The 207,943-nt window shown below is 35.4% G+C and carries 188 protein-coding genes, 2 tRNA genes and 1 pseudogene; 109 read left to right on the plus strand and 82 right to left on the minus strand.

Features of this window, described 5'->3' with window-relative positions; genetic code table 11:
• Positions 1-56 precede the first annotated feature (56 nt).
• From EV142_RS18080 to EV142_RS18105, 6 genes are all read left to right on the plus strand, one after another.
• Entirely contained in the window at positions 57-272 is a 216-nt protein-coding gene (locus EV142_RS18080; protein ID WP_132037251.1) for a hypothetical protein, read from the plus strand.
• Between the two features lie 122 nt (positions 273-394).
• Positions 395-994, plus strand: a complete 600-nt coding sequence (locus tag EV142_RS18085; RefSeq protein ID WP_132037252.1) for a lipoprotein signal peptidase — start codon at positions 395-397, stop codon at positions 992-994.
• A 152-nt stretch (positions 995-1,146) separates the two neighbouring features.
• Entirely contained in the window at positions 1,147-4,305 is a 3,159-nt protein-coding gene (locus EV142_RS18090) for a UvrD-helicase domain-containing protein (RefSeq protein ID WP_132037253.1), read from the plus strand.
• Positions 4,306-4,375: 70 nt separating this feature from the next.
• Positions 4,376-5,569 carry a glycine C-acetyltransferase gene (gene kbl, locus EV142_RS18095; protein ID WP_132037254.1) on the plus strand — a complete coding sequence of 398 codons (1,194 nt, stop codon included), beginning with the start codon at positions 4,376-4,378 and terminating at the stop codon, positions 5,567-5,569.
• 112 nt (positions 5,570-5,681) lie between these two features.
• Positions 5,682-7,148 carry an OmpA family protein gene (locus tag EV142_RS18100; RefSeq protein WP_132037255.1) on the plus strand — a complete coding sequence of 489 codons (1,467 nt, stop codon included), beginning with the start codon at positions 5,682-5,684 and terminating at the stop codon, positions 7,146-7,148.
• Between the two features lie 63 nt (positions 7,149-7,211).
• A complete protein-coding gene (locus EV142_RS18105; RefSeq protein ID WP_132037256.1) occupies positions 7,212-9,977 on the plus strand; it encodes a PD-(D/E)XK nuclease family protein in 2,766 nt (921 codons plus the stop codon).
• A gap of 404 nt (positions 9,978-10,381) precedes the next feature.
• On the opposite strand, the gene EV142_RS24080 is transcribed toward EV142_RS18105, so the two are convergent.
• Positions 10,382-10,525 (minus strand): hypothetical protein, encoded by a 144-nt coding sequence (locus EV142_RS24080; protein ID WP_158286340.1) that lies wholly within the window; start codon positions 10,523-10,525, stop codon positions 10,382-10,384.
• Between the two features lie 288 nt (positions 10,526-10,813).
• Here EV142_RS24080 and EV142_RS18110 point away from each other — a divergent pair, with 288 nt between their 5' ends.
• Positions 10,814-11,134, plus strand: a complete 321-nt coding sequence (locus tag EV142_RS18110) for a roadblock/LC7 domain-containing protein (protein WP_132037257.1) — start codon at positions 10,814-10,816, stop codon at positions 11,132-11,134.
• Positions 11,135-11,151: 17 nt separating this feature from the next.
• Entirely contained in the window at positions 11,152-11,526 is a 375-nt protein-coding gene (locus EV142_RS18115) for a hypothetical protein (RefSeq protein WP_132037258.1), read from the plus strand.
• Positions 11,527-11,606: 80 nt separating this feature from the next.
• Here EV142_RS18115 and EV142_RS18120 read toward each other — a convergent pair whose 3' ends face one another.
• From EV142_RS18120 to EV142_RS18130, 3 genes are all read right to left on the minus strand, one after another.
• On the minus strand, positions 11,607-12,383 hold the full coding sequence (locus EV142_RS18120; protein ID WP_132037259.1) for an alpha/beta fold hydrolase: 777 nt from the start codon (positions 12,381-12,383) through the stop codon (positions 11,607-11,609).
• Between the two features lie 88 nt (positions 12,384-12,471).
• The gene (locus EV142_RS18125) at positions 12,472-13,371 is read right to left on the minus strand and encodes an alpha/beta fold hydrolase (protein ID WP_132037260.1); all 900 of its coding nucleotides are present in this window, start codon (positions 13,369-13,371) and stop codon (positions 12,472-12,474) included.
• 8 nt (positions 13,372-13,379) lie between these two features.
• The gene (locus EV142_RS18130) at positions 13,380-14,672 is read right to left on the minus strand and encodes an aminopeptidase P family protein (protein ID WP_132037261.1); all 1,293 of its coding nucleotides are present in this window, start codon (positions 14,670-14,672) and stop codon (positions 13,380-13,382) included.
• 487 nt (positions 14,673-15,159) lie between these two features.
• Here EV142_RS18130 and EV142_RS18135 point away from each other — a divergent pair, with 487 nt between their 5' ends.
• On the plus strand, positions 15,160-16,101 hold the full coding sequence (locus EV142_RS18135; protein ID WP_132037262.1) for a DUF4238 domain-containing protein: 942 nt from the start codon (positions 15,160-15,162) through the stop codon (positions 16,099-16,101).
• Positions 16,102-16,194: 93 nt separating this feature from the next.
• On the opposite strand, the gene EV142_RS18140 is transcribed toward EV142_RS18135, so the two are convergent.
• Entirely contained in the window at positions 16,195-16,614 is a 420-nt protein-coding gene (locus tag EV142_RS18140) for a helix-turn-helix domain-containing protein (RefSeq protein WP_132037263.1), read from the minus strand.
• A 249-nt stretch (positions 16,615-16,863) separates the two neighbouring features.
• On the opposite strand from EV142_RS18140, the gene EV142_RS18145 reads away from it, so the two are divergent.
• From EV142_RS18145 to EV142_RS18170, 5 genes are all read left to right on the plus strand, one after another.
• Entirely contained in the window at positions 16,864-18,210 is a 1,347-nt protein-coding gene (locus EV142_RS18145; protein ID WP_132037264.1) for a polymer-forming cytoskeletal protein, read from the plus strand.
• A gap of 8 nt (positions 18,211-18,218) precedes the next feature.
• The gene (locus EV142_RS18150) at positions 18,219-18,665 is read left to right on the plus strand and encodes a GNAT family N-acetyltransferase (protein WP_132037265.1); all 447 of its coding nucleotides are present in this window, start codon (positions 18,219-18,221) and stop codon (positions 18,663-18,665) included.
• 18 nt (positions 18,666-18,683) lie between these two features.
• Positions 18,684-19,061: a nuclear transport factor 2 family protein gene (locus tag EV142_RS18155; protein ID WP_132037266.1), complete on the plus strand. Its 378-nt coding sequence runs from the start codon at positions 18,684-18,686 to the stop codon at positions 19,059-19,061.
• Between the two features lie 51 nt (positions 19,062-19,112).
• The gene (locus EV142_RS18160; RefSeq protein WP_132037267.1) at positions 19,113-19,484 is read left to right on the plus strand and encodes a hypothetical protein; all 372 of its coding nucleotides are present in this window, start codon (positions 19,113-19,115) and stop codon (positions 19,482-19,484) included.
• A gap of 350 nt (positions 19,485-19,834) precedes the next feature.
• The gene (locus EV142_RS18170) at positions 19,835-21,007 is read left to right on the plus strand and encodes a DUF5018 domain-containing protein (RefSeq protein ID WP_132037269.1); all 1,173 of its coding nucleotides are present in this window, start codon (positions 19,835-19,837) and stop codon (positions 21,005-21,007) included.
• Between the two features lie 78 nt (positions 21,008-21,085).
• Here the strand turns inward: EV142_RS18170 and EV142_RS18175 are convergent, their stop codons facing one another.
• A complete protein-coding gene (locus tag EV142_RS18175) occupies positions 21,086-22,447 on the minus strand; it encodes a hydroxymethylglutaryl-CoA synthase family protein (RefSeq protein WP_132037270.1) in 1,362 nt (453 codons plus the stop codon).
• Positions 22,448-22,768: 321 nt separating this feature from the next.
• On the opposite strand from EV142_RS18175, the gene EV142_RS18180 reads away from it, so the two are divergent.
• Genes EV142_RS18180 through EV142_RS18190 form a run of 3 tightly spaced genes read left to right on the plus strand, consistent with a single transcriptional unit; the run spans position 22,769 to position 26,242 of the window.
• Positions 22,769-23,434, plus strand: a complete 666-nt coding sequence (locus EV142_RS18180) for a succinate dehydrogenase cytochrome b subunit (protein ID WP_132037271.1) — start codon at positions 22,769-22,771, stop codon at positions 23,432-23,434.
• An 11-nt stretch (positions 23,435-23,445) separates the two neighbouring features.
• Positions 23,446-25,446: a fumarate reductase/succinate dehydrogenase flavoprotein subunit gene (locus EV142_RS18185; RefSeq protein ID WP_132037272.1), complete on the plus strand. Its 2,001-nt coding sequence runs from the start codon at positions 23,446-23,448 to the stop codon at positions 25,444-25,446.
• 49 nt (positions 25,447-25,495) lie between these two features.
• On the plus strand, positions 25,496-26,242 hold the full coding sequence (locus EV142_RS18190) for a succinate dehydrogenase/fumarate reductase iron-sulfur subunit (RefSeq protein WP_132037273.1): 747 nt from the start codon (positions 25,496-25,498) through the stop codon (positions 26,240-26,242).
• A gap of 359 nt (positions 26,243-26,601) precedes the next feature.
• Here the strand turns inward: EV142_RS18190 and EV142_RS18195 are convergent, their stop codons facing one another.
• Complete coding sequence (locus EV142_RS18195) at positions 26,602-28,905, minus strand: family 20 glycosylhydrolase (RefSeq protein ID WP_132037274.1); 2,304 nt, start codon at positions 28,903-28,905, stop codon at positions 26,602-26,604.
• A gap of 190 nt (positions 28,906-29,095) precedes the next feature.
• Here EV142_RS18195 and EV142_RS18200 point away from each other — a divergent pair, with 190 nt between their 5' ends.
• A complete protein-coding gene (locus tag EV142_RS18200; RefSeq protein ID WP_132037275.1) occupies positions 29,096-29,872 on the plus strand; it encodes a DeoR/GlpR family DNA-binding transcription regulator in 777 nt (258 codons plus the stop codon).
• Here the strand turns inward: EV142_RS18200 and EV142_RS18205 are convergent.
• The 8 genes from EV142_RS18205 to EV142_RS18240 form a co-directional block, all read right to left on the minus strand.
• Positions 29,869-30,939, minus strand: a complete 1,071-nt coding sequence (locus tag EV142_RS18205; protein WP_132037276.1) for a dipeptidase — start codon at positions 30,937-30,939, stop codon at positions 29,869-29,871. The two genes, EV142_RS18200 and EV142_RS18205, sit on opposite strands and share 4 nt — an antisense overlap.
• 129 nt (positions 30,940-31,068) lie before the next feature.
• Entirely contained in the window at positions 31,069-32,184 is a 1,116-nt protein-coding gene (locus tag EV142_RS18210; protein WP_132037277.1) for a D-TA family PLP-dependent enzyme, read from the minus strand.
• 3 nt (positions 32,185-32,187) lie between these two features.
• A complete protein-coding gene (locus EV142_RS18215) occupies positions 32,188-32,835 on the minus strand; it encodes a bifunctional 4-hydroxy-2-oxoglutarate aldolase/2-dehydro-3-deoxy-phosphogluconate aldolase (protein ID WP_132037278.1) in 648 nt (215 codons plus the stop codon).
• A gap of 12 nt (positions 32,836-32,847) precedes the next feature.
• Entirely contained in the window at positions 32,848-33,879 is a 1,032-nt protein-coding gene (locus tag EV142_RS18220; RefSeq protein ID WP_132037279.1) for a sugar kinase, read from the minus strand.
• A gap of 284 nt (positions 33,880-34,163) precedes the next feature.
• On the minus strand, positions 34,164-34,631 hold the full coding sequence (locus tag EV142_RS18225; protein ID WP_132037280.1) for a RidA family protein: 468 nt from the start codon (positions 34,629-34,631) through the stop codon (positions 34,164-34,166).
• 4 nt (positions 34,632-34,635) lie between these two features.
• Positions 34,636-35,955: a GntP family permease gene (locus tag EV142_RS18230; protein ID WP_132037281.1), complete on the minus strand. Its 1,320-nt coding sequence runs from the start codon at positions 35,953-35,955 to the stop codon at positions 34,636-34,638.
• A 14-nt stretch (positions 35,956-35,969) separates the two neighbouring features.
• Complete coding sequence (locus EV142_RS18235) at positions 35,970-37,499, minus strand: SusD/RagB family nutrient-binding outer membrane lipoprotein (protein ID WP_132037282.1); 1,530 nt, start codon at positions 37,497-37,499, stop codon at positions 35,970-35,972.
• A gap of 10 nt (positions 37,500-37,509) precedes the next feature.
• Positions 37,510-40,665 carry a SusC/RagA family TonB-linked outer membrane protein gene (locus tag EV142_RS18240; RefSeq protein WP_132037283.1) on the minus strand — a complete coding sequence of 1,052 codons (3,156 nt, stop codon included), beginning with the start codon at positions 40,663-40,665 and terminating at the stop codon, positions 37,510-37,512.
• Positions 40,666-40,898: 233 nt separating this feature from the next.
• Here EV142_RS18240 and EV142_RS18245 point away from each other — a divergent pair, with 233 nt between their 5' ends.
• Positions 40,899-41,669 (plus strand): nitrilase family protein, encoded by a 771-nt coding sequence (locus tag EV142_RS18245; RefSeq protein ID WP_132037284.1) that lies wholly within the window; start codon positions 40,899-40,901, stop codon positions 41,667-41,669.
• On the opposite strand, the gene EV142_RS18250 is transcribed toward EV142_RS18245, so the two are convergent.
• Both EV142_RS18250 and EV142_RS18255 read right to left on the minus strand, forming a co-directional pair.
• Positions 41,664-42,098 (minus strand): cytochrome c oxidase assembly factor Coa1 family protein, encoded by a 435-nt coding sequence (locus tag EV142_RS18250; protein ID WP_132037285.1) that lies wholly within the window; start codon positions 42,096-42,098, stop codon positions 41,664-41,666. The genes EV142_RS18245 and EV142_RS18250 overlap by 6 nt on opposite strands.
• Before the next feature lie 9 nt (positions 42,099-42,107).
• Positions 42,108-43,796, minus strand: coding sequence for an Ig-like domain-containing protein (locus EV142_RS18255; RefSeq protein ID WP_132037286.1), 1,689 nt, complete (start codon positions 43,794-43,796; stop codon positions 42,108-42,110).
• Positions 43,797-43,966: 170 nt separating this feature from the next.
• Here EV142_RS18255 and EV142_RS18260 point away from each other — a divergent pair, with 170 nt between their 5' ends.
• The 15 genes and pseudogenes from EV142_RS18260 to EV142_RS18330 all read left to right on the plus strand — a co-directional run bounded on the left by EV142_RS18260 (position 43,967) and on the right by EV142_RS18330 (position 56,963).
• Positions 43,967-44,971, plus strand: a complete 1,005-nt coding sequence (locus EV142_RS18260; protein WP_238698759.1) for a hypothetical protein — start codon at positions 43,967-43,969, stop codon at positions 44,969-44,971.
• The gene (locus tag EV142_RS18265; protein ID WP_132037287.1) at positions 44,931-47,288 is read left to right on the plus strand and encodes a hypothetical protein; all 2,358 of its coding nucleotides are present in this window, start codon (positions 44,931-44,933) and stop codon (positions 47,286-47,288) included. The genes EV142_RS18260 and EV142_RS18265 overlap by 41 nt, the downstream gene beginning before the upstream one ends.
• 20 nt (positions 47,289-47,308) lie before the next feature.
• Positions 47,309-47,713 carry a methylmalonyl-CoA epimerase gene (gene mce, locus EV142_RS18270; RefSeq protein WP_132037288.1) on the plus strand — a complete coding sequence of 135 codons (405 nt, stop codon included), beginning with the start codon at positions 47,309-47,311 and terminating at the stop codon, positions 47,711-47,713.
• Between the two features lie 146 nt (positions 47,714-47,859).
• A tRNA-Ile gene (locus EV142_RS18275) sits at positions 47,860-47,933 on the plus strand.
• A 150-nt stretch (positions 47,934-48,083) separates the two neighbouring features.
• Entirely contained in the window at positions 48,084-48,902 is an 819-nt protein-coding gene (locus EV142_RS18280) for a hypothetical protein (protein ID WP_132037289.1), read from the plus strand.
• A gap of 177 nt (positions 48,903-49,079) precedes the next feature.
• Positions 49,080-49,415 (plus strand): helix-turn-helix domain-containing protein, encoded by a 336-nt coding sequence (locus EV142_RS18285; RefSeq protein ID WP_158286341.1) that lies wholly within the window; start codon positions 49,080-49,082, stop codon positions 49,413-49,415.
• A gap of 93 nt (positions 49,416-49,508) precedes the next feature.
• Positions 49,509-50,741, plus strand: a complete 1,233-nt coding sequence (locus EV142_RS18290; RefSeq protein WP_132037291.1) for a primase-helicase family protein — start codon at positions 49,509-49,511, stop codon at positions 50,739-50,741.
• A gap of 112 nt (positions 50,742-50,853) precedes the next feature.
• Entirely contained in the window at positions 50,854-51,945 is a 1,092-nt protein-coding gene (locus EV142_RS18295) for a toprim domain-containing protein (RefSeq protein ID WP_238698758.1), read from the plus strand.
• Between the two features lie 122 nt (positions 51,946-52,067).
• A complete protein-coding gene (locus EV142_RS18300; protein ID WP_132037292.1) occupies positions 52,068-52,448 on the plus strand; it encodes a plasmid mobilization protein in 381 nt (126 codons plus the stop codon).
• Entirely contained in the window at positions 52,445-53,464 is a 1,020-nt protein-coding gene (locus tag EV142_RS18305; RefSeq protein WP_132037293.1) for a relaxase/mobilization nuclease domain-containing protein, read from the plus strand. The genes EV142_RS18300 and EV142_RS18305 overlap by 4 nt, the downstream gene beginning before the upstream one ends.
• Positions 53,465-53,482: 18 nt before the next feature.
• Positions 53,483-54,040, plus strand: a complete 558-nt coding sequence (locus EV142_RS18310; protein WP_132037294.1) for a hypothetical protein — start codon at positions 53,483-53,485, stop codon at positions 54,038-54,040.
• Between the two features lie 192 nt (positions 54,041-54,232).
• Positions 54,233-55,192: pseudogene (locus EV142_RS18315) on the plus strand (RHS repeat domain-containing protein); the annotation flags it as partial.
• Positions 55,158-55,661 (plus strand): hypothetical protein, encoded by a 504-nt coding sequence (locus EV142_RS18320; RefSeq protein ID WP_132037296.1) that lies wholly within the window; start codon positions 55,158-55,160, stop codon positions 55,659-55,661. The pseudogene EV142_RS18315 and the gene EV142_RS18320, both read left to right, overlap by 35 nt.
• 256 nt (positions 55,662-55,917) lie before the next feature.
• On the plus strand, positions 55,918-56,778 hold the full coding sequence (locus tag EV142_RS18325) for a site-specific integrase (RefSeq protein ID WP_132037297.1): 861 nt from the start codon (positions 55,918-55,920) through the stop codon (positions 56,776-56,778).
• Positions 56,779-56,786: 8 nt separating this feature from the next.
• Positions 56,787-56,963: a hypothetical protein gene (locus EV142_RS18330; protein WP_158286342.1), complete on the plus strand. Its 177-nt coding sequence runs from the start codon at positions 56,787-56,789 to the stop codon at positions 56,961-56,963.
• A gap of 473 nt (positions 56,964-57,436) precedes the next feature.
• Here the strand turns inward: EV142_RS18330 and EV142_RS18335 are convergent, their stop codons facing one another.
• The 3 genes from EV142_RS18335 to EV142_RS18345 form a co-directional block, all read right to left on the minus strand.
• A complete protein-coding gene (locus EV142_RS18335; RefSeq protein WP_132037299.1) occupies positions 57,437-57,985 on the minus strand; it encodes a hypothetical protein in 549 nt (182 codons plus the stop codon).
• Positions 57,986-57,991: 6 nt separating this feature from the next.
• Complete coding sequence (locus EV142_RS18340) at positions 57,992-59,026, minus strand: RHS repeat-associated core domain-containing protein (protein WP_132037300.1); 1,035 nt, start codon at positions 59,024-59,026, stop codon at positions 57,992-57,994.
• A gap of 220 nt (positions 59,027-59,246) precedes the next feature.
• Positions 59,247-60,458, minus strand: coding sequence for a site-specific integrase (locus tag EV142_RS18345; protein WP_132037301.1), 1,212 nt, complete (start codon positions 60,456-60,458; stop codon positions 59,247-59,249).
• A gap of 657 nt (positions 60,459-61,115) precedes the next feature.
• On the opposite strand from EV142_RS18345, the gene EV142_RS18350 reads away from it, so the two are divergent.
• Positions 61,116-61,349: a hypothetical protein gene (locus EV142_RS18350; RefSeq protein ID WP_132037302.1), complete on the plus strand. Its 234-nt coding sequence runs from the start codon at positions 61,116-61,118 to the stop codon at positions 61,347-61,349.
• A gap of 33 nt (positions 61,350-61,382) precedes the next feature.
• On the opposite strand, the gene EV142_RS18355 is transcribed toward EV142_RS18350, so the two are convergent.
• The gene (locus EV142_RS18355) at positions 61,383-61,973 is read right to left on the minus strand and encodes a riboflavin synthase (protein WP_132037303.1); all 591 of its coding nucleotides are present in this window, start codon (positions 61,971-61,973) and stop codon (positions 61,383-61,385) included.
• A gap of 57 nt (positions 61,974-62,030) precedes the next feature.
• On the opposite strand from EV142_RS18355, the gene pdxA reads away from it, so the two are divergent.
• The 12 genes from pdxA (at position 62,031) to EV142_RS18415 (ending at position 70,463) form a co-directional block, all read left to right on the plus strand.
• Positions 62,031-63,080: a 4-hydroxythreonine-4-phosphate dehydrogenase PdxA gene (gene pdxA / locus EV142_RS18360; protein ID WP_132037304.1), complete on the plus strand. Its 1,050-nt coding sequence runs from the start codon at positions 62,031-62,033 to the stop codon at positions 63,078-63,080.
• A gap of 106 nt (positions 63,081-63,186) precedes the next feature.
• The gene (locus tag EV142_RS18365; RefSeq protein WP_132037305.1) at positions 63,187-63,729 is read left to right on the plus strand and encodes a YceD family protein; all 543 of its coding nucleotides are present in this window, start codon (positions 63,187-63,189) and stop codon (positions 63,727-63,729) included.
• A 9-nt stretch (positions 63,730-63,738) separates the two neighbouring features.
• On the plus strand, positions 63,739-63,933 hold the full coding sequence (gene rpmF, locus EV142_RS18370) for a 50S ribosomal protein L32 (protein ID WP_007137315.1): 195 nt from the start codon (positions 63,739-63,741) through the stop codon (positions 63,931-63,933).
• A 172-nt stretch (positions 63,934-64,105) separates the two neighbouring features.
• Positions 64,106-65,104 (plus strand): beta-ketoacyl-ACP synthase III, encoded by a 999-nt coding sequence (locus EV142_RS18375; RefSeq protein WP_132037306.1) that lies wholly within the window; start codon positions 64,106-64,108, stop codon positions 65,102-65,104.
• 22 nt (positions 65,105-65,126) lie between these two features.
• Positions 65,127-65,615, plus strand: coding sequence for an acetyl-CoA carboxylase biotin carboxyl carrier protein (gene accB / locus EV142_RS18380; protein ID WP_132037307.1), 489 nt, complete (start codon positions 65,127-65,129; stop codon positions 65,613-65,615).
• 110 nt (positions 65,616-65,725) lie between these two features.
• Complete coding sequence (accC, locus tag EV142_RS18385; RefSeq protein WP_132037308.1) at positions 65,726-67,072, plus strand: acetyl-CoA carboxylase biotin carboxylase subunit; 1,347 nt, start codon at positions 65,726-65,728, stop codon at positions 67,070-67,072.
• Between the two features lie 303 nt (positions 67,073-67,375).
• Positions 67,376-67,672 (plus strand): hypothetical protein, encoded by a 297-nt coding sequence (locus EV142_RS18390; protein ID WP_132037309.1) that lies wholly within the window; start codon positions 67,376-67,378, stop codon positions 67,670-67,672.
• Between the two features lie 70 nt (positions 67,673-67,742).
• Positions 67,743-68,039 carry a hypothetical protein gene (locus tag EV142_RS18395; RefSeq protein WP_132037310.1) on the plus strand — a complete coding sequence of 99 codons (297 nt, stop codon included), beginning with the start codon at positions 67,743-67,745 and terminating at the stop codon, positions 68,037-68,039.
• A 26-nt stretch (positions 68,040-68,065) separates the two neighbouring features.
• Positions 68,066-68,356: a hypothetical protein gene (locus tag EV142_RS18400; protein ID WP_132037311.1), complete on the plus strand. Its 291-nt coding sequence runs from the start codon at positions 68,066-68,068 to the stop codon at positions 68,354-68,356.
• Positions 68,357-68,388: 32 nt separating this feature from the next.
• Positions 68,389-68,688 (plus strand): PepSY-like domain-containing protein, encoded by a 300-nt coding sequence (locus tag EV142_RS18405; protein ID WP_132037312.1) that lies wholly within the window; start codon positions 68,389-68,391, stop codon positions 68,686-68,688.
• A gap of 5 nt (positions 68,689-68,693) precedes the next feature.
• Positions 68,694-68,990 (plus strand): hypothetical protein, encoded by a 297-nt coding sequence (locus tag EV142_RS18410; protein WP_132037313.1) that lies wholly within the window; start codon positions 68,694-68,696, stop codon positions 68,988-68,990.
• A gap of 129 nt (positions 68,991-69,119) precedes the next feature.
• Complete coding sequence (locus EV142_RS18415; protein WP_132037314.1) at positions 69,120-70,463, plus strand: sigma-54-dependent transcriptional regulator; 1,344 nt, start codon at positions 69,120-69,122, stop codon at positions 70,461-70,463.
• Here EV142_RS18415 and EV142_RS18420 read toward each other — a convergent pair.
• Both EV142_RS18420 and EV142_RS18425 read right to left on the minus strand, forming a co-directional pair.
• Complete coding sequence (locus EV142_RS18420; protein WP_238698757.1) at positions 70,460-72,880, minus strand: ATP-binding protein; 2,421 nt, start codon at positions 72,878-72,880, stop codon at positions 70,460-70,462. The genes EV142_RS18415 and EV142_RS18420 overlap by 4 nt on opposite strands.
• A 253-nt stretch (positions 72,881-73,133) precedes the next feature.
• Positions 73,134-75,035 carry a S9 family peptidase gene (locus tag EV142_RS18425; RefSeq protein WP_132037316.1) on the minus strand — a complete coding sequence of 634 codons (1,902 nt, stop codon included), beginning with the start codon at positions 75,033-75,035 and terminating at the stop codon, positions 73,134-73,136.
• A 399-nt stretch (positions 75,036-75,434) separates the two neighbouring features.
• Here EV142_RS18425 and EV142_RS18430 point away from each other — a divergent pair, with 399 nt between their 5' ends.
• From EV142_RS18430 to EV142_RS18440, 3 genes are read left to right on the plus strand one after another with little or no spacing between them, the layout of a single operon-like run.
• Positions 75,435-76,547: an NAD(P)/FAD-dependent oxidoreductase gene (locus tag EV142_RS18430; protein ID WP_132037317.1), complete on the plus strand. Its 1,113-nt coding sequence runs from the start codon at positions 75,435-75,437 to the stop codon at positions 76,545-76,547.
• On the plus strand, positions 76,547-77,320 hold the full coding sequence (gene mtgA / locus EV142_RS18435) for a monofunctional biosynthetic peptidoglycan transglycosylase (RefSeq protein WP_164502540.1): 774 nt from the start codon (positions 76,547-76,549) through the stop codon (positions 77,318-77,320). Before EV142_RS18430 ends, mtgA begins: the two co-directional genes overlap by 1 nt.
• Complete coding sequence (locus tag EV142_RS18440) at positions 77,310-78,257, plus strand: lipid A deacylase LpxR family protein (protein ID WP_132037318.1); 948 nt, start codon at positions 77,310-77,312, stop codon at positions 78,255-78,257. The genes mtgA and EV142_RS18440 overlap by 11 nt, the downstream gene beginning before the upstream one ends.
• A gap of 27 nt (positions 78,258-78,284) precedes the next feature.
• Here EV142_RS18440 and EV142_RS18445 read toward each other — a convergent pair whose 3' ends face one another.
• Genes EV142_RS18445 through EV142_RS18470 form a run of 7 tightly spaced genes read right to left on the minus strand, consistent with a single transcriptional unit; the run spans position 78,285 to position 83,529 of the window.
• On the minus strand, positions 78,285-78,800 hold the full coding sequence (locus tag EV142_RS18445) for a hypothetical protein (protein WP_132037319.1): 516 nt from the start codon (positions 78,798-78,800) through the stop codon (positions 78,285-78,287).
• A gap of 7 nt (positions 78,801-78,807) precedes the next feature.
• Complete coding sequence (locus tag EV142_RS18450; protein WP_132037320.1) at positions 78,808-79,764, minus strand: hypothetical protein; 957 nt, start codon at positions 79,762-79,764, stop codon at positions 78,808-78,810.
• Positions 79,748-80,272 carry a hypothetical protein gene (locus tag EV142_RS18455; RefSeq protein WP_132037321.1) on the minus strand — a complete coding sequence of 175 codons (525 nt, stop codon included), beginning with the start codon at positions 80,270-80,272 and terminating at the stop codon, positions 79,748-79,750. Before EV142_RS18455 ends, EV142_RS18450 begins: the two co-directional genes overlap by 17 nt.
• Positions 80,265-81,452: a PilN domain-containing protein gene (locus EV142_RS18460; protein WP_132037322.1), complete on the minus strand. Its 1,188-nt coding sequence runs from the start codon at positions 81,450-81,452 to the stop codon at positions 80,265-80,267. The genes EV142_RS18455 and EV142_RS18460 overlap by 8 nt, the downstream gene beginning before the upstream one ends.
• Complete coding sequence (locus EV142_RS24445; protein ID WP_238698756.1) at positions 81,452-82,471, minus strand: type II secretion system protein GspD; 1,020 nt, start codon at positions 82,469-82,471, stop codon at positions 81,452-81,454. The genes EV142_RS18460 and EV142_RS24445 overlap by 1 nt, the downstream gene beginning before the upstream one ends.
• 43 nt (positions 82,472-82,514) lie before the next feature.
• Positions 82,515-83,357, minus strand: coding sequence for a hypothetical protein (locus tag EV142_RS24450; protein ID WP_238698755.1), 843 nt, complete (start codon positions 83,355-83,357; stop codon positions 82,515-82,517).
• 4 nt (positions 83,358-83,361) lie between these two features.
• Positions 83,362-83,529, minus strand: coding sequence for a hypothetical protein (locus EV142_RS18470; protein ID WP_194100252.1), 168 nt, complete (start codon positions 83,527-83,529; stop codon positions 83,362-83,364).
• 33 nt (positions 83,530-83,562) lie between these two features.
• On the opposite strand from EV142_RS18470, the gene EV142_RS18475 reads away from it, so the two are divergent.
• Positions 83,563-84,084, plus strand: a complete 522-nt coding sequence (locus EV142_RS18475) for a hypothetical protein (RefSeq protein WP_162304651.1) — start codon at positions 83,563-83,565, stop codon at positions 84,082-84,084.
• 1,029 nt (positions 84,085-85,113) lie between these two features.
• On the plus strand, positions 85,114-85,290 hold the full coding sequence (locus EV142_RS24170; RefSeq protein ID WP_164502541.1) for a FeoB-associated Cys-rich membrane protein: 177 nt from the start codon (positions 85,114-85,116) through the stop codon (positions 85,288-85,290).
• A gap of 66 nt (positions 85,291-85,356) precedes the next feature.
• On the opposite strand, the gene EV142_RS18480 is transcribed toward EV142_RS24170, so the two are convergent.
• Positions 85,357-85,430 (minus strand) — tRNA-Ala (locus EV142_RS18480).
• Positions 85,431-85,536: 106 nt separating this feature from the next.
• Here EV142_RS18480 and EV142_RS18485 point away from each other — a divergent pair.
• The 3 genes from EV142_RS18485 (at position 85,537) to EV142_RS18495 (ending at position 87,760) form a co-directional block, all read left to right on the plus strand.
• Entirely contained in the window at positions 85,537-86,301 is a 765-nt protein-coding gene (locus EV142_RS18485; protein WP_132037324.1) for an enoyl-CoA hydratase/isomerase family protein, read from the plus strand.
• Positions 86,302-86,493: 192 nt separating this feature from the next.
• A complete protein-coding gene (locus tag EV142_RS18490; protein ID WP_132037325.1) occupies positions 86,494-86,946 on the plus strand; it encodes a 6-pyruvoyl trahydropterin synthase family protein in 453 nt (150 codons plus the stop codon).
• A gap of 70 nt (positions 86,947-87,016) precedes the next feature.
• The gene (locus EV142_RS18495) at positions 87,017-87,760 is read left to right on the plus strand and encodes a UDP-2,3-diacylglucosamine diphosphatase (RefSeq protein WP_162304653.1); all 744 of its coding nucleotides are present in this window, start codon (positions 87,017-87,019) and stop codon (positions 87,758-87,760) included.
• On the opposite strand, the gene EV142_RS18500 is transcribed toward EV142_RS18495, so the two are convergent.
• The 9 genes from EV142_RS18500 to EV142_RS18540 all read right to left on the minus strand — a co-directional run bounded on the left by EV142_RS18500 (position 87,761) and on the right by EV142_RS18540 (position 96,260).
• Positions 87,761-88,972 (minus strand): cytochrome c3 family protein, encoded by a 1,212-nt coding sequence (locus tag EV142_RS18500; protein ID WP_132037327.1) that lies wholly within the window; start codon positions 88,970-88,972, stop codon positions 87,761-87,763.
• An 83-nt stretch (positions 88,973-89,055) separates the two neighbouring features.
• A complete protein-coding gene (locus tag EV142_RS18505; protein WP_132037328.1) occupies positions 89,056-89,412 on the minus strand; it encodes a hypothetical protein in 357 nt (118 codons plus the stop codon).
• A gap of 105 nt (positions 89,413-89,517) precedes the next feature.
• Entirely contained in the window at positions 89,518-90,417 is a 900-nt protein-coding gene (locus tag EV142_RS18510; RefSeq protein WP_238698754.1) for an alpha/beta hydrolase, read from the minus strand.
• A gap of 14 nt (positions 90,418-90,431) precedes the next feature.
• Positions 90,432-91,712, minus strand: a complete 1,281-nt coding sequence (locus EV142_RS18515; RefSeq protein WP_132037329.1) for an MFS transporter — start codon at positions 91,710-91,712, stop codon at positions 90,432-90,434.
• Positions 91,702-93,405 (minus strand): single-stranded-DNA-specific exonuclease RecJ, encoded by a 1,704-nt coding sequence (gene recJ / locus EV142_RS18520; protein ID WP_132037330.1) that lies wholly within the window; start codon positions 93,403-93,405, stop codon positions 91,702-91,704. The genes EV142_RS18515 and recJ overlap by 11 nt, the downstream gene beginning before the upstream one ends.
• A 16-nt stretch (positions 93,406-93,421) precedes the next feature.
• Positions 93,422-93,916: a hypothetical protein gene (locus tag EV142_RS18525; RefSeq protein ID WP_132037331.1), complete on the minus strand. Its 495-nt coding sequence runs from the start codon at positions 93,914-93,916 to the stop codon at positions 93,422-93,424.
• 27 nt (positions 93,917-93,943) lie between these two features.
• The gene (locus EV142_RS18530; protein WP_132037332.1) at positions 93,944-94,288 is read right to left on the minus strand and encodes a HopJ type III effector protein; all 345 of its coding nucleotides are present in this window, start codon (positions 94,286-94,288) and stop codon (positions 93,944-93,946) included.
• Between the two features lie 147 nt (positions 94,289-94,435).
• A complete protein-coding gene (rsmI, locus tag EV142_RS18535; protein WP_132037333.1) occupies positions 94,436-95,185 on the minus strand; it encodes a 16S rRNA (cytidine(1402)-2'-O)-methyltransferase in 750 nt (249 codons plus the stop codon).
• A 61-nt stretch (positions 95,186-95,246) separates the two neighbouring features.
• Complete coding sequence (locus EV142_RS18540; protein ID WP_132037334.1) at positions 95,247-96,260, minus strand: hypothetical protein; 1,014 nt, start codon at positions 96,258-96,260, stop codon at positions 95,247-95,249.
• 244 nt (positions 96,261-96,504) lie between these two features.
• Here EV142_RS18540 and EV142_RS18545 point away from each other — a divergent pair, with 244 nt between their 5' ends.
• Positions 96,505-97,095, plus strand: a complete 591-nt coding sequence (locus tag EV142_RS18545) for a thymidine kinase (protein WP_042565610.1) — start codon at positions 96,505-96,507, stop codon at positions 97,093-97,095.
• A 45-nt stretch (positions 97,096-97,140) separates the two neighbouring features.
• The gene (locus EV142_RS18550; RefSeq protein ID WP_132037335.1) at positions 97,141-97,578 is read left to right on the plus strand and encodes a hypothetical protein; all 438 of its coding nucleotides are present in this window, start codon (positions 97,141-97,143) and stop codon (positions 97,576-97,578) included.
• An 89-nt stretch (positions 97,579-97,667) separates the two neighbouring features.
• Here EV142_RS18550 and rpoN read toward each other — a convergent pair whose 3' ends face one another.
• The 3 genes from rpoN to EV142_RS18565 form a co-directional block, all read right to left on the minus strand.
• Positions 97,668-99,128 carry an RNA polymerase factor sigma-54 gene (gene rpoN / locus EV142_RS18555; RefSeq protein WP_132037336.1) on the minus strand — a complete coding sequence of 487 codons (1,461 nt, stop codon included), beginning with the start codon at positions 99,126-99,128 and terminating at the stop codon, positions 97,668-97,670.
• A 96-nt stretch (positions 99,129-99,224) separates the two neighbouring features.
• Positions 99,225-100,658 (minus strand): asparagine--tRNA ligase, encoded by a 1,434-nt coding sequence (gene asnS / locus EV142_RS18560; RefSeq protein ID WP_132037337.1) that lies wholly within the window; start codon positions 100,656-100,658, stop codon positions 99,225-99,227.
• Between the two features lie 315 nt (positions 100,659-100,973).
• The gene (locus tag EV142_RS18565) at positions 100,974-103,340 is read right to left on the minus strand and encodes an efflux RND transporter permease subunit (protein ID WP_132037338.1); all 2,367 of its coding nucleotides are present in this window, start codon (positions 103,338-103,340) and stop codon (positions 100,974-100,976) included.
• A gap of 182 nt (positions 103,341-103,522) precedes the next feature.
• On the opposite strand from EV142_RS18565, the gene EV142_RS18570 reads away from it, so the two are divergent.
• From EV142_RS18570 to EV142_RS18585, 4 genes are all read left to right on the plus strand, one after another.
• The gene (locus EV142_RS18570) at positions 103,523-103,852 is read left to right on the plus strand and encodes a DMT family transporter (protein ID WP_132037339.1); all 330 of its coding nucleotides are present in this window, start codon (positions 103,523-103,525) and stop codon (positions 103,850-103,852) included.
• Between the two features lie 211 nt (positions 103,853-104,063).
• Positions 104,064-104,825, plus strand: coding sequence for a histidine kinase (locus EV142_RS18575; RefSeq protein ID WP_132037340.1), 762 nt, complete (start codon positions 104,064-104,066; stop codon positions 104,823-104,825).
• Positions 104,788-105,507 carry a LytR/AlgR family response regulator transcription factor gene (locus EV142_RS18580; RefSeq protein ID WP_132037341.1) on the plus strand — a complete coding sequence of 240 codons (720 nt, stop codon included), beginning with the start codon at positions 104,788-104,790 and terminating at the stop codon, positions 105,505-105,507. The genes EV142_RS18575 and EV142_RS18580 overlap by 38 nt, the downstream gene beginning before the upstream one ends.
• A gap of 239 nt (positions 105,508-105,746) precedes the next feature.
• A complete protein-coding gene (locus EV142_RS18585) occupies positions 105,747-108,017 on the plus strand; it encodes a cation:proton antiporter (protein WP_132037342.1) in 2,271 nt (756 codons plus the stop codon).
• A gap of 190 nt (positions 108,018-108,207) precedes the next feature.
• Here the strand turns inward: EV142_RS18585 and EV142_RS18590 are convergent, their stop codons facing one another.
• The 3 genes from EV142_RS18590 to pyrH form a co-directional block, all read right to left on the minus strand.
• Complete coding sequence (locus EV142_RS18590; RefSeq protein WP_132037343.1) at positions 108,208-110,703, minus strand: DUF5686 family protein; 2,496 nt, start codon at positions 110,701-110,703, stop codon at positions 108,208-108,210.
• Between the two features lie 118 nt (positions 110,704-110,821).
• The gene (frr, locus tag EV142_RS18595) at positions 110,822-111,385 is read right to left on the minus strand and encodes a ribosome recycling factor (protein ID WP_132037344.1); all 564 of its coding nucleotides are present in this window, start codon (positions 111,383-111,385) and stop codon (positions 110,822-110,824) included.
• A 151-nt stretch (positions 111,386-111,536) separates the two neighbouring features.
• Positions 111,537-112,244, minus strand: coding sequence for a UMP kinase (gene pyrH / locus EV142_RS18600; protein ID WP_127340530.1), 708 nt, complete (start codon positions 112,242-112,244; stop codon positions 111,537-111,539).
• Between the two features lie 193 nt (positions 112,245-112,437).
• On the opposite strand from pyrH, the gene EV142_RS18605 reads away from it, so the two are divergent.
• Positions 112,438-113,055 (plus strand): thioredoxin family protein, encoded by a 618-nt coding sequence (locus EV142_RS18605; protein WP_132037345.1) that lies wholly within the window; start codon positions 112,438-112,440, stop codon positions 113,053-113,055.
• A gap of 474 nt (positions 113,056-113,529) precedes the next feature.
• Here the strand turns inward: EV142_RS18605 and truB are convergent, their stop codons facing one another.
• The 4 genes from truB to EV142_RS18625 form a co-directional block, all read right to left on the minus strand.
• On the minus strand, positions 113,530-114,219 hold the full coding sequence (gene truB / locus EV142_RS18610) for a tRNA pseudouridine(55) synthase TruB (RefSeq protein ID WP_132037346.1): 690 nt from the start codon (positions 114,217-114,219) through the stop codon (positions 113,530-113,532).
• Positions 114,219-115,016 (minus strand): undecaprenyl-diphosphate phosphatase, encoded by a 798-nt coding sequence (locus EV142_RS18615; RefSeq protein WP_132037347.1) that lies wholly within the window; start codon positions 115,014-115,016, stop codon positions 114,219-114,221. The genes truB and EV142_RS18615 overlap by 1 nt, the downstream gene beginning before the upstream one ends.
• Positions 115,017-115,116: 100 nt before the next feature.
• A complete protein-coding gene (locus EV142_RS18620; protein WP_132037348.1) occupies positions 115,117-115,359 on the minus strand; it encodes a DUF3098 domain-containing protein in 243 nt (80 codons plus the stop codon).
• A gap of 61 nt (positions 115,360-115,420) precedes the next feature.
• Complete coding sequence (locus tag EV142_RS18625; RefSeq protein WP_132037349.1) at positions 115,421-116,296, minus strand: cell division protein FtsX; 876 nt, start codon at positions 116,294-116,296, stop codon at positions 115,421-115,423.
• A gap of 674 nt (positions 116,297-116,970) precedes the next feature.
• On the opposite strand from EV142_RS18625, the gene EV142_RS18630 reads away from it, so the two are divergent.
• From EV142_RS18630 to EV142_RS18640, 3 genes are all read left to right on the plus strand, one after another.
• Positions 116,971-120,123: a leucine--tRNA ligase gene (locus EV142_RS18630; RefSeq protein ID WP_132037350.1), complete on the plus strand. Its 3,153-nt coding sequence runs from the start codon at positions 116,971-116,973 to the stop codon at positions 120,121-120,123.
• A 268-nt stretch (positions 120,124-120,391) separates the two neighbouring features.
• Positions 120,392-121,243, plus strand: coding sequence for an alpha/beta fold hydrolase (locus EV142_RS18635; protein WP_132037351.1), 852 nt, complete (start codon positions 120,392-120,394; stop codon positions 121,241-121,243).
• Positions 121,244-121,372: 129 nt separating this feature from the next.
• Positions 121,373-122,059 (plus strand): zinc metallopeptidase, encoded by a 687-nt coding sequence (locus tag EV142_RS18640; RefSeq protein WP_132037352.1) that lies wholly within the window; start codon positions 121,373-121,375, stop codon positions 122,057-122,059.
• Between the two features lie 163 nt (positions 122,060-122,222).
• Here the strand turns inward: EV142_RS18640 and EV142_RS18645 are convergent, their stop codons facing one another.
• The 3 genes from EV142_RS18645 to EV142_RS18655 form a co-directional block, all read right to left on the minus strand.
• Positions 122,223-122,693 carry an Lrp/AsnC family transcriptional regulator gene (locus tag EV142_RS18645; RefSeq protein ID WP_007811264.1) on the minus strand — a complete coding sequence of 157 codons (471 nt, stop codon included), beginning with the start codon at positions 122,691-122,693 and terminating at the stop codon, positions 122,223-122,225.
• Between the two features lie 246 nt (positions 122,694-122,939).
• A complete protein-coding gene (locus EV142_RS18650) occupies positions 122,940-123,689 on the minus strand; it encodes a uroporphyrinogen-III synthase (RefSeq protein ID WP_132037353.1) in 750 nt (249 codons plus the stop codon).
• Between the two features lie 15 nt (positions 123,690-123,704).
• Positions 123,705-124,373 (minus strand): DUF4271 domain-containing protein, encoded by a 669-nt coding sequence (locus EV142_RS18655; RefSeq protein ID WP_132037354.1) that lies wholly within the window; start codon positions 124,371-124,373, stop codon positions 123,705-123,707.
• A 105-nt stretch (positions 124,374-124,478) separates the two neighbouring features.
• Between EV142_RS18655 and EV142_RS18660 the strand changes: the two genes are divergently transcribed.
• The 3 genes from EV142_RS18660 to EV142_RS18670 are packed head-to-tail and all read left to right on the plus strand — an operon-like array spanning position 124,479 to position 127,059.
• Positions 124,479-125,204 (plus strand): polyprenol monophosphomannose synthase, encoded by a 726-nt coding sequence (locus EV142_RS18660; protein WP_132037355.1) that lies wholly within the window; start codon positions 124,479-124,481, stop codon positions 125,202-125,204.
• Between the two features lie 13 nt (positions 125,205-125,217).
• Positions 125,218-126,558 (plus strand): dihydroorotase, encoded by a 1,341-nt coding sequence (locus EV142_RS18665; RefSeq protein WP_132037356.1) that lies wholly within the window; start codon positions 125,218-125,220, stop codon positions 126,556-126,558.
• A gap of 12 nt (positions 126,559-126,570) precedes the next feature.
• Positions 126,571-127,059 (plus strand): DUF4296 domain-containing protein, encoded by a 489-nt coding sequence (locus EV142_RS18670; RefSeq protein ID WP_132037357.1) that lies wholly within the window; start codon positions 126,571-126,573, stop codon positions 127,057-127,059.
• A 4-nt stretch (positions 127,060-127,063) separates the two neighbouring features.
• Here the strand turns inward: EV142_RS18670 and EV142_RS18675 are convergent, their stop codons facing one another.
• Positions 127,064-128,065: an NAD-dependent epimerase/dehydratase family protein gene (locus tag EV142_RS18675; RefSeq protein ID WP_132037358.1), complete on the minus strand. Its 1,002-nt coding sequence runs from the start codon at positions 128,063-128,065 to the stop codon at positions 127,064-127,066.
• A 204-nt stretch (positions 128,066-128,269) separates the two neighbouring features.
• Here EV142_RS18675 and tyrS point away from each other — a divergent pair, with 204 nt between their 5' ends.
• Both tyrS and EV142_RS18685 read left to right on the plus strand, forming a co-directional pair.
• The gene (gene tyrS, locus EV142_RS18680; protein ID WP_132037359.1) at positions 128,270-129,565 is read left to right on the plus strand and encodes a tyrosine--tRNA ligase; all 1,296 of its coding nucleotides are present in this window, start codon (positions 128,270-128,272) and stop codon (positions 129,563-129,565) included.
• A gap of 190 nt (positions 129,566-129,755) precedes the next feature.
• Entirely contained in the window at positions 129,756-130,103 is a 348-nt protein-coding gene (locus EV142_RS18685) for a hypothetical protein (protein ID WP_132037360.1), read from the plus strand.
• A 61-nt stretch (positions 130,104-130,164) separates the two neighbouring features.
• Here EV142_RS18685 and EV142_RS18690 read toward each other — a convergent pair whose 3' ends face one another.
• From EV142_RS18690 to EV142_RS18705, 4 genes are all read right to left on the minus strand, one after another.
• Positions 130,165-131,145: a LuxE/PaaK family acyltransferase gene (locus EV142_RS18690; RefSeq protein ID WP_132037361.1), complete on the minus strand. Its 981-nt coding sequence runs from the start codon at positions 131,143-131,145 to the stop codon at positions 130,165-130,167.
• 194 nt (positions 131,146-131,339) lie between these two features.
• A complete protein-coding gene (locus EV142_RS18695) occupies positions 131,340-131,678 on the minus strand; it encodes a T9SS type A sorting domain-containing protein (RefSeq protein ID WP_132037362.1) in 339 nt (112 codons plus the stop codon).
• A gap of 286 nt (positions 131,679-131,964) precedes the next feature.
• Complete coding sequence (locus EV142_RS18700; protein ID WP_132037363.1) at positions 131,965-133,173, minus strand: hypothetical protein; 1,209 nt, start codon at positions 133,171-133,173, stop codon at positions 131,965-131,967.
• 232 nt (positions 133,174-133,405) lie between these two features.
• Positions 133,406-136,177 carry a TonB-dependent receptor gene (locus tag EV142_RS18705; RefSeq protein ID WP_132037364.1) on the minus strand — a complete coding sequence of 924 codons (2,772 nt, stop codon included), beginning with the start codon at positions 136,175-136,177 and terminating at the stop codon, positions 133,406-133,408.
• Between the two features lie 230 nt (positions 136,178-136,407).
• Between EV142_RS18705 and EV142_RS18710 the strand changes: the two genes are divergently transcribed.
• From EV142_RS18710 to EV142_RS18720, 3 genes are all read left to right on the plus strand, one after another.
• Positions 136,408-137,091, plus strand: coding sequence for a response regulator transcription factor (locus EV142_RS18710; RefSeq protein ID WP_026983516.1), 684 nt, complete (start codon positions 136,408-136,410; stop codon positions 137,089-137,091).
• A 188-nt stretch (positions 137,092-137,279) separates the two neighbouring features.
• On the plus strand, positions 137,280-138,365 hold the full coding sequence (locus EV142_RS18715) for a sensor histidine kinase (RefSeq protein ID WP_132037365.1): 1,086 nt from the start codon (positions 137,280-137,282) through the stop codon (positions 138,363-138,365).
• Positions 138,366-138,528: 163 nt separating this feature from the next.
• Positions 138,529-139,824, plus strand: coding sequence for a porin (locus EV142_RS18720; RefSeq protein ID WP_132037366.1), 1,296 nt, complete (start codon positions 138,529-138,531; stop codon positions 139,822-139,824).
• On the opposite strand, the gene EV142_RS18725 is transcribed toward EV142_RS18720, so the two are convergent.
• From EV142_RS18725 to EV142_RS18750, 6 genes are all read right to left on the minus strand, one after another.
• Positions 139,821-140,897, minus strand: coding sequence for a glycosyltransferase (locus EV142_RS18725; RefSeq protein ID WP_132037367.1), 1,077 nt, complete (start codon positions 140,895-140,897; stop codon positions 139,821-139,823). The genes EV142_RS18720 and EV142_RS18725 overlap by 4 nt on opposite strands.
• 244 nt (positions 140,898-141,141) lie before the next feature.
• A complete protein-coding gene (locus EV142_RS18730; RefSeq protein ID WP_132037368.1) occupies positions 141,142-141,711 on the minus strand; it encodes a hypothetical protein in 570 nt (189 codons plus the stop codon).
• Positions 141,712-141,774: 63 nt separating this feature from the next.
• Entirely contained in the window at positions 141,775-145,203 is a 3,429-nt protein-coding gene (locus tag EV142_RS18735; protein WP_132037369.1) for a porin family protein, read from the minus strand.
• Between the two features lie 782 nt (positions 145,204-145,985).
• Positions 145,986-146,099: a DUF5808 domain-containing protein gene (locus tag EV142_RS24725; RefSeq protein ID WP_371311647.1), complete on the minus strand. Its 114-nt coding sequence runs from the start codon at positions 146,097-146,099 to the stop codon at positions 145,986-145,988.
• Positions 146,100-146,336: 237 nt separating this feature from the next.
• A complete protein-coding gene (locus EV142_RS18745) occupies positions 146,337-146,690 on the minus strand; it encodes a hypothetical protein (protein WP_132037370.1) in 354 nt (117 codons plus the stop codon).
• Between the two features lie 11 nt (positions 146,691-146,701).
• Positions 146,702-147,193, minus strand: coding sequence for a hypothetical protein (locus tag EV142_RS18750; RefSeq protein ID WP_132037371.1), 492 nt, complete (start codon positions 147,191-147,193; stop codon positions 146,702-146,704).
• Between the two features lie 155 nt (positions 147,194-147,348).
• On the opposite strand from EV142_RS18750, the gene EV142_RS18755 reads away from it, so the two are divergent.
• Positions 147,349-147,702, plus strand: coding sequence for a helix-turn-helix domain-containing protein (locus tag EV142_RS18755; RefSeq protein WP_132037372.1), 354 nt, complete (start codon positions 147,349-147,351; stop codon positions 147,700-147,702).
• A gap of 81 nt (positions 147,703-147,783) precedes the next feature.
• Here the strand turns inward: EV142_RS18755 and EV142_RS18760 are convergent, their stop codons facing one another.
• Together EV142_RS18760 and EV142_RS18765 are read right to left on the minus strand one after the other, a co-directional pair.
• The gene (locus EV142_RS18760; protein WP_132037373.1) at positions 147,784-149,043 is read right to left on the minus strand and encodes an aspartate kinase; all 1,260 of its coding nucleotides are present in this window, start codon (positions 149,041-149,043) and stop codon (positions 147,784-147,786) included.
• Positions 149,044-149,393: 350 nt separating this feature from the next.
• Complete coding sequence (locus tag EV142_RS18765; protein ID WP_132037374.1) at positions 149,394-149,867, minus strand: GNAT family N-acetyltransferase; 474 nt, start codon at positions 149,865-149,867, stop codon at positions 149,394-149,396.
• Positions 149,868-150,038: 171 nt separating this feature from the next.
• Here EV142_RS18765 and fbp point away from each other — a divergent pair, with 171 nt between their 5' ends.
• Positions 150,039-151,046 (plus strand): class 1 fructose-bisphosphatase, encoded by a 1,008-nt coding sequence (gene fbp / locus EV142_RS18770; protein ID WP_132037375.1) that lies wholly within the window; start codon positions 150,039-150,041, stop codon positions 151,044-151,046.
• A gap of 176 nt (positions 151,047-151,222) precedes the next feature.
• Here the strand turns inward: fbp and EV142_RS18775 are convergent, their stop codons facing one another.
• Entirely contained in the window at positions 151,223-151,654 is a 432-nt protein-coding gene (locus EV142_RS18775) for a tellurite resistance TerB family protein (RefSeq protein ID WP_132037376.1), read from the minus strand.
• Between the two features lie 169 nt (positions 151,655-151,823).
• On the opposite strand from EV142_RS18775, the gene EV142_RS18780 reads away from it, so the two are divergent.
• The 5 genes from EV142_RS18780 to EV142_RS18800 all read left to right on the plus strand — a co-directional run bounded on the left by EV142_RS18780 (position 151,824) and on the right by EV142_RS18800 (position 155,220).
• Positions 151,824-152,417 carry a HupE/UreJ family protein gene (locus EV142_RS18780; protein WP_132037377.1) on the plus strand — a complete coding sequence of 198 codons (594 nt, stop codon included), beginning with the start codon at positions 151,824-151,826 and terminating at the stop codon, positions 152,415-152,417.
• A 5-nt stretch (positions 152,418-152,422) separates the two neighbouring features.
• A complete protein-coding gene (locus tag EV142_RS18785) occupies positions 152,423-152,854 on the plus strand; it encodes a deoxycytidylate deaminase (RefSeq protein ID WP_132037378.1) in 432 nt (143 codons plus the stop codon).
• Positions 152,855-154,432 (plus strand): S41 family peptidase, encoded by a 1,578-nt coding sequence (locus tag EV142_RS18790; protein WP_132037379.1) that lies wholly within the window; start codon positions 152,855-152,857, stop codon positions 154,430-154,432.
• Between the two features lie 16 nt (positions 154,433-154,448).
• Positions 154,449-154,814, plus strand: coding sequence for a nuclear transport factor 2 family protein (locus EV142_RS18795; RefSeq protein ID WP_132037380.1), 366 nt, complete (start codon positions 154,449-154,451; stop codon positions 154,812-154,814).
• Between the two features lie 94 nt (positions 154,815-154,908).
• Positions 154,909-155,220 (plus strand): hypothetical protein, encoded by a 312-nt coding sequence (locus tag EV142_RS18800; protein WP_132037381.1) that lies wholly within the window; start codon positions 154,909-154,911, stop codon positions 155,218-155,220.
• A 99-nt stretch (positions 155,221-155,319) separates the two neighbouring features.
• Here the strand turns inward: EV142_RS18800 and EV142_RS18805 are convergent, their stop codons facing one another.
• The 3 genes from EV142_RS18805 to EV142_RS18815 form a co-directional block, all read right to left on the minus strand.
• Positions 155,320-155,925, minus strand: a complete 606-nt coding sequence (locus tag EV142_RS18805) for an FAD-dependent oxidoreductase (protein WP_132037382.1) — start codon at positions 155,923-155,925, stop codon at positions 155,320-155,322.
• 1 nt (position 155,926) lies between these two features.
• The gene (locus tag EV142_RS18810) at positions 155,927-156,127 is read right to left on the minus strand and encodes a hypothetical protein (protein ID WP_047778985.1); all 201 of its coding nucleotides are present in this window, start codon (positions 156,125-156,127) and stop codon (positions 155,927-155,929) included.
• Between the two features lie 104 nt (positions 156,128-156,231).
• Complete coding sequence (locus EV142_RS18815) at positions 156,232-156,810, minus strand: MarC family protein (RefSeq protein WP_132037383.1); 579 nt, start codon at positions 156,808-156,810, stop codon at positions 156,232-156,234.
• Between the two features lie 400 nt (positions 156,811-157,210).
• Here EV142_RS18815 and EV142_RS18820 point away from each other — a divergent pair, with 400 nt between their 5' ends.
• The 17 genes from EV142_RS18820 (at position 157,211) to EV142_RS18900 (ending at position 181,194) form a co-directional block, all read left to right on the plus strand.
• Complete coding sequence (locus EV142_RS18820; RefSeq protein WP_132037384.1) at positions 157,211-157,780, plus strand: DUF3109 family protein; 570 nt, start codon at positions 157,211-157,213, stop codon at positions 157,778-157,780.
• Positions 157,781-158,126: 346 nt separating this feature from the next.
• Positions 158,127-159,116 (plus strand): ribonucleotide-diphosphate reductase subunit beta, encoded by a 990-nt coding sequence (locus tag EV142_RS18825; RefSeq protein ID WP_132037385.1) that lies wholly within the window; start codon positions 158,127-158,129, stop codon positions 159,114-159,116.
• A 266-nt stretch (positions 159,117-159,382) separates the two neighbouring features.
• On the plus strand, positions 159,383-161,785 hold the full coding sequence (locus EV142_RS18830; protein WP_132037386.1) for a ribonucleoside-diphosphate reductase subunit alpha: 2,403 nt from the start codon (positions 159,383-159,385) through the stop codon (positions 161,783-161,785).
• A gap of 469 nt (positions 161,786-162,254) precedes the next feature.
• The gene (locus tag EV142_RS18835; RefSeq protein ID WP_132037387.1) at positions 162,255-163,082 is read left to right on the plus strand and encodes a prephenate dehydratase; all 828 of its coding nucleotides are present in this window, start codon (positions 162,255-162,257) and stop codon (positions 163,080-163,082) included.
• Between the two features lie 196 nt (positions 163,083-163,278).
• Positions 163,279-164,424, plus strand: a complete 1,146-nt coding sequence (locus EV142_RS18840; RefSeq protein ID WP_132037388.1) for a pyridoxal phosphate-dependent aminotransferase — start codon at positions 163,279-163,281, stop codon at positions 164,422-164,424.
• Positions 164,425-164,664: 240 nt separating this feature from the next.
• Positions 164,665-165,522 carry a prephenate dehydrogenase gene (locus EV142_RS18845; RefSeq protein ID WP_132037389.1) on the plus strand — a complete coding sequence of 286 codons (858 nt, stop codon included), beginning with the start codon at positions 164,665-164,667 and terminating at the stop codon, positions 165,520-165,522.
• 25 nt (positions 165,523-165,547) lie between these two features.
• Positions 165,548-166,630, plus strand: a complete 1,083-nt coding sequence (locus EV142_RS18850; protein ID WP_132037390.1) for a bifunctional 3-deoxy-7-phosphoheptulonate synthase/chorismate mutase type II — start codon at positions 165,548-165,550, stop codon at positions 166,628-166,630.
• 454 nt (positions 166,631-167,084) lie between these two features.
• Complete coding sequence (locus tag EV142_RS18855; RefSeq protein WP_132037391.1) at positions 167,085-170,390, plus strand: VIT domain-containing protein; 3,306 nt, start codon at positions 167,085-167,087, stop codon at positions 170,388-170,390.
• 139 nt (positions 170,391-170,529) lie between these two features.
• On the plus strand, positions 170,530-171,507 hold the full coding sequence (gene rsgA / locus EV142_RS18860; protein ID WP_132037392.1) for a ribosome small subunit-dependent GTPase A: 978 nt from the start codon (positions 170,530-170,532) through the stop codon (positions 171,505-171,507).
• A 130-nt stretch (positions 171,508-171,637) separates the two neighbouring features.
• Positions 171,638-172,090: a D-aminoacyl-tRNA deacylase gene (dtd, locus tag EV142_RS18865; RefSeq protein ID WP_132037393.1), complete on the plus strand. Its 453-nt coding sequence runs from the start codon at positions 171,638-171,640 to the stop codon at positions 172,088-172,090.
• Between the two features lie 63 nt (positions 172,091-172,153).
• Positions 172,154-174,061: a DUF3857 domain-containing protein gene (locus EV142_RS18870; RefSeq protein WP_132037394.1), complete on the plus strand. Its 1,908-nt coding sequence runs from the start codon at positions 172,154-172,156 to the stop codon at positions 174,059-174,061.
• Positions 174,062-174,069: 8 nt separating this feature from the next.
• Complete coding sequence (locus tag EV142_RS18875) at positions 174,070-176,085, plus strand: DUF3857 domain-containing protein (RefSeq protein WP_132037395.1); 2,016 nt, start codon at positions 174,070-174,072, stop codon at positions 176,083-176,085.
• A 1-nt stretch (position 176,086) separates the two neighbouring features.
• Entirely contained in the window at positions 176,087-176,413 is a 327-nt protein-coding gene (locus tag EV142_RS18880; RefSeq protein WP_012022600.1) for a nucleotide pyrophosphohydrolase, read from the plus strand.
• 134 nt (positions 176,414-176,547) lie between these two features.
• On the plus strand, positions 176,548-177,771 hold the full coding sequence (gene aroA, locus EV142_RS18885; RefSeq protein ID WP_132037396.1) for a 3-phosphoshikimate 1-carboxyvinyltransferase: 1,224 nt from the start codon (positions 176,548-176,550) through the stop codon (positions 177,769-177,771).
• 344 nt (positions 177,772-178,115) lie between these two features.
• Complete coding sequence (gene queA, locus EV142_RS18890) at positions 178,116-179,165, plus strand: tRNA preQ1(34) S-adenosylmethionine ribosyltransferase-isomerase QueA (protein WP_132037397.1); 1,050 nt, start codon at positions 178,116-178,118, stop codon at positions 179,163-179,165.
• Positions 179,166-179,387: 222 nt separating this feature from the next.
• Positions 179,388-180,665: a kynureninase gene (kynU, locus tag EV142_RS18895; protein WP_132037398.1), complete on the plus strand. Its 1,278-nt coding sequence runs from the start codon at positions 179,388-179,390 to the stop codon at positions 180,663-180,665.
• Between the two features lie 100 nt (positions 180,666-180,765).
• The gene (locus tag EV142_RS18900) at positions 180,766-181,194 is read left to right on the plus strand and encodes a glycine zipper family protein (protein WP_132037399.1); all 429 of its coding nucleotides are present in this window, start codon (positions 180,766-180,768) and stop codon (positions 181,192-181,194) included.
• Between the two features lie 64 nt (positions 181,195-181,258).
• Here the strand turns inward: EV142_RS18900 and EV142_RS18905 are convergent, their stop codons facing one another.
• Positions 181,259-183,064 carry a hypothetical protein gene (locus tag EV142_RS18905; protein WP_132037400.1) on the minus strand — a complete coding sequence of 602 codons (1,806 nt, stop codon included), beginning with the start codon at positions 183,062-183,064 and terminating at the stop codon, positions 181,259-181,261.
• An 84-nt stretch (positions 183,065-183,148) separates the two neighbouring features.
• A complete protein-coding gene (locus EV142_RS18910; protein WP_132037401.1) occupies positions 183,149-184,705 on the minus strand; it encodes a hypothetical protein in 1,557 nt (518 codons plus the stop codon).
• 117 nt (positions 184,706-184,822) lie between these two features.
• Between EV142_RS18910 and EV142_RS18915 the strand changes: the two genes are divergently transcribed.
• Complete coding sequence (locus tag EV142_RS18915) at positions 184,823-187,207, plus strand: penicillin acylase family protein (protein ID WP_132037402.1); 2,385 nt, start codon at positions 184,823-184,825, stop codon at positions 187,205-187,207.
• 99 nt (positions 187,208-187,306) lie between these two features.
• Here the strand turns inward: EV142_RS18915 and EV142_RS18920 are convergent, their stop codons facing one another.
• From EV142_RS18920 to EV142_RS18950, 7 genes are all read right to left on the minus strand, one after another.
• Entirely contained in the window at positions 187,307-187,759 is a 453-nt protein-coding gene (locus tag EV142_RS18920; protein WP_132037403.1) for a hypothetical protein, read from the minus strand.
• A gap of 223 nt (positions 187,760-187,982) precedes the next feature.
• Positions 187,983-188,399, minus strand: a complete 417-nt coding sequence (locus EV142_RS18925; RefSeq protein WP_132037404.1) for a DUF6157 family protein — start codon at positions 188,397-188,399, stop codon at positions 187,983-187,985.
• 121 nt (positions 188,400-188,520) lie between these two features.
• A complete protein-coding gene (locus EV142_RS18930) occupies positions 188,521-189,987 on the minus strand; it encodes a serine hydrolase (RefSeq protein ID WP_132037405.1) in 1,467 nt (488 codons plus the stop codon).
• 130 nt (positions 189,988-190,117) lie between these two features.
• Positions 190,118-190,594 carry a nuclear transport factor 2 family protein gene (locus EV142_RS18935; protein ID WP_238698753.1) on the minus strand — a complete coding sequence of 159 codons (477 nt, stop codon included), beginning with the start codon at positions 190,592-190,594 and terminating at the stop codon, positions 190,118-190,120.
• 31 nt (positions 190,595-190,625) lie between these two features.
• On the minus strand, positions 190,626-192,155 hold the full coding sequence (locus tag EV142_RS18940; RefSeq protein ID WP_132037407.1) for a serine hydrolase: 1,530 nt from the start codon (positions 192,153-192,155) through the stop codon (positions 190,626-190,628).
• A gap of 75 nt (positions 192,156-192,230) precedes the next feature.
• Positions 192,231-193,037, minus strand: a complete 807-nt coding sequence (locus tag EV142_RS18945) for a helix-turn-helix domain-containing protein (RefSeq protein ID WP_132037408.1) — start codon at positions 193,035-193,037, stop codon at positions 192,231-192,233.
• A 106-nt stretch (positions 193,038-193,143) separates the two neighbouring features.
• Positions 193,144-193,737, minus strand: a complete 594-nt coding sequence (locus EV142_RS18950; RefSeq protein WP_132037409.1) for a GNAT family N-acetyltransferase — start codon at positions 193,735-193,737, stop codon at positions 193,144-193,146.
• A 507-nt stretch (positions 193,738-194,244) separates the two neighbouring features.
• Here EV142_RS18950 and EV142_RS18955 point away from each other — a divergent pair.
• Positions 194,245-195,588: an FAD-dependent oxidoreductase gene (locus tag EV142_RS18955; protein ID WP_132037410.1), complete on the plus strand. Its 1,344-nt coding sequence runs from the start codon at positions 194,245-194,247 to the stop codon at positions 195,586-195,588.
• 88 nt (positions 195,589-195,676) lie between these two features.
• Here EV142_RS18955 and EV142_RS18960 read toward each other — a convergent pair whose 3' ends face one another.
• Complete coding sequence (locus EV142_RS18960) at positions 195,677-197,191, minus strand: helicase HerA-like domain-containing protein (RefSeq protein WP_132037411.1); 1,515 nt, start codon at positions 197,189-197,191, stop codon at positions 195,677-195,679.
• Positions 197,192-197,571: 380 nt separating this feature from the next.
• Here EV142_RS18960 and EV142_RS18965 point away from each other — a divergent pair, with 380 nt between their 5' ends.
• The 8 genes from EV142_RS18965 to EV142_RS19000 all read left to right on the plus strand — a co-directional run bounded on the left by EV142_RS18965 (position 197,572) and on the right by EV142_RS19000 (position 204,066).
• Positions 197,572-198,396 (plus strand): MotA/TolQ/ExbB proton channel family protein, encoded by an 825-nt coding sequence (locus EV142_RS18965; protein WP_056187425.1) that lies wholly within the window; start codon positions 197,572-197,574, stop codon positions 198,394-198,396.
• Between the two features lie 43 nt (positions 198,397-198,439).
• Positions 198,440-199,066, plus strand: coding sequence for an ExbD/TolR family protein (locus EV142_RS18970; RefSeq protein ID WP_132037412.1), 627 nt, complete (start codon positions 198,440-198,442; stop codon positions 199,064-199,066).
• A gap of 19 nt (positions 199,067-199,085) precedes the next feature.
• Positions 199,086-199,643, plus strand: a complete 558-nt coding sequence (locus EV142_RS18975) for an ExbD/TolR family protein (RefSeq protein ID WP_132037413.1) — start codon at positions 199,086-199,088, stop codon at positions 199,641-199,643.
• A gap of 40 nt (positions 199,644-199,683) precedes the next feature.
• Positions 199,684-200,484: an energy transducer TonB gene (locus EV142_RS18980; RefSeq protein WP_132037414.1), complete on the plus strand. Its 801-nt coding sequence runs from the start codon at positions 199,684-199,686 to the stop codon at positions 200,482-200,484.
• The gene (locus EV142_RS18985) at positions 200,484-200,714 is read left to right on the plus strand and encodes a hypothetical protein (protein WP_089480182.1); all 231 of its coding nucleotides are present in this window, start codon (positions 200,484-200,486) and stop codon (positions 200,712-200,714) included. The genes EV142_RS18980 and EV142_RS18985 overlap by 1 nt, the downstream gene beginning before the upstream one ends.
• Before the next feature lie 2 nt (positions 200,715-200,716).
• Positions 200,717-201,640 (plus strand): PstS family phosphate ABC transporter substrate-binding protein, encoded by a 924-nt coding sequence (locus tag EV142_RS18990; protein ID WP_132037415.1) that lies wholly within the window; start codon positions 200,717-200,719, stop codon positions 201,638-201,640.
• Between the two features lie 16 nt (positions 201,641-201,656).
• Positions 201,657-203,327, plus strand: a complete 1,671-nt coding sequence (locus EV142_RS18995; RefSeq protein WP_132037416.1) for a tetratricopeptide repeat protein — start codon at positions 201,657-201,659, stop codon at positions 203,325-203,327.
• Between the two features lie 106 nt (positions 203,328-203,433).
• Positions 203,434-204,066 carry a 7-carboxy-7-deazaguanine synthase QueE gene (locus EV142_RS19000; protein WP_132037417.1) on the plus strand — a complete coding sequence of 211 codons (633 nt, stop codon included), beginning with the start codon at positions 203,434-203,436 and terminating at the stop codon, positions 204,064-204,066.
• A gap of 85 nt (positions 204,067-204,151) precedes the next feature.
• Here the strand turns inward: EV142_RS19000 and EV142_RS19005 are convergent, their stop codons facing one another.
• Both EV142_RS19005 and EV142_RS19010 read right to left on the minus strand, forming a co-directional pair.
• Positions 204,152-204,697, minus strand: coding sequence for a YfiT family bacillithiol transferase (locus EV142_RS19005; RefSeq protein ID WP_132037418.1), 546 nt, complete (start codon positions 204,695-204,697; stop codon positions 204,152-204,154).
• 17 nt (positions 204,698-204,714) lie between these two features.
• The gene (locus EV142_RS19010) at positions 204,715-205,422 is read right to left on the minus strand and encodes a class I SAM-dependent methyltransferase (protein WP_132037419.1); all 708 of its coding nucleotides are present in this window, start codon (positions 205,420-205,422) and stop codon (positions 204,715-204,717) included.
• A gap of 74 nt (positions 205,423-205,496) precedes the next feature.
• Between EV142_RS19010 and EV142_RS19015 the strand changes: the two genes are divergently transcribed.
• Positions 205,497-205,991, plus strand: coding sequence for a YkgJ family cysteine cluster protein (locus EV142_RS19015; RefSeq protein ID WP_132037420.1), 495 nt, complete (start codon positions 205,497-205,499; stop codon positions 205,989-205,991).
• A 119-nt stretch (positions 205,992-206,110) separates the two neighbouring features.
• On the plus strand, positions 206,111-207,346 hold the full coding sequence (locus EV142_RS19020) for an ABC transporter permease (RefSeq protein ID WP_132037421.1): 1,236 nt from the start codon (positions 206,111-206,113) through the stop codon (positions 207,344-207,346).
• The last annotated feature ends 597 nt before the right edge of the window (positions 207,347-207,943 follow it).

The following is a 207,943-nucleotide window of genomic DNA, read 5'->3' on the forward strand; positions in this document are numbered from 1 at the left end:
TATTGTATTGCCGAATCAAAATAATTTTATTTTTTTTACTATAAAAAACTTACATTATGAATAAAGTGTTGAAATTTAAAGATGTGAACTCGGATGTTGAAAATAGAATGAAAGAATTCGAGAAAATGCGAATTAAATTAAAGTCCCAGATCGCAAAGGATGCCGCTAAAAAAAACGCTGCAGGAAAAGAGGGAAAAGGTTTGTTTAAATCTATTTCCGAATTTTTTACCGATGCCCCTAAAACACCAACAAATTCAAGTGTTAAGAAATAGCTTTTACGAAGCGGGTCAAAAGTTATTTTAGACCTGTTTATTTTATTATAAAACAATTAACGCTCCTTAAGGGGCGTTCTTTTTGATTAAATTATTACTTTTGCCCATCAAAATTTTATAAAATGTCATTACGAAAATCGTACTTCCTCATATTTTTAGTTTTACTTATCGATCAGCTTTCTAAAATCTATGTAAAAACAAACTTTGTCTTAGGTGAAGAAGTGGTTATTGCGGATTGGTTCAGAATTCATTTTATAGAAAATGAAGGAATGGCCTGGGGAACAAAAATTCCCGGCGAATATGGAAAATTAATTCTGACCGTTTTTAGAATTTTTGCTGTATTCGGAATCGGATATTGGCTGGCTGATGCGATTAAAAAACGTCATTCTACTTATTTGATCGTTTCCATTGCCTTAATTTTTGCCGGAGCTGCCGGAAATATACTGGATTCTGTTTTTTACGGAGTAATTTTTGACGACAGTACCCATAATCTTGCGACACTCTTTTCACCAACTCCATACGGAACGTGGTTTCATGGTTTGGTAGTAGATATGTTTTATTTTCCAATCTGGGATGGTAATTTGCCAAGCTGGCTGCCTTTCTTTGGAGGTAAACATTTTATGTTTTTTAATGCTATTTTCAATGTTGCCGATATGGCGATTTCTACAGGTGTTGGTATCCTGTTGGTGTTTAATAAAAGAGCATTCCCGAAACATACCTAAAAATTAGAAAAAACACCAATAAAAAAATTCCAAATTTCAATAGCTGCATGTTATAGCATGTTAATTGGAATTTGGATTTTTTTTTATTGAAAATTTTACATTTTTGGGATTAATATTTATTGTGCTATTTTTACGATACAAAAATCAAACCTATGCAAAGTCCGTCTTTTTCTATCTATGATGCATCTGCGGGTTCGGGAAAGACCTACACTTTGGTTAAGGAATATCTTAAAATTATTCTTTCATCACCCAAAAATGATGCCTACCGCAATATTCTGGCAATAACGTTTACCAATAAAGCGGTTCATGAAATGAAAAGCCGTATTGTGGGAAGTCTTTCTGAATTTACAAAAGACGAACCTTCTGCAAAAGCTATGGATTTAATGGAAGATTTGTCCCGTGAAACAGGTCTTTCGATAATAAAAATCAAGACAAAATCTCAAAGTATAATTAAGCATCTTATTCATAATTATGCTGCTTTTGATATTTCTACCATTGATAAATTCACACATAAGGTAATTCGTGCTTTTGCACATGACCTGAATTTACCCATGACCTTTGAAGTTACGCTGGATACCGAGAATTTATTGGTAGAAGCCGTTGATGCTATTATTGCTCAGGCGGGACAGGACGAAACGCTGACCAAATTACTGATTGATTTTACGATGGAAAAAACCGACGACGATAAAAGTTGGGATGTTTCGCGTGAGATTCTTGAAACCGGAAGATTGGTTCTGAATGAAAATAATAGGAATGAAATTTCTCATTTTCAGGATAAATCCATTGAGGAATTTGTGGCGATAAAAAAGAAAATGTCGGTTTTGTGTGCCGATTTAGAAAAAGAAAATACCGGATTTGCTATACAGACTCTGGAGCTAATCGATAAAAACGGTATCGATTTAAAATCATTTTCAAGGGGAACTTTTCCGAATCATCTCGAAAGTATTCGTGATGGAAAATTCAATCCAAGAAATAAAACGTTTCATGAATTTGAGGATATTGCAATCAATAAAACCGCAAGCGACAGGGCTTTAATTGAAAATCTTATTCCCGAATTGCTTCTTACCCTGGCTAAAATTTATAAAAACTTTGAAAAAAGGGATTTTTATAAAGCCTTTCTGAAAAATATAACACCGCTTTCTCTACTCAATACGGTTAGTAATGAACTGGCAAAAATTCAATCGGAACAAAATATCTTATCGATTTCAGAATTCAATGCCATTATTCATCGTGAAATTCAAAATCAGCCGGCGCCCTTTATTTATGAGCGCTTGGGAGAACGTTACCGTCACTTTTTTATTGATGAATTTCAGGATACGTCAGAAATGCAATGGCAAAACCTGATTCCTCTAATTGATAATGCGCTTTCGGGTCAGGATGATTTTGGAAATAAAGGAACTCTTATGATTGTTGGTGATCCCAAACAATCCATTTATCGCTGGAGAGGAGGAAAGGCCGAGCAATTTATTGAATTAAGTAAAGAAGCAAATCCTTTTGCTAATCCGGATAAAAAACTGGAGCATTTAAATACAAATTACAGAAGCTATAGCGAAGTAATTGATTTTAATAATGCTTTTTTTAAGCTGATTTCTACAGAATTTTCAAATGAAGATTATAAGGATTTATATGAAAATCATAGCTTTCAGAATCCAAATTCTAAAAAAGGCGGGTATGTCAATATTTCTTTTCTTCCCATAATAGAAAAAAATGATTTCGCAGATGAAGAAGAGGTGGCAGAGAAATCAGATTTGTATGTTCTGGCGACTTTAAATACGATTCTAAAAGTAGTTCGGGAAGGTTTTGAGTATAAGGATATTGTAATTTTGACCCGTAAAAGAGGTCAGGGAATCGATATTGCCAATTATTTAACCGAACAAAATATCCCGCTTCTTTCTTCAGAAACGCTTATGATTCAGAATGCTACAGAAGTTCGGTTGATTGTTCATTTGCTGAAATATCTGAATAACAGTGCCGATTTGGAGTCGAAAGCTAATTTTTTGCATTTTTTAGGAACAACTTTAGAAACTGAAATTCCGATTCATGATTTTATCGCAAACGGAATGGCCCAAAGGTTCGAAAGTGATTTCGAGAATTGGCTTTTAACGTTTGATGTATCGCTTTCTTTTGAAGATATCAGAAAGAAGTCTTTGTATGAAGCTGTTGAAATAATCATTGCAAAATTCATTCTTCCGTCAGAAGGAAATGCTTATGTGCAGTTTTTTCTGGATATCGTTTTGGAGCGTGACATCAGAAATCAGGCAGGTATTGCGGATTTTCTCGGTTATTGGGATAAAAACGCAGAGAAATTCAGCATCCCGTCTCCGGAAGGAAATAATGCAGTTCGCATTATGACCATTCATAAATCGAAAGGGCTCGAGTTTCCTGTAGTTATTATGCCCTTCGCTGAAGAAGATTACAACAGGAAACCAAAAGATAAACTCTGGCTGGATACGGAAGAAGCTGATTTGGGTGTTCCGAAAGCTCTAATTGATAATAGTAGTGCAGTTGAGGGTTTCGGTGAAAGTGCATCGGCAGTTTTTAATTTGAAAAAACAAGAAGAACTGCTCGATAATATTAATGTTCTATATGTAGCGCTAACGCGTGCTGAAGAACAATTGTATGTTATTTCACAATCTTTGAAAGAGCGAAAAGACGGAGAATTTCCGAATAATATGGCTTCTTTCTTTATTAAATATTTGATACATAAAGGAATTTATGATCCGGAAAAGACAGAATATGATTTTGGAAACAAAAGGAAGCTCTCTCCGCCGACAAAAAAGACAGATTTAGTTAAAGTAATTCCAATGGTTGCGGAAGTTTTAAATCCGAAAAATATAAAAATTGCACAGCGGGAAGCTTTAATGTGGGGTACTCATCAACAGGAAGCGATTTCGTACGGAAATGTAATTCATGAAATCTTAGCCCTCGTGAAAGATAAAACGGATGTGGATTTGGCTGTTACAAAAGCACTTGAAAATGGACTGATTACTTTTGATCAGACAGAAAAGGTTTTGGCAACACTTCATGAAATTGTAAATCATCCGGAATTAAGTATGTGTTTTAATGGAAATGATAAAATTCTGAATGAGCAAACCATTGTTCAGAAAGAAGGCAAAATCTTAAAACCGGATCGCATTGTTCTGACCAAAAATAAAGAAGCGTATCTGCTGGATTATAAAACGGGTGTCAGTAATGCAAAATACACGAAACAAATTCAGGAATATCAGGATGCTATTGAAGATTTAGGGTACAAAGTGTTAAAAAGAGCTTTAGTGTATATAGGAACAGATGTCGATGTGGTAAATTTGTGATGAAATTAATCAGATGTTAAGAGGTTGACTTCTGTAAGTTGTTAATTTTTAACATATTAAATAAATAAAAATGTACGGTAAAATTAAAGATCATTTGCAAAGTGAGTTGCAAACTATTGAAGAAAACGGAATTTTTAAAAAAGAACGTATTATAACGTCGGCACAAGATGCTGAAATTACGATTTCAACCGGAGAGAAAGTTTTAAATTTCTGTGCCAATAATTATTTAGGACTTTCATCGCATCCCGAAGTAGTTCAGGCTGCTAAAGACGCTATGGATACACATGGTTTTGGAATGTCGTCTGTTCGTTTTATTTGTGGTACACAGGATATTCATAAAACATTAGAAAAAAAGATTGCGGACTTTTATGGTACAGAGGATACTATTTTATATGCAGCCGCTTTTGATGCTAATGGAGGTGTTTTTGAGCCATTGCTGGGCGAAAATGACGCTATCATTTCTGATAGTTTAAATCATGCTTCTATTATTGATGGTGTGCGTTTGTGTAAAGCAGCCCGTTATCGTTATGAGAATAGTAACATGGAGGATCTGGAACAGCAGTTAATTAAGGCTACTGAAGCAGGTGTTCGTTTTAAATTAATTGTGACCGATGGTGTTTTCTCTATGGACGGTGTTGTTGCTCCACTAGATAAAATCTGTGATCTGGCTGATAAATACGATGCTTTGGTGATGGTCGATGAATGTCATGCTGCCGGATTTATTGGTGCAACCGGTAAAGGGACACTTGAAGCAAAAGGGGTTATGGGGAGAGTTGATATTATCACAGGTACACTTGGTAAAGCATTAGGTGGCGCTATGGGTGGTTACACAACAGCAAAGAAAGAAATTATTGAATTGTTGCGTCAAAGATCAAGACCTTATTTGTTTTCGAACTCGCTGGCACCGGCAATTGTTGGCGCTTCTATTAAGGTTTTTGAATTATTGGAAAAAGACACTTCTTTAAGGGATAAATTAGAATGGAATACGAACTACTTTAAAGAAGGTATGAAAAATGCCGGATTTGATATTATAGACGGTGATTCTGCAATTGTTCCGGTTATGTTGTACGATGCAAAATTATCACAAACAATGGCAAATGAACTTTTGAAAGAAGGGATTTATGTGATCGGTTTCTTTTTTCCTGTTGTGCCGAAAGAGAAGGCAAGAATTCGCGTACAGCTGTCAGCAGCGCATACAAAAGAACATTTGGACAAGGCGATAAGTGCTTTTGTATCAGTTGGTAAAATGTTAAAAGTTATATAATTCCCATTTTATTGAATTTTTGTAGGTTTTTTTTAACATTTCATTTTGTATTTAAAAAATTTGGTGTTACTTTTGCTTGTAATTAACTAAATTGTAATTAAAAAAATTAAGTATGAAACATCTTAACAAACTTTTAGTTGCTGTAATGATGGTGATGGGGTTAGCTTCTCACGCGCAAGACAGTAACAATCCATGGGCTATCTCTTTTGGAGTTAATGCCGTTGACACTAGAACTAGTGCAAGTCCAGAACATGTTGACTTTTTTCCGGCGCATTTCTCTCAGCCATTCGCTGTAAAAGACAACTGGAATATCCTTCCATCTTTATCTTACATTGGAGTGTCTAGATATGTAGGTTCAGGATTTTCTGTTGGTTTACAAGGGTCTGTGAATAAAATTGACAAATATGTTCGTTTTGCTCCAAATGCTCCAGGGCATGATGCAAGAGGAATGATTGTTGAAAATCCAGGTGATTTGATGTATTACGGGATTGATGCTACTATCAAGTACAGCTTCCAGGAATTAATCAAATCTAAAGTAATCGATCCTTCGTTATCTGTTGGTGGTGGTTATGTTTTCTTCGGAGACAGCAGCTACGGAACAGTTAACCCAGGTGCTGGAATAACTTTCTGGTTTACTGATGCTATCGGTTTAGAGCTTGCTACTAAATACAAATGGTCTGTTTCTGGAGACAGAGAAGATGCAGCTGGTGTTCCAGATGCTCCATCTCACTTCCAACACACTGCTGGTTTAGTTTTCAAATTCGGAGGTAAAGATACTGACGGAGACGGAATTTATGACAAAGACGATGCTTGTCCAGATGTTGCTGGTTTAAAACAATTCAACGGATGTCCTGATACTGACGGAGACGGAATCGTTGACGCTAGTGATGCTTGTCCAGATGTTTTTGGTTTAGCTGCATTAAACGGTTGTCCTGATACTGACGGAGACGGAATTGCTGATAAAGATGATGCTTGTCCAGATGTTGCTGGTTTAGCTGCTTTAAGAGGTTGTCCAGATGCTGACGGTGATGGTATTGCTGATAAAGATGACAAATGTCCTACAGTTGCTGGTCCAAAAGAAAATGGTGGTTGTCCTTTCTTAGACGCTGATAAAGATGGTGTTTTAGATAAAGATGATGATTGTCCTACAGTTGCTGGTCCTGCTAGTAACAGAGGATGTCCAGAAGTTACTTCTGAGGCGTTAGAAGACCTTAAAGTTCAAGCTAGAGCAATCTACTTTAACTCAGGTAAAGCTACTTTCAAATCAGGAGACAAAGAAACTCCAGCTAGATTAGATGCTATTAAAGAAATCCTTAAAAACTATCCAAACGCGAAATTCAGCATTGAAGGTCACACAGATAGCGATGGTTCTGACAAATTGAACCAAAAACTTTCTGAAGACAGAGCTGCTGCTGTAATGAACGCTTTGATCGAAAGAGGAGTAAATGTTGATAACTTAGTATCTAAAGGTTTTGGTGAGTCTCAACCAGTAGCGAGTAACAAAACTCCTGCAGGTAAAGCACAAAACAGAAGAACTGAAATCAAACACATCGGTTCTAAATACGAAGGTAAATTGTAATTTACTTTCTAAATAAATTCTAAAAGCCATTCTTAATTGAATGGCTTTTTTTATTTTTATAAAATGATAAATACTTCTTTTCTCGGAAAAATAGCAACTGTTATAATTCAGGATTATTCAGGTAAACTTGCTGAAACAACTATTATCCTGCCAAATAAAAGAGCAAAGGTTTTTTTAATTGAAGCTTTAAAAAAAGAAACGACTCACACGATTCTTTCTCCTGATATAATTAGTATAGAGGATTTTGTACAGGATGTCGCGTCCATTCGTGCTGTTGATTCAATTGAACTTCTATTTGAATTTTACGAAGTATATCTCTCTGTTACAGAAAAACAAAACCAACAATCATTCGAATTATTTGCCAATTGGGCAAAAACGCTTCTACAGGATTTTAATGAAATTGATCGCTACTTATTAGAACCTTCCCACGTTTTGTCTTATCTGAAAGATATCGAAGACATTAAAAAATGGGGAATAGAGGTTGAAAATAAAACAAAACTTTTAGAAAATTATATTGAGTTCTGGAAACTTCTCCCTTTGTATTATGAGTCTTTATACAATCATTTGCTTCATAAAGGAATAGGGTATCAGGGTTTGATTTATCGGGAAGCGGTTCATAATTTAAATCATTTTTCGAATACAATCTCAGGACGTACCTTTGTTTTTGCAGGTTTCAATGCCTTGAATGCCGCTGAAGAAAAAATCGTGCAGCATCTTTTGGCCTTAGATCAGGCTAAAATTTATTGGGATGTGGATCAGACTTTTCTTAATGACCCTTATCATGATGCAGGTCTTTTTGTGCGTCGCTTTAAAGAAAACTGGAAACACTATAAAACAAATCCTTTTGAGTGGATTGTTGATGACTTTTCACAATCAAAAAACATTCAGGTAATCGGAACTCCAAAAACGATTGGCCAGGCTAAACTAGCCGGAAGTATTATCGAAAAAATAGTAGCTGAAAACCCTTTAACCTCCCTGGATAAAGTAGCCATTGTTTTGGGTGAAGAGAATTTACTAATGCCTGTTTTATATGCTTTGCCTTCTTCGGTTGGAGCTTTGAATATTACTATGGGATATTCCAGTAAAAATAATCCATCGCAAATATTGATTGCGAAATTATTTAAAATGCATACCAATGCGCTCTCCAGAAAAGGCGAAAGCTATGTTTTCTATTATAAAGACGTACTGGATATTTTAACGCATCCGTTAGTGGAACCTTATGCAGGTGCCGGTAATCTGGTTAAGATTATAAAAGAGAATAATTATACTTTTATTACCCACAACAGATTGTTCGAACTCAATTCGAATGTATCGGATCTTTTTAAGTTGCTTTTTCAAAAGTGGGAGAACGGATCGGTGGCAGTTCTCGAAAATATTTCAACTCTTTTGCTAGTCATAAAAGAAAATTTCAGCAACGACAATGAAGAGGAAAAAATTGCCAAAGCTTTTGTCTTTGCCATTTTCAAAGTAATCAATAAGCTGATAAATTATTATTCCAAACATAAACATATCGACAATATTGATACGCTGTATGCAATTTACAAACAGGTTATTGATGTCGCTGAAGTTTCTTTTGAAGGTGAGCCTCTGAAAGGACTGCAAATTATGGGAGTCCTCGAAAGTCGTGTTCTGGATTTTGATACTATAATCGTAACTTCTATGAACGAAGGGAAATTTCCTGCCGGGAAGTCCCAAAATTCATTTATTCCGTATGATGTAAAAAGAGAATTAGATTTGCCGACTTTTAAAGAAAAAGATGCTATTTATACGTATCACTTTTATCATCTGCTGCAAAGGGCAAAAAATATTTACCTGATTTATAATACCGAAAATGATGGTTTAGATGCCGGAGAGCGCAGTCGTTTTATTACGCAGCTGGAAGTCGAAAAGCAAGTAAAACATAACCTTACTTTTGATATCTATAATCCTGTTTTGCCAACAACGGCTTACCAGCCAATGGTGATTCCAAAATCTGAAGCGGTTATGGAGCGATTAAAAGAAATTGCCGTAACTGGTTTTTCTCCGTCAGCTTTAACAAGTTATATACGGAATCCGATTGAATTTTATTTTCAGAAAATCCTTCGAATCCGCGAAGTGGAAGAGGTCGAAGAAAATATTGCCTTAAATACGCTGGGAACTATTATTCATGAAACTTTAAAAGCCTTATACGATCCTTTTGTGGACAAATTTATTTCTGAATCGGATATAAAAAATTGCTTTAAGCTGTTGGATGACGAAGTATTAAGGCAATTTAAACTGGTGTATAAAGAAGGGGAAATTAAAAAAGGACGAAATCTTCTGGCTTTTGAAGTAGCCAAACGAAATGTTTCTAACTTCCTGAAAATGGAACTGGAGTCGATTGTAAACGGAGACGCCATTAAAATCATTGCTTTGGAAAAAACATTTGAGCGTCACTTCAACCATCCTGATTTGCCATTTCCTGTCTTAATTAAGGGAAATGTGGACAGAATCGAGATGCGAAACGGGAAAGTAAGAATTATCGATTATAAGACCGGAAAAGTAGAAAAAACAAATGTAGTACTGAAGTCGTGGAATGGATTGACTCAGGAGCTTAAAAACGATAAAATCATTCAGGTTCTGGCTTATGCGTTTATGTTTGAGGAAGAAGCTGGTGCTATTCCTATGGAAGCCGGCATTATTTCCTTCAAAAATTTAAAATCAGGATTTCTTCCGTTTGGGTTTAAAGAAGAGAAAGAATTGGATATTACGGTTACAAAAGAAATTCTGAACAGTTATTTAGAAGAAGTGGCTTTACTGCTAAAGGAAATTTTTGATGCCGCTATTCCATTCGAGGAAAAAATAAATTAGATCACTAAGCTGTAAAAAGACGATTTTATTACCGGTTGAAAAGTAAAGGATAAACAGTTTTTGTAAAGAAAAGCATATTCAATTCGTTTTCAACAAAAAAATAAAAGAGGTGTGCGATGGTAAATTATGCCACTTTGAAATTAAAACAGTTCTTTTTAATCATTCAAAATTTGTTTCATCAGAAGAAACTTGCGACTCATTATCACTTGCCAGGATTGACTGGTTCAATGAACGGGTCACGGAAAATTCAAAATTTCAGGGCCTGATTATTATCAATTCAAATTGTGAAAATGTAATCATGATTTCAACCCGGTTAATTTTATGCAAAAATGGTAAGTTGCATGCTGTAAGTAAAAAAGCGGAAATTGTTAGAGAACAATTTCCGCTTTTTTTGTAAGTAGTTTTTAGCTGAATATTTTTTTAAAGAAGCCTTTCTTTTTCTGTTCCTCCGTTATAGTATTGTTTATACTTCCGTTCTCAAAACGAAATCTTCTAAACTTCATCAGTTTTACATTTAGGTCAAAGCGTAATTCGTCTACCGTTTTCATCTGGATAATTTTTTTGCAAATTTATGAAAAACTTCCCGTAAACCCGCTTACACCAAAGGTTAATCACGTCATTTGAATTTTATTGAACAGATTGTTGTAATTATAGTTAAATTTCTTTTTTCTGTTAATTTTTTTTGCAGAATTTATTTTAAAAATAGTTAAAAATTAAAGGATAAATAAAAGTAACTCAGGTAATTAGAAGGGCTGTTTTTTTAACAAGTGTTTAGCGCACAATTCTGTTTATTGAAAATATCTTTGAAGATTCTTAAATTTTTTTACAACAGCAATATGATTGATTTAAATACACTGGTGGAGGAAACCGGAGCGGAATCCGGATTGGTTTTTAATATAGATGGAATTTTGATGGAGTCTGTTAATCTTGAATATGACGGGAATGTAGCGGCAATGATAGGGATGATATTGAAGATGTGTTTGGAAATGACGGAAGATGTGAATAATGGAGATTTGAAACAAGTAATGATTAAGAATAACGACGGTATCGTGGTAGCGAATAAGAATTCGGACGATAATTGTGTTGCGCTGCTTTCTAAAGATATTAGTAAAATGGGACTTCTGTTACGCAGAATGGATACCGTTTTCAACAATTAATTAAATACAATTAAAACATGTCAGATTTTTTACAGAATTTTCAAAACGATTTAAAAGAGAATATTAATGGATTTATTGCCGTTTCAGTAACTGAGGTTGAAACAGGAATGTCTTATTGTTCACTTTCTTTAAATCCAAATTTTGACCCTGAATTAGCATCCGCTTATAATTTAGAAGTCGTAAAAGCAAAATTGAATGCCATCAAAGCTTTAGGATTAGATCAAAAAATCAATGATATCTTAATTACACTAACAGATCAGATACACATTATAGATGTTTCTGAAGATGGTAAATATTTTATTTACCTTGCGGTTGATGCTACCAAAGCAAATCTTGGATTAACAAGAGCAACTTTGGCGAAATTCAAAAAGGATATTATCTCAAAATTATAATGTAATTTTGCCCCCAATAATGAGAAAAAGGCTGTTTCAAAATTTTTTGAACAGCCTTTTTTGCTTTTGCAGGTTGTGATTTATTTAAAGAAATCAGCTAATATTACTTTCAATTCTTCTTTGTTTTCAATCTGACTCATATGTCCATCGTCAAAAGAAACAAGTTCTGCAGTTGTATCTTCTATTTGTGTTATGTTTTCTTCGTAGTTTAAAACCGGATCTTTCCTGCCTAAAACCAATAAAACCGGAAAAAGATTTCCGCGTAATAGTGCCTCCCTGTCTTTTCTGATTTTCATTCCTTCTAAAGAAGCTACAATTCCCTGTAATGGAGTCTTTAAGGCCTGAATTTTAACTTTCTCAATTTCTGCTGCTAATTTTGTTCTGTTGTTTTCACTAAACAAATTCGCTATAGCGAGGCTTACAAAGGCTACATAATTTTGTTTCACCGCTTTAATGGCGCGGGTTCTGTTTAATTTTTTCTCGGCGCTGTCTTCTTTGGCAGTAGAATTTAATAAAACTAATTTCTTAATGCTGGCCGGATATAATTCAGCCAGAGCCAAAGCAACATAACCTCCCATAGAATGTCCTGCAACAATTGCTTTTCCGATTTTTAAATGTTCTAAAACTTCCTGGACAACATGGGCATTATCTTCCATAGAATGTACATAGCCCAAAGAATCCGATTCTCCGTGGCCTAATAAATCGATTGTGACAACTCGGTATTCTTCAGAAAAAAGAGCAACATATTCCTGCCACATTGTTTTGTTTTCCAGAAAACCGTGCAGCAACACAATTGCTGTTCCTTGGCCGGAATCGGTATAAGATATTTTGGTGTTTTTGTATAATAGCGTTTTCAAGACGTTTGATTTAAGTATAAAATTAAGGTATTATTTTAAAACGGCAGTAAAATTAAAACGGCTCGCATTTCTGAAAGCCGTTTGTTTTTTATGATTTCAAAAAGGAATTTATTTCTAGGAAAAACTTTTCCCGAGCATCCAGCCATCCATAATGTTTGGAATGTTCGAGGAAAACCAGTTTTGAATTGGGAAGTGTCTGATGTGCCAGTTCTCCAATTTCGTTACTGATAATATCTTCTTTTCCCTGAATGATCAGCACCGGATTTCTGAATTGTTTCAATTTCGTTTTGCAGTCAAAATTCATTTTCTGCATATCACCCCATAACAGCCCGTTTATAGTCGAATTGCCTTGTGTTAATCTTTCGGCGATTATTGGGGCATATTGCTGATCGTAAACATAGGCAGGTGCCATAGCTCTTCCTCTTCCGATTCTTGCTGTGTATGAAGTATCGCCTTTTTCGATTTTAGTATTCCAGTAATTCAGGGAATCTTTTTGAGACTGATTCAGGCCCGCTTCTATAAGGTTGGCGCTTTTCAGCAAAGTCAGATCAACACCTCCGGAAGACGATAAAATTAATTTGTCGATACTTTCCGGATAAAGGGTCGCATAATAAGAAGCCAGCATTCCTCCAAAAGAATGCCCGAGAATGTTCCATTTTTTGATTTTAAGATGTTTTCTCAATGACTCGATATCACCAGCCATTAATTGCATCGAAATAGTCTTAGCGTTTAAATTTGTCAATTTTGATTTTCCCGTTCCCCTTTGGTCGTAAATAATGGTTTCCTGATTTTCAGACAGCTTTTTGGCCATGTCTTCAAAACCATTACTGTTCATTCCCGGTCCGCCATTAATAATTAAAAGCGGTTCACCTTTTCCGAATGTTTTATAGTACGTCAGGCTGGAATCACTGTTCTTAGCATAGCCTTCCGTTTGAGCGAAAGCCTTACCAAGAAAGATCAGACAGGTAATTAGAAAAAGCTTTTTCATTGCAATGCTTATGAATTCATTAAACTCTCGATTTCATCTGCTTCAATCGGAATATTGCGCATCAGGTTAAATGGCTCTCCTTTTTCCTGCACCACAACGTTGTCTTCCAAACGGATTCCGAAACCTTCTGCCGGAATGTAGATTCCTGGTTCAACCGTAAAAACCATATTGGCTTTCATGGGTTCGTGCAGCAATCCGTAATCGTGCGTGTCCAGTCCCATGTGGTGGGAAGTTCCGTGCATGAAATATTTTTTGTAGGCTGGCCATTCCGGATTTTCGTTCTGAACATCGGCTTTGTCAATTAAGCCCAGACCCAGTAATTCAGAAGTCATGATTTTACCTACTTCAATATGGTATTGTTTCCAAAGTGTTCCCGGAGTCAGCATTTTGGTGGCTTCGTTTTTTACTTTTAGAACCGCATTGTAAACTGCTTTTTGTCTTTCGGAATATCTCCCTGAAACCGGAATTGTTCTGGTCATATCGCTAGAATAGTTAGCATATTCAGCCGCTACATCCAGTAAAATCAAATCACCGGCTTTACATTGCTGGTTGTTTTCGATATAATGCAAAACGTTTGCACTGTTTCCTGATGCAATAATTGGGGTGTAAGCAAAACCTTTAGAACGGTTGCGAATGAATTCGTGAATCAGTTCAGCTTCGATTTCATATTCGGTCACATTTGGTTTTACAAACGATAATAATCTTCGGAAACCTTTCTCGGTAATATCACATGCCTGCTGAATCAAATCGATTTCTTCGCTTTCTTTTACAGAACGTATGCGTTGCAAGATTGGGTTGCTTTTCGATACGTTGTGTGCCGGATAACGTTCTTTCCACCATTTTACGAAACGGGCTTCACGGGTTTCTGTTTCCACGGTAGCACGGTAATGTTCGTTGGTGTTGATGTACATCGTGTCGGCATACGTCATCATTTCGTTCAAAATTTTATGAAAATCCTGTAACCAATACACCGTTCTGATTCCTGAAACCTGAAAAGCGCGTTCTTTACTTAGCTTTTCACCTTCCCAAACTGCAATATGATCGTTGGTTTCTTTCAGGAAAAGAATCTCTTTTTGGTTCTCGTAAGGCGCATCCGGAAACAAAAGCAAAATACTTTCTTCCTGATCGACACCGCTCAGATAAAAAATGTCTCTGTGTTGTGCAAACGGCAAAGTACTGTCGGCACTAACGGGGTAAATGTCATTGGAATTGAAAACGGCAACACTGTTAGGTTTCATTTCTGCCGTGAATTTTCTGCGGTTTTTTACAAAAAGAGCGCTGTTTATTTGATGATATTTCATAATAATTTCGTTTTTGAACTTCGAATTTCAAAATTACATTTTTTTACAGAAGTGGCGTATAATTGATTTATTAAAGTTTTCTTATTTGTTTGGGATTTTTTCTCTCGCAGATTTGGCGGATTAAGCAGATTTTTTCTTTTGATCTTAATAATGTTTTTTAGCCCTAAAGAACACTAGGGTTTACGCAAGTACACAAAGCTTTTACACAATCTTGTCATTTCGACGAAGGAGACTCGAGCGATAGCGAACAGACGAAGTAAATCTCAGCAAGTAGCTCTACAAAGATTGATAAGTTTTGGGGCGTATCCCTCTGGCTTTTCGCGATAGCTATCGGGATTCGGCTATATTTTTTATTCAGTTTCACTTCACAAAAGGATATCGCCTCTATGCCTCACGCGAAACTCGTTTTTGTGAGAAATGAAGTTTTGTGAAAATAATAAATATCTTTGAGACGAGCCTTTTTAAAAATGCTTTTTAAAATTTATAAATGGAGAAAAAAAAACATCATTATGTTTGGCGGGATTATTTACGTTCTTGGAGTTCAGGTGAATATGTTTTTACATATTCAAAAAGGCAAAATAAAATATTTACTTCTAATTTAATGGGAGTTGCTATGGAAAAATATTTTTATGCCCTTGAAGAATTTACTCTTGAAGAAGAAATAAAGTTAAAAGAAATCGTTAAAGCTTGTAGCAATGAAGCTGTGGTTGACCTTAATTTAGAATTATATGAATCCTTTATTATTTACTCTAAAATTCTTAGGTTTCAAAAAGAGAATGCATTTGTAATTGATTCAGAAACTCAACAAGAAAAACTTGATAAAATAACAAAATTAATTAAGTCAAATCTATTTGAAGAATTTCATACAATAATTGAAAACTACGGTAGTAGAATAATTAAAATAAAAAGTTTTGAAGAGATTAGGATGTTTGACGATGGGGATAATCTATTTTTTTTCTTCATTTTTTTATGTTCTCAATTTTTAAGAACAAAAAAAATGAAGAAAAAATTAGAGTTATTGTGTGAAAAAAATGAATTAATAATCCCAAAATTTATAAATATAATTTCTTTAGTTTTTGCAAATTCACTTGCGGTTTCACTTGCAGACAATAAAGATGTGAGATATGTTTTTTATGAAAATAAAACAGATCTTAATTTTATAACTTCTGATCAACCACTAATGAACTTAAAATTTAATGATAAAGATAAGAATGGAAAGACTCTAGAATTTGAATTTTATTATCCTATTAATGCTAGAATTGCTATTCTTATACATTTAAAAAATCAAGAAAATAAATATGAGCATATTTTTATTGACAAAAAAAACGTGAAAGAACTAAATGATCATATATATCATTATGCTGATGATCATGTTTTTGCAAAAACTAAAAGCCAACTAGAAGAATATATGAGTAAAGAAAAGTCATAATTTTTCAGTTTAATCAATCACTTTTATATAAAAAAACCGAAGTTTCCAATTTGAAAACTTCGGTTTTTTCTATAAATATATCTTTCGTATAATTTATTTTTTCTCACTCAACAACTTCTCCAAAAGAGCAACTTTTTCTCTTTCAGCTTCAACCAATCGTTCGTAAAGTTTTTCATTCTTATCAAAAGCTTCAAACATTTTATCAAACGGATTAAAAGTACAGCCATAACTAATAACTGAAGAACCATTGTTGTTGTCAATGTCGAAAGTGTTCCCAATAATATTAAAAACAGCATCTTCAGAAAAGTTTTTTATTACGTCAGATGTTACTCCTAAAGCCTCTGCGATTGCTTTTAGTTTTTCATCATCAACATTTTCACTTCCTTCAATGCTTGAAACAGTTTGCTGGCTAACGCCAATCGCAATAGCAAGTGCTTCCTGCTTCATGTCGCGAAGCTCTCTGATTCGGCTTATGTTTCGCCCGATGTGTCTTGGTTTTGGTGCTGTGCTCATAGTTCAAAGATATTTAAAATTCTTTTATGTTTTTTGGTTTTGATTAAAAACGGATCTTTGTTTGTGGGGTGGATTTTGTAAATTGGTTTCTTAATTTTGTAAACATACAATTTTTCTTACTATTTTTAATTCTGATTGTAGATTTTTATAATCATGATAATAGAAGACAACCATTTCGTTCCCGCAATTAGACGAAATCCACTTTAGTGTCTGTGGCAAAAAGCAGTTCGATTCAATAAAAAAATAAAAATGCATAATTCAGTTTTTAAATTAATTACAATCAAAGAAGTTAAAAATCAATATTCTTTTTTAATCGATCGCGAAGGTTTCGATTATTTTGAAGAGTGGGAAGAGGAGGATTTCTTTTTGGTTGCAGCAGAAAATGTGAGTTTTGAAGGTAATTTTTACCTGGATCTTTATGAAGATAAAGAGAAAAAATGGCTTTCCACGGTCTTGAATCTTCCACTAAAAGAAATGGAAGATATAAGAATCGTCGGGATTTTAATTAATGGAAATCTCTCTGTAAGCGGAACCATCATAAATGCCGAAGGCGATTACGGGCCTTATGTTTTTATTAAAGGAAATGTAAGCTGCCAAAGTATGTTGTTGGGAGGTTCGTATGTTGAAATAGAAGGCAATGTGCGGGCGCAGGAAGTGGTGATGACCTATTACAATCATGGTAATTTTAAATGTTCCGGATGTGTGGAAGCGCCGGTTTTTATTATTAATGATCATAATACAGTATTTTCAGAAAGAAAAAATGATTTGTTTTATTATAATGATAATGGTGATGATGTTGATCCGAAAAATGAATGTGAATATGATGATGAAACTGGCGACGAAATTATATCAAACGAACTTCGAAAATTACTTGATAATCCGCTAATTGAGACTTTTGAAGAATTAGAGCGTGATTTGGCAAGAGGCGAGTTAGTTTTAAAACAAAACCATCCACCGGCAAAAACTTATGAATATTGGCGCGGTCGTGTTTTAGGAAATTATAGAGATCTTAAATTGGTTCCGAAAGAATTTAAAACCGAAGAGCTTTGTAATCTGGCGTTAGATATTACATATTATGCCCTGCCATTTGTGAACAAGGATTTTATTACGCCTGAACTCTGTAGAAAGTTAGTGGAGAAAGATGGTTTTGCAATTCGCGAAATTCCCGATCAGTTTATAACAGAAGAACTTTGCTGGAAAGCAGCTCAAAGCGGAACATTGATTTCATGCATTCCCACTGAGTTTTATTCTGAAGAATTAATCATAACGACTTTTAAAAATGGCAAACATGAACCTAATATTACCGACGTTCCTGCTATATTTATTACGGATATCTTATTGGTAGAATATGTGAAAATAGGCAAAGGGTTATGGCTGGATAAGGTTTGCAAAGAAAATGGAAAAGATAAATTATTGATTTTAAAACGAGTAATTGATTCGGGAATAGAATATTTGGATAACATTTTTGGAAATCATTTCAGTAAAGAAACAGCCGAATATGCTTTTTCTGTTTATAAAAGTCAGGAGGAGTGGAATAAATATGTTCAAAAATATAAGGTTAAATTTGAACGTCTTGGGTTGAATGAATATTTTTAAAGTGAATTATGCAATCAAAAATAAAAATTAGAAAAGTCGAAAAGCAGGATTTAGATTTTGTGTACAAGTCAATTTGTGAACTTGAAAATGAAGAATTAGATTTTGAAGTCTTTGCGGCGATATTCAATGAAAATATTGCTAACCCTAAGAATGTTTATTTGATCGCTGAAAACGAAAACGAAAAAGAAGGTGCAGGTTTTATTAGTTTTCATACGCAGAATCTTCTGCATCATTGTGGTTTGGTTGGTGAAATTCAGGAGTTTTTTATGCATCAAAAGTACCGGGGTCAGGGCGTGGGTCGTTTACTAATTAATGAAATAAAATTTTTTTCAGAGCAGAATAATTTGAAAAGCATAGAAGTAACCACCAACCGAAGAAGAGTAGAAAATGTCCTGATTTATGAAAATCTTGGTTTTACCTTAAGCCATAATAAGTTTACGATTTATAAAGAATAAATATCTATTTTTGACAGTATGATTGACAGAGAAAAAATAATAGAAAACTATATTGCCGGTTACAATCAATTTGATATTGATAAAATGATGGCTGATTTTGATGACAAAATTGTTTTTGAGAATATTCAAAATGCCGAAGTAAACATGACTTTGTCAGGACTGAAGGAATTTAGAAATCAGGCAGAGGAAGCGAAAAAGTACTTCTCGGAAAGAGAACAAACAATTACATTATTCAGCCATTCAGAAAACCAAAGCGAAATTGCTATTGATTACCGCGCCGTTCTGGCAATGGACTTTCCCAACGGAATGCAAAAAGGACAAGAATTAAATTTGAAAGGAAAGTCTGTTTTTGAATTTTCGAATAATAAAATTATTAGATTAGCAGATATAAGTTAAGGTATTTTTTAGCTTAATGACTTTGCTATAATCAACTTTAAATAATCAGGATTGAATAAACATTTAAAATACCTAATCGCACTCTTTCTGGCTTTTGTCGTGATTGCGGGCGACTGTACTTTAGATTCTCAATCCAAATCGGCAGCTTATTATCAGTCTTCGTTTGTTGTTTTAAGGAGAGAATTAAATCTTAAAAGTTCTTTTTTTTACAAATTTGGTGAAGTCGCCTCTTTCAGTAAAACAAGATTTTCAATTGTTTTAAGTTTTCTTAAAATAGAAAATATTTTTACTTTTCAAGTTAAGAAACTGCTTAAACAGCAAGATTTGCTGTACCAAAAACTAACTTCATTTATAAATCAATCTGTTTTTGTAAATGAAATAATTACTTCAAACAATTTCTACAAAAGTTTATACAGCGCTTAGAGATTTTTCTAAGCATTTATGCGTTTCAACGCATTCTATGATAAAATAATGTCTAATCATTTATTATTTTCAAAATGTATAAACACAAAAATAAAACACGTTTAGAGCGATCTAAACGACCACTTCATTGGATAAAAAGAAAAATAGTTGTAATAATCACGGCTTTCATGTTAGGAATGGCAAACGGAATGAACGTGGAAGATCAAACCATTAAAATAAAACAAAATTATACGGAGCAACAAAAAAAGGATTGATTTGGTTGTTTTTTATTTTTTTTAAATAAGATATCGATTTTTAAATTTCTTACATTCGTCCACTCAAAAAAAAACACCAAAAACCAAGATTTATCTATGAAAACAAAAAAATACCTTTTTCCAACGTTATTATTTTTTTCTCTTTTAATGTTCTCCTGTGTCTCTGAGGAAAAGTTGAGTGCTGAAAACACTATTCAATCTTTTAGTATAAGTAAAGGAGGCGTTACTAAAGATTTTACAGTTGTCGATAATTCAATTACTGGTAAAGTAGAAAGTACCTTTGAATTAAATGATCTAAGCTTATCAGTCTTAATTCCTACAGGTGCAACAATAAGCCCTGAACCAAATACAATTAAATCCATTAATGGTTCATTTACTTTGGTAGTTACAGCCGAAAATGGTGATAAGAAAACTTATAATGTAAATATAAATAGAGAGCCAAGTGTTGATAATTTTATTTTAGAATTCAATATTAAAACTCCAGACTTAATGAATGCGAGTATTAATAAAGAAACTGGACTAGTAACAAGGAGGCTACCTGAATTCGTTGATTTAAAAAATTTAAGTGTTGACTTGAAATATTCAAAGTATGCTTCTATTTCACCAGATCCTGCAAGTATTAAGGATTATTCATCTCCTGTAAATTTTACTGTTAAATCTGAATCGGGAATAGAAAAAATTTATCAGGTAAAATTAGAGCGTATGGATGTCAACAGAACAAGATCCTGTACAGAAGCCAATGCATGGAAATGGTTTGGTGGAGATGACAGAACTGATGCACCGGATCTTTTGCCGTATGATAGAAATGTATCGACTGGTCAGACAATTATCCTTGATAAAGATTTAGTTCCATCTGTTTTTAGTGTGAACCTTCGTGAAGGTTTTTATTATTATGAAAATAGTAAAGATTATAATCAGCCTGTAGTTCTGAAATTAATTATAAGAGATGCAAGTCTTAATGTATTAGCAACTACTACTACAGGTGTCTCAGGAGGGTTTAGTGGAGGATTTATTCCTTTTGATTTGCAAAAATTGAACCTTCTTTTAGAGGCTAATAAAACATATGTTTTTTATTGGTATCTAGTGGATGGAGAAAAATTAGGAATTACCGCGAGTAGTCCAGGTAATAATAAAAGCGGATCTGGATTCTGTTTTAACTCTGGCTACTCCGGTGAATCTAAAGTTAGTGAAAATACAAATATTGAAGATTCAAAAGTCATGTTTGAGCACCCTTGGCATTTTAGCATAGAGTTAGAAGGCAAGGAATAATCAGAGGTAAAAAAACCGAAGCAGAAATGCTTCGGTTTTTTTATTTAATTTGGAATTTTTTTATTGGAATTTAAAATTTTATTCCACCCATTTATAATATCTCGCCCCAATCAAATTAGGGATTTCTTTTTCGATTCGGTCTAAAACCCATTCGTTTTTAGGCGTTCGGATGCTTTCTTTTTGTTCTTTTTTGTGAAGGCTTTCGTAAGTTTTAAAATCAATTTCAACACTTTCTTTCAGGTTTTCAAAAAGTTTGGTTTTGGCTAAAGCCGATTGCCATTCGGCTTGAATGGTTCCTTCAAAAACTTTCGATTTCGATCCGCTTCCGTAGGCCAAAAATCCGAATGTAGTTCCGGAAATTTCTTGCTTAGTGTCGTAATAATGAGCCAAAGTCGATAATAATCCCATGAAAATGGATCCGGTGTAAAGATTTCCAATTAAAGAGGAAGCCAGTTCTGCAGGCTGCAATTTTTCGGTTACAAACTTTTTATATTCGTCTGATTTACCAACTTCTTTAATTTTAGATTGATAATCTGCCGATTCGATATTTTCTGAAATAATTTTATCGGCATGGTCTAAAGCATAAATCTCAGACAACATTCTGCGTCCCTGAAAAGAGTATGGAAGGTGCATGATAATGCTGTTCCAGGAATTGTATAAAGTTTCGGTTGTGTTTTTTAATTTTTTGAAAGAGAAGTAAGCATTTCGAGTACGATCCATATAACACTGGTTCGAATACTGACCGTCAAAAACCGGCTGATCCTTATGAATTTCGATTTCGGCTTCTAAGTTGTCAAACCACGGATCATTGTTTTCGTTTTGTGTAATGGCTTCTTTCGTGATAGTTCTGTAAGGTTTAAAAAAGTCGAAAACACCTTTGGTACTGGTAGCCCAATTTTCATCAAAAGCAATAATTCTTGGGTTGGAAGTTACTAACATTGCCAAAGCTCCGGCACCTTGTGTATATTCTCCGGTGGAGTTTAAGTCGTATTTCGCAAAATCGGTGGTCACCACAATTGCTTTTTTGGCAGGATTCAGTTTTACAAAATCAATACAGTTTTGCAAAGCATCAACACCGCCAATGCAGGCAAACGTAAAATCGACAACGTCACATTCCGCCAGGGTATCTTCGCCAAATTTTTGTTCCATCAAACTGATTAGGAAAGAACTAATCGGTTTTGAACTGTCGATGCCGCTTTCGGTTCCGACATAAATCCGGCTGATTTCGTTTAGGTTTATTTGATTCTCAGTAATCAGTTTGGTTAAAGCGTTGGCTCCAAAAACGACTGCGTCCTGATGTACATCGGGCAGAGTCATTTTAATTAATCCAAGACCTTTTTCCAATTTTTCGGGTTCTATGTTTCTGGCAGTTGCCAAAGTTTTTATGGGTAAATGTATGTTGGCCACGTCAAAAGAAATAGCGTCAATTCCTGTTTTCATTCTGATTTTTTTTGAAGCCGATAAAGGTAAAATTATGCTGTTAAAATTCACTTGTTTTCGGTCAATAAAATTCATGATGTCTTTACTTTTGAGGAAAACAACTCAAAAAGTCCTAAAAAATAGCAATTTGGTAATTATATAAAAGTCAGGATTACGTTAAAATCGCTTGTGAAAAATTTCTATTTTCTTGTTTTTAAATAATTTGCAATAAAGTCACGGAAAGCTCTTTAAAATGATTATAAATAACAACGAAATGGTTGTAGTTCATTTGTAATTGCTTTATTTTTGTATAATTTTTTAAAACAAACTACTTAAACTCTTATGGCACAATCTGCACTATTGAATGCTTCCATCTTAAAGAAAGTGGCTATGGCCCTTTCGGGAATATTCTTAATCACGTTTTTAGCGCTGCATGTTTCCTTAAATTTTATTTCTATAATTAGTGAAGATGTCTTTAATGAGGCTTCTCACTTTATGGGATACAATCCGCTAATACAATATGTAATGCAGCCTGTTTTGGCAATTGGTGTAATTTTCCACTTTATAATGGGATTTATACTAACAGCTCAGAATAGCGCGGCAAGACCAATTGCATACGCAAAATACAACGGAGCAGCTAACGCTTCCTGGTCGTCAAGAAATATGATTATTTCTGGATTGGTTATTTTGGCATTCTTAGGATTGCATTTTTATGATTTTTGGTTTCCTGAAGTAAACTATAAATACATAGTTGGTGAGGCACCAAATGCCACAAGATATTATGGAGAGTTAGTTCATAAATTTCACGATCCAATTCGTACCGGAATTTATTGTGTAGCTTTCGTTCTTTTAGGTTTCCACCTTTGGCACGGATTTGCGTCTTCTCTGCAATCAGTTGGGATGCACAATAAATACTCTCGATTCTTAAGTAAAATCGGTTATGGATTTGCGGTTGTAGTACCGGCACTTTTCATCCTAATCGCTTTAGTTCATCATTTCAATAATTAATATCAATTATAATGGCATTAGATTCAAAAATCCCAAAAGGTCCAATCTCGGACAAATGGACAGATTATAAAGATCACATTAATTTAGTAAACCCTGCTAATAAACGTAATTTAGATATTATTATCGTTGGAACAGGTTTAGCTGGAGGTTCTGCTGCGGCTACTTTGGCTGAATTAGGATATAACGTAAAAGCATTTTGTTTTCAGGATTCACCAAGACGTGCACACTCTATCGCGGCACAAGGTGGTATCAATGCTGCAAAAAATTATAAAGGAGACGGTGACTCGGTTTACAGATTGTTTTATGATACTGTAAAAGGTGGAGATTACCGCGCCCGTGAGGCAAACGTTCACCGTTTGGCTGAAGTTTCGGCTAATATTATCGACCAGTGTGTGGCTCAGGGAGTTCCATTGGCTCGTGAATATGGCGGACTTTTAGATAACCGTTCTTTTGGAGGAACTTTGGTTTCCCGTACTTTTTATGCACAAGGACAAACCGGACAACAATTATTGCTGGGAGCTTATTCTGCAATGAACCGTCAGATTGGCCGTGGTAAAATAAAAATGTACAACCGTCACGAAATGCTTGATTTAGTAATCGTTAACGGAAAAGCAAGAGGTATTATCGCCCGTAATCTAGTTACCGGAGAAATAGAAAGACACTCTGCTCATGCTGTAGTTATTGGTTCAGGAGGATACGGAAACGTATTTTTCCTTTCTACAAATGCTATGGGAAGTAACGCAACAGCAGCCTGGAAAATTCATAAAAAAGGAGCGTTTTTCGCCAATCCTTGTTATACACAAATTCACCCAACCTGTATTCCGGTTTCAGGAGATCACCAGTCAAAACTGACTTTGATGTCTGAGTCGTTACGTAACGACGGTCGTATCTGGGTTCCTGCCAAACTGGAAGATGCTCAGGCAATTCGTGAAGGAAAGAAAAAAGCAACTGATTTATCGGAAGCGGAAAGAGATTATTTCTTAGAAAGAAGATATCCTGCTTTTGGTAACTTAGTACCTCGTGACGTCGCTTCACGTGCTGCAAAAGAAAGATGTGATGCCGGTTTTGGTGTTAATAAAACAGGTGAAGCCGTTTATTTGGATTTCGCAGCTGCAATTAAACGTTACGGAACGGAAGAAGCTTATGTAAAAGGTCTGGATGCAAATGATACTGCTTTAGTAACTAAATTAGGAACTGATATCGTAAAAAGTAAATACGGAAACTTATTCCAAATGTACTTGAAAATCGTTGATGAAGATCCTTATGTAACACCAATGATGATTTATCCTGCGGTTCACTACACTATGGGTGGAACATGGGTAGATTATAACTTAATGACTACCATCCCGGGATGTTTCTCAATCGGAGAATCTAACTTCTCTGATCACGGAGCAAACAGACTAGGAGCTTCTGCTTTGATGCAAGGTTTAGCTGATGGATATTTCGTATTACCTTACACTATCGGAGATTATTTAGCTCCGGATATTAAAATGGGTGAAATTTCTACAGACTTACCGGAATTCGTGGAAGCAGAGAAAAATGTAAAAGATCAAATCGACAGATTTATCAATAATAAAGGAACTCATTCTGTAGATTATTTCCATAAGAAATTAGGGAAAATCATGTGGGATAAAGTAGGTATGGCTCGTAATGCTAAAGGTTTAAATGAGGCTATCGAAGAAATTGCTGCTTTACGTGAAGAGTTTTACAGAGATGTAAAAGTGCCGGGAAGTGCTAACGAATTTAATCAGGAATTAGAGAAAGCGACACGTGTTGCCGATTTCTTAGAGTTAGGAGAGTTGTTCGCGAAAGATGCATTACACCGTAATGAGTCTTGTGGAGGTCACTTCCGTGAAGAATACCAAACAGAAGAAGGAGAAGCACTTCGTGATGACGAAAACTTTGCTTACGTTGCAGCCTGGGAATACAAAGGAAAACCAAGTGATGCCGTATTACACAAAGAACCTCTGGTTTACGAAAACATTAAATTAGTTCAAAGAAGCTACAAATAGTATTTAAAGAAGTCTTGATACTTGCTTTAATGCTTAAAACTTATACAAAATGAAACTTACATTAAAAATATGGCGTCAGAAAAACGCCCAGGATAAAGGAGGAATCGTTGATTACCCAATTGACGGAATCGAACCAGATATGTCTTTCCTTGAAATGCTTGATGTTCTTAACGAACAATTGATCAATAAAGGAGAAGAGCCTGTAGCATTTGACCACGATTGTCGTGAAGGAATCTGCGGAATGTGTTCATTATTCATCAACGGAGAAGCACACGGACCGGACAGAGGAGTTACTACTTGTCAGTTACACATGCGTATGTTTAAAGATGGTGATACGATTTTTATCGAGCCATTCAGAGCTAAAGCTTTCCCGGTAATTAAAGATTTAGTGGTTGATAGAAGTTCTTTCGACAGAATTCAGCATGCAGGAGGATTTGTTTCTGTAAATACTTCAGGAAATACCATTGATGCCAATACCATTCCGATTAACAAACATGATGCAGATAAATCTTTTGATGCTGCTGCGTGTATTGGTTGCGGAGCTTGTGTAGCAACTTGTAAAAACTCATCGGCTATGTTGTTCGTTGGGGCTAAAGTATCTCAATATGCATTATTGCCTCAGGGTAAAGTTGAAGCTGTTGATCGTGTTTTAAACATGGTGCACCAAATGGATTTAGAAGGCTTTGGTAACTGTACCAACACCGGAGCTTGTGAAATAGAATGTCCTAAAGGAATTTCTCTTGAAAATATCGCACGTATGAACCGTGAGTATTTAGCGGCAAGCTTAAAAGGATAATTTTAAGAAAATAGTTTTAAATAGAAAAATGGGGTTTTAGGACCCCATTTTTTTTGTTTATACCGTTTCGAGATACTGCCTTTGGCAAGGAAATCTCACAAATTAAACTTAAGAAAGATAAAATTGTAAAGGCCTAAGATTTTCTTTTGATAAAAAGGTTTTAATTCTGCAATGTGGCAAAATTGAAATTAAATTAAATTTGCCACACTTTCCGTGGCAAAAAGAAAATTTTAAAAAAAATGCCACGCTTTTTGTGGCAAAAAAAAAGAAAAATCACATTTGCCACAAAACTATATTATACAAGCGCTGTAAATTCTCGCGAGGATCAATGTCATAGAAATGCTTTTTATTCCGGGCGTTTACTCGTAATACAATTGAGAAGCCTTTATTTCCTGTTTCCCTTTTCCTTCCTGTTGTATAAAACAACTTAAAGTAGTACCGCCAATCTGATCAAAATAGTTAATGTTGATTTTATGAAAACCTTTTTCAAGTTTTGCAACACCATACGCTTCGTTAAGCCAATGAATGCCGTCATTATTGACGATTAATTCATTATCGATAAAAAGCTTCGATCCGTCATCTGAAAGCGTCGAAATGGTATAGTTTCCCGTTTCCGGAATATAGAGGTATCCGTCGAATTTTAAGCCAATATAACGCTCTGTTTTCGATTTCCATTTTTCACTGCTGACCGCTCCTTCAAAAATTCCTGAATTCACAGGTTTTGCCAGTTCTAAATCCTGAACCTGCTGAAATAATTTTCCAGTGAAATACTCATATTTTAAACCTTGTTTGGTTGGGTTTACTGCTAATGCTGCTTTTAAATCCGGATTTTTAACCAATATTTTATTGATAGAACTTTTTCTTCCGCTTGGGCTAATCTGAACCGTTTTGATAGTTCGGTATTCTCCTTTCGGAATATTTATAGTTACTGGCTTTTCATAAAGTTCTGCCGTTTCATCCGGATTGTAACCATCGATGGTATAAAAAATCTGTCCGTTTTTGATCGTTGGTTTTAAATCTAAAACATATTTTGAGGCAATCAAAGCGGTTTCATCAGAACCAAAAGGAGTTGGAACTTTATACAATCTTTTTTGTGCTTCCAGTTTTTCCAAATGATGCGGCATTCTGTTAAGGACAAAATTGTTGTAATTTTTATTTTGAGGCTGCGTCCAGGCAATTTCTGCCAAAGCAAATACCCTTGGATACAGTTGATAATTCAATTTAGCGGGGCTTGTGAGGTATTCCGACCAAAGATTAGATTGAACGCCCATGATATATTTTTGCTCGTCAACCGTTAAACTGTCAACAGGAGTTGGATTGTAATGGTATATTTTGTCTACTGTAATTAACCTTCCAACGGTTAAAGGTTCATTTGGCGAATAGCCCTGATTGTAATCTAAATATAAAACCTGTTCCGGATTCATGATCACAAAATGCTTTTGTTTCGCGGCACTAATTCCTCCGGCTTCTCCGCGCCAGGACATTACAGCAGCATTTGGAGCGAGTCCGCCTTCCAGCATTTCATCCCAGCCCAGAATTTGCCTTCCATTGGCATTCAGGAATTTCTCTATTCGAGTGGTGAGGTAGCTTTGTAGTTGGTGCTCGTCTTTTAAGCCTAAAGCTGCAATTCTTTTCTGGCAATTCGGGCAGGCTTTCCATCTTGCTTTCGGACATTCATCGCCTCCGATATGAATATATTTACTGGGGAATAAAGCGATAACTTCTGTTAAAACATCTTCCAGAAAAGTAAAAGTCTCTTCTTTTCCGGCACAGAAAATATCTTCAAAAACACCCCATGATTCAATAACCTTATACGGACGATCCGGAAAACAGGATAAATTGGGGTAAGCAGTAACGGCTGCCGTTGCATGGCCGGGCATTTCAATTTCAGGAATGATATTTACGTAATGTTCCTCGGCAAATCTTACAACGTCCTTAATTTCTTCCTGTGTATAAAAACCTCCGTACGGATTTCCATCAAAGAACATTGGCGATCGTTCAAATTTATTTCCAACTAAAGTCTGCGCTCTTTTAGAACCGACTTCAGTTAATTTTGGATATTTTTTGATTTCAATTCTCCAGCCCTGATCGTCTGTCAGGTGCCAGTGAAAGTTGTTTAGCTTATAACTGGACATTTGTGTGATAAAATCTTTTATAACATCAACCGGAAAAAAATGACGGCAAACATCCAGATGAAGCCCGCGGTAGCTGTATCTGGGCTCGTCTTCGATGGTTACGCAAGGCATTTTTATTTCCTGATATTTTGTTTTATTCGGCAGCAGCTGCAGCAGACTCTGAACAGCATAAAATAATCCTTCTTCAGTACCTGTAACGGTGATTTTTTTGAAAGTAATATTGATTTTGTACGCTTCTTTATTGAATGAGGCTGAAGGATTTTTAGCAATAAACACCACTTCAACAGTTCCTTTTTTTGAAGGTAGATTTCCATTAACGGCAGCTTCAAAAATTTGTGCCGTTTTAAGTTCTTGCGCACTGAATTTATTATTTTCAAAAACAACTTTTATCCTTCCGTTGAAACGAATGCTGTCTCCTGTTGCTTTGTAGGAGTTTGGAGCAGGAATGATCGAATTGTTTTCAGAAAAAGTTTGGGCATTTCCGAAAGAAAAACAAAATATTAAAAAGAGGAATAGACTTTTTTGCATGGTTGTTTTTTTGGTTTGTTGAACAAATTTAGGATTTGTAAATTACTTTGCATTTTTTTTGCAAAAGAGTTTGGTGTTTAAATGTCTTTAAAATAGATGAATTAACTTTTTTATTACTTTGTGTTATAATTTGTTTCGCAATAATATTGCATTTATTGTTTACATTTGCTCCTAACAAAATTGAACTTGCATGAGTAATGATAATGAAGTGGTTAATTACACTAAGGAAGAACGTAAAAATCTTATTTTAAAAGAGATTAACTTGCACACCCGTGTAAGTTTTGAAACGCTTTCGGCCAAATTGTTTGTTTCAGAAGATACGGTCAGACGTGATATTAATGAACTTGAATCAGAATCTTTATTGATTAAAGTAAAGGGTGGTGCGATGACAAAAGCCTATCACCATTCTTCATCAAATCAGACTTATGCAGGCGAAGCGAAACAGGTTATTGCACAAAAAACGTTAGGTTTACTTCATGATGGCATGGTTTTGTTAATTGGCGGCGGAACGACCATCAGAGAGTTCATACGCTTGATTCCAAATGATTTAAATCTTACTATTTTTACGGTTACCGTTCTTTCCGCAGTAGAACTTCTGGACAAACCCAATGTTAAAATTATCATGATTGGCGGCAGCATTTCTTCTTACAGCCAAATGTGCGTGAGCGGCGATGTTTACAATCAACTGGCCAACATTAAAGTTGACTTACTGATTTTAGGAACCAATGCTTTAGATATCGAAGGTGGCTTCTCTGATTCTGACTGGGAAACCGTTCAGGTAAAAAAAGCAATGATTCAGGCTTCCGAAAAAACAGCCATTCTGACTATTTCCGAAAAACTGGATACCGTTTTGAAAATGAAAATTGCCAGCTTATCCGAGGTTGATTATGTGGTTACCGAAGTTAATCCCGATCACGAAAAATTACAATCGTATAAGAAGGCAGTTCCAAGTTTAGTTTTTATTTAATGCCAGTTTTTCATTAAAAAATTAATCCAGTTCTGATGAAAGATACTTTTTAAATCTTCATCCGAATAACCGTTGTTTTTAAAAATCAACACCAATTTTTGTAAATCTGCAATCGTATCTAAATCATACGGACCTTGTTCTGTGCCAAAAGCACCATCCAGATCGGAACCTATACCAATATGACTGGCATTTCCGGCCAACTGGCAAATGTGATCCATGTGTTTGAAAACCGTTTCCAGATTACATTGTGTCCCCAAAGGTGTCGAAACGCCTCTTTCCCAGTTCGGAACCAGCATCCAGGCATCTAAAGCACCACCAATGACAGCTCCTCTCGAAATTAAGGCCTTAATCATTTCGTCGCTGTACTGTCTGTTATGATCGACAAGACTTCTGCAATTGTTATGGCTCGCCCAAACGGGGCCGTTATAGTGATCTAAAGCCTGCCAAAAAGCATCGTCGCATAAATGTGTGGCATCCAGAATAATATTCAGGCGCTCCATTTCTTTCAATAAATCAAGACCATTCTGATTCATTTTTCCGGTGGCATCTGTTCCGTTTGCGTAACGTCCGGGACCATAGTGGGCAGGGCCGATCGCTCGTAAACCGTAATTATAGGCTTTTTCTAAATAGGAAATATCAACTATCGAATCGGCGCCTTCTAAACTTAAAATATAACCAATTGGCTTTTTATCGTTTGGAGTTCCGTCATTCAATACCTCAATTTGTTTTTGGAGTGATTTTTTATCGGTAATCGCCACTATTTCTCCGGCTTCTTCCATGGTTTTGTACCATGTCAGTTGTCCCTGCGTTTGTGCCCAGGCCTGTTCGGGAGAATTCCAGCCCGGAATGATACTGCCCGGTTTTACAAAACGCGCGATCTGAGTCGCTACCACAATACCAATATTGCCTCTTCGCAAATCAGGAAACGAAACCGTGGCGCGCTCGCGGTCTGGTTTGTCAGTCATTCCTTTTTCTAAATGGCGCAATGTTTTTACATCATTTCTTAAATCTCTGTTCCATTCCATCGCATTCATGCTCAGGTCTAAATGGGCGTCTATTATAAACATAGTATTTTTTTTTAAGGCACAAAGGTCAAAGGCTCAGAGGTTCTCTAGACAAGTGTTATTATGAGGTCTATTCTCTTTCTTCTTCGCTCTTTTTTCTATTCTTTTTTCTTTATTCTCCTTTTTCTGCTGCTAGATATTAATTTTTCTGCTGCGGGCCGCCACCTGCCATTGATCGCAAATTTCATGGGCTGCATTTACAACCTGAACCGAATCGTAAAGCGCGCAGGTGGGGCAGACATGATAGGGCTGGGCGTAAATCGTATCGCCGATAGCATACTCGTTTTTTCCTCTGTTTTCTATAATTAAGTGCTCTTCTGAATGTGCCGTCGGGATTAGGTTTTCATCATTTAAAAGCACTAATCTTTTGTCGATCGGGTTTTCGGAAGCTACGGCTTTGTATCCGATATCAATACAAAATGTGGTACTTGTAGGTTTTGAAATAATAGTTCCGACAATAACCAGAGCAGGCTCAAAATTTTGTTCGGGTAAATGAATCTGGTAATTCGAATCCCAAAAAACAAAAGTTCCGGGACTGCATTCTAAGTTGTTCTGAGTGGCATAAAACGGAAATGTATTCGATCCGCCGGCAACAATTTTTAGTGCGTAACCCAGCTTTTCCTGAAGGGTTTCGACTGCTTCATTGATACTGAAAAACAAGTTGGAAGCGGCAGCAACGCGGTGTTCTAAATCACCTTTCAAATGACCATCGTAAATATGAATTCCGGCGAAATGAATGTTTTTTAAGGTAACAATTTCTTCTATTAAAGCTATCCAGTTTTTAGAAATGGAGACTCCCGTTCGATTCATTCCGGTATTCAGGTCCAGATAAACCGTAAGTTGTAAACTGTTTTGCTGCGCAATTTCATTCAAAGCTTTTGCTGATTCGATATTGTCAACAATCGTCGAAAAAGCAGTGCTGGGATATTTTTTTAGTAATGAAATCCATCTCTCTTTTTTAACTCCGACAGGCTGATAGGCGAGAAGTACATCTGAAATTTCGTGTATCGCTGCCAATTCCGCTTCGGCAATAGTGGCGCATTTTATTTTTTGGATGCCGTAGGTTTTAAATAAATCGAGGATCTCACCAATTTTATGTGTCTTGATATGGGGTCTTAATTTTTGAACATCACCATTTACGAATTCAATCAGACGCTCAATATTCGACTGGATACGATCTTCGTAAACAGCTAAAAAAGGAGTGTCAATAAGGGTTTCGGAATTAATTTTCCACCAATCTTTTTGCATACTCTAGTTTTTGGTTTTTTCAACAACTTCAATTAAATTCTGAAAAGCTTCAACTGATTTTTCAAACGTCAGTTGGGCCAACAGTTCCTTTGAAAATAAATTAGATCCGATTCCGACACAAACCACACCAACTTTAAACCAGGATCTTAAGTTGCTTTCTTCTAGAGTCACGCCTCCGGTTGGCATTAATTTTAAATTCGGAAAAGGGGCTTTGATCGCTTTTACATATCCGGGTCCGCCAATTTTATCGGCAGGGAACAATTTGACAACTTCTGCGCCTAATTTATTGGCATGCAGCACCTCGTTTAGAGTAGCTGCTCCGGGAATCCAGTACACATTATTCTTAAAACAATAATTGCCTATTTCTAAATCGGTATGCGGACAAACGATGCAGTCGGCTCCCAATTGATGGTAAGCTTCCGCATCAGTAACGGTTAAAATAGAGCCAACCGCAATTTTTATATCTAATTTATTAGCATTTCTAAACGCAATCATCTGGCTGAAAACTTCCTTTGCATCATTGGAGCGCGCTGCAAACTCAATGATTTTAATACCAGTTGCCGCAGCTGATTTCAATATGATTTCGGCAGTTTGAATGTTGATTTGAGTGACTAACGGAAGTACGCCTTGTGCTTTTAAAATGCTGTACATATTTGGGGAAATTTATCTGTTAATTCTGTTACTGGAGCCATTTTTGATAAAATGACTTATTTCTGCTGGATTGCTGATCGCAAAGTCTCCGGGAATACTCTGTTTGATCACCCCGCAGGCTGTGGCCCAATCGATACATTCCTGGCCTGAAAAGGTATGGGCCAATCCGTAAAGCAAACCTGCTGTAAAAGCATCACCGGAACCAATCTGATCCGTTACCAGATGTATTTTTTGTTCTTTTGTTTCATGAAAATTGCCTTCATGCAAAAGCAATCCTTTGTATAAATGTGCCGGTCCGTCTGATTTTCTAAAACTCATGGCCAGTGTTTTTAGAGAAGGCATTTTTATTTTTAATAATTCGAATGTTTGCTGAAAACGATTGGTATCGGATTCTTTTGCATCAGTCGTGATTCCGAAATAAATGGCTACGGCATCTAAATCCGCGACCGTGATGGTGCTGTACTGAAGCAAATCGGGCATGATTTCGGAAGGATGTTTTCCGTATTGCCATAATTTAGATCTGAAATTAAAATCAGAAGAAATAGGAATTCCTTTTTTGTGTGCGGAAAGGATTGCTTCTTTACAAGCTAAACCTGCTTCAAGTGATACGCCCGGGCTTATTCCTGACCAGTGAAAATGCGTGACATCGGCCAAAGCCAAATCCCAGTTAATCTGATCTTTTTGTATGGTGGCGAAAGAAGAATTACTTCGGTCGTAAATCACCTGCGACTGCCTGATCTGATTTCCGGCTTCGACAAAATACAATCCCAGACGTTCTCCGCCATACACACATTTTGAGGTACTTACTTTGTATTTCTGAAGTTCGTTTAACGCCAGTTGCGCCAGATCATTTTCCGGTAATCTCGTAATATAATCAGTCTGAATGCCAAGTTGGGAAAGTAATACACAAACATTGGCTTCGGCTCCGCCTACATGAACGCGCATTTCACTGGCTTGCGTAAAGCGATAGCCATCGATAACATTCATTCGAAGTAATAATTCGCCAAAAGTTGCAATTCTGGTTTTTGAGGTTTTTGTATTCATTGTTGTGTTTTTTTTTGCCACAGATTATAGAGATTTATAAACGTTGTGTTTTTTGCCACGACTCGAGCGATAGCGAATAGGCGAAGCAATTACACGAATTTTCACGAATTTCTTTACGCACTGATTCGCATAAATTCGTGGCTAAAAAAATCATTTTAATCTGTGCAATCTGTGGCAGAACTTTTTTAAATAATTCCAAAACGGTTAAGCGAGCTGATTCGTGTAAATTCGTGCAATTTATCGCAAGAAAATCATTTCAATCCTGTAATCCGTGGCATAACTTTTTAATATAATTCAAAAACGGCTTCTACTTCAACAGGAATATTGTCCGGTAGTGAGCCCATTCCAACGGCGCTTCGTACGCCGATTCCGTTTTCCTGTCCCCAAACTTCGGCAAACAATTCACTGCAGCCGTTGATTACGTAGGGATGTCTCAGGAAATCACCATTACAATTTACCATTCCCAGTACTTTTACAACTCTTTTTACTTTGTCCAGGCTTCCAAAATTGGTTACGATGGTAGAAAGCATGGTCAGTCCAACTTGTCTTGCGGCTAGTTTTCCTTCTTCAATATCCATGTCATCACCGATTCTTCCGATGATTAAGGATTTGTCATCCCGAACAGGGCCGTGTCCCGACAGGTATAAATATTTACCATCAACTAAATAAGGTTTGTAGATACCAAGCGGTTGGGGTGCCGGAGGTAGTGATAAACCTAATGTTTCAAATTTTTCCTGTGGTAATAAATTCATGATATTAATGTATAATTGAGTTTAAAATAAAAACGAAAATGATTCCTAAAACCGATACTAAAGATTCCATGACGGTCCATGATTTAAAAGTATCTTTCAGGCTGATATTAAAATATTCTTTAAACATCCAGAAACTCGGATCGTTTACGTGGGAGCACATCAGACTTCCGGCTCCTACAGCTAAAACTAACAGATTGGGGTCGAGTCCGTTAGTTTGTAGTAAAGGTAGTAAAACGCTGGCAGTCATTAATCCGGCAGCGGTTGCAGAGCCCACACAAACCCGAATTATCGCGGCCATTATCCAGGCCAGCAAATAAGGGTGAATGTTCGTCTGTGTTAAAGTCGCTACGATAGTTTCGTTTACACCGCTTACAATCATCACTTCTTTCAGGCTTCCCGCTCCGCCGACAATCAAAACAATCAGTGCCACGTCTTTAATCGCGATCGCATAATCATCCATAACAGAAGTCAGGCTTCGGTTCATTCGTATGCCTAAAGTGTAGGTACAAATAAGCAACGAAATGAGCATAATCATACTGGGTTCACCAACTGTTTTACAGAGCTTTAGTAACGTTTCATTTGTTGAAATCAGGGGCAATAAGGATGTTAGGGTTAAACCAAAAACAGGAAATAAGGCAGAGAATAAGCTAATCGAAAAACTTGGAAGTGTGCCCGGATTAGCGATTTCTTCTACATTTAAAATTTCATGATTCGATTCGGTTTTGATATTTTTAAGCAAATTCGAAAATAATAAACCCGCGATAAAAATAGTCGGTATGGCGATGATAATTCCATAAACCAGCACCAGTCCGATATCGGCATTTAAAATACTGCTCAATGCCATTGGAGACGGATGCGGGGGCAAAAAACCGTGTGCCACTGAAAGCGACGCCAGCATAGGAATTCCCAAATATACCTTTGACAGTTTAAATTGATGGGCTACTGAAAAGATCAGCGGTACTAACAAAACAAATCCAACACTGTAAAACAGTGGTATCCCAACAATAAACCCGGTAATCATAAGGCCTAAGCGAACGTATTTTTTGCCCGTCCATCCCATCACTGTTTTCGCAATAACATTTGCTGCTCCGGACGAAACGGTAAGTTTACCAATGCAGGTTCCAAAAACAATAATCAGTGTAATAGAACCCAGCATTTCGCCCAGCCCTTTTTGCACGGTTTGTGACAAAGTGTTTATCGGCAGGCCTAAAAAAAGACCTGCTAATAAAGCTGTTATGATGAATGCAATAAAAGGATTGATTTTAAACCAGGCTATTTGCAGGATTAAAAAAGCAATGCATGCAGTAAGAATTAAAATGCTCATTTATCTCTTGTGTTTTATTTATCCCACCAGATTTTTGTGGTGAAAGTATCCTGGCCTTGGCGTTTGATCGCTTCAGCTAAGTTAGCGGAATTCACTGAATATTCGCTTGTCGGATATTTGAAACGTCTTGGAATTGTGCCGTTTGTAACATTCCCAGGGAAGTTTACAGGAATCAAAACCGGATAACCTGTTCTTCTCCAGTTGGCATACACTTCCTGCTCGTCTACAAATAAAGCAATCCAAATCTGCGTGTGTATCTGATTCATTTTTTGGTCTAATGATCCGGCAGCATTAAAAGGATTTGCCGTTAAATAAGGCGTAGCATCGGCAATGGTGTAACCTGCTCCGTAAATTCCCATATTCAGGAAGGATGCTTTTACGCCTTTCTCATATAAATCTTTATCGGTTTCCGTTGTATACCATCTTCTTGCTGCAGCTTCCGCCAGGTACAGATTGGTTTCTGCGTTGCTAATCAGTACCAGTGGCGCATCGTATTTAAAAACGGTACTTTGGTTGGGTTCCGAATACTTAGCCTGCTCCGTTGGAGTAGGTGCTGTTTTAAGTCCGTTCGGGAAACCTTTTTGTACCGCCAGTGTTGTGTTTTGGGCTGTTCCCTGCCAAACTCCGGCATAAACACTAATTCTTGGATCTGCGGTGGCTTGCAATAAATCAATGAACGTTTTAGCCAGTTTTCCGCCTTCCACATTTTTCTGACCAAATGATCCCTGGGTAAAGTCTTGTCTTCTGGAATCAAGTCCAACCGGATTTCTGTTGAAATCATTCGGACCGTCTGTGTATTTCATGATCGCATTATCGGTGCCGTTTAGGATTACTCCACCGGCAATCGCTTTGGTTACCCATGTTTTGGAAAGATTAGCGTCTACTTTTGATAATCTTAATCCAAGACGAAGCATTAACGAATACGAGAATTTTTTCCATTTTGTGATATCGCCGTCATAAATGAAATCGGCTTTGCCAAAACTTGGTTTAGAAGCATCAAGTGCAGTTGCAGCTTCATCCAGTTCTTTTAACAGGTCTTTATAAATCGCTTCCTGAGAATCATATTTCGGAAGAAAAACCTGCGTACTATTTGCTTTCGCAGCTTCAAAATAAGGAATGTCTCCGTACAAATCAGTAATTCGGTGGTACAAGTACGCTTTCCAGATTCGGGCAATATTAAATTTGTTGCTTTCATTAGGACTATTTTTCAGGGTCTCAATTACAATTTCAACTTCATTTACACCGGTTGGATAGGCCTGGTTAAAATAAGCGGAATAATACACTTCATTGCTCAGGTATTTATCACCGGCACCCGAAGCTTCTTTGTAGGTTGCATAATGTTGCAGCATTCCGCCGCATTCCAGAATATTGGTGGCAAAATAATTATTGTTTAAACCGTCTAATTGCGATTTGCTGAAAATAAAATTCGGAGTGGGTTTCTCAACAACATTCGGATTCGTATTTATTTCTTCGAAATCCTTGGTACAGGCGGTCATACTTGCTAAAAGTATTCCTGTGATATATAATATGGTTCTCTTTTTCATGTCTTTTAATTTAAAATTTAACGTTTAAACTTAAACCAAAACTTCTTGTTTTTGGCACTCCGAATTGTTCTACACCCTGAGCATTTCCGGCACTAAATACAGATTCCGGATCTACGTTTGGTGTTTTCTTGTAAAGAATGAATAAGTTTCTTGCCACAAATGAAACAGAAGCTCCCTGAAGTTTAGATAATCCTCTTATTTTTTCGATTGGCAGCTGATAACCAAAAATTACCTGTCTTAGTTTTACAAAACTCGCATCATAAACAAACGTTGACGATATGTTTCTTAATCCGTCATAGTAGGTTCTCAGGTTTTCCGGGGCAATAACCATGTTAACCGGATTTCCGTTGGTATCTACACCTGAAATCGGTAATCCGTTTTCACGACCTTCCAGGGTAAGTTTTGTTAATCCCATACGCGTTCCGTACAAATCGGTTCCGGAATATAAGCTTCCGCCAAATTTTCCGTCAATTAAAAAGCTGAAGGATAAAGCTTTGTATTTAAATTCATTGCTAATACCCGCTGACCATGGGTGAACTCCCTGACCCAATTCCTCAAGAGGACCTTGTGCGATAGTGGCCGATCCGCCGCTTACGTTGTAAACCGTATTGCCATTGGCATCTTTACGGGGTTTGTATCCTTTTATAATGCTGTACGGACGACCAACATCACTGGTAATCGTAACGTAACCATTTACAGAAGTTGCCATTGTAATCGAGTTTAGCTGATCGGTAAGGGCTTCAACTGTATTTTCATTGTAGGATCCGTTGAAGCTGGCTTCCCAGGAGAAATTTTCATTGTTGATTATTTTTCCGCTAAGCAAAAGCTCAATTCCTTTATTTCTCATCTTTCCAAGATTCAGTAAAGCCGTGTTTGCTCCTGAAGCGTTAGAGATTGTAGTTTCAACAATATCATTGGTGGTAGCGCGGTTGTACCAGGCCACATCAAGATTCAGGCGATTGTTGAAAAAGCCTAAATCGGTACCAATTTCAAATGTAGTGGAAGTTAACGGACTTAAAGTCGCATTTGGTACTCTTGAACTTGTGGGTCCCTGTAATTGTTGTCCGTTATGTCCGCCCTGAATCATGGAATAAGACGGGTTCAGGGCATACGGATCCGGAGTGGCTCCACCTACCTGAGCCCATGAAGTTCTTAGTTTGGTGAAAGAAACCCATTCCGGCATTTTTATGATATCCGAAAGGATGATACTGGTTCCGATCGAAGGATAAAATACGGTGTTGTTTTCTTTAGATAAGGTAGAAAACCAATCCTGACGTCCCGTTAAGTTTAAGAAAATAATGTTTTTGTAATCTAAATCTACTGCACCGTAAACGGAGTTTGTTTTGGTTTTTCCGTAGGGATACGTATACGTCAGGGTAGATAAATTGCTTAAGGCATAGAAATCATCTAACACAAAATTCGATCCTTCCACTTTGGTTTCGTCTCTTAAAGTCGTGCGGGAATTGACTCCAACCAGAGCATTTAAAGAGAAATCCTGGAAAATGTTTTTCTTGGTATAATTCAGAATTGCTTCCGAATTCAGGTTTTGTAATTTTACTTTAGAACCTTGTGCGTATCCAACCGGATTGTTTAAAGTTGTTTTTGGAATATATCCGAAGAAATCATAATTCGTATAATCTTGTCCGATTCGTCCCTGAAGGAACAAGTCCGGTGTGAAGTTCAATTTTACGTTCAACATTCCGATGAAACGGTTTTTGGTATCGCTGTTTTTAATTTTATTGATCACATAATAAGGATTTGTAGCCACTGCAACAGGATTCCATGCTTGTTCAATGCCGTTGGCATCATAACCCGGAGCAAGATTTCTAATATCGACCGTATTACCAATCATATAAGTTCCCCAGTTTGGATTGGCTTCTGCATCAGAAACGGTTACCCTGTTGTTTGCTTTGTCAATGTTGTACTGCGCGACTACATCAAATTTTAACCAGTTGGTTAAGTTGACGTTTGTTGCAATGTTTACACTTTTACGATTAAAATCTGAATTCGGTACAACACCTTCGTTATCCATGTTCATGAAAGAAAGACGCCCTGTTGCTTTTTCTGTTCCTCCGGATAAAGCGATAGAGTTAATGTAAGTGGTTCCGGTCTGATAAAAGTTTTTAATGTTGTTTTTTTGAGGAGAGTACGGTCTTGCCACTCCGTCAAACTGAATCACATCTGTACCATCCATTTTGGCTCCCCAGGACCAACGTCCGGCGGCTATAGCTTCGGCTTGTGTGGTTGGTTTTTTGCCTAGTGAGCCTGAACCGTATTCGTACTGCCAGTCCGGTGTAATAGACGGAGTTTCGAAAGTAAAGGAGGAGTTGTAATCTACCCCAATACCTTTTTGGGCGGCACCTCTTTTGGTCTGAATCAGAATAACTCCATTGGCAGCACTTGCACCGTAAAGCGCGGCTGCTGTTCCTCCTTTAAGAACGGTAATGGTTTTAATATCATCAGGGTTGATGACAGAAGTTCCGTCACCTCGGTCTACATTGATTCTGGTGGATCCCGCTCCGTTACCAATTCCCGGTAAATTAAGCTGGGTATTGTCTATTGGTAAATCATTTACCACATACATCGGCTGGTTGTTTCCATTAAGGGAGCCATTACCACGAATCACGACGCGGGTTGATCCGTTTGGACCCGTTGAGGTACTGCTTACATTTACACCGGCAATTTTACCTACCAGCGCATTGGCGATATTGGTTTCTTTCGCCTTTGTAAATTCTGTTCCTTTAAGTTCCGTTACTGCGTATGCAATTGATTTACTGCTTTTTTTAACACCAAGTGCCGTTACTACAACCTGATCCAGAACATTTTCTGCCGGTTTTAGTCTAATCGTTAAACTTGTAGTTTTAATTAAAGCAAATGATAAAGTTTCGTAGCCCATATAGGTTACAATAATGTGGACTTCGTTTTCAGGAACATTTAATTTAAATTTTCCGTTTTCGTCAGAAATTGTTACTAATTTATTATTGCTTTCCGCATAAATAGTAGCTCCGGCAATTGGCATTCCGTCATCCTGGCCTAATACCTGACCTGAAATTTCGACCTGATTGCTTGTTTGTTCAAAAAGAGGCTTTTTAATTGCAGTCTCTTTTGCGCTTGCGGAAAGGATTATCCCTCCCATAAGCACGAATGAAATTAGCTTTGTTTTCATAATTCTTTGGTTTTCATGTTTTTTTGGTTTTTGTTGGCGATCAAATATAAATATTTATTTTTCACGTTTGCATTTTTTTTGCACAAAATGCATATTTTTTGCAATATTTTTTGCTGAAGTATTTTTAAATTCTAAAAGAAGTACTGTTTTTGAAGGTATTTTGAGATTTTTTTGCATAAAGTGTTTTAGTATTGCAAAAATAAATTTTGGCTGAAAATTCGTATTTTTGAAGTATGAAAATTGCACTTATTCAATCCGATCTTTATTGGGAAGACGCTTCTAAGAATAGAAATAACTTCGAATCGAAAATAAATCAACTCGATTCAGAAGTGAATTTAGTGGTGCTTCCTGAAATGTTTTCCACTGGTTTTACCATGAATGCCAGCGAAGTAGCCGAAACCATGCAGGGAGAAACGGTGCTTTGGATGCAGTCTTTGGCAAGGCAGAAAAAAATGGCCATTGCGGGCAGTGTCATTATTTCAGAAGAGGAGAAGTATTACAACCGCATGCTGTTTGTTTTTCCGAATGGACAAATACAACAGTATAATAAACGCCATTTGTTTTCACTGGCCGGAGAAGATAAGTACTACGAGGCCGGAACTCAGAAAGTAATCGTGGAGTATTTAGACTGGAAAATCTGTCTTCAGATTTGTTATGATTTAAGATTTCCTGTTTTTGCAAGAAATGTAGAAAATTATGACTTGCTTTTATACGTAGCCAATTGGCCGAAAGTTCGCACGAATGCCTGGGATGCTTTGCTGAAAGCGCGTGCCATTGAAAACCTGAGTTATGTAGTCGCCGTAAACAGGGTCGGACTGGATGCGAATGCGTATGAGCATATTGGTCATTCGCAGGTTGTTGATTTTCTTGGAAATCCAGTTTTGGATCCCCAGGAAAACGAAGGTGTTTTTATAGTTGAAATCGATAAAAAACCAATGCTGGAAACGCGTAAAAAGCTGGATTTTTTAAGTGACAGGGATCAGTTTGAAATTAAAATACTATAAATTAGATTTTAAAACTGTAATTTCTTCTTTTGAGTTTTTGGTACGAACGGTAATTTTTTTGTACTCCCATTCAGTCCCTTTTTTGATAGCGGAAATATTTAATTTCCCTCTGCCTTTTGAACCCTCTATTCTAACAGATAAATCAACAGAATTATTATTGTTGGAATAGGAAGCATTTCCTTCTATAATGGCTAATTTATCAATTTGCTTGATTTCGCCCATAACTTCAAGGATTCTGGTATTTGAGTTTGCCTGATGTATTGCATTTTTATAAAGTGAGTTTTCTGTATAGGCCTGAGCCATATCACTAATCCCTTTTCCGGAATTTACAGATATTGAAACTATAAACAGTACAAAAAGGCATCCCGCTGAAAACCATTTCCAGTTTTTCTTTATCCAGCTTTCTTTTTGAACTACATCATTATCCATTTTTACGGTTTAAAAAGCTTTCCTTTTCTTGGCGTCCTCTTTTTTCTTTTTGTCTTCCAGTTTTTTCTCCACTTCAGGGCTGAAAGGAATGCTTAAATCTACTGTTTCATTTCGGTCCCAATTGGCTCGGACATCAAATTCCTGCTGATAATAGTAAACTTCCTCGGCAAGTCTTTTTTCCAGAAAACTTCCGGGATCGTATATTTTGTTTTTGTTATCATCGTAAATAACGCGAATTGTAAACGCATTAGGCTCTATCAGATTGAATTCAATTTTGGTCTCGCCTTCAGAATAAGCCTCCGCCAATATGATGTCTCCTTTTTTATTGGTCAATTGTACAATTATAGGAAAACGTTTTACATTTTTCAGATTCAATATTAAATTTCCGTAATCCGCCAGTTCTTTTGTAGTTAGCTTATACGATAACGTATCGTTTGCCTTTTCGTAAAAATCCGTTAAAGCGCCCGGAAAAAAGGTAAAATGATATTTTTCTAAAGGCTCTTTCTTGAAATCAACATACATTTTTTGGTCAAATTCATCGTACTCTGTTGTGAAATCTACGGCTACGGAATCTTTATTGACTAATTTGATTTTAGATTTATCAAATTTCACCAAAGGCGTTTCGGTCTCTAAAGTGAAACGGTCCCTGAAATTGATAATTCCGTTTTGTACGGCCTTTATGTTTAAGGTGTCTTTTTTCTGGTCTTTAATTTTAACAGTAAACCTCTTTTTATAACTTTCTCTTTCTACTTCTAAAGATAAGGAGTCGGCTTTTAGGGGTTTATACCAAACCTGTAACGAATCTTTTTTTGGAAATTGGGTTACGATAGTCTCGAGAACTTCAGTATTGTTCTTCAGGACAATTTTTGGTTTCGAATTCTTAAAGTTTTGTTTGCCTTCATACGGAAGCAACAATCTGTTACCGGAAGCCTGTATGGGTTTGAAGGTTTTTAACGGAAGGGTTTCCTTAAATAATTCTACCTCAAAAACCGAGTCGTTGGGCACAGTGATGTAACTTTTAAGAAATCCGATTTTATCATCCTTCGGATTAAATTTATTGTTGCTCCCCTTGTCCTTTAAGGCAAGCAAAAGATATTTTCCGGCTTTTAAATTTTCAAATTTAAAAGTTCTCATACTGTCTAATGTATTCGTAATATATCTTGGGTTTTCTTTGTAAATAACCGAATCTTTAAATTTGTCATTCACCTCATAAAGCATTACCGAAACAAAATTGTCTACATTTTTTTCGTAAGCATCTTTGATTTTTCCGTTAAGGCTAAGCGAGTCGATGTAAGATCCTGTCGAGAAAACATATTTGAACTGGTTATAAGCATTTCCTTCATTATTATCTGTGATGCCCTGGCCAAAGTTCAGACTGTAGGTCGTGTTCGGCTGTAAAGTATCTCTCAGTTTAATTGTGATAAATCTGCTGACATTTGTTGGAGTAATCAGCGGCTCATGTTTCATTGGAGGTGAAATAATCAGCTGCTTATTTATGTTTTTAAGCTTTATATATTCATCAAATGTCAAAGTGATTTCATCTCCTTTAAAATCAGTACTAAGGTTTTTAGGGGAACTGGAGATCAGAACCGGAGCAAGAGTATCTTTTAATCCACCAGTAATACTGCCCCTCTTGGCGCAGCTCATCATTAGTAACAACAATAAAAATGAAATATATTTCAGTGTGTTTTTCAACATAACAGGTTTTGAATTTTATTCCACAAAATAACAATTATATTTGCTTTAATAGAAATTTTTTATGCCTTTATTAGTATTTACAGTTTTTATCTTTCACGGTTTCTTTGCCTGCAGATCCGAAAATGCGTTATAATTTCTTACTTTTGGTTTTGTTTTTAATTTAACTGGTTTTGAAAAAGAATATTATAGTGGGTTTCGTGTTTTTTTTGCTGCTGTCCTGTAGTAAAAAAGAAGCGCCGGTTGTCTCTTTTTATTATTGGAAAACCATTTTTAAATTATCCGAAACAGAAAAAGAAGTTTTAAAGGACAATGATGTCCGTAAACTTTATATTCGTTATTTCGATATTGGTTTACATCCTCAGAATCAGGAGCCCATTCCGATTTCCCCCATTCGTTTTCAGGAAAATGCGAGCCGTTTTACGGTCGTTCCGGTCGTTTTTATCAAAAATAAAGTCCTGTTAAAACAGAATCTCGATATTGATGATCTGGTTGAAAAAACATTTCGACTGATTGCCGAAATCAATAAAAAAAACAAAATGGATTGTCAGGAAATCCAGATCGATTGTGACTGGACACTTTCGAGTAAAGACAATTATCTGAAATTTATTGAAAAATTTAAAAAGCGTTCACAAAAGAAACTTTCGGCTACGATTCGGCTGCATCAGGTGAAATATTTTAAAAAGACAAAAATTCCAAACGTCGATTCCGGAGTTTTGATGTATTACAACATGGGTTCAATTGCACCTGATTCGCTAAACTCGGTATACGATTCCAAAATCGCAGCACGATATTTGAAGAGTCTGAAAAACTATCCGCTCCCTCTTGATTTTGCTTTGCCGGTCTATTCCTGGGGCGTTCATATCAGGAATCAAAAGGTAATTGGCCTGCGTTCGAAAATGAATGTGAATGGACTGAAGAACGATAAAAATTTTGAACAAACGAGTGCTGTATTTTTTAAGGCCAAACATTCCAATTATAAAAACGGGATCTTTTACGAAGAAAATGACCTGCTGAAAATTGAGGCAATCAGGGCAGAAGATTTAAAACAAATGGGCAAAGAGCTGCAGGAGAACATAGTGCAACAGCCAAAAGAAATTATATTTTACGATTTAGACGAATTCAATTTAAAAAACTATGAAAAGAATATTTTTGAACAAGTTATTTCTTGTTTCTAGTGCCTCTTTACTTTTTGTATACGGAATAATTTACGCCTGTGGAGGCGGAGACGATTGGGATTATTTTGGTTACAATTCGAATTTTACGCCGGAAACATTTGCAGATAAATCCTATACGCCACTTTTTTTATCAGGCGGAATATTTTACGGAATTGATTATGATACACAACATAATTCCCGTTTTAATGAAGATATAAAAACAGACTGGCAAACTTATCTGAAAGGAAAAGCAGCTGCGGCAACGGTAAATTATTTCCTGATTGGTCCGGATCAGCCAGCTTCTTATGAAGACAGAGGTAAAACCCCGGAAAATAAACCCGAAATAGAACAGCTTCATGTTTTTTATAAAACTAAAAAAGAAAATAAGACTTCGTTGAAATGGGGTAAAAAAATCAGCCTGAAAGACGATAAAATCAAAAATTTCATTGAATTTCTATACCTGGCGCAAAAAATAGAAACCGTTTCTATCGGTGATGATTACTGGAGTTATGATCCTGTGGTCGCAAAAACATTCGATGATCCAAAGCTGATTCAGTCTATTGAAAATGTTTATAATACAACCTCAGATCCCTTCCTGAAAAACAGATATTGGTTCCTGACCGTAAAAGCGCGTTTTTACAGTAATGACAAGCAAAAGGCAGTTTTGTTTTTTAATAAAACCGAGGCTTCAGTTCCTAAAAACACCTTGTATTACAGGGCACTTTCGTATGTGGCCGGAATCAATTACAAGCAAAAAAAATATGCAGTTTCCAATTATTTATACGCTCAGGTGTTTGATAAATGCCCTGCAATGCGAGTGGTGACTGCGTATAGTTTTCATCCGCAAAACGATGCAGACTGGAATAAATCTCTGGCAATGGCCAAAAACAATAAAGAAAAAGCCGCGCTTTGGGCCATTCACGGCTATTATAAGGATGAGAAACAAGCGATCGAGAAGATTTACGAATTAGATCCGAAAAGCGAACATCTGAATTATCTGGTCACACGATTGGTAAACAAACAAGAGCAGGAAATCAATAATTCTTTTCAGCAAAAGGCAGAAGAGAATGTTCCGTTGAAACAGCAGACCATTGCAGAGAACAAATCGGAGAACCAGGCTAAGCTGAATAAAAGTGCTTTTGACTTAATTTCGAAAATTTCGGCTGCAGGAAATACAGAGCGTCCGTACGTGTGGGATTTAGTGCTGGGATATTTACAGACTTTAAAAGGTGATTATGCAAACGCTGACAAGAATTTTGACAAAGCCGAAAAAATCCTGCCAAAAACAGAATTGGCAGGGTATCAGTTGAGGTTGCTTCGTTTTGTAAATAACATGAGTAAAATTGACAAACTCACCGATAAAAACGAAAAGACAATCCTGGCCGATCTGAACTGGCTGTATTACGAACTTCCAAAAACCTATAAAGGACAGGAATTTCGATACCAAAATGCAGTCTCGTGGAGCAGAAGTTATTTGTCGACCCTTTACAAGGAAAAAGGAAATCCGGTCATGGCTGAGATATTTGGCGAATCCCGCTATAGTTATTGGAACGAAGGAAATGCTTTTTATGATAATGAAAAGGTTTTGTTGGATATGAAAGCATTTTTAGTCAAACCTAATAAAACGGAAATTGAGAATATTGGCGCAGGAGTCTATAGTCTGAAATTAAAAGATATTAATAATTTTCAGGCGGTTCAGGCGACTTTCAAAAATAAAATTCCGGAAGCAATTGCTTTTTTACAGCAAACAGATTCTGTTCAGTATAGTCAATTCTTGGGAAATCCGTTTAACGGAAGTATAAAAGATTGTCACGATTGTGATCATGTGGCGTATCAGAAAAAGAAATATTCTCAAATTGATTTTCTAACTACCGTAAAGTCCATGCAGGATAAACTCGCTCAGAAAGAGGATGTTTACACCAATAGTTTGCTGCTTGGGAATGCCTTCTATAATATCACTCATTTTGGGAACGGCAGGACTTTTTACGAAACAAGTATTGTAGGTTCTGGTTCCAGTCCGTATACGTTCAGGGACTCCATGAAAAAGATGATCACCAATTGTGATATTCCAAAAATGTATTATCAAAAAGCATTCGAGGCTGCCACAACAAAAGAACAAAAGGCGAAATGTATTTACATGATAGCGAAATGCGAACGCAATGCCTATTATAATAACAAGTACAACAATTTGAAAAATTGGTGGGAAGCTGATGACGATAAAATCAATTTTATTGCCTGGAACGGTTTTAAAACCCTGAAAAAAGAATATTCGGATACCAAATACTATCAGGACGTAATTGCTGAATGTGGTTATTTCAATACGTATGTGAGTCAATAATTATAATTGAATTAAGAGAAATGGTAAATAAAATAGAACATATCGGAATTGCAGTTAAAAACATGGAGGACGCCAATGTGCTGTTCGAAAAATTATTAGGCGTTCCGTCTTACAAAATGGAATCGGTCGAAAGTGAAGGAGTCCTGACTTCGTTTTTTCAAACCGGAACCAATAAAATCGAGCTGCTGATGGCAACTAATCCGGAAAGTCCGATTGCAAAATTTTTAGAGAAAAAAGGAGAAGGAATTCATCACATCGCTTTTGATGTCGAAGATATTCGGGCGGAGATTACCCGCCTGAAAAATGAGGGTTTTGTATTGATAAACGAAGTTCCGAAAAGGGGCGCAGACAACAAACTGGTTGTTTTTTTGCATCCAAAGAATACAAATGGAGTTTTAGTGGAGCTTTGTCAGGAAATTAAATAAAAAAAACCTTTTTCCCACATTAAATAAGGTGTTGAAAATCAATTGTGTTCTTGAAAATACGCCGGCCTATTTGAAATTAAATAAAAATCATACTGTAAAATATTTGCAGTGAATAAAAAATAGTAGTAATATTGCATCCTCAAACCGGTCCTATAGCTCAGCTGGTTAGAGCACCTGACTCATAATCAGGTGGTCCCTGGTTCGAGCCCAGGTGGGACCACTAGTAAAATCAAGCCTTCGCAAATATGTGAAGGCTTTTTTGTTTTAATCGACGAACATTTGACGAACATTTTTAAAAAATGATGTAAAAAAAGACTTGCTTTATTTTTAATTAGTTTTGCTTATTTTTATCGAAGCTAACTAATTGAACATGGAAATTTATATCTACATCATAACGTTTGTGTTATTTTTTGCAAAGATTGGTTTTCCCGTGTTCTTACTTTTTAGATTATTTTTCATTGTCAAACCTCTTTTGATAAATTTATACGCTGAAGAAAAATTTACTTATTATATCGGAATTAATAAAAGTAGATTGATAATCTTGTGTTCACTTTTCCTGTTATCTTGTTTTTTAGGAATCGTCTTTGGAAATGAAATTTCGAAGAATTCAGATATTTATAATCAAACATTTTATACCTTTCTACTTGTTTTGATTCAATTCATTTTGCTTTATCTGTTTGAAATAAAAACTCCAGTACATATTTTAAAAATTTTAAATGAGTATATTCTAAACCCTAAAGAAATATTTAAAGAAAGGAAAGTAGTTTTTGAAGAAAGCAAAGCTATTTCGTCAATTCAAAATGGTGTCAGTTTTAAAGATGTGATAAATTTATCTAATGGAGATATTATTAAACAGATTGACTCAAGAGAATTTGAATTGATTATAGAAAAACATAAGGATGTTTTTCAAGACCAATTTTCGATTGATAATCTTTATAAACTTTGTAATGGAATAAAAATAAAAGAAGGATCAATTGCTATAAAAATTGACAACAAAAGAAATTCCAAACAGAATATAGTTGAAATATTAGCTTCACTTTTCAATATTCAGAAGAACTGGAATTCTCAAATAAAAGATAGATCCAATACCAAAATCATTGATTTTCTGAATATGTTTATCATAATAAACCAAAAAGAGAAAATATTACACAGTAATGATTTTACCCGATTATTTGAAAAATTAGACTAACCTAATTGTAAAATTTTATTACTGCAATCTGATTTTTCAAATAAAGTAAGTTATAATGATTTACCCTACTTGGGTATTAATCAGTATGGTTTATTTTAGATGTGTAAAATGTTTTTACACGATTTTTTACTTCATCAAACCTCTGTACACTTGTCTCTTAATTCAAAAAATAGAATCATGGACACAAGTAATTTTACTTCAAAAATTGATCGATTAGAATTGATCGTACAGGAACTAGCGAACAAACAAGATGCTTTTATTAAGAAAGCATTAATGAAATTATCTTTAAATAGTAAAGATGTTTATTCCTCTGAAGAAGCTGCCGAGTTTTTATCGATTGAGGTCAAATACATTTATCAACTCACCCACCAACGAAAAATTAGATATTCCAAGAAAAAAGGTCAGAAGAAAATCTATTTTAGAAAAGAGGATCTTCTGGATTATTTAAACGGAGAAATCATAAATACTACCGAAGATCTTGAAAATAAAAATGCTGCTTTTTGGAAAAAATAATGCGTTTAACTCTCACAAATAAAACGCATAAAAATTTGTTGTCTTTTAATCAAATCCTTACGACAAAACTGGAAGGATTGTAATTTGAATCTTATGAACCTAGATATTCCTTATATCCGAGTAGGGACTTCCTACTTCAAAATTATAGACAAGCCTTTGATTTCAGGTGATAAAGTAAAAGTAATGGTTCGATGGAATCGGGAAACAATCATTACCGATCACGGAAAATCATTTTTAAACGATATATCCAAATTAGATGGCTTTTGTTGTATCCCTAACCATTTTGGATACGAACAAATCGTAGCTGATTTTTATAATACCTATCATGAACTGCCAAATCAACCAATAGATAAAGATTTTTCAATAGATGAATTGGAAAAATTAATTCCGAATTCTTTGAAGTTTATCCACCATATTTTTGGAGAACAAAGTGAATTGGGCTTAGACTATGTAAAGCTTTTATATGAAAAACCTACGCAAACGTTACCAATTCTCTGTTTAGTAAGCAAAGAGCGATCGACTGGAAAAAGTTCTTTCATAAAGTGGTTAAAATCAATTTTTGGAATGAATATGACTTACATAAAAGGGGATTCATTTGGCTCGCAGTTTAATTCTGATTGGGCAAGTATGTTACTTGTGGCAATTGATGAAGTCTTTTTTGATAAAAAAGAAATTACAGAACGTTTAAAATATCTTTCAACAACCGACAAAGATAAAGTAGAAGCAAAAGGAAAGGATCGGCAAGAAATCGAATTCTTTGCAAAATTTATCCTTTGTTCTAATAATGAAGACAATTTTATCCAAATCGACGAAGAAGAAATCCGTTTTTGGATTCGTAAGATTCGCACTATAAATACAGAAGATGTATTCTTTCTTAAAAAACTGAACAAAGAAATTCCGTATTTCTTAAAGTATCTGCAAATGAGAAATTATTTTTCCGAGCAAAAAACTAGAATGTGGTTTAAACCCGAGCAGATTATGACACCCTCTCTATTAAAGCTTGTAAATCGAAATAAAGAAGAAATACTAATGCTTGAATTGATTCATGAATGTTTTGAAAAAATGGAAGATGATGAGTTGAAATTAGCTCCTAATGATCTTTTTATTCTACTGAGAAAGCAAAATAACAGAATGGATATTTCTGCTAATGAAATAAGAAATATTCTCAAACGATGGGGTTTTACGCCTGAAGACAATACGAAGTCTTATTGTGGAATTGAATTATTGTCGCATGGTGAGTATATAAAAATAGATCGAAGAGGGCGCTTTTATACCATTAAAAAGATTTTGTTTTATAAAATATTTGATGCTTTGATGCGAAATTAGTGTAAAGTCTTGTAATTGAGCTAAACAGATCTGCATCAAAGCTTGCATCAAACTAAAAAACAATCTTTTTTGATGCAAAACTGATGCAGGACAAAAATAAAGTGATGCACTGATGCAGTTATTGATGCGATTTAATGTTAACGTAGTCAGTCAGTTAGATGATATTTGCATCAAAATATCAAAAAAAGCAAAAATTATAGTTATTTTTTTTCATCAGCAAATGAACAAACTTGTTCGAAATCAAATAGAAGATTTATTAAAAAAAGCAATTATGGAAAAGTTCAATTGTAAAATTGCAAATCAAATTGATTTGGTCAATTATCTTGAAACATTAGGACATGAGCCATCAAAAATAAAAAATCAGGATCATTGGTATCTATCGCCATTTCGAAATGAAAATACACCCTCTTTCAAAGTGAATCAAAAACTTAATTTATGGTATGACCATGGATTAGGCAAGGGAGGAAATGTAGTTGATTTTGGAATTGAATATTTTAGATGTACAGTTTCTGAATTTTTACAGCTTTTAAATGGCAGTAGTATTTCCTCAGGGATAAGTTTATCTTCTAAGAATGAGAATCGACAATCTTCAAATCAAAGAATTGTAAATGACAAAAAAGCTAATGTCCATGACAAAATTGTTATTGTTGATGTACGCACATTAGAAAATAAGTTCCTTATGGCTTATTTAAATAGCCGAAGCATTTCGCATGAGATAGCAAGACAACATTGTAAAGAAGTTGATTTTTGTTTAAATAATCGAAAGTATACTGCTATTGGATTTCAGAATATTTCAGGAGGATACGAACTCAGAAATGAATATTTTAAAGGCAGCAGCTCACCAAAAGATATCACTTTCATAGATAGGCAAGCAAAATCAGTAGCCGTTTTCGAGGGCTTTTTTGACTACCTCTCTTATAAAATGATGAATCAAAAATCGGTTAACCTACAAACAAATTTCCTGATACTAAATTCTCTATCTTTTTTTAAGAAGTCTCTAGAATTAATGGAAAAACATGAGACAGTTGATCTCTATTTAGACAGAGATACGGGAGGTATAAAATGTACTTGCGAAGCCCTACAAAGAGATTCTGCAAAATATATCGACCAAAGTTTATTATATGAGAAAAAGAAAGATTTAAACGAATGGTTAAACCAGAAACAGCAAGTTAAACGAGGTCATAGTTTTAGGCGATCTATATGACGTTCGAGTGGTAGCCAGCTATGTTTTGGTAAAACCAAAACGCTGGCTCCCCTCATGCTATCGCATTCGTTGAGAGGATTTTTTTCATGCTGCCGCATTCAAAAAATAAATGATGAAAGATTATGGAACAACAGAATGAAACTAAAAAAAATACAGGAGGCAGACCGAAAAAGGCGATAAAAAGAGACCAACTTATGGCAATTAAATGTACACTCTACGAGCGTAAAATAATTGAATCTAAAGCTAAAAAAGTAAATCTAACCGTTTCCGAATACCTTCGTGAAATTGGACTCACGGGAAAGATTGATTATAAAAATAAAGCCCTTCCAAAAGAAATTCTAAGTTTTACAGGAATGCTCAACCACATGGCTGCCAACCTGAACCAAATCGCTAAAAAGAGAAACAGTAACGATGAATTAAACCCCCTTGAACGGGCAGAATTAAAAGTACAGTCAGGTCAGGTTAAAGATCTTGCTGTCCAAATTAAAAACTTTATATCATGATAGGTCATGTAAGCATAGGCAGCTCTTTTTATCATTGCATTAGCTACTGTCTGGAAGATAAAAAAGAATTGTCTGAGGAGAAAAAACTTGGACTTGCAATGCAAGACCATTTGCAGCATAAAGAACGAGCAGAAGTATTAGAATATAATAAATGCTTTGGCAACAAGTATGAGCTTACAGAGCAGTTTAAAGATGTTAGGAGATTAAGCAGGCGTGTTGAAAAACCAATGTTGCATCTCACCTTACGTCTAGCCCCGGAAGATATATTGACCAAAGAACAATTAAGAGAAGTTGGAAGAGAATGCGCCAAGGAGTTTGGTATAGCAGACAACCAATATATTTGTGTGCTACATAAGGATACCAAAGAACAGCATATTCACATTGCAGCCAATCGAGTTGGCTTTGATGGTAAGGTTGCCAATGATAGCAATAGCTATAAACGCATGGCTGAACTTTGTCGTCGGCTTGAAAAAAAATACGATCTTCAAGAAGTATTGAGTCCAAGAGCATTCCTTTCTCCTAAAGATAGACTACTGCCTCGCCATGACAGCAGGAAAGAAAAACTTAAAGAAAATATTCAACAGACATTAAAATATGCCAGTTCCTATTTAGAATTTGAAATACATATGAGGGAGTTGGGTTATAAAGTTCTTAAGGGCAGGGGAATTTCTTTTATAGATGATAAAAAAGTAAAAATAAAAGGAAGCGAAGTTGGTTTTTCATTGATGAAAATTGAAAAGATATTACATCAGAAACAACATTATGCCATCAGAAATGCTGGTGAAGAAAAAAATTATGATAGAGATAGTCAGTCAATATCTAATTCTTTTAACACTGAAAAACAAAACAAAGAAAAGCAAAGCTATAGTTTAGATAGACCAGGAGAAACAGTTGTTAAAGAGGTTTTAGGAGCTATAGGACAATTAATGAATTCTGAATATGAGCCGGATTATATCGATCCTGAATTACAGAGAATTCCTCAAAAGAAAAAGAAGAAATCAGCATTAAGGAGATGATATTAAAAGATAAAAAATATGGAAACAAATTCAAATACAGACAAAGGACATATAGAAAGAGAGACCTTACAATTAGTACTGGAGGAATTTACACTGGAACAGAAAACAAACAATCAGCATATTGAGGCGCTTATTACTGCAGTTAAGAATGTAGAGGATAAAATCGATGTGTTTAAAAAGGAACATAGAATAGAAAAAAATGTTTCAGAACAATTGGATATTAAGCAAATTGAAGCTATTCTTCAAAAAGGTTTTCTAGACATAAAATATATGATTGGCAGGCAGCCAAAAAATATCGTTAAGAAATTCCAGATTTTGTTATTTCCGGAACAGGATGCGAAATTGTTTTATAAAATTGTTTTCAGCAGGTGGTTTTTATGGCTTGCTATAATGGTAGCCCTAAGCAATCTTTATAACTGGGGAATACATTATAGCGACAATAACAAAGAAATTGAAATACAACAAATTCAAAATGATAGGTTAAGAAAAGCTTGGGAGTATATGTATGATAATAACAATAAAGAAACTAAAAAACTTATGAAAAAAGCTTATATAAACTCATTAGAAAATAAATAATAGTCAATAAGTGATTTTTTTAATGATTATTAATATAACTTATTAAGATTTTAGTCTTAATGAATAGGAAAGAACTTTTTTTATTAAGTTAATATCTCATAAAATGCTTAAAAGATGCATTTTTAAGTTATATTTATTTCGTAAAAGTTCTTATGTTTGTTGGGTAGAGGCTGATTAGTTTATTATCCTTTTGGAATGCTGGTACCCAATCGTCATGCCGACACCGAAGAATACCGTTATGGGTTCCAGGGGCAGGAGAAAGACAAGGAACTAAAAGGGGAAGGGAATTCAATTAATTATACTTTTAGAATGCATGATCCAAGGATTGGACGTTTCTTTGCAGTGGACCCTTTGTTTAAAAAATATCCTCATAATTCGCCATACGCATTTAGTGAAAATAGTGTTATAGCATTTATTGAATTAGAAGGTTTAGAGAAATATAGTGTTGTTGGTCGTAGTTTTGCTCCTCGGGGATCATTTGAAGGATCAATACTTTTTGAAGGTAAAGCGGATGATAGAACCAAATTTCAAATAGCAAATTATAAAAAAATCTCTGCAAGAATTCATGTTAAATTAGATATTGATTTAGATAAATTTACATTAGGAAAGGAAATTAGTTCACAAGCCTCCACTGCTTCTATTGGTGGTAGTAAATGGGAAATAACTAATCAAAGTATTGAAGCTAAGGGGTATGGCAATAAGAAATCTAAAAACATGATGGTTCAAGGATCTTATAAAGCTAAAAATGGGATGAATGTTGGACCTCCTATTGATATCCAATTTAAAATTGAAATTAATAAAATTGATAATTCGAATAATGTTAAAATTGATGCCACCATCACAGGCAACGTGTTTCCAGCTCAAGAAACTATTATTTTTGATTCAGTTGGAAATGGTCTTTTCTTAGGAACTTCGACTGCAAATGGAGGTCCATTAACAGATGTTTATGGTGATGGAAAGGATAATATTTTAAGTAAAAGATCATTGCTTATTTCAACAGATAAAGATGGTAATTTTTTAGGAGTTTTCACTCAAGATAAAAATGGTCAACAAAAATTACAATCATTAGACGATTGGAATAAGCAATTCGAGGATAAAAAAGTATGGAATAAACAAGATGATAGAGAGGATTATAAAGAGAAAAAAAAATAATGTTTTAGGAGTTATAATATTACTACTCCTGAGTTCGTGTAACTCTGAAATACTTGTATATTCTATTAATAAAGATTTTACGGGTGTATGTGCGGTCTTTATATTTGACGATTTAACAAATACTGAACTTGTTAAAATTAATAATGATGGTCTTTCTCATATATCAGAAACAGACATGAATAAGAATTTTATTTTTATACAAAATAAGGTAGAAATTGAATGTGTGCCCATTGGTTCAAAAACAGATTTGAGGGATTCACATCGTTATATTTTTCAATTAACAAATAATACTATTAGTTCTAAATGTGTAGATTCTGACATAAAAGTCATTACTTTTTTTATTGGAACAAATAAGGATTTTTTGGAATGGAGTAATATGAATAAAGGTGAACTTGAATACTTAAGTGATCTAGGAATAGATTGGTGTTCATATTATAAAGAATTACTCGATGTCCGAAGAGTTAAATAACAAATCTTGTCTTGTGTGTGGTAAATGTCACCCCAATGTTTGAAGAGTTCTTTAAAAATAATAAATTTATCGTGTGGCTGTGCGAATGTCTCCTGACTTCGCACCCGCAACGATAATACTCAAAAGGCATTGATTAAAACAAGAAAACAATAAAAACTACAACCCTAAAAAAGTTGTAGTTTTTTTATTTATGCGTATCCATAGTTTCACTTTCACCTAAAATTGTATTTTTGGCACAAACCACAAAACCACAACCATGAAAAAAACGAGTCCCATTATTCCGCTTTTCAAACAGTTCATCAGAGAAACGGAAACGGGTAAGCCACTCAAAAAAAATGGTGAAAAAATAAAATCCAGTTCGATAGATAATTATAAATATGTCTTACAAAATTTAATTCAGTTTTCGAGTGACACTAAGTTTGAACTGCGTATTTGTGATGCCGCAAAACTGGATAAAAGGGAACTAACTTCCGAGAAAAGCTATTGGAAAAAATTCTATCAGAAGTTTACTGATTTCCTTTATAAAAAGGGCTGTCACGACAATTATGTGGGGGCTAATATAAAAGTGATCCGGGTCTTTTTTAATTACCTGAAAAACGACAAGGATTTAAATACGGGTGATTTTCAGCGTCTGTTTTATGTAAGAAAAGAAGAAATCGAAATCTTTGTTTTATCACCGGAACAACTTAAGTTTTTAATTCACGACAAAGAATTTGAACAAACCCTTATTCCGAGTTACAAACGAATCAAAGACATCTTTGTGTTTGGTTGTACCACTGGTTTACGGTATTCCGATATTTTTTTACTGACCAATAAAAACTTCGAAAAAATGGAAGACGATTGGTACCTGAAGCTTAAATCCAAGAAAACCAAAACCTTTAGTTTTATCAAACTTTCTGCTTATGCCGTAACTATTTTTCAGCATTATGCAACGACCAACAATAAAACGCCGCTTTTTGGAAATACCAGTTTATTCAATTTTAATAAAAGCCTAAAACAAATTGGGGAACTAGCCGGCTTTACAGCGCCAATAGAAGTTTCCCGCGAAAAACAAGGTAAAACACAACGTATTACAAAAAAACAGATCTGGTTAAAAATAGGTTTTGCGATAAAATGAGTTCCCACATGATGCGGCGAACTGCCATTACCACTTTATTAATTTTAGGGATGCCGGAACATTTGGTGCGAAAAATTAGCGGACACAGTCATGCCAGCACTTCTTTTAATAGATACGTACATTATGCGCAGGCTTATATGGACAAAGAGATTGAAAAAGTGCATAGTAAACTGGAAAGTTATTAATTGGACCTAATACTGCTAATAAAGAAAATGACGATTTAACCGGTGATAAAATCACAATTCAGGCTACTGATTTGACTGACAATCTGACTGAAAAAGAGCAAATGCTCTAAAAATCTCAAAAAAAGTTTGGACGGAGGAGTGACGGAAGAGTGACGGTACGGTGACGGAGAAATGACGGGTTCGAAAATAATGTCAAACTGCCAGAATTAAGGTTAAAAATCATGATTTGTCGTTCCCCCCTCTCTATAACTTTTAGTATGAGTTTTCTTTTGGTTAAGGTTTAAGGAGTTATAAAGAGTTAAAAAAGAAAAACCTGGTGCCAGAATCATATCTGATACCAGGTTTTTTTATTAGGATCGATGCTGTCTTCGGATCAGTGTTGCGTGTGCGAAGTCAAGAGACATTCACAGCGCATGCGATAAATTTAATATTTGTAAAGACCTTTCGGAAAATTGCTGTTTTTAGCTAGTAAATCATAATCTTATATTAGCTCCATTAGGATTGAAAAAACATACAATTGCTTTCATTTCATTATCGTTAAAAATGGGAATATTTTTGTATTTAGATCTAAGAAAATCAATTTTTATTTTCAGATCACTTAAACTTTCTTTTTTTATTTTCCCAAATTCACTATTAAAATAAGGATCCAAATATTTGTTAAATAAATATCTTCCATTATCATAATTTATTTTTTCAAAATCAGCACACTTTTTTTCTTCTAACAGTTTTCCGTTTATGTAATATGCATCATAAATTATCTTACCATTCCTGCTATATTGTTTAATTGACAAGTTATTGGAATCGTTAAACTCTAACTCTAAAATTAATTTTTCCTTATCATTATAGAACGTCCACAGCCCGTATGGTAATGTATCGTTTTTCATTTGACCAGATAGCAATAGTACACCGCTATTATTTTTAATTTTAACTTTTTCAATAGGTGACTTTAATTTTTCCTCACTGTTTGAACAGCTAATTAAAAACAAAACAAAAAACAAATTTAAATAAAATAAAATTTTCATAAATATTTATAGTTTAGGAGTTGCTATACTATTTGAGCTTAACTTGGCTGTTGTTGATGTTTTCGCACTTTCAGATGAGTGGTAAGTATTGTCTATGTTATATTTATCAGCAAATCTAAATAGGAAAGCGAGAAATTGATTTTTTTGACCAAAATTTATACTTTTATAATTGGAATTTCCCATGGTATTCTTTTCAAATCCTTTATTAGGAATGCCAGTACCTGTATACTGATCTTCTAAACTGAATTGATGACCTAACTCATGATTAATGACATTACTTATTCTTCTGACAGCCTCTCCTCCACCGTTAAAATCGTATCTTCCATTACTGTTCAATTTAGCACCCAAATTTTTAATGTCTAGTATCATCACTTGGCCTTCCAAATCAGTATAAGCTGGTGGGTTAATATTAGTCCCCTTATATGTTACAGCTTTTAATCTATCGTCCCCAAGTATTATAACGTAATCATTTGCTTTTATTTGCCCTAATGATGTAATCATTTCATAGGAAGTTTTTACTTTACTAGTTACTGTATAATTATAAAAAATCCCTCCTTTATTTACATTAACTTTTTTGCCTTTGAAATTCGTCAATCCTAATTGTGTTCCTGTTCCTGTGAGATCAGAATATGTTTTCATAATGTTGAGCTGAGCTTGTTCTATTACTTTTTCAAAGCCTTCTACCTTAACACCTGTTGCATTCAGAACCTTAAAATGAATATCTGTGTTAAAAACCATCGTTATTTTTGATGAAGTGCTATTTATTTTTTCAGAACTTGATACAGTAGTTGATATTTTCATCTCTAGTCCATCCAAGTCTATAGCCATAATTGGAGAGTTTCCGGCAAATTGATAAGGACTATAAAATGGATAATCTTTAGTTAGAGGATCTTGTGACAAGAATTTTCCAATTCTAGGATCATAAACTCTGAATCCGTAGTCATACTGTAATCCTCCCCCTTTAATTTCATCATCTTTTTCCTTTCCATTAAAACCATAGCGATACTCTTTCGAGCTTTCATGACGGTTTGGTACCAGCATTCCAAAAGAAGGGTGATATTTTTGCTGGAATAGTTAATATATGAAAGAACATAATGTAATTAATAAAAGATGTAAAGAAAGTCTTCAATTTCTTTATTGTAAAAATATACAAAATAACTTAACATTTGTAAATTAATGAAATTTGAAGTTTTGAATAATGTTATCATTTATGATTTTAATAATCGATTTTTTAAAAAAAAATAAAAAACAAGACATTTATTTAAAAAATAATATCATCAATCATTTTATCTAAAGTGTTACTTGGAAGTGTATTTAAGTAAGACATAGTGGATTTAATATCTTTATGACCCAAAGCTTCTTTAATAATATCTACAGAGATATTATTAAATTTCAGTATTGTAGCAAATGTATGTCTTGCACAATAGTAAGTGATGTTTTTGTGAATACCCAAGTCGTTGATGATTTTTTTAATAGGCTTGTTTATATAAAGTTTTAGGAATTTTTCCTTTCTGTTATTTATATAGGTTTTAGAATCTTGATTATTGTGAATGATATTGAATATATATAAAGAGTCAACAGGAGAGGCATATTCTCTAATTTTTTGTTTCCAGAAATCATTTAATTTAAAATTTACAATTACTCCTGTTTTACTTCTTTTATAAGTAATAGTCTCTTTATACAAGTCCCTTTTCTTTAATTGTATAAGGTCAATGAAATTAATGCCTCTTCCATAATAGCTTAGTAAAAACATATCTCTAGCAATAATATCATTGTTTTCAGATAAATTTGCTTTTTTCAGTAAATCGAGTTCTTCTTCAGACAAGTATTCTTTTTTACCACTTTCCTTAATCTTTGATACTTTGAATTTAGTAAAAGGATACATAGAAGCAGGAATGATTTCCCTCTTAATTGCTTTATTAAAAACCGATCTTAGAGTTCGAATTCTTATACCAATGGTGCTCTGGCTATTTTTATTGGCATTTAAAAAGGATTGGTATTTATAGATTGTATCTACAGATAAATCTCTAAAAGTGATCTCGGTTCTGCCCAAAAAGCGTTGTATTGATTTTAGTGTATCCTTTTCAATGCTACTAGTTGACAGCTTTCCTTCATTTTTAATTTCTTCAATTAAATTCTCATGAAAATAAGTATAACTCAAAGCTTTCTGTTTACCTGATTTCTTTTTGAATTCAGTTATGATATCTTTTATTGTAAATGGAGTTTCGTCCGATTCAAAATCATAAATTATTTCGTTAATTCGATTGGAATACTTCTCTATTAGTTCATTAATCTGTTTGTATTCTTTGTGCGTTTTTTTTAGTCGTTGGGTGTCAAAAGACCAATCTTCATATTTACATTTTTTATTAATTGATAAAGTAGAGTTTACCCGATCTTTAACAAAGGCGAGATTAATTGAGTATTCTGCTTGTGTATTTGTAGTAGCTTTTATTATAAATTTGTAAGAAATCATCTTGTTTTAAGGTTTAATTTATAAATTTGACGAATATTTGAAGATAAATTGCCTTATAATACTAGAAAAACATGTAAAAAATCGACGAACAATCGACGAACAAATCTACAAATATTATCATTTATAATGATATATTTTATAATTTAATTTTCATAAAACACTGATTTACAGATATAATAAGCAAAAATAAATTATTCTAAAATAACTTAAAACTGACTCATAATCAGGTGGTCCCTGGTTCGAGCCCAGGTGGGACCACAGTCAATTCTTCAGAAGCCTTATAAACATTTTGTTTGTAAGGCTTTTTTATTTTCAAGACGAAAATTTTGGTATCAAGTTATCTTATACTTTTTAAATTCTGCTGATTTTATTTCTTTCAATGGACGCTTTTCAACCATATTAAATTTTTATTAAATTTGCTAAAACTGTATTTTTTTCTGAAACCAAATAAGTAAAATTGCCGTATGTTTAACTAATACGATTTCGTTAAAGTGTTTTGTTTTAAAACTTTATTTTTTTTGTTTTAAAACTTGCATTTGAATGAAAATCTTATACATTTGTCAAGAATTTGAGCATAAAGCGTTGTTTTTGTGAGAATTGTAATAAGGAAAATGATTTTAATAATATATTATGCTGTTTTTCAGCAAATTAAAAATTATGAAGATATCAAAAACTATTTTTTTTGTGTTTTTTATAACCTTGATTAGTGTTTCAAGTGTTACTGCAGGTACTAATGCCCCTCCTAAGCCAGTAATGGCTAAATCGGCAGCTACACCAAAACCGCCTGGTGTTCCTATTGATCAGAGTTTAACATTTCTGATAATGGCTGCATTATTATTCGGAACCTATACTTTATACCAATATAATTTAAAAAGAAAAGCTTCAGTTTAAACTGAAGCTTTTCTTTTTAATAGAATTTTGTAACTATTTGTTTATAGAATAGAGTCTGGAAATGTATTTTCCTACGACATCAAATTCTAAATTAATTTTAGTTCCGATTTTAAAATCTTTGAAGTTGGTATTTTCAAAAGTGTAAGGAATTATGGACACGCTAAATTCATTTGTTTTTGAATTTACGACCGTAAGACTTACTCCGTTTACCGTTATAGATCCTTTTTCTATAGTGATGTTATTTAAGTTTTTGTCGTATTCGAAAGTGTAATTCCAGCTTCCGTTGGCTTCCTGGATGTTACTACAGGTTCCTGTCTGGTCTACGTGGCCTTGTACAATATGTCCGTCAAGACGATCTCCGAGTTTCATTCCTCTTTCCAGATTTACAATATCATTGACTTTCCAGTCGCCTATATTGGTTTTCAGGATCGTTTCATCAATTGCCGTTACGGTATAAAAGTTGTCTTTTATAGCAACAACTGTAAGGCAGATTCCGTTATGTGATACGCTTTGATCAATTTTTAATTCATTAGTGAAAGAAGATTCAACGGTGACATGAAGGTTGCTTTGTTCTTTTTGTATTTCGTGAATCCTTCCTAGGGTTTCTATAATTCCTGTAAACATTGTTGTTTTATTTTACTAAATTTGCACATCAAAATTAGTAATAAATAAACTGAGCACATGAATAAAAAAGCAGAAAATATTATTGTTGGAATTTCAATAGGAGATTTAAACGGTATTGGAAGCGAAGTTATACTGAAAACATTCGAAGATTCCCGCATGTTAGAACTGTGTACTCCGGTTATTTTTGCAAATGCCAAAATACTTTCGTTCGTAAAAAAAAGTGTTACCTCTGCCATTCAGTTTCACGGAGTGGATAAATTAGATCAGGTTGTGCCCGGAAAAGTCAATGTCTTTAATCTTTGGAAAGAAGGTGTTGATGTTAACTTTGGAGTCAATGATGTGAAAACGGGGGAATATGCGATAAAATCTTTTGTGGCGGCAACCAAAGCCTTAAAAGAGGGACAGATTGATGTTTTGGTTACGGCTCCTGTAAATAAGTATAATATTCAGTCTGAAGAATTTAAATTTCCGGGGCATACTGATTATCTGGATCAGGAACTGGAAGGAAATGCGCTGATGATGATGGTTCAGGATAATCTTAGGGTGGGTCTGCTTACGGATCATGTGCCTCTGAATGAAGTTTCATCACATTTGACAGAAGAATTGATTACGCGAAAAATAGAAACGGTAAGAAAGTCCCTAATAGAGGATTTTAGTATTGTAAAGCCAAAAATCGCTGTTTTGGGATTAAATCCACATGCAGGAGATGGTGGTGTAATCGGTAAAGAAGATGATTTGATTCTAAAGCCTGTCCTGAAAAAAATATTTGAAAAAGGAACCATGGTTTTTGGTCCATTTCCGGCAGATGGCTTTTTTGGAAGCGGCCAATATGAAAAATATGATGCTGTCGTGGCAGCTTATCATGATCAGGGACTTATTCCTTTTAAAACATTATCATTCGGAAAAGGGGTGAATTATACAGCAGGTTTAAACAAGATCAGAACTTCGCCGGATCACGGTACAGCCTATGATATTGCTGGGAAAGACATCGCAGATTATAATTCATTTAAGGAGGCCGTTTATCTGGCAATTGATATTTTTCGCTCTCGTAATCTGTATGAGGAGATTAGTCAAAAACCTCTTAAAATAAAAGAAAAACAGTTATAAACAAAAAAAGGTGAATAAGATTATTAGTTTTATAATAATTTTATATCTTTGCACCCCAATTCAGGTATCTGAGTTTTAGATAGCGATTGGACAAATTGATGTTGAAATGAGCAAAACAAAAGAATTTTTAATTCCTTTCGCAGGATTAAAGCTGGGAAAACACCATTTTGAGTATCAAATAAGTAATGCGTTCTTTGAGAACTTTGATTACGACGAATTTCAAAGTTCGGATATCAAAGTAAATTTAGTTTTAGATAAGAAAAGCAACATGATGGAGTTGGATTTCAAACACAAAGGAACAGTAAATGTGCCTTGTGATCTGACAAGCGAAGATTTTGATTTGCCCTTAAAAGGAAAAATGAAATTGATTGTTCGCTTTGGAGATGAGTTCAACAATGATAATGAAGAGTTGTTGATTTTGCCACACGGAGAGCATGAAATAGATGTAGTACAATACATTTATGAAATGATTGCACTTTCGGTGCCGCTAAAACGGGTTCATCCAGGAGTAAAAGACGGAAGTTTACAAACCGAAGCCTTGACAAAACTGAACGAACTAACAGTAAAAGAACAAAAACAAGAGAGTAAACAAGAAGAAGATATTGACCCGCGTTGGGACAAATTAAAAAAACTATTAACGGATAAATAATATAGTAAAATGGCACATCCTAAGAGAAAAATCTCGAAAACAAGAAGAGATAAGAGAAGAACACATTATAAAGCTACTGTAGCTCAAATCGCTACATGTCCAATTACTGGAGAAGCACATTTATACCACAGAGCTTACTGGCATGAAGGTAAAATGTATTACAGAGGGCAAGTTGTTATCGATAAATCTGTAGCGGTTGCTTAATACGTTTTTGTAAATAATACTGGAACTCTCACATAGTGAGAGTTTTTTTTGTTGGTTATAACTTTCGTTTTTTAAGAAAACAGATACAAATTCGCTTTGTTTTTTTTTGTAATTTTCAAGTCTTTTAAAAATTTTTCAAATAGAAATATTTGAAAGGAAATAATAGAATATAATGAATACAATCACAGCCGCAATTACCGCTGTTGGAGCTTATGTTCCTGACTTTGTGCTTTCAAACAAAGTATTGGAAACAATGGTTGATACCAATGACGAATGGATTACCACTCGTACCGGAATAAAAGAAAGAAGAATTCTTAAAGATGCTGATAAAGGAACATCTTTTCTTGCCATAAAAGCAGCACAGGATTTAATAGCGAAAGCTAACATTGATCCGTTAGAGATTGATATGGTTATAATGGCAACAGCCACAGCAGATATGCCGGTAGCCTCTACAGGAGTTTTTGTTGCAACAGAAATTGGCGCTACAAATGCATTTGCATACGATTTACAGGCTGCATGTTCCAGTTTTTTATACGGTATGTCTACCGCTGCAGCTTATATACAATCAGGACGTTATAAAAAAGTACTGTTAATTGGTGCTGATAAAATGTCGTCAATTGTAGATTATACAGACAGGGCAACTTGTATTATCTTTGGTGATGGAGGCGGAGCCGTTTTATTCGAACCAAATTATGAAGGTTTAGGTTTACAGGATGAATATTTAAGAAGTGATGGTGTAGGACGCGATTTTCTGAAAATCTCTGCCGGAGGTTCTCTGATCCCGACTACATTAGAAACAGTTCAGAACAAACAGCACAATATCATTCAGGACGGAAAAACTGTTTTTAAATACGCAGTGACTAATATGGCAGATGCCAGCGAATTGATTCTGAAAAGAAACAATTTGACTAATGAAGATGTAAATTGGCTAGTGCCGCATCAGGCTAACAAACGTATTATTGATGCGACGGCAAGCAGAATGGAATTGGAAGATTCTAAAGTATTAATGAATATCGAAAGATATGGTAATACAACTTCAGCTACATTGCCATTAGTATTAAGCGACTTTGAACACTTGTTTAAAAAAGGAGATAATATTATTTTCGCCGCTTTTGGTGGTGGATTCACTTGGGGATCTATTTACCTAAAATGGGCTTACGATAAAAAATAAATTAAACTAAAATCGAATCATTATGGATTTAAAAGAAATTCAAAACCTAATCAAATTTGTTGCAAATTCGGGAGTTGCAGAAGTGAAGTTGGAAATGGATGATGTAAAAATCACTATCAGAACAACATTGGAAACAAATGTAACAGAAGCTACTTACGTGCAACAATTACCTGCTCAGCCTGCATTGCAGCAAGCAGTTGCCCCTCAGCAAACAGCTCCGGTTGTTGTAAATGTTAACACTGAAGCACCAGCTGTGTCAGAGGATTCTAAATATATAACTATAAAATCTCCAATAATTGGAACTTTTTATAGAAAACCTTCTCCGGACAAATCCGTTTTCACTGAAGTGGGAAGTACTATTGCAAAAGGTGATGTTCTATGTGTAATTGAAGCAATGAAATTATTCAACGAAATCGAATCAGAAGTTTCAGGTAAAATTGTAAAAATTCTGGTAGACGATATGTCTCCTGTAGAATTTGACCAACCTTTATTTTTAGTTGATCCATCATAAATAAATTTAGATTTTAGATTTTAGGTTTTAGAAGGATTCACAATCAAAAATTTGTTAATCATCTAGAATTATCTAATTATCAAATTGTCTAATTATCTAATTAAAATAAGATGTTTAAAAAAATATTAATTGCGAATAGAGGAGAAATTGCACTTCGTGTAATTCGTACATGTAAAGAGATGGGAATTAAAACTGTAGCAATTTACTCTACAGCCGATGCTGAAAGTCTACATGTTAAGTTTGCTGACGAAGCGGTTTGTATTGGACCTCCTCCAAGTAACTTATCGTATTTGAAAATGTCAAATATCATTGCTGCTGCAGAAATTACCAATGCAGACGCAATACACCCGGGTTATGGATTTCTTTCTGAGAATGCTAAATTCTCAAAAATTTGTCAGGAACACGGAATCAAATTTATTGGTGCTGCACCGGAAATGATTGATAAAATGGGTGATAAAGCTTCTGCCAAGGCTACGATGAAAGCTGCAGGAGTTCCATGTGTACCAGGTTCCGAAGGATTATTAGAATCTTTCGAACAGACACAAAAATTAGCTAAAGAATTCGGTTACCCGGTGATGCTTAAAGCTACTGCAGGTGGTGGTGGAAAAGGAATGCGTGCTGTCTGGAAAGAAGAAGAGCTTTTGAAAGCCTGGGAAAGTGCACGTCAGGAAGCTTCCGCAGCATTTGGAAATGACGGAATGTACATGGAGAAACTTATTGAAGAACCACGTCATATCGAAATTCAGGTGGTTGGAGATTCATACGGAAAAGCATGTCACCTTTCAGAAAGAGACTGCTCGGTACAACGTCGTCACCAAAAACTTACTGAAGAAACTCCTTCCCCTTTCATGACCGATGAATTGCGTAATGCAATGGGAGCAGCAGCCGTAAAAGCAGCTGAGTTCATTAAATACGAAGGAGCCGGAACAGTAGAATTTTTGGTTGACAAACACAGAAACTTCTATTTCATGGAAATGAATACCCGTATTCAGGTAGAGCATCCGATTACAGAACAAGTTATTGATTATGATTTGATCCGTGAGCAGATTATGGTAGCAGCCGGAATTCCAATTTCAGGAAAAAACTACTTACCGGAACTACACGCTATCGAATGTCGTATTAATGCTGAGGATCCTTATAACGATTTTCGCCCTTCACCGGGAAAAATTACTACGCTTCATATGCCGGGAGGTCATGGAGTACGTTTAGATACACACGTTTATTCAGGTTATACGATTCCGCCAAATTACGATTCGATGATTGCGAAGTTAATTACAACAGCACAATCACGTGAAGAAGCCATTAGCAAAATGCGAAGAGCTTTAGATGAATTCGTTATCGAAGGGGTGAAAACTACAATACCTTTCCATAGACAATTAATGGATGATCCGAGATATATTGCAGGAGATTATACCACTGCATTTATGGATACTTTTAAAATGAATCCAATAGAATAAAGATAAAGGCTGTCGATTTCGACAGCCTTTTTTCGTTTACAGCCTTTTTTTTAAACCCGACAGGTTTTAAAACCTGTCGGGTTTCTGATCGTAAATACCGAAGTAAACACTTTTTGTGTATACTTTTTACACACTATTTCGTAATAGTATACAGTTTTTTACAGTTCTAAATTTTGGCACATTTAGCTTAATGCTTTGTTTTAAAGGGCTTAAGGGGTTTGTTGGGCGATTTTGAAGTTGCGGCACAATAATTTCATTATCTAAAGCGTAAAACAACTATTAAATAATTTAAATATATACATTATGAAAAATTTATTTTTATCAGCCGCAATCGTTTTGGGAGGTTTAACTTCATTTGCTTCAACTTCTCCGATAACTACTACAATCGTAAAAACAATCTCAGTTCAGGATGAATATACTGAAATCAAATTAGAAGAATTGCCAGCTGCAGTTACAGAAGCTTTGAAAAAAGCATACCCGGATGCAGTACTTTCTAAAGCATACAAAAATGCAAAATCAGAATACAAACTGGACGTTACCGTAGGAGACAAAACAGGTAATCTTTTCGCTAACGCAGACGGAACCTGGATTAAAAAATAATTTAGTGTTCCCGTGAAAATTCAAATCAAGAATACTAAGATCAAATTAACAATATTAAAATATAACTACCATGAAAAATTTATTTTTATCAGCCGCAATCGTTTTGGGAGGTTTAACATCATTTGCCTCAACCTCGCCAATCACAAATACAATCGTAAAAACAATCTCGATTCAGGAAGAATATACTGAAATCAAATTAGAGGAAGTTCCGGCAGCAATTACTGATGCTCTTAAAAAAGCATATCCGGATGCAGTACTTTCCAAAGCATATAAAAATGCAAGTTCGCAATACAAACTAGACGTTACAGTTGGTGATAAAGTAGGATCTCTTTTTGCAAATGCAGACGGATCCTGGATCAAAAAATAACCAACTTAACTAAAAAACTATAGATTATGAAAAAATTAATTTTATCTGCGGCAATAGTTCTGGGAACTATGTCAATGCAGGCTGGAAACACTTATGTTAAAAGTGCTGTTATTCAGTCAGAAATCACACAGGACGAATATAAAGAAATTGATGCTGTTCCGGCAGCTATTAAAACAGCTTTAGATAATGCTTACCCTGGAGTAAAGCTGGAGAAAGCTTATGTTAACGAAAAGAAAGAATACAAAATTGACATTATTGTAAGAGAAGAAAAATCTACTGTTTACACGGATGCCAAAGGAAATATTCTTAAAAAATAAACTAATTATCAATAACCCACAAAACAATCATTATGAAAAAGTTACTAGTATCAACAGCAATCGTTTTAGGAAGTTTAACTGTTAACGCAGCTACAGCTCCGGTAATAAAAACTTCAGTGAATCAATCGGTAACAATTCAGGATGAGTTTACTGAGGTTAGTGCAGATGCTGTTCCGGCAGCCGTAAAGTCAACAGTTGAAAAATCTTTTCCGGGTACAAAACTTGAAAAAGCGTATGTAAACGAGAAGAAAGAGTATAAACTTGAAATCTCTAAAGGAGATAAAAAATACACCGTATTCACAGATGCTGCAGGAAACATCATTAAAAAATAAATAAGATGAAAAAGATAGTTTTATCAGCAGCAATCGTTTTAGGAAGTTTGTCTATTTACGCCACATCAATGGTACATTCAGAAGAAGTAAAAATTGAGGCAGAGTACCAGACTGAATATACGGAGATCGGAGCAGATACTGTTCCGGTGCCAGTCAAAAAAGCACTGGAGACTGCTTACCCGGGTGCTAAATTGGTTAAAGCTTACGTAAACGATAAAAAAGAATACAAATTAGATATAGCAGTTGGTGACCAAAAGGCTACTGTTTACTCAGATGTCAATGGCAATTGGTTGAAAATATAATTAGGTGAATTAGATTTATGTTTTTGGTGAAAAAGAGATTGTTTAAATAACAATCTCTTTTTTTTTGCAAAATTTTGTGAAAATACAAGTTTAATAGTATTATTTTAGCAAAAAAGTACCAAAAAGCAAATGCCAAAGATATTACTAATAGAAGATGATATTTCATTCTGCAAATTATTAGAGAAGTTTCTGATAAAAAAAGAGTATGAAGTTATTGTTGCTTTTTCAGCAGCAGAAGCCCGGTTAGCAATTAAAAATCAATCTTTTGATTTGATTTTGACGGATCTTCGTTTGCCTGATTCTGATGGCATTGGACTGATGGCTGAATTTAAGGCCTCCAACCCTGAAACACCTGTAATATTGATGACAGGCTATTCGGATGTAAATACGGCGGTAAAAGCGATCAAAAACGGTGCTGCCGACTATATTTCCAAACCGTTTAATCCGGATGAGGTTTTGCTGGTAATTACAAATGCGTTACAGACTCCGCAGACAGAAGCTCCCGCCAAAGAAAAGAAACCAATTAGGAAACCAAATAATACAAGCGAAAACGAATTTGTAAAAGGAATTTCTATTGCTTCCAAAAAACTATTGGACCACATTCAATTGGTCAGCCCTACCGATATGTCGGTTTTGATTATTGGAGAAAGTGGGACAGGTAAAGAAATCATCGCGAAAAGTATTCATGAGCAAAGTAACAGAAAAAACAATAATTTTATTGCTGTTGATTGTGGTGCCATTCCGAAAGAACTGGCGGCAAGCGAATTTTTCGGACACCTGAAAGGATCTTTTACCGGAGCAATCAGCGATAAAATGGGCTATTTTGAAGCCGCTAACGGAGGAACTCTTTTCCTGGATGAAATAGGGAATCTTTCTTATGAAAATCAGATACAGCTGCTAAGAGCACTTCAGGAAAGAAAGATTAAACCCGTTGGAAGTAATAAAGAAATAAACGTCGATATCAGAATCATTACGGCAACTAATGAAGATTTACGCGAAGCAGTCAAAAATGGTGATTTCCGTGAAGATTTATACCACAGGATTAATGAGTTTTCGATTCAGTCTCCTTCACTGACCGACAGAGGAGAAGATTTGATGGTTTTCGCCGATTATTTTCTGGAGAAAGCCAATCAGCAATTAAATAAGGAAATTATCGGTTTTGCACCGGAAGTAGTCCAGATTTTTCAGAACTACAGCTGGCCCGGAAATTTACGTGAACTTCAGAATTGCGTAAAACGTGCCACTTTATTGTCTCGAGGCGATTTTATTGAAAGTGACGTATTGCCGGCCGAATTTTTTCAGATTCAGAAGCAGCAAACTGCGACAGGGAATTTCTCCTTGTCCGATAACGAGAAAGAAACTATCATTCATGCGTTATCAAAAGCACAGAACAATAAATCCGAAGCCGCAAAAATGCTTAAAATTACCAGAAAAACACTTTACAATAAATTAAAGCAGTACAATATAGATTAAACGATTTCCTGTTTTAAAGAGGTGAACAGGATCTCCGTTTTGGTTTTTAATTTTTCCAAAACACCTTTCAGATCCTCCTTTTTATATTCCTCTTTCTCTAACGCTTTTAGAATATTCGCAATTTCATTCGACTGAATCTGCTTAAACATGGGCGCAATTCTGTGGGCAATAGCACCAATTTGCGCGGTGTTGTTTTCAATAATAGCAGTGTCTAAATAAACCAGATTTTCTTCTGTACTCTCAATAAAGGAGTTTATAACATCCTTTAAGGATTCATTGTCATTTCCTAAAAACTCTTTCAGGGTTTCTAAGGAATAAAGTTGTGTATAGGAAATTTCTTCAATAGGTTTAATTGCATCCATTGGAAGAGGATTGTGCGCTAAAATTTGATGAATTGTTTCCAATAACACTTTTGGCGAATAGGGTTTTTTAATAACACTTGTAAACCCGGCATTGCTGTAAACAGAAAAATCCAGATCGGTTCGTCCCGTCAGTGCAATAACCGGTTGGTTTTTGAATGTAGTAGTATTGGTGCTTTTTAATTTTTCAATAAACATAAAGCCATCCATTTCCGGCATCTGAATATCGGTAATGATAAAATCGAAATTGGTAGTAGCAATAGTGTCTAATGCTTTCGATGCCCTGTTGAAAGATAAAACATGATGTTTTTCCTGTTTTAAAACCCCGCTCGTTAAATTCAGTAGATTAATATCATCATCAATTACAATAAAAGTCTGTTTTTTCATCTTAGTGAAAACGGGCTGCTTTTTAATTTCTGGAGGAGTATAGGGACTATTGTCAAATAATAAGGGAAGTCTGATTTCAAAAGTACTTCCTTCTCCAAAAGTACTTTCAAGGGTTAGATTTCCTCCCAGAATTGTTATTATTTTTTGACAGATCGAAAGACCAAGACCGGTTCCTCCATATTTTTTTTCGATGTTTTCGTTGGCCTGGGCAAATTCCTCAAAGACCAGTTGTTGATTTGCTTTTTCAATTCCGATTCCGGTGTCTTCTATGGTAATCACAAAAAAAGCATCATCACTCACATAAGAACTGATTTTTATAAAACCTTCTTCTGTAAATTTATATGCATTTCCCACAAGGTTGGTCAGGATCTGTTTCAGACGAAACGGATCTCCGACAATCTTGCTGTTCAGTTTTTCATCAACATTAATAATAAGATCGATGTTTTTGTTTTTATAAACAGTCTGTATATTTCTGGCTGCATCCTCAATCACTTCCGGTAACACGAAAGGTACTTTTTCGATGCTGATTTTTCCGGCTTCGATTTGAGAAAAATCCAGTAAATCCTGAACTAACTGTGAAATATATTCAGAGGAGTTTTTTATGTTTTTAACGAAATACGATTGTTTGGTATTGACATCCGAATTGCCCAAAAGTTCGGTGTAACCTACAATGGTGCTCAAAGGTGTTTTTAAATCATGGCTCACGGTCGAAATTAGCTGTTCCCGGCTTTTAAGCAGGTTTTTGGTTTTGAAGTTCGCAATTTCCAGCTGTTTTTTGTAAAGCTGTGATTTGGAGTAATCACTCACAATTAAGATAGAGAAGAATACCGTTAAAAACAGCCCGATAATAGCAGAAACCGTTACAATTTCGTTGACTTTTTTAAGTGATTTTTCTTTTAGTAAATTGTTTTTTATCGAGTTAATGATAATTTCTCTTTCAATAATACGAAGTACTTTCCGGAGTTGTTCCGATATGGCAATTTCATTTTTAAGCAGTTTGTTTTCTTCGAAATTCAGGGATTCCTTTTTCTTTTCTGCCTTTAGTTTTACGTTGCTCAACAGCTTTTTCGAATTGGCCAGAATAGAGTCAGAGGCTTGTTTGCTCAGCGTATTAGTGCTGTCGTCCGGAATATTCTGATTCAGGTAATCGACATATTTCTGGAGCACATTTCGTTGGTAACTGCCTAAATCATTCGGATTTTTGTTAAAATCCCGTAGTTCTAATTTACGCAGTTTAAACTCCATTTTAGTAATTTCGTTAATAGCCGTATTCACCGAAACTTCATCCTCGGCTTTGCTTTTTATGGCTTTTAACTGTTTTATATTATCTGTTTTTTCAGATAAGAAATACGTGACACTATCTAATAATACTTTCTGATATTCGGTAGTGACAATTTGTTTTAAGGTATCTATTCTGGATTTTAAGGAATCCGTTTCGATCAGGTAACTTTTAAAATCATTTTCAGAGTTGGTCTGAATCGTTTTTCGGGCCAGACTTTCCGTTTTGTATACATTCGAAAAAAGCTTACTCACTCGTAGGATTTTCGTTTTTTCCAAGGCGATTTTATCTTCCAGTTTATTGTAAACAGCATTTTCAGAATATAAAAACCATCCAACAGTAACTACTAGTCCCAGCAATGCAATATAACTGAAGAGTACTTTGAACGGCATGTAACTTTTTTTACTCTCCATAAATGATAGCGCGTAGGTGTTGAATGTTTTATGTAATTGAAACTCTCGCAATTTATTTAAATTTTTCCCTTTTTAGAAATATATTTTAGACTAATATTTTATATAATTAAAAGTTGTGGAAAACAAAATAGCTGCAGATTATATAAATCTACAGCTATTTGGATGAAAATACATCTAAATTGTATTATCGTTTAGAAATCACTTAAAATTCAGGGTTTCAATTGAAATCTGACTAAAGGGTTTCTTTTAACCATTTAAAGAATTCACCTTGCCAAACCTGAGCATTCTGAGGTTTTAAAACCCAGTGATTTTCTTCCGGGAAATAAAGCAAACGACTTTTAATTCCTCTTAACTGGGCTGCCTGAAAAGCTTCTTGTCCCTGTCCGATTGGTACACGGAAATCTTTTCCTCCCTGAACAATTAAAATGGGCGTATTCCAGTTTTGTGCCAGACTTGCAGGGTTGAAAGTAGTATATGTTTTTTGTGCCACAGCATTGTCTTTTTCCCAGTAAGCACCACCGAAATCCCAGTTGTTAAAGAAAACTTCTTCTGTCGTTCCGAACATACTTTGTGTATTGAAAACACCATCATGCGCGATAAAAGTCTTGAAACGTTTGTTGTGAATTCCGGCTAAATAAAACACAGAATATCCTCCGTAACTCGCCCCGACACAACCTAAACGGCTTTTGTCAACATAGCTTTCTTTGGCAACATCATCAATGGCAGACAAATAATCGTCCATCACCTGTCCACCCCAGTCTTTACTGATTTGCTCGTTCCATTCTACTCCGTGTCCCGGCATTCCGCGACGGTTGGGAGCCACGACCACATATCCTTTAGCTGCCATTAAGGAGAAATTCCAACGGTACGAATACGATTGTGTCAATGCAGACTGTGGCCCACCCTGACAATACAATAGGGTTGGATATTTTTTGGTGGCATCAAAATTGGGTGGTAAAATTACCCAAACCAACATTTTCTTGCCGTCCGTAGTCGTTACATAACGTTTCTCTGTTTTGCTTAAAGTAAGTGTTTTATAAGTTTCTGTATTGACGTTCGACAATTGTTTCCAGGTATTTTTCTTTAAATTATAAGAAAAAATCTCAGCCGCATGATTCATATCCGTTCTGGTCACAATAATATCATCACCGGAAAAACCAACCAAATCATTCACGTCAAAATCACCATTCGTTAACTGACGCACCGTAATGGCAATTCTTGTCAAACCAGGGAAATTAACCGTAAAAAGCTGTTTGGTACCATCAACCGGTGCCACAAAAAATACATTTTTCCCATCTTTACTCCAGATGAAATGGTCTACAGTGCCATCCCAGTTTGCCGTCAGGTTTGTTTTGATTCCTTTAAAATCGACAATAATATCGTTTTTGTCTGCTTCATAACCATCGCGTTTCATTTGCAGCCAGGTCAGATTTCCCGTTGGGGAAAATTGCGGAGCCATATCGTAACCTAAGTTGTCCTCGGTTCTGTTGACTGTTTTCTGAGTCTCTAAATTGTACTCGTAAATGTTGGTGTTGGTAGAAATGGCGTAGGCAGTTCCCGCTTTTTTCTTGCACACATACAAAATGCTTTTCCCATCAGGAGACCAGATATAATCTTCGTCGCCGCCAAATGGTTTCTGCGGACTGTCAAAAGTCTCTTCTCTTAAAATATCAATTCCGGCCGCGCCTTCTTTGTTTTCCTTGTAAAAAACGTGATTGAATTTACCTTCATTCCAGGTATCCCAGTGGCGGTAATCCAAACCATCGTAAATCTGAGCATCAGATTTGTCAAGGTTTGGATAAAAATCTTTTCCTAAAACTTTATCAATTTTCACCTCTTCATTGTACACCAAAAATTTTCCGTCAGGCGAAACATTTTTGTCTTTCAACACGTCTTTAGTGTCTTTGATTTCAGTTGCATTTCCGCCATTTACGGGTAAAGTGTAAAATTTAGAATGCGATTTGTTTTCCTCGATCGAAGGGGTAGTAACCTTAAAAACAACATTTTTTTCGTCTTTCGAAAGGCCAAGCGGTGTCACTCTTCCTAATTTCCATAACAATTCCGGTGACATTACATTCTGTCCGATAGCGTTTAAACTCATCATTATTAAGGTTGTGAATAATACTTTTTTCATAATTGATAATCTAATTTTTGAGGAGCTAAAAGTACGAATTTTAAATTCCAATCCCGAAGCCTCGGGATAAATTCCAAATTCCAATTATTGTTAAAACTTTTAATTGTTCTGTCACCCTGAGCGGAGTCAAAGGCTTCTGGAAATAAAAGGGGCTTCTACTTCGCTTAGCCTGACATGTGTTTAAAACCATATAAGTGATGTAAGTTTCATTTAAGCATGAGGTTTGTTTGTTTTGATAGTTATTGAGATTGTGACCCTGAGCGGAGTCGAAAGCTTGTGGAAATAAAAGGGGCTTCGACTCCGCTCAGCCTGACATCTGTTTTAAAAAAAACTCTTAAATGAACTTCCATTACTTATATGGTAAAACAAAAAATCTGTATTTTTATAAAAAATTGATTCATGGAATTAAGTTACTGGGAGCTTAAAAATTGGTTCACGGATGTGGATTATACGATCGTGGGCAGCGGCATAGTGGGTTTGCATGCAGGCCTGCGCTTACGCGAAAGATTCCCAACAGCAAAAATCCTGGTTTTAGAAAGAGGCATGCTGCCGCAGGGTGCCAGTACAAAAAATGCGGGTTTCGCCTGTTTCGGAAGCCTTTCTGAAATTATGGAGGATCTGAAAACGCATTCAGAAGAAGATGTGGTCCAGCTGGTTGAAAAACGCTGGCAGGGTTTGCAGCTGCTTCGAAAAAGATTGGGAGATGCTGCAATGGATTTTAAGCCACATGGCGGATATGAAATTTTTCTGAAGGAAGATGAAAGAGGTTTCACAGATTGTCTGAGTAAATTGCCCTTTATAAACGAGATACTAAAACCACTTTTTAAAGCGGATGTTTTTAGCAAGGAAGTAGATCGTTTTGGTTTTGAAAACATTCAGGACTATTTGGTTTTTAATCCGTTTGAAGCGCAGCTCGATACCGGAAACATGATGCAGGAATTGCTGAAACAGGCTGTTGCCGCCAATATTCTGATTTTGAATCAGCAAACGGTAACCTCTTATCTGGATACAGGTAATGATGTCGAAGTGGTATTGGGTGATTTTAGTTTTACGTCCAAAAAGATACTTTTTGCAACAAATGGGTTCGCCAATACGTTAACAAAAGGAGCCGTGCAACCGGCAAGGGCTCAGGTTTTAATTACAGAGCCTATTCCGAACTTAGATATCAGGGGGACTTTTCATCTGGATCGGGGGTATTATTATTTCAGGAACATCGGCGATCGTATTTTACTGGGAGGAGGGCGCAACCTTGATTTTGAGACCGAAACCACAACCGAATTTGGTCAGACCAAAATTGTGCAAAATAAATTGGAGGATTTACTTAAAAATGTAATTTTACCAAATCAGGAATTTCAGATTGCCCACCGTTGGAGCGGTATTATGGGCGTCGGAAACAGTAAAACGCCTGTGGTTACACAACTGACTGAAAACGTGTTTTGTGGAGTGCGTTTAGGCGGGATGGGGGTAGCAATAGGAAGTTTAATAGGAACAGAATTAGCAGATTTAATATAATGGCAGTCAAAAAACCAGCACCAAAAAAAACAACCGCAAGTAAACCGAAGCCTAGAACAGCTTCAAAGAAATCAAATCGTTCTTTAGGAGAAAAAGTGAAATGGTTTTTTATCAAATTATTTCTATGGTTCTTCGGACTCTCCATTGGGTCGGTCATCTTTTTTAAATATGTACCCGTACCTTTTACGCCATTGATGGTAATTCGGGCAATCGAAAATAAAATGGGTGGGAAAGAAGTATACTTTGATCATGACTGGGAACCGATTGACAAGATTTCGATGAATTTGCAGAAAGCGGTTATTGCCAGTGAAGACGGCACTTTTTTATACCACAATGGTTTTGATTTTAAGGCACTTCAAAAAGCCTATAAAAGCAATGAGCGTGGCCGCAGGATTCGCGGTGGAAGCACCATCTCACAACAAACGGCCAAAAATGTGTTTTTATGGCAGGGAAAAAGTTATTTCCGTAAAGGTTTAGAAGCTTATTTTACCGTTTTAATAGAAGTCATCTGGGGCAAAGAACGGATCATGGAAGTGTACCTGAACAGTATCGAAATGGGTGATGGGGTTTATGGCGCCTATGCCGCTACGGAACATTGGTACCGACGTGATGCTTCGAGTTTAACAGCCATGCAGGCTGCCGGAATTGCAGCTATATTGCCCAATCCAAGAAAATTTAAAGCAACAGGATCGTCCAGTTATATCAACAGACGTAAAGAAAGAATAGTTCGTGAAATGCGCGCCGTTGGAAAAATAAATTACAATGGGAAATAAAAAAGCGCTTTTTGTACTGCTGCTATTGACATCGGTATTCACTTTTGGACAGGGAAAAACGAGTGAAATCGGTTTTATCACAGACAATGATTTATATACATCTTCTAAAAATGATATGTATTATACCAATGGTTTAGAGCTGTTTTATCGCTTTTTGTCAAAAAATGGGAATTCGAAAATCAATAAGAAAATAACGGAGTTTCGGGTGGGTCAGTATATTTACAATCCGAGATACATTAATATTGAAGCCCGGAATAATAACAATCGCCCTTTTGCCGGTTATCTTTTTGCCGAGGCCGGCCGGAGTTTTTTCTATAACAGTGAGTCGGTTTTAAAAACAGATTTTCAGTTGGGTTTTGTGGGACAAAATTCTTTGGGGAAGGAAATGCAGGAAGCTTTCCACCATGTCATTGGATATAAAAATGTGTATGGTTGGGAAAATCAGATTCATAATGCTTTGGGTGTCCAGGCACATGCGCTGTATTCGAAGAAATTATTTCCAAGACGCCATAACGATTTTATTGATCTCCATTTTCAGTCGGAAGGAAATCTGGGGACTATTTTTACAGGTGTTTCCACCGGTTTTCTGACCCGGATTGGTTTTAAGAAATTGCTTCCGCTGTATGATTCTAATTTACATGACGCGTCAGTGAGTGCTGTACTGCCGTATACGGTGAGAGAATTTTATTTTTATGCGATACCGAGTGTTAATTATCAGTTTTACGATGCTACAATCGAAGGAAGCTTATTCAATAACGAAAGTCCTGTGACTTTTGATTTGGAGCCGCTTCGTTTCAATGCTGAGTTTGGCCTGAAATACCGTCACGATAACTTCAATTTTTCGTACGCTTTTATTTACCACGGAAGAGAATTGGACAGCCATGAAATAACAGGCTCTTTTTATGGCTCGATCCGTCTTTCGTATCTGTTGAACTAGCCCTTTTTTTAATATGGGAAAGAGGGATTAAATTTTAAATCGTTTAATTATTTTCTTCTCCTTGTTAAAATCTACCTCCAGAGAATCACTGGATATTTTTTTGATCATCAGTCCGTCCACAAGATCGTTTTTTCTCAGGCGAAACATTTTCGAATCAATTTTCAGGATGACCATTTCTCCACGCGAATCTTTTATATAGCCGTGATAAGAGATAGCAGGCCATACAATCAAATGTTTCATTGTTGGTGCGGCTGTCGCTTTTTTAACTACAGCCCCCGAATGGTTAGGATTCGGGACATATTGTCTTTGCGGACGGGCAACCACTTCCTGAACCTGCTTGTTCAGGAAAGGGTCTCTGGATACGTTTTCTAAGGCAAAAGTATCTTTATTAATCTGGTTGAATTTTACTGTAGCGGATCCCGCGGAATTGTTAACCGCTAATTCTTTAGAAGTAAAAAAACGGTTGATCGTTTTGTAAAAAACAGAACCCCATAGCCCTAGGACAACGACGATTAAAATTATATTTATTTTTTTCTTGACCATCTCTGTACTAAATTACGGTGAACTTAAAGGGTACGCTATAGGCACTTACATTTCCGGCCGCATCTGTCGTTTTAATTCTCCAGTAATAATCTCCTAATGTGGTAAAAATACGCTGATAGGATGTACTCGCATTATTAGTCGGGAAAAGAATGGTCGTAAAAGTACTGGTGTTGGAAAATTCTATCGTGTACAAAAGAGGAGACTGGATTGTTCCGGTATCCGTAGGAGAAATCCAGGTAAAAGTAGTCGACACATTATTGGTAATAATAGCATTAACAGCCGGAAGGGAATTGACAGGCACAGCCGGTACAACGGTATCGATGAAGAAATTCCTCGAAGAGAACTGAGCAGTCTGACTCGTGCTGTTAATTCCTCGTACCTTCCATTGGTAATTGGCGTCTTTGGTTAAATTGGTGCTGTTTAAAACAACGGATGTTTCGGTAGTGCTTTCGGCTTTATAGACTGATTCGCTGGTGGTCGTGTTAATGACTTCAACAGAATAGCTGGTAGCAGCTGCCAGGTTTTGCCATTTGATCGTCAGGTCTGTACTGTTTTTATACACATTGTTGTCCGGACTTGTTAATACAACCTGCTGATTGCTTAAGTCATCGGTTGTGACCATAGAAAAGTTGGAAAGTGCGGAATAGTTGGATTCGTACGCAAAGTTTTCCCCTCTTACTTTCCATTGATAACTTCCGGTTAACAAAGGAATATTCAGGCTGGTTTTGGCTACTAAAGAGTCTACAACAATAGTTTCATTGAGGTCCAATACCTGCAAGCGGTATTTTTTGGCTCCGTCAAGTTCATTCCATTGAAAATTAACGACATTACTTTCAATCGTAGTGTCGTCTTTTGGAGATACCACTTCAATGATATCATCTGAAATGTCTTCTTCAAAAACATCTTCGCAGGACACTAGAAGGAGAACGAAAAGGAACGGTATAATTTTATTTAGTGTTTTCATAATTTTGAAAAATCATTTTTAAATGTAAAACTTCAGAAGTATTGTTTTTTTTAACGGTGTAAAAATTCATGCTGACCATTCTCGAAAAATCAAATTTTTTCTCAAAATCATAGCCTAAGGCCAGCAGCTGGTTGCAATTTCCGGTAACGTCAAGCTGGTTGCTGATGATCCGGTAATTTTCATCAGAAAAAACATGTGTCGGCTGCAAATCATTGATAGAGACCTTAGGGTTTTCGGTAGAAGCAAAACTTATGATGCCCTGCTGTACCATCTCTTTTGTGATCCCTTCTTTTCCGATGACACGATCCAGATACTTGATTTCTTTGGTTAAACCCTCTGTGTTATTGGCTTTTTTGTTGATCTCATTCGTTTTTTCAGACAGAGTCCTGTATTCGGTGATGACCTGAAATAAAGTATGAAATGATCTTTTGTAGGCCGTTATCAGGAGCATCACAAAGACCAGTGCCAGTGCCGTAAATTTCTTTTTATAGGAATATTTCTCAAACATCTTTTATCGTGATTTTTATTTCAAATTGAGATTTATTTTTCTTGTCTTTTTTGAAACTGATGATTTCAAAATTTTTAAGCCAGCTCATCTTTTTTAATTTTTCCATCCAGTTGTTGAACGAAGTTTCATTAAAAGTCTCGCCTTTGATGACAATTGATTTGGCTTCAAAACTAATTTTCTGAGTGGCTTTTACTTCTTTGCTGACCGGAATAATATTCAGACCCGTCAAAGAAATGTCACCCGGAATTCCTTTTATAATTTCATAACTGTAAAAAGACAGAAACTTCGAGGATAAAAATCCCGACTCATTTAACAGCTGTTGTTTGTTTTCTTTTTGTTTTTCCAGATCCAGGATCAGTTGATACGATTGACTGGAATATACGTTCTGAAGATTGAGCTCCGCATTTTTGGAACCGTAATATTGGATCAGCAGATAACTCAAAAGAAGACTCGATAAAAAACCGACTAGCATGGTAATCCCCAGGATATGGAATGCTTTTTTATAAATAATTTCCTCTGTGCTTAAAGTTTCGTTAGTTGTTTTCGAAACTTCTTTCTGCTGAATAAAAAAGTGAACGATAATTCCGTAGAGCGGAAGAAATTGATTTGAAATAACTTCTTTCCCAATCGTATAGTTCTGTTTTTGTACCGGTTCTGCCTGTTTGGTAAATTGAACAAGCTTGCCATTGTCAAATTCTAACAGTAAATCGTTTGACGTTAGCGTCTCTTTTTTTACCGCATCATATAACAATGCCGCTAAAAAAGAACCGATGTAAATATCCGCTACCTGAAAACCTTTTTTAAGGAATTTATCCGTAATTTCATTGACGATGTTTTTCCTGCAAAAACTCATGAAATTACTGTCCGAGCCAATGATGCTGGTATGGTAAATCGATTCAAAATCAATGTTTTTGTACCAGTTAACATCACTTTCCGTATTGAAATCTATTTCTTTATTTAAAATACCTTTTCCGTCAAGAGCCAGAAGCACCGGAATCTTAAGATCGATATTTTGGGCAACTTTTTCAAAAGTATCGAAAGAAGTACTGCTTACAATATCTATTTTGTTTCCTTTTTTCTTCACAGTAAGTACATTATAACTTTCCTCATCCTCTTTTTTGATGATTCCAATTACATGTAAGTTGTTTAGCTTTATTATTTTAGATAAAAATGTAATCATTAATATACCACTGTTGGTTTAATAAAAATGTGCAATTTCGAATTGGTTTTTGCTTTTTTCCTGCTGCTGAAAAACCATTTAATAATCGGTATTCTCGATAATAAAGGAGTTCCTGATCCGGCATCTTCTTTTTTCAGTTCATCCAGACCGCCCAATAATATCATTTCGCCATTTTTGACACGAACCAGAGATTCAAATTTCTGTGTTGCTTTTCCGGGAGGTGCTGTTTCTCCGGCTCTTCCAAGGAAAGAACTTTTTTCGACCACAATGGTAAGCGTTACATTTTCGTCTATTGAAACAAAAGGTTTTATGGAAAGACTTAAATTGGCATCTGTAGATTTCCACGTACCTGAATTTAAGATGTCATTCCCAATGTTGCTGTTTATTAATCGGTTGCTTTGTTCGAAATAATAACTGGTTTCCCCAATAGATAATTTTGCCTCATGACCACTGATGGTCGCAATTTTCGGAGTTGATTCTACCTTTACAATTGAGTTGTTTTCCAGTAATTTCAGATTCAGGTAAAAAGCCTCTGTTACTTTTCCGAGTTTGAAGATTCCGAAACCATTAAAGGCCTCGATCAGACTGTTTACCGAAGTTGAATTGACCGTTACATCTGTCGAAGGAAATAAGGTTCCGCCCGTCACTTGTTTGTTGATTTTATCGAGTCCGGCTTTCATTCCGGTCTGCACATCATGCGATTTATTGTATTGTACAATGATCACTTCAATCTGTACCATCGGTACCACTTTGTCAATCTGTTTGATGTAGATCTTTAATTCTTCGAGTATCGATTTCGATCCCGAAGCCACCAGACCATTCAATTCGACAAATTCCTTGATTTCCAGTTTCTCCGAAAATACTTTTGGCAGCGAAGCCAGTACCAGTTCGATCGATCTGTTTTCCAGTTGAATGATTTCGGTAGCTCTCAATCCTTCGGCACCTTCATCTCCGATTAAATATAAATTATCCTGTTTTTTAAAGGTGTATTTTTTCCCTTTGAAAATATGAAATAACAATTCGTCAAAGGTGATGTTGTCGGCAGAAAGCGTTGTTTTTTCGTTATCCGGTTTTGTTGTACAGGAAATAATTAACGTGTAGTTTCTCGGCTGCTTCTGTTAGTAAATCGGAAGCGTCAGCGATATAGGCCTTTACAGACAACAAGCCGTTTTTATTTACAGTTACTTCATAATAACCGGGAACTCCGGCACTCGATTTAGCCTGTTTTGCTTTTTGTGTAGCACCGTTCACGGTAACGGCTCCGTCTTTGTTTTTTTCGATGAAGTAAAATCCGTTTTCGTCTTTGGTCGCAATCAGATCATTCGATTTAGACATCATTTCGATCACCTGATCAAAAGGACGGTTCAGGATATAGGAAGAAACGCGAAGACTTTTTACGTCAGGAGATAAAACTAAATTTTTACCTGATTTGTCAATAATCGCTTTTGCAACAGCCGACAAGGTGTCGTTCTCTAATTTAACCGATAAGAAATCGTTTTGGGAGTTGTAGCTGACATCAATAACCTTCGGTACTTTTTTCTCTACGATGGTTACCGTTTTCCTTTTTTTGAAAATAATGATATTGTTCGTAAATGTAACTTCCAGATCGTATTTCTGTACCAGGTGAATGAATACATCTTTTACGGTTACATCAAAAAAGTTGTTGGATACCGGCTGATTTAATTCGGTATCCACATCAATGTTCAGCTGGTGTTCTTCGGCTATAGAAGAAATGAAATCATGAAGTGTTAATCCTGAAACGTCTATTTTAATGGATTCATTAAGTCCCTTTTTCTGGATGGAAAGGTCGTCCAGTTTCTTGCTTAGTTCGTTGATGTCTTGTTGTGCAATAATACTATTTGTAAAAAACAGTACCATAATTATGTAACCTAATTTTTTAAACATTTATTTATAAGTTAATTAAAATAGAATATATTTCTTCTAAAGCCGTTTCTCCTTCGGCCAAAATATCAAAAGCTTTTTCTGATAGTGATTTATAATTTTCATCGTTACTGAATAACTTCGTAACGGTATTGTTTTTTATGGCTTCGGTAATAACGGAATCAATGGTCAGCACTTCATAAATAGCCGTTCTTCCTTTGTATCCGGTATGAAAACACTGATTGCTGTTAATTTTGCACTGGGAAATAAAATTATTCCACAAGAAATTCAGAAAGACGAAAACTCCGGTATCGAAGGAAATTACAAAACTAAATCTTACGGTTTGCTCACGCTGTTACTGGCCCAATCATCAGTAGGAAATGACACCGTAACCTCAGCCCATTTTGTTGGAAGTTACGTTACGGACAAAACCGCTATTTATTTAACCAGCATTTCCAAATCGCTTACCTATTCGGGAACCGTTACATTAACGGGAAACAGCGAATTACCTTCCACTTTTATCGACGCGGCTTATATTAACAATAGTCCAAACAAACTTACCAATAACGGAAAAATTACCATTTCGGATATTCGATTGCCGGAAATAAATCCTGATTTTGAAAAAATATTTGAGCAGACACAAGGTTTAAAAACAGCGTTAAAAGATGTAGAAAAACCGAAAGATTCACTTTTCTACAATTCCTTTTTTTTTATCACAGAAAGACTTGTTAATTTTTTCGTAAAAATATAATTTTATTTTTCTTATCAAAGAAAATTCCCATTTTACTTTTGTTAAATCATGAAATATTTGAACTTTCTTGTGAAATTTATTGTGTTTAATTCAATAAATTAATAAAAAATGGCATTATATTGTAACGTTTTACCTACATGGTTTTTTATAACACAATAATTATGAATGTGTTGCGTTGTAAGTGGCTCATGCAATAAATATTTCGGTTTGACGTTGTCTGAAAATTGAAAGGCAAAAGACAACTGATGCGGATAATTCTAAAAGGGAAGGAATGCAAAATAAAATATGTTTTAAGTCCGTTTTATTTTGTGTGATCTGAAGTTTAAATTGAAATAGTCTCGTAACGCTCTTAACCTATATACCTTTTATTAAGGAAACAGGATTGTGAAAAGACAATGTACTATCTTTTTAGGATATATCCATAGTTTACATTTAGGTAAATAAAAAAAGCCGTAATCCTGAGATTACGGCTTTTAGTACGTGTTTTATGTTTGAATGTTGTATGCTTTAATTTCAGTGTACTAATTCAGAAATATTTAAAAATGATACTAAAATTCAGAAAACAAATACTTATTACTTTTTTGATGACGAATGGATTGTTTCCATTTACGTCTGTTATATTTTTAGATTAATTGATACTGCAATAATTAATTACTACAGGAGTTAAACTTTAAGTGCCTAAACAGAATTGTATGGATTTAAGCAACAATATGCTGTTATGTGCCTTAAATTTTTTGCAAAAGTACGAAGAGATGTTTTAATAAATTGTCAATTACAGGTTAAATTTATAAGTTATAATGTAAATTTTTATCTAAAAACAATATTCAAATTAAGTAATAGTAACTTTGTGAAGAAAAATCTCAATAAATTTATAATAGAAAACACACAACTCTTGCAGATGTTTTAAAATGGAACAATAATGAATTTTTCAAAACCATGATCACTTCTGATTTTAGAATCACAGGCTTAATCTTTTGATAATATTCCCGGACACATAAAAACTTTACTTTTAATGAAAACACTATAGTTATGGAAATCAACTGGACAATATTAGGAATTGTGGCTGCGGTTTTAATTGTTTTAATCGTATTCGTGATTAGAAAGAATCAAAAGGAGAAAAAGAAATTGACGGAATTTTTAAACAATGATTTTAAGAAAGCAGAAAAAGATGAACCGGATGTTGATAACACGGCAAATGAACGCTAGCTGCTCCTAAAGGAAGAAAAAAAGAAACCCTTGTAAAACTAGTTTTACAAGGGTTTTTAAATGATGTGGAGAATACCGGATTCGAACCGGTCACCTCTTGCCTGCCAGGCAAGCACTCTAGCCAAATGAGCTAATCCCCCAATGCGAGAGCAAATAAAGTCAATTATTTTTCAAAAAGCAAATTTCAAAACAGGTTCGGACGAAAATAATTACCAAAACCGTAACTTTACAATCAAATTTATATTTATGAGTTCAGAATATCAAAGCGGATCTTTGCAGACTACTATTCAAAATGCCGTTGCAACGGTACAATTTGGTCATCCGGCCAGTAATTCTTTTCCAAGACAATTATTGGATCGGCTTACTTCCGAAATTAATTGGTTAAGTAATAATGAAACAATCTCCGTAATCGTTCTTCAAAGTGAGGGAAATAAGGTTTTTTGTTCAGGCGCGTCTTTTGATGAACTTCTTGCAGTGGAAAATGAGGAGCAGGGCAAAGCATTTTTCTCTGGTTTTGCTCATTTATTAAATGCGATGAGGAAATGTTCGAAAATCATTATGGGCCGTGTTCAGGGAAAAGCCGTTGGCGGAGGTGTCGGTATTATAGCCGCTTGCGATTATACTTTGGCAACGCCGGAAAGTGCCGTAAAACTTTCTGAACTTGCCATTGGTATCGGACCTTTTGTAATTGAACCCGCTGTTTCGCGTAAAATTGGAAAAATGGCGATGGCCGAAATGACACTGGCTGCCCACGAATGGAAATCGGCAGACTGGGCGTTACAAAACGGACTTTTTTCGGCGATTCATGGGGCTAATGAACTTGATGCAGCTGTCGAGGATTTTGCACAAAAATTAAGTTCCTATAATCCGCAGGCTTTATTCGAAATGAAAAAGATCATTTGGGAAGGAACTGAAAACTGGGAAACATTACTCGTGGAACGTGCTGCGATTACCGGAAAACTGGTTTTGTCTGATTTTACCAGAAAGGCTTTGACACAGTTTAAGAAATAAATGTGTTAGTCTCAGTCTCATTCTTCATCAGAAAAATGGATGTTTTTGTAAGTTTATTTTTTTGCCGCAGATTTTAAAATTATTAAGGATTGATCCTTTAAATCCGGGAAATCTGTGGCAGATAGAACAAAGCTAAAAAAACACCCAAAAACGGTTATTAATTTGTAAATTTGCAACCTAAAATTCAAATCGATGAGTAATATCAGAATTACAAAACAATTTAGTTTCGAAACCGGTCACGCTTTGTACGGTTACGACGGAAAATGTAAAAACGTTCACGGGCACAGTTATAAATTATCGGTAACAGTTATTGGTTCACCAATCACAGACCGGTCTAATGTGAAATACGGAATGGTTATCGATTTTTCGGATCTAAAGAAAATTGTAAAAGAAGAAATCGTCGATCAGTTTGATCATGCGACTGTTTTTAATGAAACTACACCACATATCGAATTGGCAAATGAATTGAAAAATCGCGGTCATCACGTTATTCTAGTGGATTATCAGCCGACAAGCGAAAACATGGTAGTCGATTTTTCAGATAGAATTATTGCGCGTCTGCCTGCCGGAATTTCTCTTTTTTCCCTTAAACTTCAGGAAACCGAATCTTCATTCGCCGAATGGTTTGCGAGTGATAATGTTTAAATTCCAATAATAAAATTCCAAATTCCAAACGTTCGCAACTCATAACTCATAATTAATAACTCACAACTTAATGAAGAAAGTATATTTCGCTTCTGATCAGCATTTTGGTGCTCCGACTCCGGAGCTGAGTCTTCCCCGCGAACAAAAATTTGTGGCGTGGTTAGATGAAGTAAAACAGGATGCCGAAGCAATCTTTTTATTAGGGGATTTGTTTGATTTTTGGTTTGAATATAAAACGGTTGTACCAAAAGGTTTTGTGCGTGTTTTAGGAAAACTGGCTGAAATTCGGGATAGCGGAATTCCAATCTATTTCTTTGTTGGGAATCACGATTTATGGATGCATGATTACTTTCAAACGGAATTAAATATTCCAGTTTATCACGACAATAAAGAATTCACTTTTAACGGAAAAACATTCTTAATTGGCCACGGAGACGGGAAAGGTCCGGGAGACAAAGGCTATAAAAGAATGAAAAAGGTGTTTACAAATCCTTTTTCCAAATGGCTTTTCCGTTGGTTACATCCTGATGTTGGAGTAAGTTTAGCCCAATATTTATCGGTTAAAAACAAACTTATTTCGGGTGATGAAGATGTGAAATTTTTAGGGGAAGAAAACGAATGGCTGGTTTTGTATGCCAAACGTAAACTAGAAACGAAACATTATAATTACTTTATTTTTGGTCATCGCCATTTGCCAATGATTATTCCGGTTGGGGAAAACTCCAATTATGTAAATCTGGGTGACTGGATCGGATATTTTACCTATGGTGTTTTTGATGGTGAAACTTTTGAACTTCAGAAATTCGAAAAATAATTACTTTTTGCCTGGCGGATAAATCCCAATTTTATGAGTTCGTAAAGAATAACTGGTAATCGGAGCTTTATTGGATTGTTGAAAATGAATGGCTTTCGAATCCTGCTTCGGCATATGGCATTCCACACATTTATTCTCCAGCATAGATTTTGAAAGTGTTTTTATGGTTGTTGCCTTATGTTTGGTTTGCTGATGACAGCTCATGCAAATTTTGGAATAAGAGGCAAGATTCTGCGAGGCATCCTGATGCGGATTGTGACAGGACATGCAATCCATTGTCGGACTTTTCCTGAAACACTTACTCTGCGAAAGCAAACCAAGCTGATTTCCATGCACATCATAATTTAGGGTGTCCGGTGTACCCGGTCTCTCCCTGAAATAGTCCGTAAGGCTTTCTCCGGGCCTGAATTGAAATCTGGATTTTAGTTTCATTTTGTCATTCCCGGAATGGCATAAAGCGCAGGCGTCTATTTTTTGCTGCCTGTTCAGGTTTTTGAAGCCTGTAATATTCTGGGCGATTTTTAAATCCGGAAACTTTAAATGGGTCTGAACGTGTTTTTTGGCGGGGCCGTGGCAGCGTTCGCAATCTATTCCATAAATTAATGTTTTTTTGCTCATAAATTCTTCCACTTCCATTGTCATAAAAGTAATGCTGTCTGAGCTGGTAGTGATATATCTGCTTCCAATGTTGGAGCTATGACAGGCAAAACATTCTTTGTCTATTTTCCGCTCAAAATTAGGATTCACGGCCGAATATCCCGGACTTGTTGCCCAGCTGTTTATAGATTTATAATAGGAAATTGGTAATTCGTAAGTAAAATGATTTTTCCAATAGGCACTTGTCTGCGCATGTTTGGTTCCAAAAAGAATCTCAAAGGGATACGCTTTTGCTTCTTTTCCATTTTTATACAAAACCTGATAAAGAGTGTCGTTGCGTTCTTCCATGACCAGTTTGGTGTTTTTGTCATACACAAAAGTGTTTTTGCCATTGGTAAAATGACCCAGAATATTTTCTTTGGTTGCGGGTGCGGAAGCTTTGAAATGGGAACTGTGAAAAGCAGATTCATATTGCGTCTGATGACATTGTATGCAGTTTTCTGAACCTGCATAGTCGGTTCCGCGCGGATCAATGTATTCGTCAGATTTGTTGGTGCAGTTTGTGAGTAATACTGCCAGAACAACAATGGCAAAAAGAAACCTTATTTTTTTCATTGTAGTAAATATACTTTTTTTAGTTTAAATCTAAAATATATTTTTATAATGAAAAATAAGTGTTAAATAATTTCGAATGCGTCTTAATTTAAGCCAGCGCCGTAAACGTATTCTTCCAGTTCAATTTTGAATAAAGAGCCTTCCACCAGATCTTTAATGGAATTTAATTCTTTCATTGAAACCGCTAAATCAATTTGTGCGCAGGGTGTTTTGAGCAAAAATTTATGACAGGAGTTTTTTAGTTCGCAAGATTCACAACACGCATTTTCAATCAGACTGTCCTCAATCAATTCACAAAACTGATTCAATTCTGCAACCGTAAAATAGAAACCGGTTTCTTTAAAAACCAATTGTATTTTCTCTGATATCACTTCTTTTCCGTTCTTCCAGTAAAAAGCTATTCCAAAATTGTTGTGGTAAATTTGTTCAATTTCTCTCATTGTAAATCTTTTATTTCAACAAATATAAATATTATTTATATTAATTCTAAATAAAAAAATCATAAAATAAGACAAATTTTATTTAACAATTTACTGAAGTATAATTTATTGAAGCCATTTTTTTATATAAGATAGAAATTGTTTCTGCTGATCTGCAAATAAATAATGCGAACAATTATCTAAAAGAGCAAAGTGATTTTTACCCGCCAAATTTTTAATCGAACTGATTTGGGAGCTGGAAAAAATACCATCTTCTTTTCCGTAGATGGCGTAAATGGGAATTCCTTCGGCTTTTATCTTTTTTAAAGATAATCGGGTGTCTATGTTCCTGCGCTTTTCGTTTTGATAAAAAAGCAACGGAGCGTTCTTATTTCGGATATTGGTTTTGTTAAAAATACCCTCTTCGTAATCGGCATATAGTTTTTTAGAAGCTTTGGTAGGATTTGGTATTTTGAAATAATCATTATCACCCGCCAGGTCAAAACAATGCTTTCGGTACCCTGCGGAATTTTTATCCAGTTTTTCTACGTAAGCTATTTTATTAAGAGTTTTAGAATCACCTTTGTGACTTATTTTTAGAGAATTTAAAATATGATCGTAAGTTTCCTGCTGCGAAAACAGAGCACCAGCCAATACCAGTGCACTAACATTCTGAGGATATTTTTCAGTGTAAAGAGTCGCGACCAAACCGCCAAAACTATGGGAAAGAAGCACCGCTTTTTTTAAATTATATTTTTTGTAAATAGTATTTAAATCCTGAAAAGCTTCTTCGTAAGTAAATTTTGCATCAGGATCAGCAGATCTTCCTTCGCCTCTTCGGTCATAAGCAATTACATAAAAACCTAAGTTAGCCAGTTTTTGAGCCGTTGTAGCTTCAAATAAAGTTGCATTTCCACTTGGACCTCCATGAATAAAAATCAGGGCTTTCTTTGTTTTATCACCGTATGTTTTGATGTAAAGCTTTTGCCCGTTTACAAAACAGGAAATTACAAAACAGAAAGCCAACAAGATATGTTTCGTTATTCCATGTTTTGATGTTCTTCCATATCTTTTCGAAGGTCTAAGTTTCTGAAAGTGGGAGATTTTATTCCAAATCCAAGAACCGTTAAAAGGGTCATACTTCCTCCGAAAACAACAGAAGTTACAGTTCCCATCAGTTTGGCTGTTAAACCGCTTTCAAAAGCCCCTAATTCGTTTGATGAACCAACAAACATAGAATTTACAGCCGCAACTCTTCCGCGCATGTGATCGGGCGTTTTAAGCTGTAAAATGGTCTGGCGGATTACAACTGAAATTCCGTCGGCAACGCCACTCAGAAATAAAGCAACAACAGAGAGCCAGAAAAGGGTGGAAACGCCAAATAAGATGATGCACAATCCAAAAACAAAAATGGCAACTAAAAGTTTCATTCCGGCTTTTTTGTATAACGGAACGTAAGCAGAAATTAGCATCGTGATAAAAGCACCAATGGCAGGAGCAGCTCGTAATACGCCAAAACCTTCCGGTCCGACTTTTAAAATATCCTGTGCAAATACGGGTAATAAAGCTACCGCTCCTCCAAAAAGAACCGCAACCATATCAAGGGAAAGTACGCCTAAGATGGTTTTATTGTTGAATACAAATTTGATTCCTTCTTTTAAACTTTCCATAACCGGCTCCCCAATTTTTGGATTCATAATTGGTTTTTTCTCGATTTGTGATAAAGCCATTAATGAAAAAACAGAAAACCCGACCACGAGACACATGGACCAGTGAACCCCCATCCAGTTAATTGAAAAACCGGCTACGGCAGGTCCTAAAACCGAACCAATCTGCCACACCGAACTGCTCCAGGTAGCAGCATTCGGATATACTTTCTTCGGAACAATTAAGGATAAAAGCGAGAAGATAGTTGGCCCAAGAAATGCGCGAACCAAGCCGCCTAAAAAGACCAAAGCGTAAATAGAATACAAAATAACAGTGGGTGACCATTCGCCAACAATTTTGGGCCATGTCAATAAAAATAACCCAAAACTAATTACTGAAAATCCTAAAATACATTTTACCAGTAAGCCTTTTTTCTCTCGCTGATCGACAATGTGTCCCGCAAACAAAGCCATCGAAACGGCAGGAATAACTTCCATCAAACCAATAATTCCCAAAGAAAGCGGGTTTTTGGTTAAACTGTACACTTCCCATTCAATTACAATAAACTGCATCGACCAGGCAAAAACCATGGCAAAACGCAATAACAAAAACACATTAAATTCTCTGTAACGAAGCGCCTGATACGGATCGGCTTTTTTTAGTTTATCTGTCATTTGTTCTGATGTCTTTTAGCATAAGCTGAGTAGAAACGGTATTGTTCCACTCATTTTCAGCAATACAGTAGGCGAGCTGAAAGGGTTTTTGATTTTTTGTAAGTTCTATTTTTTTTCCGAGTCCAAAACCAATGGCGGCAATTCCGTCTGTGCTTCCGGGTTGTTTGACGAACAGTCTCAGATGTTCTTCGTCTGCTCCCAGAGTTTTGGCGTAACCGGTGTCTGTTACCTCTGATGTCATAAAAACGGGCGTCATATTCAGCGGGCCAAAAGGCTCGAATTGCTTTAAAATCCGGATCAGTTTTGGCGTAATGTCCGTGAAGTCTATTTCGGCATCAATCTCAATTTCCGGAGTTCGCATTTCCGGTAAGATGGTTGCTGAAACCTGTTTTTCAAAGGCATCTTTAAAGATGTTATAGTTTTCTGCTTTTAAGGTCATTCCCGCTGCATACATATGGCCTCCAAATTGCTCGAGATGATGGGCGCAGGCATCAAGTGCATTGTAAACGTCAAAGCCTTTTACAGATCGTGCAGAAGCGGCATATTTGTCACCGCTTTTGGTAAACACCAAGGTTGGGCGATAATACGTTTCGATTAACCTTGAAGCTACAATTCCGATCACGCCTTTGTGCCAGTCTTCCTGAAAAACAACGGTAGAAAATCGTTCTTCTTCGTTGTTTGCTATAATTTGCTGAAAAGCTTCTTTAGTGATTTTTTTGTCTAAATCTTTACGATCCGCATTGTATTGCTCAATTTCTGATGCAAATTGCTGTGCCTGCTCAAAATCAAATTCGGTCAGTAATTCAACCGCATGATTCCCGTGTTTGATTCTTCCGGCTGCATTTATTCTAGGTGAAATAATAAAAACAACATCGCTAATATCTAAAACTTTCTTTTTTATCTGGTGTACCAAAGCTTTAATTCCCGGTCTAGGATCACTGTTGATGACCTTTAATCCAAAATACGCCAAAACCCTGTTTTCCCCTGTAATCGGAACAATATCTGCCGCAATTGCCGTAGCGACCAAATCAAGATACGGAACTAAATCTGCTGTAGTTTCATTTCTGTTTTTTCCTAAAGCCTGAATCAGTTTAAAACCAACTCCGCAACCGCATAACTCGTCATACGGATACGAGCAGTCTTCTCTTTTCGGATCTAAAATCGCAACAGCATCGGGAAGAAATTCTCCGGGTCTGTGGTGATCGCAAATGATAAAGTCGATGTTTTTTTCTTTCGCGTAAGCGATGTGGTCAATTGATTTTATACCACAATCGAGTGCAATAATTAACGAAAAACCGTTATCGTCAGCGAAGTCAATTCCTTTAAAAGAAATTCCGTAACCTTCTTCATAACGATCCGGAATATAAGTCGCAATATTCGGATAATGTGATTTTAAATAAGAAGAAACCAGCGAAACAGCTGTTGTTCCGTCGACATCGTAATCACCGAAAACCAATATGTTTTCCTGATTTTCGATTGCCGATTCAATTCGGGCAACTGCTTTATCCATATCTTTCATTAAGAACGGATCATGCAGATGTTCTAATGAAGGGCGAAAGAAATTCTTCGCATCCTCAAAAGTTTCAATGCCACGCTGAATCAAAAGCGTTGCTACAAAATCTTCTACATTTAAGGCCTGAGCCAAATGTTTGACTTTATCTTCGGAAGGTTTTGGTTTTAATGTCCAACGCATTTTTTTATTGTAGATTTTAGAGTGATGATTTTAGATTATCAAAACTGCTGTTTATTAAAATTAGTAAATCTTCAGGATTTTTATTTTGACTTTTGAAGTGGTGAAATTCATGGTTCATTGATCTGTCTAACGCTTTTCCATCGTTAATTTTGATTAGATGTGGGAATCCTTTTCGATCAGAAACGTTTAATAGCATATGTAAAATAAATTCTCGATTCTCTTCATCTTTAATACGTTTACCTTCAAGAAAAACAGGTTTAATATCATTTGTAAGATTTGGAATAATATTCTTTTGAATATAATGATGATTGTTTTTTCGATTCGTATAGCAAAAGAATTTTTTTCCTTCAATAGATATTAAATAATTACTATATCTTTTTTTGAATCGTTTTCTTTGAAAAAAATCAAAGATTAAATAAATAAAAATTAGAGGAAGAAATAATATAGATAAAGGAATTACAACTATAATTAGAAATAGTATCACCGGGATTTCTTTTAATCTTTCCTCCATCTCTCCTTAATCAAATTAAAAATATATTTATTTCAATTCCAAAGCGTTTCCTTCAAACTGAATTCCGTCCCAGCCTGTGTTGATGAAATTTCGAATGTTTTGATGATTGGTTCCGTTTGGATCTCCCAAAACTTCATCAAAATAAATAGCACCAAAACAAGCCAAAGTTTCGTCTTTGGTTAAGTTTTGCAATTTGGCGAAAGAAAATAATTTGCAGGAACCGGAGTTTTCTCCTGCTGCATTGTGTTGTGTTCCGTTCTGAAAAGCGGTTGGAGTGAAGTTGTAATTTTCTTCTACAGTTGCAATTGTTTCGGCGAAAGCTACGTCATTTGGAGTCTGCTTTACTTTTTCTAAAAAGGCTTGTATATTCATAAGTATTGGCTTTGTTTTTTTGCCACGAATTACACAAATTATCGCGAATTTAATTAGTGGGAATTTGTGTAATTAGTGGCAGACTATTTTATTAATCTGCAAGAATTCTTTTTATCCCGATAGCTATCGGGAGTGGCTTGAATAATTTTAATCTTCTTCTTCTTCTTCTTCTTCTTCTTCTTCTTTTTCATCCTTAGAAAACTTGCTTTTCTTAGGTTCTTTTGTTATGGTTTTTCCGGCAACCACTACGACAATTTCACCGCGTGGGGCTGTTTTTTCAAAGTGCGTTAAAACTTCTTTGGCGGTTCCGCGGACATTTTCTTCGTGTAATTTTGATAATTCCCTGCAAACACAAATCTGTCTGTCTTCGCCGAAATAGGTCACAAATTCCACTAAAGTTTTTAGCAACTTGTGCGGGGAAACATACAGGATCATCGTTCTGGTTTCTTCGGCAAGGGCTAAAAATCGGGTTTGACGCCCTTTTTTTTCCGGAAGGAAACCTTCAAAAATAAAGCGGTCATTGGGTAGTCCGCTGTTGACCAAAGCGGGAACAAATGCGGTTGCGCCGGGTAAACATTCTACTTCTATCTTATTTTCGACGCAGGCACGCGTCAGTAAAAAGCCCGGATCTGAAATGGCAGGTGTTCCGGCATCAGAAATTAGTGCGATGGTTTCACCGGCTTTTAAACGGGCAATCAGATTCTCGGTCGTCTTGTGCTCATTGTGCATGTGATGGCTGTACATGTGGGTGCCAATTTCAAAATGCTTTAAAAGCTTTCCACTCGTTCGGGTATCTTCGGCTAAGATCAAGTCGACTTCTTTCAGAATGCGAATGGCACGAAAAGTCATGTCTTCAAGGTTGCCTATTGGTGTTGGAACGATATATAATTTCGACATAGTTTTTTATATTATAACACGAATTTCAAAAATTCACAGAGATTGCAGCTGTTTTTACTTTTTAGGAGAATTTCTTTTCTACAATTTCCAGAAAACGTTGTGCGTAATCGTCTTTTCCTTCCCAATTGTTGTAATCCGGTTTTACCATGTTTTCGATAAAATTAACAGCTTCACCGTAAGAATCAAAAGTCAGTAATTGATTTAAAACACGACTGTAATCTTCGGTACTGCCTGCGAAAAGATTTTTGGTGAATGCAATTCGATCATTCAGATCAATATGAAAACCTTTTCCTAATTTCTCGTTTAACGGAACGGCTTTCGGTTTTGCCGATTCCAGAATGGCAGTTTTTACTTCCTCTTCTTTCAATTCGTTTATGGTTGGAGTTGGAGCGGAGGCTATATTTTCGAAACTGTCCACTTTTACAAATTGGGCATCAGCATAATTAACGCCCAATATATCTTCAAACGAAATATGAACCGCATCTGACCTGGCAGGAACTTCAATTTTCGGTTGTTCGTCTTCTATTTTTTCTTCTGTTTCTAATTCAAACGAGGGTTTGAAGTCAGGAATTGGTTTTAAATCATTAACCGTTCTAAAAGAGAATTCTTCAGTGGTTTCAGGTTCTTTTTCATTTTCAATTACTGTTTCTTCAACTGCTTCAACAGGTTCCGCTGCGGCGACAGGTTCTTCAACAGTTTCCGCTACTGGTTCCGGAAGTATTTCTTCGGGAATTTCAGCAACAATTTCTTCTTTTATTTCTTCCGTAACTTCAGGTTCAGGTGTTGTTTCAGTTACAATTTCTTCAACAGGAGGGGGAGTTTCTTCTTCAGCTTTACTCGTATCCGGAATATTTATTTCTTCTTTTTCAAAAACAGTTTCGATTGTAGATTCGATTTCGCTGCGTCCGATTGTTGGTTTTAACGTATCAAAATTTTCATCTACAAATTTCAAAACCGCCAGTTTTTCATATAATTTCTGTGTTTCAAGATACAATTGATTGATATCGGATTTATTTTTTAGTTTTAAAATTCGATGTGCAATGCTGATTAAATCGGCTTCCAATTTTTTTTTCATAACTGTTGAAATTATAGTGAATACGGTATTTTAAGATATTTTGTAATTTTTTTGAATGTCTTTAATTCCTGATGGAATTTCGCGTGGTATTATTTTTATTTCTGTTAATAAGGCTTTGCGAATCTTCAATTTCGATAAAAATTTTCTACTTTTGAAAAAATGTAAAACATCAAATTTTTACATTAATTTATTACCAGTACAAAGTAATAAAAACTATTCATTTTAAAAGGCAGAAAAATACAAAATGTTTCTCGAAAATACAGTAAATCACAAAGAACAGTTTGGTTGGATTGAAGTTATTTGTGGATCAATGTTTTCGGGTAAAACCGAGGAGTTAATCCGCAGATTAAAACGCGCTCAATTTGCCAAACAAAAAGTCGAAATTTTTAAACCCGCTATTGATACCCGCTATCATGATGAAATGGTGGTATCTCACGATGCCAACGAAATTCGTTCCACTCCGGTACCTGCCGCTGCCAATATTGCTATTCTGGCACAAGGCTGTGATGTAATCGGTATTGATGAAGCACAGTTTTTTGATGATGAAATTGTTACTGTTTGTAATGATTTGGCCAATCAGGGAATTCGTGTAATTGTAGCCGGACTGGATATGGATTTTAAAGGAAATCCCTTTGGCCCGATGCCGGCACTTATGGCAACTGCTGAGTATGTGACCAAAGTTCATGCGGTTTGTACCAGAACCGGAAATTTAGCGAACTACAGTTTTAGGAAAACCGATAATGATAAATTGGTTATGCTTGGTGAAACGGAAGAATATGAACCGCTTAGCCGTGCAGCGTATTATAATGCCATGAAAAAAAATCAGGAAAAATAGATTTCTCTTTTGATTTTCTAAAGAATATTTAAGCCAAAATTAACCATGCAGGAAAAAGAAAATAAAAGAAAACAGAATATACGTTTATTGATTGCAATTGCAATTGCATTGATTTTAGTGGTTTTAAGTCAGTTTTATTTCTATCAGGGTACCAACGCATTAGATAGTGAAATAACGGAATTGGTAGCGAAGTATAATAAAAATTGCCCCTTAATAATCCAGGAAGGGATTCGTCTGGACAGTGTAAGTTTACCCGATAACAAAGCTGCTCAGTATAACTTAACCCTGCTGCATGTAGAAAAGAAAACTGCAGATATAAGTCTGATACAAAAAGAAATTGAAAAAAGTCTGGTCAGTACTGCGAAAGCAAATCCGGGTCTTCAGGCTTTCAGGGATAATGATTTTGCATTGTTTTACAGTTACAGTGACCAAAACAAAGTCTTTTTGTTTAAAATTACCATAGCACCGGATCAATATAAATAATTGGAACGTTTTATACTCGTAAAAATATTAAACCCGACCGGTTTTTAAAAATCGGTCGGGTTTAATATTTTAAAAAGTTAAAAGAAAAGTTAAATTTTCTTTCGCATCCTTGCCACCGGAATATCAAGCTGTTCGCGATATTTGGCGATTGTTCTTCTCGCAATCGGATAGCCTTTTTCTTTTAGTATATCAGCCAGTTGATCGTCCGGAAGAGGTTTCTTTTTGTCTTCTTCTTCAATCGTATTCTGAAGTATTTTTTTGATCTCTAAAGTTGAAACATCTTCACCCTGATCATTTTTCATGGCCTCAGAGAAGAATTCCTTAATCAGTTTTGTTCCGTAAGGTGTTTCTACATATTTGCTGTTGGCCACACGGGAAATCGTTGAAATGTCCAATCCAACCATATCTGCAATGTCTTTTAAGATCATTGGTTTTAGCTTCGTTTCGTCGCCATCCAGGAAGTATTCCTCCTGATAATGCATAATGGCATTCATGGTCACAAAAAGCGTCTCCTGACGCTGTCTTATCGCGTCTATAAACCATTTGGCAGAATCCAGCTTTTGTTTGATAAACTGAACGGCATCTTTTTGAGCACTCGATTTATCACGGGAATCTTTATACGTCTGCATCATTTCCTGATAATCCTTGGAAACGTGCAGGGAAGGGGCATTTCTTCCGTTTAAGGTCAGTTCCAGCTCGCCGTCTGTAATTCGGATCGCAAAATCCGGAACTACGTTTTCTGTCACTTTATTGTTTCCGGTGTAAGATCCTCCCGGTTTTGGGTTTAGTCTTTCAATTTCGTGAATCGCTTTTTTAAGCTGTTCGTTAGAAACACTGTATTTCTGCAATAGTTTATCGTAATGTTTCTTGGTAAAAGCATCAAACTGATTTTCGATAATATCAATGGCCAAATCAACATATTCGGTTGGTGTTTTGTGCTTTAACTGCAATAATAAACATTCCTGTAAATCACGTGCCCCGACTCCCGAAGGTTCCAGTTCGTGAATTACATGCAGCATTTTTTCAACCATCACATCATCGGTATAAATACCCTGTGTAAAAGCCATGTCGTCTACAATGTCGGCAACACTTCTGCGGATGTATCCCATGTCATCAATACTTCCTACGAGGAATTCAGCGATTTCGCGCTCTTCATCATTCAGAATAAAAGTATTCAGCTGATTGATTAAATCCTGATGAAAACTAATCGGAGAAGCAAAAGGAGTTTCGCGTTCTTCTTCGTCTCCGTAATTGTTAACCTGCGTTTTGTAATCCGGGGTATCGTCGTCGCTTAAGTATTCGTCTATGTTAATGTCGTCTGCTTCAATTCTGTCCGATTCTGCATCGTCATAATCGTCGTATTCTTCATTCGCAAATTCGTCTGCTTCGTATTCGTCTTCTTTTCCGGCTTCTAAAGCCGGATTTTCGTTCATTTCTTCTAATAAACGTTGTTCAAAAGCTTGCGTAGGCAATTGAATTAACTTCATCAGCTGAATTTGCTGTGGAGATAATTTTTGGGATAATTTTAAATTTAAAAATTGCTTTAGCATTGATATTTGTTAAAAGTTTCAAGTTTCAGGTTTCAGGTTTGCTGAACGTACAACAACCTGAAACTTGAAACCTGAAACAAATTTTATAACTTTTTTTTAAAACTCTGCATTCCCCGGAGTTCTCGGGAAAGGAATTACGTCTCTGATGTTTGTCATTCCTGTTACAAACAATACCAGACGCTCAAATCCAAGGCCGAAACCTGCGTGCGTTGCCGATCCGAATCTTCTGGTGTCTAAATACCAGGATAATTCTTCTTCGTCGATTTCCAGGGCTTTCATTTTTTCAATTAAAACATCGTAACGCTCTTCTCTTTCAGAACCACCTACGATTTCTCCAATTCCCGGGAAAAGGATGTCCATGGCGCGAACTGTTTTTCCGTCTTCATTCAGACGCATGTAAAATGCTTTGATGTTGGCCGGGTAATCAAATAAAATTACCGGACATTTAAAGTGTTTTTCTACTAAATAACGCTCGTGCTCTGACTGTAAATCAGCGCCCCATTCGTTAATGATATAGTTGAATTTTTTCTTTTTGTTCGGAGTGGAATCTCTCAGAATGTCAATGGCTTCCGTATAAGAAACACGTTTGAAGTTATTCTCCAAAACGAAATTCAGTTTTTCCAGCAATGGCATTTCGCTTCTGTCAGCCTGTGGTTTTGATTTTTCTTCTTCTAAAAGTCTTCCTTCCAGAAATTTCAAATCATCACCGCAATTGTCCAAAGCATATTTGATTACGTACTGAATAAAATCTTCAGCCAAATCCATGTTGTCATCCAGATCATTGAACGCCACTTCAGGCTCGATCATCCAGAACTCTGCCAGGTGACGGGAAGTGTTGGAGTTTTCAGCTCTGAAAGTTGGTCCAAACGTATAAATCTGTCCCAAAGCCATAGCGAAAGTTTCCCCTTCTAATTGCCCTGAAACCGTTAAGTTTGTTTCTTTCCCGAAGAAATCTTCTTTATAATTTACTTTTCCGTCTTCTGTTCTTGGAGTGTTGTCAAATGGCAAAGCGGTCACTTTAAACATTTCTCCTGCACCTTCCGCATCAGAACCGGTAATGATTGGCGTATTTACATACACAAAACCTTTTTCCTGGAAATATTTGTGCACCGCAAATGACAATACCGAACGCACACGCATAATAGCGCCAAAAGCATTCGTACGTACACGTAAATGCGCATTTTCACGTAAAAATTCAAGGGAATGTTTTTTAGGCTGCATTGGGAATTTCTCCGCATCTGAATCTCCAAGAATTTCCAGAGTTTTAACCTGAATTTCATATTTCTGACCAGCGCCTTTGCTCTCCACCAAAGTTCCGGTTACAGAAACTGCAGCTCCGGTTGTAACTCTTTTCAGGGTTTCCTCCGGTGTATTTTCAAAATCAACAACACATTGTATATTATTAATGGTAGAACCGTCGTTTAGCGCGATGAACTGATTATTTCTAAAAGTTCTCACCCATCCTTTTGCATTAACTTCCTGAAGCGTCGTAGTACTGTTTAATAAGTCTTTAACTTTTGTGTGTTTCATTTTATATATAAGGTTGAAATTAAATTATTTGTTGTGTAATACTGCAAATATAAACGATAATAATTAAAATTAGAAGCTATTTCCCGCTATCCGCTTGTATCTTTTTCTGTCTAAAGGAGCCAGAAAAAGGATACCGCTGCTATCGGGGCTAGGGCTCCGGTTTTCATAAGAGCTCTACTATGTCATTTCGACGAAGGAGAAATCACATTCCGAGAGCAACGATCGTGGATGCACTAGTGTGATTTCTCCTTCGTCGAAATGACAAGCAGTGTTTTATCAATTCGTGCTAATTCGTGCAATTCGTGGCAAAAAAAACTAACCCTCCAAATTCTCCAAATCCTCCTTCTTCGCTTTTTTCTTCTCAAAAGTCAGAACTAAAGCAGGTAAAACCAATAAATTGGCAAACATAGCAAAGGCAAGTGTGCAGGAAATTAATCCGCCAAGCGCAATTGTTCCGCTAAAGCTCGAAAGCGTGAAAGTAGCAAAACCTAAAATCAAAACTACCGAAGTATAAAAAGTACTGATTCCGGTTTCTCTTAAGGCACTAAAAACAGATTTTTTTACTTTACCGTTGTTCTGCAATAAATCATGTTTGTATTTTGCCATAAACTGAATCGCGTTATCAACCGAAATTCCAAACGCAATACTAAATACTAAAATCGTCGATGGTTTCAACGGAATCCCGAAATAACCCATTAACCCGGATGTAATACACAGCGGCAAAATATTCGTAATAACAGAAGCAAAAACCATTTTAAACGAACGGAATAAATACAACATCAAAGCTGCAATTACCAAAATAGCAAAAATCAAAGATTCAATTAAGTTGTCTACCAGATACGATGTTCCTTTCTGGAAAACCAAAGCTTTTCCGGTAATGGTCACTTCATAACGATCGCCTGGGAAAATCTCATCGATTTTGGCGTGCAGTTTTTTCTCCACTTTCGCCATTTCATCCGTACCAATATCTCTCATGAAAGTCGTGATTCGGGCATATTGTCCTGTCGAATCCACATAACTTTTCATTAAATTATCTTTGCTGTTTTTTGTTGCATTTTTAGCATACGACAAAATAAAAGTCTGTTCCTGCGAAGTCGGCAATTGGTAATATTCCGGATTTCCGTTATAAAAAGCCTGTTTCGAATATTTAACCAGATTCACTACCGAAACCGGTTTTGATAATTCCGGCATTGCTGCAATCGTATTTTGCAATTCATCCATTTTGCGCATGGTCGATAATTTCATAACCCCTTTTTTGTGTTTGGTGTCAATCATTATTTCGAGTGGCATTACGCCGTTGAATTCTTTTTCGTAGAATAAAATATCTTTAAAAAAGGAAGCGCTTTTAGGCATTTCACCAATCAGACTACCGGAAACTTTCATTTGCGAAACTCCGATAACACTAAAAACCAAAAGCAATCCGTAAAGGGTATAAATGACTTTTCGTTTGTTTTTTACCACATTTTCAACAAAGTCAAGTAAAGTTGAAATGTATGTTTTGGTCAAATGATACAAATGTTTTTCATTCGGCATTGACATAAAACTGTACACAATTGGCACAATCAAAAGGGTCAGTAAATAAACCGAAATTACATTGATGGAAGTCACAAGTCCAAATTCAAAAAGTAAATCGTTACCTGTGATCATAAAAGTCGCAAAACCAATCGCAGTGGTTAAATTCGTCATTAAAGTCGAAACGCCAATTTTAGAAATAATCCGTTGCAAAGCTTTTGCCTGATTGCTGTGGAGTTTGATTTCCTGCTGGTATTTATTGATCAGGAAAATACAGTTTGTAATTCCGATTACGATAATCAATGGCGGAATAATAGCCGTTAAAACCGTGATTTTATAATGAAACAATCCTAGCGTTCCAAACGACCAGATGACACCCACTATTAAAATACAGATGGAAATAAATGTAGCCCTGAAGGAACGGAAAAAGAAAAAGAAAATTAAAGAAACGGTAAACAAGGCTGCTCCGATAAAAAGCCCAATCTCGCCTTTCATGTTATCTGCATTGATGGTTCGGATGTATGGCATTCCTGAAACACGAAGATCAACTCCCGTAGTTTTTTCGAATTTATCGATTTTCGGGACTAGATTTTCAAGGATGAAAGTTTTTCTTTCGGCGGTGTTTACCAGTGCTTTATTGATGTAAACCGCAGATCTCACACTACCGCTTTCTTTGTTAAACAACAATCCTTCGTAAAAAGGTAAATTGTGAAACAAGTCGTACTGAACGCTTTTTAAATAAGCAGGATCATGCGTTTTACTTTGATTGATAAAAGGCGACAAAACGAATTTTTCGTTAACCGTATCCTTTTCTAATTTCTTTAAATCATTTAATGAAACAACCAAATCAACTTCTTTCGAATTTTTTAAGCCTGTCATTAATTCATTCCAGGCAGCGTAATTTTTGGGTGTAAAAAAGTTGGGATCTTTAAAACCAATAACAACAAGATTTCCTTCTTCACCAAACTTATCTAAAAACTTCTGATACTCTTTATTTGCAATATGATCCTTAGGAAGTAAATTGGCTTCGGTATAAGTCATAGCCAGATTTTTCCATTGGAAAGCAAGGAATACTGTTAAAGCAGTAAGAATAATCAGAATTGTTATTCTGTTTTTAAGTATGAGTCGGGCTATTTTTTCCCAAAATCCAACTTGAATTGTGTTTTTCATAAAATCTTTAAAATGGTTGCAAATGTAGTGAAAAGCGCTCTAAATCATAATTAATCGACCTCGTTTTTACTTTTTGTTAACACAAATGGCGATATTGCTTTTGCAATAATATTGGGTTCTTTTGATGGTTTCTCCACAGCCTTTTCTCATATTTGTATTCAAATTTAAAAAAGGAAACGAAAATGAACTGGATTTTATTGATTATCGCCGGACTTTTTGAAGTTGGATTCGCATCCTGCTTAGGAAAAGCCAAAGAAACCACCGGAATGATCTCAACTTATTGGATGGCAGGTTTTTTTGTCTGCCTTTCGATCAGTATGATTTTATTGTACAAAGCGACTCAGGTTTTGCCTATTGGTACAGCTTACGCCGTCTGGACAGGAATTGGCGCTGTTGGAACTGTTTTGGTAGGCATTCTGGTTTTTAAGGAACCGGCAACTTTCTGGAGAATCTTTTTTCTTTCTACTTTAATAGCTTCTATTATCGGGTTGAAGTTTGTTTCCAGTCATTAAAAAATAAATGCCACAGATTAAAAAGATTTTAATGATTTTTTTTTTAAATTTTAATCTGTGAAAATCTTTTTAATCTGTGGCAAAAAAGTTCCCGCAGATTGTGCGGATTAAGCAGACAGCAGGATTTTAAATTTGTGTAATTAGTGAAATTGCTTCGCCTGTTCGCTATCGCTCGGGTCGTGGCAAAAAATCTTTTAAACGTTAAATAAAAATGCAGGAAAACAACACCATCACTTTTATATTTCTCGCAATTCTTTTATTGCTGATTGGCATTATCTGCTTTTTGATGTATCAACTGCTGCAATTCAAAAAAGCAAAAGATGATGCCGAAAAAAGTTTTTATGCACTCGAAATGAAAGTGAATGATTTGCAGCTGGAAACGCTGGAGTCAAAACTGAATCCGCATTTGTTTAAAAACATCCTGAATTCAATTCAGTCCCACGCGTATCAAACCTATTTTGCTCTGGATAAACTGGCGAATGTGCTGGATTATATTTTATACGAAAGCAAAAAGAAATTCGTCACGGCAAAAGAAGAAATTGATTTTGCTTTGAATTTAATCGAAATCAATAAAATCAAGATCAGCCCGCTTTTTGAGCTGAAGATCAAAACCAATATCAATAAAGAAGATAAATTGTATGAACAGCCGTTGTTAGCACCGCTAATTTCTATTGATTTAATTGAAAATGCCTTTAAACATGCTGATTTGCAAAGTGCTGATGCTTTTATCTCGGTTGTTTTTGAGTTTAGGGATAATGCTTTTTTTATGACTGTTTCGAATAAAATCTCCGATAAAAAAGTATTAAAAAAAGAACGCAGCGGTTTTGGCCATGCGACTTTGGAACACCGTTTGCGAATTATTTATAAAAACAACTTCAAACTGGAAAGGTTTGTAGAAAACGATATTTATATAGCCCATCTAAAAATTGACTTACTTGAATACAAAACTGAAATGCTTGCTGCTGGACGATGAGTTGCCGGGATTAACGTACCTGAAAATGCTTTGCGAACAAATTTCCGAAGTAGAAATCGTAAAAACGTTTAATAATCCGGAGAAACTCCTTGCTGATATTCCAAATCTCGATTTTGATTTGCTGATATCAGATATCGAAATGCCCGGAATTGATGGTTTGCATCTGGCCGAAATGCTCGATAATAAATTGGTGATTTTCTGTACAGCGTATAAAGAATATGCGGCGGATGCTTTTAATATTGATGCGGTAGATTATATTACAAAACCGGTAAAACTCGACCGTCTGCAAAAAGCGATCTCAAAAGCTTTTGAACGTTTTCACAAACCGGATGCGGCTAAAAAGTTCATTCAGCTCAATACAGACAAAGGAAAAACTTTGTTGTATTTTAATCAGATTCAGTATATCAAAACCGCAATTAGTGACAGTCGCGATAAAACAGTTCTTCTGACTGACGGAAGTTTTCTGAATTTGAAAAACGTTAAATTCGATACGCTTTTAAACGAATTGCCGGAAGCTGATTTCTGCCGTGTAAACAAGAAAGAAATTGTGGCGGTAAAAGCGATTAAGTTTTTTAATCACAACGAAATTGTTTTGCATCATTTAGAAAAAAAGGACAAAAACAGCACCTTGATTTTGAGCGAAACCTACCGTTCTGACTTTTTGAAAAAGGTAAAAATCTAATATAAACTATTTTTCTGTCTGAGGTGAAACCAAATATAAGGCTGAGCGGAGTCGAAGCCCTTTTTACGTAATGTAAGCCTTCGACTTCGCTCATGATGACAGCGTTTTAATGCGAGATAGTATAACTTATTACAAAGTTTTTCAGACTTGTTACATACATTTGAAATTAAGTAAAAAAAACCTTTTTCACTTCCTGTTCAGTGTTGATATTTGCACCATTAAAATCAAAAAAAAGAGTTATGAATAATATTAAAAACTCCTTATTTTACATTACGGTTATTGGTGGTTTTACAACTCTGATATATTGGGTAATTTCAAAAGGTGCCTCGCTCGAAGTAGGGCGCGGAATCGTTCAGAAAAAAATAGAAAGCAATCACTGGAATGATTTTTTACATTCCATGGTAGAAAATCTGCAGCATCCTCTGGCTATTTTACTGGCGCAGATCGTGACTATTATTTTGGTAGCGCGTTTGTTTGGATGGGTTTTCAGAAAAATAGGGCAGCCATCTGTAATTGGAGAAATGATTGCAGGTATTGTTTTAGGACCCTCTTTGGTCGGTATGTATTTTCCTGAATTTTCAGCCGCTTTATTTCCAAAAGAATCATTAGGGAACTTACAGTTTTTAAGTCAGATTGGTCTGATTCTTTTTATGTTTGTAATCGGAATGGAACTGGATTTGAAAGTGCTTAAAAATAAAGCACATGACGCTGTTGTCATCAGTCACGCCAGTATTGTGATTCCGTTTGCATTAGGGTTGTCATTGGCTTATTTTATTTATCATACGTTTGCTCCGGTTGGAGTGGAGTTTGCCTCTTTTGGATTATTCATGGGAATTGCGATGAGTATTACGGCATTTCCGGTATTGGCCAGAATTGTGCAGGAGCGAGGCATGCAGAAAACGAAACTCGGAACCATTGCCATAACTTGTGCCGCAGCCGATGATATTACGGCCTGGTGTATTCTTGCAGTTGTAATTGCTATTGTAAAAGCAGGTTCGTTTACGAGTGCTTTGTACGTAATCGGTTTGGCTATTTTGTATGTAATTGTCATGCTGAAAATAGTTCGTCCGTTCCTGAAACGTGTCGGAGACTTAAATTCAACCCGCGAAAGTCTGAATAAACCTGTGGTGGCTATTTTCTTCCTGACACTTTTATTCTCTGCGTATGCGGCTGAATTAATTGGAATTCACGCTTTGTTTGGAGCTTTCTTAGCAGGAGCCATTATGCCGGAAAATAACAAATTCAGAAATATTTTTATTGAAAAAGTAGAAGACGTTTCCATTATCGTTTTACTGCCGCTATTCTTCGTATTCACAGGTTTACGTACGCAAATTGGTTTGCTGAACGATCCTTATTTATGGAAAGTTACCGCGGTAATTATCGCAGTAGCCGTAGCCGGAAAATTCTTAGGAAGTGCTTTTGCTGCCAAATTTGTCGGACAAAGCTGGAAAGACAGCTTGGCTATTGGAGCCTTAATGAATACGCGTGGTTTAATGGAGCTGGTGGTTTTAAATATTGGTTACGATTTAGGCGTTCTTTCTACCGAGATTTTTACCATGATGGTCATTATGGCTCTGCTTACGACTTTTATGACGGGTCCGGCCTTAGACTTTATCGGTTTTATTTTTAAAGATAAGATAACCGCCATTCCGCAGGAAATTGGAAATAAAAGTAAATACAAGATTTTACTTTCGTTTGCAACCCCGGAAAGAGGTAAAAAATTATTGAGAATCGCGAACAGTCTGGTTAAAAAACAAGGTGATAATTCTATCGTTACCGCAATGCATTTATCATTAAGTACCGAGATACATTCGTTTGATGTAAAAGATCACGAGCGAAAAATGTTAGTCCCTGTTATTCAGGAATCAGAACGTTTGGAACAAAACATGATAAGTGTTTTTAAAGTGACGAATGATATCGATACCGATATTATCGACACGGCCAACCAAGGCGAATATGACTTATTGTTAGTGGGATTGGGACAATCTATTTTTGACGGGACTTTATTAGGAAAAATTCTTGGTTTCACCACCCGGATCGTAAATCCGGATCGTTTGATCGATAAGTTTACCGGAAAAGAAGGTCTGTTCGAAAATTCTCCTTTTGATGAAAGAACACGTCATATTATTGCCAAAAGCAAAATGCCTGTCGGAATTTTTATCGATAAAGACTTAGAAGAAGTAAATCAGGTTTTTATGCCAATTTTCAGTAAAGAAGATTCTTTTTTAATTGAATACGCTAAAAAATTAATCAATAATAATGGTTCTCAGATTACGGTTCTGGACGCAAGCGGTGAAGTGAAAAACACACGTGATATTCAGGAAACAATTCGTTCGATAGAACAGATTGCTCCCAACCATATTATGATCATGCACGACAGGACTATTAAGAAAGAATTTCTGGAAAATCAGAATCTGATGATCATTAGCTTAGACAGCTGGAAAAAACTGATAGAATCGCAAAGTACATGGTTAAATAACACTCCATCGGTTTTGATTTTGAAGCCATAAACGGAAAGAAATTCCAATAATTTAAAATCCCAAATCCCAATTTTACGATTGGGATTTGGGATTTTTGTTTGGTGTATAATGTTGTTCCTCTTTAAACTTTGTCATTTCGACGTGAGGAGAAATCACATTTGCTGAATCCACACCGTTAAAGTTGGAATTTGGAATTTAATTTTTTTTTTTAAATTTAAACTCAGAGTCCCAAATCAAGTACATAAGAAATCTTAACGGCAATATTATCGTCAAATCGCGGTAACTGATTAGGGCCATATCTGTAAAATCCGCCTAAGCCAATCCCTTTGTAGATTTTGTTTAATTCAATTCCGGATTCAAAAAAACCTTTGTCCAGTGTTTTGTAGGCAGGACCGACATGTTGCTGCGGATTTTCCATATTTCCCCAGGCCATTCTGGTAACCAATACCAGTGAAGGACGAACTTTTCTCATGATTTTGATTCGGTCGAAACCATGTTTGATCTGAAACATCACATATTCACTGGAGAAAAACTCATTAAAAAACATCGTTTCAAAACTGTTTCGTCCCGAAAAAGTAACACGCTGAACGATGGTCTCTTTGGTTAAGTTATTTGGAGCCGTATTGTAGAGATGCGTGATAGGAACATCTCCAAAAGCATACCCTCCCTGCAGCAGTAAACTTGTTTTCTGGCGATTTAAATATTGTTTTTCATATTCGGCCTTAAAATCGATTTTACCAAAGTTAAAATCGTTTTCCAGAACATTGGGCAGCGATTGCGTATACTGGAAAGTGAATCTCGGAAACCTTTTATCCGATTCAAGTCTTCCGGTTGGGGTTTGCATAAATTCACTAAATGGTGCCCAAACAATAGATAACATTGCTGTTGTCATAATGTAACTCGAATACAATTTTCCGTTCAGATTAAAAAGATAATCAAATTTTGGTTCGATTAAGTTTCTTGATACTTCTAAAACAGCTTCCGTTTTCGGGATAATTTTAGATTGAACATTGGCTCTCCATCCGGTATACTGATAAAAGGTACTAATGTTTATCGGACGTGGATCGTAAATTTTAAAAACCCGCTTGTCAACGGCAAAAACGGTACTTGCAATTTCCCGTACATCATCCATATAATAACCATTAACCCACGTATTGGTACTTTTGTCAAGCAGAACTCCCGTACCGATACTGTATTTAAAAGCACCATCTTTAGTTCCGTATGCCGTATATCCTTCAATGCGGAAATTTTTAGAGAAACGATCATTGGTAATGCCGCCAAGACCCAATCTGAAACCTTCGTAATTATTGTAGCTTATAATTTTCTTCAGGTCAAGATCAACAGGCCCGACCGGGTAGAAACCATTAATGATTTTACGGCCGATTCCCAGGCGCTTTTCTACCCTCTTTTTGATCGAAAGGCTGTCCAGTAACAAATAGGTTTTCTGGCTTCTTAGATCCAGATTTTCTTTTCGGTAACCTTCCCAGAAAGTTTCCGGTTTTTTGCTGGCATCGTCTTTAATTTCGATATAAAGAGACGGGTTTTTTATCGGAGGATTGGTGTTGTAATGAATGTCGAAGTTGTTGCTTTCGGAAAGTAAATAAGTGAAGTCTGAAGCTACCTTTTTTCTCGGCTCGAAATTTTCTTCCGCATCTGCATCAAACTGAATGGTTCCGCCCAAAATCTTAATATCCTCCTCGTTTTTACCTTTTACAATTTTGAAAGTGGTATTGCTTTGAAACCATATTTTTTCGCTTGGAGCATATTCAAACTCATGAATTCCGCTAATATCCAAAACGCCTTTTATACGCATGACTGCTTTGGCGACGGCAAAATTCTCCTGATCGATATACAAAACACCTTCCAATCCTGAAGTTTTTCTTTTGTGTTTGTTTTTAAAATAAATCATATAGGTATCGCGACCTTTTATGTTTACCGTATCAAGCAGTTTGTAATTGTAATCTTTAAGGGCGTTATTTGAAATTGGACTTTCGTATTTGGTTTCCAATAATTCATATTTGGGATCGTAAATAGAAATAGATTGTAAGTTGAAAGCGATAATCTCATAAACAGGTTGTTTGAAACCTGCCATTTTTGTACCTAAAACCGTTTCCTTAAGTTTATTATTGCCAAATTGATATTGCGACACTTTTTCAGTCTGAAACAAATGCTGCCTGCTGATGATTTCCTTGAATTTATAATCGGAAGAATCAATATTGATTTTCTTTTTGTCTAAATCTTTATAAGAGGCTAAGGAGTCAATACGGCCGTCAATAGAATCAGGATTGGCGGTGACAATAAGCTTGTTGTACGTTTTATACTCAAAACTGCTGAGTTTTTTCTGCGGATTGTTTGTGTTTTTATTTGAAATTACTTTTCTTAAAATCGCTAAAGCCGGATTTTCATTTGAAACCACCACTTCTTTTAAATCGTCTGTTTTCTGGGAAAGGGAAACTGTATAGAATTTTTTGTTTTGTATTACCGTTATGGTTTTAGTTTCAAAACCAACATAAGAGACCGTATAAAAAGGAATGTCAGATGAAGCTGTAAACGTAAATTTTCCATCAATATCTGTTATGGCACTAAAGTTCTCTGATGATTTAATGGTAGCAAACGGAAGTGGTTTGTTGCTGGAGTCATTTACAATTCCGCTTATTTGAAATTGCGCCTGAATGGTAAGTGTAAAAAACAAAGTCAGAAAACAAAATAGCTTCATACAGAGGATTCTAGTTTCAAAAATGAAAACAATTAATTTTTGGTACACAAAAATAACAATAAAAAAATCCGTCCAGTACAATTTAACTAAACGGATTTTTATTTTGTGTGGAATAAGATTACACTTTCATGATTTCAGCTTCTTTTGCAGCCAATAATTCATCAATTTTTTTAATGTATGTATTCGTTAAGTTCTGAACTTCTTCTTCAGCAGATTTGCAGACATCTTCAGAAGTTCCTTCTTTTTCTAATTTTTTGATATCAGAATTGGCATCCTTACGTACGTTACGCACACCGATTTTAGCATCTTCTGCCTCAGATTTTGCCTGTTTGGCCAAATCTCGACGGCGCTCTTCTGTCAAAGGCGGAACACTGATAATGATAACGTCTCCGTTATTCATTGGGTTGAAACCAATATTGGCAATCATAATGGCTTTTTCAATGGTTTGCAGCATGTTTTTTTCAAACGGCTGTAAAGTAATTGTTCTTGCATCAGGAACACTGATTTTTGATACCTGGGAAAGCGGTGTTGCAGATCCGTAATAATCTACAAAAACACTTCCAAGCATAGCCGGAGAAGCTTTTCCTGCGCGAATGTTAAGAAATTCTTTCTCTAAATGCGCTATCGAACCATTCATGGATTCTTCAGTACTATCTAATATAAATTCTATTTCTTCAGTCATTTTTTTTAGATTTTTAGATTTTCAGATGGTTCGATTTTTAGAGTTCTAAAAATTTTGGCACCTAATTTACTAACTAATATGTTTTTTTGTTTTTTGAATATTAAGCGATTATTGAAATCTGATAATCTAAAATTCCAACAATCTAAGTAGTCTAAATATTTACTACGGTTCCTATGTTGTCTCCTTCACAGATTTTCAATAAATTTCCAATTTTGTTCATATCAAAAACAACGATTGGTAATTTATTTTCCTGGCTTAGGGTGAAAGCGGTTGTGTCCATTACATTTAATCCTTTTTTCAGTACATCATCAAAAGAGATGAAGTCGAATTTTACTGCCGAAGCATTTTTCTCCGGATCGGAATCGTAAACACCATCAACGCGGGTTCCTTTCAGGATTACGTCAGCATTGATTTCGATTCCTCTTAAAACAGCTGCTGTATCAGTGGTGAAATAAGGATTTCCGGTTCCTGCACCAAAAATTACAATTCTTCCTTTCTCAAGGTGGCGATCTGCTCTTCTTTTGATGTAGGGCTCAGCAATAGATTCCATTTTCAAAGCAGTCTGCAAACGCGTTTTCATTCCCTTGTCTTCCAGCGCACCCTGTAATGCCATTCCGTTAATTACGGTTGCCAGCATTCCCATATAATCGCCTTGTACTCTATCCATACCGGCACTTGCACCTGCAACGCCCCTAAAAATATTTCCTCCTCCAATAACAATAGCAATTTCGACTCCTTTGCTGTGAATTTGCTTAATTTCCTCGGCATATTCGGCTAATCTTTTTGGGTCAATTCCGTATTGTAAATCACCCATTAAGGCCTCGCCACTTAGTTTTAGAAGAATTCTTTTATATTTCATTTGTGTGTTGCGTTAATTGGTGCAAATATAGACATATTCTGATTTTTAAAAATAATGTTTTGAAAAAATAATTTTGCGCTCTGTTTTTTAATTCAACATACTTTTTTAGATTCATTTTCTTCTTAATGTGACAAAAGTCATTCCCGCGTCTTTCTAAAATTTGTATTTTTATCGCATCCTAAAAAATTCAAATATGAAAAGTATTGTAGCCAAAGCATTATTCAACAGTTACTCTTATTCTGAATATCGAAAATTAGTTACCGATTTATTGTCCGAAGGAAAATCTACAGGTGATGTGCAATCCGAAAGCCTCACGCATTATACAAGTCTGAATGAAGCGCGAATGAACCGCCTCGAGAAAACCATAAAAATCGCTGAAGACACGATCGAAAAGCTGCAAAAACTGGAGAACCACTATATCTGGCTCGTGATTTCTGAAGGCTGGTGCGGCGATGCGGCACAAATACTTCCCATTATCAATAAAATGGCTCAGGGTTCTGATAAAAAAGTAGACCTGCGAATTGTTTTGCGTGATGCAAACGAGGAATTAATGAGTCAATATTTAACAAACGGCGGAAGAGCTATTCCTAAAGTTATCGTTATTTGCAAGGAAGCGGGAATTGTCCGTACCGATTGGGGGTCAAGACCAAAAGGCGCAACCGAACTTATGGCTAATTATAAAAAGGAGTTTGGAGTAATTGATGAAAAAATCAAAACCGATTTGCAATTGTGGTATCTCGCCGATAAAGGGGTTTCGGTTCAGGAAGAATTGCTTGAAATCATGGAAAACATTCAGTACAACCGTTTGTAATTTTTGAACTGGATAATTTAAAAAATGTTATATTTTTGTTAAAACGTTTAAAATAAGCTAATTGCAATTTTAATATGTGTTTTTTATTTAAATTTTTTATATCTTAGTAAAAGAATCCCACTTCTATTATCTACTTTTTGATTTACTCTATTATTGGTGTTTATTTAATGTTAACTATTAAAAACTGCACTATTATGAAAAAGTTATTCGAAAGGTTTTACGACTATTTTTCATCATTCTTGTTTGGAGGGAAAAGCGTTTCTCACTATTAATCACAGGAAAACAAGTATGAAGTAACATTACTTAGGAGTTGGCACATTACAATACCCCATTGTGTAATGTGCTTATTTATTGTCAATAATTTCAATAAAGTTTTTTTTAAAGAACTACTCTTAAAAATTAAATCACAGAAATGTCAAGACCTACAGCTAACGCTATACTTTAAAAAAGTAAGAGGGAAATGCGAATTATTCTTTATTGGAGACTTTGCTCAAACAAAGTAATATCAATTGCATTTTTCACATCATAATCACCAATTTTAGTCCGGCGTAAAACGGTTAAGTGAGATCCTGAATGCATTGCTTTTCCAAAATCAAAAGCCAAAGAGCGAATATAAGTGCCTTTGCTGCAAACTACTCTGAAATCAATTTCAGGTAATGCAATCCGGGTGATTTCAAATTCATGAATGGTCGTTTTTCTGCTGGCAATTTCAACCGTTTCTCCGGCGCGCGCATGTTCATAAAGGCGTACACCGTCTTTTTTAATGGCCGAAAAAATAGGCGGTCTCTGATCGATTTCCCCTAAAAACTGTTTTACGGTTTCGTGAATTAAAGCTTCATCGATATGTTCCGTTGGGAATGTCTCGTCGATTTCAGTCTCTAAATCATAAGATGGAGTAGTAGCACCAATATAAAAAGTTCCGGTATATTCTTTAGCCTGACCCTGCAATTCGGAAATTGTTTTGGTGAATTTTCCGGTGCAGATCAATAATAATCCAGTCGCCAATGGATCTAAAGTTCCTGCATGACCAATTTTGAACTTCTTGGGAAGTCCGACTTTATTGATTAAAAGATACTTTAATTTGTTGACTGCTTGAAACGAACTCCATTTTAGTGGTTTGTCTATCAGTAAAACTTGTCCGTTTAAATATTCTTCAGTCGTCATTATATAATGGTAAGCGGGTGAATGAAAAAGTGAATTAATAACAGGATAATCCCTGCTATTATTCGGTAATAACCAAAAACCTTGAATCCGTTTTTAGTCAAAAAACCGATGAAAGTTTTTATAGCCAAAAGCGCTACAATAAAAGCAACGACATTTCCAATAATCAAAAAGTTGATTTGATCGTGAGATAATTCGAAGCCGTCTTTATAATAATCGTAACATTTTTTTACCGTTGCACCCAACATAGTCGGAACGGCCAAAAAGAAGGAGAATTCAGCTGCAGTAGTTCTGGAAAGCTTTTGGGACATACCGCCAACAATACTGGCACCGCTTCTTGAAACTCCCGGAATCATGGCAATACATTGAAATAATCCGATTTTAAAAGCCTGTAAATAGGTAATCTCCTGAGCAATTTCGCCCGTTTCCGGCTGGTTGAACCACTCATCAACTTTCAATAAAATTAAACCGCCAATCAAAAGAGAAACCGCAACTGTAACGGGATTTTCCAATAATCCGTCTATAATATCACTTAGCAATAGTCCTAAAACTACAGCAGGAATAAAAGCAACCAGAAGTTTAAAGTAAAAATCAAGTGTCTGAAAAAAACGTCTGAAATATAAAACAACCACAGAAAGTATGGCACCAAGCTGGATCACAATGGTAAAAAGCTTTGTAAAGTTGTCGTGGGCAATTCCAAAAAAAGAAGAGGCAATAATCATATGTCCAGTTGAAGAAACAGGTAAAAATTCTGTAATTCCTTCAATTATCGCAAGGATAATGGCTTGTAATGTATTCATTTATTTAGATTATTGGATTTTTAGACTTTTGGATTTTTAGATTTCTCAGATTTTTTTAGAAAGAATCTAACCAATCTAATATTCTAATAATCTAAGTAGTCTATTTGGATTTTTTGAATATAGAATAAATCGTGATTCCAAAACCTATCAAAACAGTCGTTGGAGCCAATCGGATACGTCTGAAGCTAAAAACATCTTCGTTGAAAACATTCGGATTATCACTTCCGCCACCAGACATTAAAATAAATCCCAAAGCAATAACCGCAATTCCGATTAAAAGAATTTTATAATTGATGCCGTCAAAAAGGAATTGTTGTTTTTGTTCTTCGTTATTATTTTTCATTGCTAATTAAATTCTTTTATAAGGTTTGCTGTAAACTAAAAACTGTGAATGTTTACTTTTATTAATAAAGATCGTCGGTTCTTAAATTCAGGAAACGTTGTGTTGCAAAGTGCGTACTTAACCAGGTAATCAAAATCCCTAATCCTAAAACGGCCAGTAGTACCAATGCGATTAAGATTTTGTCTTCTAAAATTCCCAATCCGGGGAAATTCGTATCTACGTAAAGTAAAAGTGCAATAAGGGCAATTATAGCCAATCCAGATCCTAACAGACCTAATTTTACACTTCGCGTTACAAATGGTTTACGGATAAACGATTTTGTAGCACCAACCATTTGCATGGTTTTGATAATAAAACGATTGGAATGTATGGATAAACGCAGTGAACTATTGATCAGCAAAACGGCTATTACTGTTAGAAAACCACTGATAATAAGGATCCACATACTAACTTTCTTGATATTGTCATTTACCAGATTTACCAGTTGTTTGTCGTAAACAATGTCTGAAATCATGGCATTTTTACGCAAATTACTTTCAATTTGTAAAATACTGTCCCTTTCAACATAATCTGCTTTTAGGTGAATGTCATAAGAGTTCAGTAAAGGATTTTCTCCTAAAAAAGTAAGGAAATCTTCTCCGATAATATCGGTATGTTCCTTGGCTGCTTTTTCTTTGGTAACGTAAACAAACGATCTCGCATAAGGAGCTCTTTTTAATTCGGTATTGAACGCTTTTATCACGCTGTCATTGGCTTCATTTTTAAAGAAAACCGTCATGGCGATTTTTTCTTTAAAATCATCAGCCAGTTTTTTAGAATTTATAATGAATAATCCCAGTACTCCCAAAAGGAATAGCACCAGAAAAACACTTAATACAACCGAAAAATAAGAGGAAATTAACCTGCGCTTTTGAAATTTATCAAAGTTAGAACTCATAGTTTGCTTAAATTATGTGGTAAAAATAATAAAGAATTTCTTTATTTAAAGTTAATAACGAACTTTTATCTATAAATGTACAATTTGATATTGAATAGTAATGGTAATTTAACCGCAAAGTTCGCTAAGGCTTTCGCAAGGTTCACAAAGTAAAAAGAGAATAACCACAGATTAATGGATTTACACAGATTTTAAAAATCATTTTAACCTCTTTAATCTGTTACTAAAAATATTGAACAAAGTTCGCAAAATTTTGTGCAGATAAAGCTTTGCGGACTTCAGGTTTTGAGCGCACTACTTAAATAAAAAATCGTAGCGAGCCTTGCGGTTAAATTCTCCGGCAGAGTCCTCTTTTTGTTTTTCGGAGCATCACACATTGTACACGAAAATGCAATTATTAAAATGAGAATGTAGTTTTTGATTTTCATAAAATCGGGTGTTAATTAAAGATTCAATACAGTTGTTTTTACTTAATTTGAATACCGATTTCATTATTTTATTTGTTTGCCAACGAAATACCTTTGGTACAATCTGTAATAAATGTAAATTTGCACTCAATTGATTGAAGTGATAAACCTTAGAACCTTTGTCACTTTGCAACTTTGTACCTTTAAAAAAAATGACTTGAGGAAGCGAAAGCGTGACTCCGTAAAAAATAAAAATATAAACAAGGAATGAAATACAATCCGAACGAAATAGAAGCCAAATGGCAAAAATATTGGGCAGATCATCAAACTTTTGCAGCCGAAAACAATTCTGAAAAACCAAAACACTACGTACTGGATATGTTTCCGTATCCGTCTGGTGCGGGATTACACGTTGGGCATCCACTTGGGTATATTGCTTCAGACGTATATTCACGTTTCAAAAGACATCAGGGTTTCAATGTTTTGCACCCAATGGGTTACGACAGTTTCGGATTGCCGGCAGAACAATATGCCATCCAGACCGGACAGCGTCCCGAGGATACTACACGCGTAAATATTGACGGAGGAACAGATAAAGAAGGAAAAGAAATTGCCGGATACAGAAAGCAATTGGATAAAATTGGATTTTCATTTGACTGGAGCCGTGAAGTACGTACTTCAAATCCGGATTATTACAAACATACACAATGGATTTTTATCCAGTTATTTAATTCATGGTATTGCAAGAAACAAGGAAAAGCTTTTAATATTGAGACTTTAATCCAGGTTTTTTCAGAAGAAGGAAACGTTCTGGTTGAAGCAGTCTGCGACGACAATGTTGCGGTTTTTACGGCAGAAGAATGGAATTCTTATTCCGAGGATCAAAAAGAAAAAATACTATTGCAATACAGAATGACGTATCTGGCAGAAACAGAAGTAAACTGGTGTCCCGGTTTAGGAACTGTTTTGGCAAATGACGAAATCGTAAACGGCGTTTCCGAGCGCGGCGGTTATCCTGTAATTCGTAAAAAAATGACCCAATGGAGCATGCGTATTTCTGCCTATGCAGAACGTTTGCTGCAAGGTCTTAATGATATTGACTGGAGTGAATCTATAAAAGAATCTCAAAGAAACTGGATTGGAAAATCGGTTGGCGCAATGGTTAAGTTTAAACTTAGCGATTCGGAACTTTTTATAGAAGTATTCACCACGCGTCCTGATACAATTTTTGGCGTAACTTTTATGACTTTGGCACCGGAACACGATCTGGTAGCTAAAATTACAACTCCGGCACAAAAAGCGGCTGTAGAAGCCTATATCGAAAAAACAGCAAAACGTTCAGAGCGTGAGCGTATGGCTGATGTAAAAACAATTTCAGGTGTATTTACGGGAGCGTATGCCGAACATCCTTTTACGAAAGAACCAATTCCGGTTTGGATTGGCGATTACGTTTTGGCAGGTTACGGGACTGGAGCTGTAATGGCAGTTCCTTGCGGAGACGAAAGAGATTATGCTTTTGCTAATTTCTTTAAAAGTCATCCCGAGACTTCGGGAGGAATGCCGGAAATCAAAAATATCTTCGCCAATGTTGATATTTCTGAAGCGGCTTATGGTTCTAAAGATAATCTAGAAATTGCCAATTCGGATTTCTTAAACGGTCTAAACTATAAAACGGCTACTAAAGCTGTTATTCAGGAATTAGAAAAAATAGGGCAGGGAGCCGGAAAAACCAATTACCGTTTGCGTGATGCGGTATTTTCACGTCAGCGTTATTGGGGAGAACCTTTCCCGGTGTATTATGTAAACGGTCTTCCAAAAATGATCGATGCAAAACATTTACCGATTATTTTACCGGAAGTAGAAAAATATTTGCCAACCGAAGACGGTCTGCCTCCTTTAGGAAATGCAACTGTCTGGGCATGGGACAGTGTTCAGTGTTCAGTTGTTAGTACTCAGTTGATCGACAATGTCACTATTTTTCCACTTGAATTGAATACAATGCCAGGTTGGGCGGGAAGCTCGTGGTACTGGATGCGTTATATGGATGCGCACAACGAAAACGAATTTGCAAGCAAAGAAGCGCTAGCCTATTGGGAAAGCGTCGATTTGTATATTGGAGGAAGCGAACACGCGACCGGACATTTATTGTATTCCCGTTTCTGGAATAAATTCTTAAAAGACAAAGGTTTTGCCCCAACCGAAGAACCCTTCAAAAAACTGATCAATCAGGGAATGATTTTGGGTACGAGTGCTTTTGTTTATAGGTTAAATATCACAAGTGTTTCGGGAGGAAGAGATAATTTTGGACAAGATACTGTTGGAGATGATCTTTATGGTAAATCTGTTTATGTTAGTTTGAAGTATTATAAGGAGTTTGTAAAATACAGAGATTTATATTATAACTCTAAGGAGTATTCTGAACTTATAAAAAATTATGGTAATTCTAATTCTGAATTTAAAGTATATCTAGAAAGAGGTAGTAAAGTTGTTATGTTTAACGAAGAAAGTGAAATTCTAAAAGAATTGTCAAATTTATTATTTGCTAAAACTACTGCAAATACTACAAGAATTACGATTGATGAACAATCATTCAATAAATTGCACACAGATGTTTCTTTTGTGAATTCTTCAGATGAATTAGATATCGAGAAATTTAGAGTTTGGAGAGAAGATTATGCTGATGCAGTTTTTATTACAGAAGAAAACGGAAAATATATTGTAGGCCGTGAGGTCGAAAAAATGTCGAAATCAAAATACAATGTGGTCACTCCGGATGATATTTGTAATGAATACGGAGCCGATACATTGCGTTTGTACGAAATGTTCTTAGGGCCATTAGAACAAGCTAAACCCTGGAATACAGCCGGAATTTCCGGAGTTTTTGGTTTCCTGAAAAAGTTGTGGCGTTTGTATGTGGATGAGAATAAAGGTTTGATCGTAAACAACGACGAGCCTACAAAAGACAACTTAAAATCATTACACAAAACCATCAAAAAAGTGGCGGAAGATATTGAGAGTTTTTCTTTCAATACCTCAGTGTCCCAGTTTATGATTTGTGTAAATGAATTGTCGGCTCAAAACTGTCATTCAAAAGCGATCTTAGAACCATTGGTGATTTTGGTTTCTCCTTATGCACCTCATATTGCAGAAGAATTATGGTCACAATTGGGACATACAACTTCAATTGCTACGGTTGATTTTCCAGTTTTTGAAGCGAAACATTTAGTAGAAACCAATAAAGAATATCCGGTTTCTTTCAACGGAAAAATGCGTTTCACCATCGAATTGCCTTTGGATTTAACCGCGGCACAAATCGAGGAAATCATTATGAAAGATGAAAGAACGTTACGTCAGTTAGATGGAAAAACACCGAACAAAGTGATTATCGTTCCCGGAAAAATCATCAATTTAGTAGGGTAACCGAATACAGTTCAAATAAAAAAATCCAAATTCCAATTCTTGTTGGGATTTGGATTTTTTTTGTTTATAATTTTTACACTTCGAATACCCGAACTTTACGGGTTATTTGTTAAATCTATGTTTAATTGTATGCCTGAATTCAATGTATTTGAAAGACGCGCTATATATTTACGCACTTAATTGAAAAAGAGTTGAAATTTGTAATATTTTGATTCTTCCGGCATCCAAAAGGCGAATTTGATTCAGTAACCATTTAAAATTATCAAAAATGAAAAAGCATATCTTCTTAGTTGTCGCATTATTATTTTCAGCGCTGTGTTTAAATGTTTTTGCGCAGACAAAATCATATCCGTTTGAGGTTGTTAAATCAGGAAAAGGAAAACAATCTATTTTATTTATTCCTGGTTTTGCCTCTTCTGGGGAGGTCTGGAATGATACAAAAGCCAATTTCGAAAAAAGTTTTACCTGTTATACTTTAACAATGGCTGGTTTTGCCGGAGTACCTCCACAAGCCAATGCTTCTTTTAAAAATTGGGAAGAGGCGATTGTTAGCTATATTCAGGATCATAAAATCGTAAAACCAATTATTATCGGACATAGTATGGGTGGCGGACTGGCCCTGGCAATTGCTGCAGATTATCCGGATTTGGCTGATCGAATTGTTGTAGTAGATGCGGTGCCGTGCCTGGCTGCGCTGATGGATTCTTCTTTCAAAGCAAAAGAAAATAATGATTGTGCACCGATGATTGCTGCAATGATGAGTCTGACCGATCAGGAATTTCATGACAATCAAAAGAAATATCTCCCTAAACTGACCGCAGATGCTACTAAGCATGAATTATTGCTGGGATGGAGTACAAAATCAGACCGAAAAACTTTTGGTGAAATGTACTGCGATTTCTCCAATACCGATTTAAGGGATAAGATCGCAACGGTAAAATGTCCGGCCTTGGTTTTGCTGGAATCTTATTTTGTAAACCTTAAACCTGCCATCGAAGAGCAGTATAAAAAATTAAAACCTGCCAATCTTCAATACGCGACTAAAGGATTGCATTTTATTATGTATGATGATAAAGATTTTTATTTTAAACATCTGAACAACTTTATAAAAGTTAAATAATGGAGTTTTAAAACCAGTCTTTTAGCTTCAAGTTACCTGGATCTGAAATGTCATTTTGGCATTTTGTTAAAGTGGTTCAGAAATTGCTGTTTGTTTCGTAACTTTAAATTCAATCAAAAAAATAAAGATATGGGAGGTGAATATTTAATTCTTGCCGGAGCTATTATGTTATTCAGCTGGATGGTAAGTTCAAAGCTAAAAAGTAAATTCGAATTATATTCTAAATTGCAATTGAAAAACGGTATGAGCGGTGCCGAAATTGCAGAAAAAATGCTCGCTGATAACGGAATTACGGATGTGCGTGTTATTTCGACTCCGGGACAGTTAACGGATCATTATAATCCGGGAGATAAAACGGTAAATTTAAGTGAGGCAGTTTATAATCATCGTAATGCCGCTGCGGCTGCGGTCGCCGCACACGAATGTGGTCATGCCGTACAGCATTCGATAGGGTATGAATGGCTGACAATGCGTTCTAAATTAGTGCCAATTGTAAATGTAGCCTCCAGCTACATGCAATGGATTTTATTAGCAGGAATTCTGATGATCCGTACTTTTCCACAATTGCTGCTTATCGGGATCGTTATTTTTGCGGCAACGACTTTGTTTTCTATAATTACTTTACCCGTAGAGTACGATGCCAGTAATCGTGCGCTCGCCTGGCTCGAAAATAAACACATGCTGACACAGGAAGAACAGGCAGGAGCAAAAGATGCTTTAAAATGGGCTGCAAGGACGTATGTTGTGGCTGCCATCGGATCGATTGCCACGTTGTTGTACTATATTTCGATTTATTCAGGAAGCAGGAGGAATTAATTAGATAATTAGATAATGTGTCAATTAGATAATTAGATATTTTGATAATTTTAATCCGACAGGTTTTGCAGCCTGTCGGATTTTTTTGTTTAAGGACTATCTAATGGACTCATTGTCTAAATTATCTCATTGACACATTATCTAATTATCCCATTATCAAATTTTAAAGCTGAATCTGCCTGTCAATCTGCTGATCCAGCGAGATAAAGGTTTCTGTTCGTGAAACGCCTTCTATAGCTTGTATTTTGGTGTTTAAAAGCTGCATTAAGTGTTCGTTGTCGCGACAGATAATTTTTATCAGAACAGACCAGTTTCCTGTGGTGTAATGACATTCTAAAACCTCGGGGATTTTTTTCAGGTCTTTTACGGCTTCAGAGTTTCGGGAAGCTTTGTCCAGGTAAACGCCAATGAAAGCCATGGTGTTGTATCCTAAAACTTTTGGGTTAACCGTAAATTTAGAACCTGAAATTACACCTGATTGTTCCAGTTTCTTCAGACGCTGATGAATCGCGGCTCCTGAAATGCCTATTTTATTGGCAATTTGTAAAATAGGTTTTCGGGCATCATCCATTAAATAACGAAGGATTTCCTTATCGATACCGTCAATTTCGATCAGAAGAGAGTTGATTTTCATAAGAGTTGATATTTGAAACTAATTCTGGTAATTTGGTTTAGAATAGAAATCAAATTTAAGGATAAAACTTTTAATTGAATAGGAAGTTGCCTCTTTTAAATCTTTGTCAAAGTTTTAAACTTTGACAAAGATGGAGAACGGTATACAGAGGAATTGCTTTAAATCAAAAATTCCAAATCCCAACAGTTAAAGTTGGAATTTGGAATTTTAATCCCGATAGCTATCGGGATGTATTTTCTAAAAGGATTATTTTCCTTTATTGGCTTCACTGATGTATTTTTCCAAAGCCATGGTCATGGAAGGAGTTTCAGGAGTTGGAGCAAGAATATCTATTCTTAATCCATAATCTAAAGCTTCTTTTTGAGTGGTGCTTCCAAAAACAGCAATTCGGGTTTCGTTTTGTTTGAAATCCGGGAAATTCTTAAACAAAGATTTTATTCCTGTTGGACTAAAAAAGGCTAAGACATCATAATAAACATCTGCCAAATCTGATAAGTCACTCATTACGGTTTTGTAAAAAATGGCCTGAGTCCAGTCTACTTTCAAATTATTTAAAGTAATAGGAGCATCTGCATTTAACTGATCAGAAGCGGGAAGCAAGAACTTTTCGTCTTTGTATTTTTTAATTAATGGAGATAAATCTGCAAAATCTTTTGCACCTACATAAATTTTACGCTTTCTGTACACTACATATTTCTGCAGGTAAAAGGCAACTGCTTCAGATTGGCAAAAATATTTCAATCCTTCAGGTACTTTATAGCGCATTTCATCCGCCACTCTGAAAAAATGATCTACTGCATTTCTGCTTGTCAAAATAATCGCAGTGTAATGATTAATATCGATTTTTTGTAATCGAATCTCTTTTGCGTTAACCCCCTCCACATGAATAAATGGTCTGAAATCAATTTTTATTTTGTGTTTTTGTTGGAGCTCAAAGTAAGGAGAATTTTCCACTTTAGGTTCAGGCTGTGACACCAAAATTGTTTTCACTTTCATATTATAAAACTTTTACTAAGCCGCCTCTTTTGTAATCCAATAATACATGAAATAATAAGGGGCTATTTCAAGAGCGCAAAGATATAAAATAAAATAAAATAACTTACTGATTATTACATTTTGATACGTTTTAATCGAAATAAAGTATGAGAATAGACTTATACATAGTGAAACACCGATGATTGCTAGCGGTACACTTTTCGGAATATTGTCATAATAAAACAAAACAGCATTAAAAGGAAGGATTAAAACGCCAATATAGGTTCTGTATGTTGCTTTTTGTAAGTTAAGAAGGTCTATAAATTCTTCAATGTTGAATGAAGTTGCAACGATTTTTTCGATTAAATATTTTGCTAGAATAAAATAAAGTAAAAATGTGGCAATCTGAATAAACAAAATCCAGTCTGTTTTTGAGGCATATCCAAAAATATGCATCGTAAGCTGAATGAAAAAGGAAAACGAAATAATTTGTACAAAAAACAAACCTACGATGAAACTGCCTTTCAGATTACTGGTGTCACGATAGATTTTAGCGTATTTATCTGAAAAAATAAGCTTGCTAAATTCGCTAAATCTAGCTTCGTATGCTGATTTAGTAACGGCAACAAGGCCAAAGGCCAACACAAATAAAAGTGTCGCCCAATCTTTGTTTTCGAAAATACGGGGATGAAGTTGTTCAATCATAACGCTGCAAAATTAGTAATTTTTTATATCAATACTTTTATTATAAATTTATTATGAATCAAATGCCATAAAAAGTTTACTTTTGCGGTGAAATTACCCAGCAAAATGAATGATTGTATTGTCATAATTCCCACTTATAACGAAATAGAAAACATAGAAAGTATAGTTAGAGCTGTACTTTCTCAACATAAACCTTTTCATCTTTTAATAATTGATGATAATTCTCCGGATCACACTGCTAATAAAGTAATTGCATTACAGGAGGAATTTCCGGAAAGATTGTTTTTAGAAATAAGAGCTAAAAAATCCGGTTTGGGAACAGCTTATGTTCATGGTTTTAAATGGGCTTTAGAACGAAAATACGATTTCATTTTTGAGATGGATGCCGATTTTTCCCATAATCCAAATGATCTTGAAAAATTGTTCGATGCCTGTCACTTCGGAGGTGCCGATTTAGCAATCGGATCACGTTATGTAACCGGCGTAAATGTTGTAAATTGGCCATTAAGCCGCGTTCTGATGTCTTATTTTGCTTCGGTTTACGTAAAATTCATTACCGGAATGAAAATTCATGATGCGACCGCAGGTTTCGTCTGTTATAAAAGAGAAGTCCTGGAGAAGATCAACCTCAATAAAATTAAATTTGTTGGCTATGCTTTTCAAATCGAAATGAAATACAGAACGTATTGCGGTAAATTTGAAATCTCCGAGGTTCCGATTATTTTTACGGATCGCACCAAAGGAGTTTCGAAAATGAGTAATGCTATTATTAAAGAAGCGATTCTGGGTGTAATAGCACTTCGATTGAAAAAATTATTCAATACCTTATAAAAAAGCTACCGTCATGAATAGAATTTTAATAAAGAACGCTAAAATTGTAAACGAAGGATCAATTTTTGAAGGCGATGTATTGATTGAAAATGACTTAATTGTTGAAATTTCAGATAGTATCAGCTTAAAAACATCCGATTGTAAAGTAATTGATGCCGAAGGGAATTACTTAATCCCTGGTGCTATTGATGATCAGGTGCATTTCAGGGAGCCGGGATTAACGCATAAGGGTGATATTGAATCAGAATCCAGAGCAGCTGTTGCCGGAGGAATCACTTCTTTTATCGAGCAGCCTAATACGGTGCCTAATGCCGTTACCCAGGAAATTTTAGAAGATAAATACCAAATTGCAGCCGTAAAATCATTTGCGAATTATTCGTTTATGATGGGGGCAACCAATGATAATTTAGAAGAAGTTCTAAAAACGAATCCCAGGAATGTTGCGGGAATCAAAATCTTTTTAGGTTCTTCAACCGGAAATATGCTGGTGGATAACGAAGCGACTTTAGAAAAAATATTTTCAAGTACGCCTATGTTAATTGCGGTACACTGCGAAGACGAAACGACTATCCGTAATAATCTGGCTTTGTTTAAAGAGCAATATGGTGATGATGTTCCTGTAACGGCACATCATTTAATCAGAAGCACGGAAGCGTGTTATATTTCATCTTCCAAAGCAGTGGCGCTGGCTAAAAAGACGGGTGCCCGTCTGCATATTTTTCATCTTTCTACTGCGAAAGAAATGGAGTTGTTTACGAATAAAATTCCATTAGAGGATAAAAAAATTACCGCTGAGGTTTGTGTGCATCATCTTTGGTTTACGGATGAAGATTACAAGACCAAAGGAAATTTCATTAAATGGAATCCGGCCGTTAAAACGGCAAGTGACAGAAAAGCACTTTGGGACGCTTTGAATGATGGCCGTATTGATGTAATTGCTACAGATCACGCGCCGCATACCAAAGAAGAAAAGAAACAATCTTACCTAAATGCTCCGTCCGGCGGGCCATTGGTGCAGCATGCTGTTGTAGCCATGTTTGAAGCGCATCACCAGGGTAAAATTTCAATTGAAAAAATCGTGGAGAAAATGTGCCATAATCCGGCTAAGATTTTCAAAATCGAAAAGCGAGGTTTTATTAAAGAAGGTTATTTTGCTGATTTGGTTATCGTAAATCCAAGCTTACCGTGGAGTGTTAATCCGGATAATATTTTATCAAAATGCGGATGGTCTCCATTTGAAGGTTTTGCTTTCAGATCCAGAATCACGCATACTTTTGTAAATGGAGAATTGGTTTACAATAACTTTAAGGTAAAAGATATTCGTAACGGAAAGAGATTATTGTTCGATAGATAAAAAAAAGCACAGATGAAGAATTTTGTATGTATAGTATTGGTTTTGTTTCTTTCTGTAAGTTGTAAAAAAGAGTTGGTAAAACAGCCCAAACGACTTATTGAGAAAGGAAAGATGATTGATATCATGTATGATTTGTCTCTTCTGGATGCTATTAAATATCAAAATCCGTTATCATTGGATTCAAGTGATACAAGTCAAAAAAGATTTGTTTTGCAGAAATACAAAGTCGACAGTCTGCAGTTTGCACAAAGCAATATTTATTATGCCGCTGATTACGAAGGTTATAAAGATATGTTTGATGAAATTGCCAAACGATTGGAGAAAAATCAAAGAGCGGCAGATTCATTATCTAAAATCGATGAGAAAAAAGCGGCCAAAGCTAAAAAAGAGAAGGAAAAAATCTCAGGGCAAGCTCCTCAAATAGACAGAACAAAATTGGTGAAGGTCAATGTTGATTCGATCAGAAGGACAATGCAAATGAAAAAGGCAATTCAAAAGTAATAGCTTATAATTTTGAAACGTCTCTTACATACTGATGTACATCTAAAAAAACCGTTCCCAGAGCGGTTTTTATTTTTTGGTTAGAATACAAATTTTTAGAATAAGAAGCTTTTGCAGTGGCTTTGGTAATTCTTCTCTTTTGAAAGAACAAAGTCGAAAAAATTCCATCAGCAATCCACGCAAAATTTAATAGAAAAGGCTTGGCATGAATGCCTGGTCTTTTTACTTTCAGGGTATCGGCGATTGTATTGAGGATATCGCGGAATACTATATTTTCTGCAATCAGTGTAAAACGTTCATTTTTTATATCACTTTTCATTAATTCAAAAGCAATTTTCACGACGTCATTTACGCTTATGAATCCGGTACTTCCAAGTGTGTAGAAGGAAAGGCCGTTAGCTACTCTTACATAAAATTCAGCACTGCCCTGTTCGCAGGTTTTTGTTTTCGGAATAGGGCCCAAAATTACTCCCGGATTTATAATAATGACATCTAAACCTTCCTGCAGTCCTCTCCAGACTTCCATTTCCGCACCATATTTAGAAATGGCATAATCACTATGTGGTTTTTCAGGATTCCATTCGGTTTCTTCTGTTATAATGGTTTCGTGGGGAGCCAAATCTCCTAAAGCAGCAATCGAACTCACAAAACAGAATTTTTTTACTTGCTTTGCGATAGAAAAGTTAACCAGATTGGCTGTTCCTTCAATATTGGTTTTTCTTAATTTATCTTCGTCCTTGGGATCAAGCGAAATAAATGCAGCGCAATGATAAACATATTCAATACCTGTAAAAGCAATTTCCAGAGTAGGAACATCAAGAATGTCAGCTTCCAGCCATTCGATTTTTTCAAATAGATCAGCCTTTTTATATAATTCAAAGACTAATCTTGTTTTCCGGATGTTATTCTGATTTCTGTAAATCGCCCTCACCGTTTCTCCATTTTCAATCAAATGAAGTAATAAATGCGAGCCGACTAAACCTGTTCCTCCTGTAACTAATACCATTTTGTAAAGATAACTTTTTTGGTTTAAAGCAGCAAAGAGACAAAGGTTCAAAGTTACAAAGGTTTTATTTTGCTGTCAGCAATCAAAATTTTCTCTTTTTTGTTTAGAATTTTGATGTTGAAATTGCTTTTTGATACTGATATTGAAATTGCTTTTTGCCATTGCCATTGCCATTGATTATATTTGCACAAATTATTTAAAAAAATGAAAAATCTAGTTGAAGAATTAAAATGGCGCGGGTTATATCACGACAGTATGCCTGGAACGGAAGAACAATTACTGAAAGAAGTAACAACAGCGTATATTGGTTTTGATCCAACAGCAGATTCACTTCATATTGGAAGCATGGTTCAGATTATTTTACTGGTTCATTTAAAGAATTTTGGCCACCAGCCGATCGCTTTGGTTGGAGGTGCAACCGGAATGATTGGTGATCCGTCTGGTAAATCAGATGAAAGAAATTTATTAAACGAAGAAACCCTCGCTAAAAATGTAGCCGGAATAAAAAGTGTTTTGTCTCGTTTTCTGGACTTTAATTCGACCGATAAAAATGCTCCGGTAATGGTGAATAACTACGATTGGATGAAAGAATTTTCGTTTATTGATTTTGCGCGCGAAGTTGGAAAACGTATTACCGTGAATTACATGATGGCGAAAGATTCTGTAAAAAAGAGACTGAGCGGAGAAGGAGAGGGAATGTCTTTTACCGAATTTACCTATCAGTTAATTCAGGGATACGATTTTTATCATTTATATAAAAACAACAATTGTATTCTGCAAATGGGAGGTTCTGATCAATGGGGGAATATTACCACCGGTACAGAATTAGTTCGCAGAATGGGAGGAGAAAGTTCAAAAGCTTTTGCCTTGACAACTCCTTTGATTACAAAAGCAGACGGCTCTAAATTCGGAAAATCTGAAGGAGGAAACGTTTGGCTGGATGCTGATAAAACTTCAGTTTATAAATTTTACCAGTTTTGGGTAAATGCTACAGATGTTGATGCTGAAAAATATATAAAGATTTTTACTTTCTTAGAAAAGGAAGAAATCGACACTTTGATTGAAGAGCATAAAGCCGCTCCTCATTTGAGAGTTTTACAAAAGAAACTGGCGGAAGAAATTACAATCTTCGTTCACAGTAAAGAAGAATTGGAAAAAGCGATTCAGGCATCAAATATCCTGTTTGGAAATTCAACTGCGGATGATTTAAAACAATTGGACGAAGCGACTTTTTTAGAAGTTTTTGACGGAGTTCCACAAGCTGAAATTGCAAAAGCAGATTTAGAAAACGGATTGGATATCGTCACGGTTTTAAACGAAAAAACAGGTTTCTTTAAATCAAACGGAGAAGCAAGACGTGCTTTGACGGCAAATTCAATTTCGGTAAACAGAGAGAAAATCAAAGAGGATTTTGTGCTGACGGCAAATGATTTAATCAACAATCAGTTTGTGCTGCTGCAAAGTGGTAGGAGAAATTATTTTGTGTTGAGGATTGTTTAGTTTTTTAATCGGTTAATTGTTTAATAGGATTTAAAAGACAATTAGACGTTGTTGACACTGCATTTAGGTAACAGCCGAGAATATCAGAATTATAAAATGTCCCAATGCTTCGAAAGAGCGTTGGGATTTTTTTTGATTAGAACTGAATAAGTTTTTTATTTACTAAGTTTATCCCCTAAAACTAAAACAAATGATTGGAATATTATTTCTTTATTGGATTTGGAAGGCATTCAGCAATCTGGCTATTGAATACAATAAAAACAAATGGAAATATTTTTTTATTGGATTAGGTTCGTATTTTGGTGCTAATTTTTTGGCGGCACTACTTTATGTTTTCGGGCTTGCAATTGTTTATGGAATCGAGTCATTAGATGATGATAGTAATTATAATTCAAGTTTGGATTTTATTTGTGCAATAGTGGGAGGATTTGGATGCTATGGTATTTATAAATATCTGGAAAAGAAGAATAAAAAAGAAAAAGAGCTTTTGAATCAAGATGAAATAGAAAGTATTGGTATTGCAGTTGATGAAAATTAAAAACAATTCTTTTTTTGGAAGTTTTTAGGTTAACCAATGAAACAAATCAACGATTAAACTTTTATAAAACCATCAAGTTGCACCCTCGAATATCCGAATTATCAAAACGTCCCAGTACTTCGAAAGAATTGTTGGGATTTTTTTTGCCTAAGTCTTGTGTAGCGATAAAAGAACACGAATTGATATTGGCTAAATCAATTACGTTGATTCCGCCGGTTTTTCCATCTTTTACGTAAGTGAGCGCATCTTCCGGATCCCGGATCAGGATATTCATCCAGGAAGGACATTCAAAAACGCCTTCTCCTAAAGAATAGGCTTGTCCTAAAAGCTCTGTCATTCCGTATTCAGAATGAATGGCCTGAACCCCAAAGCCTTTGCAAAGCTGCTCGTGTAATTCCTCCCGGATCATTTCCTTACGTTTGCCTTTCATCCCTCCGGTTTCCATAATAATGGTGTTTTGAAGTTGAAACTGATGTTTTTCGATTAAGTCCAATAAGGCATAAGTAACGCCAATCAGAATAGTATTTTGGCCTGATTGGTCTAATTCAGTAAGCTTTTGGATAAGTTCATCGTGGTTGTGTAAATAAAACCCGCTTTCAGGCTGATTGGATAGTTTTATCAGGTCTTCGACCATGTAGATTAACGATGAGCCTTCGCGTTCGAGATAAGACGGCAAAAGGGCTAAAACAACGTAATCCTCAATATTGCCGTAAAACTGAGAAAATCCTTTTCGGTAGCTTTCTTCATATAATGAAACCTCAGTTACCAAATGTCTGCTAGTGATCATTCCGGTGGTACCGCTGCTGGTAAAAGTAACCTCGGCTGGATTTGTATTAGAAACCACATTGTGGCTTTTAAAAAACTGGATAGGCAAAAATGGAATTTGCTGTATTGATTTTATCTGTTGTGGGTTTACTTTTAAGAAATCACAAAAATCACGATATACTTTATTATTCTCATGCTGAAAACGAAACACTTTTAGTGCTGTTTTTTCAAATTGTTTCTGACCTGAAATGGTAAATATATCGTTGGCTGTAATCAAAACTTTTTTTGTGCAAAGGTAATTATAATTGTAAATAGTTTGCAGTTTTCAGTCATGGTTTTCAGTCATGGTTTGCGGTTACAGTTTTCAGTCTCAGTTTTTAGTCCTGGTCCGCATTTCACTGAAAACTGCGACTGAAAACTGAAAACTACAAAAAAAGGCTCCAATGTTCATTGGAGCCTTTTTTTGTAGTACTATCGAATAATCAGCTTTCGCGTTGCGGTAGCATTATCTTCGCTAATTTTTATGATGTAAACGCCGGGAGCTAAATCAGCGACATTTAATTCTTTTGAAGTCAGATGGGTCTGAATCACTTTTTTGCCTAAGAGATCAAACACAATAATTTCCTTCTCTAAATCGTTCTTAGAGGAGATATATACTTTACCATTTAAAACCGGGTTAGGATACAGGCTTAGTCCCTCTATAGTATTTCCATCCTGAGGTCTTGACGTTTGTTTACTGTCTTGTGCTGAAGCACTTACGGTAAAGAAAAAAGCCATTAAGATTATAATATAAAAGTAGTTTTTCACCATCGCATTTTTTTAGATAAGTAAATATACAAAAAAAATTACAAAAATGACGCCAAAAAAAAACATCCTAAAATTTTAGGATGTTTTTAACATTTTATATTAGAGCTATTTATAAACTAATTAATTGTTTATGATTTTGTTTCCTTTCTTCACCAAAAACTTACATTAAATAAAAAAACGATTATTGAGTTGTATGAAAGTAGTCTTTATTATTGTTACCTGATTTTAGAAAAAGCAAAAAAAAACACTCTAAATTTAGAGTGTTTTTAATATATTTTTTATTTCTGGATTAGAATCCTGTAGACCAACCTGTTGCCCAAGATGGTTGTGCAACTCCACTTCCAGCTCCTGTAGCAGTAGCAGATTCGGTTAAGATAGCCGATACATCAGCACTTACTCCACTTGTAGCTGGAGCAACAGCAGTTTTCTTTCCTTTAGTTTTTACAGGTACATCAGTAACAAATAGTGTATTTGAAACTTTTAAAGCTGTTCCAACGAAAGCGATAGTTTCGTCGTTTTCAACATCGATACCAGTTGCCCAAGAGCTTAAAACTACGTTTGTAATGATTGCTTTAGTTCCTCTTCTTAATTTGATACCTTGGTTTTCAGCAAAGTTTGCAGTAGCAGCAGTACTTCCAGGGCCAACTAAAGTAATATTTGTGATAGTAGGGTTAGAAATTGGAGCAAAAGCATATCCAAATTCGAAGTTATCAGCTTCAATACCTCTATTTCCTTTTCCGAAATCTAATTTTCCGTACCAGTTTGTATTTGTACCTCTCCATCCTTCAGTCCAGTCAAATTGATCATCCTCGTTACCAATAGAGATCATGTTTGAAGTATTTACAGTTCCTCCGAAGAATTCAAATCCGTCATCAGCACCGTGGATAGCTTCAACGTAATCAACAGTAGTACCAGAACCAACTCCGAAGAAAGAAATTCCGTTGAATTCTTTTTCACTGTTAAAAGCAGCACCAGCATATTCTATTCTTAAATATTTGATAGAACCAGAACTATCTGTATCATTTGCTCCACCATAAGTCAATTCAGCAACTTCTGAAACTGCTGTTGTAGTTTTACCATTATCACGGTTTATAGATGCTTTTCCACAAATAACTAAACCACCCCAGTCTCCAGCAGCTTTAGTAGCTAGTCCAGATGTCATAACTACTGGTTTAGCAGCAGTACCATTTACATTAATTTTTCCTCCTTGCGCAACAGCAATGTAAGCTTTAGTTCCACCTGTACCCTGAATAACTGTTCCTGCAGGAATAGTCAAAGTAGCTCCGTTATTTACTTGAATTTTTCCAGTAAGCTTGTATGTTTTACTAGCATCAAGTACTACTTCTCCATCAGTAATTACTCCGGTAAAATTGTCTGGATTTGCAACGAAAGAAGACTTTGGGTCATCAGAATTATTATCATTATCACTTGAACAGCTTGTAAATAAACCTGCAGATAAAGTAACAATTGCCATTAATTGTACGATTGATTTTTTCATTGTCGTTTAATAATTTTGTGTTTAATTGTGTTTAATTTTATTCATGCAAAGATGAGTTGGAATTCTCTTTTATGTGTTAACTGAATGTCAATGTTACTTTAAATTAAAGCTTTTACTATATTACCTAAATGTTATCCAGACATAATAATTTCTGAAACAAGCTGTTTTTTGACCATATTTAGTCAAAAAAAAGACAGCCCGAAAGCTGTCTTAGTTATTAAGTAAAGTCTTTTTAAAATTCGTAACTAAAGGCTAGATTTAAATTAAGTCCTTTTTTGTAGCTTCTTATTACTACATCTCCGCTTGTATTTTCCTGAACAGTTTTTACAGTTGGATCTAATAAATTTTTAGCAATAAGACCTAGTCCGAAATGTTTGCTCAGTTTTGATCGTGCAATAAAATCTAATGTTCCAACTGCTTTGTCAACTAAGTCTCCTTTTTCTTGTGTCCCAATTGCATTAACTCTGTCTGAAAAATAGTTATAAGCAATAGTTGTTGTTAAGTTGCTTTTTTTGTCATTCCATTCATTAAAGAAAGATAAATCTGCATTTAGTAATAAATCAGAAGCTCCTGTGAATTTACCCGTTTTATTCGTGAAATTCGTAGGGATAGTGCCGTGGGTTTCTTTCAATACTTTTGCATCATTTAATTCCTGGTTGCTATACAGATAAGATACATTTAGGCCACCAGTTAATTTTTTTGAATTTTCAGTATCCATTGCCCAAAGGGTTTTTCTATACTCAACTTCTGCACCTGCTGCATAACCGTAATCACCAGTATTAGCCCATGAAATATCATTGGTAGAAGAGTTTACGGTAGTTTCATTAATTGGATTCAAGATGTATTTACCAAATGCTGTTACTGAAATTAACTCATCGCTTTTAGGGAACATTTCCCATTTTAAATCTAAGTTATAATCGTCGGAAGCATATAAATACGGGTTACCAAATTTTGCTTGTAAAAATTCTTCATAAACAAATTTTGCTCTTTCTTTAAACTGAGGTAAAGTGTAGGTTTTGCTTAATCCTAAACGTAAATTTTGTTTGTCGTTTAATTCGTATTTTAAAACTAAACTAGGCAAAAAAGCTGTTTTCTTTAATTCGTTATTGTCTCCTGTTGGATCTAAAGAAGTATTCCAGGCTACATTTTGAAGAATATATTCTCCTCTTAAACCTAAAACTGCAGTTAGTTTGTTGAATTTGTATTCAGTATTTACAAAACCACCATTGATTGTTAAATCACCACTGTATACTTGTGGATCTAGTGCATCTTCTACTTGGTATCCGCCACGAAATGTAGAAATTGTAAAAAAGTTGTTGTTGAAATTGGTTTGATTATAAAACAAATCTAAATTATTTGGGTCAACAACGTCTCCTGTATGTGAAACTGGACTAGTTGTAGTTTTGAAGTTAAATTGAGTGGCTTCAAAATCTCTCTTTTTAAATCTTCCGTTGTAACCAGCTGTAATTTTTCCTTTGTAAATACCGTTTCCATCTTTTTTAAATTTATAATCTAAAGATAAATTAGCAGCCGTTTCAGTTTCTTTTAAATCTTGAAAATAACGACTGTTATTTGGTGCCGACTGCGAGTTGATTACATAACCTTCAGCCAGTTTGTTCATGGTATTGTAAGTTCTGTCCGGAGTATTTTGATTGATGATATTGTAAGATCCTCCCCAATTAAAGTTTGTTCTGTCACCTAATTTGTGTTGTCCTAATAATTGATTTACCCACAAATCAGATTTTTCGTAGTCATTTCTGCGAATGTAACCATTCCCATCATTTGCTAAGTCAACTATGTACCCGTTTGATTCTTCTTTCTTTTGTGAAGAAGTATTGATATATAAAGAGTTGAAGCTAATTTTGTTATTGTTATTTATTTTGTAACCAGCATTTAACATACCAGTTGTGTTTGTATTGTATGATTGATAATTGTAATCTAGATTTTTACCTGCTACACCAGATGCATTTACACTTCCTTTTGCAATTCCGTTTGTTCTGGATGCATAATCATTGCTGAAAGATGCTGTTCCGAATAAACTGATTTTCCCCTCTTCACCTACTTTGTAAGTGTCTCCGGCAGATAGTCCGAATGAAGCAGCCAGAGGTGTTTTTTTGCTTAATTGTAAAGTATTGAAATTGTATTCTGTTAATGAATTGTTGGGAATGCTTGTTTTGCTAAATCCAAATGCATTTGGTCCCTCCTGTAACGTAAAGTTTTTTTCACTGACAGCGTTAGTATTTATTTTTGATTCAGCATCAATTTTAAAGAAACCATTTCCTTTATAGTCTTTAGAAACAATATCTACATTTCCTCCGGCGAAATCTCCGAAGAATTTGCTGTTGTATACTTTATCAATAGAAACATATTCAATAATATCTGTTGAAAAAATATCTAAATTGATGTTTTTCTTTTCAGCATCATTTGATGGAATAGGTAAACCATTCATGGTCGTAGAGTTGTAACGATCTCCTAAGCCTCTCACAAAAATTGCACCTGTGCCTTCTTGTTTGGTAATACCTGTAGTTTTAGTAACAGCACCGGATACATCACTTACTCCTTTACGGGATAATTCTTGCGCTCCAATGGATTGTTTAATATCTACTGCATTTTTTTGCTCTAAAAGTAAAGCTGATTCTTTTTGTCTGTTTACTGCAGATGATTTTACAACAACATCTTTCAATGTATAGCCACCTGAAGAAAGCACCTGGTCTACGGTAATAGTTTCATTTGCTTTAACGGTTACCGGTTTTTCTACAGATTCGTAACCTACAAAACTGAAAATAATAGTGTAACTTCCCGGGTTTATACTTAGTGTATATTTTCCGTCAATGTCAGTGTTTGCGCTAATGTTTGTTCCCTTAATTAAAACATTGGCAAATGGTAATGCTTGATTATTAGATTCCTTGTCGGTTAATACCCCAGAAATCGTACCTTTGTTCTGAGCGATCGAAATCGTGCAGATAAATAATGTGATTAATAGAAATTTAAGATTGAATTTCATTTGAGTTGTGTTTAATTTATTTTTTTGCAAAGAAAGAACCGCCCTGTAAAGTTCATGTTACGCACTTGTTATGTTTTTGTGTGCTGTAGATTATCAAATTGTTACCAGATTAAATTACCGTTAACAGGGATTTTTGACTGTTGATTTATTATTATATTTACCATCGCAATTAAAAACCATCAGATTTTCAAAAATAAAATTTGATGAGAAAACTCAATTTTTGCTACTTTATGAAAAAAACACAAACCAAGATCTTATTAGTTGATGATGAACCGGATATCCTTGAAATCGTTGGCTATAACCTTGCTCAGGAAGGCTACCAGATTGTAACTGCCTCAAATGGAAAAGACGCTATCGCAAAAGCTCAGAAAGAATTACCGGATTTAATTATTATGGATGTGATGATGGCTGAAATGGACGGAATGGAAGCTTGCGAACACATTAGAAAAATACCAGAATTAAATAATGTAATCATAACATTTTTAACAGCAAGAAGCGAAGATTACTCTCAAGTGGCTGGTTTTGATGCAGGTGCAGATGATTACATAACCAAACCCATAAAACCAAAATTATTGGTAAGCAAAGTAAAGGCTTTGTTAAGAAGGTTAAAAGAACAAGAAGTTGTTAGTGATACCTTAAATGTTGGCGGAATCGAGATTAACCGTGAAGAATATAAGATTATTAAAGGTAATGTAGAGATCGCTTTACCAAGAAAAGAATTCGAATTGTTTTACTTATTAGCATCAAAACCCGGCAAAGTTTTTAAAAGAGACGAAATTCTTGATAAAGTCTGGGGTAACGAAGTTGTTGTTGGAGGAAGAACAATCGATGTGCATATCAGAAAGTTACGCGAAAAGATCGGGGAAGATCTTTTTAAAACCATAAAAGGTGTTGGTTATAAATTTGAAGTTTAAATTTTTTGCTAAGAATTAATGTGGAATTTTAGTTAAGATTTATACCGATTCAAGTTGTTTTAAAAATATTCCATAAATTTAAACCATATAAGAAACTGAAGGTCATATAGTGTAGTGATCTTCAGTTTCTTATATGGTTTTTGAGTTAAACCTAATTTTTCTTAATCTCTTAATGATTAAAACTATCAATGAAAATTAATTTCAAAAAAACATACAAATTTGCTATAAAGTCGGCATTATACATAAGCCTTTTTACAACTGGATTTGTAATGATGCTGATGTCTTTGTTTTATAAAAATCAGCTAAAACATCAAATTGCATTTGCCTTAATTTTTATTATTTCCGTTTACATTTTCTCCTTTTTGGTTTTGCAGTATCGTGTTGAACGTTTTATATACAGGAGAGTAAAAAAAATATACGATGAGGTTTCTTTATTAGAATCAACTACACTTATCAATCAGCCCATCACTACAGATATGGAAACGCTTTCACGTGAAGTGAAAAAGTTTGCCACTGATAAAAAACTGGAAATAGAAATGCTCGAAATTCGGGAACAATACCGAAGAGAGTTTCTGGGTAATGTTTCCCACGAACTTAAAACACCTTTGTTTACGGTTCAGGGTTATGTTTCAACTTTGCTGGATGGTGCCATGGATGATAAAAATATCCGTAAAAAATATCTGAAGCGTGCCGAAAAAGGGGTAGAGCGCCTGATCTATATCGTAGAAGACCTTGACATGATTACCAAACTCGAATCGGGGGATTTGGATTTGCTGATTACCGATTTTGATATCGTAGAACTAATTGAAAATGTTTTCGATTTGTTAGAAATGAAAGCTGATAAAAAGAAAATTAAGCTTGCTTTTGAAAGTAAAAATATTAAATCGCTCTTTGTTCGCGGAGACCAGGACAGAATTCAGCAGGTTCTTGAAAACCTCATTGTAAACTCTATCAAATATGGTAAGGATGAAGGTTTAACGGAGGTTGGTGTAGTCAACTTAACAAAGAAAAAAGTACTGATTCGTATTAGTGATAATGGAGAAGGAGTTGAAAAACAAAATATTCCAAGACTTTTTGAGCGTTTTTACAGAGTTGATAAAAGCGGAACACGTTCTGAAGGTGGCTCCGGACTTGGATTGGCAATTGTAAAACATATTATTGAAGCGCATAAAGAAAAAGTATATGTAGAAAGTGAGTTCGGAATTGGTTCTGAGTTTTCATTTACACTGGAAAAAGCACATAAAGCACAAAAAGCTGAAGTTAAGTTATTGTAATGTCTATTTTTGCAAGCCCCTATATAGCTTAATCTGACAAGCTTCGTCATAATTACCTAACAATTTGGAAACAAATCTTCTTATTATGGTAACATCTTGTTAATGATTTCTTAACATTGGTGATACATCTTTGCATCTTGAATTGTAGTGCAATACAGAAAAGATGATAAAAAGAAAAATAATTGCAGTTTTATTGCTGATTGCTTCGGTAGCAAATGCGCAGGATTTAAAAAAAGAGGACGTAAAAAAAGAAGTGATTCGTCTTCTCGATTCTATAAACAAATCAAAACTTCCCGATACAAAATCCGGAGTCAGTAATGACGAACATTGGTACGACAGAATCTCACTTCGAGGTTATGCTCAAATAAGATACAATGGTTTGTTTTCTACAAATGATAAGGTTTCCTGCGATCAATGTGATAAATCATGGGGAACAACGTCTACAGATCCGGATGCAAAAGCAAATAATGGTCTTTTTATCCGACGTGCGCGTTTGGTATTCTCAGGACAGGTTCACCCAAATGTATTTTTCTATTTTCAACCCGATTTTGCGAGTTCACCAAGCACCGGAATTCAGAACTTTGTTCAGATCAGGGATTTGTATTTTGACCTTTCTTTTGATAAGAAAAAAGAATACCGTCTTCGTGTAGGGCAAAGTAAAATTCCTTACGGATTCGAAAACATGCAGTCAAGTTCACAGCGTTTGACTTTAGACCGGGCCGATGGTATAAACAGTTCAATAGCAAATGAACGTGATTTAGGAATGTTCTTTTACTGGGCACCAGCCGAAATCAGAAAGCGTTTTGAAATGCTGGTAAAAGATGGTTATAAAGGTTCGGGCGATTTTGGTGTATTTGCGTTAGGTGTTTACAACGGACAGATTGCAAATAAAATAGACGGAAACAGAGATCTGAATGTTGTGGCAAGAGTTACCTATCCATTTGTGATTGGTAATCAGATTATTGAGCCAGGGATTCAGGCATATACTGGAAAATGGGCATTCACAGGAGAAATTTCATCCGGCGTAATTGTTAATGATCCGCAATATATAAAAGACCAGAGAGTAGGAGCAACCTTTGTTTTGTATCCAAAACCTTTCGGAATTCAAACGGAATATAATATCGGAACCGGACCACGCTACAATACGGTAACAAAAACCGTTGATGTAACAGATTTAGATGGAGGATATGTTTTGTTGAATTACAAATGGGACCTGAAAAAACAACGTTTATATCCTTTTGCAAAATTTCAGTATTATGACGGAGGAAAAAAATATGAAAAAGATGCCAGAAGTTACGTCGTGAGAGATTACGAATTTGGAGTAGAATGGCAGCCGCTAAAGGCTTTTGAACTTACAGCAGAATATGTTGTGGCCGACAGAACCTTTGTAGACAGTGCCCTTCCCATCAACAGACAGCAAGGGAACTTATTGAGATTACAGGCACAGTTTAATTTCTAAACCTTATCTTCAAATATAGAAAATAACGAATCCCAGTCGATGTTATTTTTAAATTGAGCGAAACCTTTAAACGATTTTACTTTTGAAAGATCTTCAATTGTAAAGTCGTTTTGCGTTGCATAAGGCACTAAGTTTTCGTCCTGAAGTTTTATGGCCAGGTATTCCTGCTCGTATTGCCCCGGAGTTGGAATGAAAAAAGCTTTTTTGCCTAATTTTGCCAAATCCATTACGGTCGTATATCCGGAACGGCACAGCACTAATTCACTTTCATTAAAAGTTTGTTCCAGCTGTTTGGAGTTCATGAAATTGTAATAGGTCACGTCTCCAATTTCCTCTTTTGTTTGTGTTTTCTCGACAACCCCTTTTACAAAAACGACCTTTCCGTCAAAACGTTTCACTTCTTCCTGTAATTTTTCATCTAAATAAGTACGCTGAGGTTCCGGTCCCGAAAGAATCACCATCAGGTCATACACTTTAGGCGTATCTTTTTTACGCATTCTGCTTAATGGCCCTATGTATTTCAAATTTAATTCGTTTGTTTTAAGATGCCCCAGATCACCCGTTAGATTTACGGTGTCATTCGTATCCGGAACCCAGCATTCTGAATATTTTTTTATGATATGCTGATGGCATTTGCTTGTAAACCAGGTTGTGTTTCCGGTCATTACATTCAGTTGATGTGTCATAAAGACAGATGGAATCTTTCTGCTGAAAACGCCCAGTCTGTTGTCTGAGATGATTCCGTCAATTCCGTGTTTTTTAATCAGTGACTTCACCATTTTCTTCTCATCTAAAATGGCCGTAATCATTTTAGGTAAATTTTTAATCAGTTTCCATTTGAAGTTTTTACCATTTTTAGCATATTCGATATGGTAAGAAGGTAATTCTAATGTTTCTATGTATGGGAATTCTTTACGTAATAAGGCCAATGCAACTCCGTCAGAAGCTATTATTGGGATATACTTGTTTTCCTGGAGCGCTTTTATGATAGGGATACATCTTGTCGCATGTCCTAAACCCCAGTTTAATGGAGCTACTAAAATAGTTTTGTTCGCAGAATATTCAATGCTCATGGTTTAACGCTTTTTGAAACGAAGATAGATAAATATGTTTTTTGTGCTATTTCAGGCGTATTACTAAATTATTAACTCTATAATTCAAGTGAAGCCTCATTTTTCAGTTAAAAGGGATAAATAATAGCAGAATTTAGAGGACAAGGTTATTTATATGTTAACTGCCGATTTGATTTTGAAACGTTTGGGCACAAAAAAAGGAACCATTTAAATAGTTCCTTTTTCTATAGAAGTAAAATTATATTTAGTCCTGAATGTACGTTTTGTTACCGTTTGAGTTAATGTAATATTTACCTCCTCTTGGTCCTGTGTACACTTTTTTACCATTGTACTCTCCGGTAATTTTATCTGCAACTTTTGGTGCCTTTTCGTTGGTTTCTTTTAATGTTTTAGCAGCCGTTTTTTTCGTTGCCGTACCATCTTTTTTCACCGCTTTGACTTTGGCATCGGTTTTAGCTTCTGTTTTTTTCAAGTCCGCTTTCGTACTTTCTTCTTTTGCAGCTTTTTTGGCTTTTGCAGCATCGCTTTTTGTTTTTGCAGCATCAGCTTTGGCTTTTGTTGATGCGTCGGTGGCCTTGTCTGCTGCCTTTTTTGCTTTTGTAGCTTCTTTCCTGGCATCTGCCGAGGCTTGGTCTGCAGTTGCTTTTTTAGCTTTGGCCGTTTCTTTTTTGGCGTCTGCTACTTCTTTATCAGCAGCTGCTTTTTTCTTTTTAGCAGTCGTTTCACTTTTTGCTTTAGCTGTTTTTGTGGTTTCCTGAGCGTAAAAATTTCCAGACAAAATCAACATGAAGCAGAATAAGAATAATTTTTTCATAAGTTAAGGTGTTAGAATTTCAATTAAAATTAATCAATTTATGTGAATGTTTGCCGTAAAGTGTTAAAAATAAGCGCGAAGCTGAATATTTCCGGTATGAATGGTATTTCCGGTTTCGCTTTTACGGCCCTGATAGTTTAAATTGACATCCAGAAATTGGGTTATGTTTTTCTGCAAAAGAAGTTTCCAGACTAAATTCTGCCCCGCCTGAAGCCCTTCTAACATTTGAAATCCAACAGATGAAAATTCATTTCCCGTAAATTTATTTTCATAAAATGAAAACTCTCCGCTGATAGTTACTTTTTTTTCACCGGCATAGGAAAAAGAAGTTCCGATTCGGTTTTGAGCTAAAGTTTCTAAGTTTCCGGTCTGATTTTTTTTGTTTTGTAATTCATAAAAGAAATCCAGGCTGGTATTTTTCGAAAACAAATAGCTGATTTTCGGGGCAATCTGATAGCCTTCCAAATCATAATTTTTTTCTGTAAAGTCTTCTGAAACTAAGGTGGTTTTGATTGTTTTGGTAAACCAGTTAAACAACCAGCTTTTTTGATATAAATGGGTGTATTGCAGTTGATGTGAATTGTTTTTTACCTCTTGTGAACCAATCGAAAGTAAATTTTTTCCTTTATTCATAAGGTAAGAATAGGTTACCGAATGGTTTTGTTTCCCCCGATTATAATAAAGGCTGTTTCTGAAACTGGAATTTAATCCCAGCATATTTTCATCAGAAGAATTAAATGGATTCAGTTCAAAATGACCACCGTCATTTTTTACTTTTCGATCCATGATAAAAGAAGTCTGGTTGTAAAAATAAGACACCAGCTTTTTAAAACCTTTTTCGTTTTGCCATTGCAGCGGATTCAGAGTCACCGATTGCGAGAACTTATTCTGATTGGTTTTTATATAAATCTGATTGGATAGAAAGATGCGTATAAATTTAGCCTGATCCGGAAAAGGAGCAATTTCAAACTCTTCCAATTCCTGAATTCCATTGCCATTATAATCGTTCCAGGTATAAACTCCCTGTCCGGTTGGAACTTCTATATACGTGAATTCCTGTTGGGCAATAGTTCCGGAACTGGTTTCGTAAGCCGTTCCGATTTGCATCAACTGATTGAAAAAACGATCATTGTAGAGAATTCTGGAATTTAGTGAAGGTTCACTTTTGCGTGAGGGATCTGTAAAATCTAAAGTCCTGTAACTCGCATAAACCGATAAATCTGTTTTTTTGTTCTGAATTAATTTGGATTTCAAAACATACATTTTTGAATCATTCACATGCTGCAGGAAACCATTTTGTAAACTGTCATTACGGCGTTGTAAATAGCCCAGTTCTACAAAAACTTTTGTACTGTCGCCTCGTCCAACAAAAACGCCATATTCCGAAAATCTCTGGCTCAGCGTCGAAAACTGATTGGAGACTTTGTCTTTTTCCTGATTATCTTCGATCTGAACACTTCCGCCAATCCAGTTTTTTCCAAAATGATATTTGGTTTTCGTAAGGTTTCTGATAAATTTAGAACTTGAAGTGGTGGCATCAGAATTCAGGAAACTACCCCGATTTTCAATTGTCCATTTGTTCAGCTTAAAGAAAGCATTGGCCGTATGGCGTGACCCGGAATAGCTCTCCGTAAAATCTAATTTTTCGAATTGATACGTAAACAAACCAATATTTGTGGTTTCTTTTTTAGAAAATAAATCAAAATTCAACCCTGTAACCAGCAGACTCTGATTGCCTAAAAGTGTCGAATTTAAGTTCCAGTCCCGATTGAATTCAATATTGTACAAACGCTCTACAGATTTGAAATCTTCCTGTACAAACTGATAGTTGGCAAAAGCATCCAATGTCCAGTCTCTGGTAAAAAGACGTTTTTTGATATTCGTTTTTACAGCAACACCTTCGTTATTAGAATCATCAAGAGTTGAAAACAGGTTTTTATCGTTATCACTTATGGCAATTTCAAAATCTGCCAGCGTTTTTTCATCCGGATTGTATTTCCCTAAAAACGTAGCCACCTGAATTTTCATGGGAGCCGTTAGTTTTACAATCGGCTCATAATTTCCCTGCAAAATACCATTTACGGGAGGAACATATTCGTAAATACGCTCGACCGAATTGTTATTCTGAATGACATAATTCCCAAGATTATTTCCGACAAGACTGAATTTTACATTGTATAAAACATCAGTTGAATTATTCGAATATTCATAAACGTCAAGTCCGTTAAGAATTATTTTTTTGTATAAAATTTTATTGTCGGCATAAGCATCTTCGTACGCAGAAGGAGCAGTCATCCGATTTTGGTCGTCTCCGGCCTGACTCAGAATCTGGACTTGTGCGGTAGAAAGATTCTGTTGTAAAGGCTGATTTTTCAAATCGCTTTCAGAATATAAATAACCTCCAAAACTCCAGTTTTTATTTTCATGAGTTGCTCCGGCATACGTCACTAAGCGATTGTAATTTCGATCTGAATATTGGTATTCAATATTGATACGCATTTCTGAAGTGATTGTAAATAGGGACGTAAAAACAATTTCACCCGCATTATAATCAATTATATAATCATTGTTTTCGCCGCGTTTCAGTAAAACACCATTTACGTAGACCCGTTCCGAACCCGAAATGACCAGAACATACAATTCCCCATTTTGTCCTTTTAATTTATACGGCCCCTGATTGCCTTCCTGGCCTACAAAAGTACTTTTGGCGTATTGCCCTTTTACAAAAGCAACCGATGCAAAAATATTGGTTTTGCTTTCTTCGGTATCAAAATCAAAGCTTGCGGCAATTCCCTGAACTTTTTTATTGAAGCTTAAAAATTGTGTTTTCCTGTTTTCCAAAAAGACATCGCCAGCCCGTATGTTCCAGTCATCGCTGAAAAGTTCCATGAAAATATTATCAAACTGATCCAGTTTTTGAGAATAGCCGCCATCCTGCAGCGGAATATTACTGTCCTGCAGCGAGACTCTTAAACTTACTTTGTCGGATATTTTTCCGGTGATTTGTAAATCTAAATTAGAGTTTAAAACGGTATTCTGATTATTTCCGACGGTGACGCCACGTGCTATGCTTCCTGAGGTGTTCAATCCGTCAAACGGAATGACTTTTTTGGTGGAATTCTCAATTTTATACAATTTGTCGGTGGTAACATCATTGCTCACGACCTGGCTTTCGTTATACAAACTGTATTCTTTGGTTAGAAAATCGGGATAGTTTAAATAGTTTACAATTAAAGTGTCGATGCCTGAAGTAAAATTTTCCTTTAAAATTAAACTCCCCTTAGCGAAATCAACCTTATAAAAAGTAGAATCAACCGGTTCGTTTTTTGAATTTAAAAGTTGGAAAAAACCTGAATTGATACTGAATTTTTCCAGTTGAATCGTGTCTTTTGAAATCGCTATCTTTTTTGTTTTGTACAGTGAATTGCTTTCCTGCGCCTGAAGCCCGGAATAAAAAACAAACACCATCAAAAAAAGTAATTTTTTCAACATAAAGACTTTAACTGCAAAAAGTCAAAAGTAGTATTTAATAGTGGTAAAATGAAAGGGCAGTTTGCTAAAACAAAAAAGGCTTGATTTTTTGGTGAAACCTCATTTTACGATTCTATTGCCCAGTAATTACTATAAAAATTTGGTGATTGCATTAAGCTCTGATGGTTTCCAAAATGAGTTATGGTTTTGTTGTCTAATACATAAATCTTATCTGCAACATTTTTAAGCATATTGAGGCGATGTGAAATGAAAAAGATAGCACAATTTGCTTTTATTTTTTGAAACAGCCAAAATAAAGAATTACAGTTAAGATTATTCGTTTATGTTTTTTTATGAAATTCATTTGCTTGTTATTTAAAAGCAGTCTGAAGTGTTTTATTATAATTTATTTCTTGGTAATTTCATTCCCCATCGCAGTAGGATAAGACTAATAATAGCCCAAATAATCGCAAAATATATTCTTGGATCATATTTATGAGCTATTATCTGTGTTATAAAAAAAGTATCTCCATTAAAAAAAAAATAACCAAAAGATTATAAGGATGTAAATAGGGCTAATAATATAGTTATTAATAAAAAGAAGTTTTTTTATATTGTTGGGTTTCATAAGTTATTCTATAAAATTTATCAATCTCATTATTTAAGGTAGCATAATCAATAGCTTTCACAAATTTTTACTGCATGATTACGGGATGTGATGTAGATTTAATTAAATAAAAATTAAATTTTTTTTAGAAATTATCTGGTATATTTTGTTAAGAGATAAATAGTTGCGATTATAGTTAATATAAATAATATTGAGTTAGATTGGCGAAATTTATGGTCCATCCTAACTGTTTTATTCTTTTAGGTGGAAATAATCTTTTATCTTTTGGATTGTAATAAAAATTCTCCATTTCCAGTTTTTTGGATCATGATGCCATTCATTTTTGGTTTCTTTACTTGGTTTATTATTTGTTGCCATAATTTAAAACTTTAAGTTTTGTTTTTAAAATTTTAATAATATAATTTTCACTGTCTAAATAAAGAATGAGTGCGGAAGTCATGGAGAAAAAGAATGTTATTAAACCATGTGATTTAACTTACAAATTTTTAGAGATACGATCTATGAAGAGAACTATCAGTCAATGCTTTTAACAAAGCTCAATACAATTAAAATAAGTGTCAGCGATTATGTTCATTGCCTCTCCATGTATATAATTTAATTCTCTGAGACAGTCAAAGTATTGCTCAATGGTATTTAAAGCTGAGGGAGGTAAAAATAGATCTACACCTTCAATGTATGATTCAAGTATTGCATAGTCTCCCTGATTATTATTGAGAAATGGAGTGCATTCCTGAGCTGTCGCATAAAAAAAATATTCCTGTAAAGCATTTATATTGTAGGTATATTCATCATGACATGAATATTGACATTCTCTTTTTTGCGCTTTGGATGTCGGTATTAATAAAATTAATAAACCTATTGTTGTGATAATCTTTTTCATTTTTTAGTTTATTAGATCTTTTTTAACTGTATTTCTTTTCTTCCTAATAACAATTGTTTCATTCTTTCATCTCCGATCTGAGATCGTCGGGTTTTTATGAAAAAGGAATAAAATTTCTTCTTGTTGACTTTCAGTTCGGGGTATTTTTGAAAAAGTTTTTCTTCAGCTGCTTTGAAAGCAATTAAATTGCGGATTCTTTTTCCAAAATCAACGTATCCTGCTTTTTCCTTGGCTTTCGCATAATCATTGAAACTTTTAAATTTATTTAGTTCTAAGTCTTTTTTGAATTTTTTATCTGAGATTTGATTTACATTGTCTCTGGGATATTTTATCATATCTTCTAAGTACTTGCTATAGGCCTTATCCATTGACTCAAATAGTGGATCTTTTGTTAATTCTTTAGAGATTTCTCCGTTTTTGTTAATCACTTCATCCCTTGTACAGGATAAAAAAGTAAGAAATGATACCAGGACTAATATAAGTAATTTAATGTTTATTTTCATAAAAAAGCAGGTTTATTATTATAAATTGTTGAACTTTCACTCAGCAAATTTATATTACTTTTCAAAAGAGTCTTATTCGAAAATCGGTTATTTAAAACCTGAATCCGAATAATTATAAAACATTTCTTATGTTTATATTTGTAAAAATGTGAATTATGAATAAAATTATAGGAAATAAGCTAAAAATATTGCGTCAGTCTAAAAATCTGTCACAAGAGCAAGTGGCAGATTTTTTACATATATCATTATCTGCCTATGCAAGAATGGAAAGAGGGGAAAGTACTTCATGGGCAAGTCATTTTAATCGAATTTGTGAGGTCTTCGAAATTACTCCTGAGGAATTAGTTAAGAATGAGGGAGTTCTAAATGAAAAAGAAGATTTTGTAAATATTGAATACGAAACTCAAAGCGCACTGCTCAACGCCTATAGAAAAATATTAGAAAAGTATGAAGGGCAAATTATCGTGTTAAAAGCAATAATCGAAGATTTAAAAAGAAGCAAGGAATAAACAGTACAAAAAAAAGGTTCCACCGTTAAGTGAAACCTTTTGAATAGGCTGAATTTATATAATTAACTTTATAAAGAAAGCTTAATTGATTTCTTTAGTTACAATCTGCATCGTCTCACGGCTTACCTGTTTCAGTAAAACGGCTTTGTTTTCTTCAACAGTTTGTGCTGCTTGTTCGGTGAAATGACGAATCGTATATAAAGTCACATTTTCGTTATAATCCACTTTGAATTTCTTTGAAAGTATGGCATTCAGATCATTGAAATTCCCAAATTTATCTTCTACACAAACAGAAAAACTAATCGCAGAATTCTGAATTAGGTTTACCTTGATTTTGAATTCGTGAAAAAGAGCAAAAATTTCGCTGATGTTTTCCTCCATGATAAAAGAGAAATCAATCGAGGAAAGCGAAATCAGAAGCTGGTTTCTTTTCACGATAAAACACGGATATTGCGGTTCTAAGTCAACTCCTTTTGATACGCAGGTTCCTTTTAGTAAAGGATTAATAAACGATTTAACGTACAACGGAATTTCTTTTTTCTGCAATGGCTGTAAAGTTTTCGGGTGAATTACCGTTGCGCCGTAAAAAGCCAATTCGATAGCTTCACGGTACGAAATCTGATTCAGTAAGCTTGCATTTTCAAAATAACGTGGATCGGCATTCATAACACCGGGAACATCTTTCCAGATCGTTACGTTTTCGGCATTCAGGCAATAAGCAAAAATTCCTGCGGTGTAATCTGAACCTTCACGACCTAAAGTGGTGGTGAAATTATTCTCGTCAGCACCCAAAAATCCCTGAGTGATGTTCAATATTTTTCGCGGTACATTTTTGCTTATATTTTTTTGGGTTGCCTCCCAGTCCACTTCAGCATCACGGTAGTTGGAATCGGTTTTTATAAATTCACGAACATCCAGCCATTGTGTTTTGATGCCCATAAAATTCATGAAATGACTCAAAATCGTAGTCGAAATCAATTCTCCGAAACTTACCACCTGATCATAAACAAAATTGTAGTTTGGGGATTTATTATGTGCTAAAAAATATTCCAAATCAGAAAATTGTGCTGTTACCGCTGCAAAAACATCGTGTTTTTCATCTTCGAATAAGTCCAGTAATATTTGATTGTGGTATTTTTTTATTTCCTGTACAGATGAATTCAATTGCTCCGATTTATCAAAGTAATTTTTGATCACCACTTCAAGTGCGTTGGTAGTTTTTCCCATTGCCGAAACAACCAGAATCACATCTTCATAACCCACTTTTTGTAAAACGTCATATACGTTTTTGATCCCGTCGGCATCTTTTACGGATGCTCCTCCAAATTTAAATACTCTCATTCTTAATTTTAGATTTTTAATTTTAGATTTCAGATTGAAATGAAATCTAGTATTTTATTATTTTTCTGCCACAGCTTATTTCAATCAGAAAGGATTTTAATTTCTTTAATTCTGTAATCTGTGGCTGTCTTTTTCTGTTTTTTATAAATTCCAAATTCCAATTGATTGGATCGTAGAGACGCACAGCAATGCGTCTTTTTGCTACAGATTAATGATTTTCGTTGGTTTTTCTCGCCACGAATTTCACGAATTTTTCACTAATTAATTCGTGCCAATTTGTGAAATTCGCGGCAAACTCAAGCAAGTTTTAAAATCATTTTAATCTTAATAATCTGTGGCAAACGATTTTTTTACAATTTTTCCAGGAAAGAATTAATTCCCGCTTCGTCCATTTGAACTACTTGCCAGTCTTCAAGAATTCTTGCGCCGGAATTCTCGTAAAATTTCACAGCTGGCGTATTCCAGGCCAGCACATTCCATTCGATTCTTCTTACGTTGTCTTTCTTTCCCTGCTTCATGATTTCAGCGTATAGGGCAGACCCTACACCGGAACCGCGCATTTTATCCTTTACAATTAAATCTTCTAGGTGAATCGTTTTTCCTTTCCAGGTAGAATAACGGTAATAATATAAGGCTATTCCAACAATTTCTTCCTTTTCCTCTGCTACAAATACATGAAATAACGGTTTCTCGCCAAAACCGTCACGCAGTAAATCATCTACTGTTATTACGACTGCATCGGGTTCTTTTTCGAATATTGCCAGCTCCTGTATTAATCCTAAAACCGATTCCATGTCTTCCGGATTTCCTTTTCTAATATTCATATATTCTTATTATTAAGCGTTTATTGGCTAAAATAGTATGGTTTTAATACTCAATTTTTGCTTTTGATTACCAAATGTACAATAGTAGCAAACTAACGAAATAATTTTTAAACCATTCTCACAAAAAAAACGATATTTGTGACTTAAAATTAAAACTACAACGATTTAGTAATGGAAGAACGCAATAAAACACTAGGAGAGTTTATTATTGAGAACCAAAAAGCATTTCAATACTCATCAGGAGAGTTATCCCGAATTATCAACTCTATACGTTTGGCGGCGAAAGTTGTAAACTATAAAGTAAACAAAGCAGGTTTGGTGGATATCATTGGCGCAGCAGGCGAGCAAAATATTCAGGGAGAAGATCAGCAAAAGTTAGATGTCTATGCAAACGAAGTATTTATCCAGACGTTAATAAACCGTGAGATTGTCTGTGGTATTGCTTCTGAAGAAAACGACGATTTTATTACTGTTCAGGGGAGCGACAACAGTCATAATAATAAGTACGTGATCTTAATGGACCCTTTAGACGGATCTTCAAACATTGATGTCAATGTTTCTTTGGGAACGATCTTCTCTGTTTTTAGAAGAATTACGCCAATTGGAACTCCGGTGACCAGCGAAGATTTTCTGCAGCCGGGCGTAAATCAGGTTGCTGCCGGATATGTGATTTACGGAACATCAACGATGTTAGTCTACACAACAGGTCATGGCGTAAACGGATTTACTTTAAATCCTGCTATCGGAACATTTTACCTTTCACATCCTAATATGAAATTTCCGCGTGACGGAAATATCTATTCGGTAAACGAAGGTAATTATGTGCATTTCCCTCAGGGCGTAAAAAACTACATCAAATATTGTCAGAGAGAAGAAGAAGACAGACCGTATACTTCCCGATATATCGGAAGCCTGGTGTCTGATTTTCATCGAAATATGATCAAAGGCGGAATTTATTTGTATCCAACCAGTTCAAAAGCACCTAAAGGAAAATTACGTTTGCTGTATGAATGTAATCCAATGGCGTTTATTGCAGAACAGGCGGGAGGAAAAGCAACAGATGGTTTCGGAAGAATTATGGAAATTCAGCCAACTGAACTGCACCAGAGAGTTCCTTTCTTCTGCGGCAGTTATAATATGGTTGAAAAAGCCGAACAGTTTATGGCAGAGGCTAAGTAGGTCTCAGTCTCAGTTTTCAGTCACAGTACCAAACCCGACAGGTTTTTAAAACTTTTCGGGTTTATGGATATAAAAAGTAAACCCGACAAATCTTAGATCTGTCGGGTTTCTATTATCAGTGTCAGTTTTTAGTGGCAGTTTGAAACTCTAAGCTGCGACTGTAAACTGAATACTTTCTATTTATGCATATGTTGCATTTCGTAAACAAAAGTATCACCGTCTACTTTTTTATCAACTAATGATAATGCTTTTGCAATAATATAGTTTACGTTGCTTGGGGTAAAACCTAAAGCAATACCTAATTTTCTTAACATTACTTCTTGTTGGTCTTCAAGGTGGTGATCAACGTGTACCATTCTTGTCAGATCATATAAACGCTCTAAACGCTGTACATGTAAATAAGGTGGATTAATTGGATATTTTAATGGGTCGTTAAGAATTTCTTCGTATTCAGTTTCTGAAATCTCTAAACGTGCAGCTAATTTATCTAAGAATTTTTTTTCCTCAGGATGTACAATTCCATCGGCTAATGCTACGCGAACAATAGCTGAAAAGTGACCTTTGTTTCTTTGTTTGAATTCGCTATCAAATAAATCTGAAAATGACATAATTATGTTTTTTTATGGTGCAAAGATAATTTTTATTTTAAATTATTAATTTTAAAGTTCTCATAAAATTTAACTTATTTTTCTTCGTTGTTTTAAGGCAGGGTTTTCTTGAATTTTCAAAATTAATCGTAAGTTTACAACCCCTTAATCAATTAATACCAGTACCTATATGTCACAATTTTGGATTTATTTTCAAATAGGATTAAAGCATGTTTTAGACATTCATGCCTATGATCACGTTCTTTTTTTAATCGCATTGACAGTTCCTTACACTTTCAAAGACTGGAAACGTATTTTATTGCTGGTTTCCGTTTTTACAATTGGGCATACGGTGGCTTTGGTGCTTTCTGTTTTTGGAATTATAGCGGTAAAAGTGAATATTGTGGAGTTCTTAATTCCGATTACCATTTTAATAACGGCTTTGTATCATTTGTTTACAGCAGGCAAAGCATCTAAAAATGACGGAGTGAATCTGATCTTTTTTGTGACCTTGTTTTTTGGAATTATACACGGACTTGGATTTTCAAATTATTTCAAGACAATATTAGGCGGTACTGCAACCTCAAAATTACTACCTTTGGGAGAATTTGCATTAGGAATTGAAGTAGCGCAGCTGGTAGTAGTATTTGTGGCTTTATTATTGTCATATATAGTGCAGACCGTTTTTCGTTTTTCTAAACGTGATTGGGCACTTGTAATGTCGGCTTTTATCATTGGAGTTGTCATTCCTATGATTATTGAAAGCCCTATTTGGAACAGATAAAATAAATGGAAGTAAATAAAATAAATAAATACGATAAAGCGTATTTGCGAATTGCCAAAGAATGGAGTTTGCTTTCTTATTGTAAGCGGAAACAGGTAGGCGCCATTATCGTAAAAGACCGAATGATTATTTCTGATGGTTATAATGGAACACCGTCGGGATTTGAGAATTGCTGTGAAGACGAAGACGGATTGACGCGCTGGGATGTTTTACATGCCGAGGCAAATGCAATCCTGAAAGTAGCAAGATCAACACAATCCTGTGAAGGAGCGACTTTGTATATTACACTTTCACCCTGCAAAGAGTGCAGTAAATTAATACATCAGTCAGGGATAAAAAGAGTCGTGTATCAGAATGGATACAGAGACGATTCGGGAATTCAGTTTTTAATAAAAGCAGGCATTGAAGTATCACATATTCCCGATCTAGAAGAGTAAATGAAATTAAACTCAAAATATTTACCCCTTGTCATAGGAGCCGTTTTTGCTCTTGGCACAGTCCTCGGAAGCCTGATGAATGCTCCCGTTGACGATCAGCTTTTGGCTAAAAATTACTCCAAGACAAAACTGAACAAACTCATTGATTTTATCAATAACGAATACGTGGACAGCGTGAATACGGATTCAATTGTAAATTTGACAGTAGACAATATACTGTCTAAATTAGATCCGCATTCCGTTTATATTCCACCCACAGAACAGGCAGAGGTTGCCGAAAGTATGAAAGGGGACTTCGTAGGAATCGGAATCAATTTTTACATGTACAAAGATTCCGTAGCAATCATAAGGCCTGTTGAAAATGGTCCTTCGGCGAAAGCTGGATTGAAATCCGGAGACCGAATTTTATTTGCCGGAAAAACCAAATTGTTCGGCAGGAAATTACCTTCAGACAGCCTGTTCTCCAGATTAAAAGGAATAAAAGGTTCTGAAATAGAACTTACTGTTTTTAGAAAATCAGAACAGAAGAAACTGAAGTTTAAAATTAAAAGAGATATTATTCCGATAAAGAGCGTTGATGCGTCTTTATTATTAGGGAATAATACGGGTTATATAAAAATAAACCGTTTTGCGGAAACCACATATAAGGAATTCAAAACAGGTTTAACCCGTTTGCAAAAAAAAGGAATGCAGTCGTTGATTATTGACCTTCGTGATAATGGAGGAGGCTACATGGAAGAGGCTGTTGCTATTGCAGATGAATTTCTAAAAGACAAACAACTGATCGTTTTTACCAAAAGCAAGAATGGAACTACCGATAAAACCTATGCCAATAAAGGCGGAAGTTTTGAAAACGGAAAAGTATATGTTCTGATTAATGAAAACAGTGCATCGGCAAGTGAAATCCTGGCCGGAGCGCTTCAGGATAACGACCGCGGAACTATTGTAGGACGCCGTTCTTTTGGAAAAGGACTCGTGCAGCGAGAAATGGATTTCAACGACGGATCAGCGGTAAGACTGACGGTTGCAAGATACTACACCCCAACCGGAAGATCGATTCAGAAACCGTATAAAAAAGGGAACGAAGAATATTATAAAGAATCTGAAGACCGCATTAAATCAGGGGAACTTTATGCAAAAGACAGTATAAAAGTAGCAGATTCTCTAAAATTTAAAACGCCAAAAGGAAAAATCGTCTACGGCGGAGGCGGAATCGTTCCGGATGTTTTTGTGCCAATGGAAGCAGAACACGGAAATGAAAATGTGGCCTATCTGATGCAGACCGGAATTGTGGGGCATTTTGTTTTTGAAGAGCTGGACAAAAACAGAAATGCATTTGACGGACTTCATTTTAGTGCATTTCAGGCTAAGATGAAAAACTCGGATGAGTATTTCAAAAAATTCAGGAACTATATTTTAATGACCGGTTTAGACTTGAAATTAGATAAAACCAAAGCTTTGGTTAATCGCTATATCAATGCTGAATTTGCCAGACAATTGTATGGTGAATTGTATTACTACGATGTAATCCTGAAAGAGGATGCGATGGTTAAAGCAGTTTTGAATCCAAAAAAGTAATTTTAACTTTTTTATAATGGAAAAAAGCAACGTTGTAAATGCAGAAATAGAACTTCTTACTGCAATTAAATATGCAGACGTTTCAGTATTGGAAAAAATGCTGCATGATGATTTACTTTTTAACTTACCCGACGGGCAAACGATCACCAAAGAATTTGATCTGAATATGTATCGTTCCGGAAAAATGAAGATTGATTTCCTTGAAGCCTCAGATCAAATCATCAATTGTATCGGAGATACAGCAATTGTGAGTGTTACGGTTTTATTAAAAGGCAATTACGATAATAATCGGATAGACGGAGCTCTACGTTATATTCGCGTTTGGAAACAATTTGACGAAGGCCTGAAAGTAATTGCAGGCAGTTGTGCGGAACTGAAATAAAAACTACAGCCAAATAATAATAATTTTTTAAAACAGGATGTAACAAATTTTGCTTAACAGTAGCGAATTTTACAGTTAAAATAATAATTATAATATGAAAAATCTAAAAAGAATAAGTGCTCTGATTGTTTTAATGACTTTTGTAATTTCTTGTGCTTGCATGAAAGATAAAAACACCATTTCAGGAAAAGTAGAATCTGTTGAATTTGGAAAGGACGGTTACACGGCTAAAATTAATACAGATAAGAATGAGGTTTATTTTGCAACCATCAGTATTGTAAATGTTGGCGGACCGGAGCATTATAAAGTGTTAAAACAAGGTGATGAGGTTTCTTTAAAAGGAGAATTCTGGAAAACAGATACGGAGAAACATATCAAGGTAAAAGAGATTGTTTCAGTGAAATAAATCTTAGAAAATTTAAAAACCATTAAGAGATTAAGAAAATTAAGCTTTAAAACTTAACGACCTTAATCTCTTAATGGTTTTTAAATATATAAATGTTTGTTATCGAATACTGTCGTGTGCATGAGTCTGCACACCATTGTTCCATAAAGTAAGAATGTCTGTTGCTACAGCGGCACCACTTCCGGCAGCAATTGCCAGTTGGCTTCTCCAGCCAGCCAGAGTTCCAATCACATAAATGCCATCTACTACTTTATGGTCGTCATTTTTAAGCTGAATACGCTGCTTTTCCGGTAGTGCTTTTTTATGAGGTTCAATATAGTGCATTAAACCTTCAATGTCAAAAGTATTAGCAGAACCAATTCCGATAACGATGCTTTTAGTCTGATAGGAGTTTTTGTTAGTAGTAACGGTAAATTCAGGAAAGGATCCTTCTACTTTGATTACTTTTTCATTTGGGATCTGCGTAATATGCGGATACGTTAATGCCAGATCCTGTGTGCTTTCAGAAAGTAATTCCGAACCCAGTTTGCCTGGTGTTATACCGTAAGCATTGTAGAAAATAGCCTCCTGTAACGAAGAATTTTTCTGGTGGGTAAAAATCCCGATTTTTTTATCGCTTGCAAAAGTTTTGTTTTTGGCTGAACCTAAAACGAGAGCACAGGACATGCCTGAAACGCCTCCGCCGATAATTAAAGTATCAAACATATTATCGACCGTTGGTTTTTTCTTCGATCTTTTTCGAAATTCTAAAAATCAAAAGAATCAAAACGGCGCAAAAGGAAGCAGCTATTCCAATAAAAGCTACTGCACTGTCACCCTGAAAAGGGTTTTTGAAGTCTAGCAACGTAATATTAAAAACAATTAAAGCTAATGCTAAAAGCACTAAGATTGAAGTGAAAATTTTCATATGGCTGTTTGTTTGTCTAAAATAGTAAAGTAAAATTCTCCGGCAGGGATTACCGCAAAATTGAATTTTTTAAATTTTATGAGGTAAATTTATAAAAATATCTGTTAGACAAACAAACCTTTAACATTAGCAGCGAATAATTTAACAGCAATCGCTAAAAGTATTACTCCAAATGTCTTGCGAACAACACCAAGTCCGTTTTCTCCTAATAAAGTTTCAATTTTTTTAGATGATTTCAAAACTACATAGACCAGAATAATGTTCAGTAAAATAGCAATGATAATATTAATGGTGTGAAACTGGGAGCGAAGGGAAAGTAAAGTGGTCATGGTTCCTGCTCCGGCAATTAACGGAAACGCTAACGGAACTATAGAAGCTGATCCCGGTTCTTCATCGCGATATATTCTAATTCCTAAAATCATTTCCAAGGCCAGGAAAAATAAAACAAACGAACCGGCAACGGCAAACGAATGTACGTCGATCCCGATCAGGGTTAAGAAACCTTCTCCGACAAAAAGAAAAACAATCATAATCAGTCCGGCAACAATTGAAGCTTTTTCAGAATCGATGTGGCCAACCTTTGCTCTTAGATTTACGATGATAGGAATAGATCCAACGATATCAATTACTGCAAAAAGTACCATCCCAACAGTGATAATTTCCTTAAAATCAATTTCTAACATACTTTTTTCTATTTAGTGTTTAAAGATGTGCAAAGGTAGATAATAAAGTTAGGCCTTTTTTTGATAAAATCAGCCGTCGTGTATTTTTGTTATAAAAATATGTATTATGGATTAAAATAATGATTTTTATAACAAAACATTCTCCTCACCGCAAAGATTCGCAAAGATCTTTCGCAAAGATCGCAGTGTTGTGGGCGGAAATAGTGGGTAGCTTTTATAAGGATTTTAAACAACGGTTTGTTTTTCAGTTTCTGTTGATGATAAAACTTCGCGAATCTTTGCGAAAAACTTTGCGCTCTTAGCGGTTAGACAGCAACGATGATGCACTCGGAATTTAATCTCCTTTCATCTGTTTTCTTTGTCTATCTTTGCACTTTATAAATTACAGTATTTTAGTATCATGTTTCAATTAGGAAAAACCATTATTTCAGAAGATATTCTTGAAAAAGAATTTGTGTGCAATTTGTCAGCTTGTAAAGGAGCCTGCTGTGTTGACGGAGATGCCGGTGCACCTTTGAGTGAGGCGGAAACTAAAATCATGGAAGAGATTTATCCCAAAGTCAAACCTTTTTTGCGAAAAGAAGGAATTGCAGCTATTGAAGCGCAGGGAACCTGGGTAAACGGGACGGATGGTGATCTTGAAACACCATTAATTGATAATAAGGATTGTGCTTACGTTATTTTTGACGGCAAAACGGCGCTTTGCGGAATCGAGCAAGCGTACAATCAGGGAATCGTAGATTGGAAAAAACCAGTTTCCTGTCATTTGTATCCGATCCGTGTAAAAGACTTTACGGAGTTTGCTGCAGTCAATTACGATAAGTGGGAAATTTGTGATGATGCCTGTTCTTTAGGTAAAGAATTAGAAGTTCCGGTTTATAAATTTGTAAAAGAAGCGTTAATTCGCCGCTTTGGGCAGGATTGGTATTTAGAGCTCGAAAAAGTGGCCGAAGAACTCAAAAAATCGTAAAATCCAGGCGCTTTAGTTACCACTTTAAAAGGGGATATTTTAACTCAAAAAATAAACTTTTAACTCAAAAAATAAACTTTTAAAAACTTTTAAAAACAATTAATAATTTCTTGCTTTTTATTGTAAAAAGTCTATATTCTACGGGGACTTAAGGTGTGAATGACAATATTAAATGTCTCATTTACAAATATTTAATTATTGTCTGAAAAATATCTCATTTTTCCTGCGTTGTTAAAAACTACGACCAATTGTGAATAAGTTTGGCTTTTATTTTCGCCAACAAATGACAATCTTTGTACTCTACTGAATCAGCAAAAATTCAATACAAAAAATAAACATAAAAGCCATGTCACAAGTTGAGCCAATTTTACAAGAAAATAAGAATCGTTTCGTAATTTTTCCTATCAAACACCACGATATTTGGGATTGGTATAAGAAGATGGAAGCGAGCTTTTGGACTGCAGAAGAAATTGACTTGCATCAGGATTTGAATGACTGGAATAATAAACTGTCAGAAGAGGAGCGTTATTTTGTAAAACACATTTTAGCATTTTTTGCTGCTTCTGACGGAATTGTAAATGAAAACCTTGCAGAGAACTTTGTAAATGAAGTGCAATATGCAGAAGCGAAATTTTTCTATGGTTTTCAAATCATGATGGAAAATATTCACAGTGAAACGTATTCTCTTCTAATCGACACCTATGTTAAAGATGAAGCAGAAAAAGCGGAATTGTTTAATGCGCTGGAAGTTTTTCCTGCGATTGCCAAAAAAGCAGAATGGGCTTTGAAGTGGATTGAATCTGATTCGTTTGCAGAAAGACTTATTGCTTTTGCAGCTGTTGAAGGAATATTTTTCTCAGGTGCTTTCTGTTCTATTTTCTGGTTGAAAAAACGTGGTCTGATGCCAGGTTTGACGTTTTCTAACGAATTAATTTCCCGTGACGAAGGGGTACATTGTGATTTTGCAGTGCATTTACATAATCACCATTTAATAAATAAAGTTCCGAAAGAAAGAATTAAAGAAATCATTGTTGATGCCTTAAATATTGAAAGGGAATTTGTTACAGAATCTCTTCCGGTAAGTTTAATCGGCATGAATGCAGTTTTAATGACGCAATATCTGGAGTTTGTTGCAGACAGATTACTGGTAGAGTTAGAGTGCGACCGTGTTTACGGATCCGCAAACCCATTTGACTTTATGGATATGATATCCTTACAGGGAAAAACCAATTTCTTTGAAAAAAGAGTTTCCGAATATCAAAAAGCCGGAGTAATGAACAGTGGCTCAGGCGGAGATAGTGATTCTCAGAAAATCAGCTTTGATGCAGATTTTTAGCGCATAAGAATATTTTAGTGATTCCCCCAAAAAACACTAAAAAGAATAAATTTTATAACACAATATTTTTGAGATTGAATCTCTTCCCAAATCGCGGATTCAATTATTTTAATTCATTTTCAATTTGTTTTTCAAATTTGAAGTAGGTAACTATTGAGAATCCTGTAATTCTCAAAATAAAAACAATAAAACACACAATGTTTAAGTACTGGAATCCGTTATTCCAGTGTCTTTCATTTTTTCAATAACAATAAAAAAGTAAGCTTATGTATGTAATAAAAAGAGATGGACGCAAAGAGCCGGTAATGTTTGATAAGATTACAGACAGAATCAAAAAATTGTGTTACGGTTTTAATGAACTTGTAGATCCTGTAAAAGTCGCCATGCGCGTTATTGAGGGATTGTATGATGGTGTTTCTACTTCAGAGTTGGATAATCTTGCTGCTGAAACAGCTGCTTCTATGACTATTGCACACCCTGATTATGCTCAATTAGCCGCTCGTATTGCTATCTCTAACTTACATTCTAATACAACAAAATCGTTCTCAGAAACGATGTCGGATATGTATCATTATGTTAATCCAAGAACAGGGAAAGAAGCTCCTTTGTTGGCAGATGATGTTTACGAAGTAATTAAGAATAACTCTCAGGTTCTGGATTCAACTATTATCTATAATCGTGATTTTAACTACGATTATTTTGGATTTAAAACATTGGAACGTTCTTATTTGCTAAAAATAAACGGAAAGATTGTAGAGCGACCACAACATATGCTGATGCGTGTTTCTATCGGAATTCATAAAGACGATATTGCCTCTGCGATTGAAACGTATGAGTTGATGTCTAAGAAATTCTTTACGCACGCTACACCAACATTATTTAACGCAGGAACTCCAAAACCTCAAATGTCATCTTGTTTCTTGTTAACCATGAAAGATGACAGTATTGACGGTATTTATGATACCTTAAAGCAAACGGCTAAAATTTCGCAGTCTGCTGGAGGAATTGGTTTGGCTATTCACAATGTAAGAGCTACCGGTTCTTATATCAGTGGAACTAACGGAACTTCTAACGGAATTGTTCCAATGCTTCGTGTATACGACATGACAGCCCGTTATGTAGATCAGGGTGGAGGAAAACGTAAAGGAAGTTTTGCCATGTATATCGAGCCCTGGCATGCTGATATTTTTGATTTCCTTGACTTAAGAAAAAACCATGGTAAGGAAGAAATGAGAACCCGTGATTTATTTCTTGGAATGTGGATTCCGGATTTATTCATGAAAAGAGTTCAGGAAGATTCCACATGGACTTTGATGTGCCCTAACGAATGCCCTGGATTATCAGAAGTGCACAGTGAAGAATTTGATGCTTTGTATTTAGGTTATGAAGCAGAAGGAAAAGGAAGAAAAACCATTAAAGCGAGAGAAATCTGGGAAAAAATCCTGGAATCTCAGGTAGAGACAGGACTTCCGTACATGTTGTACAAAGATGCGGCAAACCGTAAATCGAACCAAAAGAATTTAGGAACAATCCGTTCGTCCAATTTATGTACTGAAATTATCGAGTACACGTCTCCGGATGAAGTTGCGGTTTGTAACCTGGCTTCGATTTCATTGCCAATGTTTGTGGAGAACGGTAAATTTGATCACCAAAAATTATTTGATGTTACAAAACGTGTGACATTCAACTTAAATAAAGTAATTGACAGAAACTATTACCCTGTAAAAGAAGCTGAAAACTCCAATGTACGCCACAGACCAATTGGTTTGGGAGTGCAAGGTCTTGCAGATGCTTTTATCATGTTAAGAATGCCTTTTACAAGTGACGAAGCGAAACAGCTGAACCACGAAATTTTCGAAACGTTATACTTTGCTGCTGTTACTGCTTCTATGGAACTGGCAAAAGTAGAAGGACCGTATTCTACATTTGAAGGATCTCCAATGTCTCAGGGAGAATTCCAATACAATATGTGGGGAATGAAAGACGAAGAATTATCAGGACGTTGGGACTGGGCTTCATTACGTAAAGAAGTTGTAGAACACGGAGTTCGTAACTCCTTATTAGTGGCACCGATGCCAACAGCATCAACTTCTCAGATTTTAGGAAACAACGAAGCTTTCGAGCCTTACACTTCTAATATCTACACCAGAAGAACGCTTTCCGGAGAATTCATCGTGGTAAACAAACATTTACTGGAAGACTTAGTGAAATTAGGAATCTGGAATGAATCTTTGAAGCAGGAAATTATGCGTCATAACGGATCTGTTCAAAACATTAAAGGAATTCCGGATGATATTAAAGAATTGTACAAAACAGTTTGGGAGATGTCAATGAAAGATATTTTGGATATGTCACGTCAGAGAGGTTATTTTATTGACCAGTCGCAGTCATTGAATTTGTTTATGCAGGATGCTAATTTCTCTAAACTAACTTCTATGCACTTCTATGCATGGCAATCCGGTTTGAAAACAGGAATGTATTACCTAAGAACAAAATCTGCGGTAGATGCGATTAAATTCACGTTAAACAACGATAAAAAAGAAGAAGCAACACCAGCATCAGCAACTTTAGTTCCGGAAACAGAGCCAATAAGTGTTGAAGACTACAAAGCAATGTTGCTAAAAGCACAAGCCGCAGATCCTGAGGATTGCGAAATGTGCGGGTCTTAATTTTTTTAGAATAAAGAGAATAGAATTATTCTTATAATAGAAAGCAGTTATTGTAATGATAGCTGCTTTTTTGATTTATAATGGTCAATTTTAAACAAATTTTACCCTCAGCTCTCAGTACCTTAATGCTTAAAATTTCAGTACCTCCCTAAAAACTACTTGCTTAAATCGCATTTTAAGGCTGATTTATTTAATTATCTTACAAAAGGCAGGTAATTTGTTAAGAAATTCTTTTTTGTTTCATAAAATGCAATATTTTTTTTGGTGCAGTGAAAATAATTTATACATTCGCAGAGAATTTATTGAAAAACACAAACAAAATGTCCAATAACCGTTTTTATTTTAGCAACTCTTTTTATTTCTTCTTTAGTAGAAGTAAGGATTGTGCTATGGTTATTTGAGAAAATTAAAAAAGACAAATAAAACTAATATACAATCCTGATGAAAATCAGGATTTTTTTTTGAATATATGACAACGAAAATTGCAATACAAGGTATAAAAGGTTCTTTTCACCATCAGGTTGTAAAGGAGTATTTCTCTGAAAATGTGGCTATTGATGAGTGTTTGTCTTTTGAAGAATTAATTGACAGCCTGCTTTCCGGAAAATCGGATCAGGCCGTTATGGCAATTGAAAACTCGATTGCAGGGCCAATTATTCCGAATTATGCGTTGATTGACAAGAATAATTTGCACATTATCGGAGAACATTATTTGAGCATTCACCAAAATTTAATGGCCCTGAAAGGTCAGAAAATGGAAGATATAAAAGAAGTTCATTCACACCCGATGGCTATCTTGCAATGTATGGATTTCTTAAAAAAATATCCAAACATTAAATTGGTTGAAGATAAAGATACAGCCGAAACCGCCAGAAGAATTCAGGAAAAACAATTAACCGGAATTGCTGCAATCGCGAGTAAAACGGCTTCTGAAATGTACGATTTGGAAATTCTGGCACCGGAAATTCAAACGATTAAAAATAACATGACCCGTTTCGTGATTATTAAAAAACAGAATTCATTTTTGCCGGAAAACGAAATCAACAGAGCTTCCATCAAATTTGAATTAGATCATAAAAGAGGAAGCCTGGCAGCAGTTCTCAATGTAATGAGCGATTGCAAACTGAATTTAACAAAAATCCAGTCGCTTCCAAAAATCGAGACACCCTGGAAATATTCGTTTTTCGTAGATGTGACATTCGAGAAATACGAAGACTTTGCAAAAGCCAAAGCATTACTGAATATTATGGCAGAATATTTAAAGGTTCTGGGAGAATACAAAAACACAAAGCCCTAAAGGAAATTCTAATTTTGAAATTCCAATCCCGAGGCTTCGGGACGAAACAATTGTCAGGCTGAGCGGAGTTGAAGCCTCTTTAGTTTTCAAAAGTCTTCGACTTTGCTCAGGGTGACAGAAGTTTTAAAGTTATAAGTAAAAAAAAAGCATAAAGCTTAAGGCCTAAAGCCTAAAGCATTTTTAATAAAAAATAGAAATGATTACAACAGCAAAACGATTAGATACAGTTGAAGAATACTACTTCTCCTCAAAATTGAGAGAAGTTCGTCAACTGCAGTCGGAAGGAAAATCGATCATCAACATGGGAATCGGAAGCCCTGATTTGAGTCCGTCGAAAGCAGTAATTGAAGCAGTAGCTGCAGCAATTCTGGATGAAAACGGGCATGGTTATCAAAGCTATCAGGGATTGCCGGAATTGAGAAAAGGGATGGCAGATTTTTATCAGGATCAGTTTGGTGTTGCCTTAAATCCGAATAATGAGATTTTGCCTCTGATGGGTTCTAAAGAAGGAATTATGCATATTTCACTGGCATTTCTGAATGAAGGTGATCACGTTTTAATTCCGAATCCGGGTTATCCGACTTATACTTCGGTAACCAATCTGGTTGGAGCTGTTCCGGTTTATTATGATCTGAAAGAAGTGAATGCCTGGGAACCGGATTTCGAAGCGCTGGAGAAATTAGATCTTTCGAAAGTAAAAATCATGTGGCTGGGATATCCGCACATGCCAACCGGTGCCAGAGGAAGCTTAGCGTTATTTGAAAAATTGGTTGCTTTTGCTAAAAAACACAACATATTACTGGTAAACGATAATCCGTATAGTTTTGTTCTGAATGATAATCCGATGAGTTTATTGCAGGTGGAAGGGGCAAAAGAGGTGGCTCTGGAATTGAATTCATTAAGCAAAACATTCAATATGGCAGGCTGGAGAGTCGGAATGGTTTTAGGAAATCCTGAAATTATCGATGCAGTCCTTAAAGTAAAAAGCAATATGGACAGCGGAATGTTCTATGGCATTCAGAAAGGAGCAATCGCTGCTTTAAATTGTGATAAGTCATGGTTCGAAGAGCAGAATAAAATTTACAGACGCCGTCGGGAATTAACAGAGAAGTTAGCAGAGAAATTGGGCTGCAAAGTGTATAAAGAAGGTGTTGGATTATTTGTATGGGCAAAATTACCCGAAGGAATAGCATCAGCAGAAAAGTTTATTGACGAAATATTATACGAGAAACACATTTTTATCACCCCGGGAACCATCTTCGGAAGTAATGGTGAAGGATATATCCGATTCTCCTTGTGTGTGAAAGAAGAAAAAGTACAGGAAGCGATTGACAGATTTTAAGGATTAAGATTTTAGAATAAAGAATAAAGAATAAAGATTTTTGACAAAGATTGGTCATTTTGATTGTGGAGTTACTTGTGAAGATTTCTGCTTCGTCGAAATGACAAAAAAGACAGAAAGTAATAAAAGGTCTTAAAAAACAAGAGGTCCTAGCCCTGATAGAAGCGGCATCCTTTTGCGCCGGGGTTCGGCGGAAAAGATATAGCGGATAGCAGGAATTAGCTTCTAATAAATATAAATATGAAAGTATACGTAATAGGAATAGGGTTAATAGGGGGTTCGATGGTGCTGGACATCAAAGAAAAACATCCGGACGCGACTATTTTCGGAATAGACAGTAACGAAAAACACTTGCAGGAAGCGATTGATTTAGGCGTTATTGATCAGGCAGGAAGCTTTGAAGAATTGGCTGAAGCTGATTTTGTGATTGTTTCGGTTCCTGTAGATGTTGCCCTGACGATTTTGCCTAAAGTACTGGATTCAGTTGGCGATCAAACCATTGTTTTTGAAGTAGGATCTACAAAAAAGCCCATTTGTGATGCAGTTGCCAGTCATCCGAAAAGAAGAAATTTTATCGCCACGCACCCAATTGCAGGAACAGAATTTTCCGGACCATCGGCGGCGATAAAAGGATTGTTTCAGGGGAAAACGAATATTATTTGTGAAGTGGAAAAAACCACTTTCAAATTACAGGAAAAGGCATTGAAGCTTTTCAGCGAAATCGGAATGCGGATTCGGTATATGGATCCGACTTCGCACGACAAACACATTGCTTACGTTTCGCATTTGTCGCACATTAGTTCGTTTATGCTCGGAAAAACGGTGATGAATAAGGAAAAAGACGAGCAGGATATTTTTGATATGGCAGGAAGTGGATTCGAAAGTACCGTTCGTTTGGCAAAAAGTTCACCCGCAATGTGGACGCCAATTTTTAAGCAAAACAAAGAACACGTCATTGAAACATTAGAAGAATACATTTCAAATCTCAGTCGGTTTAGGGATTTGTTAAAAGAAGAAAATTACAATGCCATTTTTGAAGAAATGGAAAGTACCAATAAGATTAAAGAGATATTAAACGGATTAACAATTAAAAAATAAACTAAAAAATAAACTAAAAATTAAGATGGAAAATAAGAAAGAAATGAGAAAGTGGTTAGAAGATTTCAATTTAAATCACCCACTTGTGATAGCCGGACCATGTAGTGCAGAAACGGAAGATCAGGTTTTGAAAATTGCTCATGAATTGAAAGATTCAAAAGTTAGTGTATTCAGAGCCGGAATATGGAAACCAAGAACACGTCCGGGAGGATTTGAAGGTGTTGGGGAAATTGGATTGAAATGGCTGCAAAAAGCTAAAAAAGAAACTGGTTTATTAATGGGAACTGAAGTTGCGACTGCAGCTCACTGTAAACTGGCTTTAGAACATGATATCGACGTTTTATGGGTTGGTGCCCGTACTACTGCAAATCCATTCGCAGTTCAGGAAATTGCGGATACATTGAAAGGAACTGATAAAATCGTTTTGGTTAAAAACCCTGTAAACCCTGATTTAGCTTTATGGTTAGGTGGTGTAGAGCGTTTATATATGGCCGGAATCGAGAAATTAGGAGTGATTCACAGAGGTTTCTCGACTTACGAAAAAACAAAATACAGAAATATCCCGGAATGGCAGATTGCGATCGAATTGCAAAATAAATTTCCTGATTTACCATTAATCATCGATCCATCCCACATTACAGGAGATCGCAAAATGATTTTCGAAGTAACGCAGGAAGCATTGGATTTGAATTACGATGGTATGATTATCGAAACGCACTACGATCCGGACAATGCCTGGTCTGATGCTGCACAACAAGTTACTCCGGATGCTTTGAAAAAAATCATCAAAGATTTAACCATCAGAAAAACAGACGATACTACAGACGAGTACAGTTCAAAAATGACGAAACTAAGAGCTAACATCGATGTTTTGGATGCTAACTTATTAGAGTTATTAGGAAAACGTATGAAAGTAGCTGACGAAATCGGTCAGGTGAAAAAAGACGCAAACGTAGCGATCCTTCAAAACAATCGTTGGAACGAAATCTTAGGAAAAATGATTTTGGAAGGGGAGAAAAAAGGTCTTACTGAAGAGTTTGTTTTGAGAATGTTCAAAGCCATTCACCAGGAAAGTATTGGTCACCAGGAAAAAATATTTAATGCATAATTTTTTCTAAAACATATAAATTATATAAGTGTTATAAGTTTTTTTTAATTTTTGCAAGCGCATAGCTTAAATTTTCTTATATCACTTATATGGTAAAAAAAATTAAAATCTCCATGGCTGTAAGGCTCTGGAGATTTTTTTTGAAATAATTTTAAAATGTTTCGAATGTTACAGTTTGTTTTGGGAATATTCAAAGCAATTCACAATACAAGTATTAGTCAGCAGGAAAAAATCTTCAAGGCCTGTTATTTTTTAAACCATATAAGTAGTATAAGTTCATTTAAGTTTTACAAACATTGCGCTTAAATGAACTTATACTACTTATATGTTGAAACTTTAAATCGGTACTGCTTTTTTAAGCTTGTGAGATTTTTTTTGAAATAAATTGGAGGTGCTCCCAACCTTTGCAAGTCTTTTTCGCTCTATAGAAGTATACAACCTTAACTTCTATGTTATGAAATCGAAAATCTGTTTATCTAAGCCGGAAATTTTTCAGGGAATCCTGAAATTATTCCTTTTTGTTTTATTGTTCGCAGGAACAAAAACTTTTGCACAGAGTCCTGAATTGACTGTAAAGGGAGATGCTGCTGAAAGTGTCAGAATGAGCCAGCTTATTGTCAATGTAAAAGTGGTTGGGAATGTTGCTTACACCACTGCTGAAATGCATTTTTTTAATTCAGGCAGCCGTCAGATGGAGGCGGAACTTATTTTTCCATTGCCGGAAAATGTTTCGGTTTCCAGATATGCCATCGATATCAACGGAAAAATGCGAGAAGCTGTTCCTGTAAATAAGAATAAAGGGAAACAGGTTTTTGAAGCCATCGAACATCGTCGCGTTGATCCGGGATTACTGGAGAAAGTAGATGGGAATAACTTTAGAACGAGAATTTATCCGTTGATGCCAAATGGCGAACGAATCGTCATTATTGGCTACGAAGAAGAGCTTTCTGCTTTCGATAAAAATAATCTGGCGTATCAGCTGGTGAGCCGTTATCCGAAAAAGTTAGATAAATTTGAAATTAATGTTTCGGTTTTGGGAACTGCTGCTTCGCCAACTGTTAATGAAAATTCAGGGGAGCAAATCGTCTTTTCAAAATGGAATCAATCTTTTCAGACTTCACTGAAAAAAGAAAATTATCAGCCTTCCGAAAAATTAGTTTTTAACATTCCGATTCAGGAAAATGCACCAAGTGTTCTGATGCAGAATTTGGGAGGGCAATATTATTTTTATGGAAATACATTTGTTGAAGGAAATAAAACAGCTAAAAAAGTACCGGCCTCCATTGGTTTGGTTTGGGATAATTCTTTGAGCTGTAAAACACGTGATTTAAAAAAGGAATTGAATTTACTGGACGCCTATTTTCAAAAAATAAAAAACACGAAAGTAACTTTATACTTTTTAAATTATACTTTCGAAAGACAAAAGGAATTTGTGATTTCAGACGGTAACTGGACTGAATTACAATCTGTTTTGAAAAACACAAAGTATGATGGCGGTACCCGTTTTTCGCAAATAAATTTCCCAAATCATGATGAATTTTTGTTTTTTTCGGATGGATTATCTTCTTTAAGCGAAAACACTTTGCCTAAAACGAATAGTCCAATTTATACGATTACCTCTTCCGTTTCTTCAGATTTTGCTTTCCTGAATTTTGCTGCCATGAAAACCGGCGGTAATTTTATCAATCTGAACCAATTGAATCTCGCAAATGCTTTAGATAAACTGGTGAATAATAATTTGAAATTTCTGGGAATAAAAGAAAATTACACCATTACAGAGTTGTTTCCGATGAAAGGCACTTCGGTTTCAGGAAGTTTCAGTTTTTCAGGGATTTCCTTAAATCCGAAAAGCGAAATCACCTTGTTGTTTGGTTACCATAATACAGTACTGGAGCGAAAAATCACTCTGGATGCCGGGACCCAAAACACAACAGATGTAAATATTGAAAAACTCTGGGCCCAGAAAAAAATAGCCAATCTGGATTTGCAGTATGATAAAAATGCGGATGAAATTGAACTGCTCGGAAAGAAATACGGAATCATTACCAAAAATACCTCCCTGATTGTTCTGGAAGATATCCGCGATTATATAGCGTATGATATTGTACCGCCTGCAGAATTGCGCGCAGAGTTTGACAGGATTAAGAAACAGGAACAGGATACTAATTTAGCCAGACAAAAGAATAATTGGGAAAGTATTGATACTTATTTTACAGCCTTAAATTCCTGGTGGAAACAAGATCTTAAATATACGGCTCCAAAACAGCTGCCAAAACCAAAAGTTAAAAATCCCCGAACTACAAATAACAGGGTATCAAATGTGAGTTCCAGCAGAAGCAGAACAGTTCCGCCCGGATTTATTTCGGGAGTTGTTATCGATCCTCAAGGGTTACCATTACCGGGAGCTGTTGTTAGTGTAAATGGAGTAAGGGGAGGAGTGAATACTGATTTTGAGGGTAAGTTTACTATACAGGCTGCCGAAAACAGCAATCTGAATGTTGGCTTCATTGGATATGAATCTTCTCAGGTAAATGTGGGAAGAAATAATCAGCTTAGAGTACAACTAAGAGAGTCTTCACAGTCGCTAAGTGAAGTTGTGGTAACGGCACAAGGTGTTAGGAGAGAGCGAAAATCAGTTGGGTACTCTACTCAGGTTGTTTCACAAGAAAGTATTTCTAATAATGCTGGTATGCCACAAGCGCTTGTAGGTAAAGTGGCCGGAGTTCAAATAGCGCCATCGGTAACCAGTGATAAAATGATCAGTAGTGAGGACGAAACCAATTCTGATTCTAAAAAAGATTCAGATATCGAAGATGAAGATGAAGACGTGCAATATGCAGAATCAAATGGAATCGAAAATCAGCCTAAAACCTGGAACCCGGATCGCTTGTATTTAAAGGCTCTTGCTTCGGCTCCAAAAGAAAAACAATACGAATTGTATTTTGAATTAAGAGATGCACAGGAAAGAAATCCTGCTTTCTATTTTGATGTGGCTCACTTTTTTTATAATCAGGGTGATGTCAAAAAAGCATTGCAGGTCATTAGCAATATTGCCGATTTAGGATTAGAGAACCATCAGCTTTATAAAACTTTGACATACACGCTGCGTCAATGGAAGGATTTTGATGATGCCGTGTTTACGGCAAGACAAATTGCAAAATGGAGAGCACATGAACCACAAAGCCTCAGGGATTATGCTTTGGCATTGGAAGATGCCGGAAAATATCAGGATGCTTTTGACCAATTGATTAAAGCATTAGAAGTGAATTATTACGGAGAAATGAGCGGACAATATGAAGGTGTCGAAGATATTATCCTGATGGACATTAATCGTTTGATGATTGAACACAAAGAGCTGAAAACGGGTAAACTGGATAAAAAATACCTGGATAAAATGCCGGTTGAAATCAGAATCATTATGAACTGGAACCTGATGGATGTCGATTTAGATTTGCATATTATTGAACCAAATGGGGAAGAATGTTATTACGGGCACAGAAGTACACAAGCCGGAGCGAGATTTTCTAAAGATTTTACGCAAGGTTACGGACCGGAACAATATTTAATTCGAAATGCTATAAAAGGAAAATATCAAATCAAAACCAATTATTTTGGCGAAAGAGAATTAACCGAAAGCGGCCCGGCGACTGTTATGGTAGAAATTTATACCACCAGAGCCGGAAAAACTTCCAAAACTTTAAAAACAATTCAATTAGGAAAAATTAAGGAAAATGAAATCTTAGCCGAAATTATTTGGTAAACGAACCAATTTTAGGATCTGTTTTTTAATTTTAAAAGGCGAAGTTGCGTTGTTCAATTCTAAAAACGTAATTTTGCCTTTTAATATTTTTTAGTTTTCAGTATAATCTGAATTCTAAAATAAACAATCTATTATTTGAATGACAGGACTCGTTTATAAATCTACAGGAAGCTGGTATACCGTAAAATCTGAAAAAGGCGATTTTATAGAATGCCGTATGAAAGGAAAGTTCAGGATGAAAGGGATCAAAAGTACCAATCCTATTGCTGTAGGCGATATTGTCGATTATGAACTCGAAGAAACTTCTGATGCTGTAACCGGAACTATTTTTAATATTCACGAAAGAAAGAATTACATCGTTCGTAAATCGGTTAATTTATCGCATCAAATGCATATTATCGCATCGAATATTGATCGTGTTTTTTTATTGATTACCATTAATAATCCACCTACAACTTTCAATTTCATAGACCGTTTTTTGGTAACAGCTGAAGCATATAACATTGAAACGATTTTGGTTTTTAATAAAATAGATACTTTTGATGAGCCAACGCTGGAAGATCAATTGTATATGCAATATGTTTATCAGCAGATTGGCTACAAATGCCTTCGTGTTTCTTCTACCGAAATGAAAGGTATTGAGGAATTAAAAGAAATGATGATTGGTAAAGTAAGTATGTTTTCAGGACATTCCGGAGTTGGAAAATCAACGTTGGTCAATGCGATGGAACCTTCCCTGCATCTTAAAACCAAAACCATTTCTGAAGCCAGTAAACAAGGTCAGCACACGACAACTTTTGCAGAGATGTATGACTTGTCTTTTAATGCAAGAATTATTGATACACCCGGAATCAAAGGTTTTGGGATTGTAGACATGGAAAAAGAAGAAATCAGTGGTTACTTTCCTGAATTCTTTAAATTAAAGGACCAATGTAAGTTTAACAACTGCCTGCATAAAGAAGAACCGCATTGCGCGATTAAAGCTGCTTTAGAAAAAGACGAAATCGCCTGGTCCCGTTACAATAGTTATTTAAAAATCTTAGAAGGCGATGATGAAAATTATCGTACCGATTCTTATGACGAAGACCGAAAAGCTAGTGATGAATTGAGAAAATAAATTTAAATTCCAATATTTAAAAATTCCAAATTCCAAACACTGTTTTTGCACCTTTCAGGCATAATTTTAAAAATCTGCTTAATCCTTGTAATCTGTGACTAATAAAATCAAATTTATATAAAACTTAAAAATGAAAGTAGTTCTTCAAAGAGTTTCAGAGGCATCAGTAACTGTAGATCAGCAAAAAGTAGCTGATATTCAAAAAGGGTTATTGGTTTTAGTCGGAATTGAAGATGCAGATATACAGGAAGATATTGACTGGCTGGTTGGAAAAATCATTAAAATGAGGATTTTCGGTGATGAAAATGAGGTCATGAACTGCTCCGTTCAGGATATCAATGGCGATATCATAGTCGTAAGCCAGTTTACATTACACGCTTCTACCAAAAAAGGAAACCGACCTTCGTATATAAAAGCTTCAAAACCAGATGTTGCCATTCCGGTTTATGAGAACTTCATAGCATCTTTGGAAAAGGAGTTTGATAAAAAAATACAAGCCGGGATTTTTGGGGCAGATATGAAGGTAAGGCTTTTGAATGATGGCCCTGTTACTATTTTAATAGACAGCAAAAACAGAGAATAAATATTCTTAAAGATTTGTTAAGGATTTCTGAAAATAATATATATTTGGCGAAATTCCCTGTTAATGAAAAAGCTTTATTGTGCGCTGTTTTTTTTCTTATTTTCCTTCCTTTCTTTTGCTCAAAAGAGCGAATATAATACTACTTCTATTTCAGACACTCTCAAAGAAAATGCGGATGCAGTCGTTCGTTTAGATCAACTGGATATTACCATTGAATCGCAACGCAGTATGAACATCAAAACGCAGAGAGTGGTCTCGGTTTTTAATGAGAAAGGATTAAATGACATTGATGCTTATCAGAACTATGACAAAACAACTTCAGTAAAAAATATTGAAGCCATAGTTTATGATGCTTTTGGTAAAGAAATCAAAAAAATAAAACGAAAAGATTTTAAAGATCAAAGCACTGTAGGAGGAAGCACTCTTTTTTCAGACAGTCGTGTAGTTTTTCTGGAATATACTCCGGTTTCCTATCCGTTTACGGTGGTTTACACCAGTGAAATAGAAACTTCAAATACGGCCTTTATACCGCAATGGTATTTTTTAGGAGGATATAATGTAAGCGTGCAGAAATGCATCTTAAATGTGACTTTCCCGAACGACCTCGGATTTAAAAAGAAAGAATTTCAGTTTGCCGACCTGAACATCAAAAAAACTACAGATACGGATACAAAATTGTCTTATGTCGGGGTTAATATTTTAGCTCAGAAACCGGAAGATTACAGTCCTTCTTCTTCGGATCTTTTTCCAAGGGTAATGATGGGTTTGGAAAATTTTCATTTAGAAGGTGTAGACGGGACAGCAAAAACATGGGAAACATTTGGCAAATGGTACAGCGATAAGATTCTAAACGGAACTACTGTTTTGCCGGAAGAAACTAAAGTAAAAATAAAAGCGCTGGTTGGGAATGAAAAAGATCCCGTTAAGAAAGCAAAAATTATTTATGATTATGTGCAGAAAAAATCAAGATATGTAAATATTGCGATTGGTATCGGAGGATGGAAACCAATGTTTGCTACTGATGTAGACCGTTTAGGATATGGCGATTGTAAAGCCTTGACCAATTATACAAAAGCACTTCTGGAAACTGTCGGCGTTCCATCATACAATACTATTTTATACGGGGATAGTTATAAAAGAAACATACAATCTGATTTTGTTTCTATGCAGGGCAACCATATGATATTGGCAATCCCAACCGGAGATAATTACACATGGCTTGAATGTACGAGTCAGGATGATCCTTTTGGTTATCAGGGAACATTTACAGATGACAGGGATGTTCTGGTGGTGAAGCCTGAAGGCGGAGTAATTGTAAGAACTAAAATATACGACGACAAAGGCAATGAGCAAATCGACAAAGGAATTTACACCATAGATGAAAACGGTAATTTTTCGGGTTCAGTTTCTATAATATCCGGTGGTTCTCAATACAACTCAAAAGCAAGAGTAGAACATTTACAGCCAACTGAAAAAGAAGCGCATTACAAAGAATATTGGGATAATATCAATAATTTGAAATTAGGAAAAATAACCTTTACAAACGATAAGGAAAATATTCGTTTTACGGAGAATATTGAAATCAGTGCCATAAATTATGCGACTATTTCTGCCAATAAAATGATTTTTGCTGTTGATGCATTCAATAGGAATAACGGAAATGTAAAACGAATCCGAAACAGAAAAAATCCATTTCAGATTCAGCGTGGATATCTCGATTCTGATGAAATCGAAATTAATCTTCCAGCCGGTTTTACTGTGGAATTTCTGCCAGCAAATTTCGAATTGAAAGGGAAATTTGGGGAATACAAAACTGAAATCGTCAAAAAAGAAAATAACAAGCTGACTTACAAGCGTTCAATGCTTTTAAATAAAGGAAAATATTCGAATAAAGAATATGATGAATACCGTCTCTTTATGGAACAGGTGTCAAAAAATGATAATGCCAAAATTATACTAACAAAGAATTAATCAAACGAATGAAAATCAAACAACTATCTATTATTTTATTCTTTTTCCTTTTTTCCTTTCTTCAGCTGACTGCTCAGGAATTTAAACTTGGAAAAGTTTCAGTTGCCGAATTAGAGGAGAAAAAACATCCTAAAGATACCGCTGCAGTTGCTGCTGTTTTATACAAAAAGGGAGTTTCCTACTTTGATTATAATGAGATTAACGGTTTCGTCTTAACAACGGAAGTTGAAACGCGTATCAAAATATATAAGAAAGAAGGTTACGATTTTGCCAATCAGACTATCGGTTATTCTATTTCAGGAAACTCAAAAGAAAATGTTCAGATATCAGATGCTAATACATTTAACTTAGTGGGCGGGAAAGTTGAAAAAACAAAATTAAAAAGTGATGGAATATTTGACGAACCGGTGAGTAAATCTTACGGAAGAAAGAAAATCTCATTGCCTAATGTAAAAGAAGGTTCTGTTATTGAATTCAAATATACGATAAGAGCTCCTTTTGTAAGCTGGATGAGAGACTGGAGATTTCAATATGACATTCCCGTAAATAAATCAGAATTTTCAACCTCTATTCCGGAGTATTATGTGTACAACGTAATGCAAAAAGGATATATTTTTCCTAATAAAACTGTTGAAACCAAGTCAAAAACAATAGTATCGACAACGAAAGAACGAAGCGAGGGCAGAGTAACTCAAACTAATTTTTCGACAGACAAAACAGATTATTTTGAAACTAAAACAACATATTCGATTGAAGATTTACCAGCAATAAAAGACGAATCTTTTGTGAATAATATCGATAATTATACATCAATTTTATCTTTTGAATTGTCTGCTGTTAAATGGCCAAACAGTCCTATTAAAACATTTTCTTCAGATTGGAATTCAGTAGTGAAAACAATTTACGATTATGATGATTTCGGACCGGAACTAAATAAAACAGGTTATTTTGAAGATGATTTAAAAAAGCTTCTGACCGGAATTACAACAACTGACGAAATAGTACTGACTGTTTTGAATTATGTAAAATCAACCGTTAAATGGGATGGTAACAGCAGCTATGGATGTGATGTAGGGGTACGTAAAGCTTATAAAGAAAAAACGGGAAATTCTGCAGATATCAACCTGATGTTAACAGCTATGTTGCGCAACGCAGGCCTTACGGCAAATCCGGTTTTAGTAAGTACACGTTCGAACGGGATTGCTTTGTTTCCTAACAGAACGGCCTTTAATTATGTGATTGCTGCCGTAGAAACACCAAACGGAGTTATTCTGTTAGATGCAACAAGTAAATATTCGTCTCCTAATATTTTGCCTTTTAGAGCTTTAAACTGGCAGGGAAGACTGATTCGTAAGGACGGAACTTCTGAAGCGATTGATTTAATGCCTAAAAAAGCATCCAATGATAATATTTTTATCAATTATGAGATTGATGCCGAAGGTAAAGTAAATGGTAAAGTGAGAAGACAATGTACAGACTATAATGCCATGTCGTACAGAAATGAAGTAGACGGGGTAAAAGAAGATGTATATCTTGAAAAACTTGAAAATGATAATAATAAAATAGAAATTAGCGAATACAGCAGAACAAACGAAAAAGAAGTTTTACTGCCAACGATAGAAAGCTATTCTTTTAAAGGAGATAATTTAGCGGAAGTCATTGGAGGTAAAATCTATATCAACCCAATGTTGTTTTATACCAAAACAGAAAACTCTTTCAAGCAGGAAGTCCGCGAATATCCGGTAGATTTCGGATTCCCTTTTGTAGATAAATTCAATATTACCATTAAAATTCCTGAAGGGTTCGCTGTAGAAACTTTGCCGGCACCGTCAATATTGGCAATGGAAGATAATTTGGGAACATTCAAATTTAATATTGCTGAAAATGGAAATTCACTGCAATTATCAATTCTTCATCAAATAAACGAAGCTATTGTTTCAGTTGAAAAATATGAAATGCTGAAAGAATATTATCAAAAGATGATTGCTAAAGAAACGGAAAAAATAGTTTTAAAAAGAATATAAGATGGATTTGAAAAACGCGCAATTAGACGTCGATACCTGGATAAAAGAGCACGGTGTTCGCTATTTTAATGAATTGACCAATATGGCACAACTCACAGAAGAAGTAGGTGAAGTGGCTCGAATTATAGCCAGACGTTATGGCGAACAATCAGAAAAAGAAAGTGATAAAAACAAAGATTTAGGAGAGGAATTGGCAGATGTTGTATTTGTCGTTTTATGTCTGGCCAATCAAACCGGAATCGATTTACAAGCCGCTTTCGATAAAAAAATGGATTTAAAATCAGTTCGGGATAAAGACCGTCACAAAAACAACGATAAACTAAAATAATTGTGAAATATCACTCATAAGCTTTGAATTATGAGTTTTGAATTTTGAATTATGAACGGGGAGTGGTAAATTGCGTGGCTGAATCACGTTTCTAATCATTCGTAATTCATAATTTACAACTTACAATTAAAAAAATGAATTTACTACTTCAGACGACGCAACATAATTTACAAGGACAAATTGCAGTAACAGGATCAAAAAGCGAAACCAATCGTTTGTTATTGCTCAAAGCATTGTTTCCCAATATCACCTTGGCGAATACTTCAAACTCCGATGACAGCGAAGTAATGCAAAAAGCCTTGATTGGAAATGATGAAATTGTAGATATTCACCACGCCGGAACAGCGATGCGTTTTTTAACTGCTTATTTTGCTGTAAAGGAAGGTCGCGAAGTAGTCATGACAGGTTCGCATAGAATGCAGGAGCGTCCAATCAAGATTTTGGTAGAGGCTTTGGCACAATTAGGTGTTGAAATCTCCTACCAGAAAGAAGAAGGATATCCGCCAATAAGAATCAAAGGGAAAAAAGTTACAGCTTCAAAAGTTACTTTAGCTGCCAATGTAAGCAGTCAGTATATTTCGGCACTTTTATTAGTAGCTTCAAAACTGGAAAATGGTTTAGAGCTTACTTTAGAAGGAGAAATCACTTCGGTTCCATACATCAAAATGACTTTGGCTTTGCTAAATGATTTGAATATTCAGACCAGTTTTGAAGGAAACGTAATCAAAGTCTATCCAAAAGCTGAGGTTGAATCTAAAGAAATGGTAGTAGAATCAGATTGGAGTTCCGCTTCTTACTTTTTTAGTTTAGTGGCTTTGGCAGAGACGGCTTCAATCACCTTGAGCAGTTATAAAAAAGACAGTCTGCAGGGCGATTCGGCTTTGGTTTCTTTGTATGAAAAAATGGGCGTTCATACTACGTTTCAGGACAATCAAATGACATTGGTAAAACAAGAGAACTTTAAATTTGAAACGGTAAATTTTGAATTGAACAATACACCTGACATTGCACAAACTATTGTAGTAACCTGTTTAGGTTTAGGAATAGGTTGTCATTTAACAGGCCTTCATACGTTAAAAATTAAAGAAACAGACAGACTGGAAGCGCTTCGAATTGAACTTACAAAATTAGGGGCAAACATTTCAGTAACTAACGATAGCCTGACTTTGGTTGCTTCTCAAAATATAAATCACAACGTGAAAATTGCGACTTACAACGATCACCGTATGGCAATGGCCTTTGCTCCGTTGGCTCTTAAAGTTCCAATTATAATCGAAGATGCCGAAGTAGTTTCAAAATCATATCCTGATTTCTGGAATGATCTGAAACAATTGAATTTCGAAATTTCAGAATTGTAAAAGAAATTGAACCATATAAGTTGTATAAGTTCATTTAAATAAATGAGCATAATTTGCATAGCCTCCAGTTTTAACTGGAGGTTTTTTTGCGTTTAAATTTTCGGCTTTAGCCAAATTAAAACACGATCAATTTTTTGCAGCATCCAAATTAAATGAACTTATACAACTTATATGGTTTAAAAACGTCTTTTTGGTGTTACTGAAACTCCACTAAATCAACGGCTTTTGAAAATAAACAGCAAAACACTTGACAACGCCTATCTCACAGTCGTATATTTGCACACGATTAAAAATCAGGTGTCCAAATAATCCTGATCGAAATCTATAACTCATAACTTTCTCAAATGAAATTATCACATTTTCAATTTAATTTACCGAAAGAACTTTTAGCGGAATTCCCGGCAGAAAACAGAGACGAATCTCGTTTAATGGTAATCGATCGTCAAAAACAAACTATAGAGCACAAAATGTTTAAAGATGTTATCAATTATTTTGATGACGGAGATGTTTTGATTCTTAATAATACTAAAGTTTTCCCTGCACGTTTGTACGGAAACAAAGAAAAAACAGGAGCAAGAATTGAGGTTTTCTTATTAAGAGAATTAAATTCAGAACAACGTCTTTGGGACGTTTTGGTTGATCCGGCCCGTAAAATCAGAATTGGTAACAAACTTTATTTTGGTGATGATGACTCGTTGGTCGCTGAGGTAATTGACAATACGACTTCTCGCGGCAGAACTTTACGTTTCTTATACGATGGTTCTTACGAAGAATTCAGAAATAAATTGACAGAACTTGGAGAAACTCCAATTCCAAAATACATCAACAGAGAGGTTACGGCAGAAGATGCTGAAAGATACCAGACTATTTACGCAAAGGAAGAAGGAGCTGTAGCGGCACCAACTGCTGGTTTGCACTTCTCTAAACACCTTTTGAAAAAATTAGAAATCAAAGGAATCAATTTTGCTGAAGTTACACTTCATGTTGGTTTGGGAACTTTCAATCCGGTTGAGGTTGAAGATTTATCGAAACACAAAATGGATTCTGAAGAATTGATTATCAAACAGGAAGCTTGCGATATTGTAAATGCTGCTAAAGTAAACAAAAAACGTATTTGCGCTGTTGGAACAACTTCGATGCGTGCTATCGAAAGTTCAGTTTCCTCTCAGAATACTTTAAATCCTTACGAAGGCTGGACCAATAAATTTATTTTCCCTCCTCACGATTTTAGTATTGCAAATTGCATGATTACGAATTTCCACACACCAAAATCAACATTATTAATGATGATTTCTGCTTTCTGTGGTCATGATTTAATGAAAAGAGCCTACGAAGAAGCCATCAAAGAAGAATACAAATTCTATTCTTACGGAGATGCGATGTTAATCATCTAATTAGATATTTCGAATCAAATATAAAAACCTGTCAGAGATGACGGGTTTTTTTATGGCTTGTCATTTCAGTCCCAGTCCCAGTTTTCAATCAGTATTCAGTTAAAGTCCCAGTTTTGAAAACTGAAAACTGCGACTGAAAACTACAACTGAATGCCTAAAACTTGTTAATTTTCGATAGAATATCTTAAAACTTGTTATTTTTACGCTTCAAAACAAAAAACAATGACTTTTCTAAATACACGCGAATTCGCGAAACAACTGGATTCAGAAGATACCTTAAATCAGTATCAGAATCAGTTTATTTTTCCTAAAGTAAATGACAAACGCGTAATTTATTTTACGGGAAACTCTCTGGGATTACAACCAAAACGTACCAAAGCGTACATTGATGAAGTAATGAACGACTGGGCAGAACTTGCTGTTGAAGGTCATTTTTATGCGCAAAAACCATGGTGGGATTATCAGGAAAGATTTGCAGAACCGCTAAGTAAAATTGTTGGTGCTTTGCCTTCAGAAGTCACAGTGATGAATACTTTGACCGTAAATCTTCATTTACTGATGGTTTCATTCTATCAGCCAACAGCAACACGTTATAAAATTATCTGCGAAGAAAAAGCATTTCCTTCCGATCAGTATATGTTTCAGAGTCAGGTTGACTTTCACGGCTATAAACCGGAAGATGCCATTGTAGAAATTAAACGCCGTGAAGGGGAACACAACATTCGTCTGGAAGACGTTCGGGCTAAAATCGAAGAAGTTGGAGACGAACTTGCCCTGGTTTTAATTGGCGGAGTAAACTATTATACAGGACAGGTTTTTGATATAAAAACAATCACCGCAGCGGGACAAAAAGCCGGTGCAAAAGTAGGTTGGGATTTGGCACATGCAGCCGGAAATATCAAGTTGCAGCTTCACGACTGGAATGTCGATTTCGCAGCCTGGTGCAGCTATAAATATATGAATTCAGGACCAGGAAATGCATCCGGTTGTTTCGTTCACGAAAAACATCACAACGATTCCAGCCTGCCTCGCTTTGCAGGATGGTGGGGACACAATAAAGAACGCCGTTTTAAAATGGAGCCTGTCTTTAATCCGGTTCATGGAGCGGGAGGATGGCAAATTAGCAATTTACCGGTACTTGCATTAGCGCCCTATCTGGCTTCTGTTGAAATGTTTGCTGAGGTTGGAATGGATGCTTTAATTGCTAAAAGAGATCGCATCACTTCCTATTTAGAATTCATTTTGCATGAAATAGATAAAGAAGTTAAGGGTAATTTTGAAATTATTACCCCTTCCAATCCGGAAGAAAGAGCTTCTCAATTATCTGTTTTTTTACACGGAGAAGGAAGAAATTTATTCGATTATTTAATGAAAAACGGAGTGATTACAGACTGGCGTGAACCCAATGTAATTCGTCTGGCGCCAGTTCCTTTATATTGTTCTTATGAAGACATGTATGATTTCGGACAAATCCTTAAAAAAGGAATTCTTGAAAAGTAAGATAATAGGTAATTATGTAATATTTTGTTGAAATTATGTAACATAACCTTAATTGATACCTCTTTAATTTGTACAGTATAATTTAAATGCCAAAAAAATCATGAAAGCAATATTTGTAATAATAGCAGCCTTAAGTATCGTTTCTTGTCAGAATCAGGATAAGATGGATATTAATAAAGCGAAACAAGCTAGCATCGATTCGATGAAAGTTGAAATTGATAAACAAAAAGTTATTGATTCAATGAAAGTGGAAATGGCTAAAATGGAAAAAGAAAAAACTGAAGCCCAAGCCGAAGCTCAAAAAGTAGTTGTCGTAAATCACCAGACTGAAGGAACTGCGACCGCTGCACCAGCCAAAAAGAAAGGTTGGAGTTCTGCAGCTAAAGGTGCTGTAATTGGTGCCGGAGTCGGAGCCATTACCGGAGCAGCTGTTAGTAAGAAAAAAGGTCAGGGTGCTATAATAGGAGGATTGGCCGGAGCCGGAGTTGGAGCCGGAACAGGCGCTATTATAGATTCCAGAAAGAAATAAATCTAAACTAAATTAGTTTAAATATAAAACCCCGGATTAAATTTTAATCCGGGGTTTTTCGTTTTTAGCAATATTCAGGGACTTTAATTTCGGTTAATTCTGATTTACAGGAATTGAATTGTTCTCTGATTTTATCTAAATCTGCTTTGAAAAATAAAGTCGACTCAAATAAATTTTGATAATAGGCAATGCCTTCAAAAAGATTAGATTTAAAAACAGTCCATTTTTTTAATTGATTTGAAGTGACTTCCCCTGAACTATTTTCGATTTCATTCCTGAAATAATCCAGATACATTTTTAATTCTTTCACGAATATATTAGGGCGGTCTACAGTTCTTAAAACAGAATTGTTTCCATAAATATGCTGTACCATTTCCTTCAGTGAAACTTCCTGATCAAAATAAGCCATATTAGGTCCCGGGCAGATAACCACGCCCTGAGCCTGTCCTTTTATTTTGATATCATTTTCTAAATAAGCAGCATTGGCCAAACCGACACACAAACATGATTTCTCGGTAATTTTAGTTTTTGATTTCTCATAAACAGCATCAGAGACAGTATCTTTTGTCTTTTCTAATGCTGCCAGTTTTATATCCTGATATTTTTTTGCTGCCGTACAAATTCCATTTGGATCATATTCTTTGCTTAAAGCCAAAAAGCGTTTCGGACAAGAACTGCCGGCTTTGTTTTCCTGAATTCGTTTTTGTTTCAGAATTTCATTAGAGGTGCCTTTCACAGAATTAAATGGAACTCCTAAAGGCGAAATGTGGCTTAAATATAAATCTTCTTCTTTGGCATTTATCAATAATTTTCTCGTTTCCGGATCTACGGAAGTTGCTTCCGGAACCAGTAAAAAAGGCGTTCCCCATCCAATAGAATTTACTTTATAAGTGTCTAACAAAAATTCGTGTTCTTCTGCAGTTCCAACTCCTCCTTGAACGGTAATTTTTGTAGTTAACGGTTCTGTGGGGAAGGCAGTATTTTTTAGCTGTAGTGACTTAACCATCAATTCGTGTGACGATTGTACTAATTGTTCTTTTTTTTGTCTGAATTCCTCTAAAATGGCGCCCAGAAGTAATCCTTCCGTAGCAAAGGCATGCCCGCCGCAGTTCAGTCCGGATTCTATTCGGTATTCTGAAACCCAAAGTCCTTTCTTCGCCAGAAAGTTTCCCTGAATCATCGCAGAACGAAAATCACTTACTTTTAGAATGATTTTCTTTTTCAGTACATTGTTTTCATCCGGATAAAAATCACTGAAATTTTCAAAGTAACTATAAAGCCTTGGATTCATTCCGGCAGAAAGAACAACCGAAGAATTAAGGTTGCTTTTTGCAAAACCTCTTAAGGCGGCATGAGCATCATTAAAGGCAATAGGGAGTTGTATGTTTTTGTCAAAATTATCTTTGTCAAGTTTGGTCATGATATTGACATCAATGGCACCCGGTGAAAGCTGTGATTCGATATAATTCTGAATGTTATCCTTAAAAGAAATTCCATCATCCAACAGGTTTTGGAAGCCTTTCTTGATATCGGAAGTATTGGGTAACATCGCCATGAAATTTTCTAAAGCAGTTTTGCTCTCGGCTAATTCTGTTTTAAAACTTTCAAATTTTTGTTTTACGATTTTATCGACTAAATTCAGATAAGAAGTAATGCGTTCAGCACGATAATCCTGTATTTTCTGGCTGATTTCCTGATAAGGCTGATTGAATTTGGTACTGTAAAAAAGTCTCATTTTTTCAATTAACTCATCGTCAGCAATCGAGATTACAGATGAAATACCATAATGCGCCACCCGAATCGGACTGTCAATTGTATAAGCAAGTCCCATGACCGGGATATGAAAAGTGTGTAAATTATTTTTTGCCATTTTCTTTTGAGTTGAAAGAGCAAATGTTGGCAAAAAAAATCATTCAAAACCTGATATATGTCAGGTTTTGAATGATTTGAAATTTTAAATCAAAATTTTCTTCAGCGATTCGGCTACACTGCGCCATAAAAAATTGTAAAAGGACTTTTCGGGAATTCGTTCCAATTCAACATCGGCTTTTTTGGCTTTGTTATCCGAGTCGTTTTTTACTAATAAATTGGCAACAGCACTTTTTAATTTAGCTTCCTTTTCCGGATTTTTCTTTTTGTAAAATTTCACTTTCAGATCATCATAAACCAATGCTGCATTTCCTTTTGCGGCAGCATCATTTCCATAAAAATCAAAAGTATAAGTTTTAAAAGTTCCTGTAAAAGAAGTATTGATATAAGGTTTGGTAAATTTTGCCATGGCAGCTACATCAAAATTGGAAATTTTTCCCTGAATATGAAAACTGTCTTTTACATCCAGTACATTAAAATTCCAGTTCACGTGAAAAGGCGATGTTTTCATAAACCTGCAATTAATAGCAATTTTCACATCCTCCGCTTTTTTTAGTCCAAAACCACTTTGAAGATTATTGGCCTGAAGATTAAAATGATCGAAAGTCAGAATTCCCGGGCCTTTAGAGAAATCAATTTCTTCCTCATAAACCAATTTCGATTTTCGGATCTGCAAGGAATCAATTTTCATTGGAAATTTGATTTTTCTCAATAAAGCATTATAAAGCTCTTTTTTGCTTAAATCGTCTTTAGGCATTTTACTGCGGTAAATATTAGCATCAAAATGATCCATAACAACAGAAGAAGCATTAAGGAAAAAACGATCGTTCTTGAAACCCCATTTCAGATTGTTAATATTGGCAGAATCGACTTTTAAGGTGTAAATGTCTTTTTCCTTTTCCAGTTTCTGAACGAAAACTTTTCTCGAATATTCAGGTAAAAGTGAAAATTTATTGATTTTTATAAAGTTGTTTTCGGTAATAATTTTGCCAATACCAATTCGGTAAAAAGAATTCGGTTTGTAATAAAGGCTATCACAAACTAAAGTGTACTTTTCATATTGAAGTGGAATTTTTTCTTTTAAAGTAGCGTCCGTAATCAAAATGCCCTCCAGTTTCAGAATGATTTTTTTGACATTCAGAATCGGTTTGTTGGTGTTCAGGGAAACAACATCTACCGCACCGTCATTTAGATAAATATTCTTTACAGCTATTATTTTTCGGAAAGGCTCAATAATTTGTGTCTGAATACTTTTGTTGTTATTCAGCAGTTTTTCTCCTTTTTTATATAAGATTACGCGTGGTTGATCTATCACAATACTTTCGGCCTGGATAATATCGCGAAAAGCCAGATCCCAAATATTAAAATGTTTGATCGTAACAGATTCAATTTTGGCATAAAGCCCGTTTTTACTGTCTTTAGGTTCATTTTTAGGATGCACCAATAAGGTCGTCGCAAAGATATTTCGGGATAGCAGTGAGACCTCTATTTTTTCATAATTGATATTATAGGCCGTATTGTTTTTCTCGTCAATAATAATGGGCAACTGTTTTTTTATCCAATAATTGAGGCCAATATTGATTAAAATCACAAAAAGGAAGACGGAAATTACACCGATTGCTATTTTTTTATAGATTGACATAGTAAAGTAATGGTTTTAATACATAAATTTAGGTTTTTAAAAGGAAGGTTTCTTACATGATTTTTCCTTTAAGTTACATCATTTATGAATCGTCCATTTGTTTATACTTTTTTAAATATGAGAAAAATTAAAAAAATACTGTTGGTTTTATTGGTCTTAATTGTGGCTGTCGGAATTGGTTTATTTGCCTATATATTTCATCTGAAGCCTAAATATGGCGGAGAATTGGAATTAAAAAATCTCCAGAAGGAAACAACAGTCTATTTTGATGATTTTGGAGTTCCTCATATTTATGCCGATTCAGAAAAAGATGCGATGACAGCTTTGGGTTACGTGCATGCACAGGAAAGATTATGGCAAATGGAATTGTTGCGCCGAATTGCCCCGGGAAGATTATCTGAAATTTTCGGATCGGTAGCACTTAAAAATGATACTTTTTTCTCCGGAATTGGTATTGAAGAAGCTTCGGACAAAGCGATTTCCAAATTAGACAAGAACAGTCAGAGTTATCAGTTGGCGATGGCTTATCTGGACGGAATTAATCAGTATTTAGAAGAAGGTACCACACCGCTTGAATTTACATTAGTGGGTGTGAAAAAAGAAAAATTTACCATAAAAGACATTTATAACATTTTCGGTTATATGTCTTTTAGTTTTGCAATGGCTCAAAAAACGGATCCGTTCCTGACCGATATCCGCAGTAAATATGGTGCGGCATATCTGAAAGATTTAGGAATTGAAGGCGAATTTAATACCACGCAGATTAAAAGTTCTAAAGAAAATTTAGGGGAATATACTTCGATTGCAAAATCGGTAGCGGCTTTGTTAGAAAAATCTCCGATTCCTCCATTCGTTGGCAGTAACAGTTGGGTGGTCGGACCCCATAAAACAAAAAGCGGAAAAGTTATTTTTGCGAACGATCCGCATATTGGGTTTTCGCAGCCGGGAACCTGGTATGAAGCACATCTGGTAACGCCAAAGTATGAAATATATGGCTGTTATCTTGCGGGAACCCCGTTTCCTTTGTTAGCGCACAACCGCGATTATGCTTATGGCCTGACGATGTTCGAAAATGATGATATCGATTTTTATCAGGAAACCAACAAGAAAGGAGACCCGGATCAATATCAGACGCCAACGGGTTTTAGTAACTATGAAACCATAAAAAAAACCATAAAAGTAAAAGATACATCAGATGTGGTTTTGACGTTTAAATCAAGTCGACACGGACCTGTTATGAATGATGTGCTGGAACATTTAGAAGGCAAAAATCCGATTGCGATGTCCTGGGTTTATACACAGCAGCCAATTCAGATTCTGGATGCTATTTACGGACTTTCCCATGCTAAAAGCAAAGATGATTTCAGAAAAGCAGTTCAATTGGTTGCCGCTCCGGGACTGAATGTGATGTATGGCGATGCCAAGGGAAATGTGGCCTGGTGGGCAACTGGTAAATTGTATAAGCACAATAAAGGGGTAAATTCATTTTTTATCCTGGACGGTGCCAGTGGTAAAGATGACATTACGGAATATCTGGATTTTTCAAAAAATCCATCTGCTGAAAATCCGAATTGGGGATATGTTTATTCTGCCAATAATCAACCGGAAGCAGTTGACGGCTATTTGTACCCCGGGTATTATCTGCCGGAAGATCGTGCGAAAAGAATTTCAGGATTATTAGACCCAAAATCAGACTGGGATAAAGAAACGATCAGTAAAATGATTTATGATAATACGTCTGCAGTTGTTCCCGCTACCGTTGAAAATCTAATTGCGAATGTCAATACTAATTCACTTTCCGCGGAAGAAAAACAGGCCATTACAGTTTTGAAGTCCTGGAAAGGAAGTCATAATGTGGCAGATGTTGCCCCAACCATTTACAATAAGTGGATTTATCTCTATTTGAAGAATACTTTTGAAGACGAAATGGGCGAGGATAATTTCAATTTGTTTGTCGGAATGCATTTAGCAAAGCAGATTATTGCGAAACAAATCAAAAATGAAAATTCAGTCTGGTGGGATAACATCAAAACAAACACCAAAGAAACCAGAAGTGATATTGTTTCAAAATCATTTCATGAGGCTATTGCAGCGCTTCAAAAACAGTTAGGCAATCAGGTTTCAGATTGGAATTGGGGAAAAGTACATACCGTTGAGCACGAACATCCGTTGGGGAAAATTGGGGCGTTGCGCAAACTGTTTAATGTCGGGCCTTTTGCAGATCCTGGATCGAATGAGGTAATCAATAATCAGTTTTTTAGTTTTAGCAGTGACGGAAAATATGATGTAAAAGGCGGACCTTCAACCAGAAGAATTGTTGATTTTTCCGATATTGAAAACAGCTGGAGTATTTTGCCAACAGGGCAATCGGGAAATCAGTTCGGCAAACACTATAACGATCAGGCCGAAATGTATAACGCCGGTAAATTCAGAAAAATGAAAATGAACAAAGAGGAAATCATAAAAACGTCAACCAAACTGGTATTAAAACCGCGGAAATAAAGGTTTCAAGTTTAAAACCTCAGAACCTTTGCTCCTTTGCCCCTCAGAACCTAAAAAAAACGGGAGATAAAAGTTTTAAACTTTTATCTCCCGTTTTTTTTACTTAGAAAGTAGATATTTACCCTTAACAATATCCCGGGCATAAATATCCAGATTATTAAGCAGGACTTTATTGGTCGTCATGGCATTTGTAGTTTGGTACGCACTGTCTTTTTCGTATGTTTTTAATAACGTCTCTAATTCGACTTCATCATAAAAAGCAAACATATTATAAACGGCTTCCCTGAAGTTTTTAAAATTGATGGTTTCCGTTATGGCCATGGTTTTCTGGTCGTTCCATTTCTCTTTAGAAGCGGTTTCGTTTATTTTGCCAAGGCAATAATCAACAAAATAAGTTTTGTAATTGGTAGCTTCAATAATTTTGTTGACTATAATGGTATTTTGTTGAGAAGGCAGCGGCACATGCGTAGAAGCAGTCTGAGAAATGCAGACAGACGGCACAAACATTGCTAATACTAAAATAAAAAAGGAAAGTATTTTTAAATTTTTCATAGGTTTTTTCAAAATTGTCCACAGCTTTTTTTTACTGTAAATCAGGTTGATTTGGGATTACAAGATCTTTTTTTCGGGCACGGCTAAAATAGTATTTTTTATTGTAAATGGTCAATAGAAAAATGACTTTCAGACAAAAAAACTCCGACCATACCTTTTTAATTTTGTAGTGTCAGAGTTCGTAAGATTATGATTACCCGTAATTGGATGTTGATTTTTTGTATTATTTTCGGGAAGACCGCATTGCCTTCACAATTTTGAGTTTTTTATCTTTTAGCAGTTTTTGATACGCTTCGGTTTCCCTTCCCAAAAGGGCAATTTTTCCGTTTTCATTATGATGTACGCCCCAGCCATAACGCTTGGTTAATGGAGAAGCACGCAGGCAGGCTTGTCCTTTTGAAAAGAATTTTTCACGGGCTTCCTCATATTCAGATTCCGTTAAATCATTTTTGTCTGCAAAAACCTGAAATAAAACATCATCTGAAGAATATTCATACGGATGCTTGCTGATCATTTCAAATGTAATACCGGCAATAGTCTTTGCCTCTCCTTTTTGTTTGGGGATCTCACCACTCACCGCAGGACAATCTTCTGCAACTTCAATAAAAGTGTTTTCGTAGTTTGTGGTGTGAACTTTCATCTTATTTAGGTATAAAGGATAAATATAGCAATGCTAAAATAATGATTTTCAGATAAAAACTCCGATAACAGATTCTTAATTTCTGCTATCGGAGTTTACTAATTAACGAATATTGGTCTTATTATTTTTTGGAAATTTCTTCCAGAGCTTTTTTTCCGCTTTCATTTGTTGGATCCAGTTCTATTGATTTTTTATAATTTTCGATTGCCAGTTTAGTGTTTCCATCTTTCAGGTAAGCTTCTCCTAAACTGTCATACACATTTCCGGATTTAGGAAAAGTGGCAACATTTATTTTAAATATTTCGATAGCTTCTTTCGTTTTCCCGGTTTGCAGAAGTTGATATCCCACGTTATTCATGTCACCTTCCTTGATCCCGTAAGTAGGATCGTTTTTTACTTTTTGATACGTATCAATTCCGGCTGTCAGCCCTTTTGTTGCAAACACATCCAACAATTCAAAAGCCGTGGATTTTTTTGGCTGTTGATACGGCTGATTGTATAAAATGGCTCTAATCGCCTCATTCATTTCTCCTAAAACAGTTCCTCCTGTGTTGTTTAAGATGACAACCATGTTTTTATCTGCCGGAAGACGCGATATAATAGTATTAAACCCGTTGATACCGCCGCCATGTTCGATCACCTTTAATTTGTCCTTACCTCCGTTTGCAAACTCTCCGATAAACCATCCGTATCCGTAAGCCTCGTCACCTGTGCGGATATACGGTTTATATAGCAAATCCATTGATGCTGGCGAAAGTAATTTATTCTTATAAAGTGCCTGATCCCAAAGGTATAAATCCTCAACAGTACTGTACAAAGAACCTGCAGCGTACGGAATACTCATGTCAATATACGAAGCATTAGTGATCGTTTTGCCTCTTTTTTCATAACCTGCCGCTCTGTTTTTTAGTATAATATCACTGTGGTCATAACCCGTGTTGGTCATTTTCAATGGGGTCAGGATCGTTTCCTGCAAATACTGCTCGTATGATTTGCCAGTAATTTTTTCAACAATATAACCCAGTAAGAAATACCCGGAATTGCTGTAATTAAATTTTTCACCCGGCGTAAATTCAAGTGGTAAGTTTTGGAATGTCTTTACAAAATCTGCCGGAGTAAAGGGATTTCGGCTCTGATCTTTGAAAAAATTAGGGAAAGAAGTATAATTTGGTATGCCCGACGTGTGGGTAAGCAAATGATGGATGGTGATTTTATCGCCGGTTGCTTTCGGATAATCCGATAAGTAAGTGGTAATGGGCACATCTAATTTTAGTTTGCCTTCTTCTGCTAACTTCACAATTAAAAGCGCCGTAAATTGTTTGCTGATAGAACCCAGCCTGAATTTGGTATTGGGCTGGTTTGGAATATTCCATTCCATATTAGCGAGACCGTATCCTTTTTTGAAAATTACTTTTCCATGTTCAGAAACCAGTACTGATCCGTTAAGTTGTCCATAAGTATTGTAAAGGCTCATTAACTGGTCAATTTGCTTTGCTTTGTCCTGAGCAAAAGACAGTGTGATGGTAAAAAATGCAATCGCACAAACGGCAATTGATTTTAATAAAGAACGGTTTGATTGTTTTTTCATAATGATTGATGATTAGTTGTAAAGATTAATAATTTATTCTTGTAGGCTAATCTGTTAGACGACCAAATTTTTATTTCGTTTCAATATTAATCCTTTTTTTCTTCTTTTTTTAATGAATACCTGTCAGAGGTTAACTAAGGTTGTTTTTATAAGGCCTGTTCTCGTAAGTAACGATTCGTTTCAATTTCCAGTCTTTGCCTTTTCGCTCCCAGATATGAATGAATTTTCCGGTTCCTTCCGGAATATCATTGGTAAAAAAAGTATGTTCTCCGACTTGTACGGCGCCAAAATCGCCTAATTTATCAATAGTGCAGCGGTCTAATTTCCGCGTTACTTTTTCGGCTCGGGTGTAATTTCCCGACAAAGCTTTTATTTCGTTGCCATAAGGGATATTAAATCCGTATCGGTCATCATAAAATTCGACATCATCGCCTATTATCTTTTTAAAAAGAGCAGCATCACACTGATTGAAGGCCACATCAAAAAGCAGGCTGTCCATTTTGATAATTTCAGTTTTTAACTGATCTGTTTTTAAATCTTCACTCTTTGTCTGGGCTAATGCTTCCCTGCTTAAAAACAGCATAAAGAGAACTAGTATGTTTATCATTGGTAGCATATTTAAATTTTTAGTACTTCAATTACTTAGTTTCAATATCAATCAGTCGTTTTCCGTTTTTACCTAAGTAGTGTAAAAGTAATTTTTCGTAAACTTTATAGCCATCATCAACATTCGTAAAAATAAGTAAGCCTTGTTTGGTTTTGGGTAATATAAAAACAAGAGTCTGAGCGCCTTTATCAGAACCCCCGTGAGATAAAGCATATTCCCCGTTTTCTAGATCATATTTTTCAAAACCTAATCCAAAATGTTTGCCTTTTTCTGTTTCGACCTGATTGGTCGTCATTTCATCAAAAATCTTTTTGCTCAAACCGTCGCCATTCATTACGCTGCATAAAAATGTTCCGTAATCTTCAATCGTAGTCAGTAAATCATCCGCAGCATTTGCTGTTTTATTTTTATGGGTTTCATACGCATTTCCCTTGTTGTCGTATCCGGTTGCAAATCTGGATTCATCGGTTTTTTTATCCCAGGAATACTGGGTATCTGTCATTTTAAGAGGTTCGAATATCAGTTCAGAAGCCAGTTGATTTAATGTTTTGTGAAATTTACTTTCCAGCGCTTTTCTCAAATATTCCAAACCTTCACCAGAATATTGATATTTTGTTCCGGGTTTGAATTTAAAATCCAGTTTACCCGATTCGTTCATAAATCTCCAATTCGGAAAACCTGTCTGGTGACTTAAAATAAGCCTCGTCGTCAGTAATCTGTTATTCGGGTCATTGGCGATATCAGGATCTGTCCAGTATTTGTAAACAGGTTCGTCTAAATCCCATTTTCCTGAACTGACCAGTTTTAATGCTACGATTGCTGTTATGGGCTTGGTTAATGAAGCTAAATTCCAAATCGTGTTATACGGTGCCGGAACTCCTTTTTTGAGTTCGCCATATACTTTTATTTCCTGCAGTTTTCCGTTGTTGATAACGCCGATCCCAAGTGTTGGAATATTATTTTGTTTCAGCCATTTTTCAATTTCGGGATCATTGTCAAAAATGCTTGCTTTAGTTCCGGCCGTATTTTCGCTCTGATGATCGTAACTAAAAGAACGTCTCAGTTTCCATACACCGTTTTCTAATAGCCAAACGTGGGTAAATCTTGCTGTGCTGCCAAAATGTTCTTTTGCATTCGCCAGAGATTCATTTTTGCCTGCTGATTTTTCATAAAACTGATGAATTCCGTTTTGTAAAGCGCCATACAAAACACCTTTTTTGTATAACGGGAAAACTTCGGTACTGTTTGGCACTAAGTATCTTCTGGATTGATAAGTTCCGACTGAGCCACACAAACCTTTTTTAAGATTTTTCAGGAATAAAGCTTTGTCAGAAATACTGTCTTTGTCGTGATAAAACTCAAAGTTGTCGCTTAATAGGTTTTCAAATTGTGAGATGTCGCAAGTATTGAAGCCAACATTAAACAGAAGGCTGTCTCGGGACATAATAGTCTGGTACAATGCTGAGGTTTTTTCTTCCTGGGAAAATCCAATATGGAACTGAAAAAGTAGTATTCCAATTAAAATTGCTTTTAACCGGAAAATTGATTTGTTGATTTTCATTTTGTGATTGATTGATGATTAATGATTTACAAAAATACCTCAATCGGAGTTTACAAAATTGTACAAATGCGAATATTACCTTTTTTGGGAAAGAAAATACAAACTTGAATTGAACATTTTGGGAGTTGTTTTCGTCACATCTTTAAACTTTTTTATAAAATGTGACTGGTCAAAGTATTTGTTGTAAAGGGCAACATCGGTCAGGCTTAGTTTTTCCTGGCTCATCGTGAGCATCTGGTCTACCGATTTCCTGAATTTCAGAATCTGAATGTATTTTTTGATCGTTAGTCCCGTCGCAGTTTTAAACTTAATTTGCAATAACCGCTGAGAAAGGTCTAAGATTTTTCCAATTTCCGAAACCGAAATTTCTTCATCATGATGTTTGATGATTTCACAGATTTTTTCGACCAAATTTTTATTTGGATTAGCAGTATTTAATTCTTCAAAATAGGAATTAACGATATTTAATAATAAAGAAATATCGCTGTTTAAATCAGCATCGGTTTTAGTTGAAAAGGGCAGTTCTTTTGAGTCAACTTTAATAATAGAATCAGAGAAATCACTTAAATCATAATTCGGAAACATCGAAAGTGTCCAGGCGTGTAGTTGAATGATCGTAACTTTAGTTTCAGGCTGAATATTGACTAAAACCTTATTCGTCATTTGCGAGCAGAAATAAAACCCTTCGTTCATTTCGTACTTCTTTTTACTCGTATGAACTTCTATGAAATTTCCATTAATAATCGCGAGATTGAAACAGCCATTGGGCAAAACCAGTTTGTTTTCGATTAAAGTCTGGCCCGTGCTATTATCCAGACACCAGATTTTAGTAACGAATCTTTCGCACTTTTCACTCACATAATGTTCAGAGTATAGGTTCATTTTTTTTAGGTTCAGAGTGTCAAAGGTACAAAGGTGCAGAGGTTTTTGTTCACTTGCATAAAATACCACCTAGCAAAAGGCTGACCAATAGAAAAAGATTCGTTTTTTAAAGGAATTCCGGAAAATAATTTCTTTTAGTCGCAGCCCATTCTTCAGCAATGATACTGTAGTAAACATCATCTTTGCTTTTTCCCTCAGAATCAACATAATTATTTCTAAATATTCCTTCTTTTAAGGCACCGAGTTTTTCAATCGCACTTTGAGACCTTTCATTTTCAAGATCAGCACTAAATTGTATTCTTCTGAATTGAATATTTTCAAAGCCAAAATTCAATAATTCAAACTTACAGGCTTTGTTTAAGCCCGTTCCCTGAAATTCTTTTGCGTACCAGATCCAGCCAATTTCACATTTTTGACTCGCCTGATTTAAGTAGCCGTATCTGGTGCTTCCGGCCACTTTGTTGGTGGTTTTGTCGATAATCAAAAACGGATAACAGATTCCGGCTGCTTTTTGTTTTAACGTATTTGTAGTATAATTTTCAAAATCAAGATCATTTCGGACATACATCCCCATGTATTTCCATATTTCGTCATCAAAAATGATAGCTTTGAGTTCGATGTTTCTTTCATTTTCAAAAGGAAGCAGCAGGACTTTCTCGTTTTCTAAAATAATATTTGTTTGTAATAATTCTGTTCTCATAAGTTTTTTTTGGTTGGAATTTCCTCGCAAAGACGCAAAGTCGCAAAGTTTTCAAAGCGTGCTGTCATTTCGACCGAAGGGAGAAATTGCATTAGAAACTCCTTAAAGAAAGTCAACAATCTTTGTCTAATTTCTTTTGTGATTTCTTCCTTCGGTCGAAATAGCAAAAAGCTTTGCGCCTTTGCGAGATTATTTCTTTAGCGAAAATAGTCTTTTCCAAATGGCAAATAAATCATTAAAAACGAGAATTTGTTATGAAAAACAGAGTTGCATGAGGGATTACTTCACATAATTTTATTTTAATTGGAGTTCAGTGAATTTCATTTGAAACGGCATCCTTTTGTGGCAATGCGCGGTGCTATTTTCAGCCACAAAAGATACAGTGGATAGCCCGACCCGCTTTTTTCGCCAGGTCATGCTCATATAAATCATAAATATTTCCTTTATTTTTAAGCTCTTGTAGAATTATTACTTATTTTTACGATCTTATTATTTAGATTATTTTTGATGCAAACTCCACTTAAAATTGCTGTTGTCGGTTCTGGATTGGTAGGATCACTTTTGGCAATTTATCTTAAAAAAGCAGGTCACACCGTTCATGTTTATGATCGTAGTCCCGATATCCGTCAAATAAATTTTTCGGGACGTTCCATCAATCTGGCGATGTCTAACAGAGGCTGGAAAGCGCTGGATGGTGTTGGAGTTGGTGATTCGGTTCGAGAAATCGCAATTCCCATGGACAAACGCGCCATTCATTTGGTTGATAAACTCAATTTTCAGAATTACGGTCAGGAAGGGGAATCGATTTATTCGATTTCACGAGGAACGCTGAACAGGAAGATGATCGACCTGGCAGAACAAGCCGGAGCAGAATTTTTCTTCGATCAGAAAATCTGGGATGTGACGCTGAGTGATGCAACGCTTCATATTGGCGAAACCGAAAGAGGAGAGTGGGAGGAGAAGAAATTTGATATGGTTTTTGGTGCCGATGGCGCTTTTTCCAGAATCAGACACCGAATGCAACGCCAGAGCATGTTCAATTATTCGCAGGAATTTTTGAATATGGGTTATAAAGAATTAAATATTCCGGCAAATTCAGATGCTTCACATAAATTAGATAAAAACTCTTTTCATATCTGGCCGCGCGGCGAATACATGTTAATCGCGCTTCCCAATCTTGATGGCAGTTTTACCTGTACGTTGTTTATGCCTTTTGAGGGTGAAAATTCATTCGCCTCCTTAACAGACCGCAAAATGGTAGAAGATTTCTTCGAGAAAAACTTCCCGGATTCAATAGAAGTAATTCCCGAACTGGCAGAAGATTTCTTTAAAAATCCAACCAGTACTCTGGTTACCATGAAATGTTTTCCGTGGACATACGAAGATAAAATTGCCTTAATCGGAGATGCCTGTCACGCTATTGTTCCGTTTTACGGACAAGGAATGAATGCAGGTTTTGAAGATATTACGGTTTTAAATGAAATGATTGAAAAGTACGGCGATGACTGGAAAAAAGTGTTCTCCGAATATCAGATTTCACGTAAACCCAATGCTGATGCAATTGCGGAACTTTCGTATCGTAATTTTATGGAAATGAGCACAAAAACGGCAGATGAAAAATTCTTGCTGCAAAAGAAAATCGAAAAAGCATTTTCAGATAAATACCCAGACAAATGGATTCCGTTATACAGCCGAGTAACCTTTAGCGACCGCCCCTACGCAGAAGCTTTGGCCATTGGTGATTTCCAAAACGGAATTATGGAAGAGATTTTAAAGTTGGACAATATAGAAAATATTTGGAACAGCCCGGAAATCGAAAATAAAATTCTGGAGTTGTTGCAAAAAGCGTAATGTTTTAAAACATGTAAGTTATATAAGTTCATATAAAAATCGTGCGTGTAGATTAAATGAACTTATATAACTTATATGGTTAGTTTTTTTACTTCTTGAATATTTTCGAAAGAACTCCAAAAACACCTCTGATAAAAGTAGCACTTGTAACCACTTTTAAAACAGATTTAGTAACAACACTTGCTGTACTTTGTTCTGATTTTGAAGAACTTGCCGGAGCTTGTTCTTCCTGTTCAGCAGCCTGATTGGAGCTTTGGATTTTTTTAGTCAGGATTTCATAGGCACTTTCACGATCCATTTCCTCACTGTATTTTTTTACCAATTTCGATTTGTTGTTGATGGCTTCAATTTCATCGGCAGACAAAACATCCATTCGGCTCATTGGGGCACGCATCATGGTGGCTACAAGCGGTGTTGGAATTCCTTTTTCATTCAATGCGGTTACCAGTGCTTCTCCAATTCCCAGATTGGTCAGTAATTCATCTGTTTTGTAATAGACGGAAGTAGGGTAGTTGTCTGCTGTTTTTTTAATAGCCTGTCTGTCATTGGCAGTAAAGGCTCTTAGCGCATGCTGGATTTTTAATCCCAATTGTGCCAGAACACCACTCGGAACATCCATTGGGTTTTGGGTTACGAAATAAACGCCAACTCCTTTAGAACGAATCAGTTTTACAATCGTTTCAATTTGTTCTAAAAGAGCCTTGCTGGCTTCATTAAAAATTAAATGTGCTTCATCAATAAAAATGACCAGTTCAGGCTGATCGGCATCTCCTTTTTCAGGCATTTGCTGATAAATTTCGGCCAGTAAGCTCAGCATAAAAGTAGAGAATAACTTAGGCTTATCCTGAATATCCGTTAAACGAATGATATTTACATAACCTTTTCCATTTTCATCAATTCGCATCAAATCATCAATTTCGAAAGATAATTCACCGAAAAACAAATCTCCTCCCTGTTGCTCCAATTCAATTATTTTTCTCAGAATAGTTCCGGTCGTAGCAGTTGAAATTTTGCCGTAAGAAGCCGTAATTTCATCTTTTCCTTCTTCCGTAATAAAATTGATGACTTTTTTGATGTCTTTCAAATCCAGCAAAGGCATCTGATTGTCATCGCAATATTTGAAGATTACCGATACCACGCCGGCCTGCGTATCATTCAGATCCAAAATTCGGGAAAATAATACAGGTCCGAATTCTGAAACAGTAGCACGTAAACGGACTCCGTTTTGTTTGGATAAGGACATCAGTTCAACCGGAAATGCAGCTATATTATAAGGTATATTTATTTTACTATGTCGTTCTGTAATAAAGCCTTCTTCTTTTCCTTCTTTTGCAATTCCGCTAAAATCACCTTTTATGTCCATCATTAAAACAGGAATTCCGGCATTCGATAATTGTTCTGAAAAAACCTGAATAGTTTTCGTTTTCCCGGTACCGGTTGCACCTGCTATTAATCCGTGTCTGTTTAAGGTTTTTAAAGGAATTTTGACATGCGCTTCAGCAAGTGGTTCTCCGTCAAGAATGGCGCCTCCCAGAATAATACTGTCCCCTTTTGATGAATAGCCATTGTTTATTTCCTGAATGAAATTATCTTTTTTATTCATGATTTTATTTGTAATTTAGATGATTATAAGAGTTTTGCTTTGTTTTTTAACAATTTGGCCTAGTTTTTTTTAGTAGGAAAAAGCTTTTCGCTGTTAAAAATAAAACAAAAAATAATTTCGCAACTTTTTAAGAAGATATCAACGGAATGTTTGAATATTTACTAAAACGTTGTAATTTTCCCAGAAATCATCCTGTTTTTTGTTTTATCTAAAAAACAACGGTGGCAATTTAATGAGATATTTTTTAAATTGACGTTAAATTTCCTTCAATAAAATTAAAAAAAGTTTTTTTATTTAAACTAAACGTATAAATTTGCTCCTCTACAAGTTAAATATAACTAAAAAATAAAAATTATTTAAAACTATTAAAATTAAAAAAAATGGCAAACGTTAAAGTTAAAAAAGAAAGTACTTCAAATGGAGGAGGAATGATTACTGGAATCATTATTGTTGCGTGTATTTTGGTTGGGGTCTTTATTTGGAAAGTAATCATGGGAGATGCTGCTAACTTCGAGGGAGGGAATCCTGAAACTGGACATCCAATCAATACATTAGGTCAGGTATATAAAGGAGGATTCATTGTACCAGTTTTGTTAGGTATGTTTTTAATGGTTGTTGTATTTTCAATTGAAAGATTTATCGTTATCGGAAAAGCAGCTGGAAAAGCTAATTTAGATAAATTCATGAAAAGCGTTCAGGGAAGTATTAAAGAAGGTAACATCGAAGCTGCAATCGCTTCATGTGACAAACAACAAGGTTCAGTTGCAAATGCAATTAAATCTGCTTTAATTAAATACCAGGACGTTAAAAAAGAAGGATTCAACAGTGAAGAAGCTTCAGAAGTAATCCACAAAGAAATCGAAGAGGCAACTTCATTAGAAATGCCAATGTTAGAAAAAAATATGACTATCATCTCTACTTTAGTATCATTAGGAACTTTAGGAGGATTATTAGGAACTGTATCTGGTATGATTAAAGCGTTTGGTGCGTTAGCTTCTGCTGGAACTCCAGACCAGGCTGCTCTTGCAACAGGTATTTCTGAAGCACTTATCAACACTGCAACAGGTATCTCTACTTCAATCCTTGCAATTGTATCTTACAACTTCTTTACAGCTAAAATTGATGATTTAACTTACTCTATCGATGAGGCTGGTACTACAATCGTAAACACTTACAGAAGATTCAGAGGAAGTTTGAAACAATAATTAATTTTTGATATTAATTATCAAAATAATAAAATAAAAGAGAATGGCTAAATTAAAAATGAAAAAAAAGTCAACATCGACAGATATGACTGCCATGTGTGATGTTGCGTTCCTTTTGCTTACGTTCTTTATTTTGACCGCTACAGCTAAAGTGCCGGAAGCACTTCCTGTAGATATGCCTTCTTCTGTTGCTCAAACTAAATTGCCTGATACGGATTTAGCTATTATTACAATAGGTAAAGGCGCAGATGGAAAAAGTAAAGTGTTCTTTGACATTAAAGGAAGAGAGATTCGTAAAAGAACTCTTGAAGGAATGGGAGCAAAATTAGGTGTGAATTTCTCAGAAGAAGATAAAACTAAATTTGCTTTAATGGATGACTTTGGTGTGCCATTAGCAAATTTAAAGCAAATCATCGACATGAAAGCGTCTGATAGAACTAAAGCTAATCAACCTGGAATCCCAATGGATTCTTTAAACAATCAATTAAAAGACTGGCTTTTGGTTTCAAGAAGAGCTGCGATTGATATTGATAACAAAGAATTGCAAATTGCAATAAAAGGTGATGCTAAAGAAGAATATCCACAAATCAGAAAGATCATGGATATTTTACAAGATCAGAAAATCAATTCCTTTAACTTAGTTACTGGTATGAGAGATAAAAACTTTTAATTAAAAAAGATACACTAAAATGGCTGAATTAAATACCGGCGACGGTGGTGGCGGAAAAGGTGGTAAAGTAAGAAGTAAAAAGCAGAATTCTAAGGTCGATTTAACGGCAATGGTGGATTTGGCATTCTTATTGATCACATTCTTTATGTTAACCACATCGTTGTCAAAACCTCAATCGATGGATTTGTCTCTGCCAGATAAAGATCCTAATCAGAAAGATACGAAGGATACCAAAGTAGATGAGAACCGTACGATGACTGTAATGCTGGCGGGTGATAATAAGATGGTTTATTATATGGGATTGCTTGCAACTCCTAAAGTTGGACCAAAAGATATCACTTATGGTAAAAACGGAATTCGTAAAGTTTTATTGACTCAAAAAAGAGCAGTTCTGGCTTATTCTACAGCTTTAGGAAAACCTAAAAATGGAATTATAGTTATTATTAAGCCAACTAAAAAATCAAATTACCGTAATTTGGTTGATATCTTGGATGAAATGGCTATCACCGGAGTTGAAACTTATGCTATCGTTCCTGAGTTTTCACCTGAAGAAACAAAATTGGTAGAAAAAAAATAAGAGCAATCTTGTTTTGTTGATACCCTAATACTCAAGAAAAATGAAATTAGATATAATTAAAAATCAGTGGCTTGATATCGTATTCGAAGGGCGTAATAAGATCTATGGTGCATATGAGTTAAGAAAATCGAACCGTAAGACGACTGTAAAGGCGCTTGTTATTGGTTCGCTTATTTTTAGCTTTGCTGTTGCGGCTCCTCTTATTGCAAGCTTATTACCAGATTCTGAGGAAGAGGTAGTGAATAACGATATTAAAATTGCGACAGTAAAGATTGCTCCTAAAAAAGAGGAGATTAAGCCAAATCAACCACCACCACCACCACCACCACCAAAAGTGGATCAGGTTAAATTTGTGAAACCGGTAGTTGCTAAAGCAAATGAAATTACTGAAGACCCACCAAAAATTGTGGATCTTAAGGATAAGAAAGTAGGTAACGAAACTATCAAAGGAGATCCGGATGCAGTTTTAACTGTAGATGAACCAGTTGGTAAAGGACCGGTAACTGAAATCATACAGGAAGATAATAATGTTTATAATACAGCTGGTATCGAGGTAAAACCTGATTTCCCGGGAGGTATTGAAAAATTCTACAAATTCGTAGGAAACAATTATAAAACTCCTGAAGAAGAAGGTTTAAAAGGTAAAGTATATGTTACTTTTGTAGTTGAAAAAGACGGTTCATTAACCGACATTAAAGTTTTAAGGGATATCGGTTACGGTACAGGAGCAGAAGCAATTCGTGTTCTTAAAAAATGTCCAAAATGGACTCCCGGCGAGCAAAATGGTAAAAAAGTTAGGGTACTTTACTCTCTTCCTATTACTATTCAATCTGCAGAATAATGTTAAAAGATATGCTTAATAATATTCAGAAGAAATCGCTCAAAGAGCGATTTCTTCTTGTTTTAGGAATACTGTTTTTTTTAATATATCTTGTACTGGGTTTAATGATTATGTTCTGGAAGAAACTTCCATTGGATATGGAACCCAAATATAGATATGCTTTTGGCGGATTGCTGATCGTTTATTCGGGAATTCGTTTTTTGAGATTAATTAATTCAAACGCAGAATAAGTATGTTGAAATATAGCAAAGTTGCAGGTTTGGTTGTTTTTGTTTTTTTGTTTGCCATGTGCAACCAAAAAAGTAAAAATGAAGCTGATAAAGAGACAATTTTAAAAGGGTCACTTGATATTACCGTAGATGAGACAGTAAAACCGATTATTGAAGATCAGGTAGCTGTTTTTGAGGGAACTTACTATGGTTCGAAAATTTCAATAACTCCTAAGTCTGAATCAGAATTAATAAATGATTTATTAAATCAACGTACAAAAGTTGTAGTTACTGCCAGAAATCTTACAAAAGAAGAATTGACAAGATTTAAGAAAAGTAAAATTCAGCCTAGGGTTACGCCTTTCGGAACAGATGCTATTGCTTTTATTTCAAACAAAAGTAATAATGACACATTAATTGCGTTGAAGACAGTAATCGATTTTATGCAGGGTAAAGCTGATCCCAGATTTGACGGTCTTGTATTTGATAATCCAAATTCAAGTACAGTACGTTATATGAAAGAATTGGCCAAAGTAAAAGATTTGCCGGCAAAAGGTGTTTTTTCTTTTAAAACTAACGACGAAGTGATTAAATTCGTTTCGGAGAATGATGGTATGATTGGAATTATTGGCATGAATTGGCTTTCACAACCATCGCCAAATATGGATGATGTATTAAAGAATATAAATGTTTTGAGTGTTAAAGGTCTAAATAGTGATAAGTACTATAGCCCGACTCAAAATGATCTTGCTGAATTGAAATACCCTTTGGCACGTGATTTGTATATTATAAACTGTCAGGGTTATACTGGTTTAGGAATGGGACTGGCCTCATTTATATCTGGAGACATTGGACAGCGTATTGTTCTAAAATCGGGATTGTTGCCTGTTAGAACTCCGGTTAGAAAACTTAGTATTAGAAAAGAAATTATAAAAGATAAAGAATAAATTAATTACTATAAAGATGAATAAATTTAAAATTTTTAGTCTTGCCTTAGTTGCATCAGCTTCTGTTGCAAAAGCGCAAGACATCAACGAAGCTAAAAAAGCAATTGATGCTGAACAATTTCAAAAAGCAAAATCGTTGCTGAAATCAATTATTAAAGCAAAACCATCTGACGGTGAGGCAAATTTTGTGTTGGGTAATGTATACTTAAATCAATCTGTCGTGGATTCAGCTAAAATCTATTACCTAAATGGATTAGAAGCATCTGACAAGAAAAATTTAAACTACATTGGACTAGGTCAATTAGATCTTGATAGTAAAAATGCAGCCGGAGCTCAGGCTAATTTTGCTTTAGCAACAAAAGATATTAAACGTAAGGATGTAAATGAATTTATTTACATTGGTAGAGCTTATATGAATTCAGTAAATCCTGATTATAAAAGTGCCATTACCAGCTTACAAAAAGCTTTAGCAATCGAACCTCAAAATCCTTCTGCACTTTTGGCAATCGGTGATGCTTATTATGGGGCAAGTAATCAAAATGATGCTTATAAAGCATATCGTGATGCGTTTACAGCAGATCCAAAACTTTTAAGAGCAAAAATGCAATTGGGAGTTTTATTAAAAGGAGCTAAATCATACGAAGAAGCAATTAAAGCTTTTAATGAAGTTATTGCGTTAAACCCTAATTATGGTCCTGTTTACAGAGAATTAGCTGAAACATATTACAAATGGGGAAGAAATAAAACATCTACTGCCAAAGTTAATATGCAAAATGCAATTACAAATTATGAGAAGTATTTAAGTCTTACAGATTACTCTTTAGATTCTAAAATGCGTCATGCGGATTTCTTAATCTTAGTGAAAGATTATAAAACGTTAGAAACTGTTGCAAATAAGATGATTGCTGAGGATAAAGTTAATCCAAGAATTTACAGATATTTGGGATATGCTGCTTACGAAAACGGAAATGTTGATGTAGCAATTAAATCTATTGAAGATTTTATCAAAGTACCTTCAAACAAAGTAATCGGTAGAGACTATTTGTATTTAGGTTTATCTAAAATTAAAAAAGGAACTAACGCTGAAGGTGTTGTTGATCAGGCTGCTTTTGATGCCGGTGTAGCTGATATCAAAAAAGCAATTGAACTAGAGCCTCTAGTAGTAGAAGAACTTGCTGATTTAGGAAAAGCATTATTTGGTAAAAAACAGTTTGCACAAGCTGCTACTATTTTTGAACTTGCTGTTAATAACAGTGAATCTAAAAATTATTTAGATGATAATGTTTATTATGGTATTTCACTTTATTATGCTAATGTAAATAAAGCTGCCGGTGCTGCTCCAAATGCTGAAGCATTAGCGAAGGCAGAAGCTGCTTTCGACAGAGTTTTGGTTGCTTCTCCTACTTACGATGAAGCTTACTTGTACAAAGGAAGAATCAATAACGTACTTGAAAAAGATGATTTAATTATTAAAAATTACGAAGAGTATGTAACCAGAACAACTGCTAAAGGTGCTGAAGAATTGGCAAAACCTGCAACAGTTAAGAAAATAGTGGAAGCTTACAATAGTATTGGTGCTAGTTATGCTAATACTGATAAAGCTAAAGCGGTTGAGTATTTCAATAAAAGTTTAGCTTTGGATCCTGCAAATACTTATGCTGCACAATCTGTAAAAGCTTTGAAATAGTCTGAGCTCTTATTATACTAAATAAAAAACCGATAGTTCGCTTTGAACTATCGGTTTTTTTATGTTCCGTATTTAATTGACTATCTTTGCACTTTAAAATAAAATAATGTTAGCTAAAGAAATACAATTAGAAGTGAATAAAGGCGCTATGTTGCCTTTGATGGAAGAGTTTTATACGATTCAGGGAGAAGGTTTTCATACAGGAACTGCTGCTTACTTTATAAGAATTGGAGGTTGCGATGTTGGTTGTCACTGGTGTGATGTGAAGGAAAGCTGGAATGCAGAATTACATCCGCCAACAAGTGTTGATTTGATTGTAAAAAATGCTTCGGTCTACGCAGATACTGTCGTAATTACTGGTGGAGAACCCTTAACTTGGGACATGACTTTGTTGACGCAACAATTAAAAGACAGGAATTTAAAAGTTCACATTGAAACTTCTGGTGCTTATCCGTTATCCGGAACCTGGGATTGGATTTGTCTTTCTCCTAAAAAGAATAAATTGCCAACTCAGACAGTATATGATAATGCGCATGAATTAAAAGTGATTATATACAATAAACATGATTTTATATTTGCAGAGGAACAAGCTGAATTGGTAAATGATAATGCTATTTTATTTCTTCAGCCGGAATGGAGCAAAAAAGAAGAAATGACCCCATTGATTGTAGACTATGTAATGAATCATCCAAAATGGAGAGTTTCGCTCCAAACACATAAATATTTGAATATTCCTTAAATCAGACAAAACAAAAAGCGCTTCCATGGAAGCGCTTTTTGTTTTTAGAAGTATACACAATGTGTAAAAATGAAACAATTGCTGTTTATTTCCAGTTTTTATCTTTTTTCAGAGTAGTGATATGAGCCAAATGATGATTTCCATGCCAGGCATAAGTAGCGATCATTTGTTTTATCTTAATTTCAGAATTACTTTCCGGATGTATAAAGCTTCTTTCGAGGTCTGTTTCAGATAAACTCTTTAGTAGATAAGCCAATCTCAAATGTAATCCTTCCAATAAATATAAAGTAGGTTGTATTGGCATCGCTAAATTATCTTGTAATGCAGACCATAAAACTTCATCATATGCTTTTATTACAGGATTGTTTTCAGTCAGAGCCCATTTGATTCTTATAAAACAGTTCATATGACTTTCGGCACAATGATGAATTACTTGTCTGACCGTCCATCCGCCTGGACGATACGGCGTGTCAAGTTGTTCGTCTGATAAAGAAAACGTTTCCTGTTTTAGTTTTTCCGGGAATTGTGCAATTTCCTCCATTTTTCCTGAAAGATATTCTTTTGAATAGGCTGAAGGAGCAATGAATTTCCCTATCGGATATTTTAATTTTTCTAAATCTGAATTTTCCATAAATTAAAAATCTAATATTAAATAGAAAGTCTGGCTAAATAATCATAATGTTCAGCTTCTAAAATAAGTTCACATTTTAACCCATTCGCAACAGCTGCATTTTGAAGCGTATTGTAGTCTAAGTACAGCCAATTGAAAGGTTCTTCTTTTTCTCCTTTATAAGAAATATTAAAAACAAGTTCGCCGTAATAATCGGTACTGGACGGAATCCATTTTCCACCGTCTTCATCTTCATCAAACATATAAATAATATCCGAGCTGTCTAATAGAATTTGTCCGCCTGGTTGTAATAGTGATTTTAATTTTGATAAGTATTGATTGCAATTTTCCATCTTTCCAAAAATGCCGACACCATTCATTAATAATACGATTGTATCAAATTTTTCTTCCTCAAAATCTAATAGGTTTTGAACCTTAGCATTTTTTACACCTCGAAGTTTGCAGGTCTCTATTGCTTTTTCTGAAATATCAATAGAAGTGACGTCCAGATTACGGTCGTTTTGTAATGATAAACTGTGGCTTCCGGCTCCGCAGCCTACATCTAGGATTTTTCCACTCGCCAATTGTAACGCTTTTTGCTCTATTTTTGGCATTTCATCATAAGAACGAAATAAATAATCAACACTCATTTCGTCTTCTTCAGAGATCGAAGTTTCTGTAATAATATTTTCCGGCGAATTATTGGTTTGAAAGTCGAACATTGCCTTTCCAAAAAGATCTTTCATTGTATTTTAGTTCAAAGTTTACGGTTTCAAGTTTAAAGTTGTTTAATTTTGCAAATCAACTTTAAATTTTAAACTTGAAACAAATTTTAAATAGCTTAAATAAGTTAGCCAAAGATAAGCATATCGAAAACAAAAAGTATTTTGATAAGCTTAAAAAGAAACAGCCTAAAAACTTAGACTATGTTATGCAGGAATTGCACGATAAGGAGTTTAAGAAAACAGACTGTCTGCAATGTGCGAATTGTTGTAAAACAACAGGTCCTTTGTTTACCCTGGCTGATATCGAAAGGATTTCGAAATCTTTCAGGCAAAAACCGCAGCAGTTTATCGAACAATACCTTCGCGTGGATGAAGATAAGGATTATGTGCTAAATAGTGTTCCTTGTACTTTTCTGGATAGTGAAAACTATTGTATGATTTACGAGGTACGTCCAAAAGCATGCAGAGAGTTTCCGCATACGGATCGTAAAAAGTTTCATCAGATTTCAGATCTTACTTTAAAAAATGTTGCGGTTTGTCCGGCAGCATATAATATTGTGGAGGAGATGAAGAAACGACTTCCGTTATAAATAATTTTTTTCCGGACTTAAATATAGTATAATTGTTTTTCGGAACAATTCATGTTTGCTTTTTTAAATGTATTTTTGACTCAGACGAAAGCGAAACACTAATAAAAGATAACTAAAAATTGAATCTAGAATATTTTATTGCTAAAAGACTTATTACTGCAAGAGATTTTAAAAGCAGTATTTCGGCCCCAATTATAAAAATTGCTATTTCGGCTATTGCCATTGGTATTATTATGATGTTGGTTTCGGTAGCAACAGGTATTGGTCTGCAGCAAAAAATCCGTGAAAAGGTTTCTGCGTTTAACGGTCAGATTGTTATTTCGAATTATGATAACAATAATTCCGAAGTAACCATAATTCCAATTTCTAAAAAACAGGATTTTTATCCCAATTTCAAATCCGTTCCTGAAGTGAGCCACATACAGGCAATTGCAAGTAAAGCCGGAATCATAAGAACAGAAAGTTCTTTTGAGGGGATCATTTTCAAAGGAGTTGGTTTGGATTACGATTGGAATAAGATAAAAGAATATCTGGTAGAAGGTAAATTGCCTGATTATTATAAAGGTATAAACGAGGAAGTGATCATTTCCAGATTTCTTGCTGATCGATTAGGTCTTAAAGTCGGAGATAATTTCAATACCTTTTTTATAAAAGAGGAGCAGGGCAAGATGCCAAACAGTCGTCGTTTCAAAATAACAGGAATTTTCAATTCCGGTTTTCAGAGTTTTGACGCAACTTATATAATTGGAGATATACGCCACATCCAGAGGATTAACAAATGGAATCCAGATCAGGTTGGAGCTTTCGAGGTTTTTGTAAAAGATTTTGATGAAATTAAAGAAACAGGAGATAAAATCTACGAGCAGACATCCTCAAGTCTAGATACTAAAACGATGATAGAGAAATACAGTTATATTTTTGACTGGCTTCAACTTTTTGATTTTAATATTATTGTTATTCTTGCGATCATGATCATAGTGGCTACAATTAATATGGTAGTTGCTTTATTGGTTCTTATTTTAGAGCGCACACAAATGATTGGAATATTAAAAGCATTGGGTGCAAACAACTGGGCGGTGAGAAAGATATTTCTACACAATGCATTTTATCTTATTATAAGAGGGCTTTTCTGGGGTAACCTAATCGGAATCTCATTATTGTTAGTACAACAGTATTTTGGAATCATTAAATTGAATCCTGAAAATTACTACGTCAACCAAGCACCGGTATATATTAACTGGGTATATGTAGTGCTGCTAAATTTACTAACCATCACCGTCTGTTTTCTGGTGCTGTTAATTCCGTCCTATATAATTACTAAAATATCTCCGGTGAAAGCCATTCGTTTTGATTAGTTTCTATTTCTATATATAACATACTATTTCGAATATCCACCCCGACAGGTTTTTAAAACCTGTCGGGTTTGTTTTTACGTATTACAAGAAGGGTATTGGAATTTGGAATTTAGTTATTTGGAATTTAGGTTTAAGAAACATCAAGGCTAGGGGGGTGGTTTGAAAAGAGGTATGCTATATATAAGTATTAAAGAATAAACTTTGCGCCTTTGCGTGAGCTAAGACTTTAAAGTTGGTTGTTTGGGAGGTCCTGTAACAATACAGGCATGATAACCCCCGTTTACCCCCAAAGAAAGACAAAAGAGGTTATTTGTTAAAAGAGCAGAAAAACGCTTTAGAATTGGAAGACCCGCTAAAAAGGGAGGCTGAGACAAAGTGTTCGTTAGATTAATCGCAGAGAGCTGTTGAAATTCCTTACAAAACCTAAAAAAGGTAAATTTGTAAAAACTCTGTTATCAGTGAGTTAAGAAAAAGTTTTGAAAAAGGTTGAAATTATATAAGTAAAAGTCTTGTAAATGTAAATAAAGGGACTACTTTTGCACCCGCAACAGCGACGGGCGTTCATCGAAATACTGACAGGCATTAGAATCAAAGGGA

This window comes from Flavobacterium circumlabens (assembly GCF_004345565.1).
Classification (GTDB): domain Bacteria; phylum Bacteroidota; class Bacteroidia; order Flavobacteriales; family Flavobacteriaceae; genus Flavobacterium; species Flavobacterium circumlabens.

Bases quoted from the DNA above. Each gene is read 5' to 3' on its own strand.
- EV142_RS18605 (WP_132037345.1), top strand. From the start codon at position 112,438: ATGAAAAGTATTGTAGCCAAAGCATTATTCAACAGTTACTCTTATTCT.
- EV142_RS18320 (WP_132037296.1), top strand. From the start codon at position 55,158: ATGATAGAGAGGATTATAAAGAGAAAAAAAAATAATGTTTTAGGAGTT.
- EV142_RS18900 (WP_132037399.1), top strand. From the start codon at position 180,766: ATGAAAGCAATATTTGTAATAATAGCAGCCTTAAGTATCGTTTCTTGT.
- EV142_RS18545 (WP_042565610.1), top strand. From the start codon at position 96,505: ATGTTTCTCGAAAATACAGTAAATCACAAAGAACAGTTTGGTTGGATT.
- EV142_RS18930 (WP_132037405.1), bottom strand. From the start codon at position 189,987: ATGAAAAAACAATCAAACCGTTCTTTATTAAAATCAATTGCCGTTTGT.
- EV142_RS18210 (WP_132037277.1), bottom strand. From the start codon at position 32,184: ATGCAAAAAGATTGGTGGAAAATTAATTCCGAAACCCTTATTGACACT.
- EV142_RS18705 (WP_132037364.1), bottom strand. From the start codon at position 136,177: ATGAAATTCAATCTTAAATTTCTATTAATCACATTATTTATCTGCACG.
- EV142_RS18715 (WP_132037365.1), top strand. From the start codon at position 137,280: ATGAAAATTAATTTCAAAAAAACATACAAATTTGCTATAAAGTCGGCA.
- EV142_RS18665 (WP_132037356.1), top strand. From the start codon at position 125,218: ATGAATAGAATTTTAATAAAGAACGCTAAAATTGTAAACGAAGGATCA.
- queA (WP_132037397.1), top strand. From the start codon at position 178,116: ATGAAATTATCACATTTTCAATTTAATTTACCGAAAGAACTTTTAGCG.
- EV142_RS18190 (WP_132037273.1), top strand. From the start codon at position 25,496: ATGAAACTTACATTAAAAATATGGCGTCAGAAAAACGCCCAGGATAAA.
- EV142_RS18390 (WP_132037309.1), top strand. From the start codon at position 67,376: ATGAAAAATTTATTTTTATCAGCCGCAATCGTTTTGGGAGGTTTAACT.
- EV142_RS18650 (WP_132037353.1), bottom strand. From the start codon at position 123,689: ATGAAAGTGAAAACAATTTTGGTGTCACAGCCTGAACCTAAAGTGGAA.
- EV142_RS18965 (WP_056187425.1), top strand. From the start codon at position 197,572: ATGGCAAACGTTAAAGTTAAAAAAGAAAGTACTTCAAATGGAGGAGGA.
- EV142_RS18745 (WP_132037370.1), bottom strand. From the start codon at position 146,690: ATGAAAAAGATTATCACAACAATAGGTTTATTAATTTTATTAATACCG.
- EV142_RS18620 (WP_132037348.1), bottom strand. From the start codon at position 115,359: ATGAAAAATAATAACGAAGAACAAAAACAACAATTCCTTTTTGACGGC.
- EV142_RS18570 (WP_132037339.1), top strand. From the start codon at position 103,523: ATGAACTGGATTTTATTGATTATCGCCGGACTTTTTGAAGTTGGATTC.
- EV142_RS18750 (WP_132037371.1), bottom strand. From the start codon at position 147,193: ATGAAAATAAACATTAAATTACTTATATTAGTCCTGGTATCATTTCTT.
- EV142_RS18710 (WP_026983516.1), top strand. From the start codon at position 136,408: ATGAAAAAAACACAAACCAAGATCTTATTAGTTGATGATGAACCGGAT.
- EV142_RS18675 (WP_132037358.1), bottom strand. From the start codon at position 128,065: ATGGTATTAGTTACAGGAGGAACAGGTTTAGTCGGCTCGCATTTATTA.
- EV142_RS18630 (WP_132037350.1), top strand. From the start codon at position 116,971: ATGAAATACAATCCGAACGAAATAGAAGCCAAATGGCAAAAATATTGG.
- EV142_RS18775 (WP_132037376.1), bottom strand. From the start codon at position 151,654: ATGTCATTTTCAGATTTATTTGATAGCGAATTCAAACAAAGAAACAAA.
- EV142_RS18790 (WP_132037379.1), top strand. From the start codon at position 152,855: ATGAAATTAAACTCAAAATATTTACCCCTTGTCATAGGAGCCGTTTTT.
- EV142_RS18920 (WP_132037403.1), bottom strand. From the start codon at position 187,759: ATGAAAAATTTAAAAATACTTTCCTTTTTTATTTTAGTATTAGCAATG.
- EV142_RS18345 (WP_132037301.1), bottom strand. From the start codon at position 60,458: ATGATTTCTTACAAATTTATAATAAAAGCTACTACAAATACACAAGCA.
- EV142_RS18735 (WP_132037369.1), bottom strand. From the start codon at position 145,203: ATGTTGAAAAAATTACTTTTTTTGATGGTGTTTGTTTTTTATTCCGGG.
- EV142_RS18975 (WP_132037413.1), top strand. From the start codon at position 199,086: ATGGCTGAATTAAATACCGGCGACGGTGGTGGCGGAAAAGGTGGTAAA.
- asnS (WP_132037337.1), bottom strand. From the start codon at position 100,658: ATGAAACACACAAAAGTTAAAGACTTATTAAACAGTACTACGACGCTT.
- EV142_RS18925 (WP_132037404.1), bottom strand. From the start codon at position 188,399: ATGAAAGTTCACACCACAAACTACGAAAACACTTTTATTGAAGTTGCA.
- EV142_RS18505 (WP_132037328.1), bottom strand. From the start codon at position 89,412: ATGAGAGAAATTGAACAAATTTACCACAACAATTTTGGAATAGCTTTT.
- EV142_RS19010 (WP_132037419.1), bottom strand. From the start codon at position 205,422: ATGAAAGATCTTTTTGGAAAGGCAATGTTCGACTTTCAAACCAATAAT.
- EV142_RS18540 (WP_132037334.1), bottom strand. From the start codon at position 96,260: ATGAAAAAAAAATTGGAAGCCGATTTAATCAGCATTGCACATCGAATT.
- EV142_RS18420 (WP_238698757.1), bottom strand. From the start codon at position 72,880: ATGCCGTTCAAAGTACTCTTCAGTTATATTGCATTGCTGGGACTAGTA.
- EV142_RS18410 (WP_132037313.1), top strand. From the start codon at position 68,694: ATGAAAAAGATAGTTTTATCAGCAGCAATCGTTTTAGGAAGTTTGTCT.
- EV142_RS18945 (WP_132037408.1), bottom strand. From the start codon at position 193,037: ATGAACCTATACTCTGAACATTATGTGAGTGAAAAGTGCGAAAGATTC.
- EV142_RS18765 (WP_132037374.1), bottom strand. From the start codon at position 149,867: ATGAATATTAGAAAAGGAAATCCGGAAGACATGGAATCGGTTTTAGGA.
- EV142_RS18255 (WP_132037286.1), bottom strand. From the start codon at position 43,796: ATGTTGAAAAACACACTGAAATATATTTCATTTTTATTGTTGTTACTA.
- EV142_RS18340 (WP_132037300.1), bottom strand. From the start codon at position 59,026: ATGCTGGTACCAAACCGTCATGAAAGCTCGAAAGAGTATCGCTATGGT.
- EV142_RS18185 (WP_132037272.1), top strand. From the start codon at position 23,446: ATGGCATTAGATTCAAAAATCCCAAAAGGTCCAATCTCGGACAAATGG.
- fbp (WP_132037375.1), top strand. From the start codon at position 150,039: ATGGAAGAACGCAATAAAACACTAGGAGAGTTTATTATTGAGAACCAA.
- EV142_RS18875 (WP_132037395.1), top strand. From the start codon at position 174,070: ATGAAAATCAAACAACTATCTATTATTTTATTCTTTTTCCTTTTTTCC.
- EV142_RS24725 (WP_371311647.1), bottom strand. From the start codon at position 146,099: ATGGAGAATTTTTATTACAATCCAAAAGATAAAAGATTATTTCCACCT.
- EV142_RS18660 (WP_132037355.1), top strand. From the start codon at position 124,479: ATGAATGATTGTATTGTCATAATTCCCACTTATAACGAAATAGAAAAC.
- rsgA (WP_132037392.1), top strand. From the start codon at position 170,530: ATGACAGGACTCGTTTATAAATCTACAGGAAGCTGGTATACCGTAAAA.
- EV142_RS18110 (WP_132037257.1), top strand. From the start codon at position 10,814: ATGATTGATTTAAATACACTGGTGGAGGAAACCGGAGCGGAATCCGGA.
- EV142_RS18700 (WP_132037363.1), bottom strand. From the start codon at position 133,173: ATGAAAAAATCAATCGTACAATTAATGGCAATTGTTACTTTATCTGCA.
- EV142_RS18835 (WP_132037387.1), top strand. From the start codon at position 162,255: ATGACAACGAAAATTGCAATACAAGGTATAAAAGGTTCTTTTCACCAT.
- EV142_RS18670 (WP_132037357.1), top strand. From the start codon at position 126,571: ATGAAGAATTTTGTATGTATAGTATTGGTTTTGTTTCTTTCTGTAAGT.
- EV142_RS18795 (WP_132037380.1), top strand. From the start codon at position 154,449: ATGGAAAAAAGCAACGTTGTAAATGCAGAAATAGAACTTCTTACTGCA.
- EV142_RS18250 (WP_132037285.1), bottom strand. From the start codon at position 42,098: ATGGATAATGATGTAGTTCAAAAAGAAAGCTGGATAAAGAAAAACTGG.
- mtgA (WP_164502540.1), top strand. From the start codon at position 76,547: ATGGCAGTCAAAAAACCAGCACCAAAAAAAACAACCGCAAGTAAACCG.
- EV142_RS18645 (WP_007811264.1), bottom strand. From the start codon at position 122,693: ATGAAAATCAACTCTCTTCTGATCGAAATTGACGGTATCGATAAGGAA.
- EV142_RS18330 (WP_158286342.1), top strand. From the start codon at position 56,787: ATGATGCGGCGAACTGCCATTACCACTTTATTAATTTTAGGGATGCCG.
- EV142_RS18785 (WP_132037378.1), top strand. From the start codon at position 152,423: ATGGAAGTAAATAAAATAAATAAATACGATAAAGCGTATTTGCGAATT.
- rpoN (WP_132037336.1), bottom strand. From the start codon at position 99,128: ATGCTAAAGCAATTTTTAAATTTAAAATTATCCCAAAAATTATCTCCA.
- EV142_RS18200 (WP_132037275.1), top strand. From the start codon at position 29,096: ATGAGTAATGATAATGAAGTGGTTAATTACACTAAGGAAGAACGTAAA.
- EV142_RS18990 (WP_132037415.1), top strand. From the start codon at position 200,717: ATGTTGAAATATAGCAAAGTTGCAGGTTTGGTTGTTTTTGTTTTTTTG.
- EV142_RS18845 (WP_132037389.1), top strand. From the start codon at position 164,665: ATGAAAGTATACGTAATAGGAATAGGGTTAATAGGGGGTTCGATGGTG.
- EV142_RS18425 (WP_132037316.1), bottom strand. From the start codon at position 75,035: ATGAAAAAAGTATTATTCACAACCTTAATAATGATGAGTTTAAACGCT.
- EV142_RS18985 (WP_089480182.1), top strand. From the start codon at position 200,484: ATGTTAAAAGATATGCTTAATAATATTCAGAAGAAATCGCTCAAAGAG.
- EV142_RS18905 (WP_132037400.1), bottom strand. From the start codon at position 183,064: ATGGCAAAAAATAATTTACACACTTTTCATATCCCGGTCATGGGACTT.
- EV142_RS24080 (WP_158286340.1), bottom strand. From the start codon at position 10,525: ATGAAAACGGTAGACGAATTACGCTTTGACCTAAATGTAAAACTGATG.
- EV142_RS18655 (WP_132037354.1), bottom strand. From the start codon at position 124,373: ATGATTGAACAACTTCATCCCCGTATTTTCGAAAACAAAGATTGGGCG.
- recJ (WP_132037330.1), bottom strand. From the start codon at position 93,405: ATGCGTTGGACATTAAAACCAAAACCTTCCGAAGATAAAGTCAAACAT.
- EV142_RS18820 (WP_132037384.1), top strand. From the start codon at position 157,211: ATGTTTCAATTAGGAAAAACCATTATTTCAGAAGATATTCTTGAAAAA.
- EV142_RS18515 (WP_132037329.1), bottom strand. From the start codon at position 91,712: ATGACAGATAAACTAAAAAAAGCCGATCCGTATCAGGCGCTTCGTTAC.
- EV142_RS18295 (WP_238698758.1), top strand. From the start codon at position 50,854: ATGCAGTTATTGATGCGATTTAATGTTAACGTAGTCAGTCAGTTAGAT.
- EV142_RS18155 (WP_132037266.1), top strand. From the start codon at position 18,684: ATGATTGACAGAGAAAAAATAATAGAAAACTATATTGCCGGTTACAAT.
- EV142_RS18635 (WP_132037351.1), top strand. From the start codon at position 120,392: ATGAAAAAGCATATCTTCTTAGTTGTCGCATTATTATTTTCAGCGCTG.
- EV142_RS18625 (WP_132037349.1), bottom strand. From the start codon at position 116,296: ATGAGTTCTAACTTTGATAAATTTCAAAAGCGCAGGTTAATTTCCTCT.
- tyrS (WP_132037359.1), top strand. From the start codon at position 128,270: ATGAAAAATCTAGTTGAAGAATTAAAATGGCGCGGGTTATATCACGAC.
- EV142_RS18365 (WP_132037305.1), top strand. From the start codon at position 63,187: ATGAGCAAAACAAAAGAATTTTTAATTCCTTTCGCAGGATTAAAGCTG.
- EV142_RS18455 (WP_132037321.1), bottom strand. From the start codon at position 80,272: ATGTTTGAGAAATATTCCTATAAAAAGAAATTTACGGCACTGGCACTG.
- EV142_RS18145 (WP_132037264.1), top strand. From the start codon at position 16,864: ATGCATAATTCAGTTTTTAAATTAATTACAATCAAAGAAGTTAAAAAT.
- EV142_RS18725 (WP_132037367.1), bottom strand. From the start codon at position 140,897: ATGAGCATTGAATATTCTGCGAACAAAACTATTTTAGTAGCTCCATTA.
- EV142_RS18815 (WP_132037383.1), bottom strand. From the start codon at position 156,810: ATGTTAGAAATTGATTTTAAGGAAATTATCACTGTTGGGATGGTACTT.
- EV142_RS18590 (WP_132037343.1), bottom strand. From the start codon at position 110,703: ATGAAGCTATTTTGTTTTCTGACTTTGTTTTTTACACTTACCATTCAG.
- kynU (WP_132037398.1), top strand. From the start codon at position 179,388: ATGACTTTTCTAAATACACGCGAATTCGCGAAACAACTGGATTCAGAA.
- EV142_RS18130 (WP_132037261.1), bottom strand. From the start codon at position 14,672: ATGAAATATCATCAAATAAACAGCGCTCTTTTTGTAAAAAACCGCAGA.
- EV142_RS19000 (WP_132037417.1), top strand. From the start codon at position 203,434: ATGTTAGCTAAAGAAATACAATTAGAAGTGAATAAAGGCGCTATGTTG.
- EV142_RS18485 (WP_132037324.1), top strand. From the start codon at position 85,537: ATGAGTTCAGAATATCAAAGCGGATCTTTGCAGACTACTATTCAAAAT.
- EV142_RS18565 (WP_132037338.1), bottom strand. From the start codon at position 103,340: ATGAAAAACACAATTCAAGTTGGATTTTGGGAAAAAATAGCCCGACTC.
- EV142_RS18090 (WP_132037253.1), top strand. From the start codon at position 1,147: ATGCAAAGTCCGTCTTTTTCTATCTATGATGCATCTGCGGGTTCGGGA.
- EV142_RS18850 (WP_132037390.1), top strand. From the start codon at position 165,548: ATGGAAAATAAGAAAGAAATGAGAAAGTGGTTAGAAGATTTCAATTTA.
- EV142_RS18225 (WP_132037280.1), bottom strand. From the start codon at position 34,631: ATGAATTTATTACCACAGGAAAAATTTGAAACATTAGGTTTATCACTA.
- EV142_RS18335 (WP_132037299.1), bottom strand. From the start codon at position 57,985: ATGAAAATTTTATTTTATTTAAATTTGTTTTTTGTTTTGTTTTTAATT.
- EV142_RS18910 (WP_132037401.1), bottom strand. From the start codon at position 184,705: ATGTCAATCTATAAAAAAATAGCAATCGGTGTAATTTCCGTCTTCCTT.
- frr (WP_132037344.1), bottom strand. From the start codon at position 111,385: ATGACTGAAGAAATAGAATTTATATTAGATAGTACTGAAGAATCCATG.
- EV142_RS18300 (WP_132037292.1), top strand. From the start codon at position 52,068: ATGGAACAACAGAATGAAACTAAAAAAAATACAGGAGGCAGACCGAAA.
- accB (WP_132037307.1), top strand. From the start codon at position 65,127: ATGGATTTAAAAGAAATTCAAAACCTAATCAAATTTGTTGCAAATTCG.
- EV142_RS18935 (WP_238698753.1), bottom strand. From the start codon at position 190,594: ATGATAAACATACTAGTTCTCTTTATGCTGTTTTTAAGCAGGGAAGCA.
- EV142_RS18755 (WP_132037372.1), top strand. From the start codon at position 147,349: ATGAATAAAATTATAGGAAATAAGCTAAAAATATTGCGTCAGTCTAAA.
- EV142_RS18230 (WP_132037281.1), bottom strand. From the start codon at position 35,955: ATGAGCATTTTAATTCTTACTGCATGCATTGCTTTTTTAATCCTGCAA.
- EV142_RS18215 (WP_132037278.1), bottom strand. From the start codon at position 32,835: ATGTACAGCATTTTAAAAGCACAAGGCGTACTTCCGTTAGTCACTCAA.
- aroA (WP_132037396.1), top strand. From the start codon at position 176,548: ATGAATTTACTACTTCAGACGACGCAACATAATTTACAAGGACAAATT.
- EV142_RS18950 (WP_132037409.1), bottom strand. From the start codon at position 193,737: ATGAGAACAGAATTATTACAAACAAATATTATTTTAGAAAACGAGAAA.
- EV142_RS18395 (WP_132037310.1), top strand. From the start codon at position 67,743: ATGAAAAATTTATTTTTATCAGCCGCAATCGTTTTGGGAGGTTTAACA.
- EV142_RS18525 (WP_132037331.1), bottom strand. From the start codon at position 93,916: ATGGAGGAAAGATTAAAAGAAATCCCGGTGATACTATTTCTAATTATA.
- EV142_RS18475 (WP_162304651.1), top strand. From the start codon at position 83,563: ATGAAAACACTGATTGCTGTTAATTTTGCACTGGGAAATAAAATTATT.
- EV142_RS19005 (WP_132037418.1), bottom strand. From the start codon at position 204,697: ATGGAAAATTCAGATTTAGAAAAATTAAAATATCCGATAGGGAAATTC.
- EV142_RS18400 (WP_132037311.1), top strand. From the start codon at position 68,066: ATGAAAAAATTAATTTTATCTGCGGCAATAGTTCTGGGAACTATGTCA.
- EV142_RS18490 (WP_132037325.1), top strand. From the start codon at position 86,494: ATGAGTAATATCAGAATTACAAAACAATTTAGTTTCGAAACCGGTCAC.
- EV142_RS18445 (WP_132037319.1), bottom strand. From the start codon at position 78,800: ATGGTCAAGAAAAAAATAAATATAATTTTAATCGTCGTTGTCCTAGGG.
- mce (WP_132037288.1), top strand. From the start codon at position 47,309: ATGGTAAATAAAATAGAACATATCGGAATTGCAGTTAAAAACATGGAG.
- EV142_RS18105 (WP_132037256.1), top strand. From the start codon at position 7,212: ATGATAAATACTTCTTTTCTCGGAAAAATAGCAACTGTTATAATTCAG.
- EV142_RS18140 (WP_132037263.1), bottom strand. From the start codon at position 16,614: ATGAGCACAGCACCAAAACCAAGACACATCGGGCGAAACATAAGCCGA.
- EV142_RS18825 (WP_132037385.1), top strand. From the start codon at position 158,127: ATGTCACAAGTTGAGCCAATTTTACAAGAAAATAAGAATCGTTTCGTA.
- EV142_RS18720 (WP_132037366.1), top strand. From the start codon at position 138,529: ATGATAAAAAGAAAAATAATTGCAGTTTTATTGCTGATTGCTTCGGTA.
- accC (WP_132037308.1), top strand. From the start codon at position 65,726: ATGTTTAAAAAAATATTAATTGCGAATAGAGGAGAAATTGCACTTCGT.
- EV142_RS18810 (WP_047778985.1), bottom strand. From the start codon at position 156,127: ATGAAAATTTTCACTTCAATCTTAGTGCTTTTAGCATTAGCTTTAATT.
- pyrH (WP_127340530.1), bottom strand. From the start codon at position 112,244: ATGAAATATAAAAGAATTCTTCTAAAACTAAGTGGCGAGGCCTTAATG.
- EV142_RS18235 (WP_132037282.1), bottom strand. From the start codon at position 37,499: ATGAAAAAGAGAACCATATTATATATCACAGGAATACTTTTAGCAAGT.
- EV142_RS18175 (WP_132037270.1), bottom strand. From the start codon at position 22,447: ATGAAAACAGGAATTGACGCTATTTCTTTTGACGTGGCCAACATACAT.
- EV142_RS18085 (WP_132037252.1), top strand. From the start codon at position 395: ATGTCATTACGAAAATCGTACTTCCTCATATTTTTAGTTTTACTTATC.
- EV142_RS18685 (WP_132037360.1), top strand. From the start codon at position 129,756: ATGATTGGAATATTATTTCTTTATTGGATTTGGAAGGCATTCAGCAAT.
- pdxA (WP_132037304.1), top strand. From the start codon at position 62,031: ATGAATAAAAAAGCAGAAAATATTATTGTTGGAATTTCAATAGGAGAT.
- EV142_RS18440 (WP_132037318.1), top strand. From the start codon at position 77,310: ATGGGAAATAAAAAAGCGCTTTTTGTACTGCTGCTATTGACATCGGTA.
- EV142_RS18450 (WP_132037320.1), bottom strand. From the start codon at position 79,764: ATGAAAACACTAAATAAAATTATACCGTTCCTTTTCGTTCTCCTTCTA.
- EV142_RS18840 (WP_132037388.1), top strand. From the start codon at position 163,279: ATGATTACAACAGCAAAACGATTAGATACAGTTGAAGAATACTACTTC.
- EV142_RS18415 (WP_132037314.1), top strand. From the start codon at position 69,120: ATGCCAAAGATATTACTAATAGAAGATGATATTTCATTCTGCAAATTA.
- EV142_RS18695 (WP_132037362.1), bottom strand. From the start codon at position 131,678: ATGGTGAAAAACTACTTTTATATTATAATCTTAATGGCTTTTTTCTTT.
- EV142_RS18220 (WP_132037279.1), bottom strand. From the start codon at position 33,879: ATGAATACAAAAACCTCAAAAACCAGAATTGCAACTTTTGGCGAATTA.
- EV142_RS18280 (WP_132037289.1), top strand. From the start codon at position 48,084: ATGGAAATTTATATCTACATCATAACGTTTGTGTTATTTTTTGCAAAG.
- EV142_RS18955 (WP_132037410.1), top strand. From the start codon at position 194,245: ATGCAAACTCCACTTAAAATTGCTGTTGTCGGTTCTGGATTGGTAGGA.
- EV142_RS18640 (WP_132037352.1), top strand. From the start codon at position 121,373: ATGGGAGGTGAATATTTAATTCTTGCCGGAGCTATTATGTTATTCAGC.
- EV142_RS18995 (WP_132037416.1), top strand. From the start codon at position 201,657: ATGAATAAATTTAAAATTTTTAGTCTTGCCTTAGTTGCATCAGCTTCT.
- rsmI (WP_132037333.1), bottom strand. From the start codon at position 95,185: ATGTCGAAATTATATATCGTTCCAACACCAATAGGCAACCTTGAAGAC.
- EV142_RS18405 (WP_132037312.1), top strand. From the start codon at position 68,389: ATGAAAAAGTTACTAGTATCAACAGCAATCGTTTTAGGAAGTTTAACT.
- EV142_RS18240 (WP_132037283.1), bottom strand. From the start codon at position 40,665: ATGAAAACAAAGCTAATTTCATTCGTGCTTATGGGAGGGATAATCCTT.
- EV142_RS18730 (WP_132037368.1), bottom strand. From the start codon at position 141,711: ATGAAAAAATTATTCTTATTCTGCTTCATGTTGATTTTGTCTGGAAAT.
- EV142_RS18290 (WP_132037291.1), top strand. From the start codon at position 49,509: ATGAACCTAGATATTCCTTATATCCGAGTAGGGACTTCCTACTTCAAA.
- EV142_RS18870 (WP_132037394.1), top strand. From the start codon at position 172,154: ATGAAAAAGCTTTATTGTGCGCTGTTTTTTTTCTTATTTTCCTTCCTT.
- EV142_RS18805 (WP_132037382.1), bottom strand. From the start codon at position 155,925: ATGTTTGATACTTTAATTATCGGCGGAGGCGTTTCAGGCATGTCCTGT.
- EV142_RS18940 (WP_132037407.1), bottom strand. From the start codon at position 192,155: ATGAAAATCAACAAATCAATTTTCCGGTTAAAAGCAATTTTAATTGGA.
- EV142_RS18080 (WP_132037251.1), top strand. From the start codon at position 57: ATGAATAAAGTGTTGAAATTTAAAGATGTGAACTCGGATGTTGAAAAT.
- EV142_RS18135 (WP_132037262.1), top strand. From the start codon at position 15,160: ATGGAGAAAAAAAAACATCATTATGTTTGGCGGGATTATTTACGTTCT.
- EV142_RS18460 (WP_132037322.1), bottom strand. From the start codon at position 81,452: ATGATTACATTTTTATCTAAAATAATAAAGCTAAACAACTTACATGTA.
- EV142_RS18575 (WP_132037340.1), top strand. From the start codon at position 104,064: ATGCAGGAAAACAACACCATCACTTTTATATTTCTCGCAATTCTTTTA.
- EV142_RS18760 (WP_132037373.1), bottom strand. From the start codon at position 149,043: ATGAGAGTATTTAAATTTGGAGGAGCATCCGTAAAAGATGCCGACGGG.
- rpmF (WP_007137315.1), top strand. From the start codon at position 63,739: ATGGCACATCCTAAGAGAAAAATCTCGAAAACAAGAAGAGATAAGAGA.
- EV142_RS18830 (WP_132037386.1), top strand. From the start codon at position 159,383: ATGTATGTAATAAAAAGAGATGGACGCAAAGAGCCGGTAATGTTTGAT.
- EV142_RS18180 (WP_132037271.1), top strand. From the start codon at position 22,769: ATGGCACAATCTGCACTATTGAATGCTTCCATCTTAAAGAAAGTGGCT.
- EV142_RS18170 (WP_132037269.1), top strand. From the start codon at position 19,835: ATGAAAACAAAAAAATACCTTTTTCCAACGTTATTATTTTTTTCTCTT.
- dtd (WP_132037393.1), top strand. From the start codon at position 171,638: ATGAAAGTAGTTCTTCAAAGAGTTTCAGAGGCATCAGTAACTGTAGAT.
- EV142_RS18615 (WP_132037347.1), bottom strand. From the start codon at position 115,016: ATGAATACATTACAAGCCATTATCCTTGCGATAATTGAAGGAATTACA.
- EV142_RS18495 (WP_162304653.1), top strand. From the start codon at position 87,017: ATGAAGAAAGTATATTTCGCTTCTGATCAGCATTTTGGTGCTCCGACT.
- EV142_RS18285 (WP_158286341.1), top strand. From the start codon at position 49,080: ATGGACACAAGTAATTTTACTTCAAAAATTGATCGATTAGAATTGATC.
- EV142_RS18195 (WP_132037274.1), bottom strand. From the start codon at position 28,905: ATGCAAAAAAGTCTATTCCTCTTTTTAATATTTTGTTTTTCTTTCGGA.
- EV142_RS18265 (WP_132037287.1), top strand. From the start codon at position 44,931: ATGAAAAGAATATTTTTGAACAAGTTATTTCTTGTTTCTAGTGCCTCT.
- EV142_RS18375 (WP_132037306.1), top strand. From the start codon at position 64,106: ATGAATACAATCACAGCCGCAATTACCGCTGTTGGAGCTTATGTTCCT.
- EV142_RS18780 (WP_132037377.1), top strand. From the start codon at position 151,824: ATGTCACAATTTTGGATTTATTTTCAAATAGGATTAAAGCATGTTTTA.
- EV142_RS18585 (WP_132037342.1), top strand. From the start codon at position 105,747: ATGAATAATATTAAAAACTCCTTATTTTACATTACGGTTATTGGTGGT.
- EV142_RS18855 (WP_132037391.1), top strand. From the start codon at position 167,085: ATGAAATCGAAAATCTGTTTATCTAAGCCGGAAATTTTTCAGGGAATC.
- EV142_RS18115 (WP_132037258.1), top strand. From the start codon at position 11,152: ATGTCAGATTTTTTACAGAATTTTCAAAACGATTTAAAAGAGAATATT.
- EV142_RS18550 (WP_132037335.1), top strand. From the start codon at position 97,141: ATGCAGGAAAAAGAAAATAAAAGAAAACAGAATATACGTTTATTGATT.
- EV142_RS18430 (WP_132037317.1), top strand. From the start codon at position 75,435: ATGGAATTAAGTTACTGGGAGCTTAAAAATTGGTTCACGGATGTGGAT.
- EV142_RS18305 (WP_132037293.1), top strand. From the start codon at position 52,445: ATGATAGGTCATGTAAGCATAGGCAGCTCTTTTTATCATTGCATTAGC.
- EV142_RS18530 (WP_132037332.1), bottom strand. From the start codon at position 94,288: ATGAATATACAAGCCTTTTTAGAAAAAGTAAAGCAGACTCCAAATGAC.
- EV142_RS18310 (WP_132037294.1), top strand. From the start codon at position 53,483: ATGGAAACAAATTCAAATACAGACAAAGGACATATAGAAAGAGAGACC.
- EV142_RS18800 (WP_132037381.1), top strand. From the start codon at position 154,909: ATGAAAAATCTAAAAAGAATAAGTGCTCTGATTGTTTTAATGACTTTT.
- EV142_RS18500 (WP_132037327.1), bottom strand. From the start codon at position 88,972: ATGAAAAAAATAAGGTTTCTTTTTGCCATTGTTGTTCTGGCAGTATTA.
- EV142_RS18100 (WP_132037255.1), top strand. From the start codon at position 5,682: ATGAAACATCTTAACAAACTTTTAGTTGCTGTAATGATGGTGATGGGG.
- EV142_RS18245 (WP_132037284.1), top strand. From the start codon at position 40,899: ATGAAAATTGCACTTATTCAATCCGATCTTTATTGGGAAGACGCTTCT.
- EV142_RS24170 (WP_164502541.1), top strand. From the start codon at position 85,114: ATGGAAATCAACTGGACAATATTAGGAATTGTGGCTGCGGTTTTAATT.
- EV142_RS18355 (WP_132037303.1), bottom strand. From the start codon at position 61,973: ATGTTTACAGGAATTATAGAAACCCTAGGAAGGATTCACGAAATACAA.
- EV142_RS18150 (WP_132037265.1), top strand. From the start codon at position 18,219: ATGCAATCAAAAATAAAAATTAGAAAAGTCGAAAAGCAGGATTTAGAT.
- EV142_RS18960 (WP_132037411.1), bottom strand. From the start codon at position 197,191: ATGAATAAAAAAGATAATTTCATTCAGGAAATAAACAATGGCTATTCA.
- EV142_RS18915 (WP_132037402.1), top strand. From the start codon at position 184,823: ATGAGAAAAATTAAAAAAATACTGTTGGTTTTATTGGTCTTAATTGTG.
- EV142_RS18880 (WP_012022600.1), top strand. From the start codon at position 176,087: ATGGATTTGAAAAACGCGCAATTAGACGTCGATACCTGGATAAAAGAG.
- EV142_RS18970 (WP_132037412.1), top strand. From the start codon at position 198,440: ATGGCTAAATTAAAAATGAAAAAAAAGTCAACATCGACAGATATGACT.
- EV142_RS18125 (WP_132037260.1), bottom strand. From the start codon at position 13,371: ATGAAAAAGCTTTTTCTAATTACCTGTCTGATCTTTCTTGGTAAGGCT.
- EV142_RS18350 (WP_132037302.1), top strand. From the start codon at position 61,116: ATGAAGATATCAAAAACTATTTTTTTTGTGTTTTTTATAACCTTGATT.
- EV142_RS18205 (WP_132037276.1), bottom strand. From the start codon at position 30,939: ATGTTTATAATAGACGCCCATTTAGACCTGAGCATGAATGCGATGGAA.
- EV142_RS24450 (WP_238698755.1), bottom strand. From the start codon at position 83,357: ATGTTTAAAAAATTAGGTTACATAATTATGGTACTGTTTTTTACAAAT.
- EV142_RS18325 (WP_132037297.1), top strand. From the start codon at position 55,918: ATGAAAAAAACGAGTCCCATTATTCCGCTTTTCAAACAGTTCATCAGA.
- kbl (WP_132037254.1), top strand. From the start codon at position 4,376: ATGTACGGTAAAATTAAAGATCATTTGCAAAGTGAGTTGCAAACTATT.
- EV142_RS18980 (WP_132037414.1), top strand. From the start codon at position 199,684: ATGAAATTAGATATAATTAAAAATCAGTGGCTTGATATCGTATTCGAA.
- truB (WP_132037346.1), bottom strand. From the start codon at position 114,219: ATGACGACTGAAGAATATTTAAACGGACAAGTTTTACTGATAGACAAA.